Source organism: Mesorhizobium sp. M6A.T.Cr.TU.014.01.1.1, assembly GCF_004022765.1.
GTDB lineage: Bacteria > Pseudomonadota > Alphaproteobacteria > Rhizobiales > Rhizobiaceae > Mesorhizobium > Mesorhizobium mediterraneum.
This window is the reverse complement of the sequence record NZ_RZPG01000010.1, coordinates 1-229006: the sequence shown is the minus strand read 5'-3', so window position 1 is coordinate 229006 and position 229006 is coordinate 1. Positions and strand designations below refer to the sequence as shown.

General features: G+C 63.1%; 205 protein-coding genes, 2 tRNA genes and 9 pseudogenes (1 of these 216 cut by a window edge). 128 read left to right on the top strand and 88 right to left on the bottom strand.

Annotation, left to right across the window (positions count from 1 at the left end):
- Positions 1–6: the 3' portion of a retron St85 family RNA-directed DNA polymerase gene (locus EN885_RS14210; RefSeq protein WP_128241692.1), read on the top strand. It extends 942 nt beyond the left edge of the window; the window shows 6 of its 948 coding nt (coding positions 943–948); its start codon lies off the left edge, out of view; it ends in the stop codon at positions 4–6.
- A gap of 11 nt (positions 7–17) precedes the next feature.
- On the opposite strand, the gene EN885_RS14205 is transcribed toward EN885_RS14210, so the two are convergent.
- From EN885_RS14205 to EN885_RS14190, 4 genes are all read right to left on the bottom strand, one after another.
- Complete coding sequence (locus tag EN885_RS14205) at positions 18–1739, bottom strand: SulP family inorganic anion transporter (protein WP_128241691.1); 1722 nt, start codon at positions 1737–1739, stop codon at positions 18–20.
- Positions 1740–1866: 127 nt separating this feature from the next.
- Positions 1867–2136, bottom strand: a complete 270-nt coding sequence (locus tag EN885_RS14200) for a helix-turn-helix transcriptional regulator (protein WP_128241690.1) — start codon at positions 2134–2136, stop codon at positions 1867–1869.
- A gap of 191 nt (positions 2137–2327) precedes the next feature.
- The gene (locus tag EN885_RS14195; RefSeq protein ID WP_127295523.1) at positions 2328–3026 is read right to left on the bottom strand and encodes a phosphatase PAP2 family protein; all 699 of its coding nucleotides are present in this window, start codon (positions 3024–3026) and stop codon (positions 2328–2330) included.
- 12 nt (positions 3027–3038) lie between these two features.
- Positions 3039–3377, bottom strand: a complete 339-nt coding sequence (locus EN885_RS14190) for a hypothetical protein (protein ID WP_095485095.1) — start codon at positions 3375–3377, stop codon at positions 3039–3041.
- A gap of 207 nt (positions 3378–3584) precedes the next feature.
- Here EN885_RS14190 and EN885_RS14185 point away from each other — a divergent pair, with 207 nt between their 5' ends.
- Both EN885_RS14185 and EN885_RS14175 read left to right on the top strand, forming a co-directional pair.
- A complete protein-coding gene (locus EN885_RS14185) occupies positions 3585–5606 on the top strand; it encodes a PhoX family phosphatase (protein WP_128241689.1) in 2022 nt (673 codons plus the stop codon).
- A 401-nt stretch (positions 5607–6007) separates the two neighbouring features.
- Positions 6008–7045 carry a phosphatidylglycerol lysyltransferase domain-containing protein gene (locus tag EN885_RS14175; RefSeq protein ID WP_128241688.1) on the top strand — a complete coding sequence of 346 codons (1038 nt, stop codon included), beginning with the start codon at positions 6008–6010 and terminating at the stop codon, positions 7043–7045.
- 233 nt (positions 7046–7278) lie between these two features.
- Here EN885_RS14175 and EN885_RS14170 read toward each other — a convergent pair whose 3' ends face one another.
- Together EN885_RS14170 and EN885_RS14165 are read right to left on the bottom strand one after the other, a co-directional pair.
- Positions 7279–8040, bottom strand: coding sequence for an ABC transporter permease (locus EN885_RS14170; protein ID WP_095484692.1), 762 nt, complete (start codon positions 8038–8040; stop codon positions 7279–7281).
- Entirely contained in the window at positions 8037–8963 is a 927-nt protein-coding gene (locus EN885_RS14165) for an ABC transporter ATP-binding protein (protein ID WP_095484691.1), read from the bottom strand. The genes EN885_RS14170 and EN885_RS14165 overlap by 4 nt, the downstream gene beginning before the upstream one ends.
- A 458-nt stretch (positions 8964–9421) precedes the next feature.
- On the opposite strand from EN885_RS14165, the gene EN885_RS14160 reads away from it, so the two are divergent.
- The 7 genes from EN885_RS14160 to EN885_RS14130 all read left to right on the top strand — a co-directional run bounded on the left by EN885_RS14160 (position 9422) and on the right by EN885_RS14130 (position 17579).
- Positions 9422–10792 carry a cytochrome ubiquinol oxidase subunit I gene (locus tag EN885_RS14160; RefSeq protein WP_128241687.1) on the top strand — a complete coding sequence of 457 codons (1371 nt, stop codon included), beginning with the start codon at positions 9422–9424 and terminating at the stop codon, positions 10790–10792.
- Positions 10792–11796: a cytochrome d ubiquinol oxidase subunit II gene (locus EN885_RS14155; protein ID WP_126104183.1), complete on the top strand. Its 1005-nt coding sequence runs from the start codon at positions 10792–10794 to the stop codon at positions 11794–11796. The genes EN885_RS14160 and EN885_RS14155 overlap by 1 nt, the downstream gene beginning before the upstream one ends.
- A gap of 123 nt (positions 11797–11919) precedes the next feature.
- The gene (locus EN885_RS14150; protein ID WP_164897843.1) at positions 11920–14493 is read left to right on the top strand and encodes a mechanosensitive ion channel family protein; all 2574 of its coding nucleotides are present in this window, start codon (positions 11920–11922) and stop codon (positions 14491–14493) included.
- Positions 14494–14723: 230 nt separating this feature from the next.
- Positions 14724–15494, top strand: a complete 771-nt coding sequence (locus EN885_RS14145; protein ID WP_245465699.1) for a transporter substrate-binding domain-containing protein — start codon at positions 14724–14726, stop codon at positions 15492–15494.
- 40 nt (positions 15495–15534) lie between these two features.
- Entirely contained in the window at positions 15535–16206 is a 672-nt protein-coding gene (locus tag EN885_RS14140; RefSeq protein ID WP_128241685.1) for an amino acid ABC transporter permease, read from the top strand.
- Between the two features lie 10 nt (positions 16207–16216).
- Positions 16217–16876: an amino acid ABC transporter permease gene (locus EN885_RS14135; RefSeq protein WP_126104181.1), complete on the top strand. Its 660-nt coding sequence runs from the start codon at positions 16217–16219 to the stop codon at positions 16874–16876.
- Complete coding sequence (locus EN885_RS14130) at positions 16854–17579, top strand: amino acid ABC transporter ATP-binding protein (RefSeq protein WP_128241684.1); 726 nt, start codon at positions 16854–16856, stop codon at positions 17577–17579. The genes EN885_RS14135 and EN885_RS14130 overlap by 23 nt, the downstream gene beginning before the upstream one ends.
- Before the next feature lie 191 nt (positions 17580–17770).
- Here EN885_RS14130 and msrA read toward each other — a convergent pair whose 3' ends face one another.
- The 3 genes from msrA to EN885_RS14115 all read right to left on the bottom strand — a co-directional run bounded on the left by msrA (position 17771) and on the right by EN885_RS14115 (position 20334).
- Positions 17771–18511 carry a peptide-methionine (S)-S-oxide reductase MsrA gene (gene msrA / locus EN885_RS14125; protein ID WP_128241683.1) on the bottom strand — a complete coding sequence of 247 codons (741 nt, stop codon included), beginning with the start codon at positions 18509–18511 and terminating at the stop codon, positions 17771–17773.
- A 185-nt stretch (positions 18512–18696) separates the two neighbouring features.
- Entirely contained in the window at positions 18697–18987 is a 291-nt protein-coding gene (locus tag EN885_RS14120) for a pentapeptide MXKDX repeat protein (RefSeq protein WP_126104178.1), read from the bottom strand.
- A 261-nt stretch (positions 18988–19248) separates the two neighbouring features.
- Positions 19249–20334, bottom strand: a complete 1086-nt coding sequence (locus EN885_RS14115) for a TadE/TadG family type IV pilus assembly protein (RefSeq protein ID WP_128241682.1) — start codon at positions 20332–20334, stop codon at positions 19249–19251.
- Positions 20335–20546: 212 nt separating this feature from the next.
- Between EN885_RS14115 and lepA the strand changes: the two genes are divergently transcribed.
- The 8 genes and pseudogenes from lepA (at position 20547) to EN885_RS14065 (ending at position 31987) form a co-directional block, all read left to right on the top strand.
- A complete protein-coding gene (gene lepA, locus EN885_RS14110; protein WP_128241681.1) occupies positions 20547–22352 on the top strand; it encodes a translation elongation factor 4 in 1806 nt (601 codons plus the stop codon).
- A gap of 267 nt (positions 22353–22619) precedes the next feature.
- The gene (locus EN885_RS14100; protein ID WP_128241679.1) at positions 22620–23186 is read left to right on the top strand and encodes an ABC-three component system protein; all 567 of its coding nucleotides are present in this window, start codon (positions 22620–22622) and stop codon (positions 23184–23186) included.
- Positions 23183–23707, top strand: a pseudogene (locus EN885_RS14095) (ABC-three component system middle component 5). The gene EN885_RS14100 and the pseudogene EN885_RS14095 overlap by 4 nt, the downstream one beginning before the upstream one ends.
- The gene (locus EN885_RS14090) at positions 23694–25619 is read left to right on the top strand and encodes an ATP-binding protein (protein WP_128241677.1); all 1926 of its coding nucleotides are present in this window, start codon (positions 23694–23696) and stop codon (positions 25617–25619) included. Before EN885_RS14095 ends, EN885_RS14090 begins: the two are co-directional and overlap by 14 nt.
- A 115-nt stretch (positions 25620–25734) precedes the next feature.
- Positions 25735–26247 (top strand): hypothetical protein, encoded by a 513-nt coding sequence (locus EN885_RS14085; protein ID WP_128241676.1) that lies wholly within the window; start codon positions 25735–25737, stop codon positions 26245–26247.
- 390 nt (positions 26248–26637) lie between these two features.
- Positions 26638–27264 carry a CDGSH iron-sulfur domain-containing protein gene (locus tag EN885_RS14080; RefSeq protein ID WP_128241675.1) on the top strand — a complete coding sequence of 209 codons (627 nt, stop codon included), beginning with the start codon at positions 26638–26640 and terminating at the stop codon, positions 27262–27264.
- Between the two features lie 256 nt (positions 27265–27520).
- Positions 27521–29548, top strand: a complete 2028-nt coding sequence (locus EN885_RS14075) for a hydantoinase/oxoprolinase family protein (protein ID WP_128241674.1) — start codon at positions 27521–27523, stop codon at positions 29546–29548.
- Positions 29549–29815: 267 nt separating this feature from the next.
- Complete coding sequence (locus tag EN885_RS14065; protein ID WP_128241672.1) at positions 29816–31987, top strand: malate synthase G; 2172 nt, start codon at positions 29816–29818, stop codon at positions 31985–31987.
- Positions 31988–32326: 339 nt separating this feature from the next.
- On the opposite strand, the gene EN885_RS14060 is transcribed toward EN885_RS14065, so the two are convergent.
- From EN885_RS14060 to EN885_RS14045, 4 genes are all read right to left on the bottom strand, one after another.
- Positions 32327–33859 carry a YifB family Mg chelatase-like AAA ATPase gene (locus tag EN885_RS14060; RefSeq protein ID WP_095484676.1) on the bottom strand — a complete coding sequence of 511 codons (1533 nt, stop codon included), beginning with the start codon at positions 33857–33859 and terminating at the stop codon, positions 32327–32329.
- 172 nt (positions 33860–34031) lie between these two features.
- Positions 34032–34973 (bottom strand): glutathione synthase, encoded by a 942-nt coding sequence (gene gshB, locus EN885_RS14055; RefSeq protein WP_095484675.1) that lies wholly within the window; start codon positions 34971–34973, stop codon positions 34032–34034.
- Between the two features lie 223 nt (positions 34974–35196).
- On the bottom strand, positions 35197–35571 hold the full coding sequence (locus tag EN885_RS14050) for a GtrA family protein (protein ID WP_095484674.1): 375 nt from the start codon (positions 35569–35571) through the stop codon (positions 35197–35199).
- Between the two features lie 104 nt (positions 35572–35675).
- A complete protein-coding gene (locus EN885_RS14045; RefSeq protein ID WP_128241671.1) occupies positions 35676–36683 on the bottom strand; it encodes a glycosyltransferase in 1008 nt (335 codons plus the stop codon).
- Positions 36684–36814: 131 nt separating this feature from the next.
- Here EN885_RS14045 and EN885_RS14040 point away from each other — a divergent pair, with 131 nt between their 5' ends.
- The 14 genes and pseudogenes from EN885_RS14040 (at position 36815) to EN885_RS13975 (ending at position 51186) form a co-directional block, all read left to right on the top strand.
- Complete coding sequence (locus tag EN885_RS14040) at positions 36815–38608, top strand: GtrA family protein (protein ID WP_128241670.1); 1794 nt, start codon at positions 36815–36817, stop codon at positions 38606–38608.
- A 96-nt stretch (positions 38609–38704) separates the two neighbouring features.
- Positions 38705–40046: pseudogene (locus EN885_RS14035) on the top strand (EAL domain-containing protein).
- A 186-nt stretch (positions 40047–40232) separates the two neighbouring features.
- Entirely contained in the window at positions 40233–41000 is a 768-nt protein-coding gene (locus tag EN885_RS14030) for an SDR family oxidoreductase (protein WP_128241669.1), read from the top strand.
- Entirely contained in the window at positions 40997–41956 is a 960-nt protein-coding gene (locus EN885_RS14025; RefSeq protein ID WP_128241668.1) for a 2-dehydro-3-deoxygalactonokinase, read from the top strand. Before EN885_RS14030 ends, EN885_RS14025 begins: the two co-directional genes overlap by 4 nt.
- Positions 41953–42594, top strand: coding sequence for a 2-dehydro-3-deoxy-6-phosphogalactonate aldolase (locus tag EN885_RS14020; RefSeq protein ID WP_128335189.1), 642 nt, complete (start codon positions 41953–41955; stop codon positions 42592–42594). Before EN885_RS14025 ends, EN885_RS14020 begins: the two co-directional genes overlap by 4 nt.
- Entirely contained in the window at positions 42591–43472 is an 882-nt protein-coding gene (locus EN885_RS14015; protein WP_128241666.1) for an SMP-30/gluconolactonase/LRE family protein, read from the top strand. The genes EN885_RS14020 and EN885_RS14015 overlap by 4 nt, the downstream gene beginning before the upstream one ends.
- Positions 43473–43651: 179 nt before the next feature.
- On the top strand, positions 43652–44722 hold the full coding sequence (locus EN885_RS14010) for a D-alanine:D-lactate ligase-like protein (protein WP_128241665.1): 1071 nt from the start codon (positions 43652–43654) through the stop codon (positions 44720–44722).
- A 107-nt stretch (positions 44723–44829) separates the two neighbouring features.
- Entirely contained in the window at positions 44830–45498 is a 669-nt protein-coding gene (locus tag EN885_RS14005; RefSeq protein WP_128241664.1) for an XRE family transcriptional regulator, read from the top strand.
- Positions 45499–45527: 29 nt separating this feature from the next.
- Positions 45528–46598 (top strand): extracellular solute-binding protein, encoded by a 1071-nt coding sequence (locus tag EN885_RS14000; RefSeq protein ID WP_127206353.1) that lies wholly within the window; start codon positions 45528–45530, stop codon positions 46596–46598.
- A 10-nt stretch (positions 46599–46608) separates the two neighbouring features.
- Entirely contained in the window at positions 46609–47499 is an 891-nt protein-coding gene (locus EN885_RS13995; RefSeq protein WP_127206352.1) for an ABC transporter permease, read from the top strand.
- A complete protein-coding gene (locus EN885_RS13990) occupies positions 47499–48284 on the top strand; it encodes an ABC transporter permease (protein ID WP_127206351.1) in 786 nt (261 codons plus the stop codon). The genes EN885_RS13995 and EN885_RS13990 overlap by 1 nt, the downstream gene beginning before the upstream one ends.
- A gap of 1 nt (position 48285) precedes the next feature.
- Positions 48286–49395 carry an ABC transporter ATP-binding protein gene (locus tag EN885_RS13985; protein WP_126104155.1) on the top strand — a complete coding sequence of 370 codons (1110 nt, stop codon included), beginning with the start codon at positions 48286–48288 and terminating at the stop codon, positions 49393–49395.
- A 24-nt stretch (positions 49396–49419) separates the two neighbouring features.
- The gene (locus tag EN885_RS13980) at positions 49420–50805 is read left to right on the top strand and encodes an FAD-binding oxidoreductase (protein WP_127206350.1); all 1386 of its coding nucleotides are present in this window, start codon (positions 49420–49422) and stop codon (positions 50803–50805) included.
- A 27-nt stretch (positions 50806–50832) separates the two neighbouring features.
- Positions 50833–51186: a cupin domain-containing protein gene (locus EN885_RS13975; RefSeq protein WP_128241663.1), complete on the top strand. Its 354-nt coding sequence runs from the start codon at positions 50833–50835 to the stop codon at positions 51184–51186.
- A gap of 18 nt (positions 51187–51204) precedes the next feature.
- Here EN885_RS13975 and EN885_RS13970 read toward each other — a convergent pair whose 3' ends face one another.
- The 3 genes from EN885_RS13970 to EN885_RS13960 are packed head-to-tail and all read right to left on the bottom strand — an operon-like array spanning position 51205 to position 52818.
- Positions 51205–51492: a DUF1330 domain-containing protein gene (locus EN885_RS13970; RefSeq protein WP_127206348.1), complete on the bottom strand. Its 288-nt coding sequence runs from the start codon at positions 51490–51492 to the stop codon at positions 51205–51207.
- A gap of 25 nt (positions 51493–51517) precedes the next feature.
- On the bottom strand, positions 51518–52201 hold the full coding sequence (gene pyrF, locus EN885_RS13965) for an orotidine-5'-phosphate decarboxylase (RefSeq protein ID WP_128241662.1): 684 nt from the start codon (positions 52199–52201) through the stop codon (positions 51518–51520).
- 20 nt (positions 52202–52221) lie between these two features.
- The gene (locus EN885_RS13960; protein ID WP_095484658.1) at positions 52222–52818 is read right to left on the bottom strand and encodes an NADPH-dependent FMN reductase; all 597 of its coding nucleotides are present in this window, start codon (positions 52816–52818) and stop codon (positions 52222–52224) included.
- Between the two features lie 250 nt (positions 52819–53068).
- On the opposite strand from EN885_RS13960, the gene EN885_RS13955 reads away from it, so the two are divergent.
- Complete coding sequence (locus tag EN885_RS13955) at positions 53069–53881, top strand: sulfite exporter TauE/SafE family protein (RefSeq protein WP_095484657.1); 813 nt, start codon at positions 53069–53071, stop codon at positions 53879–53881.
- Positions 53882–53937: 56 nt separating this feature from the next.
- On the opposite strand, the gene pmtA is transcribed toward EN885_RS13955, so the two are convergent.
- From pmtA to dnaK, 3 genes are all read right to left on the bottom strand, one after another.
- Positions 53938–54543 (bottom strand): phospholipid N-methyltransferase PmtA, encoded by a 606-nt coding sequence (gene pmtA, locus EN885_RS13950; RefSeq protein ID WP_095484656.1) that lies wholly within the window; start codon positions 54541–54543, stop codon positions 53938–53940.
- Between the two features lie 142 nt (positions 54544–54685).
- A complete protein-coding gene (gene dnaJ / locus EN885_RS13945; protein WP_095484655.1) occupies positions 54686–55816 on the bottom strand; it encodes a molecular chaperone DnaJ in 1131 nt (376 codons plus the stop codon).
- Between the two features lie 210 nt (positions 55817–56026).
- Complete coding sequence (dnaK, locus tag EN885_RS13940) at positions 56027–57943, bottom strand: molecular chaperone DnaK (RefSeq protein WP_126104150.1); 1917 nt, start codon at positions 57941–57943, stop codon at positions 56027–56029.
- A gap of 553 nt (positions 57944–58496) precedes the next feature.
- Between dnaK and EN885_RS13935 the strand changes: the two genes are divergently transcribed.
- The 5 genes from EN885_RS13935 to EN885_RS13915 all read left to right on the top strand — a co-directional run bounded on the left by EN885_RS13935 (position 58497) and on the right by EN885_RS13915 (position 68069).
- On the top strand, positions 58497–60491 hold the full coding sequence (locus EN885_RS13935) for a hypothetical protein (protein ID WP_095484653.1): 1995 nt from the start codon (positions 58497–58499) through the stop codon (positions 60489–60491).
- 10 nt (positions 60492–60501) lie between these two features.
- Positions 60502–64185, top strand: coding sequence for a hypothetical protein (locus EN885_RS13930; protein ID WP_128335188.1), 3684 nt, complete (start codon positions 60502–60504; stop codon positions 64183–64185).
- A 167-nt stretch (positions 64186–64352) separates the two neighbouring features.
- Positions 64353–65030, top strand: coding sequence for a ribulose-phosphate 3-epimerase (rpe, locus tag EN885_RS13925; protein WP_128241660.1), 678 nt, complete (start codon positions 64353–64355; stop codon positions 65028–65030).
- Between the two features lie 142 nt (positions 65031–65172).
- Positions 65173–66546, top strand: a complete 1374-nt coding sequence (locus EN885_RS13920; protein WP_128241659.1) for a malonyl-CoA decarboxylase — start codon at positions 65173–65175, stop codon at positions 66544–66546.
- Entirely contained in the window at positions 66543–68069 is a 1527-nt protein-coding gene (locus EN885_RS13915; protein ID WP_128241658.1) for a malonyl-CoA synthase, read from the top strand. Before EN885_RS13920 ends, EN885_RS13915 begins: the two co-directional genes overlap by 4 nt.
- Before the next feature lie 16 nt (positions 68070–68085).
- On the opposite strand, the gene nagA is transcribed toward EN885_RS13915, so the two are convergent.
- From nagA to EN885_RS13895, 4 genes are read right to left on the bottom strand one after another with little or no spacing between them, the layout of a single operon-like run.
- Positions 68086–69255 (bottom strand): N-acetylglucosamine-6-phosphate deacetylase, encoded by a 1170-nt coding sequence (gene nagA, locus EN885_RS13910; protein ID WP_128241657.1) that lies wholly within the window; start codon positions 69253–69255, stop codon positions 68086–68088.
- Positions 69252–70283 carry an SIS domain-containing protein gene (locus EN885_RS13905; RefSeq protein WP_128241656.1) on the bottom strand — a complete coding sequence of 344 codons (1032 nt, stop codon included), beginning with the start codon at positions 70281–70283 and terminating at the stop codon, positions 69252–69254. The genes nagA and EN885_RS13905 overlap by 4 nt, the downstream gene beginning before the upstream one ends.
- The gene (locus EN885_RS13900) at positions 70280–71062 is read right to left on the bottom strand and encodes a GntR family transcriptional regulator (RefSeq protein WP_127206089.1); all 783 of its coding nucleotides are present in this window, start codon (positions 71060–71062) and stop codon (positions 70280–70282) included. Before EN885_RS13900 ends, EN885_RS13905 begins: the two co-directional genes overlap by 4 nt.
- Positions 71059–71940: an N-acetylglucosamine kinase gene (locus EN885_RS13895; RefSeq protein ID WP_128241655.1), complete on the bottom strand. Its 882-nt coding sequence runs from the start codon at positions 71938–71940 to the stop codon at positions 71059–71061. The genes EN885_RS13900 and EN885_RS13895 overlap by 4 nt, the downstream gene beginning before the upstream one ends.
- Before the next feature lie 200 nt (positions 71941–72140).
- Here EN885_RS13895 and EN885_RS13890 point away from each other — a divergent pair, with 200 nt between their 5' ends.
- The 7 genes from EN885_RS13890 to EN885_RS13855 all read left to right on the top strand — a co-directional run bounded on the left by EN885_RS13890 (position 72141) and on the right by EN885_RS13855 (position 79097).
- Complete coding sequence (locus EN885_RS13890; protein WP_128241654.1) at positions 72141–73097, top strand: N-acetylmuramic acid 6-phosphate etherase; 957 nt, start codon at positions 72141–72143, stop codon at positions 73095–73097.
- Positions 73098–73099: 2 nt separating this feature from the next.
- A complete protein-coding gene (locus EN885_RS13885) occupies positions 73100–74359 on the top strand; it encodes an ABC transporter substrate-binding protein (RefSeq protein WP_128241653.1) in 1260 nt (419 codons plus the stop codon).
- Positions 74360–74594: 235 nt separating this feature from the next.
- Positions 74595–75518 (top strand): sugar ABC transporter permease, encoded by a 924-nt coding sequence (locus EN885_RS13880; RefSeq protein WP_128241652.1) that lies wholly within the window; start codon positions 74595–74597, stop codon positions 75516–75518.
- Between the two features lie 8 nt (positions 75519–75526).
- Positions 75527–76366: a carbohydrate ABC transporter permease gene (locus tag EN885_RS13875; protein ID WP_128241651.1), complete on the top strand. Its 840-nt coding sequence runs from the start codon at positions 75527–75529 to the stop codon at positions 76364–76366.
- A complete protein-coding gene (locus EN885_RS13870) occupies positions 76363–76830 on the top strand; it encodes a DUF4304 domain-containing protein (protein WP_128241650.1) in 468 nt (155 codons plus the stop codon). The genes EN885_RS13875 and EN885_RS13870 overlap by 4 nt, the downstream gene beginning before the upstream one ends.
- A 1-nt stretch (position 76831) precedes the next feature.
- Positions 76832–77887, top strand: coding sequence for a Gfo/Idh/MocA family oxidoreductase (locus tag EN885_RS13865; RefSeq protein WP_128241649.1), 1056 nt, complete (start codon positions 76832–76834; stop codon positions 77885–77887).
- A 211-nt stretch (positions 77888–78098) separates the two neighbouring features.
- Positions 78099–79097 carry an ABC transporter ATP-binding protein gene (locus tag EN885_RS13855; RefSeq protein ID WP_127206082.1) on the top strand — a complete coding sequence of 333 codons (999 nt, stop codon included), beginning with the start codon at positions 78099–78101 and terminating at the stop codon, positions 79095–79097.
- A 165-nt stretch (positions 79098–79262) separates the two neighbouring features.
- Here EN885_RS13855 and EN885_RS13850 read toward each other — a convergent pair whose 3' ends face one another.
- The 5 genes from EN885_RS13850 to EN885_RS13830 form a co-directional block, all read right to left on the bottom strand.
- Positions 79263–80108, bottom strand: a complete 846-nt coding sequence (locus tag EN885_RS13850) for a fumarylacetoacetate hydrolase family protein (protein WP_128241647.1) — start codon at positions 80106–80108, stop codon at positions 79263–79265.
- A 163-nt stretch (positions 80109–80271) separates the two neighbouring features.
- Positions 80272–81003: an SDR family oxidoreductase gene (locus EN885_RS13845; protein WP_128241646.1), complete on the bottom strand. Its 732-nt coding sequence runs from the start codon at positions 81001–81003 to the stop codon at positions 80272–80274.
- A gap of 180 nt (positions 81004–81183) precedes the next feature.
- Positions 81184–83556, bottom strand: a complete 2373-nt coding sequence (locus EN885_RS13840; protein WP_128241645.1) for an aldehyde dehydrogenase family protein — start codon at positions 83554–83556, stop codon at positions 81184–81186.
- A gap of 14 nt (positions 83557–83570) precedes the next feature.
- The gene (gene deoC, locus EN885_RS13835; RefSeq protein ID WP_128241644.1) at positions 83571–84620 is read right to left on the bottom strand and encodes a deoxyribose-phosphate aldolase; all 1050 of its coding nucleotides are present in this window, start codon (positions 84618–84620) and stop codon (positions 83571–83573) included.
- A 158-nt stretch (positions 84621–84778) separates the two neighbouring features.
- The gene (locus EN885_RS13830; RefSeq protein ID WP_128241643.1) at positions 84779–85606 is read right to left on the bottom strand and encodes a ferredoxin--NADP reductase; all 828 of its coding nucleotides are present in this window, start codon (positions 85604–85606) and stop codon (positions 84779–84781) included.
- A 233-nt stretch (positions 85607–85839) separates the two neighbouring features.
- On the opposite strand from EN885_RS13830, the gene EN885_RS13825 reads away from it, so the two are divergent.
- From EN885_RS13825 to EN885_RS13810, 4 genes are all read left to right on the top strand, one after another.
- The gene (locus EN885_RS13825; protein WP_128241642.1) at positions 85840–87924 is read left to right on the top strand and encodes a hydantoinase/oxoprolinase family protein; all 2085 of its coding nucleotides are present in this window, start codon (positions 85840–85842) and stop codon (positions 87922–87924) included.
- A 1-nt stretch (position 87925) separates the two neighbouring features.
- Positions 87926–89671, top strand: a complete 1746-nt coding sequence (locus EN885_RS13820) for a hydantoinase B/oxoprolinase family protein (protein ID WP_128241641.1) — start codon at positions 87926–87928, stop codon at positions 89669–89671.
- Positions 89672–89795: 124 nt separating this feature from the next.
- On the top strand, positions 89796–90584 hold the full coding sequence (locus tag EN885_RS13815; protein ID WP_128241640.1) for an ABC transporter substrate-binding protein: 789 nt from the start codon (positions 89796–89798) through the stop codon (positions 90582–90584).
- 230 nt (positions 90585–90814) lie between these two features.
- Positions 90815–91930, top strand: coding sequence for an aminomethyltransferase family protein (locus EN885_RS13810; RefSeq protein WP_128241639.1), 1116 nt, complete (start codon positions 90815–90817; stop codon positions 91928–91930).
- A 2-nt stretch (positions 91931–91932) separates the two neighbouring features.
- Here EN885_RS13810 and EN885_RS13805 read toward each other — a convergent pair whose 3' ends face one another.
- From EN885_RS13805 to EN885_RS13790, 4 genes are all read right to left on the bottom strand, one after another.
- A complete protein-coding gene (locus EN885_RS13805; RefSeq protein WP_128241638.1) occupies positions 91933–92589 on the bottom strand; it encodes a methionine ABC transporter permease in 657 nt (218 codons plus the stop codon).
- Positions 92570–93658, bottom strand: a complete 1089-nt coding sequence (locus EN885_RS13800) for a methionine ABC transporter ATP-binding protein (protein ID WP_128241637.1) — start codon at positions 93656–93658, stop codon at positions 92570–92572. The genes EN885_RS13805 and EN885_RS13800 overlap by 20 nt, the downstream gene beginning before the upstream one ends.
- 93 nt (positions 93659–93751) lie before the next feature.
- Entirely contained in the window at positions 93752–94606 is an 855-nt protein-coding gene (locus EN885_RS13795; protein WP_128241636.1) for a MetQ/NlpA family lipoprotein, read from the bottom strand.
- A gap of 265 nt (positions 94607–94871) precedes the next feature.
- Positions 94872–95354 (bottom strand): isoprenylcysteine carboxylmethyltransferase family protein, encoded by a 483-nt coding sequence (locus EN885_RS13790; RefSeq protein WP_128241635.1) that lies wholly within the window; start codon positions 95352–95354, stop codon positions 94872–94874.
- A 133-nt stretch (positions 95355–95487) separates the two neighbouring features.
- Between EN885_RS13790 and EN885_RS13785 the strand changes: the two genes are divergently transcribed.
- Positions 95488–95991 (top strand): MarR family transcriptional regulator, encoded by a 504-nt coding sequence (locus EN885_RS13785; RefSeq protein ID WP_128241634.1) that lies wholly within the window; start codon positions 95488–95490, stop codon positions 95989–95991.
- 204 nt (positions 95992–96195) lie between these two features.
- On the top strand, positions 96196–96495 hold the full coding sequence (locus tag EN885_RS13780; protein ID WP_128241633.1) for a hypothetical protein: 300 nt from the start codon (positions 96196–96198) through the stop codon (positions 96493–96495).
- 73 nt (positions 96496–96568) lie between these two features.
- Here EN885_RS13780 and EN885_RS13775 read toward each other — a convergent pair whose 3' ends face one another.
- Entirely contained in the window at positions 96569–96802 is a 234-nt protein-coding gene (locus tag EN885_RS13775; protein ID WP_095484622.1) for a hypothetical protein, read from the bottom strand.
- Positions 96803–97147: 345 nt separating this feature from the next.
- On the opposite strand from EN885_RS13775, the gene EN885_RS13765 reads away from it, so the two are divergent.
- The 4 genes from EN885_RS13765 (at position 97148) to EN885_RS13750 (ending at position 104532) form a co-directional block, all read left to right on the top strand.
- On the top strand, positions 97148–98713 hold the full coding sequence (locus EN885_RS13765; protein WP_128335187.1) for a class I SAM-dependent DNA methyltransferase: 1566 nt from the start codon (positions 97148–97150) through the stop codon (positions 98711–98713).
- Between the two features lie 76 nt (positions 98714–98789).
- Positions 98790–100055 (top strand): restriction endonuclease subunit S, encoded by a 1266-nt coding sequence (locus EN885_RS13760; RefSeq protein WP_128241631.1) that lies wholly within the window; start codon positions 98790–98792, stop codon positions 100053–100055.
- Positions 100052–101332 carry an FRG domain-containing protein gene (locus tag EN885_RS13755; protein ID WP_128241630.1) on the top strand — a complete coding sequence of 427 codons (1281 nt, stop codon included), beginning with the start codon at positions 100052–100054 and terminating at the stop codon, positions 101330–101332. The genes EN885_RS13760 and EN885_RS13755 overlap by 4 nt, the downstream gene beginning before the upstream one ends.
- Positions 101329–104532, top strand: a complete 3204-nt coding sequence (locus tag EN885_RS13750; RefSeq protein ID WP_245493078.1) for a type I restriction endonuclease subunit R — start codon at positions 101329–101331, stop codon at positions 104530–104532. Before EN885_RS13755 ends, EN885_RS13750 begins: the two co-directional genes overlap by 4 nt.
- A gap of 17 nt (positions 104533–104549) precedes the next feature.
- Here EN885_RS13750 and EN885_RS13745 read toward each other — a convergent pair.
- Together EN885_RS13745 and EN885_RS13740 are read right to left on the bottom strand one after the other, a co-directional pair.
- Positions 104550–104626, bottom strand: a tRNA-Arg gene (locus tag EN885_RS13745).
- 393 nt (positions 104627–105019) lie between these two features.
- On the bottom strand, positions 105020–105907 hold the full coding sequence (locus EN885_RS13740; RefSeq protein ID WP_128241629.1) for a D-alanyl-D-alanine carboxypeptidase family protein: 888 nt from the start codon (positions 105905–105907) through the stop codon (positions 105020–105022).
- A gap of 236 nt (positions 105908–106143) precedes the next feature.
- On the opposite strand from EN885_RS13740, the gene EN885_RS13735 reads away from it, so the two are divergent.
- From EN885_RS13735 to EN885_RS13725, 3 genes are all read left to right on the top strand, one after another.
- Positions 106144–107973 carry a methyl-accepting chemotaxis protein gene (locus tag EN885_RS13735; protein WP_128241628.1) on the top strand — a complete coding sequence of 610 codons (1830 nt, stop codon included), beginning with the start codon at positions 106144–106146 and terminating at the stop codon, positions 107971–107973.
- A 284-nt stretch (positions 107974–108257) separates the two neighbouring features.
- A complete protein-coding gene (locus EN885_RS13730; protein ID WP_128241627.1) occupies positions 108258–109364 on the top strand; it encodes a hypothetical protein in 1107 nt (368 codons plus the stop codon).
- Between the two features lie 363 nt (positions 109365–109727).
- The gene (locus EN885_RS13725; RefSeq protein WP_127205563.1) at positions 109728–110348 is read left to right on the top strand and encodes a nucleoside/nucleotide kinase family protein; all 621 of its coding nucleotides are present in this window, start codon (positions 109728–109730) and stop codon (positions 110346–110348) included.
- Between the two features lie 47 nt (positions 110349–110395).
- Here the strand turns inward: EN885_RS13725 and EN885_RS33590 are convergent, their stop codons facing one another.
- The 4 genes from EN885_RS33590 to EN885_RS13705 all read right to left on the bottom strand — a co-directional run bounded on the left by EN885_RS33590 (position 110396) and on the right by EN885_RS13705 (position 113160).
- On the bottom strand, positions 110396–110704 hold the full coding sequence (locus EN885_RS33590; protein WP_164547066.1) for a hypothetical protein: 309 nt from the start codon (positions 110702–110704) through the stop codon (positions 110396–110398).
- Positions 110705–110847: 143 nt separating this feature from the next.
- Positions 110848–111552, bottom strand: a complete 705-nt coding sequence (locus tag EN885_RS13715) for a glutathione S-transferase N-terminal domain-containing protein (RefSeq protein ID WP_128241626.1) — start codon at positions 111550–111552, stop codon at positions 110848–110850.
- Between the two features lie 140 nt (positions 111553–111692).
- Complete coding sequence (locus EN885_RS13710; protein WP_127291330.1) at positions 111693–112901, bottom strand: beta-ketoacyl-[acyl-carrier-protein] synthase family protein; 1209 nt, start codon at positions 112899–112901, stop codon at positions 111693–111695.
- Positions 112902–112905: 4 nt separating this feature from the next.
- Positions 112906–113160 (bottom strand): acyl carrier protein, encoded by a 255-nt coding sequence (locus EN885_RS13705; RefSeq protein ID WP_126104109.1) that lies wholly within the window; start codon positions 113158–113160, stop codon positions 112906–112908.
- Positions 113161–113364: 204 nt separating this feature from the next.
- Here EN885_RS13705 and EN885_RS13700 point away from each other — a divergent pair, with 204 nt between their 5' ends.
- The 5 genes from EN885_RS13700 to EN885_RS13680 are packed head-to-tail and all read left to right on the top strand — an operon-like array spanning position 113365 to position 115774.
- The gene (locus EN885_RS13700; protein WP_164759220.1) at positions 113365–114207 is read left to right on the top strand and encodes an urease accessory protein UreD; all 843 of its coding nucleotides are present in this window, start codon (positions 113365–113367) and stop codon (positions 114205–114207) included.
- A gap of 43 nt (positions 114208–114250) precedes the next feature.
- Positions 114251–114553, top strand: coding sequence for an urease subunit gamma (locus EN885_RS13695; RefSeq protein WP_095484607.1), 303 nt, complete (start codon positions 114251–114253; stop codon positions 114551–114553).
- Between the two features lie 24 nt (positions 114554–114577).
- Positions 114578–114835 (top strand): DUF1272 domain-containing protein, encoded by a 258-nt coding sequence (locus EN885_RS13690; RefSeq protein ID WP_095484606.1) that lies wholly within the window; start codon positions 114578–114580, stop codon positions 114833–114835.
- Between the two features lie 31 nt (positions 114836–114866).
- Positions 114867–115460 (top strand): HupE/UreJ family protein, encoded by a 594-nt coding sequence (locus EN885_RS13685; RefSeq protein ID WP_128241625.1) that lies wholly within the window; start codon positions 114867–114869, stop codon positions 115458–115460.
- A gap of 8 nt (positions 115461–115468) precedes the next feature.
- Positions 115469–115774 carry an urease subunit beta gene (locus tag EN885_RS13680; RefSeq protein WP_095491221.1) on the top strand — a complete coding sequence of 102 codons (306 nt, stop codon included), beginning with the start codon at positions 115469–115471 and terminating at the stop codon, positions 115772–115774.
- A 26-nt stretch (positions 115775–115800) separates the two neighbouring features.
- Here the strand turns inward: EN885_RS13680 and EN885_RS13675 are convergent, their stop codons facing one another.
- Both EN885_RS13675 and EN885_RS13670 read right to left on the bottom strand, forming a co-directional pair.
- Positions 115801–116304 carry a hypothetical protein gene (locus EN885_RS13675; RefSeq protein WP_128241624.1) on the bottom strand — a complete coding sequence of 168 codons (504 nt, stop codon included), beginning with the start codon at positions 116302–116304 and terminating at the stop codon, positions 115801–115803.
- Positions 116305–116430: 126 nt separating this feature from the next.
- The gene (locus EN885_RS13670) at positions 116431–116814 is read right to left on the bottom strand and encodes a hypothetical protein (RefSeq protein ID WP_095484604.1); all 384 of its coding nucleotides are present in this window, start codon (positions 116812–116814) and stop codon (positions 116431–116433) included.
- A gap of 178 nt (positions 116815–116992) precedes the next feature.
- Here EN885_RS13670 and ureC point away from each other — a divergent pair, with 178 nt between their 5' ends.
- From ureC to EN885_RS13635, 7 genes are all read left to right on the top strand, one after another.
- Positions 116993–118705 (top strand): urease subunit alpha, encoded by a 1713-nt coding sequence (gene ureC / locus EN885_RS13665; RefSeq protein ID WP_128241623.1) that lies wholly within the window; start codon positions 116993–116995, stop codon positions 118703–118705.
- 44 nt (positions 118706–118749) lie between these two features.
- Positions 118750–119343, top strand: a complete 594-nt coding sequence (locus EN885_RS13660) for a hypothetical protein (protein WP_095484601.1) — start codon at positions 118750–118752, stop codon at positions 119341–119343.
- 156 nt (positions 119344–119499) lie between these two features.
- Positions 119500–120075 (top strand): urease accessory protein UreE, encoded by a 576-nt coding sequence (locus EN885_RS13655; protein ID WP_128241712.1) that lies wholly within the window; start codon positions 119500–119502, stop codon positions 120073–120075.
- Entirely contained in the window at positions 120068–120739 is a 672-nt protein-coding gene (locus EN885_RS13650; RefSeq protein WP_128241622.1) for an urease accessory protein UreF, read from the top strand. The genes EN885_RS13655 and EN885_RS13650 overlap by 8 nt, the downstream gene beginning before the upstream one ends.
- Positions 120736–121176, top strand: a complete 441-nt coding sequence (locus EN885_RS13645) for a DUF3995 domain-containing protein (protein ID WP_128241621.1) — start codon at positions 120736–120738, stop codon at positions 121174–121176. Before EN885_RS13650 ends, EN885_RS13645 begins: the two co-directional genes overlap by 4 nt.
- Positions 121173–121814, top strand: a complete 642-nt coding sequence (ureG, locus tag EN885_RS13640) for an urease accessory protein UreG (RefSeq protein WP_128241620.1) — start codon at positions 121173–121175, stop codon at positions 121812–121814. The genes EN885_RS13645 and ureG overlap by 4 nt, the downstream gene beginning before the upstream one ends.
- Positions 121815–121900: 86 nt before the next feature.
- Positions 121901–122668, top strand: coding sequence for a class II aldolase and adducin N-terminal domain-containing protein (locus tag EN885_RS13635; protein WP_128241619.1), 768 nt, complete (start codon positions 121901–121903; stop codon positions 122666–122668).
- Positions 122669–122671: 3 nt separating this feature from the next.
- Here EN885_RS13635 and EN885_RS13630 read toward each other — a convergent pair whose 3' ends face one another.
- Complete coding sequence (locus EN885_RS13630; RefSeq protein ID WP_095484596.1) at positions 122672–123304, bottom strand: HAD family phosphatase; 633 nt, start codon at positions 123302–123304, stop codon at positions 122672–122674.
- A 243-nt stretch (positions 123305–123547) separates the two neighbouring features.
- On the opposite strand from EN885_RS13630, the gene EN885_RS13625 reads away from it, so the two are divergent.
- A complete protein-coding gene (locus tag EN885_RS13625) occupies positions 123548–124507 on the top strand; it encodes a sugar-binding transcriptional regulator (protein WP_095484595.1) in 960 nt (319 codons plus the stop codon).
- A gap of 21 nt (positions 124508–124528) precedes the next feature.
- On the opposite strand, the gene EN885_RS13620 is transcribed toward EN885_RS13625, so the two are convergent.
- Entirely contained in the window at positions 124529–124714 is a 186-nt protein-coding gene (locus tag EN885_RS13620) for a hypothetical protein (protein WP_095484594.1), read from the bottom strand.
- 110 nt (positions 124715–124824) lie between these two features.
- On the opposite strand from EN885_RS13620, the gene gcvA (EN885_RS13615) reads away from it, so the two are divergent.
- From gcvA (EN885_RS13615) to EN885_RS13575, 9 genes are all read left to right on the top strand, one after another.
- Positions 124825–125733, top strand: a complete 909-nt coding sequence (gene gcvA / locus EN885_RS13615) for a transcriptional regulator GcvA (protein ID WP_095484593.1) — start codon at positions 124825–124827, stop codon at positions 125731–125733.
- 189 nt (positions 125734–125922) lie between these two features.
- On the top strand, positions 125923–127233 hold the full coding sequence (locus EN885_RS13610) for a sugar ABC transporter substrate-binding protein (protein WP_095484592.1): 1311 nt from the start codon (positions 125923–125925) through the stop codon (positions 127231–127233).
- Between the two features lie 123 nt (positions 127234–127356).
- On the top strand, positions 127357–128229 hold the full coding sequence (locus tag EN885_RS13605; RefSeq protein ID WP_095484591.1) for a sugar ABC transporter permease: 873 nt from the start codon (positions 127357–127359) through the stop codon (positions 128227–128229).
- Between the two features lie 208 nt (positions 128230–128437).
- Complete coding sequence (locus EN885_RS13600; RefSeq protein WP_128335186.1) at positions 128438–129262, top strand: carbohydrate ABC transporter permease; 825 nt, start codon at positions 128438–128440, stop codon at positions 129260–129262.
- Between the two features lie 51 nt (positions 129263–129313).
- Complete coding sequence (locus EN885_RS13595; protein ID WP_127205552.1) at positions 129314–130318, top strand: ABC transporter ATP-binding protein; 1005 nt, start codon at positions 129314–129316, stop codon at positions 130316–130318.
- Positions 130315–131085 carry an L-iditol 2-dehydrogenase gene (locus EN885_RS13590; protein ID WP_127205551.1) on the top strand — a complete coding sequence of 257 codons (771 nt, stop codon included), beginning with the start codon at positions 130315–130317 and terminating at the stop codon, positions 131083–131085. The genes EN885_RS13595 and EN885_RS13590 overlap by 4 nt, the downstream gene beginning before the upstream one ends.
- A gap of 73 nt (positions 131086–131158) precedes the next feature.
- Positions 131159–132637 (top strand): mannitol dehydrogenase family protein, encoded by a 1479-nt coding sequence (locus tag EN885_RS13585; RefSeq protein WP_128241617.1) that lies wholly within the window; start codon positions 131159–131161, stop codon positions 132635–132637.
- 44 nt (positions 132638–132681) lie between these two features.
- Positions 132682–133365: an HAD family hydrolase gene (locus EN885_RS13580; RefSeq protein ID WP_127205549.1), complete on the top strand. Its 684-nt coding sequence runs from the start codon at positions 132682–132684 to the stop codon at positions 133363–133365.
- Complete coding sequence (locus EN885_RS13575) at positions 133362–134948, top strand: FGGY-family carbohydrate kinase (RefSeq protein ID WP_127205548.1); 1587 nt, start codon at positions 133362–133364, stop codon at positions 134946–134948. Before EN885_RS13580 ends, EN885_RS13575 begins: the two co-directional genes overlap by 4 nt.
- Before the next feature lie 25 nt (positions 134949–134973).
- Here the strand turns inward: EN885_RS13575 and EN885_RS13570 are convergent, their stop codons facing one another.
- On the bottom strand, positions 134974–135552 hold the full coding sequence (locus EN885_RS13570; protein ID WP_127205565.1) for a histidine phosphatase family protein: 579 nt from the start codon (positions 135550–135552) through the stop codon (positions 134974–134976).
- 289 nt (positions 135553–135841) lie between these two features.
- Between EN885_RS13570 and EN885_RS13565 the strand changes: the two genes are divergently transcribed.
- The gene (locus tag EN885_RS13565) at positions 135842–137245 is read left to right on the top strand and encodes an MATE family efflux transporter (protein ID WP_095484583.1); all 1404 of its coding nucleotides are present in this window, start codon (positions 135842–135844) and stop codon (positions 137243–137245) included.
- Between the two features lie 40 nt (positions 137246–137285).
- On the opposite strand, the gene EN885_RS13560 is transcribed toward EN885_RS13565, so the two are convergent.
- The 5 genes from EN885_RS13560 to speB form a co-directional block, all read right to left on the bottom strand.
- The gene (locus tag EN885_RS13560) at positions 137286–137651 is read right to left on the bottom strand and encodes a hypothetical protein (protein WP_095485083.1); all 366 of its coding nucleotides are present in this window, start codon (positions 137649–137651) and stop codon (positions 137286–137288) included.
- Between the two features lie 127 nt (positions 137652–137778).
- On the bottom strand, positions 137779–138426 hold the full coding sequence (locus EN885_RS13555; protein ID WP_095484582.1) for an amino acid ABC transporter permease: 648 nt from the start codon (positions 138424–138426) through the stop codon (positions 137779–137781).
- Positions 138423–139091 carry an amino acid ABC transporter permease gene (locus EN885_RS13550; protein ID WP_127206635.1) on the bottom strand — a complete coding sequence of 223 codons (669 nt, stop codon included), beginning with the start codon at positions 139089–139091 and terminating at the stop codon, positions 138423–138425. The genes EN885_RS13555 and EN885_RS13550 overlap by 4 nt, the downstream gene beginning before the upstream one ends.
- 20 nt (positions 139092–139111) lie before the next feature.
- Positions 139112–139915: a transporter substrate-binding domain-containing protein gene (locus EN885_RS13545; RefSeq protein ID WP_095484580.1), complete on the bottom strand. Its 804-nt coding sequence runs from the start codon at positions 139913–139915 to the stop codon at positions 139112–139114.
- Positions 139916–140003: 88 nt separating this feature from the next.
- Entirely contained in the window at positions 140004–141065 is a 1062-nt protein-coding gene (gene speB / locus EN885_RS13540; RefSeq protein WP_127206636.1) for an agmatinase, read from the bottom strand.
- Positions 141066–141300: 235 nt separating this feature from the next.
- On the opposite strand from speB, the pseudogene gcvA (EN885_RS13535) reads away from it, so the two are divergent.
- From gcvA (EN885_RS13535) to EN885_RS13490, 8 genes and pseudogenes are all read left to right on the top strand, one after another.
- Positions 141301–142274: pseudogene (gcvA, locus tag EN885_RS13535) on the top strand (transcriptional regulator GcvA).
- A gap of 136 nt (positions 142275–142410) precedes the next feature.
- Positions 142411–143715: a nicotinate phosphoribosyltransferase gene (gene pncB / locus EN885_RS13530; protein WP_127291283.1), complete on the top strand. Its 1305-nt coding sequence runs from the start codon at positions 142411–142413 to the stop codon at positions 143713–143715.
- Between the two features lie 184 nt (positions 143716–143899).
- Positions 143900–145348 carry a hypothetical protein gene (locus tag EN885_RS13520; protein WP_128241616.1) on the top strand — a complete coding sequence of 483 codons (1449 nt, stop codon included), beginning with the start codon at positions 143900–143902 and terminating at the stop codon, positions 145346–145348.
- 167 nt (positions 145349–145515) lie between these two features.
- Positions 145516–146820 carry an ABC transporter substrate-binding protein gene (locus tag EN885_RS13515; protein WP_128241615.1) on the top strand — a complete coding sequence of 435 codons (1305 nt, stop codon included), beginning with the start codon at positions 145516–145518 and terminating at the stop codon, positions 146818–146820.
- A gap of 221 nt (positions 146821–147041) precedes the next feature.
- On the top strand, positions 147042–147923 hold the full coding sequence (locus tag EN885_RS13505; protein WP_127291275.1) for a branched-chain amino acid ABC transporter permease: 882 nt from the start codon (positions 147042–147044) through the stop codon (positions 147921–147923).
- A complete protein-coding gene (locus EN885_RS13500) occupies positions 147920–148882 on the top strand; it encodes a branched-chain amino acid ABC transporter permease (RefSeq protein ID WP_128241614.1) in 963 nt (320 codons plus the stop codon). The genes EN885_RS13505 and EN885_RS13500 overlap by 4 nt, the downstream gene beginning before the upstream one ends.
- Complete coding sequence (locus tag EN885_RS13495; RefSeq protein ID WP_128241613.1) at positions 148879–149604, top strand: ABC transporter ATP-binding protein; 726 nt, start codon at positions 148879–148881, stop codon at positions 149602–149604. Before EN885_RS13500 ends, EN885_RS13495 begins: the two co-directional genes overlap by 4 nt.
- Positions 149601–150320, top strand: a complete 720-nt coding sequence (locus EN885_RS13490) for an ABC transporter ATP-binding protein (RefSeq protein WP_128241612.1) — start codon at positions 149601–149603, stop codon at positions 150318–150320. The genes EN885_RS13495 and EN885_RS13490 overlap by 4 nt, the downstream gene beginning before the upstream one ends.
- Here the strand turns inward: EN885_RS13490 and EN885_RS13485 are convergent, their stop codons facing one another.
- Positions 150321–151751, bottom strand: a complete 1431-nt coding sequence (locus EN885_RS13485; protein ID WP_128241611.1) for a sodium:proton antiporter — start codon at positions 151749–151751, stop codon at positions 150321–150323.
- A gap of 41 nt (positions 151752–151792) precedes the next feature.
- The gene (pncA, locus tag EN885_RS13480) at positions 151793–152392 is read right to left on the bottom strand and encodes a bifunctional nicotinamidase/pyrazinamidase (protein ID WP_126104078.1); all 600 of its coding nucleotides are present in this window, start codon (positions 152390–152392) and stop codon (positions 151793–151795) included.
- 304 nt (positions 152393–152696) lie between these two features.
- Here pncA and EN885_RS13475 point away from each other — a divergent pair, with 304 nt between their 5' ends.
- From EN885_RS13475 to EN885_RS13450, 6 genes are read left to right on the top strand one after another with little or no spacing between them, the layout of a single operon-like run.
- Entirely contained in the window at positions 152697–153560 is an 864-nt protein-coding gene (locus tag EN885_RS13475) for a xanthine dehydrogenase family protein subunit M (RefSeq protein ID WP_128241610.1), read from the top strand.
- The gene (locus EN885_RS13470) at positions 153557–156532 is read left to right on the top strand and encodes a molybdopterin-dependent oxidoreductase (RefSeq protein WP_128241609.1); all 2976 of its coding nucleotides are present in this window, start codon (positions 153557–153559) and stop codon (positions 156530–156532) included. The genes EN885_RS13475 and EN885_RS13470 overlap by 4 nt, the downstream gene beginning before the upstream one ends.
- Positions 156529–158070: a 6-hydroxynicotinate reductase gene (locus EN885_RS13465; RefSeq protein WP_128241608.1), complete on the top strand. Its 1542-nt coding sequence runs from the start codon at positions 156529–156531 to the stop codon at positions 158068–158070. Before EN885_RS13470 ends, EN885_RS13465 begins: the two co-directional genes overlap by 4 nt.
- A complete protein-coding gene (locus EN885_RS13460) occupies positions 158070–158951 on the top strand; it encodes a hypothetical protein (RefSeq protein ID WP_095485079.1) in 882 nt (293 codons plus the stop codon). Before EN885_RS13465 ends, EN885_RS13460 begins: the two co-directional genes overlap by 1 nt.
- The gene (locus EN885_RS13455; RefSeq protein ID WP_095484568.1) at positions 158944–159528 is read left to right on the top strand and encodes an amino acid synthesis family protein; all 585 of its coding nucleotides are present in this window, start codon (positions 158944–158946) and stop codon (positions 159526–159528) included. Before EN885_RS13460 ends, EN885_RS13455 begins: the two co-directional genes overlap by 8 nt.
- Positions 159525–159986, top strand: a complete 462-nt coding sequence (locus EN885_RS13450) for a MarR family transcriptional regulator (protein ID WP_127291489.1) — start codon at positions 159525–159527, stop codon at positions 159984–159986. The genes EN885_RS13455 and EN885_RS13450 overlap by 4 nt, the downstream gene beginning before the upstream one ends.
- Positions 159987–160078: 92 nt before the next feature.
- On the opposite strand, the gene EN885_RS13445 is transcribed toward EN885_RS13450, so the two are convergent.
- The 3 genes from EN885_RS13445 to EN885_RS13435 are packed head-to-tail and all read right to left on the bottom strand — an operon-like array spanning position 160079 to position 163946.
- The gene (locus EN885_RS13445) at positions 160079–161047 is read right to left on the bottom strand and encodes a substrate-binding domain-containing protein (protein WP_127291257.1); all 969 of its coding nucleotides are present in this window, start codon (positions 161045–161047) and stop codon (positions 160079–160081) included.
- On the bottom strand, positions 161044–162360 hold the full coding sequence (locus tag EN885_RS13440; protein ID WP_126104071.1) for an ABC transporter permease: 1317 nt from the start codon (positions 162358–162360) through the stop codon (positions 161044–161046). The genes EN885_RS13445 and EN885_RS13440 overlap by 4 nt, the downstream gene beginning before the upstream one ends.
- Positions 162357–163946 carry a sugar ABC transporter ATP-binding protein gene (locus tag EN885_RS13435; protein WP_164759102.1) on the bottom strand — a complete coding sequence of 530 codons (1590 nt, stop codon included), beginning with the start codon at positions 163944–163946 and terminating at the stop codon, positions 162357–162359. The genes EN885_RS13440 and EN885_RS13435 overlap by 4 nt, the downstream gene beginning before the upstream one ends.
- A gap of 217 nt (positions 163947–164163) precedes the next feature.
- On the opposite strand from EN885_RS13435, the gene EN885_RS13430 reads away from it, so the two are divergent.
- Positions 164164–165195: a LacI family DNA-binding transcriptional regulator gene (locus EN885_RS13430; protein ID WP_095485077.1), complete on the top strand. Its 1032-nt coding sequence runs from the start codon at positions 164164–164166 to the stop codon at positions 165193–165195.
- 63 nt (positions 165196–165258) lie between these two features.
- Here EN885_RS13430 and EN885_RS13425 read toward each other — a convergent pair whose 3' ends face one another.
- From EN885_RS13425 to EN885_RS13405, 5 genes and pseudogenes are all read right to left on the bottom strand, one after another.
- The gene (locus EN885_RS13425; protein ID WP_126104069.1) at positions 165259–166260 is read right to left on the bottom strand and encodes an LLM class flavin-dependent oxidoreductase; all 1002 of its coding nucleotides are present in this window, start codon (positions 166258–166260) and stop codon (positions 165259–165261) included.
- A 164-nt stretch (positions 166261–166424) separates the two neighbouring features.
- Positions 166425–166616, bottom strand: a pseudogene (locus EN885_RS13420) (LLM class flavin-dependent oxidoreductase); the annotation flags it as partial.
- A gap of 14 nt (positions 166617–166630) precedes the next feature.
- Positions 166631–167458 carry an arylamine N-acetyltransferase gene (locus EN885_RS13415; RefSeq protein ID WP_127204504.1) on the bottom strand — a complete coding sequence of 276 codons (828 nt, stop codon included), beginning with the start codon at positions 167456–167458 and terminating at the stop codon, positions 166631–166633.
- Between the two features lie 38 nt (positions 167459–167496).
- Entirely contained in the window at positions 167497–168699 is a 1203-nt protein-coding gene (locus tag EN885_RS13410; RefSeq protein ID WP_127204503.1) for an AI-2E family transporter, read from the bottom strand.
- Between the two features lie 235 nt (positions 168700–168934).
- Positions 168935–169996: an LLM class flavin-dependent oxidoreductase gene (locus tag EN885_RS13405; protein ID WP_128241711.1), complete on the bottom strand. Its 1062-nt coding sequence runs from the start codon at positions 169994–169996 to the stop codon at positions 168935–168937.
- Positions 169997–170227: 231 nt separating this feature from the next.
- On the opposite strand from EN885_RS13405, the gene EN885_RS13400 reads away from it, so the two are divergent.
- Positions 170228–170656, top strand: coding sequence for a DUF6481 family protein (locus tag EN885_RS13400; protein WP_023801556.1), 429 nt, complete (start codon positions 170228–170230; stop codon positions 170654–170656).
- An 87-nt stretch (positions 170657–170743) separates the two neighbouring features.
- Here EN885_RS13400 and sugE read toward each other — a convergent pair whose 3' ends face one another.
- Positions 170744–171058, bottom strand: a complete 315-nt coding sequence (gene sugE, locus EN885_RS13395; protein WP_095484562.1) for a quaternary ammonium compound efflux SMR transporter SugE — start codon at positions 171056–171058, stop codon at positions 170744–170746.
- Between the two features lie 189 nt (positions 171059–171247).
- On the bottom strand, positions 171248–171532 hold the full coding sequence (locus EN885_RS33585) for a hypothetical protein (RefSeq protein WP_164897838.1): 285 nt from the start codon (positions 171530–171532) through the stop codon (positions 171248–171250).
- 50 nt (positions 171533–171582) lie between these two features.
- Between EN885_RS33585 and EN885_RS13385 the strand changes: the two genes are divergently transcribed.
- The gene (locus EN885_RS13385) at positions 171583–172392 is read left to right on the top strand and encodes a transglutaminase family protein (RefSeq protein WP_095484561.1); all 810 of its coding nucleotides are present in this window, start codon (positions 171583–171585) and stop codon (positions 172390–172392) included.
- Positions 172393–172405: 13 nt separating this feature from the next.
- On the opposite strand, the pseudogene EN885_RS13380 reads toward EN885_RS13385, so the two are convergent.
- Both EN885_RS13380 and EN885_RS13375 read right to left on the bottom strand, forming a co-directional pair.
- Positions 172406–172558: pseudogene (locus tag EN885_RS13380) on the bottom strand (IS5/IS1182 family transposase); the annotation flags it as partial.
- Positions 172559–172575: 17 nt separating this feature from the next.
- The gene (locus tag EN885_RS13375; RefSeq protein ID WP_126104065.1) at positions 172576–174162 is read right to left on the bottom strand and encodes an adenylate/guanylate cyclase domain-containing protein; all 1587 of its coding nucleotides are present in this window, start codon (positions 174160–174162) and stop codon (positions 172576–172578) included.
- A gap of 248 nt (positions 174163–174410) precedes the next feature.
- On the opposite strand from EN885_RS13375, the pseudogene EN885_RS13370 reads away from it, so the two are divergent.
- Together EN885_RS13370 and EN885_RS13365 are read left to right on the top strand one after the other, a co-directional pair.
- A pseudogene (locus EN885_RS13370) lies at positions 174411–174518 on the top strand (cation transporter); the annotation flags it as partial.
- 217 nt (positions 174519–174735) lie between these two features.
- Positions 174736–175140, top strand: a complete 405-nt coding sequence (locus EN885_RS13365) for a GFA family protein (RefSeq protein ID WP_095485074.1) — start codon at positions 174736–174738, stop codon at positions 175138–175140.
- A gap of 3 nt (positions 175141–175143) precedes the next feature.
- On the opposite strand, the gene EN885_RS13360 is transcribed toward EN885_RS13365, so the two are convergent.
- The gene (locus EN885_RS13360; RefSeq protein ID WP_127204501.1) at positions 175144–176412 is read right to left on the bottom strand and encodes a DNA recombination protein RmuC; all 1269 of its coding nucleotides are present in this window, start codon (positions 176410–176412) and stop codon (positions 175144–175146) included.
- 104 nt (positions 176413–176516) lie between these two features.
- On the opposite strand from EN885_RS13360, the gene def reads away from it, so the two are divergent.
- Genes def through truA form a run of 4 tightly spaced genes read left to right on the top strand, consistent with a single transcriptional unit; the run spans position 176517 to position 179287 of the window.
- Complete coding sequence (gene def, locus EN885_RS13355; RefSeq protein ID WP_077374507.1) at positions 176517–177062, top strand: peptide deformylase; 546 nt, start codon at positions 176517–176519, stop codon at positions 177060–177062.
- Positions 177063–177071: 9 nt separating this feature from the next.
- Positions 177072–178007 carry a methionyl-tRNA formyltransferase gene (fmt, locus tag EN885_RS13350; RefSeq protein WP_128241607.1) on the top strand — a complete coding sequence of 312 codons (936 nt, stop codon included), beginning with the start codon at positions 177072–177074 and terminating at the stop codon, positions 178005–178007.
- Entirely contained in the window at positions 178004–178513 is a 510-nt protein-coding gene (locus EN885_RS13345) for an N-acetyltransferase (RefSeq protein WP_095484556.1), read from the top strand. The genes fmt and EN885_RS13345 overlap by 4 nt, the downstream gene beginning before the upstream one ends.
- Before the next feature lie 18 nt (positions 178514–178531).
- Positions 178532–179287, top strand: a complete 756-nt coding sequence (gene truA / locus EN885_RS13340; RefSeq protein ID WP_127204500.1) for a tRNA pseudouridine(38-40) synthase TruA — start codon at positions 178532–178534, stop codon at positions 179285–179287.
- On the opposite strand, the gene EN885_RS13335 is transcribed toward truA, so the two are convergent.
- Positions 179284–179877, bottom strand: coding sequence for a transporter (locus EN885_RS13335; protein ID WP_126104061.1), 594 nt, complete (start codon positions 179875–179877; stop codon positions 179284–179286). The genes truA and EN885_RS13335 overlap by 4 nt on opposite strands.
- 2 nt (positions 179878–179879) lie before the next feature.
- Positions 179880–181079, bottom strand: coding sequence for a succinyl-diaminopimelate desuccinylase (dapE, locus tag EN885_RS13330; RefSeq protein WP_127204499.1), 1200 nt, complete (start codon positions 181077–181079; stop codon positions 179880–179882).
- Between the two features lie 72 nt (positions 181080–181151).
- Between dapE and EN885_RS34840 the strand changes: the two are divergent.
- Positions 181152–181415, top strand: a pseudogene (locus tag EN885_RS34840) (2-dehydropantoate 2-reductase N-terminal domain-containing protein); the annotation flags it as partial.
- 155 nt (positions 181416–181570) lie between these two features.
- On the opposite strand, the gene EN885_RS13320 reads toward EN885_RS34840, so the two are convergent.
- Genes EN885_RS13320 through dapD form a run of 3 tightly spaced genes read right to left on the bottom strand, consistent with a single transcriptional unit; the run spans position 181571 to position 183554 of the window.
- A complete protein-coding gene (locus EN885_RS13320; protein WP_128241606.1) occupies positions 181571–182272 on the bottom strand; it encodes a hypothetical protein in 702 nt (233 codons plus the stop codon).
- Between the two features lie 21 nt (positions 182273–182293).
- Positions 182294–182719 (bottom strand): DUF805 domain-containing protein, encoded by a 426-nt coding sequence (locus tag EN885_RS13315; RefSeq protein WP_164897841.1) that lies wholly within the window; start codon positions 182717–182719, stop codon positions 182294–182296.
- Positions 182700–183554: a 2,3,4,5-tetrahydropyridine-2,6-dicarboxylate N-succinyltransferase gene (gene dapD / locus EN885_RS13310; RefSeq protein ID WP_095484550.1), complete on the bottom strand. Its 855-nt coding sequence runs from the start codon at positions 183552–183554 to the stop codon at positions 182700–182702. The genes EN885_RS13315 and dapD overlap by 20 nt, the downstream gene beginning before the upstream one ends.
- Positions 183555–183696: 142 nt before the next feature.
- Here dapD and EN885_RS13305 point away from each other — a divergent pair, with 142 nt between their 5' ends.
- The gene (locus EN885_RS13305) at positions 183697–184536 is read left to right on the top strand and encodes an LOG family protein (RefSeq protein WP_095484549.1); all 840 of its coding nucleotides are present in this window, start codon (positions 183697–183699) and stop codon (positions 184534–184536) included.
- Positions 184537–184693: 157 nt separating this feature from the next.
- On the opposite strand, the gene EN885_RS13300 is transcribed toward EN885_RS13305, so the two are convergent.
- The gene (locus tag EN885_RS13300; protein ID WP_095484548.1) at positions 184694–185401 is read right to left on the bottom strand and encodes a pyrimidine 5'-nucleotidase; all 708 of its coding nucleotides are present in this window, start codon (positions 185399–185401) and stop codon (positions 184694–184696) included.
- A gap of 161 nt (positions 185402–185562) precedes the next feature.
- Between EN885_RS13300 and EN885_RS13295 the strand changes: the two genes are divergently transcribed.
- The 3 genes and pseudogenes from EN885_RS13295 to EN885_RS34835 all read left to right on the top strand — a co-directional run bounded on the left by EN885_RS13295 (position 185563) and on the right by EN885_RS34835 (position 188051).
- Positions 185563–186324, top strand: coding sequence for a GGDEF domain-containing protein (locus EN885_RS13295; protein WP_095485073.1), 762 nt, complete (start codon positions 185563–185565; stop codon positions 186322–186324).
- Positions 186325–186458: 134 nt separating this feature from the next.
- The gene (locus EN885_RS13290; RefSeq protein WP_101954462.1) at positions 186459–186614 is read left to right on the top strand and encodes a hypothetical protein; all 156 of its coding nucleotides are present in this window, start codon (positions 186459–186461) and stop codon (positions 186612–186614) included.
- A pseudogene (locus EN885_RS34835) lies at positions 186611–188051 on the top strand (GMC family oxidoreductase). The gene EN885_RS13290 and the pseudogene EN885_RS34835 overlap by 4 nt, the downstream one beginning before the upstream one ends.
- Before the next feature lie 97 nt (positions 188052–188148).
- Here the strand turns inward: EN885_RS34835 and phhA are convergent.
- Entirely contained in the window at positions 188149–188985 is an 837-nt protein-coding gene (gene phhA / locus EN885_RS13280; RefSeq protein ID WP_095484546.1) for a phenylalanine 4-monooxygenase, read from the bottom strand.
- A gap of 135 nt (positions 188986–189120) precedes the next feature.
- Between phhA and EN885_RS13275 the strand changes: the two genes are divergently transcribed.
- From EN885_RS13275 to EN885_RS13265, 3 genes and pseudogenes are all read left to right on the top strand, one after another.
- Entirely contained in the window at positions 189121–189597 is a 477-nt protein-coding gene (locus tag EN885_RS13275) for an Lrp/AsnC family transcriptional regulator (protein WP_095485072.1), read from the top strand.
- A 119-nt stretch (positions 189598–189716) separates the two neighbouring features.
- Positions 189717–191266 (top strand): annotated as a pseudogene (bchE, locus tag EN885_RS13270) (magnesium-protoporphyrin IX monomethyl ester anaerobic oxidative cyclase).
- Between the two features lie 224 nt (positions 191267–191490).
- Positions 191491–191889 carry a RidA family protein gene (locus EN885_RS13265; RefSeq protein WP_128241604.1) on the top strand — a complete coding sequence of 133 codons (399 nt, stop codon included), beginning with the start codon at positions 191491–191493 and terminating at the stop codon, positions 191887–191889.
- Positions 191890–191919: 30 nt separating this feature from the next.
- Here EN885_RS13265 and argB read toward each other — a convergent pair whose 3' ends face one another.
- Both argB and EN885_RS13255 read right to left on the bottom strand, forming a co-directional pair.
- Positions 191920–192813: an acetylglutamate kinase gene (argB, locus tag EN885_RS13260; protein ID WP_095485071.1), complete on the bottom strand. Its 894-nt coding sequence runs from the start codon at positions 192811–192813 to the stop codon at positions 191920–191922.
- A 100-nt stretch (positions 192814–192913) separates the two neighbouring features.
- The gene (locus EN885_RS13255; RefSeq protein ID WP_128241603.1) at positions 192914–194410 is read right to left on the bottom strand and encodes an amidase; all 1497 of its coding nucleotides are present in this window, start codon (positions 194408–194410) and stop codon (positions 192914–192916) included.
- A 130-nt stretch (positions 194411–194540) separates the two neighbouring features.
- Here EN885_RS13255 and EN885_RS13250 point away from each other — a divergent pair, with 130 nt between their 5' ends.
- The 4 genes from EN885_RS13250 (at position 194541) to msrB (ending at position 197268) form a co-directional block, all read left to right on the top strand.
- Entirely contained in the window at positions 194541–195080 is a 540-nt protein-coding gene (locus EN885_RS13250; protein WP_128241602.1) for a sigma-70 family RNA polymerase sigma factor, read from the top strand.
- A complete protein-coding gene (locus EN885_RS13245) occupies positions 195077–195775 on the top strand; it encodes an anti-sigma factor (RefSeq protein ID WP_128241710.1) in 699 nt (232 codons plus the stop codon). The genes EN885_RS13250 and EN885_RS13245 overlap by 4 nt, the downstream gene beginning before the upstream one ends.
- A 209-nt stretch (positions 195776–195984) precedes the next feature.
- Positions 195985–196542 carry a fasciclin domain-containing protein gene (locus EN885_RS13240; RefSeq protein WP_095484538.1) on the top strand — a complete coding sequence of 186 codons (558 nt, stop codon included), beginning with the start codon at positions 195985–195987 and terminating at the stop codon, positions 196540–196542.
- A 222-nt stretch (positions 196543–196764) separates the two neighbouring features.
- Positions 196765–197268 carry a peptide-methionine (R)-S-oxide reductase MsrB gene (gene msrB / locus EN885_RS13235; RefSeq protein ID WP_128241601.1) on the top strand — a complete coding sequence of 168 codons (504 nt, stop codon included), beginning with the start codon at positions 196765–196767 and terminating at the stop codon, positions 197266–197268.
- 44 nt (positions 197269–197312) lie between these two features.
- Here msrB and EN885_RS13230 read toward each other — a convergent pair whose 3' ends face one another.
- The 3 genes from EN885_RS13230 to EN885_RS13220 all read right to left on the bottom strand — a co-directional run bounded on the left by EN885_RS13230 (position 197313) and on the right by EN885_RS13220 (position 201593).
- Positions 197313–198590 carry an SDR family oxidoreductase gene (locus tag EN885_RS13230; protein WP_128241600.1) on the bottom strand — a complete coding sequence of 426 codons (1278 nt, stop codon included), beginning with the start codon at positions 198588–198590 and terminating at the stop codon, positions 197313–197315.
- Positions 198591–198796: 206 nt separating this feature from the next.
- Positions 198797–200389, bottom strand: a complete 1593-nt coding sequence (locus EN885_RS13225; RefSeq protein WP_128241599.1) for a DHA2 family efflux MFS transporter permease subunit — start codon at positions 200387–200389, stop codon at positions 198797–198799.
- 22 nt (positions 200390–200411) lie between these two features.
- Positions 200412–201593 (bottom strand): HlyD family secretion protein, encoded by a 1182-nt coding sequence (locus EN885_RS13220; protein ID WP_128241598.1) that lies wholly within the window; start codon positions 201591–201593, stop codon positions 200412–200414.
- Positions 201594–201749: 156 nt separating this feature from the next.
- On the opposite strand from EN885_RS13220, the gene EN885_RS13215 reads away from it, so the two are divergent.
- Positions 201750–202469, top strand: coding sequence for a TetR/AcrR family transcriptional regulator (locus EN885_RS13215; protein ID WP_128241597.1), 720 nt, complete (start codon positions 201750–201752; stop codon positions 202467–202469).
- Here EN885_RS13215 and yihA read toward each other — a convergent pair.
- From yihA to rpmH, 5 genes are all read right to left on the bottom strand, one after another.
- Complete coding sequence (gene yihA, locus EN885_RS13210; RefSeq protein WP_128241596.1) at positions 202466–203125, bottom strand: ribosome biogenesis GTP-binding protein YihA/YsxC; 660 nt, start codon at positions 203123–203125, stop codon at positions 202466–202468. The genes EN885_RS13215 and yihA overlap by 4 nt on opposite strands.
- Entirely contained in the window at positions 203122–203760 is a 639-nt protein-coding gene (locus EN885_RS13205) for a CatB-related O-acetyltransferase (RefSeq protein WP_126104041.1), read from the bottom strand. The genes yihA and EN885_RS13205 overlap by 4 nt, the downstream gene beginning before the upstream one ends.
- 256 nt (positions 203761–204016) lie before the next feature.
- Positions 204017–205846, bottom strand: a complete 1830-nt coding sequence (yidC, locus tag EN885_RS13200) for a membrane protein insertase YidC (protein ID WP_095484531.1) — start codon at positions 205844–205846, stop codon at positions 204017–204019.
- A gap of 13 nt (positions 205847–205859) precedes the next feature.
- The gene (gene rnpA, locus EN885_RS13195) at positions 205860–206213 is read right to left on the bottom strand and encodes a ribonuclease P protein component (protein WP_095484530.1); all 354 of its coding nucleotides are present in this window, start codon (positions 206211–206213) and stop codon (positions 205860–205862) included.
- Between the two features lie 16 nt (positions 206214–206229).
- Complete coding sequence (gene rpmH / locus EN885_RS13190) at positions 206230–206364, bottom strand: 50S ribosomal protein L34 (RefSeq protein WP_008833937.1); 135 nt, start codon at positions 206362–206364, stop codon at positions 206230–206232.
- 302 nt (positions 206365–206666) lie between these two features.
- Between rpmH and EN885_RS13180 the strand changes: the two genes are divergently transcribed.
- Complete coding sequence (locus EN885_RS13180; protein WP_095484529.1) at positions 206667–208166, top strand: HAMP domain-containing sensor histidine kinase; 1500 nt, start codon at positions 206667–206669, stop codon at positions 208164–208166.
- Between the two features lie 195 nt (positions 208167–208361).
- Positions 208362–208438: transfer RNA gene (locus tag EN885_RS13175), tRNA-Arg, on the top strand.
- A gap of 293 nt (positions 208439–208731) precedes the next feature.
- Here the strand turns inward: EN885_RS13175 and EN885_RS13170 are convergent.
- From EN885_RS13170 to EN885_RS13155, 4 genes are all read right to left on the bottom strand, one after another.
- Positions 208732–209382: a hypothetical protein gene (locus EN885_RS13170; RefSeq protein WP_128241595.1), complete on the bottom strand. Its 651-nt coding sequence runs from the start codon at positions 209380–209382 to the stop codon at positions 208732–208734.
- A 273-nt stretch (positions 209383–209655) separates the two neighbouring features.
- A complete protein-coding gene (locus tag EN885_RS13165; protein WP_128241594.1) occupies positions 209656–210549 on the bottom strand; it encodes a LysR family transcriptional regulator in 894 nt (297 codons plus the stop codon).
- 239 nt (positions 210550–210788) lie between these two features.
- A complete protein-coding gene (locus EN885_RS13160; RefSeq protein WP_164897844.1) occupies positions 210789–212003 on the bottom strand; it encodes an MFS transporter in 1215 nt (404 codons plus the stop codon).
- A 29-nt stretch (positions 212004–212032) separates the two neighbouring features.
- The gene (locus tag EN885_RS13155) at positions 212033–212701 is read right to left on the bottom strand and encodes a metalloregulator ArsR/SmtB family transcription factor (protein WP_127291209.1); all 669 of its coding nucleotides are present in this window, start codon (positions 212699–212701) and stop codon (positions 212033–212035) included.
- Between the two features lie 37 nt (positions 212702–212738).
- Between EN885_RS13155 and EN885_RS13150 the strand changes: the two genes are divergently transcribed.
- From EN885_RS13150 to EN885_RS13135, 4 genes are all read left to right on the top strand, one after another.
- The gene (locus EN885_RS13150) at positions 212739–213515 is read left to right on the top strand and encodes an MBL fold metallo-hydrolase (RefSeq protein WP_245461486.1); all 777 of its coding nucleotides are present in this window, start codon (positions 212739–212741) and stop codon (positions 213513–213515) included.
- 3 nt (positions 213516–213518) lie between these two features.
- Positions 213519–214796 carry an MFS transporter gene (locus EN885_RS13145; RefSeq protein WP_128241593.1) on the top strand — a complete coding sequence of 426 codons (1278 nt, stop codon included), beginning with the start codon at positions 213519–213521 and terminating at the stop codon, positions 214794–214796.
- 188 nt (positions 214797–214984) lie between these two features.
- A complete protein-coding gene (locus tag EN885_RS13140) occupies positions 214985–215461 on the top strand; it encodes an EF-hand domain-containing protein (RefSeq protein WP_164759182.1) in 477 nt (158 codons plus the stop codon).
- 50 nt (positions 215462–215511) lie between these two features.
- Positions 215512–216645, top strand: a complete 1134-nt coding sequence (locus EN885_RS13135) for a cysteine desulfurase family protein (protein ID WP_128241592.1) — start codon at positions 215512–215514, stop codon at positions 216643–216645.
- A 39-nt stretch (positions 216646–216684) separates the two neighbouring features.
- On the opposite strand, the gene secDF is transcribed toward EN885_RS13135, so the two are convergent.
- A complete protein-coding gene (gene secDF, locus EN885_RS13130) occupies positions 216685–219240 on the bottom strand; it encodes a protein translocase subunit SecDF (protein WP_127205275.1) in 2556 nt (851 codons plus the stop codon).
- Positions 219241–220152: 912 nt separating this feature from the next.
- Between secDF and EN885_RS13125 the strand changes: the two genes are divergently transcribed.
- Positions 220153–221229 (top strand): D-alanine--D-alanine ligase family protein, encoded by a 1077-nt coding sequence (locus EN885_RS13125; protein WP_128241591.1) that lies wholly within the window; start codon positions 220153–220155, stop codon positions 221227–221229.
- Positions 221230–221784: 555 nt separating this feature from the next.
- Here the strand turns inward: EN885_RS13125 and EN885_RS13120 are convergent.
- The gene (locus tag EN885_RS13120; RefSeq protein ID WP_245461485.1) at positions 221785–222711 is read right to left on the bottom strand and encodes an NAD(P)-binding domain-containing protein; all 927 of its coding nucleotides are present in this window, start codon (positions 222709–222711) and stop codon (positions 221785–221787) included.
- Between the two features lie 94 nt (positions 222712–222805).
- Here EN885_RS13120 and EN885_RS13115 point away from each other — a divergent pair, with 94 nt between their 5' ends.
- On the top strand, positions 222806–223129 hold the full coding sequence (locus EN885_RS13115) for a helix-turn-helix domain-containing protein (protein WP_095484515.1): 324 nt from the start codon (positions 222806–222808) through the stop codon (positions 223127–223129).
- A 37-nt stretch (positions 223130–223166) separates the two neighbouring features.
- Here EN885_RS13115 and EN885_RS13110 read toward each other — a convergent pair whose 3' ends face one another.
- On the bottom strand, positions 223167–224306 hold the full coding sequence (locus tag EN885_RS13110) for a LacI family DNA-binding transcriptional regulator (RefSeq protein WP_164897839.1): 1140 nt from the start codon (positions 224304–224306) through the stop codon (positions 223167–223169).
- A 579-nt stretch (positions 224307–224885) separates the two neighbouring features.
- On the opposite strand from EN885_RS13110, the gene EN885_RS13105 reads away from it, so the two are divergent.
- The 3 genes from EN885_RS13105 to EN885_RS13095 all read left to right on the top strand — a co-directional run bounded on the left by EN885_RS13105 (position 224886) and on the right by EN885_RS13095 (position 228636).
- Positions 224886–225848, top strand: a complete 963-nt coding sequence (locus EN885_RS13105) for a sugar-binding protein (protein ID WP_095484514.1) — start codon at positions 224886–224888, stop codon at positions 225846–225848.
- 202 nt (positions 225849–226050) lie between these two features.
- Positions 226051–227595, top strand: a complete 1545-nt coding sequence (locus tag EN885_RS13100) for a sugar ABC transporter ATP-binding protein (protein ID WP_127291473.1) — start codon at positions 226051–226053, stop codon at positions 227593–227595.
- 45 nt (positions 227596–227640) lie between these two features.
- Entirely contained in the window at positions 227641–228636 is a 996-nt protein-coding gene (locus EN885_RS13095) for an ABC transporter permease (RefSeq protein WP_095484512.1), read from the top strand.
- The last annotated feature ends 370 nt before the right edge of the window (positions 228637–229006 follow it).

The following is a 229006-nucleotide window of genomic DNA, read 5'->3' as shown; positions in this document are numbered from 1 at the left end:
TGGTGAACGCTAGAGACCTATAGTCGCCCCCTCAACTGCGCCCGCGCATCCCTGATCGAGGCGGCGTAGGTCACCAGCGGCCGCTTGACGCCGTGCTTGATCAGCATGCGCCGTGTCTGCTGCGAAGCGCCTGATATTATGAAGCGCACGCCGGCGCGCATCGCCTTGTGGGCGGCACCCTCAATGACGTTGGCGGCCGTCGAATCGAAGAACGGCACCGCCGAGCAATCGAGGATGAAGTTCTTGCGCTGGTCGGCGATGCGGTCCAGCACCGTGCCGACGGTCGAAGCGGCGCCGAAGAAGAATGCGCCAGAGATCCGGTAGACGACGGTATCGGCGTCGCTCGCCTCGCTGGAATCATAGGCGCCGCCACCGTTGCTGCCGTCAGCGACATCGTCCTGCACCAGCGGCAGGTCGGTCTCCACGGCGATGCTCTTGGCCATACGGTCGATGAACAGGATCGAGCCCAGCGCGAAGCCGACGATGATGCCTTCGGTAAGATCGCGGAACACGACGATCAGGAAGGTCGCCATCAGCACCAGTGCGTCGCCGCGTGAGGCGCGCAGCAGGGTGGCAAAAGCCTGTTTTTCGAACATGTTCCAGCACACCACCGCCAGCACGCCGGCAAGAGCTGCGAGTGGGATGTAGCTGGCCAGCGGCGCCGCCACCAGTATGAAGACAAGCAGGAACAGCGAGTGCAACATGCCCGAAACCGGCCCGTGCGCGCCGGACCGCACATTGGTCGCGGTGCGGGCAATGGTGCCGGTGGCGCAGATGCCGCCGAACAGGGCGGAGGCGATGTTGGCGAAACCTTGCGCCACCAGTTCGCAATTGGAGCGGTGACGACGTCCCGTCATGCCGTCGGCGACCACGGCCGACAGCAGCGATTCGATCGCGCCGAGCAGCGCGAAGGCAACGGCGTCCGGCAGCACCGCGATCGCCTTGTCGAGGCTGGGCGCCGGCAGCGCCGGAAAAGGCAGGCTGCGCGGAATGCCGCCATAGCGCGTGCCGATCGTTTCCGCCGGCAGCGCCAGCAGCGCCACGACCAGCGAGGCGAGCCCGACGGCAATCAGCATGCCCGGCCAGCCGGGGCGCCACCGCTTCAGCCCGACAATGGTGGCGATGGTCAGCACCGCCACCAGCGTCGCCGAGATGTTGATCGTGCCGGCGGCCTCACCGATCGCCACGAGCTTCGGCAGCAGTGGCCCGGGCTCGTTGCCGGTGAGCTTCAGCCCGAACAGTTCGACGATCTGTCCGGAAAAGATGATGATGGCGATGCCCGCGGTGAAGCCGACGGTCACCGGGTAGGGGATGAATTTGATATAGGTGCCGAGTCTGAGATAGCCGATGGCGAGCAGGAAAATGCCGGACATCATCGTCGCCAGAAGCAGCCCATCGATGCCTTCGCGCTGGACCGTCGCCGCCACCAGCACGATGAAGGCGCCGGCTGGACCGCCTATCTGGAAGCGACTGCCGCCGAGCGCCGAGACGATGAAACCGCCGACGATGGCGGTGAACAGGCCGCGCTCCGGCGTCACGCCGGAAGCAATCGCGATCGCCATCGACAGCGGCAGCGCCACGATGGCCACGGTCAATCCGGCGATCGCATCGGCCTTGAAATGCCCAAGCGTATAGCCCTCGCGCAGCACCGTCACCAGCTTCGGTGTGAACAGTTCGGAAAATGCCGGCTTTGCCGGACTTTGGGCCGGTTGATGAATTGCCCGCCGGGTTCGATCCATGGACTACCTTCCGCTCCTGATGCATGTCGCCCAAAAATGCAGAGCGGTTTTGGGGCATGCGTAAAACCAAGAAGGCGGCGGGATCGTCGGCAGGACTGTCGGCGGTCGCCGTCGCGACTTTGTCGGCTCAGCCTGGCGGGTTCTGCGGCACGACCGGCTTGAGGCGCACGCCCCTGCCACCGCGCTCGCTGGCCTGGTTCTCGCCGATCAGTTCCACGCCGGCCCCATCGAGGGCCTGGATGACCTTCATCAGCGTATCGACCACGCCCCTGACCAGGCCGTCGCTCGCTTCCATGCGCTGAATGGTTGGAAGCGAAACCCCGGCGCGCTCGGCGAGCGTCTTCTGATCGATGCCGGCCAGCGCCCTTGCGGCGCGCATCTGCGCGGCAGTGATCATCGGCTAAAAACCCCCGTCTGAGTCTGCATTCCCATGTATAATACTATCATTGTGATGGCTCAAGCATCATGATGCATATGTCAGACATGCACGCACCAAGACTGGTTGTGTCCTGCAGAGCCGGCGCGCCAGCTGGGACAGCAGGCCCTCGGCTGTCGAGAATTTTCGAGGAGAATTAGCCGCGGCGTCGTTCAGGCGTCGGTCTGCCCGCGCCATCGCTGCAACGCCCATGCGGCCAGCCAGCATAGCATCGCCCAGGCGAAGCCGGCGCACCACCCGGCCAGCACGTCGGACGGCCAATGAACGCCGAGATAAACGCGGCTGATGCCGACCAGCAATGTCGTCAGTACGGCAAGTGCCAGCACATAGATTTTGGTCGTTCGCCCAGGCAGGAAGCGCGACGCCATGCTGCCCAGCGTCAAATATGTCACCGCCGACAGCATCGCATGGCCGCTCGGAAACGAAAGCGTCGCCACGTCGGCGAGATGCGAGACCAGATCGGGGCGCGGCCGGTCGATTCCGAGCTTCAGCGTGCTCGACAGGGCCTGCCCGCCCGCCACTGCCACGAAAACGAGAAACGCTGGTCCCGGTCTGTGGATCAGCAGCAGATAAACGATCACCGCAGCAGTGATCAGCACGAGCACGCTGGCGCTGCCGAGGCTGGTGAGGTCGCGCATCGCTCCTTCCAGCCATGGCGGTCCGATCGGATTGTCAGGCTGGCCCGCTTCACGGAAAGCGAGCAGGATTTCCGTATCGAAGGCGTGCGGCGTGGTGTCTCGCGCCACCTCCATCAGCTCCTCGAACCCCCACAATCCGCCGGCGATGACCAGTCCGGCCAGCAGCACCGGGAATTCGATCCAGTTGAGCAACTTGTTTGCGGTATTCTTCATCGACCCTCGCAATTACAATTTTTGCAGATAAGGTCCGAGCGTTATCAGCGCCACAGCTGCGACGGCGAGCACGATGCCAGTCGCCTGCAACGCATTGACGCGCTCGCCGAAGAAGACCAGGGCCACGACGTTCACCGACACCAGCTGGATCACCGCCGACAGGCTGAAAGACACCGACATGCCGAATTCACGGATCAGCCTCAGCATGATCAGATTGCCCAGCGAATAGAGCGCCAAGGTCAGAACGATCTTGCCGAGGCTCGGCGCCAGTCCCCATTGCTTCGCCGCCGTCGCCGCCAGCAGGAAGATCACTGTAGAAATGCCGAGCTGCCCCAGTCCCCAAAAACTCACTTTTTGTCCCTCTCGAAGCGGTGCTTCCGCGCCTGCAGCAGATCTTGTTTCCGAAGCATCGGTCGCGGTCAAGCGGGGCTGATCATGGACATGAAATCGGGGCTGGAAATTGGCCGGCAACGTCATCAAACTGTGATCTCCCGGCGATACGCGGTCAGTCAAGCAAGACGCTCCAGCCATCCCAAAGAAGCCAGAGGCAAGCCCCCCATGACTGAACATCGCTCGACTGAACATCGCTCGACCGAACATCGCTCCCCCGACGCCCAGTTCCGCACCAGTCTGCTCGAGGAAAACGATGGGCCAGGAACCAATCCCACTGACAACAAGACGATGGGCGAGATCATCGCCGCGCGTTTCTCGCGCCGCGGTTTTCTACAGGGATCGCTCGCGGCAACCGCCATCGCCGTCACCGTCAGCCCGCTCGCGCTGATCCTCGCCGACGATGCCCGCGCCGCCGGCGGCTCGGCCTTCACGTTCGACGAGGTCGAGGCAGGTGTCGACGACAAGCATCATGTCGCTCCGGGCTATGACGCCGACGTGCTGCTGCGCTGGGGCGATCCGCTGTTTGCCGATTCGCCGGAATTCGATCCGACTAAACAGTCGGCGCAGGCCCAGGAAAGACAGTTTGGCTACAACAACGACTATGTCGGCTACATCCCGCTCGACGGCTCGGCCGAGCATGGCCTGCTGGTGGTCAACCACGAATACACCAACCCGCATCTGATGTTCCCGGGCCTCGTCACCATCGTCGATGGTGAGGCCAAGCAGGCGCCGCTGAGCAAGGAACAGGTCGATGTCGAGATGGCCGCGCATGGCGGCACCATCGTCGAGATCCGCAAGGTATCAGGCAAATGGCAGGTGGTGCGCGACGGCAAGCTCAATCGCCGCATCACCTCCAACACCGAGATCGCGCTGTCCGGCCCCGTCGCGGGCCACGACCGCGTCAAGACCAATGCCGACCCGACCGGCACCAAGGTCATTGGCACCGTCAACAATTGCGCCGGCGGCGTCACGCCCTGGGGCACCTATGTCATGGCCGAGGAAAATATCCACGGCTATTTCTCGGGCGAACTGCCGGCCGGTCACGCGGAAGCGGCCAACTACAAGCGCCTGGGCATTCCCGAGGGCGCCTATGAGTGGCCGGCGCATTACGACCGTTTCGACCTCGGCAAGGAGTCGAACGAGGCCAACCGCTTCGGCTGGATCGTCGAGGTCGACGTCAACGATCCGACTTCGACGCCGAAGAAGCGCACCGCCATGGGCCGCTTCAAGCATGAAGGTGCTGAATCGATCGTCGCCAAGGATGGCCGTGTCGTCTTCTATCTCGGCGACGACGAGCGTTTCGACTATGTCTATAAATTCGTCACCACAGGCAAATTCAACGCCGAGGACCGTGCCGCCAACCTGGATCTTCTCGACGACGGCACGCTCCATGTCGCCAAATTCGCCGAGGACGGGTCGGTCGAATGGCTGCCAGTCGTCTTTGGCCAGGGTCCGCTAACCGCCGAGAACGGCTTTGCCAGCCAGGCCGACGTGCTGATCGAGACCCGCCGTGCCGCCGACCTGCTCGGCGCCACCAAGATGGACCGCCCCGAGGATATCCAACCCAATGCCGCCAATGGCAAGGTCTACGTCATGCTGACCAACAATTCGAAACGCAAGGCCGACCAGGTCGACGCCGCCAACCCGCGCGCCGAAAACGCCTTCGGCCACATCATCGAGATCGTCGAGGACGGCGGCGATTTCACTGCTGCCAAGGGCAAGTGGGAAGTGCTGTTGAAATGCGGCGACCCCGCCGTGGCCGAAGTCGGCGCCACCTTCTCGACCGCAACGACCGCCAATGGCTGGTTCGGCATGCCGGACAATTGCGCCGTCGATGCGGCCGGCCGGCTCTGGGTTTCGACTGACGGCCAGGGCCCGAAGGCGACCGGCCGCACCGACGGCCTGTGGGCGGTCGACACCGAAGGCGAGGCGCGGGCGACATCAAAGCTGTTCTTCCGCGTGCCGATCGGCGCCGAAATGTGCGGCCCGCTATTCACGCCGGACGACCAGACCGCTTTCGTCGCCGTCCAGCATCCGGCCGATGGCGGCGAAGACTGGGAGCCTTTTGGCCGTCCCTCTTACTATGAGGACTTGTCGACCCGCTGGCCCGACTTCAAGCCCGACATGCCGGTGCGGCCGTCGGTCGTCGCCATCACCAAACAGGGCGGCGGCAAGATTGCGGTCTAGAGCAATTCCAGGAAAAGTGTGAAACGGTTTTCCCGGGAAAAGCGCTTAGCGCTTTCCCTAGGGAATTGCGCAAAAACAAAGAGATAGAGCGGTTCGGCGTTTCCGTGAAACGATGAGGCGCTCTAGAGCACATCTCGCTCCAAGGTCCACGCTGACAAATCGTGAAGGAGGGGTTTCGGCGCGACCGAAGCCTCTCCTTTTTATGCCCAATTGCCAGTTTATGCCCGATTGATGGGCTTCCGTTCCGTTCTCGCTGCCACCAATTCATCGGTGCTCACCACGCCGGTTGCGCTCCAAAGGGGACATGCGCGATATGACCGACAGTCAGACCGCCCAATGATTCGAAGCCCGTGGGCTGACGGGTATTCCCAATAGCGAAGCGCGGCACGCGGAACTCGACCATGCCCTCCTTGCGCATTCATTTCGACCGCCTGCTCGAAGGCGCAGCGCCGAAGGTGGAGCGGCGGGAGCTGACGCATGTCGAGCGCCTGGCGCTGGTGCGCCGGCATGGCGATTTTTCGCTCGCCTATTCGACCGCCGTCCAGCGCAACCTTTCCTATTTCGGCGACGCTGACGGCTACATCGCCTTCGGCACCAAGATGAAGCACCATTTCGCGCTTGGCGACCCGGTGGCTCACCCGCCCGATCGGCCCGACTACATCAGGCGTTTCGTCGAGGCTGCCGACAGCCCGTGGTTCGTGCAAATCGGCGAACAGACGGCGCGCGTGCTCGCCGGGCTCGGATACCAGGTCAATCGTCTCGGCGTGGATACGCGGCTGGTCCTGCCCGCCCATGATTTTTCCGGAAAGCGCAACGAAACCGTGCGCTATTCCGAGCGCTGGCTGTTGAAAAAGGGTTTTTCCTTTGCCGAGGACAAGCGGACCATCTTTCTCGACGAGATCCAGCGGCTATCGCAGAACTGGCGGGCGGACCGCATCGTCAAGCGATGGGAGATGGCTTTCCTCAACCGCCCCTTCAGCGATCATCTCGGCGTCGACATGCGCCGCTTCGTCCTGCATGGCCCCGATGGAGAGCTCGTCGCCTTGCTCGAATTCGATCCCCTGTTCAGTGGCGGCAAGGTGATTGGCTACACCACCTCGTTCAAGCGCAAGCATGTCGACGCCACGTCGCATGCCGAGATCGGCCTGACCAAATTCGCCGTCGACCGCTTCCGCGAGCAAGGCATCTCCGTCGTCACGCTCGGCCTATCGCCGCTTGTCGACGTCGGACCCGGCGGATTTGCCGAAAGCGACTTCTGGCGCGCCACCTTCCAGCGCGCCTATGGTTCGCCTTGGATCAATCGCCGCAAGTTCAACCTGCAGGGGCAGGCTGCCTTCAAGCGCCGCTTCCACGGCATCGAGGAGCCGACCTACGTCGCCTTTCGCAAGGGGACTTTCGTCGGGATGCTGGGGCTGCTCCGCCTGGTCAAGGCCGTCTAGGGGACGCGCATAGTGATCCTGGCTGAATGCTCTCTGCCTTCGTCATCCTGGGGCGGAGCAAGGAGCGAAGCGACGCGGCGCAGACCCCAGATCCATGCCGTGATTTCAAAGCGCCGCTGCGGTGCTGAATTCTGCTCCGCTGCACTCTTCGGTTAGGGCTACGGCCTGGATCCCAGGGTCTCCGCGACGGAGCTTCGCTCCTGCTCCGCCCTGGGATGACGAAGTTGGATTCGTCAGTTCCGCAGCCGGTAGCCGGTCCTGAAAATCCAAGCGACGATCGCTATGCAGATAAGCAGGAAAACGACGGTCATGCCGAGGCTGATGCCGATCGAGACGTCGGACTTGCCGTAGAAACTCCAGCGAAAGCCGCTGACCAGATAGAGGACAGGATTGAACAGCGTCACCGTGCGCCAGATGCCGGGCAGCATGTCGATTGAATAGAAGCTGCCGCCAAGGAAGGTCAGCGGCGTGATGATCAGCAGCGGCACCAGCTGCAGCTGCTCGAAGCTCCTCGCCCAGATGCCGATGATGAAACCGAACAGGCTGAACGTCACCGCCGTCAGCACCAGGAAGGCGAGCATCCAGAACGGATGCTCGATGGTCAGCGGCACGAACAGTGACGCGGTCGCCAGGATGATCAGGCCGAGTATGATCGACTTGGTCGCCGCACCCCCGACATAGGCAACGATGATCTCCAGATAGGACACCGGCGCCGACAGCAACTCGTAGATCGAGCCGACGAATTTCGGGAAATAGATGGCGAAGGAGGCGTTGGAGATCGACTGCGTCAGCAGCGACAGCATGATCAGTCCCGGCACGATGAAGGCGCCGTAGCTGATGCCGTCGATCTCGGTGATGCGCGAGCCAATGGCCGAGCCGAAGACGACGAAATAGAGCGATGTCGAGATGACCGGTGAGACGATGCTCTGCAGCACGGTCCGAAAGGCGCGCGCCATCTCCATCTTGTAGATCGCCCAGACTGCTCGCAGGTTCATGCGTCCTTCCTCACCAGATTGACGAAGATTTCCTCGAGCGAGCTGTTTTGCGTGTCGATATCGCGGAACTGGATGCCGGCCGTCTCGAGGTCGCGGAGCAGCGAGGCGACGCCCGGCCGTTCGCTCTGGTTGTCATAGGTATAAGTCAGTTGATCACCGTTTGGCGAAAGCTCCAGCGCATAACGCGAAAACGTCTCGGGTATGGCGGCGAGCGGGCTGCGTAGCTCCAGCAACAGTCGTTTGCGGCCAAGCGTGCGCATCAGTTCGGCCTTGTCTTCGACCAGCACGATCTCGCCGCGATTGATGACGCCGACGCGGTCGGCCATCGCCTCGGCCTCCTCGATATAGTGCGTGGTCAGGATGATGGTTACGCCATCCTCGCGCAGCCGGCGCACCATCGCCCACATGTCCTGGCGCAGCTCGACGTCGACGCCGGCTGTCGGCTCGTCGAGGAACAGCACCCTCGGTTCGTGCGACAGCGCCTTGGCGATCATCAGCCGCCGCTTCATGCCGCCGGACAGGGTGATCGCCTTGGCGTCCTTCTTGTCCCACAACGACAGGTCGCGTAGCACCTTCTCGACGAAGGCGGGGTTGGCCGGCTTGCCGAACAGGCCGCGGCTGTAGCTGACAGTCGCCCATACGCTCTCGAACGCGTCGATGGTCAGTTCCTGCGGCACCAGCCCGATCAGGCTGCGCGCAGCCCGATAATCCCGGCTGATATCGTGGCCGTCCACGGTGACCGTGCCCGACGAGCGGTTGACGATACCGCAGACGATCGAGATCAGCGTTGTCTTGCCGGCGCCGTTCGGCCCGAGCAGCGCAAAGATCTCGCCGCGCTCGATATCGAGGTTGATCTCCTTCAGCGCCTTGAAACCGGTAGCGTAGGTCTTGGTGACCCCGGAAATGGAAATGATGGAGGGCATGGCTGAAAAACGGCTGCTTGAAAGAGGTCTGTTGATTTTAATCCGCTGAATGTCGGTGCGCGCAGCCGGAAGTCAATGGCACTCCTGACAGTTCTGGACATTGGCCCGCGAAGACGCATCCACCCCTGCCGCAGTCGTGCGGTCGCACGCCGGTCTGTTCACCAGGCGATAAAAGGCAGAGCCGCACCGGTCGGCAATGCCGCCGCAGACGGAAAAGCGAGCCTTTTCCTGTCCGAAACGGATGAACGGCTCAACAAGTACAAAGCTCGGAACCATTGCGGTCCAAGCGGGTCGGAACGTTCACCGTGATGACCAACCAACCCACAGATCATCTAGTCCAGGATCAGGGATGAATAATCCCGTCCTGCGGCGTTCCGCCTCGCGTGACGCCACGCCGCTTTGACCGTTCGGCGCATCCGGCCTATCTTCCGCCACATAAGCAGCAGCCGGAACCCGCTATGGACCCGCTCATCCTTTCGCGCATTCAGTTCGGCGCGAATATCTCGTTCCATATCCTGTTTCCGGCTATCACCATTGCGCTTGGCTGGATGCTGCTGTTCTTCAAGCTTCGCTATAACGCCACAGGCGATTCCGCCTGGATGCGCGCCTATTTTACCTGGGTGAAGGTGTTCGCGCTGTCCTTCGCCATGGGCGTGGTTTCGGGCGTCACCATGAGCTTTCAGTTCGGCACCAACTGGCCGGGTTACATGAAGACCGTCGGCAACATACCCGGCCCGCTGCTCGCTTATGAGATCCTCACCGCTTTCTTCCTCGAGGCAGCGTTCCTCGGCATCATGCTGTTCGGCTTCCGCCGCGTCTCCAACCGCATCCACACAATGGCAACCGTGCTGGTGGCCGGCGGCACCACCCTGTCCGCCTTCTGGATCATAGCGCTCAATTCGTGGATGCAGACGCCGGTCGGCTTCGAGATGCGCGACGGGGTCGCCCACGCCGTCGACTGGTGGGCCATCGTCTTCAATCCGTCCATGCCCTACCGGCTCGTCCACATGCTGCTTGCCTCCGGCCTGACGGTTTCGTTCCTGATCGCCGGCCTGTCGGCGCTGCGCTATCTCTATGGCGACCGCTCGGAATCGATGTGGAAGGCATTGCGCACCGGTGTCTTCACTGCGGCGATCCTGATCCCCATCCAGATCTTCGCCGGCGACCAGCATGGCCTCAACACACTGGAGCATCAGCCGCAGAAGATCGCCGCCATGGAGGCCAACTGGAACACCGGTCCCAACGTGCCGCTGGTCCTTTTCGCGCTTCCCGACGAGGCGGCCAAGGAGAACAAATTCGAGCTGACCATCCCCGACGGGGCCAGCCTCATCCTCAGGCACAGCGCCAGTGGGGTCGTGCCGGGGCTGAACGACTATCCCGGCAATCATCCGCCGGTCTTCCCGGTGTTCTGGGGTTTCCGCATCATGGTCGGTACCGGCATTCTGATGCTTGTCGTCTCCTGGTCGGCGGCCTTCTTCCTCAAGCGTCGTCATAGCCTGCCGAAGCCGCTCGCCCTGGCGATGGTTCCGATGGCGTTGTCCGGCTGGCTGGCGACGCTGGCCGGCTGGTACACCACCGAGATCGGCCGCCAGCCCTGGCTGGTCACCGGCGTGCTGAAAACTGTCGATGCCGTCGGCCCGGTCGCCGGCAGCCATGTCGCACTGACGCTTGCGATATACCTCATCCTCTACGTGCTGCTTCTGATCGCCTATCTCGGCGTGCTGGTGCATCTGGCGCTGAAGGCAGCGAAGGACGGCGACGCCTCGCCGCTGCCCGGCGTTCTCGACGCGCCGCTGTCGCAGCCGGTTGCCCAACCAGGAGAACGGTGATGACCTTCGATTGGCCGACCCTGCTCCCTTTGATCTTCGCCGGCCTGATGGGCCTCGCCATCCTGATCTACGTCATCCTCGACGGCTTCGACCTCGGCATCGGCATCCTGTTCGCAGTGGCCGAGGATGCCGAGCAGGACACCATGATCGCCGCGATTGGCCCGTTCTGGGACGCCAACGAGACCTGGCTGGTGCTGGCCGTCGGCCTGCTGCTGGTTGCCTTCCCGCTGGCGCACGGGCTCATCCTCGGCGCGCTCTATATCCCGGTCTTCCTGCTTCTGGTCGGCCTGATCCTGCGCGGCGTCGCCTTCGATTTCCGCGCCAAGGTGCCGGCTGGCAGGAAGCACCGCTGGAACCGCATCTTCTTGCTCGGTTCCGTCATTGCCTCGCTGGCGCAGGGCTACATGCTGGGCGTCTATGTGCTCGGGCTCGATTTCGGCCTGGCGGGCATCGCCTTCGGCGCGCTGGTGGCGCTCTGCCTTGCCGCTGCCTATGCGGCGATGGGCGCGGCTTGGGTCATCTACAAAACGGAAGGCGACCTGCAGAAGAAGGCGGTGCTCTGGCTGCGCAGGGCGCTGGTGCTGACCGCGCTAGGCATGGTCGCCGTCTCGCTGGCCACGCCGCTCGCCAGCCCGCGTATCTTCGACAAATGGTTCGTCTGGCCCGCCATGCTCTATCTGTCGCCGCTGCCGATCCTGTCGGCGGTGCTGTTCGGGTGGCTGTGGTGGCAGACCTTCCATCTGCCGAAGGCGGACGATCGCCATGCGCTCATGCCGTTCCTGACGCTGGCCGCCATCTTCACGCTCGGCTTTGCCGGGCTCGCCTGGTCGTTCTATCCCTTCGTCGTGCCCGACAGGCTGACCATCTGGCAGGCGGCGTCGGCGCCCGAAAGCCTCGCCATCATCCTGGCCGGCACGGTCGTCGTGCTGCCGATCATCATCTTCTATTCGTTCTATGCCTATCGCGTCTTCGGCGGCAAGGCGACGGATCTGACCTACGATTGACCGGCAAGCGCCGCGATCCGGCGGTGTTCCATGACCCCGGAAATAGAATATTCATCTTCCGGGGCAATAACCCTTCTTCGACAGTCCGGCCCCTGCTGCGCGGGCGAGAAGAAGGACAATGCAATGAGCGGTGTCCCCGTCGCATCAGATCGAGTGGCCTTGGTCCTGATCCGCATGATCGCTCTGATCGCGGCGCTTGCCTTGGCCGGCCTGCTGCCGTTCCTGCAGCCGGCGCATGCCCAGGACACGGCCAACTGGACCGGTGCCAACTGGACCGGTGTTTGGGACACGAAATGGCGCGGCGGCGGCGCCGAGATCACGTTCGAGCAGACCGGCGCCGAGGTGAAGGGCGTCTACCCGCTCTATAATGGCCGCATCGAGGCCAAGGCCGAAGGCGAAAAGCTTGTCGGACGCTGGTTCGAGGGCAACCGCCAGGGCGCTTTCCTCTTCGTTCAGTCGCCCGACGGCGAGAGCTTCATGGGGCGCTTCGAAACCGCTACTGCCGAATGGTGGACAGGCGTGCGCGTCAGCGCCGTCGAGGAGATCCGTGTCGACCAGACCAGCCCGATGACGACCATGCGCTCGTTCCTGCAGGCGATGAACGAGAGCGGCGCCGACAATGTGCCGCGCGCAACCGGCGGCGGCATGGGCCTCGCCGCCCGAGCGGCCGGGTTGGTCGATGTCGCCGACGCCGACCGCGGCGGCCTCAACATGCCCGACTACACCAAGCTTCTGTTCAATGTCATCGACAATGCGACCTTCCGCCTCTGGAGCCTGCCGCATGACGCGATCGCGGGCGCCGAGGTGAGCGCCAAGCTCCAGCAATATGGCACCAACGTCTCCTTCGACGTCACCTTCCGCCGCAGACAAGACGAGTGGTTCATCGTCGGGCCGCCGCTCGGCCCGCTCCAGGCCAAGCTCGCCGAATTCCAGGCGGCGCGCGGCGAAGCCGTCGACATGGTCGACAGTCCGAGCAAGCTTGCCTCGCCGCGCGATGCGTTCAAGGTGCTGCTCAGCGGCGTCACCGAGGCCGGCGACCCGGCACAGGCGGCGCTTGATCTGCGCGATTACACTCCAGCCGTGCGCGCCGACGAGGCGGTCCTTCTCGAGCGCTATCTGAAGAAGGTCATCGATCGTATCGGCTATGTCTACTGGCAGGAAATTCCGGACGATCCCAAAAGCAACACGCCCTATGTCTATTTCGAGCATCCGTCCGGCAACATCGTCATCGGCCCGGTGGAAACGGACCCCGCTGGCACCGGCAACGGCAAGATCTGGCAATTCACGCCCGAGACGCTCGCCAACATCCGCACGCTCTATGCCGATGTGGAAGAGGTCCCGGTGGCGCCGGAATTCGCCGCTTTCGCCAGCAACGACCCGTTCTTCGCCACGCGTGGCCTGGCGCGCGAGATCAGCCCCCGCCTGCTCACCCGCGCCGGACCGATGGAGCGCTGGCAATGGTGGATGCTCGGCCTCGCAGTGCTGGCCGGCATTGCCTTCGGCTTCATCGCCAATGCGGTCATTTCCTTTTTTGCGCCCAGTCAGAATCGTTCGCAGCGGTCGGGTTTCTTACGCGTAGTCGAATGGGCGGTGCGCGCGATCTTCCTAGGTCTTTTCCTTTTGGTGGCATTGCGCCCGCTCGGCCTGCCGCAAGTGGTCGCAGCACCAGTGAAGGCAGTGGCCTGGAGCCTGATCGTGATCGGCTTCGTTCCGGTGGTCTGGCATCTGATCGGCAGGATCGCCGATCGTTACCGCAATATGTGGCAGGTGCCCGGCTATCACGACACGCTGATCTCGCTGTCCACCGGCGTGGCCCGCGTGGCCGTGCTGGTCGTCGCCTTCCTGCTGTTGGCCGAAGTGCTTGCCATCCCCTATGAAGGCGTCATCGCCGGCCTCGGCATCGGCGGCCTCGCCGTGGCGCTGGCGGCGCAGCCGACGCTGCAGAATTTCCTCTCCGGCCTCACGCTCTACGCCGACCGGCCGGTCAGCGTCGGCGACTTCTGCAAGTTCGGCGGACAGTCGGGCACCATCGAGCATATCGGCATGCGCTCGACCCGCATAAGATCGCCCGACCGCACAATCATCTCGGTGCCCAATTCGGACTTCGCCGGCATGCAGATCGAAAATTACGCGCATCGCGACCGCACCCGTTTCGCGACGACGCTGCAACTGCGCTACGAGACCACGCCCGATCAGTTGCGCTATACTTTGGCCGAGCTGCGCAAGCTGCTGATCGCGCATCCGCGCGTCATCGACGATCCGTGTCACGTGCGCTTTGTCGGCTTCGGCCCCTATTCGCTCGACATCGAGGTGTCGACCTATGTCATGACGGCGGACGGGTCCGAGTTCCTCGCCATACGCGAGGACATCCTTTTGTCCATCATCAACATCATGGACGATGCCGGCACGCAGTTCGCCTTCCCCTCGCAGTTGGAGTACACCGCCGCCGATCTGCCGGCCGACGAGGAAAAACGCATCGCGGCCGAAAAACGGGTCAGCGACTGGCGCGAGGCGGAAAACCTGCCTTTCCCCGACTTCAGCCAGATCGAGAAGCTCGCCCTCAACAACACCCACGCCTATCCGCCGCAGGGCTCGGCGCATTTTCGCGAGACGAAGCCCGCCCCGACATCGACTGCGGCCGGGGCCACGCCGGAAAAGCTGCGCTGGAGCCTGCCGTGGCGCAAAGGGACGGCATAGCGGACCGTCCGCTCCGCACGACGCCAAATCCGCCACAAGAATTATCTGCACAATATTTAGGCAACCTGCCAGTCGGGCGGCATGGGTCGCGAGAGCGGCCTTATCCAATCCTACAGGGGAAGCCCGATTCCCGCCGATTTCGATGGTTTGGCATGTCTGTTGCTTTGCCCTGGCGACCAATTGGTTTTGTCCAGTCAAAGGGGAAAATAATGAACCGTCGCAATATGTGCATGCTGGCCTTGGCCGCCGTGGTCGGAATGGCCATGGCTCCGTCTTCGCGGGCGCGGGCTGACGCCTTGAGCGACATCGGCGCGCGGGGCACCGTCCGCATCGCCGTTCCACAGGATTTCCCGCCCTTCGGCAGTGTTGGCGCCGACATGACGCCGCAAGGCTACGACATTGATATCGCCAATCTGATTGGCGAAAAGCTCGGCGCCAAGGTCGAGATCGTCCCGGTCACCAGCGCCAACCGCATTCCCTATCTTCAGACCAACAAGGTCGACCTGGTCATCTCCAGCCTCGGCAAGAATCCCGATCGCGAGAAGGTCATCGACTTCTCCGAGGCCTACGCCCCCTTCTACAACGGCGTGTTCGCTCCAGCGGATGTCGCGGTCGCAAAGGCGGAAGACCTCGCCGGCAAGACCATTGGCGTCACCCGCGGCGCGATCGAAGACCTCGAACTGACCAAGGTCGCGCCCGCGAGCGTTGAGATCAAGCGCTACGAGGACAATAACGGCACGATTTCAGCCTTCCTTTCGGGCCAGGTCGAGGTGATCGCGACCGGGAATGTTGTCGCCGCCGCCATTATCGAAAAGAACCCGCCCAAGCGGCCCGAGCTCAAATTCCTGATCAAGAACTCGCCTTGCTACATCGGCATGAACAAGGAGCAGCCGGCGTTGATGGCCAAGGTCAACGGGATCATCGCCGCCGCCAGGTCCGACGGCGCCCTCAACGCGATTTCGCAAAAATGGCTGAAGGTGGACCTGCCGGCTGACCTGTGATCGCCGCCCGCCGCGTGTGGTTTAGGTCAGACAGCAAGCCATGACCTATCAGTTCGATTTCGGCTGGCTGATCGATTCTCTGCCGGTGCTGCTCAAGGGCATCCGGATCACCGTGCAGCTCATCCTGATCGGCGCGGTGTTCGGCGTGGCATTGGGCATTGCCTGCGCCTGGGTGCGCGCCCTCGGGCCGAAATGGCTGAAGCCCGTCGTCGCGACCTATGTCGAGCTGATCCGCAACACGCCCTTTCTGATCCAGCTGTTCTTCATCTTCTTCGGCCTGCCGTCGCTTGGCATCAGGATGTCGGAACTGAGCGCGGCCAACCTCGCCATGATCGTCAACCTCGGCGCCTACAGCTGCGAGATCATCCGCGCCGGCATCCAGGCCACGCCACGCGGCCAGTTCGAGGCCGGCGCGAGCCTCGCCATGACCCCGTTCCAGACCTTCTGGCACGTGGTTCTGGTCCCGGCGCTGCAGCGCATCTGGCCTGCGCTGTCGTCGCAGATCGTCATCGTCATGCTTGGTTCTGCCGTCGTTTCGCAGATCGCCGCCGAGGACCTGACCTTCGCCGCCAACTTTATCCAGTCGCGCAATTTCAGGGCCTTCGAAACCTACATCGTCTCTACCTTGATCTACCTGGCCCTCGCCATCCTGCTGCGCCAGATGCTGGCTGGCCTGGGCTGGATGCTGTTCCCGAGGAAGGCGTCGCGATGAGACATGCGCCATGACCGAGTTCAGCTTCTGGGACATCCTGCGTAACCTGCTTTTGGCCGCCCGCTGGACCGTTGTCCTCTCGCTGGTCTCCTTCATCGGTGGCGGCATCGTCGGCGCGGCCCTGCTTTTCCTGCGCATCGGCGGCCGGCGTTGGGCACGGCTTCTATCACGCGGCTACATCCAGCTGTTCCAGGGCACGCCGCTCCTGATGCAGCTCTTTCTCGCTTTCTTCGGCCTTGGCCTGTTCGGCATCGACGTTCCCGCCTGGCTTGCCGCTTGTGTCGCGCTCATCCTGTGGACCGCCGCCTTCCTCGCCGAGATCTGGCGCGGCTGCGTCGAGAGCATCGCCAAGGGCCAGTGGGAGGCGTCCGCCAGCCTCGGCATGGGTTATCTCCAGCAGATGCGCTACGTCATCCTGCCGCAGGCGCTGAAGGTGGCGGTGCCGCCGACGGTCGGCTTCTCGGTGCAGGTGGTGAAGGGCACCGCGCTCACCTCTATCATCGGCTTCGTCGAATTGTCGAAGGCCGGTTCGATCGTCACCAACGCCACGTTCCAGCCGTTCACCGTTTATGGCCTGGTCGCGCTCATCTACTTTGCTTTGTGCTGGCCGCTGTCGAAATCCAGCCAGCTCCTGGAAAGGAAGCTCAATGTCGCTCATCGCAATCACTGAGGTGAAGAAGCGCTTCGGCGACAATGAGGTGCTGAAGGGGATTTCCATCGACATCGCGCCGGGCGAGGTCGTCGCCATCATCGGCAAGAGCGGTTCGGGCAAGTCGACGCTGCTGCGCTGCATCAACGGGCTGGAGACCATCGATGAAGGCTCGATCGTCGTCGCCGGCGCCCAGTTCCTGCCCGACGAGGTTCATCTCAAGGCGCTGCGCCTGAAGGTCGGCATGATTTTTCAGCAATTCAACCTGTTCCCGCATCTCACGGCTGGCGGCAATGTCATGCTGTCGCAGATGGTGGTGAAGAAGACGCCGAAAAAGGACGCCGAAGCGGTCGCGCGTAAAATGCTCGACCGCGTCGGTCTCGCCCACAAGTTCGACGCATTGCCGGACGAGCTGTCCGGCGGCCAGCAGCAGCGCGTGGCGATCGCCCGGGCGCTCGCCATGCAGCCCATCGCGCTGCTATGCGACGAGATCACCTCGGCGCTCGACCCCGAACTCGTTGCCGAAGTGCTGGCCGTCGTCAAGGAATTGGCTGCGGAAGGCATGACGCTGGTGATGGTCACCCATGAGATGCGCTTCGCCCGCGATGTCTGCTCGCGCGTCGTCTTCATGCATCAGGGCCGCGTCCACGAGATCGGCGCCCCCGAGGACGTCTTCGCCAACCCGAGGACGCCGGAGCTCAGGCAATTTCTGAGCGTGCAATAATGTGTATTGATATTCAGGTGATGCCGGCCTGCAAACGGCGGCTTCCTGCGCTTCCGGTACTCACGTACCCAAAAGTACGCTCCGTTCCGGTTCTCGGAATCCACCATTTTCGGCGCGGCCTGACCTGAATCTCAACACACCTTACGCCGACGTGCGTCCACTTGGACGCACCAAGTACACGCTGGCAAAGATCAGCTCTTGTTGGCGGCCAGCACCAGCACCGGCTTGTCGCTGTAAAGGCTGGGGAATAGCGTCTTCAAATTCTCGACCTTGGGCAGGTCGTTGTAGACGATGTAGGGATAGGTCGGGTTCAGCGTCAAAAAGTCCTGGTGATAGTCCTCGGCCGGGTAGAAGGGTTTTCCGGTCTCCAGCGTGGTCACGATCGGCTCCGGAAACACCTTCGCCTTGTCGAGCTGGGCGATGTAGCTCTCGGCGATCTTCTTCTGGGCGTCGCTTTCGGCAAAGATCGTCGAACGGTATTGGGGGCCGCGGTCCGGCCCCTGATAGTTCAGTTGCGTCGGGTTGTGCGCGACCGAGAAATACACCTGCAGCAACTGGCCGTAGGTCACCTCTGTCGGCTCGTAGGTAATCTCGACGGCTTCGGCGTGCCCGGTCCGGCCGGTGCCGACCGTCTCGTAGACGGCGGTGTCCTTGTCGCCGCCGGCATAGCCGGAGACGGCGCTGGTCACGCCCCTGACGTGCTGGAACACGCCTTGCACGCCCCAGAAGCAGCCGCCGGCGAAGACCGCCTTCTCGGTGCCGCTAGCGGGTTTTTCGTCCATCGCCGGCGGCGGGATCACCACCGCCGCCTCGGCCGAGATCGCCGGCGTCTGCCACAAGGCGGCGCCGGCCGCGGCGAGCATCAGCGCCGCAAGAGCGCTCCTGGCGAAGCGCGTCGACCTTCTCGCAACTGGTTCTCGAATACCGGTCATGTCTGATCTCCCATGATGGTGTTGTGACTATAGAACATTTGGGTCCGCCGGCGTCTCACATTGCCGTGCGCATCTGGGCCGTGCGTATTTGGAATGCTGCGCCGGCGCAGGGTTGCCCGCGCCGGGCCGCCGGGCCCTCCCCGACCTGGACAGGGACGGCTAGGGACTGCCGAGGCCGACAAGACCTACTTGGCCATCCCCATCGCGTCGCAGGCCTTCGTTGCCTCGTCCTTCTTCATCGCGTCGGTTGCCATGGCTGCCTTGTCCATGCAGTCCTTCATCTTTTCGGCGGCCATCGGGTCGGCCGGCTTCATCGCGTCGGTAGCCATGGCATCGGCGGGCTTCATGGCATCCGTGGCCATCGGGTCGGCGGGCTTCATCGCATCCTCGGCGCGGGCGATGCCACCGGCGAAAAGCGCCGTCGAGCAAAGCGCGAAGGCAAGCGCCGGCAGCGTCAGGCGGGTGAAGTCGGTCATGCTGGTCTCCTCTGGAGTTGGTGGCGCGCCGGAAATGGCGATCCCATCAGCTCTTCGCCGCGACCTGAGACTTCGTTACAGCCATCACTGCTTCGTGATCGGTTCGCCCCGGTTGTCACCGCCAGCGCGATCCCCCAGGGACGATCGAGTCGTCGCGATAGCGGCCCAAACGACAACGCCGCCCGAAGGCCGGGCGGCGTTTGTGATGGGACGATGCGATAGGAGGTCTCTTTTGCGGCGCGCCCCGCTATGACCGCCGGCCTATTGTATGAGCACCGTTTCCGAAGGCCGCTTGTTGAAGGCGCACTTGCCGGTCACGGTATAGAAGAAGTCGGCGTTGGACACTGGAGCCGGTACCGTGTTGCCGCCGTCTTCCCAGGCCTGCACGCTGGGTTGGCCGCATGGCACGGCGGTGAAAATGTCCACCGTTTTGCCTTGCCCGACTTCGACGCTGTCGATGTACAGCCGGTTGGACGTCGCCGTATTGTCCGATCGCAGAGTTGTTTTCGTGCCCGTGGGCAGGTTGCCGCCGCCAAGACCAGGATTGGGATTCGGAATCTTCATCTCCAGATAGAGCTTGTCCATCAGGCTGACGTCGATCACCGCGCCAGCGCCAGTGGCGGGGTACATGGTGTTGACGCAGGTGGTCGCATATTTGGTGTTGCCGCTCGTCTGGGTGATCGTGGTGGTGGGCAAGCCGTAGAAGCTGGTCACCGTGGTGGTCGTGCATACTTGTTTCTGGGCCAGCGTCTCTGTCGATCCGTTGATCTTATACACATTGGCCGTTCCATAGCCTTTCGGATCGCCATACCTGTTGTGTACGTAGGAGATCTTCATCAGCTTGTTGGCCAGCGTCTCACCGAACTTGGTGCCGTACAGCGTCATCGTCTTGTCCCAATAGCCCGAGATCTTGTTGACCTTGAACGTGGCCTCCACCAGCGCCGGTCTCTTTACTACCGCCGAGCCAACCCCGATCTGCACCGTTGGGATGTGGGCGATCTGCATGAAATTGGTCGGCATGGCAAAGCCGGCCGAAGCGTTGATGGTGGCGGTGCCGTCGGCGGCGACGACGAAGCCGTCGAGCTTGGCGGTGCCTTGCCCGCTATTGGCGGCAAATGACTCCTGCAGCTTAACCTGACGGTCCGCCAATGACGTGTCCGTCGGCAGCGTCGTAATCGACAGGGTCGCGGCATCGAGCGCGTTCTGCATCGATGCCTTGGTCGAAACGGCCGAGTTGTAGTCGAGCGAAAAGCCCAGCGTGGCAATCATCGGGATAAGGGCGATGGCGAGTATCGGCGCAAGGGAGCCGCTCTCGGAGTTGAGAAAATGACGTCCTGCTTGCAGCATGTCTTGGTTCCCCCAAACGGTGACGGGGTGTGCCCTATCACGCAGGGCGCGAACTATGCTCTAATGGGATGGATCAAAGTTTAACGAGTTTGCTCCCGCGGCCGGCAGGACAAGCGCTTCAGCCAAATGCTGGCGTCCAATGCATGCGCAGCGACTGGCCGCACGCCCGGCCGCTTGCCCGGGCAAGCTGCCCCTGCTAAAGCCGCCCCATCATGACAACGCCGATCAAGAACATCCGCAATTTCTCCATCGTCGCCCATATCGACCATGGCAAATCCACGCTTGCCGACCGGCTGATCCAGTCCACCGGCGGGCTGGAGCTGCGCGACATGAAGGAGCAGGTGCTGGACTCGATGGACATCGAGCGCGAGCGCGGCATCACCATCAAGGCGCAGACCGTCAGGTTGAAATACCACGCCAGCAATGGCGAGGACTATATCCTCAACCTGATCGACACGCCCGGCCATGTCGACTTCGCCTACGAAGTGTCGCGGTCGCTGGCCGCCTGCGAGGGCTCGCTGCTGGTCGTCGATGCCTCGCAAGGCGTCGAGGCGCAGACGCTGGCCAATGTCTACCAGGCGATCGACAACAACCACGAGATCGTCGTGGTGCTGAACAAGGTCGACCTGCCGGCCGCCGAGCCCGAGCGCATCCGCGAGCAGGTCGAGGAGGTGATCGGCATCGATGCCTCCAACGCCGTGCTGATCTCGGCCAAGACCGGGCTCGGCATTCCCGACGTGCTGGAGGCGATCGTCAACGATTTGCCGCCGCCGCGCGAGGGCGACATCACAGCACCGCTCAAGGCGATGCTGGTCGACAGCTGGTACGACGCCTATCTCGGCGTCATCGTGCTGGTCCGCATCATCGACGGCGTGCTGAAGAAGGGCCAGACCATCCGCATGATGGGCACCGGCGCCAAGTACCTGGTCGAGCGCACCGGCGTCTTCACGCCGGCCCGCATCAATGTCGACGAGCTCGGCCCCGGCGAGTTCGGCTTCTTCACCGGCTCGATCAAGGAAGTGGCGGACACCCGCGTTGGCGACACCATCACTGAGGACAAGCGCCAGACGGTGCAGGCCCTGCCCGGCTTCAAGCCGGCGCAGCCGGTGGTGTTCTGCGGCCTGTTCCCGGTCGACGCCGCCGATTTCGAGGATCTGCGCGCTGCCGTCGGCAAGCTGCGCCTCAACGACGCCTCCTTCTCGTTCGAGATGGAAACCAGTGCCGCGCTCGGCTTCGGCTATCGCTGCGGCTTCCTCGGCCTGCTGCATCTCGAAATCATCCAGGAGCGGCTGGAGCGCGAGTTCAACCTCGACCTCATCGCCACCGCGCCCTCGGTCGTCTACCGGCTGCTGTTGAACGACGGGACGACGAAGGAACTGCACAACCCGGCCGACATGCCCGACGTGGTCAAAATCCGGGCCATCGAAGAGCCGTGGATCCGCGCCACCATCCTCACACCCGACGAGTATCTCGGCGGCATCCTAAAGCTGTGCCAGGACCGGCGCGGCATTCAGGCCGACCTGTCCTATGTCGGCAAGCGCGCCATGCTGACCTACGATCTGCCGCTCAACGAGGTCGTCTTCGACTTCTACGACCGGCTGAAGTCGATCTCCAAGGGCTACGCCTCCTTCGACTATCACCTGACCGACTATCGCGAGGGCGACCTGGTGAAGATGTCGATCCTGGTCAACGAGGAGCCTGTCGACGCGCTGTCGATGCTGGTCCACCGCACGGCAGCGGAAAAGCGCGGCCGGCTGATGTGCGAGAAGCTCAAGGAACTGATCCCGAACCATCTGTTCAAGATCCCGATCCAGGCCGCCATCGGCGGCAAGGTCATCGCCCGCGAAACGATCTCGGCGCTGCGCAAGGACGTCACCGCCAAATGCTACGGCGGCGACGTCTCACGCAAGCGCAAGCTGCTCGACAAGCAGAAAGAGGGCAAGAAGCGGATGCGGCAGTTCGGCAAGGTGGATATTCCGCAGGAGGCGTTTATTCAGGCGCTAAAAATGGGCGACTAACACCTTAAGTAGTGCCTAAAGAAAAGAAATGATGCTAGATTGCCCCGTCGTCGGGGGTGATTCATGGCAACAGTAGCGAACTACATTTCTGAAATAATCAGCTTTCTAGTTGGCCTCAGCGCAGGCTCGCTCATAACATTTCAAATCACGAAAAACCGCGCAGGCCCGGGCGGAACTGCCGTAAATCAGGCTGGATCTACCGCTGGCGGTGATGTGGTAGGACGCGACAAGACGACTACAAAATAATTCGTCGCTCGGGGGGCCAATTTGTCAGAGACTGTCGATCAGTCAGGTGCTCGCGCCAAGCAAGACATTGTTGGGCGCGATAAATATAACACTACCAATAATTATGCGATAAAGACGCCAGAGAACATCGTAGAAAAGCTCTTACAAAGATTAAATACAGAAATAGAGAAAGACGAAAAATCAAAAGAAACTGTGGACAGGTTGAAGAGATTCTATTCTCAGCGGGCATATGACGGAGTTGTCGGCCTGAAGGCCAAACTTGAAAAAAGCGGTCGTGACGGGTCGTATATCGACGCGATTGAAATGAAGGAGATGTTTGCCAAATTGCTTGAGCGCTGGTCGCTCTATCCCTCTGCGCAGCAAATCTTTGTCTATCTTCTTGCGCGCGCCGAGCGGCAATTCGTGGACATCATCCTTCCGCAAGCGCATGAATTGAAGATCGCTCAGATCAATACCCTAATGAGTGACCTTATAGTAGAGCCCACTGTCCAAGAGTGCGGCGCAAGCGTTTTCGAAGTCGATCACAATACAGCGATGGGAATGATATACTGGCTGGCTGAGCAGTGCTTTATTCGTTGGCACAGATGACCCAACTTTCATTTCTGCCTGCTCTCGATCCGTTCCACACTGTATTTCGATTCGTTCGTTTGTTTTCGATAATTCCACCGCGCGGCGGCTTGCCATTCGACACGGTTCGTATTTTGGATTTTTAGATGCTTTCGCCGTTTCTCATCAAGGACATTAGGCTGTCCCCGAAGCTTCAGAAGTACAGAAAGATTTCTGAACGATACGACCATCTCAAGCCATACGGCGATCAGCTTGAATCCGGGCTACTTTTCCAACGAATGGAACCCATTCAGAAGGCGGCAGTGCAAACGCTGGCTGCGCGATCGCTATTGGATACAGATGCATTGAAAAGACTCAATGAGGTTCGACCGTTGGGCGACAAAATTCCCTCTGAGATCGCGAAGAGGGCAGCTGAGGCGAATGAACAGCAATCCGACCTTATGGATTTTCTTGCCACACTGACTTCGGAGTATCCCCTTGCGGGAGAGAACGGTTTGAAAGCACGCACCAGGTTAATGGAGCACCGCTATGATGCGGTATAATCCAACGCTGATTGTGCGACGGGTGGTCGTCTATCGCGGTGATCATTCGGTCTACAACGAAATTTTTCACGAAGGCGTGAATGTCGTTCGAGGGGAAAATTCCTCTGGCAAGTCCACCGTACTCAATTTCATTTTCTACGGGCTAGGCGGGGAGCTATCCGCTTGGAGTACGGTCGCGCGTCTATGCACTAGGGTGGTTATCGAGGTCAGCATCAATGGCCTCTATGTGACCTTAAGTCGGGATGTTTCGGACACGAGTAGCCAGCAGCCGATGGAGATATTCGGCGGACCATATGAAGATTCGCAGGCTGCCGCACGATCGGATTGGACTAGGTATCCCTATAGAACAAGCAACAACAGAGAGAGTTTTTCTCAGGCAATATTTCGCCTCATGGGCATCCCGGAAGTGACGAGTGATCTCTCGGGGAATGTAACCATGCATCAGATTCTTAGGCTTCTTTACGCCGACCAGCTTAGTCCTATTGAGGATATATTCCGCTTCGAGCGCTTTGATCAAGCTACATTGCGAGATACGGTTGGTAGATTGCTTTGTGGAGCTTATGACAGCGCTCTATATGACAACGACCAGAGAATAAAAGAGATAATAAAAGAACTGGACGTGGTGATAGGACAGCTTAAGAGCCTATTTTCCGTGTTGGGAAAAATCGGCAATGCGGATCAAGGGTTAACTGTCGAATGGATCGACGCGCAGCGCCGTGTCATCGAGGAAGAGCGCATTGCACTCCAAAAATCCATCGAGAACTTAGAGCAGCGACTCTATGAAAACCTGTCTCAGGACAAATTAACCCTGAGTACGCAGGAAAAAGCTTACATTGAGGTTCGCCGACTGCAATCCGAGATTGTTAAGGCACAGCAAGACAGAGATACCTTAACCCTTACGATACTAGATTCCGATTCGTTCATAAATAGCCTTCGCTCAAAGGTGGAAGCGCTGCAAGACTCCGCACAAGTAGCTGAACAAATTGGCGACGTGAGATTTCAGAGCTGTCCGGCTTGCTACGCGGCTCTCGATGAAGATACGACACCTCACGCGTGTCATCTTTGTAAGACCCCGTTTGATTCCGAACAGACGAAGGCACGAATCGCGGCGCTAATCCTGGATATCGGGCTGCAAATTAAACAATCGGAAGAATTGCAGCGTCGTAGGCTCGAACGCGCTACGGAGGCAACACAGCGGGTCAGTGAGCTTGAAGCACTTTGGCGCCAGTCAACGCACCAACTGAATTCCCTACAAAGGCTGCCATCGAGCGAGACTCGCGAGCAACTGCGGGAACTCCAACGTCGCTCTGGATATCTCGACCGACAGGTTGAAGACCTCGAGCAGAAAGCTCGACTAGTTGCGGCGGTACGCGATCTATCGGAAAAGAGAGAAGGGTTAGAATCCGAGATATCTCGACTTAGATCAAGTAACAATGTACTTCGTGCTCAGCAGCAAACGAGACTGTCTATATCGTATACGAAGGTTGCAGAAGAACTTAAGGAGTTACTCCGTAACGATTTGCGCCGGCAAGATATATTTGAAGATCCAAAAGCAATTAATTTCACATTTGGCGAAAACAAGATTTCGGTTGACGGCGAAAACTACTTTTCCGCTAGCTCGAGAGCGATCCTAAAGAGCAGCTTCTATCTGGCATTTTTGGCCGCAGCTACTAAGAAGGAGTTTTTCCGGCATCCTCGTTTTTGTATGATAGATACATTAGAAAACATGGGGGTAGAAACCATTCGCAGTCACAATTTTCAACTACAGCTTTTGAGAATTTCGAAAGAGAGCAAGGTCGAGCACCAAATTATTTACGCTACTGCGATGATTGCACCAGAACTTGACGAAGAACAATTCACGGTCGGTGCATTTTCTACCAGTGATGATAAGACCGTCGATATTGAACTCTGACCTGCTGCGTGTGCGGCAGTGATCTTCGGCCCCTTGGTGCCGAAACAGGCACCCCATCGCCATTTGAGAACGTCTCTTCCCGAGATATTCTCTTGCCGGCTTGGGGAGACATCACATGCGCACCACCTCCGACACTACGGCCGCAATCGGCCTCGCCATAGGCGGCGCCTTCGGCCTGGCCGGCACTTTCGTCGCCAGCGCTCCGCTGCGCGAAACACTCTGGACGATCGACGGTGTGGCGCTTGTGGTGGCCACCGCGCTGCTGACCATGAAATACCAGCGGCTGGGCAATGATTGCGTCGCGGCCGGGTTTCTCACCTTCCTCGCCGGCGAAAGCCTGTTGCTGGCCGGCAATGCGGCGGGGTTGGAAGCCAGCGTTCCCTCCTATCTCGGCGGCATCTCGCTGTGGGCGGCGGCGCTCGTCCTGATCGGCGCGGCGAACACCTTTGCGCTCTGGATGCGGGTCACCGGCCTCGTCGCCGCCATCCTGTTTGTCGTGACAGCGGCCATGGTTCTGTGGGGCGCGCCCTTGCTGCCGATTTCGGCGCCGCTGCCCGCCGCAGGCTATCCGTTCCTGGTGCTGACTTTTGCCGGCTGGATATGGACCTTGCTGAAGCCCGATCGATGAGGAACGGGGGAAGCATGTTGTGAATGCGCCGGGCTCGCCGATGTGTCTGGCGACGAAGGCACCTATTGGGGCGTCAGGCCCGGCAACAGCGAAAATGCGACGATTGCTGCTACACCTGCAGCGGCGGCGAGACAGAGGCGATTGATCTGGTGCCGTGAGGCGCGAATCTCCCTCCTTGAGGGGAGATGGCCGGCAGGCCAGAGGGGGTCGCCGCGCGTGGAGCGCCATCCTGTTCTGCACTAGCAGGCCGAGCCCGGTCGGGCCGACCCCCTCTGTCGCCTTCGGCGACATCTCCCCCTCAAGGGGGGAGATTAGGCGCCCAGCCTCTCGGTCAGCTTGACGCCGTCCGGGCCGCCGCCATAGCGTGAGGCATCAGCAAGGACCCCACCCATGGCAGGCACGGTCGAAGGCGAGAAAATCGATGTCGGCTTTTCCGGCCGGCGCTGCATCCATTCGCGCAATTGCGTGCTTGGCGATCCGCATGTCTTCGTGCCCAATGCGAAAGGCCAGTGGATCCATCCCGAGGCGGCCAGCGTCGAGAAGATCGTGGCGATCGCCGAAAGCTGTCCGTCGGGCGCCATTACCTATGTCAGGAAGGATGGCGGTCCGCAGGAACAGCCGTCGGTGGTCAACACCTTGCGCATCCGGGAAAACGGCCCGCTGGCGCTGCATGCCGAGATCGTGCTTGGCGGCGAGACTTTTTATCGCGCCACGCTCTGCCGCTGCGGCGCGTCGGAGAACAAACCGTTCTGCGACGGCAGCCACACCAAATCAGGTTTTGCCGCCACCGGCGAGCCGGCGCTGAAGGACACGCCGGCGCTGGACGCGCGGAACGGCCCGCTGACGGTGACGCCGACCACCAACGGCCCGCTCAAGCTCGAGGGCAATGTCGAGATCGTCACAGGCACCGGCCACACGGTCGACCGCACGACGCGCACCTTCCTCTGCCGCTGCGGCCATTCGGCCAACAAGCCGTTCTGCGATGGCAGCCATAAGCGGGAGGGGTTTGTCGGGTAGGTTGACGCTGGAATCTCCCCCCTTGAGGGGGAGATGGCCGGCAGGCCAGAGGGGGTCGTCTCGCGTGGAGCGCCGACTTCTTCTTTCGCCCTATAAGAGCCTGGCACTTCACGCGAAGCGACCCCCTCTGTCGCCTTCGGCGACATCTCCCCCTCAAGGGGGGAGATTAGGCGCTTGGCCCAGCGCTCGTGGCTTTATCCGCCGGTCCGTATCGGCTAAGGGGCGGGGACGAAATTCGCCGGATCGCTGCCAGAAAATGACCACCAAGCCCAAATCCACCCCCCTGTTCCTCGGCATCGACACCGGCGGCACCTATACCGACGCCGTGCTGTGGTCGGAGGCCGGCGGCCCAAGCGGAAAAGTGCTGGCCAAGGCCAAGGCGCTGACCACGCGCCACGACCTCGCGGTCGGCATATCGAGCGCGGTCGATGCGGTGCTGCAAAAAGCCGGCACCGACCCTGCCGCGATCAAACTGGTGTCGATGTCGACGACGCTTGCCACCAATGCGCTCGTCGAGGGCCAGGGCGGGCGCGTGGCGCTGGTGATGATCGGCTTTTCCGAAGGCGATCTTGCCCGCGATGGGCTGAAGGCGGCGCTCGGCACCGATCCTGTCGTGTTCTGCCCCGGTGGCCATGATGTCCACGGCAATGCGGCAAAACTCGACCTGTCTGGGCTGGAGGCGGCGCTGCCGGAACTCGGCGCCTCGGTGTCCGGCTTTGCCGTCTGCGCCTATTTCGCCACCCGCAACCCGGCGCATGAGCTTGCCGCTCGCGACCTGATCCGCGAAAAGACCGGCCTGCCGGTCACCGCCAGCCACGAGCTTTCGGCCAAGCTCGGCGGTCCGCGCCGGGCGCTGACGACGCTGCTCAACGCCCGGCTGATCTCGATGATCGACCGGCTGGTGGCGGCGACTGAAGGTTTTCTTGTCGCGCGCAAGATCGCCGCACCGCTGATGGTGGTGCGCGGCGATGGCGCCCTGGTCTCGGCGGCCTTCGCCCGCCAGCGGCCGATCGAGACGATTCTTTCAGGTCCGGCCGCCAGCCTGGTTGGCGCCCGCCACATGACCGGCCTCGACAATGCAGTCGTCTCCGACATCGGCGGCACCACCACCGACGTCGCCGTGCTCGACAAGGGCCGTCCCAGGCTCGACCCGGAAGGCGCCACCGTCGGCGGTTTCCGCACCATGGTCGAGGCCGTCGCCATGCGCACTTTTGGGCTCGGCGGCGATTCCGAAGTGGCGCTCGAAGATGGCGTGCTCAACCCAAAGATCCTGCTCGGGCCGCGTCGCCTGGTGCCGCTGGCGCTGGCCGGCATGATGCATGGCGAGGCGGTCACATCGGAGCTCGAACGCCAGCTGCGGGCGCCGAACCCCGGCCGCATGGATGGTCGCCTGGCGATCAGGACCGGCGTGCCGGAGCGGCTGGCCGCGGGCCTGACCGGCGCCGAAGCCAAGCTTTACGAGATGATCGGTGCTGTGCCGCTCGCCGTCGACAGGCTTTTGACCTCGAACGCCCAGAACGCCACCTTGAACCGGCTGGTGTCGCGCGGGCTGGTGCATGTCGCCGGCTTCACGCCGTCGGATGCCGCCCATGTGCTGGGCAAGCAGGCGAATTGGGATGCGGCAACGGCCCGGCTCGGCGCCGAGCTGTTCGCCCGCAAGCGCGACGGCCGCGGGCAATCAATAGCCGCCTCGCCGGAGGCGATTTCGGAACGGGTGCTGACCACGCTGACCCGCCTGTCGGCGGAAGTCATCCTCGAAACCGCCTTTGCCGAGGGCGGGCTGGACGGCGCCGCGACCGTGGCGCACGCGCTGGTGCAGCGCGCCGTCGATTCCCATCCCGGCATCGCCCGCCTCAGCGTCGCGCTCGACCGTCCGGTGATCGGCCTCGGCGCCTCGGCGCCGCTGCATTATGCCGGGCTGCCACCGCTGGTCGGCAATGACTGCGTGGTGCCCGAGGATACCGACGTCGCCAATGCGCTCGGCGCCGTGGTCGGCCAGGTCAGGGTCTCAGCGGAGGCGCGCGTCAGCCAGCCCCAGGAAGGGCTGTTTCGCGTCGCCTCCGGCGAAACCGTGCGCGATTTCAAGGACGAGGCGGCGGCGATCGCGGCGGCGGAAACCGACGTCCGCGCCATTGCCGCCGGGCGGGCCAGGGACGCCGGCACCGACAGCGCCGAGATCGAGGTCGCCACCGAATTCCGCGTCTCGACCGTCGAAGCGCAGCGCATGTTCATCGAGGCGCATGTAGTGGCGGTGGCGTCGGGAAGGCCAAGGATTGCGGTGTAAGCGCGTAATCTCCCCCCTCGAGGGGGAGATGTCGCCGAAGGCGACAGAGGGGGGTCGCCGCGCGTGCAGCGCTACTTCCTTCTGTCGCAGGAGGCCGAGCCCGGTCGGACCGACCCCCTCTGGCCTGCCGGCCATCTCCCCCTCAAGGGGGGAGATTGGCAGCTTCGCCGACTTCGAAAATCTTCCCCTTCACCCTAAGCTGAATTGACCGTGCTACCCTGACATGCCAAAGGCCCGGCCAAAGCCTTTCATCTTGGAGAAGCCCTGATGACCGATCGCGTCGAAATCGCCGGATTGCGGATTGCCCGCGAGCTTTATGATTTCGTCGTGAACGAGGCGCTGCGGGGCACCGGCATTGCCGCCAACGCCTTCTGGACCGGCTTCTCGGCCATCGTGCACGATCTTTCGCCGAAGAACCGGGCGCTGCTGGAAAAGCGCGATGCCCTGCAGGACCAGATCGACCGCTGGTATCGCGACAATGGCGCGCCCAGCGACATGGAAGCCTACAAGGCGTTCCTCAAGGAGATCGGCTATGTCGTGCCGGAGGGGCCGGCCTTCTCCGTCGCGACGGAAAATGTCGACCCGGAAATCTCGGTGGTTGCCGGGCCGCAGCTGGTGGTGCCGGTGATGAACGCGCGCTATGCGCTGAACGCCGCCAACGCGCGCTGGGGCTCGCTCTATGACGCGCTCTACGGCACCGACGCTATCCCCGAGACCGACGGCGCCGATAGGGGCGGGAAGTTCAATCCCGTGCGCGGCGCCAAGGTCATTGCCTGGGCGAAGGGTTTTCTCGACGAGTCGGTGCCGGCCACCTCGGGAAAATGGGCTGGGGTGAACGGGGTTTCGGTTGCCAACGGCATGTTGCGGCTCGGCGAGGGCGCCGGCGCCACCACGCTTGCCGACCCAAAACAGTTTGCCGGCTATCGCGGCGATGCCGACAATCCCGAAGCCGTGCTGCTCACCGGGAATGGCCTGCATATCGAGATCGTCATCGACCGCAGCAATCAGATCGGCAAGACCGATCCGGCCGGCATTGCCGACGTCGTGCTGGAATCGGCGCTGACCACCATCCAGGACTGCGAGGATTCGGTCGCGGCAGTCGATGCGCAGGACAAGGTCGTGGTCTACCGCAACTGGCTCGGCCTGATGAAGGGCGACCTTGCCGAGGAGATCACCAAGGGCGGCAAGACGTTTACGCGAAAACTCAATCCCGACCGCTCTTACACCGCGCCCGATGGCGGCGCGCTGACGCTGCCCGGCCGCTCGCTGATGCTGATCCGCAACGTCGGCCACCTCATGACCAATCCGGCGATCACAGACCGCGACGGCAACGAGGTGCCGGAAGGCATCATGGATGCGACGATGACGGCGCTGATCGCGCTGCATGATGTCGGGCCGAACGGACGCCGGCAAAACTCCCGCGCCGGCTCGATGTATGTCGTAAAGCCCAAGATGCACGGGCCGGAGGAAGTCGCCTTCGCCGTAGAGATCTTCGACCGCGTCGAGGCGCTGCTGGAGATGCCAGCGAATACCATCAAGATGGGCATCATGGACGAGGAGCGGCGCACCACCGTCAACCTCAAGGAGGCGATCCGCGCCGCCAAAGACCGCGTCGTCTTCATCAACACTGGCTTTCTCGACCGCACCGGCGACGAGATCCACACCTCGATGGAAGCCGGTCCGATGATCCGCAAGGGCGACATGAAGCAGGCTGCCTGGATTGCCGCCTACGAAGCCTGGAATGTCGATACCGGGCTGGAATGCGGGCTGGCCGGCCGCGCCCAGATCGGCAAGGGCATGTGGGCGATGCCCGATCTGATGGCGGCGATGCTGGCGGAGAAGATCGCTCACCCCAAGGCCGGCGCCAACACCGCCTGGGTGCCATCGCCGACGGCGGCGACGCTGCACGCCACTCACTATCACAAGGTCGATGTTCATGCCGTCCAAGTGGCGCTGAAGAGCCGGCCCAAGGCAAAGCTCGACGACATATTGTCGGTGCCGGTCGCGGTGCGGCCGAACTGGTCTCAGGCAGACATCCAGAAGGAGCTCGACAACAACGCCCAAGGCATTCTGGGCTATGTCGTGCGCTGGATCGACCAGGGCGTCGGCTGCTCGAAAGTGCCTGACATCAACGATGTCGGCTTGATGGAGGACCGCGCCACGCTGCGCATTTCCTCGCAGCATATCGCCAACTGGCTGCATCATGGCGTCTGCACCTCGGATCAGGTGATGGAGACGATGAAGCGCATGGCAGCGATCGTCGACAGCCAGAACGAAGGCGACCCGCTCTACCAGCCGATGGCGCCGGACTTCGACAAGTCCATCGCCTTCCTCGCCGCCTGCGACCTCGTCTTCAAGGGCCGGGTCCAGCCCAACGGCTACACCGAGCCGGTGCTGCACGCGCGGCGATTGGAGCTGAAGGCGAAAGAGCAGGCCTGAGCGAAGCGTCCCCTCCCCCTTGAGGGGAGGGTGGCCCAAAGGGCCGGGTGGGTCCTGCGTGAAGTGCGCCGACGGCTACGCCCTCTCCTTCAGCAGTCGGTGGGCAGCCTTACTTCCAAAGAAAATGCCCGTTCCAACGCACGCAGAACGAACCCACCAGGCGTCATAGCCGGTTAACCAAATGAGCAATAAGACGAGAAGGCTGACAGCACCGGCGACAAGTGCACCCACGGCGAGAGCCACCGCTGGGGATCGAGTTGGTCTGTCTAGTGGCATATTTCTTATCCAGGTCGCGTCGAGCATCCCATCTCCCGGGCCGGTTCTCGGCCTCTCCTTGTATCACGCCGCCTGCGCCATGCGCTCCGAGCTCATGCGGTAGGAAATCGCCTCGGCCAGATGGATGCGGCCGACCGTCTCGCTGGCCTCGAGATCGGCCAGCGTCCGCGCCACTTTCAAAACGCGGTGGTAGGCCCGCGCGGAAAAGCCGAGTTTCTCGCTGGCATCCCTGAGCAGCGCCAGGCCTGATGCATCCGGCATCGCGATCTCCTCGATGACGGAGGGCGAGCAATGCGCGTTGGTGGTGGCGGAGGTCGCGCCGAGCCGCTCGAAACGCTCTCGCTGGATGGTGCGGGCGCGCGCCACGCGCAGCGCCACCGCGGCACTTTTCTCCGCCCGGTCCGGCCGGATGAGATCGCTGGCCGAGACCGCCGGCACTTCGATCCGGAGATCGATGCGATCGAGCAGCGGGCCCGAAATGCGCGCCTGGTAATCGGTGCGGCAACGGTCGCCGCGTAGGCAGCGATAGCCCGGCTCGCCGGCCATGCCGCAGCGGCACGGGTTCATCGCCGCGACCAGTTGGATGCGCGCCGGATAGGTGACGCGATGATTGGCGCGGGCGATCATGCAGTCGCCGGTCTCCAGCGGCTGGCGCAGCGCATCGAGCGCCTGCGGCGAGAATTCGGGAAACTCGTCGAGGAACAGCACGCCGTGATGGGCAAGCGACGCCTCGCCCGGCCGCACGCGCAGGCCACCGCCGACCATCGCCGCCATCGAGGCAGAATGGTGCGGCGCGCGGAATGGCCGCCGGTCGGTCAGTTTTCCCTCACCGAGTTCGCCGGCCACCGACGCGATCATCGAGACTTCGAGCAATTCCCTCGGCGCCAGCGGCGGCAGGATCGACGGCAACCGCTGCGCCAGCATCGATTTTCCCGACCCCGGCGGTCCGATCATCAGCAGATTATGGCCGCCGGCGGCCGCCACTTCGAGCGCCCGCTTGGCGGTTTCCTGGCCCTTGATGTCGGCGAGATCAGGCAGGTCGCGCGCCGAGGCATGGATGCCGGCTTCCGGCCGCGAGAGAACCTGGGTGCCGCGAAAATGATTGGCGATGGCGATCAGGCTGCGCGGCGCCAGAATGTCGAAATCCTTGCCGGCCCAGGCCGCTTCCGGTCCGCAGGCGAAAGGGCAGATCAGGCCTTTGCCCTCGGCATTGGCGCCGATCGCCGCCGGCAGCGCGCCGGCCACCGCGGCGATAGTGCCGTCGAGCGACAGCTCGCCAAGCACGACATAGCCGGCCAGCATGTCGCCCGGAATGGCGCCAAGCGCCGCCATCAGGCCGAGCGCGATCGGCAGGTCGTAATGGCTGCCTTCCTTCGGCAGATCCGCCGGCGCCAGATTGACGGTAACCTTCTTCGACGGCATCGACAGGCCCGATGCGTGCAATGCCGCCTGCACCCGCTCGCGGCTTTCGGCCACCGCCTTGTCGGCGAGGCCGACGATGTGCATGTTGACCTTGCCCGGCGCGATCATCACCTGCACGTCGACCGGCACGGCCTCGATGCCTTGGAAAGCGACCGTGCGGACCCGCGCAACCATTTTTTCACCCCGGATGCAGGCTTGCCCAAGCCTCTGCGATCATGCCGCGAACGGCTTCACCAGAGACAACCACAGATTTACGGCCAAGGCAAGAACATTAGGGGAACAGACAAATACCATTGCTGCCAGGAAGTTGCGTCAGAGTTGCGGGCTCGAAATGCGCCTGGGAAGGCTACTTGCGCTTGCCCTCGACCGCATCCCAGAACAGGCTCGCAATATCGGCGCCGCCGAAGCGTTTTACCTCGCGCACGCCGGTCGGCGACGTCACGTTGATCTCGGTCATGTAGTCGCCGATCACGTCGATGCCGACGAGGATAAAACCGCGCTCCTTCAGCGACGGGCCGATGCGGGCGCAGATCTCGCGCTCGCGCGCCGTCAGTTCGGTTTTTTCGGCGCGGCCGCCGACATGCATGTTGGAGCGTGAATCATGCTCGGCCGGCACCCGGTTGATGGCGCCGACCGGCTCGCCGTCGATCAGGATGATACGCTTGTCGCCCTTGCGCACGTCCTTCAGATAACGCTGCACGATGTAGGGCTCGCGGAACATCTGGCCGAACATCTCGAGCAGCGAGGCGAGATTGCGGTCGGCCTCGTGCAGATGGAAGATGCCCGCGCCGCCATTGCCGTAGAGCGGCTTGACGATGATGTCGCCGAACTCCTTGCGGAAGGCGGCGACCTCCAGCGGATCCTTGGTGATCAGCGTTTCCGGCATCAGGTCGGGAAACTCGGTGACGAAGATCTTTTCCGGGCTGTTGCGCACCCAGGCCGGGTCGTTGACCACCAGCGTCTTGGGATGGATACGCTCGAGTATGTGCGTCGAGGTGATGTAGTTCATGTCGAAGGGCGGATCCTGCCTGAGCAGGACGACGTCCATCTCCGACAGGTCGGTGCGCACTTCTTCGCCGAGCGAATAGTGATCGCCCTTCTCATCGCGGACCTGCATTGCCTCGATGCGGGCAAACACCTTGCCGCCGCGCAGCGACAGCCGGTCGGGCGTATAGTGGAACAGCTGGTGACCGCGGCGCTGCGCTTCCAGCGACAGCGCAAACGAAGTGTCGCCGGCAATCGAGACGGTGGAGATGTGGTCCATCTGGACGGCGATTTTCAATTTCATGGCGGCTCTCCGGCGCACTTGGAGCGACGTGCGTCCATTTGGACGCACAAAGTACGCTCCAACACTTTGAATCTATCCATCGTGCTTTCCGAAAATCGATTCCGCTTTTCGGGCCGATGCATCGACGACAGCGATATACGGAACTCGGCGCCTTCTGCCAATCGGCCCAAGACCTATATCGGCTAAGACCTATATGGGGCCGCGCTTCGCTTGGCGCAGCCCTTCACCGATCGAAGACCAGCCTGGAATAACCGAGGAAGGAGAGCGCCATCGCGACCAGCGAGGCGATGGCAAGTGCCGTCAGCGGCGGCATTGCCGGCAGCGCCATCAGGATGGCGCAATAGGCGAGGTAATTGAAGATGCTGGTGGCGATGCCGACGCCGCCATAGCGTGCGCCCTCTTGCGCGATGCCGCGGCTCGACGGCGAGAAGGTCAGGTGGCGGTTGATGGCCCAGGTGACGGACAGCGCAAAGCCGATCGAGACGACACGTGCGACGAAGGGTCCAAGCTGCGTGAAGGCCAGCAGAAGCCACAGCGCCGCCGCGTCGACGACGAAACCGACGCCGCCGGCGAAAACGAAACGCAGGACACGTTTCATCTCGGCTTAGAGCCTGTTCCATCCCGATGGGGTGGGGATGGGGCTCTTTCTTGTTTGACTATGATCTTATCCGAAAACCGGTTCCCACTTTTCGGGATCATGGTCTAGGCCGCCCGTGGGGTCTTGCCCGGTCCGGTCTTTAAGGTCGAGGGCGCGCCTGTGTGTTCGCGTTCGACCCGTCCGGAGGGCATCGACAGATAGAAGATGCGCTTCTGCTCGGCCCGGCCGCGCGATACCGAATCGAGGATCAGGCCGGTCACCGCCGCCAGCATCGACAGAAGCACAAGGCCGACCGACAGCACCCAGGTCGGCATGCGTGGGACAAGGCCGGTTTCGACGAACTCGATCAGCACCGGTGTCATCAGGAACAGGCTCGATGCCAGGAAGAGCACCGCGAAGGCGCCGAAAAAGCGCAGCGGCTGCGTCTCCTTCATCAGCATGGCGAACATCCACAGGATCTTCGCGCCGTCGCGATAGGTCGACAGTTTCGACGAGGAGCCCTCCGGCCGGCGGCCATAGTCGAGCCCGATCTCGCTGACCGGCAATTTGAGCTGCGAGGCGTGGACCGACATTTCGGTCTCGATCTCGAAGCCACCGGAGACGGCGGGAAAGCTCTTGACGAAGCGCCTGGTGAAGGCGCGGTAGCCGGAGAAGATGTCGGTGAACTCGCTGCCGAACAGCCATTTGTAGAGGCGATTGAAGACGCTGTTGCCGAAGGCATGGCCAGTCCTGCCGGCATCGTCGGTGACGCCTCGCCTTGTCCCGACCACCATGTCGGAGCGCTCGGTGAGCAGCGTGTTGATCAGTTGCGGTGCATCCTCCGGCGCATAGGTGCCGTCGCCGTCGGCCATCAGATAGATGTCGGCTTCGATGTCGGCGAACATGCGGCGCACCACATTGCCCTTGCCCTGGCGCGGCTCGCGGATGACGGTAGCGCCGGCCGCGCGGGCTCGGAGCGCCGTCAGATCGCGCGAATTGTTGTCATAGACATAGATCGCGGCCGTAGGCAGGGTTTCGCGAAAACGCCGCACCACGTCCGCGATCGTCAGCTCCTCGTTGTAGCAAGGCAGAAGCACGGCGATGGCGGGTTCGTAGCGAACTTCTTGCGGCATTTTCGTCTCCGGATGCCTTGGCCCGGGTCCTTGGCCGTGCTGAATGCCGGCCTGCTCGGGCGCCTTTACTATTTATTGAAGCCGTTAAGGCTAGGTTTAAGTTGCCCCATATTCCTTCCAAAGGTCATAGAATGAGCATAGCCAAGCATGGCGCCTCCATTTGGAGGTCCGAAATCGTGCTGGCGCTGCTTGCCACGCTGGTGGCGTTCGCCGTCAATGCCTGGGCCGGATTCCCCCAATTGACCAACGCCCACGGCGACAACGACAATTTGCTGCGTTTGGTCGAGGTTCGCGACTTTCTGGCCGGCCAGGGCTGGTTCGATCTGCACCAGTACAGGATGGGGCTCGAAGGCGGCTTCGTCATGCACTGGTCGCGGCTGGTCGATGCGCCGATCGCCGCCATCATTCTTGCAGCGACGGCCCTGACCGGCAGCATGGCTCTGGCCGAGAACGTCGCGCAAGTGCTGTGGCCGGCGCTGCTCTTCTGCCTCGCGGTGTTTTTCATCACCCGCGCGGCGCGCAACTTCGCCGGTGAGGCCGCCGTGCTGCCCGCTGTCGTCGTCGGCGCGGCGGCGTTGCACTTCATAGGCATCTTCTCGCCGGGCGCGCTCGATCATCACAATGTTCAGCTCACGCTGACCATAGCCAGCCTCAGCCTGCTGCTTGAAGCCACCATGCGCGGGCCGGCAGCGCTGTTCTCCGGCGTGTGCGCCGCGCTGATGCTGGCTGTCGGCATGGAAACTGCCCCCTATGTCGCCACCATCGGCGCCTGCGTCGCGCTCCTGTTCGCTTTTGACGCAGATGGCGAAAGACGGATCGCCAGGGACTTCGGCGTCGGTTTTGCCGGCGCTTCCGCTCTCGTCTTTGTCACCACTGTTCCCGTCTCCGCCTGGAGCCAGGCGCAATGCGACGCCTTCTCGACCGTGCAGTTCGTCGTCGCCGTGTTGGCCGGAACCGGCCTTGCGGCGATAGCCTCGATCGAGGCCGTCGGCCGCACGCGCCGGCTGGTGTCGCTTGGCATCCTTGCGCTCGCGCTGGGCACGGTCGTCATGGTGCTGTTCCCGCAATGCCTGGCGGCTCCCTACGCGAACCTCAATCCGCGCCTCAAGGAGCTGTGGCTCGATCACGTCGACGAAGCCCAGTCGCTGTTCAGCCTTGTCGCCCAGGACCCGGCCAGAGTGGCGGCGCGCTATGTCACGCCGGCCGTCGCGCTCGTCCTGATGGCGCTTCGCCTTGGCCGTGGCGGTTGGCGGCGGCAGGACAGTCTTGTCGGCGCGCTGCTTGCCGTGGCGTTCGTCGTCAGTGCCTGGCAGGTGCGCGGCTCGACATTCTCGGTCGCGCTGGCGGTCATCCCGCTTTCCGCCTGGATCGCCAGTTGGCGTCAGCGGGCCGAGACCAGTCATTCGAGCAGCGTGGCGCTGCGCATGGCCGCGGTCTGGCTCGTCTCGGTGAATGCCGTGTGGACGGGCGCCGCGGCAGCGGCCGCGGTGGCGTTCGAAGCCGATAAGACGGCGGCCAATGACAGCGGTGCCGACATGGCCTGCCAGCGCCAGGCCTCCTTTGCCGCGCTTGGCGGTGTGCCGGACACGACGGTGCTGGCGATTTCCAATCTCGGATCGCCGATCCTCGCCTATTCCGATCATCGCGTCTTCGCCGGGCCCTATCACCGCAACATCGCCGGAGATCTGCTTGCGCTCGACACCTTCCTGGGGTCATCCACCGCTGCCAGGGCGGTCGTGGCAACGCATCACGTCGGCCTCGTCGCGGTTTGTCGTGGCAATGCGGAAAGCGCGCTTCTCACCGCCAAGGCGCCTCAGGGCTTTCTTGCCGGGCTGATGCGCGGCAGCGTGCCGGAATGGCTCGAGCCGGTCACACCAATCAGCGGAGGTTCCCTCGAACTGTACCGCGTTCGGCTCGACCGCTGAAACGGTTCTTCACCCGTGAAAGAAAATCGGTTTGGGATACGGTTCCTAAAGGGTTTGCTGCCAGCCTCGAAATATTCCGACCTAACAGGGTTACCGATGCAAACGACGTTTGGCACCGGGCAAGCAACCGGGGAAAGCACGGATCTGGCCTTTACCGATCCGTTGACCGGGCTTGGCAATCATCGCCGCTTCTTCGACAAGGTCGACCGCCTGATCAGCGACCGCGCCGACGATCCGGCGCCGTTCACCGTCGGCATCCTCGACCTCGATGGCTTCAAGCCGATCAACGACTTGTTCGGACAAAAGGCCGGCGACGAGATCCTGATCCAGGTGGCGATGCGGCTGCGCGCTTCGATGGACAGCCATTCCACCGTCTGTCGCATACGAATATGCCTTCCTCTATCCGATGGTGTTCAGCGAGGCGGCGGCGGCCGAAAAGTCGCGAACGCTGATCGAGATCCTGTCGGCGCCCTACGATGTCGGCGAACGCACTGCCAGGCTTTCGGCTTCGGTCGGCTGCTCGATGTTCTATTCGGGCGACGAGACCACCTAAATTCTGGTCAGCAAGGCCGAGACGGCGCTGTACCATGCCAAGCGTTCGGGCCGCGGACGGGTGGTCGTCTATAGCAGAGAGATGGAAGAAGCGGCCAAGCGCGTCACCCGCATCGAGCAGGCGCTGCGCCGGGCCGTCTCGGCCGGCGAGGTCGAGCCGCATTTCCAGCCCATCGTCGATCTTAGGACCCGTCGCATCATCGGCTTCGAGACGCTGGCGCGCTGGACAGATGGTGATCTCGGCTCGGTCCCGGCGACGGTCTTCATCCCGATCGCCGAGGAGCGGGGCATCATCGGCCCGCTGTCGCAGCTTGTGCTGCGCAAGGCCGCCGAGGCGGCCAGGAGCTGGCCCAAGGATCTGTTCCTGTCCTTCAACTTGTCGCCGTCGCAGCTCGTCGACCAGAACACCGGGCTGCACATATTGGCGATCCTCGACCGCACCGGCTTCGACCCGCGCCGGCTGGAGATCGAGATCACCGAAACCGGCCTGATGAACGATCCAGCCTCGGCCGAGAAGATCGTCGAGAACCTGCGTCGCGTCGGCATCCGTGTGTCGCTCGACGATTTCGGCACCGGCCAGTCCTCGCTCGGCCGTCTGCGCGAATTCCATTTCGACAAGCTCAAGATCGACCGCGCCTTCGTTTCCTCCATTCTCGACGACCGCCCGTCCGAACATATCATCCGGGCGATCCTGGCCATGTGCGAGGGGCTCGGCATGGACGTGGTCGCCGAAGGCATCGAGCAGGAAGCGCAGGCCGAGCGCCTTGTCCAGTTCGGCTGCGCCGGTGGGCAAGGGTTTCTGTTCGGTAGGCCGGTCGATGCCGACGCCACGCTCGGCTATCTCGGGGATAGCTTCCGCGGCGCCTTGCGCGTCAAGGCAATCTGACGACCGGCCACGTTGCCACTGCGGCGCAGCCTTCTTTTTGTCGGACATAAGCCGTAAGAATCCGTTTTTCGCCCTTGCTCCCTGGACCGGGCTGGCTAGGATGCGCGCCGGCCAGACCACAGCCCCGTGCGTCCGTTTGGGACGCGCCAAGGACGCTGCCGCACTTTGACTTTGTGGAGAAAAAAAATGATGCCATCGGCGCGCTTTGCCGACCTTGAAGGCGCTTCGGTGCTGATCACCGGCGGCGGCTCCGGCATCGGCGCGGCGTTGACGGAGGGTTTTGCACGCCAGGGGGCGAAGGTCGCCTTCATCGACATCGCTGACGGCCCGAGCCTGGCGCTGGCCGACCGCATCGAGAAGGATCTCGGCCGGCGACCCCTCTATCTCAACACAGACATACGCGACATCGAGGCGCTGCGGGCTTCTGCCGCCAAGGCGGCAGAAGCGCATGGCGACGTCACCGTGCTGGTCAACAATGCAGCACTTGACGAACGCCACGCGGTGGAAGACGTCACGGTGGAATTCTGGGACAACAATCAGGCGATCAATCTGCGTCCGCATTTCTTCTCCGCCCAAGCGGTGGCGCCGGGCATGAAGCGGGCCGGCGGCGGCTCGATCATCAACCTCACATCGACGTCGTTTCTCATCAACCACCCCGACATGCCGGCCTATACCGCGGCCAAGGCCGGCATCGTCGGCCTGACCAAGGGCCTTGCCGGCAAGCTCGGCGCTGACGGCATTCGCGTCAATGCGATCGCACCCGGCTGGGTGATTACGGAGCGGCAGAAGGAGCTCTGGGTCACCGAACAGGCGCTCGCCGCCCATGTCGCCAAGCAATGCATCAAGCAGGTAATGCAGCCGGATGACATCGTCGGCACGGTGCTGTTCCTGGCGTCGGACGCTTCGCGGATGCTGACCGCCCAGATGCTGATCGTCGACGGGGGCTTCCTGTGAGCCCAGGATCCCCGAGCAAAGCACCCTCTGTCGCCGCCGTGGATTGGGGCACCACCCGTCTCAGGGTCTGGCTGGTCGATGAGGCGGGAAAAATCCTTGCCGAGCGCCGCGGCGACGACGGGCTGATCACTGCGCAAGCCACCGGCTTTTCGACCATCCTCGAAGGACATCTGGCGGCGATGGGCGCGCCGGAAGCGATGCCCGTCATCATCTGCGGCATGGCCGGCTCGCGCCAGGGCTGGCTCGAGGCGCCCTATGTCACCGTGCCGGCGCCGATCGGCGCCATTTTGGCCGGTGCGGCGCGCATTCCGGGCCAGCGCCGCGACATCCGCATCGTGCCGGGCCTTGCCCAGCGCCAGGCCGACGCGCCCGACGTCATGCGCGGCGAGGAAACGCAGCTTGCCGGCGCTGGTTTGCCGGCAAAGGGTCGCCATCTCGTCTGCATGCCCGGCACCCATTCGAAATGGGTGCTGGTCGAGGACGGCGCCGTTACAGGTTTCGGCACCTGGCCAACCGGCGAGCTGTTTTCGGTGCTGGCGGCGCATTCGATCCTGCGCCATTCGCTGGGCGAGCAGCCCAAGCCGGTCGCATCAGGAAATCCGTTTTTCCGGCGCTGGTGCGAGCAAGCGCTGGCCGGCGGCGGCGATGTCACGTCGAGACTATTCTCGATCCGTGCCGCGGGCCTGCTGCAGGACCTGAAACCCGACGATGCCGCTGCTTGCCTGTCCGGCCTGCTGATCGGCGGCGAGATCGCCTCTGCCAGCCACCGCTATGGGAAAGGCGCTGCGTCGGTCGTGCTGATTGCTTCCGGCGCGCTCGGCGCTCTCTACGCTGAAGCGCTCGGCCTTGCCGGACTTGCGGTCAAGACTGTCGACGCCGACGAGGCAGTGCGTGCCGGCCTGATCGAGGCCGCGTGCGAAAATGGCATGATTGCCGGAAGCGGAGTTGTAGCATGACCGAGACCGCACCGTTTCCGAAGCTCAGACGCGGCCTTGTCGCCATCCTGCGCGGCCTCAAGCCAGGCGAGGCGGTGGCCATTGGCCGGGTGATCTTCGAGGCCGGCATCGAAGCGATCGAAGTGCCGCTCAATTCGCCGGACCCTTTTGCCTCGATCGCGAATATCGTGCAGGCGCTGCCGGCGACGGCGCTGGTCGGTGCAGGAACCGTACTGACATCAGCCGATGTTGACGGATTGCACAAGGCGGGCGGCCGGCTGCTGGTCAGCCCCAACATCGATGCCGAGGTCATGGCTCGCGCGATGGATTACGGCATGGTGACGATGCCCGGCGTGTTCACGCCGACCGACGCCTTCCAGGCGATCCGGCTCGGCGCCTCGGCGCTGAAATTCTTCCCGGCCAGCGTGCTTGGGGCTGCCGGCATCGCGGCGATGCGCGCGGTTTTGCCGGCAGAGACGCTGGTCGGCGCGGTCGGCGGTGTTTCAGAGAAGGACTTTGCCGGCTACAAGGCGGCCGGCGTCAGCGTCTTCGGCCTTGGCTCCAGCCTGTTCAAGCCTGGCATGAGCGTCGAAGAGGTGGCCGCACGGGCGCGGGCTGCCACAGTAGCCTGGGATGCGGCGTTTGGAGCAGCAGGATGAGTGAAGCCAAAGTTTCGGTTTTTTCCGACCATGTCTGCCAGCTCGGCGAAGGCCCGAGCTATGATCCAGCCACCGACACGCTCTACTGGTTCGATATCGTCAACGGCCAGCTTCTGGAAAAACGCCTTTCCGGCGGCGCGATCAAAATCCACGAGCTTGGCCAGATGGCCAGCGCGATAGCCATCATCGACGACAGCAGGCAGTTGATCGCCACCGAAACCGGCCTGCACGTCCGCGACGTGGCGACCGGCAAGCTGACGCTGCACACGACGATCGAGGCCGACAACCCGGTGACGCGCTCGAACGATTCGCGCGTCCACCCCTGCGGCGCCTTCTGGGTCGGCACCATGGGCAAGGGCGAGGAAAAGGGCGCCGGCTCGATCTACTGGTTCTCTAGGGGGGAGTTGCGCCGGCTTTACTCGGACATCACCGTGTCGAACTCGATCTGTTTTTCCGAAGACGGAACGACCGCCTACTACACCGATACCAGCACCGGACTGCTGATGCGGGTCGGCTGCGATCCGGCAACCGGCCTGCCGTCCGGCGAGCCGAAGATCTTCGTCGATCACCGCAAGGCCAAGGGCTATATCGATGGTTCGGTGCTCGATCGCGACGGTGTCCTATGGAACGCCTGCTGGGGCGGCAGCGTCATCGAAGCCTACGGACCCGACGGCAAGCTCATCCGGTCGGTCGCGATGCCGGTGACGCAGCCGTCTTGCCCGGCCTTTGTCGGCAGGAATGCCGACCGGCTGGCGGTGACGTCCGCCTGGTCGGGGAAGGATGAGAAACAGCGCCTGCTGGACCCGCAAGCCGGCATGACGTTTCTGCTCGATGTTCCGGTCAACGGCCGCTTCGAGCCGCGCGTGCTGATCGCCTAGGCGATGATCCCGAACCTTCGGTTCGGAAAAGAACATGGTACCAAACGGGAAGATCGCACCAGCACTGTCGTGCAGGCGTCCGACTGACGTCGGTTTCCGCGAAAGCCTGATACATTCGCCGTGCGATGGTAGGCAATCGCGCTGCCAGGACCCGTTCATCCCCAGGACCCGCTCATCCCATGTCAAGCCGCAAGCCGAAGCTGATCCTTGTCTACGAGCCGGAAAGGGCCTGCTTCGACCGGCTGGTCGTCGAAGGCCATTTGCCGGCGCGTGCCGCCGAAATCGCCTCCTATCTGGCGCAGTCGACTGACATCGCCCCTGAGTTCGATGCACTAGCCGCAGCCTGTCTGACGCGCGGCCTGTCCTTCGCGCCGGTGGCGCTCGACGATGCCGCAAACGGGCTTGCCGGTGAGGACCCGGACACGACGCTGGTGTGGACGCTGACCGATGGCATCGCCTATTTCCGTGGCTGTGCAGCACCGGCTCTGGCAAGACTGAACGGCCTGAAGGTGCTCGGCGCCGATGATGCGCTGTTTGCGCTCTGCCAGGACAAATTCCGCTCCGGCGCCGTGCTCGGCGCGCTCGGCCTGCCGGTGCCGCGATCCGGCTTGGCCCGCGACGGCCGTTGGCTGGTCGAGCCGCCGGCTTCGCCAGCCGGCTGGTTCGTCAAGCCGAACCGGCTCGGCGCCAAGATCGGCATCTGGCCGGATTCACGCAGCAGTGATCTCGGCCACGCGCTGGAGCTTAGCCGGCGTGTGTTCGCCGCCTATCGCGACGATGTCGTCGTGCAGCCCTACGTCGCCGGGCGCAACGCGCGCGCTAGTTTTCTGGGCTTGAAGCCGAACACCGGCGTCGAGGCGCTCGGCGTCGCCTTTGTCGATTCGGGTAGTGATTTCCAGACCATGGCAGACAGCCTGGCGCTCTACGGCGACACCGGCGAGGCTGCCAGGGAGGCGGGGACATACGCCGAGCCCGACCTGCTGCCGGTCGCCACCAGCCAGCCGCGAGCCGATTCAAGGATCCGACGGATCGCGCAAAGGCTGATGACCGGGCTTGGGTTGCGGGATGTATTTTCCATTGATTTCCGGGTCGAAGCCGACGACAGCGTCCATCTCATTGAGTTCGAGGTCTGCCCCGGCCTGCCCTGCTTCGATTTCCGCGCGTATTGCCGCACGGAATGGGAGATGGGCCTCGCCGATGCGATGGCCGAGACCGCGGCGAGTCGTTTTTTTACCTCGCCAACGGGATGAGCAGCGCACGCGTACGCGGCAGCCGCTGGGACCCAGGATCGTATCTCGACAAATGGCTTGCGTTCCGGCACCTCACTTAATAGGGTGTTAAGTGAAGGAGGCACTCGGTGAAAATCGACCCTGCGATATCCCCGGACGTGGCGGCGCTGCCAGCGGCGGACGCGGACAAGACGAAGCATGTCGGTGGGCGGATCAAGGCCATTCGCACGGCCCGACGCATTTCGCTTCGCCAACTGGCCGACATGATCGGCACGACGGCGAGCTTCATCAGCCAGCTCGAGCGCAATCTGAGCGGAGCCAGCGCCAGCACCCTGATGCGGATCGCGGCTGCCTTGGACCTCGGCATCAACGACTTGTTCGAGCAGACCGACGGTGGGTTCCACAAGGTGCTCACCAGAGCCGACCGCCCCCTGCTGCCGATCAGCCACGGTTGTCGAAAGACGTTGCTGTCGCGGCGGCCGATCCATGAATTCGAGGTTTACTCGGGGGATTTCGACGTCGGCGGCTCGACCGGCAACGACGCTTACACGCATGGCGGCAAGCACGAGATGTTCGTCGTCCTGAAGGGGACAGTCGAGCTGACGCTGGCGGACGAGCGCTTCACCATGAACGAGGGCGACAGCATCGAGTACGCAACCTCGACGCCGCATCGCACGGTGAACATCGGCAAGACGCCGGCGCAGGTGCTCTGGATCATCGCGCCCCCGACCAGCGGCGCGGCGGAACTCAATCAATACACGCCCGGACAAGGCTCGCAACCGGGCGGACAGAAGTAATGCGGGTGCACGTAAATGGGAGATAAAACATGAAGACCAAGATCGGACAGGTGACCGCGCTCGGGCTGCTGATGATCGCGACCGCAGCGCTTGCACAGAGCAAGCCCGTGGCAGGCGAGGTGGCCGAGGGCTCGCTGAAGGACAAGACGCTTACCTTCGTCTCGTATGGAGGCATTTATCAGGATGGCCAGATCGCCGCGCTAAAAGAGTTCGTCGACAAGTCCGGTGTGACGCTGCTCAGCGATGGGCCGACCGAAATCTCGAAACTGCAGGCGCAGGTCGAGTCCGGCAATGTGACCTGGGACGTCGTCGACACCGGCGATTTCCCGCCCTACGTCTATTGCGGCAAGCTGTTCCAGAAGCTGGACTTCTCGAAGATCGATACGTCCAACATTCCACAGGGCCAGATCAGTGATTGCAGTGTGCCGGCCATGAACTATGGCGTGGTGCTGATGTACAACACCGAAAAGTACAAGGATAATCCGCCTAGGAGCTGGAAGGATTTCTTCGATATCGAGAAGTTCCCGGGCTCGCGCGCTCTGGAAGGCAGCGGCGATCTGTCCGGCGGCATGATCGAGCAGGCGCTGCTCGCAGCCGGCGGGTCGGTGGAAAACATGACGGTGGCCGACATCGACAAGGCTATCGAGAAGGTGAAGTCGCTCGGTCCGGACACGATCTTCTGGAAGACCGGCGCCGATTCCCAGCAGCTCGCCGAATCCGGTGAAGCCGACATGATCGCGATGTGGACCGGACGTGCCATGACCGCGGTGAAGAACGGCGCGGCGTACACGCCGGCGTGGCAGGACTGGCTGGTTGTGATGGACCAGATGACCATTCCGATGGGCGTCAAGGATCCCGACGCAGCACATGCGCTGATCAACGCCTATGTCGGCAAGAGCGCGCAGGAGACGCTTGCAAAAACCACCTCGTATACCCCGATCCACAAGGACGCGAAGCCCGAAGTGGACGAGGTCACCGCGGCGTTCATGACCAATACGCCGGACAAGCTGAAGCTTGGCTATCAGCAGAACATCAAGTTCTGGGTGGAGAACTTCGAGGTGGCGAACGAAAAGTGGAACGCGTTGATGGCGGGCAACTAGGTCCGCCGCAGTGGCAACGATAACAACCGACAGCCGGAACACTGGTCCGGCTGTCGCAGCAGACGACCGCCGGCGCTGGTTTCGTGGACAGGCTTTCTGGCTCGTCGCGCCGGCGCTGCTGCTGCTCGTCGTCTGCCTGGGCCTGCCGCTCGCCATCGTGACCTTGCGTAGCTTTTCCGAGCCGCAATGGGGATGGCAGAACTATGCCTGGTTTTTCGGCACACCGGTCAACCTGACCGTGCTTCAGCGGACCTTCGCGATCTCCGCCTGGGTGACGCTGGTATGTCTCATTGCCGGCTATCCCTATGCCTATGTGATGACTGCGGTCGGGCCCAAGATGCGGCTCGTCCTCATCCTGTGCGTTCTGGTGCCGTTCTGGGTGAGCGGTGTGGTGCGCACCTTGGCATGGGTCATCCTTCTGCAGGATTCCGGCGTGATCAACTCCGTCATACGGGCAGTCGGCCTTAGTCCGGTCAAGCTGATCCGCACGCAGACAGGCGTGGTGATCGGCATGGCGCAGGTGCTGTTGCCGTTCATGATCCTGCCGCTCTATTCGGTAATGAAGACGATTGACCTGCGGCTCATGCAGGCGGCACGAAGCCTCGGCGCAAGCCCGGCGCGCGCCTTTGCCCAGGTCTATCTGCCGCTCTCGCTTCCGGGCGTCTACGCGGGCGCCATCATCGTGTTCATTCTTGCGCTCGGGTTCTACATAACCCCCGCGCTGCTCGGCGGTCCGCGTTCGACCATGCTCTCGACCCTGATCCAGAACCAAGTGCTCAGCCTGCTCAACTGGGGTCGCGGCGGTGCGATGGGTGTGGTGTTGTTGATCGCGACCTTCGTCCTGCTCGCGCTTGCAGCACCGCTGTCGCGCCAACCGCACAAGACGGGCTCGACACGCTGATGAAACAGCCCGGTCGAATCCTGCTCGGTCTGTTCTGCCTGCTGGTCGCGGTCTGGCTGGTCGCACCGACAATCGTCGTCGTGCCGATGTCGTTCAACGACAAGAAGTCGCTGGCCTTTCCGCCATCCGGCTTTTCCTGGCAGTGGTACCAGAACTTCTTCACCAACCCCGAATGGTCGGCGAGCCTGGTCGGCTCGCTCAAGGTTGCCGTCGTCACTGCGGTGTTCGCCACCGTCATCGGCACGCTGGCGGCATTCGGCCTCGATCGCATGAAAAGCCGCGTCAGCGGCGTGCTGCGTGCACTGCTGATCACGCCGATGGTCGTGCCGGGGGTGGTGCTCGCCGTCGGAATCTATGCGGTCTATCTCGATACGCGGCTGGTCGGCACCATGACCGGCTTCGTGCTGGCCCACACGATGCTCGCCGTTCCTTTCGTCATCATCGCCGTCTCCGCCAGCCTTGAAGTCTTCGACAAACGGCTGGAGACGGCTGCGGCCAGCCTCGGCGCGACCCGGCTGATGGCATTCAGGACGGTGACGTTGCCGCTGATCGCGCCGGGCATCCTGTCGGGGCTGCTGTTTGCGTTCGTAACCTCGTTCGACGAGATCATCGTCGCGCTGTTCATCACCAGCCCTTATCTGAAGACACTGCCGGTCCAGATCTTCTCCAGCATTACCCGGGATGCCGACCCCACCGTTGCGGCGGTGGGCACGTTGCTCTTCATCGTGACGTCGCTGGTGATCGGGGCGGGGCTGCTGATCGGTTCGAGACAGGGAAAACGTTGACATGGCCTCACCATCGACCCGCGGCGCAGCCATCGATCTCAAATCCGTCAGCAAACAGTATGGCAGCTTCATTGCTCTCGATAAGGTTTCGCTGCGCATCGAGCCGGGGGAGTTCATGACGCTGCTCGGACCCAGCGGTTCGGGCAAGACGACCACGCTCAACGTCATCGCCGGCTTCACCGAGGTCAGCTCGGGTTCGCTTGATGTCGGCGGCAAGAGCGTCATCGGCGTACCGGCGCACAAACGCAACATCGGCGTGGTTTTCCAGCACTATGCGTTGTTTCCGCACATGACGGTGAGCAGGAACGTCGCATACCCACTGACCTTGCGCGGCATCGCCAATCCCGATCGTGAGGCGCGGGTGCGCAAGGCGCTGGACATGGTGAAGATGGCGGATTTCGGCCACCGCTTCCCCAGCGAGCTTTCCGGCGGGCAGCAGCAGCGCGTCGCGCTGGCGCGCGCCATCGTATTCGACCCGCCGCTGCTCCTGATGGACGAGCCGCTCGGCGCGCTCGACAAGAAGTTGCGTGAATGGCTGCAGCTCGAGATCAAACGGATCCACCGGGAGTTGGGCACCACCTTCGTTTACGTCACGCACGACCAAGAGGAGGCCCTGGTCCTCTCGGACCGCATCGCCGTGTTCAACCAAGGACGCATCGAGCAGATCGGCACCGGTCGCCAGCTGTACGACGAGCCCGAGACCTTGTTCGTCGGAAAGTTCGTCGGCGACTCGACGATACTGCGTGGCGCGGCCTCCACCTCCGGGAACGAGACCGCCATCGAGATAGAAGGGCGGAAAGTGGCCGCCGCCAAACGCCTTCCCGATGGCGCCAAGCCGGTGATGCTGCTGCGACCGGAGAAGCTGAGCCTCGCCAGACGGGGCAAGGGCGGACAGGATCGAAACACCCTGCCCGGGCGCATCGGCGAAGCCATCTATCTCGGATCGGGCTCCAAATACGAAGTCGTGCTGGCGGACACCTCCAAGGCGATCGTGCGCTCGACGCTGGATGCCGAGACCTTCGCCATCGGCGACGAGGTCGACCTCATATTCGCGGGCAGCGACGTGAAGCTGTTAGCGGACGACGAAAAGGCCGATTTCACGCTGACCTGAATCCTACCTGGGAAAATCGCGACAATGGACGTGAAGAAGAACGGCGACGTTTCATTCTGGTATGCCGACATCGGCGGAGTGCCCGGCTACCGGCCGCCGCTGCAGGGCGATATCGTGGCCGACGTTTGCATCGTCGGGGCCGGCTACACCGGCCTTTGGACCGCCTATTACCTGAAGCAGGCAGCGCCGCACCTCAACATCGTCATCGTCGAGAAGGAGTTCGCCGGCTTCGGTGCTTCGGGACGCAATGGCGGCTGGCTGTCAGGCGGCTTCTCATGGTCGCGCGAAAAATATGAGGAGGCATCGTCGCGCTCCGGGGTCATCGCCATGCAGGCGGCGATGATGGGCACGGTGAACGAGGTCATATCGGTCGCGGAGACCGAAGGCATCGACGCCGATATTCGCCGTACCGATGAACTGCTTGTCGCAACCAACGAGGGGCAGGAGCAGCGCGCCAAGGCGATGTATGCCCATGCCAGATCCTGGGAGCTGACCGACGACCGCGTCGGGTACATCGATGCAGCAGAGATGCGCCGGCGCATAGCGGTGCACAACGCGCGCGGCGCCTTCGTCATCAAGAAAGTTGCGCGGGTTCAGCCTGCAAAGCTGGTGCAGGGGCTCACCAGGGCAGTGGAGCGCCTCGGTGTCCGGATTTGTGAACAGACGACCGTGCTGTCGATCGAAAAAGGCAAGGTTGCAACCAACCGGGGCGTGGTGCGTGCCGAAAAGATCGTGCGGGCAACCGAGGGTTTTACCGCGGGCATCGCCGGCCACGAGAGACTTTGGTTGGCGCTCAACAGCGCCATCGTTGTGACCGAGCCGTTGTCCGAAAAACTGTGGAGCGAAATCGGCTGGGACGGCTACGAGGTGCTCGGCGACGCTGCGCACACCTACTGCTATGCGCAACGCACCCGGGAAGGGCGCATTGCCATGGGCGGGCGCGGGGTGCCTTATCGTTTCGGCTCCAAGACCGACATTCGCGGCGTCACCCAACAGGCGACGATCGATAAGCTGCACAAGATCCTGACGACGCTTTTGCCGCAGACCAAGGGGCTAAAGCTCGACCATGCGTGGTGTGGAACGCTGGGCGTGCCGCGCGACTGGTGCACGACGGTGGGCTTTGACAAGCAGACCGGAATAGGCTGGGCCGGTGGCTATGTCGGCCTCGGCGTTTCCACCTCGAACCTCTCGGGACGCACATTGAGGGATCTGCTGCTGGGCAACGACACCGAGCTGACGCGGCTTCCCTGGGTCAATCGAACCGTGCGCAAATGGGAACCGGAGCCGCTGCGCTGGCTGGGCGTCCATTCCATGTATCAGCTCTATCGGATTGCCGACGAGCGGGAAGCAAAGGGGCTGCCGCGCACATCGCGGCTGGCCGCCCTGGCCGATCGCATCACCGGGCACTGAACCGCATTACCTCGAGGACTTAAGAAAATGATCGACTTCAAGACCTTCGCCCACCTTGCGCATATCGACCTCGGTGAGCCTCAGCCGAAACCCACCTCGGTGGAAGGCGATCAGCTGGAAGCAGCCAACACGCTCTGGACTTCGGATGATGGCAAGATCGAAGTTGGTGTCTGGGAATGTTCGCAGGGCCGGTTCACCGCGCGCCGAGACACGAATTCCGAGATTTGCCACATCGTCTCCGGCCGCGTGACGCTGCATGGTCCCGATGGCGCAGCCAAAGGTGTCGGACCCGGCGAATTGCTTGTCCTGCCGCTTGGCTGGCAGGGCGAATGGACCATCCACGAGAAAACGCGCAAGCTTTACATCCTGCATTCGGTCTGACCGCCGCAGGCGGCTGAACTAAACCCCTTCGACCAGCACGATCTCGCCGTCGGCCACTTTCTGGCGGATCGCCACGGCGCGCTGATACTCCGGCGAGTGGTAGCAATCATGCGCCGCAGCCAATGACGGAAACTCGATGATCACGTTGCGGTCGCGGCCCGGCCCCTCGGCCTTTTCGTGCGCGCCACCACGCGCGAGAAATTTCGCGCCGAAACGATCGAAGGCCGGTTTGGCGGCAGCAACATAGTCCTTGTAGCCTTCCGCATCACGCACATCGACGCGGGCGATCCAGTATCCCTTGGGCATGCTCTTTTTCTCCGAAATCTAAGCGTTAAGCCGAGCGCATTTCGTCAAGGATCGCTTCCGCGACCGCCCGCCTGTCGGTCGCGCCGACGATCGGCCGGCCGACGACGAGATGGCTGGAGCCGTTGCGGATCGCCTGCGCCGGCGTGACGACGCGTTTCTGGTCGCCATGGTCGCTGCCCTTGGGCCGTATTCCCGGCGTGACGACGGCCAGGTTGGGCCCGACGATCCGGCGCACCGCTTCCGCTTCCTCGGCCGAGCAGACGATGCCGCCCATGCCGGCATGCAGCGCCTGCTCGGAGCGCCTCAGCACCAGCGTATGCGGGTCATATTCATAGCCGGCGTCGATCACGTCCTGCTCGTCCATCGAGGTCAACACGGTGACGCCAAGCAGGCAGAGATCGCTGCCCCTGGCGGCCTCGACCGCTGCCTTCATCGTCTTCGGATAGGCGTGCAGCGTCAGCATGGTCATGCCCATCCTGGCAATGGCCTCGACACCCTTGGCCACTGTGTTGTCGATGTCGAGCAGCTTCATGTCGAGGAAGATTCTGGTGCCGCCGCTGGCGAGCTCGCGGGCGAAGTCGAGCCCGCCGGCGAAAGCGAGCTGATAGCCAATCTTGTAAAAGGAGACGACCCCGTCGAGCTCGCGCACCGCCTTCTCGGCTTCCTTCAGCGTCGGCACGTCGAGGCCGACGATCAGCCTGTCTTGCATGGTGCTGGCGCGCTCCTGGATCAAGCCTCGATCCGCGTGGACAGCAGGCGCGAGGTTTCGATCAGCGTGCGGCATAGGTGCTCCATCGATCTGTTCAGTCTCTCGTCCCTGAAATTTCCGTCGTCGTCGAAGGCGTTGCCGCCCTCCGGCACGGAACACTCCGGCGTTACCACCTCCATCTGGCAGCGCACCAGCACGGCGCGCAGATGGTTGATGCAGCGTACCCCGGCGAAGTGTCCTTTGGAAGACGAACAAAGGCCGGCGGGCTTGCCGGTGAACGGCCTGAACGACCGCCCGCCATCCGTGCGCACCCGGCTCACCCAGTCGATAGTGTTCTTGAGCAGCGGCGGGATGGAGCCGTTATATTCGGGCGTCGCGATCAGCAGCCCGTCATGGGCAGCGATCTGCCTGGCAAGCTTGAAGACGTTTTCGGGAACGCCTTTCTCCTTTTCCAGATCCTCGTCCAGGATCGGCAGCGGATAGTCGGCAAGCGAGATCCGGGTCACCTCGGCGCCCTGCATGGCGAGTTCCTTCTGCGCCACGTCGGCGGTCCTGCCGCTGTAGGCGCCAGCGCGAATCGAGCCCGCGAAGACGAGAATTTTCGGGATCACTGCCATTGGCCACCTTTGTCCCCGGACAGGTACAGCCAAGGATCGCTCAGATCAACGCATCGGCCCAAAAATCGAAAATCGATTTCTGGAAAGCACGATGCTTGGATTCAAGGTGTTGTGCGTCCAAGAGGACGCACCTCGCTCAAGGGATCAAACCTCGCTCACTCTGAGCGACCGAGTTCGACGCGGAGCGGACGCTTAATGACGGGCCAAGGATCGCCTGTTCCAGGCGTCGTTTCCGTGTAGATATAGCGCTATGACTCAAGGATTGACCTCGACAAATCCTCCGCAAAAACTTCCGCTTGCATTCGGCGGTGGCGCAATCATTGGCGCTCTCGGCGGCCTGATCGGCCTCGGCGGTGCTGAATTTCGTTTGCCGCTGCTGATCGGGGTCTTCCGCTTCACCGCGCTGGAAGCCGTCATCCTCAACAAGGCCATGAGCTTGGTGGTCGTCGCCACGGCGCTACCCTTTCGCATGGGCACGGTGCCTTTTGGCCAGATTGCGGCGCATTGGCCGATCATCGTGAATTTGCTTGCCGGAAGCCTTCTCGGCGCATGGTTCGGAGCGGGATGGGCAACGCGCCTGAAATCGGAAACGCTCTACAGGGTGATCGCAGCGCTGCTCATCGTCATCGCGGCTGTGCTTGTGTTCGGACATGATGCCAGTGTGGGGCGAGCACTGTTGACGGGTACGGCCCAAATGGCGGTGGGTGCTGTCGCAGGGTTCGCAATAGGCGTCGTCGCGTCGTTTCTCGGCGTTGCCGGCGGCGAACTCCTGATACCCACGCTGGTTCTGCTCTTCGGTGCGGACATCAAGCTTGCTGGAAGCCTGTCGCTCGCCGTGAGCCTTCCGACGGTGCTGGTCGGCTTCTCACGCTACAGCCGCGATCAGAGCTTCGCCACCATCGGACGAAATCGGTCGCTCTTGCTTGTAATGGCAGCTGGATCAATCATGGGGACCTTGATCGGCGGTTTTCTGCTCGGCATCGTTCCTAGCGCCCTGCTATTGCCAGCGCTAGCCGCGATCCTCGTAATCTCCGCGTGGAAAGTCTGGCACCAGGCGAGGTAGAGATGTCCGCTTCCACCCATTTTAGGCCATTTGCGGCGGCTGGCTAAGTTTCGACCCTAGTGTGCCGCGCGCCGGTAGATCCACAGCTGCGTTGGCGGGATGTTGCGGATGACGAAATGGAAATGCTCAACCGTGTAGTCGCCGCGGCCAGGCGGGATCGGCGACATTGGGCCGTAGGTCAGCTGCACGATCGGACGGCCTGTCGGGATGCGGTCGAGAAGGCTTTCGACATAGGCGATGCGCTGGGCGACCGGGAAATTGAGCAGTGGGACGCCGGAGACGACCGAATCGAAGGTCAGGCCGCTCTTGTCGCCAAGCGTCGCATCGAGATTGAAGGCGTCGCCCTCGATAACGTTGACGCCGGGATAGAGCCGGCGCAGATGGCGCACGAAATCGGGGGAATATTCGACCGCATAGAGATTTTCAGGCTTTACGCCCTGGGCGAGGATGGCTCTGGTGATGACGCCGGTGCCGGGTCCGACTTCGAGCACCGGCAGGCCCGACTTCGGGTTGACGACGGATGCCATCTTGCGGGCCGTGATGGAACTGGTCGGCACGATCGAACCGACTGCCTTCGGCTTGTCGATCCAGCCCTTGAAGAACTTCAGTTCGTCGTCGAACTTTTCCGCCAGCGCTTTTCGCAGTCCGGGACCATGTGCCATGCAAGTTCTCCTGAACGCTCCCCCGAGAGGCTACTTAGCAGCTACGGGGTTCTAGGCAAGGCGGATGCCGGTATAAGATGTTGATGACGCTAGGGAAGCTTCGCCTTAATTGCACTCTACACCCGATTGACGAGAATAGGCATCAGCGCTCGCTGAAGGTTTCGAAAAAGTCCTTCATGCGGGCAAAAAAGCCGCTCGACTGGGGCGAATTGTCCTTCGAGGAAAGCTGCTCGAATTCCTCCAGCAACTCGCGCTGGCGGCGGGAAAGGTTCTGCGGCGTCTCAACCGCGGTCTGAATATAGAGATCGCCGACATTGTGCTGGCGTAGCACCGGCATGCCCTTGCCCTTGAGGCGGAACTGACGGCCGTTCTGGGTGCCTTCCGGCACCTTCACTTTCGTCTGGGTGCCGTCCAGCGTCGCCACCTCAAAGGAGCCGCCAAGGGCGGCCGTCGTCATCGAGATCGGCACCTTGCAATAGAGATCGGCGCCGTCGCGCTGGAAGAATTCGTGCGGCTTGACCGCAAGGAAAATGTAGAGATCGCCCGACGGGCCGCCGCGCAGGCCGGCCTCGCCCTCATTGGCGAGGCGGATGCGGGTGCCGTCCTCGATGCCGGCCGGGATGTTGACCGACAGCGACCGCTCCTCGGTGACGCGACCCTGACCAGCACATTTCGGGCACGGCTCCTTGATGGTCTGGCCACGCCCTTGGCATTGCGGGCAGGTGCGCTCGATCGAGAAGAAGCCTTGCGTGGCGCGCACCTTGCCGTGGCCGTTGCACATCGAGCAGGTGACGGGCTGGGTGCCGGGCTTGGCGCCGGTGCCGGAGCATTCCGTGCAGGAGATCGACGCTGGCACGTGAATCTGCGCTGTCTTGCCGGCGAATGCCTCCTCCAGCGTGATTTCCATATTGTAGCGCAGGTCGGCGCCGCGCTCGCGGCCGCCTGAGGAGCGGCGCTGGCGCCCGCCCATCATGTCGCCGAAAATATCCTCGAAGATGTCGGCGAAGCCGCCGGCGCCGAAGCCTTGCGCGCCGCCATTCATGCCGCCCTGCTCGAAGGCGGCGTGGCCGAAACGATCGTAGGCCGCGCGCTTCTGCGGGTCCTTCAGCGTCTCGTAGGCCTCGTTGATTTCCTTGAACTTGTGCTCGCAGGAATGGTCGCCGGGATTGCGATCGGGATGGAACTGCATGGCGAGCTTGCGGAAAGCGCTCTTGAGCTCCTTCTCGTCTGCCCCCTTTTGCACGCCCAGCGTTTCGTAGAAATCAGCTTTCATCTTTTCCTGCAGTCCGGATATTCAACGTCTTGAAGCCTTGTTGCGTCGTTTGCCGGCACGCTGTTCCGATTTAGGTGCGATGGGGCCGGGATGCCAGTGTCGACGCGGGCTTGCCCGCATTTTTTCGATCAAGCCCGTATTTTTTCGGTCAGAGTTGCAAAAAAGCCCGGCTTTGCGCCGGGCTTTCCGCTTTATCTGCCGTCAGGCGGCTCAGGCCGACTTCTTCTTGTCGTCGTCCTCGTCGATTTCCTCGAAATCGGCATCGACCACGTCGCTGTCCTTGGCGGCGTCCGCCTTGGCGTCGGCTTCCGCGGCTTCCTTCTGCGAAGCCTCGTACATGGCCTGGCCGAGCTTCATCGAGGTTTCGGCGAGCGCCTGGGTCTTGGCTTCGATCTCGGCCGCGTCGTCGCCTTCGGCGGCGGTCTTCAGCGCCGCGATCGCATCGGCGATCGCCGTGCGGTCGGCCTCGGAAACCTTCTCGCCATATTCTTTCAGCGACTTCTCCGAGGAATGCACCAGCGCCTCGGCCTGGTTGCGGGCCTCGACCAGCGCGCGCCGCTTCTTGTCGGCCTCGGCATTGGCTTCGGCGTCCTTCACCATCTTCTCGATGTCGGCGTCCGAAAGGCCGCCAGACGCCTGGATGCGGATCTGGTGCTCCTTGCCGGTGCCCTTGTCTTTGGCCGAGACGTTGACGATGCCGTTGGCGTCGATGTCGAAAGTGACCTCGATCTGCGGCACGCCGCGCGGCGCCGGCGGAATGCCGACCAGGTCGAACTGGCCGAGCGCCTTGTTGTCGGCGGCCATTTCACGCTCGCCCTGGAAGACGCGGATGGTCACGGCCGACTGTGAATCCTCGGCCGTCGAGAACACCTGGCTCTTCTTGGTCGGGATCGTCGTGTTGCGCTCGATCAGCCGTGTGAACACGCCACCCAGCGTCTCGATGCCGAGCGACAGCGGCGTCACGTCGAGCAACAGCACGTCCTTGACGTCCCCCTGCAGCACGCCAGCCTGGATGGCGGCGCCCAATGCGACGACCTCATCCGGATTGACGCCCTTGTGCGGCTCCTTGCCGAAGAACTGCTTCACGATCTCCTGGATCTTGGGCATGCGGGTCATGCCGCCAACCAGGACGACCTCGTCGATTTCGCCAGCTTTCAGGCTGGCATCCTTGAGCGCCGCCTTGCAGGGCTCGATCGTGCGCTGGACGAGATCCTCGACCAGGCTCTCGAACTTCGCCCGCGTCAGCTTCAGCGTCAGGTGCTTGGGGCCGCTGGCATCGGCGGTGATGAAGGGCAGGTTGATCTCGGTCTGTGTGGTGGACGACAGCTCGATCTTGGCCTTTTCGGCCGCTTCCTTGAGGCGCTGAAGGGCGAGCTTGTCGTTGCGCAGGTCGATGCCCTGTTCCTTCTTGAACTCGGCAGCCAGATACTCGACCAGACGCATGTCGAAATCTTCGCCGCCGAGGAAGGTGTCGCCATTGGTCGACTTCACCTCGAAGACGCCGTCGCCGATTTCGAGCACCGAAATGTCGAACGTGCCGCCGCCAAGGTCATAGACGGCAATGGTCTTGCCTTCCTTCTTGTCGAGGCCGTAGGCAAGTGCGGCCGCGGTCGGCTCGTTGATGATGCGCAGCACTTCAAGGCCGGCGATCTTGCCGGCGTCCTTGGTGGCCTGGCGCTGGGCGTCGTTGAAATAGGCCGGAACGGTGATGACCGCCTTCTCGACCTTCTCGCCGAGATAGGCTTCCGCCGTTTCCTTCATCTTCTGCAGGATCATTGCCGAGATCTGGCTGGGCGACTGCTTCTTGCCGCCGGCCTCGACCCAGGCGTCGCCATTGTCACCCTTGACGATCTTGTAGGGGACGAGCTTCTTGTCCTTGTCAGTCACCGGGTCGTCATACCGGCGGCCGATCAGGCGTTTGACCGCGAAGATGGTGTTTTCAGGATTGGTGACCGCCTGGCGCTTGGCCGGTTGGCCGACGAGGCGCTCGCCATCGCTGTTGATGGCGACGATGGAAGGGGTCGTGCGCGCGCCTTCCGCATTCTCGATGACCTTCGACTCCTTGCCATCCATGATGGCGATGCAGGAGTTGGTGGTCCCCAGATCGATACCGATTACTTTTGCCATTTTTCTAGTCTCTCCGCTAAGCAGGCTCTCAGGACCCGTACAGGCGTTCCGACGAAAGCCCCTGTTCACAAGAAATTCCGCTTCGGCAACCGGCATTCCGGCGTCGAACGGCTTGGCGCGTATATAAGAACAGGCTGCGCGGCGCGCAAGCATTCTGCGCAAGGCCGTCCAACATCCTTTGCTCGGGCCGAGCCGGGTGTTCTCCGGCCATGGCACGGTGAGCCCAGGCCGTCCAGCGCTTCCCATGAACCTTTCCGCGTCTGTTCGCGACTGACACCTAGGTGCTGCATGGTGCGGCCCCGGAAAGGAAAGTGCCATGACTGGAAATCCAAAGGCTCCGCGGTCTCCGGGAACTCAGCGCGACCACCGCTTTCGGGATGGGGGCGATCCGCTGGGCTTTCCGCTGATTCCGTTGACCCTGCGTAAGAGCCGGCGTATCGTGACTGCGAGGAAAGCAGACAATTCGATCAGGGAAAAACGTGCCGGAACGTCGCGCCTTGCCCTGATTTGCGCGGCAAGACCGGATGTTTCTCCCGCCCGCGGGGGGAATTCCATGTCTTGCGACCACGGCGCGTTCGTGCGCTCTCGTGCTGGCCGTTTGCGCCGTGCGATCCAAGCAACCAGTGGATTCCCGGCAACCAGTAGATTCCTGGCGCTCGCCACCACCCTGTGGCTTGGCTGTGCCGCCCAGGCGCAGGAAACGCAGATCATCTATCCGGGCTCGATAGCGGTGACCGGGTTTTCCGGCACTGTCATTCCCAATTTCGAAGAGGGGCCCAATTTCGAAGCAGGCTTGCCGCCCGGCGTCGATCCCGTCGACGAAACCTTCATCGACACGACGCGCGCAACCTTGCGCGTTTTCGACGTTTCAAGGCTAGGCGGGCCGGCCTCCGGCCAGCTCGTCTTCACGCCGCCGCCCTTCGAAGTGACAGCCGAGCAGATCGGCCAGGTGTTCGGCATCACCTATGACGACGGCGTCCGCGACGGTGTTCCATCAGGCATTCCGAACCTCTATGCCGGCGCCAGCTCGCTGCACGGCATCCGCATCGTCACATCAGACGAAGATGCGGACGGGCGCCCTGAGCGGCAGCGTCGCGGTGCTGCCGGCGCCATCTTTATGGACGGCCAGTTCGGCACCGAGAACGGCGGCGGACCGGGCACGATCTGGAAGATCGACGGCATCACCGGCCAGGTGAGCAAATTTGCCGACATCGACACCAACAGCGGTCCCGGCGTTGGCGACATCACCTTCGACAATATCCACCGCCAGATCTTCGCCAGTGACCTCGACACCGGTCTCATACACCGTGTCGACGCCAACGGCACGTCGGTCGACACGTTCGACCACGGCGTTGCCGGGCGCCCGGCGCACGGGCTGGCCCCGCTTGCCGACGATGGCTCGGTCATGGACATCGAGGACGCTGCCTTCGACAGCGAAGACCCCGACAGCTGGGGTTATACGCAGGACGAGCGCCGCGTCTGGTCCGTCGCCTATCATGGCGGCCGGCTCTATTATTCGGTCGGTGAAAAGGCCGAGATCTGGTCGGTGGGCGTTGCCCGCGACGGCAGTTTTGCCGGTGACACGCGCTGGGAACTGACGGTCAAGGCCGACAAGGACCAAGCCGTAACCGACATCGCTTTCGACATCAGCGGCTTCATGTACCTGGCCCAGCGCGGCCCGATAGAAAACCGCTACGACTACAGCCAGTTCGCCGATTCCGGCAAGGGCGAGGTCATCCGCTACTGGCGCGATAACCCGGACGATCCGGCGACGGAATCAGTCTGGGTGGAAATGCCGCAGGAATATGCGGTCGGTTTCCCGGAGGACAACCGGCAGTCGGCCGGCGGCCTCGACCTGCAATATGGCTACGACTCCGACGGCAATCTCGATGCCGGCGTCTGCACCGAGACGCTGGTCAAGACCGGCGACAAATTGCGCGACAATCCCGCACTTGCCGAACAGCTTGCCGGCGGCGGGCCGCTCGCCGTGCACGGCGTGCAGATCACGCCGACAGCACTGGTCAAGCCGGCCAACGTGCCGCCCTTCGGCTCCTGGTTCGTCGACTTCGACGGCTATTTCGAAGACCCCGAGGTTGAAGGCCATGTCGGCGATGTCGAGGTCTGGCACCCCTGCGAGGGTCGTGCCGGCTATTACGAGCAGGTACCGGGCGGCGGTTACCTGCCACCTTTCTATCCGCCCGACTTCCCGCCCCCCGGCGGCGTGCCTCCTTGCCTCGATGTCGAGGATGTCAGGTATTTCTGCACGCCCTCCGGCCTCGAGGCCGAACTCTATCTCCGTGACCATGCCGGCTTTGGCGGCGATTCGATCAAGGCTCTGTCCAGGACATCAGGCGTCGGGGTGACCTCACTCCTCTCCCATGCTCCCGGCGCGCCCTACACGATAGGTATCACCGGCCATTATCCTGGCGACACGGTCGATGTCGGGCTCTGCTTCTACAAGCAGTTCGATCGCGACAAGGGCGGCTATTTCCCTTGCTGCAAGATGACGGTGCCGCTCAGAACCCCAGCCGTCAGCTGCGAACGTTGAGGAGGGGAAGATGAGCATTTCAGCACTTTCCCCACTCGCGACGACCATGAAACCGCTGTCACTCTCCAGGCGCGGCGCGCGCTGGCTGATGGCGGCCGGTATCGCGGTCGCCATGCTGAGCCCGGGGCAAGGCTTCGCGGAAGATCTTGTTCCGGTCCAGACCAGCCAGGCCGACATCGACAAGCCTGCCGATTCCGGTCCGCTCGAAACCGCCAGTCCGGATTTCGGGCTCGACCTCGATGAGCCGCGCATCGTCAATCCGCGGCCCGGCCGGGTCGTGCCTTTCTTCACCAAGAAAGGCAGACAACGAGGCTGCGACTATGTCGTATATTCCCTGAGCTTCGGCCTGCGCGGCAACCCGCAAGCCTTTGCCAGCCCAGGCCTCGCGACCGCGCTGGAAAAGGCCAGGATCGACTTCAAGGACCAGCTTCCGCATGGCCTGCGGATCGTCGGCGTGCATCTGTCCGGCGACGGCACGGATGCGTCCGGCGGACCGCTGCCCGGAGCCTCGATCAGCACGTCGGCAAATCCCAACGACACGGCTGATGTTTCCGACTTCCGGATATCCGCCGCCGATCTCGACGGCGTCGGCGCTCCAAACGAACGCGTCATCCCCTTCCAGATCACCGCCAAGATCGACCATGCGGCGTTTGCCTCGCCGGCGATCGTCGACAATCAGGGCATGATCAAGATAACCGTCGGGCCCGGCACCGGGACCATCATCCCGTCACAAGACCCAGGCAAGCCGGACGACGGCAACATCCTTACCGGCGAAAAGACCTCGATCAAGATCGACCTGACCAAATGCAACCCGCCGCCTCCACCTCCCGGCAAGGAATGCTTCAAGGTGGAGCGCGGCACGCTCGATTGCGTGCCCGGCGGCGGCGCCTTCATCTACCATATGCCGGTCGGCCCCGAGATGGGCGGCAAGTGGGTGCATCTCTCGACGACGACACCCGGCATCACCATCATCCCCGACACGCAATTGGTGCCGGCGGGCGGCGGTGTGCTCAACTGGAAGATCGTCGGTGCGTCACCCGGAGACGTCATCCACCTCGTCGTCACCGGCATCGAAACCTATGCCGGCCCGGAGGAGGGCTGGGGCTTGTGCTGCACGCAGACGATCGAAATCGTCATTCCGCGCGACCAGAGATGCCCGCCCAAGGACAAGGAACCGGATCTCAAGGTCGAAGAACGCGCCGATGTCCCGCGTTGCACGATGGGCGGCGGCTGTGACTTCACCATCAGGGTCACCAATGTCGGCGACGGGCCGTATCACGGCAAGATCGTTCTCGACGACGTGACCTTGCCGGCCGGGTCCACCCTCGATTCAGGACCGAATGCGCCCTGGGCCTGTGCGCCGGCGGCCACCCCGATGACGTGCGCCCATCCGGTGACCACGCTCAACCCGGGTGCCTCTGTCGACCTCAAGCTCGGCTTCAAGCCGGCCGCAGGCTGGCAAGGTCGGAGCTTGCGCAACTGCGCCGCCTATAATTATGGCGCCAGCGGCAAGCCGCTGTTCGGCAGCCAGCAAAACGACCGCGGTTGCGCCTCGATCCCGATCTGCCGGCGTGGCGACCGTGACCGCGACTGCCGGCCGCCGGTGGAAAAGAAGGTCGATCTGATCCTGAAGAAGCGTGCCCGCACCCCGATCTGCACGGCCGATGGTGTCTGCACCTTCGTGATCGACATCATCAACAACGGCAGCTTCCCCTATGACGGGCCGCTGACGGTCAACGACACCTATCCGGGCGGCGCGCCGGCATCCTCGACCTTTGGCCCGACCCCGCCGTGGACATGCGGACCGAACGGCCCCGGCCAGTTCCGTTGCGACAATGCCGGCATCGTGCTCTCGCCGGGCGCCTCGACGCCGATCTTCGTCAAGGCGGTGATGCCGGCCGGCTACCGGCCGGACACCGTCGAGAACTGCGCCGAAGTGAAGGCCATCCCCGGTGAGAACGACCTCACCAACAACAGGGCCTGCGCCAAGCAACGCATCCGTGATGGCGGAAAGCCGGCCATGCGCATCACCAAGGTGTGCGGCGGAGCAATGGCCGGTGCTGCGGCCGTCACATGCCGCATCACCGTCATCAGCACCGGCACCACTGCCCCCACCGGTCCGGTGCGGGTCAACGATGCTGCCACGCTGGTGGCCGGCGGCGCGCCCGTCCAGATCCAGACCGTCACTCCCGACGGCGCGGAATGGGTGTGCGGACCGGTTCCGGCCAATACGCTGTCGTGCCAGATTCCCGGCGCCGTGATGACGCCCGGAACCAGCCGCCACTTCGACGTGACGGTTGCTGCGAACGGCGAATTCGAGAACTGCGCACGCGGCTCTTACGGCCCGGCGCCAGGAGACGACATCGTCTATCCGATCGGCCGGGCCTGCGCCAAGGGCGGCCCTGCCACAATCCGTGTCGAGAAGACCGGCGATGCCGAGTGCCGGGTCGGCCAACCCTGCTCGTTCGAGATCACCATTACGAACGATGGGATGAGTGCCTTCTCCGGTCCGGTTCGCATCGGGGATGCGATCGGCGTCGAAGGCCTCGGCCGGCTGGAAGGCGTTGCGATCACCTCGATCGACCCGCCCTTCGGCTGCTCGCCGGAGCCGGCGACCTTGCCTGCGTCCTGCATCGCCAACCTGACGCTCGGTGCTGGGGAAAGCCACGTTCACCAAGTGACCGTGACCATTCCCGACGACGGCCGCCTGGCCAATCTGCAGGGCACCGTCAGCGGCCAGAACTGCGTCGGCGTGCTGTCCCCCGACACGCCGGTGCGAGGCGCGGGCGACGTGCTCTCCCGCGACCCGACCAACGTGCAGGGCGATCGCGGCAAGGCCTATGCCTGCCATCCCTTCACCATCAAGCGTGACGTGAAGAAGGAGTGCTCGGCAGGCCTCGTCATAAACGACGCCGGCCGGTGTGTCTGCCCGGAAGGCACCACTTTCCGCAACGGCCAGTGCTCGTCCGGTGGCGGCACGGTCATCATACCGAAGCCGAAGGACCCGCAGCGCTGCGTGCTGCTCAAGGGCCAGATCCGGACCTCCGACGGGCGTTGTATCTGCCCGCGCGGAACCGAGCTGGAGAACCGCAGCTGCGTGTCGACCGACGAGCCGCCGGCACGCCTGTGCAAGCTGCTGCCTGGCCAGGTCCGTACCCAGGATGGCGATTGCATCTGCCCGAGAGGGACGGAACTAAGGGGCGACGCCTGCCGGCCGATCCGGAAAAGGCCGCCGGTAGTGGAGCAATGCAAGCTGCTGCCCGGCCAGATCCGTACCAAGAACGGCGACTGCGTCTGCCCGAGACGGACGGAACTGAAGGGCAGAGCCTGCGTGCCGATCGTGAAGAAACCGACGGTGGAACAGTGCACCATCCGCGGCCAGGTCCACAACAAGCGCGGTGCCTGTGTCTGCCCGCGCGGAACCGAGGTGATCAGAGGCGCATGCCGCCGGCCGCAGGTGGAGTGTGCGCCCGGTTCACGGCTGATCGACGGCCAGTGCCAGCCGATCATCAAGCGGCGCTGCCCGGTCGGGACAGTCGGACAATATCCGGAATGCACCCCGATCCGCAGAAGGCCGGGCTTGGAGATCAATCCGAACTTCTTGAACCCGAACATCCTGCAGCAGCTTGCGCCGAGGCAAAAGCAACGGATTCCACGACAGCAGGCTCCGGCGCGCAACAGCATTTTGAACTAACCATTCGCACCCACCATGACCCCGCCGGAGCAATCCGGCGGGGTCCTGGCGCGGACATCTGAAGCCATCGCGTCAAGGACAAACCAGCTTCCCCTTTTCCAGATCATGGTCTAGCAGTCGATCCAGACGATGCGCCCGCAACCACGGGCGCCTGGAAAGGCCGGATCATGAGCAAAAAAACCCTGATCGCGCCATCGGTGCTGGCGTCGGATTTTTCTAAGCTCGGCGACGAGGTCGAGGCGGTGGCGGCGGCCGGCGCCGACTGGATCCATCTCGACGTCATGGACGGCCATTTCGTGCCCAACATCACTTTCGGCCCGCCGGTGATCAAGGCGATCCGCAACCGCACCAAGGCCTTCTTCGACTGCCATCTGATGATCGCGCCGGCGGATCCTTATCTGGAGGCTTTCGCCGAAGCCGGTTGCGACGGCATGACTGTGCATGCCGAGGCCGGGCCGCATCTCGACCGTTCGCTGCAGACGATCAGGAATCTAGGCAAGAAGGCGGGCGTGTCGCTTAATCCGGCGACACCGGAATCGGCGATCGAATATGTGCTCGACCGGCTCGACCTGATCCTGATCATGACCGTCAATCCGGGCTTTGGCGGCCAGGCCTTCATTCCGGCGATCGTCGACAAGGTGAAGCGGGTGAAGGCGCTGATCGGCAACCGGCCGATCCGGATCGAGATCGACGGCGGCATCTCGCCGCAAACCGCACCTTTGGTCACCGCCGCCGGCGCCAGCGTGCTGGTCGCCGGTGCAGCTATCTTCAAGGGCGGCAGCGTCGAAGCCTATCGGGCGAACATCGAGGCAATCAGGACAGCGGCCGACCGGGCGGCCGGCTAACGCTGCCGCTGCTGGCCACGCGCCGTCTCTTCAGCCGGTTCGACGCCGGTGCGCTTGTGCTCATGACATGCGGTCCCATATTCTCTGTCTCATCCTTATGCCCCCGGACCTTCCCGCAGGCTCCTCTTCGACGGTCGGATCGATGAACCGCAGCCCTTTCTTCGCTGATCTGCTGAACACCATCGCCGACCGCGGCCGGATGATGCTGAACCTCGTTCGCGGTGACGAGCCGGTCTCGGCCGACAGCCTGGCGCGTCTGTGTGCCCGTCTGCTTTCCAGCCAGGGCGAGGCATCGGGCGTTGCCTATGCAAGGGAGATACTCGATCGCTGGCGCACTCTCGGTGCCGACGGAAGGCTGGCGTTCCTGCATGTGCTGCGCGACCGGTTCGGCACCGATCATGTCAGGCTTGCCGCCGCGGTGGACGCTTATCGCGACGCGCCCGACGATCGCTCGGCACTTGCCCTGCACGACGCCGCCGAGCCGGCCAGGCAGGAGCTCCTGCGCCGCCTGAACCTGGCGCCCGGCGGCATCGAGACGCTGGTGCGCATGCGCCAGGATCTGCTTGCCCGGCTGACCACATCGCCCGATCTCGCCATCGTCGATGCCGACTTCGCGCACCTCTTGTCGTCATGGTTCAACCGCGGCTTCCTGGTGCTGCGGCGGATCGACTGGTCGACGCCGGCCAACATCCTGGAAAAGATCATCCGCTACGAGGCGGTGCACGCCATCCACACCTGGGACGATCTGCGCCGCCGGATCGAGCCCGAGGATCGGCTCTGCTATGCGTTTTTCCATCCGCAACTCGGTGACGAGCCGCTGATCTTCGTCGAGGTCGCGCTGACCCGGGCGATGCCGACGACGATCGCCGAGCTGCTTGCCGACGAGCGGCCGCTGGTGCAACCACGGCAGGCCACGACGGCGGTGTTCTATTCCATCTCCAACTGCCAGGAGGGCTTGCGCGGCATCTCCTTCGGCAATTTTCTGATCAAGCAGGTGGTCGAGGATCTGCGCCGCGACCTTCCCGGCCTGACCGATTTCGTCACGCTGTCCCCGGTTCCGGGCTTTGCCCGCTGGCTGGCCGAGCAGGCCGGTCCCTCCGCCACTGAGGCGCGGGACCTCGTCGCCAACGAGGGCTGGCATGCGGACGCTGCCGCACGCGACCGCGTAGGCCAGGTCCTGCTTCCTCTAGCGGCACAGTATTTCCTCGAGGCCCGCACCGCCTCCGGCAAGGTGATCGACCCGGTCGCCCGGTTCCATCTCGGCAATGGCGCGCGGCTGGAGCGCATCGACCATCTCGGCGACCTGTCGCCCCGAGCCTTGCGTCAGGCGCATGGGCTGATGGTCAATTATCGCTACAAGCTCGACGACATCGAGAAGAACCACGAGCTGTTCGCCGCCAGGAACGATGTAGCGGCCGCACCCGTCGTGCGCCGCCTGCTGCCGAAACCAGCGAGGTCGGCCGCGCCGCGGCTTCCGGCGCAACCTCAGGGGAATGAGGACAAGAGGGACATATGAGCAACCATTTGTTCGACGCTTTCCGCGCCTGCATGCCGGCGCCCGAGTGTCTGTTGATGGAGACGGGTGACGGGCGCTCGATCACCTATGGCGACATGCTGGCGCGATCCGCGCAACTGGCCCACGCGCTGCTGCAACTGGGCGTCGAAGCCGGCGACCGCGTCGCCGTCCAGGTCGAGAAGAGCCCGCAGGCGGTCCTGCTCTATCTCGCCTGCCTGCGCGCCGGTGGGGTCTTCCTACCGCTCAACACCGCCTACACGCTGACCGAACTCGAATACTTCTTCGGCGATGCCGAGCCGCGGCTGGTCGTCTGCGATCCGACACGGGCAGCCGATATCGGGACCTTGGCGGAGACATCGGGCGCTATCACAGTCACGCTCGGCGGCAATGGCGAAGGTTCGTTGATGGATCAGGCCTCGCGGCAGTCGTCGGATTTCCACGATGTGGTGCGCGGACCGGACGATCTTGCGGCGATCCTCTACACGTCGGGGACGACCGGCCGCTCGAAGGGCGCCATGCTCAGCCATGACAACCTCGCCTCGAATGCGCGCGTGCTGGTCGACCACTGGCGCTTCACTGCCGCAGACGTCTTGATCCACGCGCTGCCGATCTTCCACACGCATGGCCTCTTCGTCGCCACCAACGTCGTCCTGATGGCCGGCGCCTCGATGCTGTTCGAAACCAAATTCGACCCGGCCCGCATCGTCTCGCTGCTGCCGCGCGCCACCGCGCTGATGGGCGTGCCGACCTTCTATGTGCGCCTGCTGCAGCAGGACGGCTTGAACCGCCAAGCGGCAAGAAACATCCGCCTGTTCGTTTCCGGCTCGGCGCCGCTGCTGGCCGAGACGCACAAGGCCTGGCGCGAGCGCACCGGCCACGCGATCCTCGAGCGCTACGGCATGACCGAGACCAACATGAACACGTCGAACCCCTATGATGGCGAGCGGCGTGCCGGTACGGTCGGCTTCCCCTTGCCCGGCGTGGCGCTGCGCATCGCCGACCCCGACGGCGGCGCCATACTTGCCCAGGGCGAGGTCGGCATGATCGAGGTGAAGGGCCCCAATGTCTTTTCCGGCTATTGGCGCATGCCGGAGAAGACCAAGGCGGAATTCCGTGACGACGGGTTCTTCATCACCGGGGATCTTGGCCTGATCGATGCCGATGGCTATGTCCATATCGTCGGGCGCGGCAAGGATCTGATCATTTCCGGCGGCTACAACATCTATCCGAAGGAGGTCGAGAGCGAGATCGACGCTCTGCCCGGCGTCACCGAAAGCGCTGTGATCGGCGTTGCTCATCCGGATTTCGGCGAGGGCGTCACGGCGATCGTGGTGCGGACGCCGGCCTCGACCATCACCGCCGCCGAGATCGTTGGTGCCATCGCCGGAAGGCTGGCGAAATACAAGCACCCGAAGCGGGTGATCTTCGTCGACGAGCTGCCGCGCAACACAATGGGCAAGGTGCAGAAGAACCTGCTGCGCGAAACCTACAAGGACCTCTACGCGCCGGCCAAAGCCGGCTGACGTAAGAGGTTTGCACTCAGCTGGCGCCTGCTCCGAAAACCCTGTCGCCTTCTATCCAGACGCCCTTGACGTCCAGTTCGTCCGACAGCGCAACAATATCGGCGGCGGTGCCGTTGGCGAAGCGCCCAAGCCGGTGCGACTGGCCGATCGCCTGCGCTGGATAGAGCGAAGCCATGCGCAGCGCCTCCGACAGGTCCAGCCCGACGACGCGGTGGACGAAACGCACGGCGGAGATCATGTCGAGATCGGCGCCCGCCAGCGTCCCGTCGGCAAGCGTCAGCCTGCCGTCCTTGCGGTAGATGGTGCGGCCGTTCAGCGTGAACGAGGTCATATCGGTACCGATCGTCGCCATGGCGTCGGTGACCAGAAAAATTTTTGCCGGCCCCTGCTTGGCGCGCAGCGCGATGGCAATGGTGGCGGGATCGACGTGGATGCCGTCGGCGATGATGCCGGCAAACAATGTGCCGGTATCGATGGCGGCACCCGCCAGCCCCGGCTCGCGATTGCCGATCTGGCTCATGGCGTTGAACAGATGCGTGACCACCGTTGCGCCGGCATCGGCGAACCCGCGCGCCTTGGCATAGCCGGTATCGGAATGGCCGAGGCTGACAACGATGCCGGCCTTGACTAGCGCCGAAACGCGGGCAGGTTCGACGGATTCAGGCGCGATCGTCGTCAGCAGCACCGGCAGCTTCTGCCGCGCCGCGATCAGCGCCGCCTGGTCGGCGTCAGTCATCGGCCGGATCAATACCGGATCATGCGCGCCCTTGCGGGCGACCGATAGATGCGGGCCTTCGAGATGCAGGCCCAAAAAACCCGGCACGTTCTGTTGCGCGGCCAGCGCTCCGGCGGCAACCGCCGCGGCCGTGATTTCAGGCGTGTCGGTGATCAGCGTCGCCAGCAATGCCGTCGTGCCGAAAGGCGCATGCGCCCGGCAGATGGTTTCGATCGAGGCGACATCGGGATGGTCGTTGAGCATGACGCCGCCGCCGCCATTGACCTGCAGATCGACGAAGCCTGGAGCCAGGATACCGCCGCCGGTCTCGATACGAGTGACGCCGGACGGAATGGCGCCTGCCGGAACGATGGCCTCGACGAGGCCGTCACGCACGACAAGGGCGGCTTTGTCGTGCCAGTCCTCGCCGTCGAACACGCGGGCGCCAGTCAGGGCAAAACGGTCGCTCATATGGTTTCCGTCACCTTGCGCAGATTGGGCGGCGTGTCGGGGTCAAGGCCGCGATGGCGGGCAAAAGCCTCGACGAAGCCATAGAAGGACACGATCAGCGCCAGCGGGTCGGTCAGCGGATGGCCGGTGGCGACATGCGGCAGGTGCTGAGCGCTTTTCGCCTTGTCCGAGGTCACAAAAACGGCCGCGCCTTTGGCCGCCAGGCTGTCGGCAGCCTCGGCCACCGACGGCTCGGAAGCATCGCGGGCGGCGAGTGCCAGCACCGGGAAGTCGGGCCCAACCAGCGCCAGCGGGCCATGCATCACTTCGGCAGCACTATAGGCCTCGGCATGCATGGCGCAGGTTTCCTTGAACTTCAGCGCTGCCTCATTGGCGATCGCCGCGGACGGGCCGCGGCCGAGGATGAACAGCGATCTCGGTGTCTCCAACGCACCGGCCAGCGCCATCCAGTCGCAGGCGATCGCCTTCCGGAAATGCTCCGGCAGGCGGGCAAGTGCTGCCAGAAGCTTGTCGTCGCCGGTGCTGTGCGCCATCAAGGCGAGGCCGGCGACGGCGGAATTGACGAAGGTCTTGGTCGCCGCGACGCTGCGCTCCGGCCCGGCCAGTATGTCGATCGCGTAGTCGCAGGCGCTCGCCAGCGGCGAATCGGCGGTGTTGGTGATGGCGACGGTCAGCGAACCGCCCGCCCTCGCGCTTTGCGCCATCGCGACGATGTCCGGGCTCTTGCCCGATTGCGAGATCGCCAGGCAGGCCGAGCCGGCCAGCTTGAGCTTGGCGCCATAGATCGAGGCGATCGAAGGGCCGACCGAAGCGACCGCGAGGCCGGCGGTCAGCTCCACAGCATATTTCATGAAGGTGGCGGCATGATCGGAGGAGCCGCGCGCCACGGTGACGACGAAGTTCGGGTCGCGCTCGCGAATGCCGCGCCCGGCCTCGGTCAGCACGACGCCCGAACCGTCGAGCAGACGGGCGGTGGCCTCCGGGATCTCCTCGATCTCGCGCCGCATATGAGTTTTGGTTGCGCTCATGGCCGGCCCTCTTCGCCCGGCCCGCTCAGCCGGAGCTCGGCGACGAAATCATAGGCGTCGCCCCTGTAGATGGAGCGGGTGAATTCGATCACCTTGCCGCTCGCCAGATAGGAAATACGCTCGATGTGCAGCCCGGCAATCCCGGGCGGCACTTCGAGCAGGCGTGCATCACTGTCGCCGAGATTGGCGGCCGAAATGCGCTGCACCGCCCGCACCGGCCGGAGGCCGGTCGTTTCCAGCGCAGCGTAGAGCGAGGACCCTATTCCTGCCGGGTCCGGCAGCACGCTGGCCGACAGTGCCGCGCGTTCGATCGCCAGCGGCGTGTCGTTGGCGATGCGCAGGCGCGCCACGCGGGCCACCAGCTCGTTCGACGACAGGCCGAGCACCATCATCTCGTCCGGCGAGGGCGCATAAAGGCCGCGGTCGAGCCAGGCCGAACGGACAGCCATGCCGCGCCGCGCCATGTCCTCGGTGAAGGATGTGAGCCGCGACAGCGACTGCTCGACGCGCTCCATGCGCGGCGCGACGAAGGTGCCGGAGCCGTGGCGCTGGACGAGGATGCCGCCTTTGACCAGATCCTGCACCGCCTTGCGCACGGTGACGCGCGAAATGTCGGCCTTGCTGGCGATGTCGCGCTCGGAAGGCAGCGCGTCGCCCGGCCCGATCAGGCCGCGATTGACCGCGTCCTCGATGCTCTTCCTGAGCTGCAGATAGAGTGGCGCGCCGCTTTGCGAGGACTGTTTCAGCGTGGCGAAAATCTGGTCGGCGGCCTCGCTCATCGCGCTGCCTCCGCCGCTTTGGCGAAGACACGGACCGCCATCTGCACCGCGCCGCCCAGCGCATCGTCGAGCGGCGGCTTCAGCAGCGCCTGGTAGCGCGACGACAGGCGCGGCGCGTAAAACGGCGCCAGCCCGCCGAGCAGGCAGAGCGGATCGTCGCCGCCGAGATCGAGCACGCCAAGTGCTGCCTCGACATCGGCGACCGCCTTGTCGAGGATCCAGTTGGCGACGGCGTCGCCTTTTTCGGCATGATCGAAGACCTTGGGCGCGAAGCCGCCGAAATCGCCGGGCTTGGCATTGGTGGTGAACTCGACCAAATCCTCGGGATTGTCACGGAAGATGGCGAGCATGGCCTGCGTCAGCGGCGAGGCTTCGCGGATGCCGTCATAGGCGAGCAGCGTCTGTTCGAGCAGGTCGCGGCCGATGCGGGCGCCGCTGCCCTGGTCGCCGACCTGGAAACCCCAGCCGCCGATTGCCCGCGACTTGCCCTGTCTGCGCGCCATATAGGCGGTGCCGGTGCCGAGGATGGCCATGGCGCCGTCGCCGGAGCCGACCGCGCCTTCGAGCGCGATTTCGGCATCGGTCTCGACACGGCTTTGGCTGAACGGCAGGATGGCTTCGAGCTGCTGTCTGTAGGTGCCGACATTGGCGCCGGCGAGGCCTAGGATGGCCGGGGTCTGCGGGATCAGTTCGGGGTCTTGTCCGGCGTCGACAAAGGCCTGCCTCGCCGCCTCGACGATGTTGGTCCTGGCGCCGGTGAGATCGGTGCGGATGTTGGCGGCGCCGCTCTTGGCGCGGCCGACGACGGTGCCGTCCGCTGTCGCAAGGGCCGCCCTGCAGCTGGTGCCGCCGCCATCGATGCCAAGCACGAAATTCACGCGATTTCTCCTCCGGGCGGATAATACCAATAAAGTACCAATAGCCAAGGATTAATTTCCGTTTCAAAAAGATTAAGCGGTATTTTATTGAAAAATCAGCACATTTTGCCGGTAGACCGATTTGGCTGCAACGATTCCGTTAATGCGTGTGGACAAGTGGTATTTTTTTGGTATTGTTTTCTGAATTGGAGGGAAAGCGGATGGCAGAAACGCGCACCGAAGCGCTTCACCAGAATGCCGAGGGGCTGGATATCCAGGCTCCGGACGCCATCCTTTCCTCTTTGGCCAATGCGCAGATCGAGGCCGCCAAGGCGGTGCGCGGCGCCATCCCCGCCATCGCCGATGCAGCCGAGATCATCGCCGCCCGGCTGAAGAGCGGCGGCAAGCTCGCCTATGCGGCGGCCGGCAGCTCGGGCCTGATGGCGCTGGCCGATGCGCTGGAACTGCCGGGCACCTTCGGCATTCAGCGCGACCGCATCGCCATACTGATCGCCGGCGGCGACGATGGCTTCAAGACACTGGCCGGCGGGCCGGAAGACGATATCGACGAAGCCTCGGCGGCGGTTGCCAATGCCGGCATCGGCGAGGGCGACTGCCTGATCGCGGTCTCGGCCAGCGGCTCGACACCCTATGCCGTCAGGGCGATCGAGGACGCCAGGCGCCGGGGCGCGGCGACCATCGCCATCGCCAACAACAAGGATGCGCCGCTGCTTCGGCTGGCCGATATCGCCATATTGCTCGAAACGCCGCCTGAGCTGATCGCCGGCTCGACGCGCATGGGCGCCGGCACTGCCCAGAAGATCGCGCTCAACATGCTTTCGACGCTGACCGCCATCCATCTTGGCCATGTGCATGACGGCTACATGGTCAACCTCATGGCCGACAACATCAAGCTGCGCGACCGCGCCGCACGCATCGTCGCCGCCATCAGCGGGCGCGACAAGGACGATGCGGCGCGCCTGCTCGAGAAGAGCGGCGGCGGCGTCAAGACCGCCATTCTGCTCGCCGCCGGCGTCGCCAGCGCCGATGCGGCCGAGAAGATACTGGAAGGGACCGGCCAGAAGCTTCGCCCGGCCCTTTCCGTGATTGAGGGGAGCATGGGGCAGAAAGCCTCTGTTCTCAAAACCGAACCTGAAAAAGGTCAACAGGGAGACTGAGCATGACAACGAAACTACTGACGGCACTTCTTCTCGGCACCAGCATTCTCGGCTCAGCCGGAATGGCCTATGCCCAAGACGTAACGCTCAACATCGAAAGCTGGCGTGGCGACGACCTTGCCATCTGGAAGGACAAGCTGATCCCGGCTTTCGAGGCCAAGAACCCGGGCATCAAGGTGGTGTTCGCGCCGTCGGCACCGACCGAATATGACGCAGCACTCGGCGCCAAGCTCGCCGCCGGCTCGGCGGGCGACCTGATCACCTGCCGCCCGTTCGACAAGTCGCTGGAGCTGTTCAAGAAGGGCAACCTCGCCGACATCTCGACACTGCCCGGCATGGAGAATTTCTCCGACGTCGCCAAGGCCGCATGGCAGACCGACGACGGCAAGGCGAGCTTCTGTGTGCCGATGGCTTCCGTCATCCACGGCTTCATCTACAACAAGGACGCCTTCGACAAGCTCGGCATCAAGGTGCCGACGACGAATGAGGAGTTCTACGCCGCGCTCGACAAGATCAAGGCCGACGGCACCTACATTCCGATGGCGATGGGCACCAAGGACCTTTGGGAAGCCGCGACCATGGGCTACCAGAACATCGGCCCGAACTACTGGAAGGGCGAAGAAGGCCGCGCAGCGCTGATCAAGGGCGAACAGAAGCTGACCGACAAGGCCTGGGTGGCGCCATATGAAGAGCTGGCCAAGTGGAAGCCCTATCTCGGCGACGGCTTCGAGGCGCAGACCTATCCGGACAGCCAGAACCTGTTTACGCTCGGCCGCGCCGCCATCTACCCGGCCGGCTCGTGGGAAATCGGCCTGTTCAACACGCAGGCGCAGTTCAAGATGGGCGCATTCCCGCCGCCGGTGCAGAAGGCCGGCGACACCTGCTACATCTCCGACCACACCGACATCGGCATGGGCCTCAATGCGGCGTCGAAGAATGCGGATGCGGCCAAGACCTTCCTGACCTGGGTGGCCTCGCCTGATTTCGCCACCATCTACGCCAACGCGCTGCCGGGCTTCTTCAGCCTGAACAACACGCCGGTGAAGATGGAAGACCCGCTGGCACAGGAATTCGTCTCCTGGCGCGACAAGTGCAAGTCGACGATCCGCTCGACCTATCAGATCCTGTCGCGCGGCACGCCGAACCTCGAGAACGAGACGTGGGTTGAATCGGCCAACGTCATCAACGGCACCGTCACGCCGGAAGCTGCGGCCAAGAAGCTGCAGGACGGCCTCGACAGCTGGTACAAGGCTGGCAAGTAAGAGCGAGCGCTATCTCCCCCCTCGAGGGGGAGATGTCGCCGAAGGCGACAGAGGGGGTCGGTAAAGGCAGGCCGCGGCTTCATCGTTGCTGAAAGGCACGGTCGAAGTCACGATGGCGCACTGCCTTGGCCGACCCCACCCGCCTCGCTTCGCGAGGCACCCTCCCCTCGAGGGGGAGGAAGGCGCCGCGCCTTTTGGCGGCAATTGCAAGAACCTGATCGGCGGGACCGAACGCATGGCCGCAGCACCGAAACGACCGTTCCGCTGGCATATCGTCGTCTTCCTGGCGCCGGCGGTGCTGGTCTATACGGCGATCATGATCCTGCCGCTGGCCGGCACGCTGCAGCTCTCGCTGTTTCGCAACATCGAGCAGGCCCAGGTCTTCGTCGGGTTCGAAAATTTCCGCAGGCTGTTCGGCGATCCCAACTGGTCGGTCAATTTCTGGAACGCCCTGCGCAACAACGTCTGGTTCTTCATCATCCACATGGTCGTGCAGAACCCGATCGGCGTCCTGCTGGCCGCATTGCTGTCCAGCCCGCGGCTTAGGTTCTCCGCCTTCTACCGTACGGCGATCTTCGTGCCGACGGTCCTGTCCTTCGTCATCGTCGGCTTCGCCTGGAAGCTGATCCTGTCGCCGCTGTGGGGCGTGGCGCCTAACCTGATGGATCTTGTCGGCCTCAAAAGCCTGTTCACGCCGTGGCTCGGCAAGGAGCAATATGCGCTGACCACGCTCAGCCTGATCTCGGTGTGGCAGTTCGTCGGCATCCCGATGATGCTGATCTACGCCGCGCTGCTGTCCATCCCCGAGGAAGTGATCGAAGCGGCCGAATGCGACGGCATCACCGGCATGTCGCAGTTCTGGAAGATCAAGCTGCCGCTGATCCTGCCGTCGATCGGCATCATCTCGATCCTGACCTTCGTCGGCAATTTCAACGCCTTCGACCTGATCTACACCGCGCAGGGCGCGCTGGCCGGACCGAATTATTCGACCGATATCCTCGGCACCTTCCTCTACCGCGCCTTCTTCGGTTTCCAGTTGCAGGTCGGCGATCCCAACATGGGCGCGGCGATCGCCACCATGATGTTCCTGATCATCCTTGGCGGCGTCTGCGTCTATCTCTTCCTCGTCCAGACGCGCCTGCGTCGCTACCAGTTCTGAGGCGTAAGATGAGCACCGCAACCCACTCCCTGCCCCGCACCATCGGTGCCCATGCGGTGCTGTTGACCTACACGGTGATCGCGCTGTTTCCGGTGATCATCGTCATCGTGAATTCGTTTAAATCCCGCGCGGCGATCTTCGGCGCGCCGCTAGCGCCGCCGACCCCGAAAACCTTCGACCTGATCGGCTACACCACCGTGATCGGGCAGGGCGATTTCATCCACTATTTCCAGAACAGCCTCGTCGTCACCGTCGCCTCGCTGTTCTTCGTGCTGCTGTTCGGCGCGATGGCGGCCTTCGCGCTGTCCGAATACCGCTTTCGCGGCAACTCGATGATGGGGCTTTACCTGGCGCTCGGCATCATGATCCCGATCCGCCTTGGCACCGTCGCCATCCTGCAGCTGATGGTGGCGAGCGGGCTGGTCAACACGCTGACGGCGCTGATCCTGGTCTACACCGCGCAAGGCCTGCCGCTCGCCGTCTTCATCCTGTCGGAATTCATGAAGCAGGTATCCGACGACCTGAAGAATGCGGGCAGGATCGACGGGCTGTCCGAATACACCATCTTCTTCCGGCTGGTGCTGCCGCTGGTCAGGCCATCGATGGCAACCGTCGCCGTCTTCACCATGATCCCGATCTGGAACGATCTGTGGTTCCCGCTGATCCTGGCGCCGTCGGAGGAGACCAAGACGGTGACGCTCGGCGCGCAGCTGTTCCTCGGTCAGTTCGTCACCAACTGGAACGCGATCCTGGCGGCACTGTCGCTGGCGATCATGCCGGTGCTGATCCTCTACGTCATCTTCTCGCGGCAGCTGATCCGCGGCATTACTTCCGGAGCGGTCAAGTGAGTGAGGGGCAGGACATTATCGTCCAGAGCCTTGCCGAGACGGCAAGCCGCTATGGATTTCGAGGCGTGCGCGCCACGAATTTCTACCGCGAATGGCCGGAGACCGTCTGCTTGCTAAACCTTCAGAAGTCTTCCTGGGGACCGCAGTTCTATCTCAACGCTGCCATCTGGTTGACGCGGTTCGGGGCGGAGCGCCGGCCGAAGGAATACAACTGTCATATTCGTTGGCGCGTCAATTCCCAGATGGAAGACGAGCAGTCGAAGGCGTTCACCCAGGCGCTCAATCTTGAGCATCCCTTGTCTGACGATCATAGGCTTTCGCTGATCAAGGAAGGAGTCGGTGCCTATGGCTTCCGACTTTTGGCCCGCTGCGACAGTGAAGAAGCGGCTCTGCGGGTCGCAGATGAATGCGAGCCACAGGTAATGGTGGCTCTCGCAGCTCGCAGGCAAGAAAAGGCAGATTGAAATGGCCGAACCTCTTCGCGTCGTCGTCGCCGGTCTGGGCAATATGGGCCGCAGCCATGCGCTGGCCTATCACACCAATCCGGGGTTCCAGATCGCGGCACTGGTCAACCGCTCCGACGTGCCGTTGCCGGCCGGGCTTTCCGGCTACGGCATCAGGTGCTCCTTCGATGAGGCGCTGCGCGACGAGAAGCCCGATGTCGCCTGTATCGCCACCTATTCCGACAGCCATGCCGACTATGCGGTCAAGGCGTTCGAGGCCGGCTGCCATGTCTTTGTCGAAAAGCCGCTGGCGACGACGGTGGCGGATGCCAAACGCGTGGTTGCGGCAGCCAAGGCCAACGGCAGAAAACTGGTGATCGGCTACATCCTGCGCCATCACCCGTCCTGGATCAGGTTGATCGCCGAGGCGCGCAAGCTCGGCGGCCCTTACGTGTTTCGCATGAACCTCAACCAGCAGTCCTCCGGCCATAGCTGGCAGACGCACAAGCAGTTGATGCAGACGACGTCGCCGATCGTCGATTGCGGCGTGCACTACCTCGATGTGATGCTGCAGATCACCGACGCCAGGCCGGTCGAGGTGCGCGGCATGGGGCTGCGGCTGACCGATGAGATCGCGCCCTCGATGTACAATTACGGCCACCTGCAGGTGCTGTTCGACGATGGCTCGGTCGGCTGGTACGAGGCCGGCTGGGGACCGATGATCTCGGAGACCGCCTTCTTCGTGAAGGACGTGATCTCCCCCCATGGCTGCGTGTCGATCGTCATGAAAGAGGGCGTCAGATCCGATGACGTCGACACCCACACCAAGACCTCGACCATCCGCCTGCACAGCGCGGCAACCGGTGCGGACGGCAAGTTCACCAAACCGGATGAGATGCTGTCGATGGAGGGCGAACCCGGCCATCAGGATCTCTGCGATCTCGAACAGGCTTTTTTGCTGAAGGCGATCCGCGAGGATCTCGACTTGACCCGCCACATGGACGACGCGGTGAAGTCGCTCGCCGTCTGCCTTGCCGCCGACGAGAGCGTCCGCAGTGGAAAGGCGGTGCGATTGTGACAGGGGTCGAGTTCCACGCCACCCCCCTCTGTCCTGCCGGACATCTCCCCCGCAAGGGGGGAGATCGGATGTCAGTATCCTTTTCGCTAGTTTCCAGCGCCGCAAAGTGGCGCGAGGCCTCGAAGCTGCCAATCTCCCCCCTTGCGGGGGAGATGGCCGGTAGGCCAGAGGGGGGTGCCTTGGCGCCCACATTCCAATCCGGAGGAACGCCGTGGGCTCGCTGAACATCGAGAATGTGAAGAAGGCCTTTGGGCCGGTCGAGGTGCTGAAGGGCATCAACCTCGAAGTGACCGATGGCGAGTTCGTCGTCTTCGTCGGGCCCTCCGGCTGCGGGAAGTCGACGCTGCTCAGGGTCATCGCTGGCCTGGAGGATTCGACGTCGGGGCGTGTGGTGATCGACGGGGCGGACGTCTCCGCAACCCCGCCGGCCAAACGCGGCATCGCCATGGTGTTCCAGACCTACGCGCTCTACCCGCATCTGACAGTAAAGAACAATATGGGCCTCGGCCTCAAGCAGGCGGGCACGCCGGCGGCCGAGATCGACCGCCGCATCGGCATCGCCTCCTCTATGCTGTCGCTGGAACCCTATCTCGCAAGGCGCCCGGCCGAGCTTTCCGGCGGCCAGCGTCAGCGCGTCGCCATCGGCCGCGCCGTGGTGCGTGAGCCCAAGCTTTTTCTGTTCGACGAGCCGCTGTCCAATCTCGATGCGGCACTGCGCGTCAACACCAGGCTGGAGATTGCGCAACTGCATCGCCGGCTGAAGGCAACGATGATCTATGTCACCCACGACCAGGTCGAGGCGATGACGCTGGCCGACAAGATCGTCGTGCTCAACGCGGGAAAGATCGAGCAGATCGGCGGACCGATGGAGCTTTACAATTCGCCGGCAAATGAATTCGTCGCCGGCTTCATCGGCTCACCGAAGATGAATTTCGTCGACGGTGCCAGGCTTGGCGAGACGGCCAAGACCATCGGCGTCCGCCCCGAGCACCTGACGGTCGATGCGAAATCCGGCGCCTGGAAAGGCACGGTCGTCCATGCCGAGCATCTCGGCGCCGACACCAATCTCTATCTCGATTGCGAGAAGGCCGGGCTGATCACCGTGCGTATCTTCGGCGTCTACAATGCCGAACCGGGCGCCACGCTTTATGCGACGCCGGATCCGGCGAAGACTTATCGGTTCGGGGTCGATGGCAAGGTGCTGAAGTAGCGCCTCTTCCTTCTCCCCCTGTGGGAGAAGGTGGCCGAGCGAAGCTCGGTCGGATGAGGGGTGCTGGACGGAATGAGGCGTTGGAGTTTCTTCCAACACCCCTCATCCGTCTTGGCGCTGCGCGCCAATCCACCTTCTCCCACAAGGGGAGAAGGCAGAGCGCCGCTACAAATCCGCCTTGAACGTCTGCTTCTGGATGCCCAGCCCTTCGATGCCGAGCTCGACGACGTCGCCGGCCTTCAGGAACACCGGCGGCTTCATGCCGAGGCCGACGCCGGGAGGCGTGCCGGTCGAGATGATGTCGCCCGGATGCAGCGACATGAACTGGCTGAGGTAGGAAACCAGGTAGGCGACGCCATAGACCATGGTCTTGGTCGAGCCGTTCTGCATCGTCTTGCCGTTGACCTTCAGCCACATCGGGATGTTCTGCGGGTCCTTAACCTCGTCCTTGGTCACCAGCCACGGTCCGATCGGCCCGAACGTGTCGCAGCTCTTGCCCTTGGTCCACTGGCCCTGACGCTCGGCCTGGAAGGCGCGCTCGGAAACGTCGTGCGCGACGCAGTAGCCGGCGACATAGTCCAGCGCCTCGGCCTCGGTGACGTATTTCGCGGTCTTGCCGATGACCACGCCAAGCTCGACCTCCCAGTCGGTCTTGACCGAGCCTCGCGGGATCATCACGTCGTCATCAGGCCCGACGATGGCCGAGCTCGCCTTCATGAAGATGATCGGCTCCGGCGGCACGGTGGCGCCGGTCTCGGCGGCGTGGTCGGAATAGTTGAGGCCGATGCAGATGAATTTGCCGGTGCCGGCGACGCAGGCGCCGATGCGCGGCTTGCCGGAAACCGCCGGCAGCGATTTTGGATCGAGCTTCGACAATGTCTCGAGCGATGCCGGGTCGAGCGCCTTGCCGGCAATGTCGGTGACATGGGCGGAGAGGTCACGGATCGTCCCATCCGCATCGAGCAGGCCGGGGCGTTCGCTTCCCGCCTCGCCATAGCGCAGCAGTTTCATAGAATTTTTCTCCCAGTTGAGACCAGAGGCCGTTTGCAAACTCGCTCCGCTGCGGCGAATGGCGTGGTTTTCCAGAACCGGAGCGGAGCGTACTTAAAGTACGTGAGCCTAGGCAAGCACAGACGCCGCGTCAGGCGCCCGGCGGAACAGGATTTTCAGACTCCTAGATCGACCAGCCACCGTCGATATTGTAAGCCTGCCCCGACGTATAGGTGGCGCCGGCCAGATAGACGGCGAGATCGGCGATTTCCTCTGGTGTGCCGAGGCGGCCCATCGGCTGGCGGGCGATGAAGGCGGCGCGAGCGGCCTCGTAGTCGCCCTGCGCATGCATGCGGTCCTGCAGCGACGGGCTTTCGACCGTGCCCGGGCAGATGGCGTTGCAGCGGACGCCCTTGCCGACATAGTCGGCGGCGACCGATTTGGTCAGGCCGATGACGGCCGCTTTGGTCAGCCCATAGACGAAGCGGTTGGGCACGCCCTTGGTCGAGCTGGCCAGCGACGCCATGTTGATGATCGAGCCGTCGCCGCGCTCCAGCATGCCGGGCAGTACAGCGCGGATGGTGCGGATCATCGAGCGGACGTTGAGATCATAGGCGAAGTCGAGATCGGCGTCCTTCATCTCCAGGATCGAGCCTGAATGGACGAAGCCGGCGCAGTTGAACAGCACATCGACGGCGCCGATCTCGGCGAAGGCCGAGGTCACGGCCTCGTCGTTCAGCACGTCGAGCTTGCGGGTCTTGATCCCGGGCGTCTTGCCAAGTTCGGCGAGCATCACCTCGTTGATGTCGGTGGCATGGACGACGGCGCCCGCCTTGGCGAAAGCCAGCGCGCTCGCCCGGCCGATGCCCTGTGCCGCCGCTGTGACGACAACGATCTTGCCTGCCAGATCCGCCATGCTTTTCTCCTCTGTGGCCGCCCGGTTTTTACCGCCACGCGGCCAAGGCGCAATGTGCCAGATAGGCACTATCATGCCGCCTGTATCGCTGTTCGCTTAAATGTTTTTTCTCGGTAAAGAACATCATTTCTGCCGTCAAGCCCGAACGCTTCTCGTCCGACCGCGTGAAAGGCGACCGGTTCAGTCGCCGTAGGGCACCCAGACGTTCTTGACCTCGACGGCACGGCGCAGGAAGGCATCGCCGGCGGCCTCGCTCGATGCCCAGTCGAGGCTGCGGCCGTTACCGGTCCAGACGCGCTTGAGATTGCCGACAGAGTCGGCTTCGGCCTTGGCGCAGGTCTCGGCATCGGCGAACACCCAGAGCCCGTCGACATCATCATGCTTGGCCAGCACGCCGGCGAGCTCGGCGGTGCGGCCGGTGACGATGTTGATGGCGCCGGCCGGAACGTCGGAATATTCGATGACCTGATAGAGATCGGTGGCAAGCAGCGGATATTTTTCCGAAGGCACCGCGACCACGGTGCTACCCATGGCGAGAGCCGGCGCCACCAGCGACATCAGGCCGAGCAAAGGCGCATTGTCGGATGCCACGATGCCGACGACGCCGACCGGCTCGTGCAGTGCCAGCGTGACGGCGCGGGCCGGCGGCTGGTGGACACGGCCCTCGAATTTGTCGGCCAGGCCGGCATAGAGGAACAGCCGCTCGATCGACAGCTCGACCTCTTCGCGCGCCGCCTTGACGGTGGCGCCGGTAAGCTCTGTGAGGCGGGCGGCGAATTCATCGGCGCGGCCGGAGAGGTTCTCGGCCAGATAATAGAGCACCTGGCTGCGGTTGTAGGCGGTCGCCTCCGGCCAGCCCCTGCAGGCACGTGCAGCCGCGACGGCGTCGCGGATATCCTTGCGGCTGCCGAGACCGACCTCGCCGGCAAGCTTGCCCTTGGCGGTGGCGACGGCAATCGAATAATTGCCGTCCGGCCTGACCTGCTTGCCACCGATGAACAGTTTTGCCGTGCGGTCGATGGCGTCGCCGTCGGCCTGCTCGACAGGCTGGGGCGAAGCTGTTGCCGCCTTGATGACCGGGCCGAGCGGCAGTTTTGCCGAGAAATATTCGAACATGCCCTCGCGCCCGCCCTCGCGGCCGAAGCCGCTCTCGCGGTAGCCGCCGAAGCCGCAGGCGGCGTCGAACATGTTGGTGCCGTTGACCCAGACGACACCTGCTTTCAATTGCGGCGCGACGTGCAGCGCGAGGTTGACGTTCTCGCTCCACACCGAGGCGGCCAGCCCGTAGCGCGTGTTGTTGGCGAGCTCGACCGCTTCCTCGGTGTTGCGGAAGGTCATGGTCGCGAGCACCGGCCCGAACACCTCTTCCTGCGCCAGGATGTTAGCCGGCGAAACGCCTGTCGCCAGTGTCGGCAGGTGATAATAGCCGGAGGACGGCAGCGCCACATCCGGCTGCCAGCAGACGGCGCCCTGTTTGGCGCCTTCGGCGACCAGACCCTTGACGCGATCGAGCTGGGTCAAGTCGACCAGCGGGCCGATATCGGTGTTCTTGTCGAGCGGGCTGCCGACGCGCAACCGGCTCATCCGCGTCTTGACCTTGGCGATGAAGGCTTCGGCGATGCCTTCCTGCACCAAAAGGCGCGAGCCGGCACAGCAGACCTGGCCCTGGTTGAACCAGATGCCGTCGACCAGTCCCTCGACGGCGCTGTCGAGATCGGCGTCCTCGAAGACGACGAAGGCCGACTTGCCGCCAAGTTCCAGCGACAATTTCTTGCCCGACCCTGCGGTGGCTTTGCGGATGATCTTGCCGACCTCGGACGACCCGGTGAACGCGATCTTCTGGACGCCGGGATGATTGACGATTGCCGCGCCCGCCTCCGGTCCGCCCTGGACGATGTTGACGACACCTTTCGGCACGCCCGATCGTTCGCAGATCTCGGCAAACAGGATGGCGGTGAGCGGCGTGAACTCGGCCGGCTTCAGTACTACGGTGCAGCCCGCGGCGAGCGCCGGCGCGATCTTCCAGGCCAGCATCAAAAGCGGGAAGTTCCACGGGATGATCTGGCCGACGACGCCGACGCCCTTATGGCCGGGAAAATCCTTGTCCAGCGCCTGCGCCCAGCCGGCATGGTGGATGAAATGGCGGATGGCCAGCGGCACGTCGATATCGCGGCTTTCGCGGATCGGCTTGCCATTGTCGATCGATTCCAGCACCGCGAACAGGCGCTGGTGGCGCTGCATGGCACGGCCGATGGCGTAGAGCACTTTGGCTCGGCTGTAACCTGAGGATGCGCTCCACTTCGGCAGCGCTTTTGCCGCGGCCGAAACCGCGGCATCGATGTCGGCGGCACCGGCATCCGATACCTTGGCCAACAACTTGCCCGAGGAAGGATCGCTGGTCTCGAAGGTCTTGCCGCCTGTGGCTGCTTTCCAGTCGCCGCCGATGAACAGTGCTTTGGAGAAGTCGCGCGCGGCAAGCCATGCATCGGCCTCGTTGCGGGCTTCCGGCGCCGGGCCGTATTCCATGGCGTGATAGCGTTCGAGAATGTTCATCAGGGGCTCCGAAATCACGCCATCGCGTGGCGATGATTGGCCGAGTAGTGGCCGGTCAGATGGTGTTCGAGCTGGCGCTCTATGTCGGTCAGCAGGCTCGACGCACCGAAGCGGAACAGGTCTGGCTCCAGCCATCGCCGGCCAAGCTCTTCCTTCATCAGCACCAGCCAGTCGAGCGAAGCCTTGGCGGTGGAAATGCCGCCCGCCGGCTTGAAGCCGATGAGGCAACCGGTCTCCTCGAAATAGGCGCGGATGGCGCGCACCATGGCAAGGCCGACCGGCAGCGTCGCGTTGACGCTTTCCTTGCCGGTCGAGGTCTTGATGAAATCGGCGCCCGCCATCATCGCCACCATCGAGGCGAGCATGACGTTGCGCAGCGTGGCGAGGTCGCCGGTGCCGAGAATAACCTTCAGATGTGCCTCGCCGCAGGCGGCGCGCATCGAGACGATCTCGTTATAGAGTTCCTGCCACTTCGCCCCGAAGACCAGCCCGCGCGGAATGACGACGTCGATCTCGTCGGCGCCGTCCCTCACCGAAGCTTCGATCTCCTGCAGGCGGGTCGAAAGCGGGGTGAGGCCGTGCGGGAAAGCGGTGGATACGGCGGCGACATGGATGCCGCTGCCGCGCAGCGCCTCGACGGCGGTGGCAACGAAGGGGTGATAGACGCAGACCGCCGCCGGGCGGATCTTTTCACCAGTGATGCCGAGCCCTTCGACGATGTCGCGGCGGAACGGATTGACCGCCTTGGCGCAGAGCCGGCGCACGCGCTCTTCGGTGTCGTTCGAGTTCAGCGTGGTCAGGTCCATGCAGGCGACGACGCGCAGCAGCCAGGCGGCCTGGTTGTCGGCCTTGATCGAGCGGCGCTTGGTCAGGCTGGCGACACGCCGCTCCAGCGCCGAGCGGTTGACGCTGCGCATCGATTCCATGAAGCCGAGATCGAGCTTCATGCCGGGATTGCGGGCAATACCGTGCGCTTGCGGCGCCGGCGCGTTGGCGGCGGTGCGCGCCGGCAGCGGCGTGATCTTGGAAGGTCCGAGATCGGCTTCGCGGATTGTGCTGCTCATCTCCTGCCCTTTCGTTCGACTTGTGCCGAAGATAGCCCGTGAAGCAGCGCTTCACGAGTCCTTCAAGCGGTCATAGTTGAAAAAGGCCACGAAAGCAGCAGATTTTTGACCGTACGGTCAAAACCTGCATGAGGCGGACGCCGCAGCGTCCCGGCGCCTCAGCCGACGAAGGCGCGCTCGACGACGAAGCTCGCCGGATGATGCAGCGAACCTTCCTGGAAGCCGAGGCTTTCGGCCAGTTCCTTGACGTCCTTGAGCATATGCATCGAGCCGCAGATCATGATGCGGTCGGTCTCCGGGTCGAGCTTGTCGATGCCGAGATCGGTGTAGAATTTACCCGAGCCGATCAGCGCGGTGATGCGGCCCATGCGCTCGGAGGTTTCGCGCGTCGTCGAATTGTAGAGCGTGACGCGGCCGCCGGTCAGTTCGCCGATCAGCGGATCGTTCTCCAGCGCAGCGACCAACTCCTGACCATAGGTGAGTTCAGCGATGTCGCGGCAGGTGTGGGTCAGGATCACCTGCTCGAACTTCTCATAGGTGTCGGGATCGCGCAGCAGGCTGGCAAAGGGCGCGATGCCTGTGCCGGTCGAGATCATGAACAGGCGCTTGGCCGGGGTCAGCGCGTCGACCACCAGCGTGCCGGTCGACTTCTGCCGCATGATGACGGTGTCGCCGATCTCAATCTTCTGCAACTCCGAGGTCAGCGGGCCGTCCGGCACCTTGATCGAGAAGAATTCCAGCTCGTCGTCCCAGGCAGGGCTGGCGATCGAATAGGCGCGGTACACCGGCTTTTCGGCGTTGGGCAGGCCGATCATGACGAACTCGCCGGAGCGGAAACGCAGCGACTGCGGCCGGGTGATGCGGAACGAGAACAGCCGATCGGTATAGTGCTTCACCGAGACGACGGTCTCGGCATAGACATTGGCCGGTATAGGGAACTGCAACGGCCGGGCGTCGGCGGTGTTGAGCGCGGATGTGGTGTTCATCAAACCTAACCTTCTGGCCCGGGCTCAAGACCCAATCTTCTAGATGGGCGCCAAACCTTCTCCTGCGCGCCCGAACCGATCAGGTTCCGGCGTGCCGTTTGCACACTGCGAAGCGGTAAGCTCTTGTGTCCGGAATTTATTAGTATACAAATGATATTTGCGTCAAGACGCCAGCGTGAAACACCTTTCCAAACTGTGACATATCAGTAGTCCGGGCATTTCGGGTTTCGACAATGAAAGAGAATTTTTCGGCGCAGACGCTGGATTCCCTGGGCAGTGTCGTCGCCGGCATCGACGTTGGCGGAACCTTCACCGACCTGCTGCTGATCGACGGCCGTGACGGCGGCCGGGTGCATATCGCCAAGACCCCGACCACTATCGACAACCAAGCCTTCGGCGTCGTTTCGGCGCTCGGCGCCACCGGCTTCCCGGTCGACGGCATCGACCTCATCGTCCACGGCACGACGACCACCACCAACGCAGTTCTGGAACGCCGGCTGGCCAAAACCGGCATGATCACCACGCGCGGCTTTCGCGACGTCATCGAGCTTGGCCGGCGGACACGGCCGCAGGCCTATGGCATGACGGGCACCTTCGTCCCGATCATTCCGCGCAATCTGCGGCTTGAAGTGTCGGAGCGCGTCGAAGCCTCGGGCGCGGTGCGCATTCCACTCGACGAGGCCGAGATGCGCGACGCGGTGAAAAGCCTGATCGAGGCCGGCTGCGAATCCCTCGTCATCCATTTCCTGCATTCCTATGCCAATCCGGCGCATGAGCGGCGCGCCGCCGAGATCGCCGCCGAGCTTTGGCCAAACGGCTACATCACGTCAGGCCACGCGCTGCTGTCGGAAGCGCGCGAATTCGAGCGCGGCGTGACCGCTTCGGTCAACGCTTCGGTGCAGCCGATTCTCGAACGCTATGTCGAGCGGCTGCGTAAGGAATTGGGATCGCAAGGCTATGCCCGCGACTTCCTGATCATGAACGGCAATGGCGGCATGATCTCGGCCCGCTTTGTCACACGTGAGTCGGCCAAGACCGTCATGTCCGGCCCGGCCTCCGGTGTCATTGCGGCCGCCTATACCGGAAAACGCGCCGGCTTCGAAAACCTCGTCACCTACGACATGGGTGGCACCTCGACCGACGTGGCACTGATCCGCAATGCCGAACCGGCGGTGTCGAACGAGATCGAGATCGAATATGCGATGCCGATCCATGTGCCGATGGTGGCGGTGCATACGGTCGGCGCCGGCGGCGGCTCGATCGCCCGCGTCGATGCGGCCGGCCTGATCCAGATCGGCCCGGAAAGCGCAGGCGCCAATCCCGGCCCGATCTGCTACGGGCGCGGCGGCAGCGAGCCGACCATCACCGATGCCAATCTGGTGCTCGGCCGGCTGGCGCCGAAGAAGCTGCTTGCGGTCGAGAATCCGGTCACATCAGAGCATGTTACCGGCATATTCGAGGACCGGATCGGCCGACCTACCGGCCTGTCCGGCGTCGAGGCGGCGGGAGCGGTGCTGCGACTGGGCAACATGAAGATGGCCGGCGCTATCCGCATGGTCTCGGTATCGCGCGGCCACGACCCGCGCGATTTCGCGCTGTTCGCCTTCGGCGGCGCCGGGCCGCTGCATGCGACCGCACTGGCGCGCGAGCTCGGCCTGCCCAAAGTGCTGGTGCCGGCGCGGCCGGGCATCACCAATGCGCTCGGCTGCGTCGTCGCCGATCTCAGGCACGATTTCGTCAACACGATCAACCAACCGGTTGCGAGCCTCGACGAGATCCATCTCCATGCTATATTGGAACGGCATCGAAACGAAGGCGAGGAGCTGATCGGCAAGGAAGCGGTGAAGCCGGAGACGATCCGCGTCACGCATTCCGCCGACATGCAGTTCGTCGGCCAGACCCACATCATCAACGTGCCGCTGCCGTCGTCCGCGGTGACGCGCGAGGTGCTGCAGCATCTCTTCGAGAAGGCCTATTTCGCCCGCTTCAAGGTCGAGCTGCCGGAAATCCGCGCCAATCTGGTCAATCTCAACACCTCGGTGACGGGTGTGCGGCCGGCGATCGATCTGTCCCGGCTGATCGACCCGGCTGGCCGCGCCAGAACGCTCGATGAGGCGCGCCGCGAGATCCGGCCGGTCTGGTATGGCGGGCGCTGGCACGACACGCCGGTCTATAGCAGGGAGAAGCTGCCGCTCGACGCCGTTATCGAAGGGCCCGCGATTCTTGAGCAGATGGACGCGACCACCGTGCTCGAGCCCGGCGACCGGGCGCGCTCGGACGCCGACGGCAACATCATCATCGACATCGGTGAGGCCTGAGATGGAAAAGCTCGACGCTATCACGCTTTCGGTCATCCAGGCGGCGCTGCAGCAGGTCTGCGACGAGATGGACCTGACGTTTTCACGCGCCGCCTTTTCGCCCGTCATAGCCGAGGCCAACGATCGCTCCGACGGCATCTATTCCGCCGTCGACGGATCGCTGATCGCGCAAGGCAGCCAGGGTCTGCCGGTATTCGTCGGCGTGATGCAGTATTCGACCAGGACGGTGATCGAGATGATCGCCGACGGACGCTGCCTGCCGCCCGAGCCTGGCGACATCTATATCGTCAACGACCCTTATCTCGGCGGCACCCACCTGATGGATGTGCGCTTCGCCATGCCGGTCTACCGGGACGGAAAGATTTTCTGCTGGCTGTCGAACACCGGCCATTGGCCTGACATCGGCGGCTCGGTGCCGGGCGGCTTTTCCGCCTCGGCAACGGCGGTCGAGCAGGAAGGCTTGCGGCTGCCGCCGGTGAAACTGTTCAAGAAGGGCGTGCTCGATCCCGAGATCTACGCCATCATTTGCTCGAACATCCGGGTTGCCGACCAGCGCATCGGCGACATCCGCGCGCAGGCGGCGGCCCTGCTGATCGGTCAAGACCGGCTCAATGGAATCCTGGATCGTTACGGAGACGAAACGGTTGTCGAAGCGATCGCCGAATTGCGCCGCCGCGCCGCCGAGCAGATGCGCGCCAACATATCGGCCATTCCCGACGGCATCTATCGCTCGCAGGCCTTTGTCGATTCCGACGGGGTGGTGAACGAGCCGCTGACAATCGCGCTTGCTGTGGAGAAACAGGGCGACACGCTCAGCTTCGACTTCTCAGGCTCGTCGAAGCCTTGTGCCGGGCCGATGAACAGCGTGCTGGCGACGACCTTGTCGTCGGTCTATCTCGCCATGCGCCACATTTTCCCGGATGTGCCGATCAGCGCCGGCGCCTTCGAGCCGCTGATCGTCAAGCGGCCGGAAGGCACCTTCCTCGATGCCAAATATCCGCGACCGGTGTCCGGCTGCGCGGCCGAGGTTTCGCAACGCATCGCCGAGGCGGTGTTCGCGGCCATGGTGCAGGCGCTGCCGGACAAGGTCACGGCGGCGCCGGCGGGCTCCAGCGGCAATTTCGCGCTCGGCGGCAACGATCCGGCGCGCGGCCGCGACTATGTCATGTACCAGATCTCCGGCGGCGGCTATGGCGGCAATGCCGGCCATGACGGCCTGACCAACGGCTGCTCGACCATCGGCATTTCCAAGTCGCCGCCGGTCGAGATCATGGAGCAGGCTTTTCCGGTGCTCTATCGCCACTATGCCTTGCGCGAAGGCTCGGGCGGCGCCGGCAAGCATCGCGGCGGTTTTGGCCTCGCCTATGAGGTCGAGATCCTGCGTGGCGACGCCCGCGCCTCCTTCGTCATGGACCACGGCCGCTTCGGCCCGCAGGGCGCGCTCGGCGGCAAGGACGGCGCGGTCAACACGGTGACCGTGTTTCGCGACGGCAAGGAACATGTGCCGCCGCACCTCTCCAAGGAGCAGGACATCGCGCTGAAGGCAGGCGACCGCGTGCGCGTCGGCACGCCGGGCGGTGGCGGCTATGGCGATCCCTTGCAGCGCGATCCGGAACTGGTGCTGAGGGATGTGGCCTTGGGATACTATACGCCCGAGGAAGCCGATGGAAAATTCGGTGTCGCTCTGTCGGCGGACAGGCTGGCGATCAATCGGGCTGCGACGGACAAGAAGCGCGCCGCCAGCTAGTGTCGCTGGTCCGCGCAAACGCCGATCTCCCTGTGCGCCGCGATCGCCGCAGGGCATGTCGTTTCCGTCTCCGCCGGAGGTACAAAACCCCGTAGACTTGCCCCTATCAACGGAGATCTGGATCATGCGCCTTTTCGGTCGTTTCGTGCTTGCCGCGTCCGTCGCCCTGGCTGTCGCTACCGGCGCCGCCTCTGCCCAGGACAAGAAACTCAGGCTCGGCACCGAGGGCGCCTATCCGCCTTTCAACTACGCCAATGCCGACGGCACGCTGGGCGGCTTCGACATCGATCTCGGCAAGGCGCTGTGCGCGCAGATGAAGACCGAGTGCGAGTTCGTCGTGCAGGATTTCGACGGCTCGATCCCGGCACTGCAGGCTGGCAAGTTCGATGCCATCATCAACATCACCATCACGCCGGAACGAGCCGAGAAGGTCGACTTCACCCACAAGTACTACCAGACGCCGCCGGCCATCGCGGTGCCGAAGGATTCGACTGTATCAGGCACCTCGCCCGAGGACCTGAAAGGCAAGGCGCTGGGCGTGCAGAGCGCGACGATCCACCAGAATTTCGCCGAACAGAAGTACGCAGGCTCGACCACCAAGCCCTATCCGACCGGTGACGATGCCCGCACCGACATGGTCAATGGCCGTCTCGACGCGGTGATGGACGGCTCTATCCTGCTGACCGAATGGCTGAAGAAACCTGAGGGCGCCTGCTGCAAATTGCTCGGCACGCTGGCGCCAGACCCGGCCATTCATGGCCCCGGCGTCGGCATCGCCCTGCAGAAGGGCAACAAGGATCTGACCGACAAGCTCGATGCCGCGATCGACGCGCTGCGCGCCAACGGCAAATACAAGGAAATCAACGACAAGTATTTTGCCTTCGACGTTCCGGCGAGTAGGCGGGGGGCGTAGCGAGGCGCTCCGAGCGGAGTACCTTGGCCTTATTCAAAGGTCAGGGCAATCGCTTCAGGCTTGTGCTGCCCCTCATCGCCCTGCCGGGCACTTCTCCCCGTATAGTGACGGGGAGAAGGTGCCGGCAGGCGGATGAGGGGCGGTGCCGACATCGGCAATTGGTCGCCTCCACACGAGGCCATTAACCTGAAGCGCGACGCCACACCTCCTTCGTCAATGAAAGAAATATTATGCCCGAACGGCGATCCCCTTTTTATAGCAGCATCGTCGGGCTCGGCGCGACGATGGGCCGGGTCGGCGGCGATTTCATCTCGGCCAGATATTACTCCGGCATTGCCGACGAGCATCTGAACACGCGCAAGAATGTCGGTGTCCAGGACCTCAGCACCATGGGCAAGATGGACATCAAGGGCCCGGATGCCGAGGCCCTGGTCAACCATGTCATCGTCAACGACGCCGCAGCCATGCGGCCGGGACAGGTGCGTTATTCGACCGTCTGCCGCGAGGATGGCGGCATCATGGACGACCTCACCGTGTTCAGGCTTGGGCCCGAGCATTTCATGCTGGTGACCGGCTCCGTCAACCGCCAGAAAATGCTGCCCTGGCTGCTGCATCACGCCGAGGGCCGAAACGCCTATGTCACCGACATCACCGCGGCCATCGCCTTCCCGACGATACAGGGACCGCGCTCGCGCGGGCTGCTGAAGGTGCTGGTGCAGGACGCCGATCTGGATGGCTTGAAACGCTGGTCGTTCACCACAGCGCGCATCGGCGAGACGAAGCTGCTGATCTCGCGCACCGGCGTGACCGGCGAGCTCGGCTTCGAGCTTTTCGTGCCGGCCGACGAGGCCGCCACCGTCTGGGACATGCTGATGCGGGCCGGCCGCGATTTCGGCCTGAAACCCTATGGCGTGCTGGCGATGTTCACGCTGGGGCTGGAGAAGGCCTATCCGGCGCATGGCATCGACATGGACGAGACCCGCACGCCGTTCCATGTCGGCCTTAACAGCTGGATCAAGTTCGACAAGGGCGATTTCGTCGGCCGCGAGGCGCTGCTCAAGGTCCGCGACACAGGCGTCGACGAGCGCTGGACCGGGCTGATCGTCGAAGGCAGCACACCGGCGGCGGCGAATGCGCGGGTTCTGGCCGGCGGCGAGGATGCCGGCGTCGTCACCTACAGCGACCACGGCTATTCGCTGGGTACGGTGCTGGCGACCGCGCATCTGCGGCTGCCATTCACGCAGATCGGAACGGAACTCAGCATCGACATCGATGGCACGCCAACACGCGCGGTGGTGTCGCCGATGCCGTTCTTCGATCCAGACGGCGTGAGGCTGAGAGCCTGATCCTACGCCCTATGATCCAGCCTTGCGACCAGCCGGTCACCGGCCCACTGGATGCCGCAGACCAGGATGATCAGCACGATGACCACGGCGACCATGACTGACGTCTCGAAGCGCTGGTAGCCGTAGCGGATGGCGAGGTCGCCAAGCCCGCCGGCGCCGATGGCGCCGGCCATTGCCGAGGCGCCGATCAGCGTCACCAGCGTGACCGTGAAGCCGGCGACGATGCCGGGCAGGGCTTCCGGCACCAGCACCTCGCGGATGATCGTCCAGCGGTTGCCGCCCATGGCGCGCGCCGCCTCGATCAGCCCGTGGTCGACCTCGCGCAGCGACACTTCGGCGATGCGGGCGTAGTAGGGCGTGGCCGCGATCGACAGCGGCACGATGGCAGCCCAGGTGCCGATCGACGTGCCGACGATCAGCCGTGTCACCGGGATCAGCGCGACCAGCAGGATGATGAACGGCACCGAGCGGAAGCCGTTGATGACAGCGCCGAGGACGCGATTCACCCACAGGCTTTCGGCGATGCCGCCACGGTCGGTGGCAACCAGCGCCAAGCCGAGCGGCAGTCCGAAAACCAGCGAAATGAATCCGGACGCGGCCGTCATCAGGATCGTCTCCCAGATCGAACGCAGCAGGAGCTCAAAAAGAATTGGAGACATAGCCAAGCACCTCCACCCGCGCCTCGCGGGCTTTCAGGAACGCGATCACCCGCGTCAGATGGTTTGCGTCGTTGCCCGGCACGGCCAGGAACAGCGTGCCGACAGGCTGCCGCTGGACATGGTCGATGCCGCCATGGACGAGGCGAAACCCGCCCGGTAGGGCCGCAGCGAGGTCGGACAGCAGCGGGCCGCGCGCCGCCTCGCCCGCCACGTCGATCCTCAGAATCGCCTCGCCGCTTTCCGTCCGCGTTAGCCGGCTTGCGATCTCCGCCGGCAATTGCGGCCGGATGCCGCTAAGCAGGCTCTGTGTGATCGCCGACTTCGGATCGGCAAAGACCGACCACACCGGTCCTTCCTCGACAATGCGGCCGGCGTCGATCACCGCGACGCGGTCGGCGATCGAGCGGATCACCTCCATCTCATGGGTGATCAGCAGAATGGTCAGGCCGAGCTGCCGGTTGATGTCTTTCAAAAGCGCAAGGATGGAGCGGGTCGTCTCCGGGTCCAGCGCCGAGGTGGCTTCGTCCGACAGCAGCAGCGCGGGCCGCGCGGCAAGCGCCCTGGCGATGCCGACGCGCTGCTTCTGGCCGCCCGACAGCGATGCCGGATAGGCTTTCGCCTTCTCCGACAGGCCGACGAGCTCGAGCAGCTCGGCCGCGCGCGCCAGGCGTTCGGCCCTGGGGCGGCCTTCGATCTTGAGCGGCAGCGCGACATTGTCCTCGACGGTCTTGGCCGAGAGCAGGTTGAAGTGCTGGAAGATCATGCCGATGCGCCGCCTGAGCGGCTGCAATTCGCGCTCGCCGAGCCGGCTGATTTCGCGGCCTTCGATGAGGACCTGGCCGGAATCCGGCCGCTCCAGACCGTTGAGGCAGCGGATCAGCGTCGACTTGCCGGCGCCGCTGCGGCCGATGATGCCGAGAATCTCGCCCTTCTGCACAGCGAGCGACACGCCGTCGAGCGCCGCGGTCTGGCCGAAGCGGCGCTTCAGCCCGGTGAGCCGCACGACGTCCTCCGGCCGCTCCGGGGTGCCGACCGGTATCTTGGCAGTTGCGGGGAAATGCTGGTTCATGGCCGTTCCTGTTTCGGCGGTCCGTAAAATAGTATTGCGGCCCGCGCGTTGGGCGCGGACCGCCTTTTCATATCCGCCCGGATACATGTCTCATCAATAGGCGCTGGTGCCGGTGCCCTTGTAGACCTTGTCGAACTCGGCCTTTACCGCCTCGTTCTGATAGGAAGCCACCAGTGTCTTCACCCAGGGCTCGTTCTCGCTGCCGGCCTTCACCGCAATGAAATTGCGATACGGATTGTCGGCGATCGGCTCCTGCGCGATGCGGTTTTCGGGGGTCAGGCCGCTTTTCAGCGCCCAATCCGTGTTGACCACGGCCGCGTCGAGGTCTTCCACCGAACGCCCGACGATGCCGGCGTCGAGCTCCTTGATGACCAGTTTCTTCGGGTTGTCGGCGATGTCGGCCGTTGTCGCCAGGATACCGGTGCCGTCCTTCAGCTTGATGAGGCCCTCATTCTGCAGGACGCGCAGCGCCCGGCCTTCATTGGACGGGTCGTTCGGCACGCCGATGACGGCGCCCTCGGCCAGGTCGGCGACCTTAGCAAGCTTCTTGGAATAGAGACCGATCGGCCAGACGCCGGTATAGCCGACGGGAACGATATGATAGCCCTGCGTCTTGATCTGACTGTCGAGATAGGGCTTGTGCTGGAAGGCGTTGGCGTCGATTTCGCCACGCTCCAGCGCCTCGTTCGGCTGGGTGTAGTCGTTGAACACCACGGTCTCGATCGTCAGCCCTTTCTCGGCCGCCTGCGCGGTGACGACGCGCCATACGTCTTCATCCTCGCCGCTGATGATGCCGACCTTGATCGCCTTCTTGTCCTCGGCGAAGGCCGAACCGGGCGCAGCCAAACCGGCAATTGCGACAGCCGAAGCGAAAAGTAATGCAAGACCTGTGCGGCGATTTATAGTTGCCGAAAAGGACGACAGCAAAGTGTTGGTATTCCCGATCATGATGAATCCCGTCCGTTGTTAGATCATGGTGGCCAGGCAAAGCGCGAAGCCTTGTCCACAGCATCGGGGATGCTGGCCGCCGGATCAAAGAACCGCGTTTCTCGCCAGATGCGAAGCCGGGAATATTCTCTCAAAGATTATGCCATTGCGAGCACAGGGGCGCTTACCGCGTGCATCGTGTAGGCGGGGCACGCCATTTTTTGGCGAGATCCCTTGGCGCAACCAGACGCAACGCGGTCGCTTTCCCCGTCCGCGCTTTTCCCGCTCAGAGCCACCGCCGCACGCTTTGCTTGTAGTCGCGATACGCATCGCCGAAACGCCGCTCGAGATAGGCCTCCTCGCGGGCGACGACGCCGTAGCGGATCAGGATCGCAAGCGGCAGCGTGAGGACAAGGATCCAAATATTCTGCGCGGCCACGCCGACGCCGGCATAGATGAGGAACATGCCGAGGTAGATCGGATTGCGCGTCCATCCGTGGATGCCGGTCGTCACCAGCACGCGCGTCGGCTCATTCGTCGGCACCGGCGTCTCCGCGCGGGAGAAGTTGCGTATGCCCGCGGCGAAAAGCGCCAGACCGATCAGGATCAGCAAACCGCCGATGACCCAGGCCCCTGCAACCGGGAACGGCAAGCGCAGCAGGCGATCCAGGACGAAGCCAATCAGAAGAGCGGCGAGAAAGAGCAGGGGCGGTCTCGCGATGACGCCTGCGGTTCCGGTGTCGGTTTGCCCAGCCGGGTCCATCTCCATGTCTGCTCCCGCAGATGCTGGAGGGCTACGAAGCCCATAGCCCCCTAGAAACGACAACTAAGGTGTCATTCTAAAAGTTGACAACTGTGGTGTCAATCGCAGAAATTGACCCAGACAAAAAGGAGCAAAAGCGATGGCGTCGGCACGACACGGGACTGACGGGGTCCGAGGGGCGGACCCCGTCTTTGACGGCAAGGCCGAGGCGATCGCCGAGCTGATGCTCGAAGTGGCCCAGTGCTTCTTCAGAATACGGGCTCTCGGCCAGAAGACAGGGCTCATCACCAGTTGGGGCGGCGGTGCGTTCGGCTTCATGCGAAGCCTCGCGCTGCTTGGCCCGCTCACCGTGCCGCAGATCGCCCAGATGCGGCCCACCAGCCGTCAGCGCATGCAGCGGCTGGCGGATGAGCTTGCGGCCGAGGGGCTCGTCGAATTCGTCGACAATCCGAAGCACCGGCGCTCGAAGCTTGTGCAGCTGACGCGCAAAGGCGCCGCGCGTTACGGCGAGCTCAACGCCCAGCTGATGGGGATAGCCTCGACCATGGGCGTCGCTCTCGACGAAACGGATATCCGCAAGACCGCCGAGATCGTGCGGCAGCTCAGCGATGATGTGAAAGTGCGGTCGGAGCGGCTGGGCTGACGCAAAGGCGGCGCGGCGCCATTGATGGGAATCCTGCTTGAGCGCCCCCCGACCGCGTGCCGTTTCAGCCTGGATGCGCTTGGCTGTTGCCGCTTCCGTCCGGGCCCGCCGGCGGACAGTCGCCAACCGGAACCTCTGCGGAGCTGAGGCGTTCGAACCGCAGGAGCTGAGAGCTGCGCCTGCAATCCGCAAACGAGTACCGCAATGGCTCAAAAACCAAAGATAACGACAGGCACGAACGACCGGCCACGCAACGAAACCATAGGCCAATCCGGCGAAGGCCTGCCGGGCAGCACGCCGCTTGAAGCCGACGAGACCGCCGCCCGGTTGCGAGGCAATCTGCAAGGCAGACCCGAGCAATTTGCGGAAGCCAATGCCGACGCGGCAGGCATTGCTGGCGTCGGCGAGAAAATTTGTCACCGCTGCGCCGGGACAGGCATGATCGACGGCCGCACCTGCCCCGAATGCGGCGGAACCGGAAAGGTGACGACGCCGATAGACTGAGGCGATCAGGACAGCGATCACGCGGCGACCTCGATCACCGAAGCGCCAAGGAGTCCGGGCCGAATGGCGCGGATCAGATCGCCGGCACCCACTTCCAGAACACGCCCTCCATCCGTTCGGGGTAGTGCTTGAACTCGCATTCGAAGCGCCATCCGTAAGTCTTGGCGGCGGCAAGCGCTGCCGGGCTGACCGGATTCATGCCCGTTCCCGGCGCGAACCAGTCTTCCAGCAAGTCGTCAGGTATGTAGGCGCCGATCCTCAAAGGCAGCTTTTCGAGGACGACATCCATTTCGTCAGGTGCGGACAATGGGTCCTCCCTTAAAGATCTACCGACAACAAGTCATTCGAGGTCGATTGGGTTCCAGAGCGTCGGTGAGGTGGACGGTTAGCGTGATGGGCGGGCAGGGCTGGATTCGACGTCCGGCTTTACGAGATATGGCTGAAATAGGAGGATCGGCAGATCGCAGGTTTAGCGCACTCGATAGGATTCGAACCTGTGACCTCTGCCTTCGGAGGGCAGCGCTCTTTCCAGCTGATCTACGGGTGCTTTCGTCGGCTATGATGATGGGAAATCGCCGGAGCGAGTCTGAGGAACCGTTTGCAGAGCCCGTCCTGGCATCCTACCCTACCCTCTAATGATTTGGGGAGCAGGATGGCATCAAACAACGGCAACGGCTCTGATCTTAACTTCACCGCTGATCTATTTCGGGCAGCGGACAAGCTACGCGGCAACCTCGAGCCGTCCGAGTACAAGCACGTCGCGCTTGGTCTGATCTTCCTCAAGTACATTTCCGACGCCTTCGAGGGCCAGCACGCGAAGCTGGAGGCGGACGAGTTCGCCGACGCCGAAGACCCCGAGGAATATCTTGCCGAGAACGTATTCTGGGTGCCGAAGGAGGCACGCTGGTCGCATTTGCAGGCCAACGCCAAGCGCCCCGAGATCGGCAAGCTGGTCGATGAGGCGATGGAGGCCATCGAGAAGGCCCCGTCGAATGAAGGGCTGAAAGGCGTACTTCCGAAGAACTACGCCCGCCCGACGCTGAACAAGACCATGCTCGGTGAGCTGATCGACCTGTTCTCTAACATCGGCATGCACGACAGCACCGACAAGGCGAAAGACCTGCTGGGGCGGGTGGACGAGTATTTTCTGTCCGGGTTCGCCAGTTCCGAGGGCAAACGCGGCGGGGAGTTCTTCACGCCCCGTTCTGTGGTCTGCACGCTTGTCGAAATGCTCGAACCCTATAGAGGCCGCGTCTACGACCCGTGCTGCGGCTCGGGCGGTATGTTCGTCCAGTCGGAGAAGTTCATCGAGGAGCACGGCGGGCGACGCGACGCGATTGCCATCTACGGTCAGGAGATCAATCACACCACGTGGCGTCTGGCTAAGATGAACCTCGCGGTGCAGGGCATCGACGCGGACATCCGATGGAACAATGAGGGCAGTTTCCATCGCGACGAGTTCGCGGACCTCAAGGCCGACTTCGTACTGGCCAACCCGCCCTTCAACGTGTCGGACTGGGGTGGTGAGCGCCTAACCGACGACCAGCGCTGGAAGCATGGCATCCCGCCGAACGGCAACGCGAACTTCGGATGGCTCCAGCACATCCTTCACCATCTGGCTCCTCGTGGAACGGCTGGCGTCGTGCTCGCCAACGGTTCGATGTCATCAAACCAGTCCGGCGAGGGTGACATCCGCAAGGCCATGATCGAGGCCGACGTGGTGGACTGTATGGTTGCACTGCCGGGGCAGCTGTTTTTCTCGACCCAGATACCAGCCTGCCTCTGGATGCTGGCACGAAACAAAAGCTCGAACGGCCATCGTGACCGACGCGGAGAAATCCTGTTCATCGACGCTCGCAAGCTCGGCTTCATGGTTGATCGTGTCCGTCGCGAGTTCACCCCAGAGGACATAGACAAGATTGCAGGGGCTTATCACCGCTGGCGTGCCAAGCCTGAGACGGGCGTGGCAAACGGCTGGGCCGAGTACGCAGACGAGCCGGGCTTTTGCAAGTCCGCAACTGTGGCAGCGGTTCGCGAATATGGCCATGTGTTAACACCGGGGCGGTATGTCGGCGCAGCTGACATTGAGGATGACGGAGTGAGCTTCGCCGAGAAATTTGAGGTGTTGCGGGAGCGGTTGCATACACAGTTCGGTGAAGGGCGAGCATTGGAGCAACGCGTTGAAATCGCGTTAGGTCGTGTTCGTGACAATGGTTGAGTATCCGCGAAGCCCGCTTGGAGAGCTAGCGGCAGAAGAACGCGGCGCAATTGCAATAGGTCCGTTTGGGTCAAGGATGAAGGCAGATGTGTACGTGCCCGAAGGCGTCCCTGTCATTCGGGGCACGAACATTGGTCAGCATCGCACACTCAAGGGCGATTGGGTCTTTGTAACTGATCGGTTCGCGGACGGGATCGAGAACTGCGTCGTAAAGCCGGGTGACCTTATATTCCCTCACCGAGGTGCCATCGGTGAGGTCGCACTGATTGAGCAGCATCATGGTCGAATGGTGCTTTCCACAAGCATGATGAAATTTCGGCCGAACCCACAGAAGGCTAGCAGCGAGTTTCTGTATTATTTTTTCCGCTCCGATGCAGGTCGCAATGAAATACTGCGGTTCGGGTCTCAGGTCGGCACTCCGGGTATTGGGCAACCGCTCACTTCGCTACGCCAATTTCGCGCTCCACTACCTCCTTTGTATGTCCAACATTCTATTGCGGAAGTTCTTAGCGCTCTTGACGACAAGATCGACTTGAATCGGCGGATGAGTGAGACGCTTGAGGCGATGGCACAGGCGATCTTCCGGGATTGGTTTGTTGAGTTCGGACCGACGCGCCGCAAGGTAGAAGGGGCTACCGATCCTGTAGCCATCATGGGTGGTCTTGTCCTCGACCCTGATCTGGCGCGGCAAGTCGCTGATCTGTTCCCGGCGACGGTGGGCGAGGATGGGTTACCCGACGGGTGGTTTTCCGTCACAGCCTCGCGCTTGATCGAGTTCAACCCGAGTGAACCGTTAAAGCGTGGAGCTGTCGCGCCGTATTCCGATATGAGTTCGTTGCCGACGGTTGGTACTATTGCGGAGCCGCCAATACTGCGTGAGTTCGGCTCAGGCATGCGCTTCCGAAATGGCGATACTCTATTTGCTCGGATTACGCCTTGTTTGGAGAATGGCAAAGCGGCATTCGTTGATTTCCTTCCAGACGGGAAGTCTGTGGGGTGGGGTTCGACAGAGTTCATCGTCTTACGTGCTCGTCCATCTGTGCCTGCGCCTTTTGCCTATTTGCTGGTGCGTCACGATGAGTTCCGCGACAGGGCCATTCGGAGTATGACGGGCACGTCGGGCAGGCAGCGGGCGCAGGCGGACAGTGTGGCGTCGTTCCTAACTGTCCAGGCCAACGAGCAAGTATTTGAGGCGTTTGGTCAGCTAATCGTTCCGCTTTTCGACTTGATTTCGGCGAACGGGCGACAAAGTCGCACACTTGCAGCCAACCGCGATCTCTTACTTCCGAAACTGATGTCTGGCGCAATCGCGGTACGGCAGGCGGAAGAAGCTCTCGCATGACCGGCAGTGGGAAACGATCAAACTATCTGGAAGAGCTGCCTGATTGGCCCGACTTCTCGTTGCCGAACGACGACATAGATGGGTTGCTGCCCGCGTGCAAAGTTCGCGATTGGCATCAGTTCGTCGAAGTGATGCAAGACCCCGAGCACAATCGTACGAACAGAGAGGTGATCTATCGAGGTCAGCGAGGCCACAACTGGCAGCTGTCTTCGACGCTCTCCAGACAGTTTGATGGGGGCAGCATAGCCGACATAATGCGGGAAAGTCTTCTCCTTGAGTTCAAACTGGCGATGCGAGGGCGTGGTGCTGACGTCAAGGACATGGATGAGGCGGAGGTTTGGGCTTACGGCCAGCATCATGGTCTTTTCACGCCTCTTTTGGACTGGACGCGTTCGCCATTTGTAGCTCTTTTCTTTGCCTACGAGAGCGTCGATCTCGAAGGTGCCGAAAATCCGAGCAGGGCGGTATTCTGTCTAAACATGTCGGCGATCAAAGCCCTGGCAAGTGACCTCTTCATTGAGCCGCGCTTCTATCATAACGCCCGGCTCGTCAATCAGGCCGGATTGTTCACTATCACGCCGCCCGGCAATGAGAATTTCGTTTCCAACATATTCAACTTACTGATTGACCAGAATGTGATCCAAGCTGACGATATCGAGACGATTGGCGACGACGAGGTCAATGACGCTGAACTAGCGCGTGATTTGGCAAAATACATCTGCAAGATACATGTGCCTAACGTTGATCGCGTTGGCTGCTTAAACATGCTGCGGAAAATGAATATACATCAGGCCAGCCTTTTTCCTGACCCCGGAGGAGCATCTCAGTACAGCAACGATTGGCTCAGAAGGTCGATTGCGGAACATAAGCGGGAGGACGAAGAGCGCCAGAAGGCCAAGGAAGAGGCGGCTCGCGCACGTCGAGAGACTACAATTGTTGCCGATGCGGCTTTGGTATCCGATGATACCGCCGCTATCGCCGACCTGCTCATCGTAACATTCGAGGACGTGAGCATGGGGCCCGAACAGATAGCAGATTGGTCAGAGAAGATCGGCGAGCGCTATCAACAAGTCGCAGCTGTCGATTGGCCCAAGCGGCCAAACGCAACCGCCAAGCTAAAGATAGAACTTCAACGTCTCCTCCACGCATTGGAGGTGCCAAGAGAGCTTGTCGAGACCGTCGTGACAGATCTCATCGAGCTTCTCTCAAGGCGTTACGAGGCCAGCGTCGCTAGTTCGGCAACCAGTAGCGAAGCAGCAGAGGCAGCGCAGACTTGAGCAAGATTGTAGATATCCTCTACGAACAGGCCCAGGCCGACCACTCCCGCTCTGGTTTCCGCGAGGAAATCGTCGAGGACGCCGCAATAGGCCTCTTTGAGGAGCTTGGCTACCTCTACGCCAGATCAGGCCAGATTGCGCCTGACGGCTCCGCTCCCGAACGTGACGCCTATTCCGACACCATCCTGACTTCACGTCTGAGTGCAGCGGTTGACCGTCTGAACCCGACTATCCCAGCCGAGGCCCGCGCATCCGCGATCAAGCAGCTGTTTGTCACCGAGACCCCATCGCTGGTCGAAGAGAACCGGCGTATCCATCGCCTGCTGACCGACGGTGTCGATGTCGAGTTCGTGGTGGCGGATGGTGAGATCAAGGGCGACAAAGTCTGGCTGATCGACTTCGACAGCGCCGAGAACAACGACTGGTTGGTGACCAACCAGTTCACCGTTGTTGAGGGTCGCCACAAGCGTCGCCCGGACATCGTGGTGTTCGTCAACGGGTTGCCCCTTGCCATCATCGAGTTGAAGAACGCTGGTGCCGAGGCTGCCGACATTGGCGCTGCTTTCAATCAGCTCCAGACCTACAAGGCGCAGGTGCCGTCGCTGTTTCGGACGAACGCGGTCTTGATTGCTTCGGATGGCGTTCTGGCCCGGATAGGGTCGCTTACCGCTGACGAGGAACGGTTCATGCCGTGGCGGACTGTGACGGGAGCGGAGAACGATTTCACGCCCCACGGCCCCCGTGAGATGGCCACTCTACTGCGCGGCGTGTTCGAGCGGCAGCGGTTCCTCGCGTTGCTGCGTGACTTCATCGTGTTCGGCGACAGGGGCGAAGGTCCGTTCAAGATCATCGCCGGATACCATCAGTTCCATGGCGCAACGAAGGCGCTTACCAGCGCCATCGCGGCTGCGAAGCCTGACGGCGACCGGAAGATCGGCGTCATTTGGCACACGCAGGGTTCCGGCAAGAGCCTGCTGATGGCGTTCTTCGGTGGTCTGATCGTGCGGTCGAAGGCGCTGGAAAACCCGACGCTGGTCGTCTTGACTGACCGCAACGACCTTGACGACCAGTTGTTCGGTACGTTCAGCCTGTGTCGCGACCTGATCCGCCAGACGCCCGAGCAGGCGGACAGCCGCGACGAGCTTCGTCGTCTGCTCAACCGCGCCTCCGGTGGGGTGATCTTCACAACGGTCCAAAAGTTCTCGCCCGAGGCCGGCGAGGAGAGCTTTCCGGTCCTGACCGACCGTCGTAATGTCATCGTCATGGCCGATGAGGCACACCGAAGCCAGTACGGTTTCGACGCCAAGCTGGACAAGACCTCGGGCAAACGTCGCTACGGATACGCGCACTACATTCGAGAGGGCCTGCCCAACGCCTCCTTCATTGGCTTCACCGGAACCCCCATTGAAGCCGATGACGTGAATACGCCCGCGATCTTCGGCGAGTACATCGACATCTACGACATCAGCCGCGCTGTAGAGGATGGGGCGACGGTTCCGATCTTCTACGAAAGCCGACTTGCCCGCATCGAGTTGAACGAGGACGAGAAGCCCCGGATCGACGCCGAGATCGAGGCGATCCTCGAAGACGATACGCTCTCCGAGCAGGAGAAGCAGAAGGCGAAATGGGCGACAGTCGAGCGGCTGGTAGGATCAGACAAACGGCTGTCGCAGATCGCCGCCGATCTGGTCGAACACCTCGAAGCGCGCACCGCCGCGATGAATGGCAAGGCAATGGCGGTCTGCATGAGCCGCCGTATCTGCGTGGACCTCTACGAGCACATCGTGGCGCTCCGGCCAGCGTGGCACTCGGACGATGACGACAAGGGCGCGATCAAGATCGTGATGACCGGGTCCGCATCCGATCCGCTGGACTGGCAACCCCATATCGGCAGTAAGAAGCGGCGGGACGCTCTCGCCAAGCGGGCGCGTAATCCCGAGGACGAACTCAAGCTCGTGATCGTGCGGGACATGTGGCTGACGGGCTTCGACGCGCCCTGCATGCACACTATGTACATCGACAAACCCATGCGAGGGCACGGGTTGATGCAAGCCATCGCTCGGGTCAACCGAGTATTCAAGGATAAGCCGGGCGGGTTGATCGTTGACTACATCGGCATCGCGCAGAACCTCAAAAACGCGCTGGGTCAATACTCGGCATCCGATCAGGAAAAGACCGGCATTGATGAGGAGGAGGCCGTCGCCGTCTTGATGGAAAAGTACGAGGTCGTCCGAGGTATGTTCCACGGCCATGACTATCGGCTCGGCATGCTCGGCCAGCCCCAGCAACGCCTCGTGGCGCTCGCCAATGCCATCGACTGGATACTCGCGTGGCAGCAGCGTGAGGCCGCTAAGGTCTCGGGCACCGAGGACAAAAAGAAGGCGCACCGACGCTATCAGGACGCAGTGCTGGAGTTGAGCAAGGCGTATGCACTGGCTTCCGCGAGTGACGAGGCTCGAGCTATACGGGACGAGGTGGGGTTCTTTCAGGCCGCTCGGGCCGCGCTGGCCAAGACCACCGCTAAGGGCAAGTTGTCGGACCGCGCCAAGACCTTCGCTGTCGAGCAACTGCTCAATCAGGCCGTCGCCAGTGCGGAGATCGTAGACATCCTGAAAGCGGCAGGCATTCAGACGCCGGACTTGTCGGTCCTGTCGGAGGACTTCCTCGCCGAAATCCAGCAGATGGAAAAGAAAAACCTCGCTCTGGAGGCGTTGAAGAAGCTCCTCAACGGCGAGATCAGCAGCCGGTCACGGTCAAACGTCGTGGAGACCAAGTCATTCTCGCGGCGTCTGGAGGAAGCGGTCGCTCGCTATCATGCCAACGCGATCTCGACCGTTGAAATGATCCAAGAGCTGATCGCGCTGGCGAGGGACATCAAAGCGTCGGCGGTTCGAGGCGACGAACACGGTCTGTCCCCTGAGGAATTGGCCTTCTACGACGCCCTTGCAGAGAACGAGAGCGCCATCGAGGCGATGGGCAGTGAAAAGCTACGGGTAATCGCTCACGAACTGGTCGAGCAGATGCGCGGTTCCGCGACGGTGGACTGGCACCATAAGGCTACGGCCCGCGCACGCATGCGTGTTCTGGTCAAACGCATCCTCAAGAAGTACGGCTACCCGCCAGATCTTGAGCAGGAAGCCGTTCAGACCGTGTTGGCGCAAGCCGAAGTGATGCTACGGGAAGTGGCGGCTCATATTTAGATGCGCGATGTCTAAATTGGCGCACCCGACAGGATTCGAACCTGTGACCTCTGCCTTCGGAGGGCAGCGCTCTATCCAGCTGAGCTACGGGTGCCTTCAGGATCGACGATCCGGAAAACGAACCAGCCGGTGAACCGGCCAGCCACGGCTTCTTAGCGGAAGCAGGCGCAGGCTTCAACGGGCAAGTGGCGGGCGGCAGGGCTGCGAACTCGGAATAACGCATTTTTCGGATTGCTCATTCGGCGGAGGCCCACGATCTGGAGCCTGCCATGACCCTCGAAGGTGCGAGAAGCAAGCCCAAAGGCCGGCAAACCTGCGGTTTTATTGGACCTATGAAGATTGGCGCCGAAGCCTGAAATGAAAAACCCGCCTCGGCGGGCGGGTCGTTGGCGCAAATCAGCACCATGAATAAATTCCTAGCATAATTGCCGTCACCTGTCAAGTTGAAACCACGAGCTCGCCCCCCATCACTGCCGAACGCAGCCCCTCACTGCTCCTGCGCATACAGCAGTCGTGTCGTCGTGTTCGATGCCGTCGACAGGCTGCGCTGGATCAGCGCTTCGACGTGGTCGTTGCGCTGGCGCGCGCTGTCGGCGCCCATCACGACGAGGATGAGCCGGCGGCCGTCGGCATCGTAGGAGGTGACGATGTTGAAGCCGGAGGCTCTGATGTAGCCTGTTTTGATGCCGTTGACGCCGCGGACGCGGCCGAGCATGTCGTTGTGGCCGCGCACCAGCCGGCCCCGGAACATGAAGTCGCTTTCGGAGAAATAGTGGAAATGCTGCGGGAAGCGGGCGCGCAGCGCCATGCCGAGTACCGCCATGTCGCGCGCCGTCGTCTGCTGTACGCCGTCCGGCAGGCCAGAAGCGTTGCGGAAGACGGTGCTGCGCATGCCGATCTGGCGCGCTTTGGCCGTCATCATCGCGGCAAACGCGTCTTCGCTGCCGCCGAGATATTCGGCGACGGCGACCGCCACGTCATTGGCCGATTTGACGGTGATCGCCCGGATCGCCGATTCGACATCGATCGCCTCGCCGCGCCTGAAGCGCAGCTTGGTCGGCGGCTGCCTGGCGGCGTTGTCGGAGACCGGGATCAGCGTCGTCTTGCTGACGCGGCCCTGATCCAGCGCCTCGAACAGAAGGTAGAGCGTCATCATCTTGGCCAGCGACGCCGGATAGCGCGGCGCCGTCGAATTCACCTCGAACAGCGTCTTGCCGGTGCCGCCGTCGATGACGATTGCCGCATATTTCTGCGGCGCCGCCGGCACCGCCAGCATGGTCTCCGGCGGCGTCGTCGCGCAGCCGGCGACGAGCACCAGCAGCGCAAACGCCGCGACAAATCTTTGGATGAGCGGAAAGAGACGCGGTTCGGACAAGATGGATCTGTTCTGAAGGTAGACTGTTGCTGAAACGAGTGGGAAACTAGCCTAACCCAATGACGCCGTCCATTTGGTTAACACTGGTCTTGCCTAGGGTTATCCCCGGATAAACGCATTTCCGCGCCTGCGCCGTCGATCACCCACCGCCGAAATCGCCTGTTTCCTGCCTGACCTTCCCACGCGGTCGCGCTCCGGCTAGAAAGGGCGCGGCATTGGGGTATTTGGGGGATTGCATGGCGGGCGGTATCGGCATGGGCGGCGCTGCGCCGTCGCTTATCAGGGCATCTCTTGGCCGCACCGGCAGATGGGCCACCGGCGTCGCCTTTGTCGGCGGCTTCATTTCCGACATCCTCACGCCGCTGGCGCCGTTCGCCGCCTGTATCGCGCTGGTCGCCGCGATCGCCGCGGTGATCATCGCCATCGCCATTGTGCTGCGGCTGGTGCTGGCGGCCAAGGCGCTGCCGGCGCTGGTCTTCGCTAGCACCGCCGCGGCGGTCGCCGGCGGCGTCTTTGCCGTTCAAAAGCAGACGAATTCCCAGAACGGGCTGGTCGCCGGCCTGGTGCCGGCGGTGGCCGAGCTGCAGCGCTCGATGGGCATCGTCTCGGCCAAGGTGGCGAAGATCGAGCAGACCGTCACCGAGACGCAAAAGACGGTCGAGACGGTCAAGCAATCGACCGACAAGGTTTTGCAAAAGACCGACGAGATCGCCTCGGTCCAGCAGCAGCAGACCGAGCAGGGGGCTCAGACGCAAAAGACCGTCGAAGCGGTCAAGCAGACGACTGACGCCCTGGCCGACACGGTGGCTGCCGGCCAGGAACAGCAGCAGGCCCAGGCCGAGAAGCTGCAGGCGACGACCGAGCAGATCGCCGTCTCGATCGACACCATCGCCAAAGGTTTTGCCGCACTTGCCGCACAGGGCGGGGCGATCGCCGAGCCCAAGCGGCCGGACGAGTTTTATCACAATGCCCGCGTCTACGAACTGTCGGGCGACATGCTCAATGCCCGGCGCTCCTATCTTGCCTTCGCCGGCTTCGATGTCGACGCCGTCGACCCCTACACGCGTTTCGCCACTTTGCTCCGGGTGCAGGACGGCAGGGCCGGCGCCCGCGAGGTGTTCGGCGCACTGGCCGACAAGGGCAAGGCGCTGTCGATCAAGCTTGTCCGTGCCTTGCAGTTCGACGATGCCCAGCGTCTCGAAAAGCTCAACGCCTTCGTCGCCGCCAATGCCGATTTCGCGCCGGCCTATTTCCTGCTGTCGCAGGAGTTTTCGGAAGATCGCCTCGGCTTTCAGGCACTGTCCGACAAGCGCAGCGAGGCGACGGCGCTGACCAAGTTCCTGTCCTATGAGAAGGATGGCGGGCTGCTCAAATATTTCGTCGACCAGACCCAGCTCGCCGATTGGCTGGACCGCAGCCGCAGCCGGCTGGCGGCGCTTGGCGACGTGCTCGATGCCAAGCGCTTTGCCCCGACGCTGACGCCGATGCGCTCGAACCAGGGCTGGTCGATGACCATCTCCATTCCCGAACCGGCGACCGGCATTTCATGGCGCATGGGCGACAGCGGCCCGTTCACCGAAACCGGCTTCCTGGCGCTCAACGACCAGACCACCGGCAAGCCGATGCCCAATCCGAGCTTCGAATTGCCCGACAGCACCGCGGCCGGCAGCATCGCGATCAAATATCTCGATGTCAGCGGCCGCGAGACCGGCCCGTTCGACATCCGCTTCGATCCCGAGGCGGCACTTCAGCAAGGCAACAAGCAGATCCTCGACCAGTTCTGGACGTCGTGGATCGCCTTCGACGCCAGCGGCAACCGCGGCCTGGTCTATTTCAGCCATATGCTGTCCTACCGTTGCGCCATCAAGGCGGTGCATTACGGCCTGAACGGCGCGGCGCTCGACAAAGAGATCAAGATGCCGGCCTGCGACCCCAAGGATCCCTACGCCATCCCCTACGACTACCAGCCCTATTTCAAGGTCGCCGACAGCGTGAAGTCGATGTCGGTCCAGGTCACCTACACCGACGGCACCCAGTCGGCGGTGCGGGAGTACAAGCGGCAGTAGGGCTGCGGTGGCGGGCAATCGGATGATGGAAGTACCCCACCCCTAACCCTCCCCACAAGGGGGAGGGAACGCTGCCGCGCGCCCTTACTTCCCTTTGGCGCCGAAAGGCAGGCAATTTGCCGAGGTCAGCGCCAACGGAAGTCTCCCTCCCCCTTGTGGGGAGGGGCTAGGGGTGGAGGTACGTCACCGGGCAAATGCGTCTCTGATGTGAAATGCCATCACCCAGCTTGCGCAACCGGCACCGAGCGGGTTTTGCTGGTGACGACAGAATCAGCAGGTGCGCCATGGATACGCTCACGATCAAGGCAAAGGGCATTTCGGTGTCGGTCGATCTCACTGTCGGCCATCTCGCCGAGATAGCGGTCGATATCGACGGGCGCCGGCTAAAACCGCTGCATCGCGCGCCGTGGATCGACGAGCCGCGCGAAACGCTGCCGCAAGGCCTGCCCGCCGGCACCGTGCGCCTGTCCGGCGACTTTCTCTGCGCGCCGTTTTCGCGCAGCGATGTCGAGGAAGCGCCGCTGCATGGCTGGCCGGCCAACAGCCCTTGGGATGTCGTCGCCTCCGAGGCGACGGTTGATGGCTGGCGGGCGGTTTTCAGGCTGCAACGCAAGGTCATGGGCGCAACGGTCGACAAGATCCTCACCCTGCGCGACGACCATCCCTTTCTCTACCAGGAGCATGTCTTTTCCGGTGGTTCGGGCGGCATTTCCGTCGCCCATCATCCGATGACGGTGATGAAGGACGGCGGCAAGCTCGCCTTTTCGCCGAAGCGGTTTGCCGCAACGCCGGACGACCCGCTGGAGCCTGATCCGGCCCGCGGCCGTTTTCTCTTCGCCTATCCGGCCCGCTCAGCAGACCTGACGCATTTTCCCGCCGCCGCTGGCGGCACGCTCGATTTGACCGACTACCGCATGGACCAGAGCCGAGAGGATTTCGTCACGCTGGTCGAGGCCGACCATGGCGGGCCGGGCTGGACCGCGCTGGCGCGAAAGGCGGAAGCCGATCTCGTTCTGGTGCTGAAGAACCCGGCCGAGCTGCCGGTCACCATGCTGTGGGTCAGCAATGGCGGGCGCGACTACGCGCCGTGGAGCGGGCGCCATCGCGGCGTGCTCGGCATCGAGGACGGCCGCACAGCGCTCGGCCATGCCGCCTCGCTGGGCGACAACTGGCTAAAGCGGGAAGGGGTGGCGACCGCCTTTGCTCTGGCTGAAGGTCGCAGCGTCTCGTTCCGCCACGTCATCGGCGCCCTGCCCTTATCCGGCGGCGAGCCGCCGCGCGACATCACCACCGCGCAGGGGCACGTGCGCCTCACGGCTGCCAACGGTTCGACCCGGAATGTCGCCTTCGACAGCGATTTCCTGCGGCTCGGCAGGTCGGTCCCAGCCTGAGTGTCCTGGGCGATCGCTTCAGGTTGGAGTTCGCCTTCCATTGCGAGCGTTGGCGCTGCCCCCTCACCCGGTTTGCCAACCGAATTGCAAAGAGCAATTCGGGGCAATCCGACCTCTCCCCGAGGGGAGAGGAGATCGGCAGCGCCGGCTCCTATCTCTCTTCTCCCCAGCGGGGAGAAGGTGGCCGCGAAGCGGCCGGATGAGGGGGCAGTGGCGCCGCCCTCGACAATTGGTCGGTCTTCAACACAAGTAACAAGCGATCATTGCTGAAGCGACTACCCTGGACAACGTCAGTCCCGGATTTGAAATTCCGGCAAACTATCGCCAAGATGCGATCGAAAGCACCCAGCCAGAAAGGCTCCGATGTCCGAGATCGCTCATCTCGCCGCCACCATCTTCAAGCGCGCCGGCAAGGCGCAGCGTTTTGTCGTCGCCATCGCCGGTCCTCCGGGCGCCGGCAAGTCGACGCTGTCGACCCGCCTGCATGAACTGCTGCCGGAGGGTGCGGCCGAAATCGTGCCCATGGATGGCTTCCATTACGACGATGTCGTGCTTGAGCGGCGCGGTCTGCGCGCGCGAAAGGGCGCTCCGGAAACTTTTGACTTTGCCGGCTTCGAAACCTTGCTGAAGCGCATCCGCGCGGCCGAGCCCGACATCGCCATTCCGGTGTTCGACCGCAGCATGGAATTGTCGCGCGCCGCCGCCTCGATCATCGCCGCCGACACCAAGTTCATCCTGGTCGAAGGCAATTATCTCTTGCTTGACGAAGAACCCTGGTCGCGACTGGCGCCGCTGTTCGATTTCTCTATTTTCGTCGATGTGCCGCGCGCCGAGCTCGAGCGCCGTCTGCTTGAGCGATGGCACGAGCATGGCCGCTCCGACGAGGACGCTCGTGCCTGGATCGCCTCCAACGACATGCCCAACATCGACCGCGTGCTTGCCCGCCGCCGCCCTGCCGATCTGGTGATTGGCGATCACGCTTGATGCCGCAGCACGGCCCGCCGGAACCTTAGGACTTTCCGACCGTTATGTCAGATACGGCAATGATGCTGACATAAGGGAAACTGTCCGATGGCAACCAAGGCAAGAAAGCCTGCGCCCGGCAAGGGCAGGGCGACTCGATCAAAGGCAACTGAATCAAAGACAGGCGCCGGCCCGGCGGTCGCCGCCCGCTCCAAGGATGCAAAGCCTACTTTCGGCAAGGCGGCGCCGAGGAAAGTGATGCCGGGCGCTGCCAAGGCCACGGCAAAACACGCCAAGCCCAGGAAATCGGAGCCCAGGAAATCGGCAAATGGCGGCTTGGCAGACAGCGCAATGCGCACCGTGAAGGCGACGGCCAATGTTGCGGCCGGTGCGGTTGTCGCCGCGGCCCGGGGCGCTGCGTCCCTTGCCGCTTCCGTCATGGGCAAAGGCAGCCATGGGCAAGGGCGGCGTTAAAACCAAATAGGCCGAGCCGTCCTTTCTGCGCTACCGGCCGGTTCGGTCAGCCCCGAGCGGGGATGTTGAGGCCCTTTTGCACGGCCGGTCGGGCAAGGCCGCGTTCCAGCCATGCCGCGACGTTGGGAAAGTCGTCGAAGCCGACAAGTTCCCGCGCTTCATAGAAGCCGATCAAATTGCGCACCCAGCCCAGCATAGAGATATCGGCGATGGTGTAATCGTCGTCCATGATCCAGCTGCGGTCCTTCAGCCTCGTCTCGAGCACGCCGACCAGCCGCCGCGACTCGTCGCGATAGCGCTCCAGCGGGCGCTTATCGGCGATCTCGCGTCCGGCGAATTTGTGGAAGAAGCCGACTTGGCCGAACATCGGCCCGATAGAGGCCATTTGGAAGAACACCCACTGGATCGTTTCGTAACGCCGCACCGGGTCGGCCGGGATCAGCTGGCCGGTCTTGTCGGTGAGATAGAGCAGGATGGCGCCGGATTCGAAAAGCCCGATCGGCTTGCCGCCCGGGCCGTCCGGATCGATCATCGCCGGTATCTTGCCGTTGGGGTTCAGCGACAGGAATTCCGGCGTCCAGCTTTCGTCCTTGCCGATGTTCACCGCATGCGCCTCGTATGGCAGGCCGAGTTCCTCCAACGCGATCGACACCTTCACCCCGTTCGGCGTCGGGAACGAATAGAGCTGGATGCGTTCGGGATGTTTGGCCGGCCAGCGCGTGGCGATCGGAAAGGCGGACAGGTCGGTCATCGAAAACTCCTGGGCGGGGATTTTTGCGCGCACGCGGGAGGGGCGGGTCGCAGAGAAATAAGCGTGACGGGCGGCCCGAATCAATATGACGGCTGAAAAGTTTCGCCGTGCCCGGACAACCAGCCGTGAACCGCCTGCGGTCAGACCGCCTTGACCGCCAGCACCGCATTGGTGCCGCCGAAGGCGAAGCTGTTGCTCATCGCAACGCGCACCTTGCGCTCGCGCGCCACATTCGGCGTGATGTCGAGATCGCAATCGGCGTCGGCCTCGCGAAAATTGGCCGTCGGCGGCACGATGCCGTCGCGGATCGCCATCACGCAAGCGATCAGCTCCAGGGCGCCCGACGCGCCGAGGCAGTGGGCGTGCATCGATTTGGTCGATGAGATCGAAAGCCTGTAGGCATGGTCGCCGAAGACGCGCTTGATCGCCGCCGTCTCGATCTGGTCGTTGGCCTTGGTGCCGGTGCCATGCGCATTGAGATAGTCGATGTCTTCCGGATTGAGCCCCGCGTCGACGAGGCAGAAGCGCATCGCCGCCTCCGGCCCTTCGATGGTCGGCGCGACGATATCGGAGGCATCGCCGGAAAGGCCGACCCCGGCAATTTCGGCGAGAATTGTGGCGCCGCGCGCCACCGCATGCTCATAGGTTTCCAGAACCGCCATGCCGGCGCCTTCGCCGAGCACCAGGCCCTGGCGATCGGCCGAAAATGGCCGGCACGTGTCAGGCGCCAGCACCCGCAGCGCCTCCCAGCCTTTCAGGATGCCCCAGACCAGCGGCGCATCGGTGCCGCCGGCGACCATGATATCGGCGCGGCCGAGCCTGATCTGGTCGACCGCCGAGGCGATCGCGTGATTGGACGAAGAGCAGGCCGAGGTGATGCCGAAGACCGGTCCACGCAGGCCGAGATCCATGCTGACATGGCCGGCCGCAGCGCCCGGCATCACTTTCGGCACGGTGAAGATCCCGGTGCGATTCTTGCCTTCGAGCAGGATGGCGCGATAGCTCTCCTCGATCGCCTCCCAGCCGCAGACGCCGACGCCGACGATGGCGCCCATCCTGTAGGTGTTGGCTGCGTGCGAGGTCAGCCCGGCTTGTTGCGCGGCCTCCCGCGCGGCGATCGTCGCCAAAAGGCTGAAGCGGTCCATCGACACGACCTGCTTGCGGTCGATACCGTGATCGGGAAGCGTCTTGATTTCGCAGCCGACCCTGACTTTCAGGTCATGCAGCTCCGAATTGACGATTGGACCGATGGCCGAACGGCCGGCGCGCATCTCGCCCCAGATCGCGGGTGCATTGGTGCCGAGCCCGCATAGGCCGCCGATGCCGGTAATGACGACGCGCTTGTGCATTCAGTCAGGCTTTTTTCGCGATCAGCGCGCGAACCGCCTCGACCATGTCGCCGACGTTCTTCAGGTTGCTCCAGGCGTCGACCGTGTTCATCTCGATCTCGATGCCATACTGTTCCTCGAGGTCGAAGATGATCTCCGTCAGTTCCAGCGAATGGATGCCAAGTGAGGTCAGTTCGGTAGTGGTGGTGATTTCTTCGCCACCGGGCTCGGCATGAGCCTTGATCTTCGCGATGATGTCCGTTGCCAGCTGGTCAGCCATTCGGTTCCTTCCCCAACCTTGTCGTTTCTCGACGCCAACTCATCAGCGCCCCTTTTTTCCCGGATTCAAAATCGTCATCGTCGCCTTTTACCCCGTCAGGCGCTGCATGACAGTACCAAGGTGGCTCCCTCTATAGAAACCGAAACGTTGTCAAGCAACAAGCTATATATCGACAAAGGCGCCGCTGTGCTTAACGTTGGCGCCGTGGATACGATCGAACATGGCCTGACCTCGGTGCTGCCGGCCCAGCGCGTCGCCGGAATGGCGCAGCTTGGCTGCGACAGGAATGGCGACCGCACGCGTCTTCGGCGCCTCTATCAGGATGGTTCCGCCAAGATCCGCATGCCGGCCGTCTCGGCCGATCCGCTCGAGGCCGTCTTGATCAACACCGCCGGCGGGTTGACCGGCGGCGACCGCCTTGGCTGGGAGGTCGATGTCGGCGCCGGCGCCTCCGCCACCATAACCACCCAGGCCTGCGAGAAGATCTACCGTGCCGCATCCGATCGCGCCGAGGTGCGGGTGAAGCTGACGGTCGACGCTGGCGGTCGCATCGCCTGGCTGCCGCAGGAAACCATCGTCTTCGATCGATCGGCCTTTGCCCGCAGGCTCGACCTAGAGCTTGCCGCCGGTGCCGAGGCGCTGGTGCTCGAGGCGACCGTCTTCGGCCGCCTCGCCATGGGCGAACGCGCGACGTATGGCAGCTTCCACGACCGCTGGCGCGTCAGTCAGGACGGAACGCTTGTTCATGCCGAGGATTTCCGCATCGGGCCCGGCATTGCGGCCATTCTGGGCCGTTCCGCGGTGGCCGGCGGCGCCATAGCAATGGCGACGGTGCTGATGGTCTCGCCGCGGGTGGAGGCTTTGCTCGATCCGGCCCGGGACATTATCGGCGGCCAGGGCGACGCCAGTGTCTGGAGCGTGAAGAAATCTGGCAAGCTTCTTGCGAGGCTGTTTGCCGAGGACGGCTACCAGCTCCGCAAGCGGCTGGTTCCGCTCGTCGAATTGCTCAACGGGCGGGCGGGTCTGCCCAAATTATGGTCACTCTGATTCCGATTACGCCACTCCTGATTAAGCCATCCTAGGGAAACGCATGAACCTGACGCCAAGGGAAAAGGACAAGCTGCTCATCGCCATGGCGGCGATCGTGGCGCGCAAGCGGCTCGAACGCGGCGTCAAGCTCAATCACCCGGAGGCGATCGCGCTGATCACCGACTTCGTCGTCGAGGGCGCCCGCGACGGCCGCCAGGTCGCCGAGCTGATGGAGGCCGGCGCCCATGTCGTCAGCCGCGCGCAGGTTATGGAGGGCATCGCCGAGATGATCCACGACGTCCAGGTCGAGGCGACGTTTCCCGACGGCACCAAGCTGGTCACCGTGCACGAGCCGATAAGGTGAGGCCGATAAGGTGAGGAGAGGAAAATGCTTGAGCTGCGACCCAACTGTGAATGCTGCGACAAGGACCTGCCGCCTGAGGCAATGGACGCGCTGATCTGCACCTTCGAATGCACCTTCTGCGCCGATTGCGTGGCAAATGTGCTGGCCGGCGCCTGCCCGAATTGCGGCGGCAATTTCTCCATGCGCCCGATTCGGCCGGCGGCGATGCTGATGAAATATCCCGCTTCGACAAAGCGCGTCTTCAAAGCCGAGGGCTGCGGTCCGGCCCGCGATGCCGCGTGACGGCACGATCCTGACAACGGAAGGCATATCGATGGTTCCCGCAACGATCAAACGCACGTCCCTCTCGGCGGTCCTGCTTCTCGCCGCTGCAATGCCCGCCTATGCCCATGTCGGCATCGGCACGACCTCGTCCTGGTCAGCCGGCTTCATGCATCCGCTCTCCGGCCTCGACCACCTGACGGTGATGATCGCGGTCGGGCTATGGGCGGCCTTCAAGGGCGGCAAGGCGGTTGTCGCATTGCCGCTCGCATTCGTCGGCGTCATGCTGGCGGGCGGCGCGCTCGGCATGCTGCAGGTGCCGGTGCCGTTCGTCGAACCGGGCATACTGGCGTCCGTCGTGGCGCTGGGACTGCTGGTCGCGCTCGCGGTCGATCTTCCCGTCTCGGCCGGCGTCGCCATCATTGGCCTGTTCGCGCTGTTCCACGGTCACGCCCATGGCACCGAGGTGCCTGAAAACGCCGGTGGGCTTGAATACGTGGCCGGCTTTGCCGTTGCCACCGCGCTGCTCCATGCCGCCGGCCTCGCTGCCGGCCTCGGCCTAGGCACTGGGTTTCGCGGCCTTGCCCGCGCCGCTGGCGGCGCCTGTGCTGCTGTCGGTACCGGCCTCGTCTTCGGCGTGCTGTGAGGCTGGCGATGATCCCAGGCGAAATCATCACGGCAGGCGGCGAGATCGAACTGAACAAGGGCCAGCCGACCGTCACCATGAAAGTGGCCAACAGCGGCGACCGGCCGGTCCAGGTCGGCAGCCACTATCACTTCTTCGAGACCAATGAGGGATTGAAATTCGATCGCGACAAGGCGCGGGGCATGCGCCTCGACATCGCCGCCGGCACGGCAATGCGCTTCGAGCCCGGTCAGGAGCGCGACGTCACGCTAGTGCCGCTCGGCGGCAAGCGCGAGGTCTACGGGTTTCAGCAGAAGATCATGGGCGCGCTGTGATATTCAACGCGTCGGGCAATTTCGGCTCAGCTGGGCGGCTTGGCCGCCGCGTAGATGACGACTTTTCCAGGATCATCGAATTCCACGGCGAGAACGTCTTCGGTCAGCACGCGTCGAGAGTCGATGGCGTTGAACAGCAATGCGTTCGCCTCGATCTCCTTGCGCAGTTCCGCAATGTCTTCCTGATGTTCCCTAACCTTGGTCTCGATCTCCGGCGGCGGACCGCCTTCTGTGCGCGCGGCATCGGTGAGGAACACGATATCCACCTTGTCGAGCTTGGACGTCTTGCGCACCGCGCCGATGTTTTCACGCGTCCGGTCGATCGCCGTGGCGACTTTGCCGGCCTCCACAGCCGTGTTGGTCTCTTCCTGGCCAACCTCCGAGCCGATGATCCTGTTGACGGTGTCCGGGCCGTCAGGGCCTTCAAGGCCCTGCGCATTCAGCGCGGCCTGAGGAACGGTCGCCGCGAGAAACGCAGTTGCGGCAATCATATGCAGCCATCGGGTGTCGGGGAAGGTGGTGATCGCCATCGCTCGCTCTCAGAGCCTCCTGCGAGACTCGTTTCTAGGCCAAAAAGTCGAAACGTATTCTGCCCTGCGAAGGTTCCCTCCCCGATGCGGCGGGCCGACCTTGTGCCGGCCCGCCATAGCGTATCGTCAGCTCGCTTTCTTGGTGATCAAGGTCAGCGCGCCATTGGTATCCATGCTGGCGGCGATCACTTGCGCCGAGGTGAGTCCTTTGGCTTCGAGCGCGGACTTGACCTGGGGCGTCGCGTCGATCGAGCTGCGCAATTTCTGCAGGCCATCCTCGCCGCGCTTGGCGATCACTTCATTGACCTTCGTCTTCGTTTCCTCGGGCAGTTCTTCGATGTCGACGACATTGACGGTCTGAATCGCCGGCACTTCCGGCTGAGCGCCGGGTGCCGCGGGAGCGGGCGAAGCCGGTGGCTCGCCGGGTTGCGGCGCAGGCTGTTGCTGGGCGCTGGCAGCGGTCGCGAGCAGAAGGGTGGCGGCGGCTGCGAGACGTATCGTTTTGCGCATGGATCTTCCTTTCCATCGATTGGCAAACGGTCGTTTTGGGGTGGCCCTGCCACCTCAAACGTTAAATGGGATCGGAAAGTGTCGCCCAGCGGGTCATTACGTGACCATAGGATGGCGACAATGTGGGGCCGGGCTTCGACCGGCTGTACTTTGGGCCGCATTTCAGGAGCAATTGCCGATGGCTAGAATCACCCGCGCCGCCTATGCCCAGATGTACGGCCCGACCGTCGGCGACAAGGTGCGGCTTGCCGATACCGAGCTGTTCATCGAGGTCGAGAAGGATTTCACCCTTCATGGCGAAGAGGTGAAATTCGGCGGCGGCAAAGTCATCCGCGACGGCATGGGCCAGAGCCAGGTTTCCCGCGCCCAAGGCGCGGTCGACACCGTCATCACCAATGCGCTGGTCGTCGATGCATCAGGCGGCATCTTCAAGGCCGATATCGGCCTCAAGGATGGCCGCATAGCCGCGATCGGCAAGGCCGGCAATCCGGATATGCAAAACGGCGTCACCATCATCATCGGCCCCGGCACCGAGATCATCGCCGGCGAAGGCAAGATCCTCACCGCCGGCGGCTTCGATGCGCATATCCACTTCATCTGCCCGCAGCAGATCGAAGAAGCGCTGATGTCAGGCATCACCACCATGCTCGGCGGCGGCACTGGGCCGGCACATGGCACGCTGGCGACAACCTGTACGCCAGGGCCTTGGCACATGGCGCGCATGATCCAGTCCTTCGACGCCTTCCCGATGAATATCGGCCTGTCGGGCAAGGGCAATGCCTCGCTGCCGGCAGCACTTGAAGAGATGGTGCTCGGCGGTGCCTGCTCGCTGAAGCTGCACGAGGATTGGGGCACGACGCCCGCGGCAATCGACTGCTGCCTGTCGGTCGCCGATGATTACGACGTGCAGGTGATGATCCACACCGACACGCTGAACGAGTCCGGCTTTGTCGAGAACACGGTCGCGGCGATCAAGGGTCGCACCATCCACGCCTTCCACACCGAGGGCGCCGGCGGCGGCCATGCGCCTGACATCATCAAGGTTTGCGGCCTGCCCAACGTCATCCCGTCCTCGACCAATCCGACCCGCCCCTACACCGTCAACACGCTGGCCGAGCATCTCGACATGCTGATGGTCTGCCATCACCTGTCGCCGTCGATCCCCGAAGACATCGCCTTTGCCGAAAGCCGCATCCGCAAGGAGACCATCGCCGCCGAAGACATTTTGCACGACATCGGCGCCTTCTCGATCATCTCGTCCGACAGCCAGGCCATGGGCCGCGTTGGCGAAGTGGCGATCCGCACCTGGCAGACCGCCGACAAGATGAAGCGCCAGCGCGGTTCGCTGCCGCAGGAAACCGGCGATAACGACAATTTCCGCGTCCGCCGCTACATCGCCAAATACACGATCAACCCGGCCATTGCGCATGGCCTGTCGAACGAGATCGGCTCGGTGGCGGTCGGCAAGCGCGCCGATCTGGTGCTGTGGAACCCGGCCTTCTTCGGCGTCAAGCCCGATATGGTGCTGATCGGCGGAATGATCGCCGCCGCCCCGATGGGCGATCCCAATGCCTCGATTCCGACGCCGCAGCCGATGCACTACCGGCCGATGTTCGGTGCCTATGGCAAAGCGATGACCAACTCGTCGGTGACCTTCGTTTCCAGGGCTGCGCTCGATGCCGGCCTGCGCGGCAGGCTCGGCGTCGACAAGCAGATGGTCGCGGTCGAAAACACCCGCGGCGGCATCGGCAAGCATTCGATGGTGCTCAACGACGCCACCCCGCATGTCGAAGTCGACCCTGAAACCTATGAGGTCCGCGCCGACGGCGAGCTACTCACCTGCGAGCCGGCGACGGTGCTGCCGATGGCGCAGAGGTACTTTTTGTTCTGATCCATCGGCGCTATAGCTGACGCAGAACATGCCGCCCAGGGCCCATGAACCAGCAGCTCCCCTACGCCCACGACATATTTCCCCACATCCGCATCATCTTGGGCATGGTGATCGGGCTTGGCGTCACGCGGCTGCTGTCCGGGGTGGCCCGCATTGTCCAGCATCCCGGGCAGTACCGGCTCTATTCGGTGCATCTGGCCTGGGTTGTGTCGGTGCTTTTGATGCTGGTGCATTTCTGGTGGTGGGAGTTCGGCCTGTTCCAGATCGAGACCTGGACCTTCGGCAAGTACCTGTTCATCATCTTCTACGCGGTCACGCTGTTCCTGCTCTGTGCGCTGCTGTTTCCGGACTCGATGCTGGACTACACCAGCTACGAGGATTTTTTCTACTCGCGCCGCGCTTGGTTCTTTGGCCTGCTGGCGGCGACTTATCTGCTCGATGTGATCGATACGCTTCTGAAAGGGCCCGAGCATTTTGCCCGCTTCGGCGTTGAATATTTGTTCCGCACGCCGGTGTTCGTCGCGCTTTGCATCATCGCGATGCTTGTCCGCGATCGCCGCTTCCACATCGCCTTTGTCGCCGCCGCCCTCGTCTACCAGATATCGTTTATCCTGCGGCTCTTCGACACGATCGTTTGACTACAGCGCCGCGCGTCCTTTCGGACGCGCAAAGGACGCTGTAGAAACTTGACTTGGCGCATGATCCTTCCCGAAATCGAATTCGATTTCGGGGTCATGCGCTGGCATTGGGTCGATGCCTGGAACGGACTAAGCTTTTTGCAAGGCAGGTGTTACATGAAGCTCGATATCCGCACCGACTTCACCAAATTCCCGCGTGCCGTCTCCGTGCTTGCCGCCGGCGAAGCGGGAGCGGTCACGCCCTATGATCGGGCCGTGCTTGCCCATGACGAGCGGCACCTGCGCCGCCGCGCCATCGAGACTTCAGGCGGCGACAAGATACTGGTCGACCTGCCCGAGCCGGTTGCTTTGGGCGATCGCGACCGGCTGGTGCTTGAGGATGGCCGCCATGTCGAGATCATCGCCGCGGAGGAGCCGCTCTACGACATCCGCGCCTTGAGCCCTGTTCATCTGACCGAGCTCGCCTGGCATATCGGCAACCGCCATCTGGCGGCCGCCATCGAGGCGGAACGCATACTCATCCTGCGCGATCATGTCATCAAGGCGATGCTGGAAGGGCTGGGCGCGACCGTGCGCGACGTCTCCGAACCGTTCGTGCCGGTGCGCGGTGCCTATTCCGGCCATGGCCACGGCCATGCCGAGGCGCATGCACACAGCCACGCTGAGGCGCATTCCCATGCCCACAGCGAATCGCACTCCCACAGCCATTCGCACGGCCATGATCATGACTGACCAGCCTTCCAACGTTGCCTTGTTGCGGCTGATGGCGTGGCTGTCGCCTTCCTTTCCGGTCGGCGGCTTTTCCTACAGCCATGGCCTCGAACGCGCCGTGCACGACGGACTGGTTGCCGACAGCAAAGACCTCGCCGCATGGCTGGAGACGCTGGTCGAGATGGGCTCGGGCTGGAACGATGCCGTGCTGTTTGCCGAAAGCTGGCGGCGCGCGCGGCAAGCCGGTGATCTCGACGAGATCGCCGCACTCGCCGAGGCCTTGGCCGGCTCGCGCGAGCGCCACACCGAGACCATGCTGCAGGGTGCAGCCTTCCTGAAGGCGGCATCGGCCTGGCCGTGTCAGGTGCTCGACCGTCTGCCGGCCGAGTGCCCCTATTGCGTCGCAGTCGGCGCAACTGCCGGTGGCAACGCCATCGCGCTGCAGGACGCGCTGTCGGCCTTCCTGCAGGCCTTCTTCTCCAACCTCGTCCAGGCCGCGATCAGGCTCGGCGTCGTTGGCCAGACGCAAGCCACGGCGCTGCTCGCCGGCTTCGAGCCGCTGGCGCTGGAAACGGCGTCCCGTGCCTCCAATTCGACGCTTGACGATCTCGGCGGCTGCGCCTTCGTCTCCGACATCATGGCGATGAAGCACGAAACCCAGTATTCCCGGCTGTTCCGCTCATGATCGTGCTTGCCTTCATTCTCTCGCTCGTCCTGCTGCTGATCACCACGCTGCATGTCTATTGGGGCATTGGCGGGATCTGGCCGGGCAGGGACGCTGCCTCCTGCGCCCGCGCGGTGGTCGGCTTTCGCGGCGTCGACGAGATGCCGGCGCCCTTCGCTTCTTTTGCCGTTGCTGCCTGCCTCGGCCTGGCGACGCTGTGGCCGATGGCGCTTGAAGGCATGTTTGCCACGCCCTTTCCCAAGACCGGGCTTGCCGCCACGGCGCTGCTCATCGCGCTGGTCTTCCTCGGGCGCGGCATTGCCGGTTTCACGCCCTGGTGGCGCCGGCTTACACCGGAACAGCCTTTCGCCAGGTTCGATGTCCGCTATTATTCGCCGCTGAGCCTTTTGATCGGGCTCGGCTTCGCCATTCTTGCCATCACGGAGTTTTCCGCATGACCCAAGCCAATGGTCCTCTTCGCATCGGCATCGGCGGCCCCGTCGGCTCCGGCAAGACGACGCTCACCGAAAAGCTCTGCAAGGCGCTGCGCGACGAGTTTTCCATCGCCGTCGTCACCAATGACATCTACACCAAGGAAGACGCCATGATGCTGGCCCGGCTGCAGGCGCTGCCCGAGGACCGCATCATCGGCGTCGAGACCGGCGGTTGCCCGCACACCGCCATCCGCGAGGACGCCTCGATCAATCTGCAGGCGATCGCCGAGATGAACAAAAAATTCCCGGATCTCGACATCGTCTTCATCGAATCGGGCGGCGACAACCTTGCCGCCACGTTTTCCCCCGACCTCGCTGATCTGACGCTCTATGTCATCTCGGTCTGCCAGGGCGAGGAGATCCCGCGCAAGGGAGGACCGGCGATCACCCGATCCGACTTCCTGGTCATCAACAAGAGCGATCTCGCCCCCTATGTGAACGTCAATCTCGATATCATGGAGGCAGATGCTGCCCGCATGCGCGGCAAGCGGCCGTTCGGCTTCACCGACCTGTCGCGCGGCAAGGGTCTGCAGGAGGTGATCGATTTCATCATCGAGCATGGCGGGCTGCGGGTCGACGCCGCCAGAAGCACTGCGGCGTAAGGCGACGGCGCTCGCCTGCACCAAACGAAACCGGTTGCGCGTCCCGCCGGCGCGCGGCATCCTTGCTTCTTTCACGGAGGTTTTCGATGAGCATCGCCCGCCTGCAGAAGGAAATGCTGACCAACCTGCCTTTCTACGAGGAGCGCGTCGATCTGGCTTGCGCCTTCCGCTGGACGGCGCGGCTCAACATGCACGAGGCGGTGGCCAATCATTTCTCGCTGGCCGTCAACGATGACGGCTCGCAATTCCTGATGAATCCCAACCAGGTGCATTTCTCGCGCATCAAGGCGAGCGACCTGCTGCTGATCAACGCCAACGACCCCGACACCCTCTCCGGCCCGAATGCGCCCGACCCGACGGCATGGGGCCTGCACGGCGCCATCCATCGCAATGTGCGTCATGCGCGTTGCGTCATGCATGTGCACTCGATCCACGCCACGGTGCTCGCCTCGCTCGCCGACTCGACGCTGCCGCCGATCGACCAGAACTCGGCGATCTTCTTCAACCGCCACGTCGTCGACGGCCACTATGGCGGGCTCGCCTTCGAGGAGGAGGGCGAACGCTGCTCGCAGCTGCTTACCGATCCGAAGGTCAAGGTGATGGTCATGGGCAACCATGGCGTGCTGGTCATCGGCGATACCGTTGCCGACACCTTCAACCGCATGTTCTATTTCGAGCGCGCTGCCGAGACCTATATCAAGGCGCTGTGGACCGGCCGTCCGCTGCGGATCCTGCCGGATGAAATCGCGGAAAAAGCAGCGCTGGAGCAAGAGGACTATCCCGGCCAGGCCGAACGGCACCTGTCTGAATTGAAGGCGATCCTCGACGAGCAGGAGCCTGTTTACCGGAACTGATACTTAAAGCCCCAGCTCCGCCCGCAATTCGTCGGCGCTGTTGATGACGATCGCGCCGGGCGGCCCGTCCATAGGCGCCTCCGGCCAGAAGATCGTCCTCATCCCCGCCGCCAGCCCCGCCGTGGCGCCGGTCACGCTGTCGTCGACGGCCACGGCATCGGCCGGATCGACACCGGCCAGCCAAGCGGCGCGCAGGAAGGGTTCGGCGTGCGGCTTGCCCTCGTGCACGTCATTGCGGCTGATTGTCTTCATGCCGGGATAGAAGAGGCCAACCGCGCGCAGATTGGCATCGACGATCAGCCGGTCGGAATTGGACACCACCGCCTGCGCCACGCCAAGCGCTCGCAGCTCGTTAAAAATCTCAATCGCGCCGATGCGCGGCTTCAGCGTCTCGGCCATCGGCAGATAGTGATCGTATTTGCGCACGATCCAGTCGTCGAAGGGCAGGTCGAGGCCGAACTCGTCGCGCAGCATCTCGTAGACCGGCCATGCCGCAATGCCCAGCACCCGCTCATGCAGGTTGGCCGGCGCCGCGATGCCGACGCTGTGCAGCGCCGCCACCAGCGCCGCCTCGTGCAACGGCTCGCTATCGACCAGCGTGCCGTCCATGTCCCAGAAAACCGCTTTCGGCGTCATGCGAGGCTCCTTTGTCTGAATCCCTTAAAGGGTTTGCGTCGGGAGATAAACCGCCGCGCCTGACTGCACGGACATTGCGGGACTTCAAAAATTGCTTGGCTACAATCATCCACTCGAAACACCACAGGCGCCTCGGCAGTTCACCTAAGCAATTGCTCTGGTGATAGGCAATTGCGCACAAGCGCATTCCCCCTTAAAAGTGAAGCGCCCCCGCATTGATGCTCGGGGCAGGGAGGCAGCAAGTTGAATTCCCGGCAGGACAGCGGCAGCAACAGGCTGGACGACGCGGCACGCGCCGGCTGGCTCTACTATGTCGCCGGCAACACGCAGGACCAGATCGCCTCGACGCTCGGCATCTCACGGCAGACGGCGCAGCGGCTTGTGTCGCTGGCGGTGTCGGAAGGGCTGATCAAGGTGCGCGTCGACCACCCGATCGCCAATTGCCTCGATCTCGCGGCGCGACTGAAATCGCGCTTCGCGCTCGATCTGGTCGAGGTGGTGCCGAGCGATCCTGCTTCCTCCTCGACCATCATCGGCGTCGCCGAGGCGGCGGCGGCCGAGATTGAACGGCGGCTGCGGTCGCCGACGCCGATCGTCATGGCGATCGGCACCGGCCGCACGCTGAAGGCGGCAATCGAGCAGCTGCCGCCGATGGAATGCCCTCAGCACAAGGTCGTGTCGCTGACCGGCAACATCTCGCCCGACGGCTCGGCCGCCTTCTACAACGTCATCTTCACCATGGCCGACAGGGTCAAGGCGCGCTCCTTCCCGATGCCGTTGCCGGTCATCGCCTCCTCGCCGGAGGAGCGCGAGATGCTGCTCAGCCAACCGATGATTCAACCGACGCTGGCGCTTGCAGCGGAAGCCGACGTCACGTTCATCGGCATCGGCGATCTCGGCCCGAAGGCGCCGCTCTATGAAGACGGCTTCATTTCGGAAAGTGAATTGAAGGCGCTGCAGAAAGCCGGCGGCGTCGCCGAGATCGTCGGTTGGGTCTTCGATCGCGAAGGCCGGATGATCGAGGGCATCACCAATGACAGGGTGTCTTCGGCGTCGCTGCCGTCGCGCGAAAAGTCTCTGGTGATCGCGCTCGCCATGGGCGAGCGGAAGCTGCCCGGCATCCTTGCGGCTGTAAACCGGCGGCTGGTCAACGGCCTCATCACCGACGAGCGGACCGCCGCCGCTTTGCTGGCGGCCAGTTGATTAGGGATAAGTCCAGCAAGGCTATTTGTGCCGACCGTAAGGATCGTTGCCATCGAGAAAACCCATGTCGCGCTGCAGATGCGACGGCAGTTCCCTTATGTCGAGATAGGCCCGTTTTCTCGCCGCGTGCCGTGCAAGCCCGCGCGCCAGCCGCGAAAACCAGCTTTGGCCTGGCGTTAGAAACAGCTTTTCCTGGATCGTGGTCATGATCGTCAGCCTTCGCTATGCTTGAACTGATTGATGCGTCGACCACAAATATCGGCTTCACGGCGCCTTGCTGCCAATCAAACGTCGATCACGGCCCATAAGGAGGGCTTATGCCTGAACTCAAGTCACGGCAGGTCTCCCAACTCCCTCCGCTTCAGGCGATCCGCGTGTTCGAGGCGGTGGCGCGGCATCTTTCCTTCACCAAGGCCGCCGGCGAGCTTGGCATGACGCAGGCGGCGGCGAGCTATCAGATCAAGCTTCTGGAGGAGCGCGTCGGCGCGCCTCTGTTCTTGCGCCGGCCAAGGCAGATCGTGCTGACCGAGGCGGGGCAACGCATGGCGCCTGCGGTCAGCGAGGCGTTCGCCCTGTTGGGCGGAGCATATGCTGCCGCGCGCAGCGGCGCCGATGGGGTGCTCTGTGTCTCGACGCTGCTGACCTTTGCCTCGAATTGGCTGGCGCGGCATCTCGGCTCGTTTCAGGTCGCGCACCCGTCGCTGGCGGTTCGCCTCGACACATCGAACCGCGTGGTCGACTTCACCCGCGAGGATATCGACATCGCCATCCGTTCAGGCGGGGGAAACTGGCCGGGCGTGGAAGTGCACAAGCTTTTCAATGCGGATTTCACGCCGATGCTGAGCCCGAAACTCGCGGCGTCCATTGGCGGGGTGAAGGAGCCTGCCGATCTGTTGCGCCTGCCGATCCTCGACCCCGGCGACATCTGGTGGCGGGACTGGTTTATCGCCGCCGGCCTGCCGGTCGAGGAATTGGCCAAGCGCCCCGGCTCCAGCATGGGTGCGCAGGCCTACGAGGCCAACGCCGCGATCGCCGGGCAGGGCGTGGCGATCGTGACGGCCGCGCTTTTCAACGCCGAGCTTGCCGATGGCCGCCTGATCCAGCCGTTCGATCTGGTCGGCGACGACGGCCATGCCTATTGGCTGGTCTATCCCCAGGCGCGGCGCAACGTGCCGAAGATCCGCGCTTTTCGCGAATGGATCCTGGCTGAGATCGCCGGCCAATAGGTCGATACGCCGCGCCGAAAACCCGAGGTCTGGGGCGCCGGCAAGCTTATTCAAACCGTCCGGAACCGAATCCCGCACGAGGCTGCGTGCTGCGCTGCAGCAACGAATCCGGCTTGACATAATTCACGGAGAGTGAGTAATTGCCCATAGCCAAGGCAAATGCTCAGCTTGGTCTATGGGAGGAATTTGATGAAACTTCGCACGCTCACCCTGGGTCTGTTGTCGGCCAGCGCTTTTGCGTTCGCCGCGCATGCCGAATCCATCACCATCGCCACTGTCAACAATGGCGATATGGTCCGCATGCAGAAGCTGACCGACGACTTCACCGCCAAGAACCCCGACATCCAGCTCCAGTGGGTCACGCTCGAGGAGAACGTGCTGCGCGAGCGCGTCACCACCGACATCGCCACCAAGGGTGGCCAGTACGACGTGATGACCATCGGCACCTACGAGGTTCCGATCTGGGCCAAGCAGAGCTGGCTGCTGCCGCTCGACAAGCTCGGCGACGACTATGACGTCAAGGACATCATCCCGGCGATCGCCGGCGGCCTGTCGGTCGACGGCACCCTTTACGCAGCGCCGTTTTACGGCGAAAGCTCCTTCGTCATGTACCGCAAGGACCTGATGGAGAAGGCCGGGCTGACCATGCCCGACGCGCCGACCTGGGACTTCATCAAGCAAGCCGCCGACAAGATGACGGATCGCGCTAGCGGCGTGAACGGTGTCTGCCTGCGCGGCAAGGCCGGCTGGGGCGAGAACATGGCCTTCCTGACCGCCATGTCGAACTCCTTCGGCGCACGCTGGTTCGATGAGAACTGGAAGCCGCAGTTCGACCAGCCCGAGTGGAAGAACACGCTGCAGTTCTATGTCGACCTGATGAAGGCCAATGGCCCCGAGGGCGCGTCTTCGAACGGCTTCAACGAAAACCTGGCGCTGTTCCAGCAGGGCAAGTGCGGCATGTGGATCGACGCCACCGTCGCCGCGTCCTTCGTCTCCGACCCGAAGAACTCAACAGTCGCAGACAAGGTCGGTTACGCGCTTGCTCCCGACAACGGGCTTGGCAAGCGCGGCAACTGGCTGTGGGCCTGGTCGCTGGCCATTCCAGCCGGCACGCAGAAGGCTGACGCCGCTCAGAAATTCGTCTCCTGGGCAACCAGCAAAGCCTATGCCGAGCTCGTCGCATCGAAGGAAGGCTGGGCCAATGTTCCGCCCGGAACGCGCACTTCACTCTACAACAACCCCGAATACCAGAAGGCGGCGCCCTTCGCCAAGATGACGCTGGACTCGATCAACGCCGCCGATCCGACGCATCCGACCGTCAAGCCGGTGCCCTATGTCGGCGTCCAGTTCGTCGCCATCCCCGAGTTCCAGGGCCTTGGCACGACTGTCGGCCAGCTGTTCTCGGCGGCACTCGCCGGCCAGACGAGCGTCGACGACGCCTTGAAGCAGGCGCAGGACGCTGCCACCGCGACGATGACCGAGGGCGGTTATATCCAGTAAGGCTCCTCCCGGTGCCGAACGCCGGTTGCCTATCATGGCCGGCAAAGGGGCCGCCCGAATCCCAGTTCGGGCGGCCACCTTCACACTTTCGAAAATTTGGCTGACCTTTGAAGGGTGACCGTCATGGCTACTCAGCAGACCCGTTCGCTTGCCCGCTTCATGATGGCGCCATCCGTGGTGCTGCTGTTCGTCTGGATGATCGTGCCGCTGGCGTTCACCCTGTGGTTCTCCTTCCAGCAGTACAACCCGCTCAACCCGATCCGCGACGGGTTCGTCGGCTTCTCGAACTACGCGCTCTTCTATTCAAACCCGGCATTCCTGCAGTCGATCCTCAACACGCTTATCCTCGTGGTCAGCGTGCTTTTGATCACGGTGATCGGCGGCATCCTGCTGGCCCTCCTGCTCGATCAGCCGATATGGGGACAGGGCATCGTCCGCATCCTCGTCATCTCGCCGTTCTTCGTCATGCCGCCGGTGGCAGCGCTGGTCTGGAAGAACATGATCATGCATCCGCAATACGGCGTCTTTGCCGATATTGCGCGCTTCTTCGGCGGGCAGCCGATCGACTGGTTCGGGCAATATCCCATGCTGGCGATCATCATCATCGTCGCCTGGCAGTGGCTGCCATTTGCGACACTGATCCTCTTGACCTCGCTTCAGTCGCTCGATGGCGAGCAGAAAGAGGCCGCCGAGATGGACGGGGCCGGCTTCATCAGCCGCTTCATCTATCTGACGCTGCCGCACATGTCGCGCGCCATCACCGTCGTCATCCTGATCCAGACGATCTTCCTGCTGTCGGTCTATGCCGAGATCCTCGTCACCACCAATGGCGGCCCCGGTTACGCCTCCACCAACCTGCCCTTCCTCGTCTACCAGAAGGCGCTGCTGGAGTTCAAAATCGGCCAAGCATCCGCCGGCGGTATCCTCGCCGTCATTCTCGCCAACATCGTCGCCTTCTTCGCCATGCGCGCGGTCGGCAAGAACCTGGACAAATAAGGGAGGAAACGATGCTACGTGCGCTGAACCACCCCCACTCCGTCCCGCTGCGCGGGACACCTCTCCCCCTGCCCGGGGGAGAGGAAACGCCTGCATCGAAGCCGCGCCCTTCCTCTACCCCGTCGATCGGGGGAGAGGTGTCCCGCGCAGCAAACCGGAGTGGGGGTCGACCCTGCCGCCAACATCGCCGATACGGGAGGACCTGACCATGGCACGTGCAGTCAGCACCCGGCACAAGACGATTGCGACCGCGGCCGCCTGGATCGTCGCCCTGCTTGTCTTCTTCCCGATCCTCTATACGATCATCACCTCGTTCAAGTCGGAGCAGGAGGCCATCCAGGGCTTCAACCTGTTTCCGTCGGGAACCACGGAGAGCTATACCGCGGTCGAGGCGCAGAGCGGCTACTTCAAGTTCTTCCTCAACTCGGTGTTCCTGTCGGTCGGCTCGACCATTCTGGCCTTGCTTGTCGCCATACCGGCGGCATGGTCGATGGCGTTCTCGCCGGGCAAGTGGACCAAGGACATCCTGATGTGGATGCTTTCCACCAAGATGATGCCGGCGGTTTCCGTGCTGTTCCCGATCTACCTGATCTTCCGCGATACCGGATTGCTCGACAGCCGCATCGGCCTGATGATCATGCTGATGCTGATCAACCTGCCGATCGTGGTGTGGATGCTCTACACCTATTTCCGCGAAATCCCCGGCGAGATATTGGAAGCGGCGCGCATGGACGGCGCCTCGCTCTGGAACGAGATCGTCTATGTGCTGACGCCGATGGCGGTGCCGGGCATCGCCTCGACGATGCTGCTCAACATCATCCTGGCGTGGAACGAGGCGTTCTGGACGATCCGGCTGACCACCACCGAGGCAGCACCCCTCACCGCGTTCATCAGCTCCTTCTCAAGCCCGCAAGGGTTGTTCTGGGCCAAACTGTCGGCGGCCTCGACGCTGGCGATCGCGCCGATCCTGATCATGGGCTGGTTCAGCCAGAAGCAGCTGGTGCGCGGCCTGACCTTTGGCGCCGTGAAGTGACGGACGTTGCCTGAAGCATCAGACGAAAAATAACCCCTCGGGGAGGAAACCATGGGAAACATCACGCTCAAGAACGTCTCCAAGTCCTTCGGGTCGACGATCATCATTCCGGGCATCGATCTGGTCATCGAGAACGGCGAGTTCGTCGTCTTCGTCGGCCCGTCGGGCTGCGGCAAGTCCACGCTGCTGCGGCTGATCGCCGGGCTGGAGGACACCACCGCCGGCACCATCAACATCGACGGCCGCGACGTGACCGGCGAGGCACCGGCCAAGCGCAAGCTGGCCATGGTGTTCCAGTCCTATGCGCTCTACCCGCATATGACGGTGGCCAAGAACATCGCTTTTCCGCTGAAGATGGCGGGGGAGGACCAGGCGACCATCGACAGGAAGGTGAAGGACGCGGCGCGCATCTTGAATCTCACCAACTATCTCGAACGCCGCCCCGGCCAACTGTCCGGCGGTCAGCGCCAGCGCGTCGCCATCGGTCGCGCCATCGTGCGCCAGCCTTCGGCCTTCCTGTTCGACGAACCTTTGTCCAACCTCGACGCGGCCCTGCGCGGCACCATGCGGCTGGAAATCAGTGAGCTGCATCATCAGCTCAAGACGACGATGGTCTACGTCACCCACGACCAGGTCGAGGCGATGACCATGGCCGACAAGATCGTCGTGCTCAATGCCGGCAATGTCGAGCAGGTCGGCTCGCCGATGGAGCTCTACAAGACGCCGAAGAACCTGTTCGTCGCTGGCTTCATCGGCTCGCCGAAGATGAACCTGATCGAAGGCGCGTCGGCGGCCAAGTACGGCGCCAGGACGGTCGGTATCCGTCCGGAGCATATGAACATTTCGACGACATCAGGCGACTGGAAGGCCACGGTCGGTGTCGCCGAGCATCTTGGCTCCGACACGTTTTTGCACGTGCAGGCGGACGGCGTCGGTCCGCTGACGGTGCGCGCCGACGGTGAACTGGCCGTCGATCACGGCGACACGATCTATCTGACCCCGGACAAGGCCAAGCTGCACCGCTTCGGCGCCGACGGAAAGGCGATGATGCAATGAGGCTGACGGGTAAATCGGCGCTGATCACCGGATCGGCGCGCGGCATCGGCAGGGCGTTCGCCGAAGCCTATGTGCGCGAGGGCGCCACGGTTGCGATCGGCGACATCAATCTCGAAGCTGCGGAAAAGACGGCCTCGGAGATCGGCGGCAAGGCTTATGCCGTGAAACTGGACGTCACCGACCTCGCTTCGATCGAGGCGGCGGTGAAAGCGGTCGAGACAAGGACCGGCGGGCTGGACATACTGATCAACAACGCCGCTTTGTTCGACCTGGCGCCGATCGTCGAGATATCGAAGGCGAGCTACGACCGGTTGTTTTCCGTCAATGTCGCCGGCACGCTGTTCATGCTGCAGGCAGCCGCCCGCTCGATGATCGCCCGGGGCAAGGGCGGCAAGATCATCAACATGGCGAGCCAGGCCGGGCGCCGCGGCGAGGCGCTGGTTGGCGTCTATTGCGCCACCAAGGCCGCCGTCATCTCGCTCACCCAGTCGGCTGGGCTCGATCTGATCAAGCACCGCATCAACGTCAATGCCATCGCGCCGGGCGTCGTCGACGGCGAGCACTGGGATCATGTCGATTCCCTGTTCGCCAAGTACGAGAACCGGCCGAAAGGCGAGAAGAAGCGGCTGGTCGGCGAGGCGGTGCCTTATGGCCGTATGGGCACGGCGCAAGACCTCACCGGCATGGCGGTGTTCCTGGCCAGCGAGGACGCCGAGTACATCGTCGCCCAGACCTACAATGTCGACGGTGGCCAGTGGATGAGTTGAGGGGGGCGAAGGCGCTCTTCTCCCCGTTTCCTCCACGGGGAGAAGAGCCGTCCCGCCCAAGGATAAAAAGCAAATGGCCGTGAAACTCTCGTCTTCCATCCTCGCCAAGCTTCCGCCCAAGGTTGCCGGCCCGAAATATGATCGCGCTGCGCTCAAAGCCGGCATCGTGCATTTCGGCGTCGGCAATTTCCACCGCTCGCATCAGGCAGTCTATCTCGACGATCTGTTCAATTCGGGCGTTGGCCACGACTGGGCACTGGTCGGCGCCGGCGTCTTCGAGGGCGAGAAGGTCGGCCGCGGCAAGCTGCAGGAACAGGACTGGCTGACCACCGTGGTCGAGCAGGACAGTGGTCATATGAGCGCCCGCGTCACCGGCGTCATGGTCGATTTCCTGATGCCGGGCGATGCGGCCGCGATCATCGAACGGCTCGCCGATCCGGCGATAAGGATCGTTTCTCTGACCATCACCGAAGGCGGCTACTTCATCGATCCGGCGTCCGGCGTGTTCAATCCAACCCATCCCGACATTGTCTCCGATGCTGAGCCGGGCGCTACGCCGAAGACCGTCTTCGGCATCATCCTTGCCGGGCTGATCCGCCGCCGCGACAACGGCATCGTGCCCTTCACGGTCATGTCTTGCGACAACATCCCCCACAACGGCCATGTCACCTCTGACGGCGTCGTTGGTCTCGCGCGGCTGATCGACGAGGATCTGGCGAAGTGGGTGGGCGAGGAAGTCGCCTTTCCCAATGGCATGGTCGACCGCATCACGCCGGCCACCACCGACCGTGAGCGCGGCATTCTGTCGAGCGAGTTCGGCCTTGAAGACAACTGGCCGGTGTTCTGCGAGCCGTTCAAGCAATGGGTGCTGGAGGACCATTTCACCGACGGCCGCCCGCCGTTGGAGAAGGTCGGCGTGCAGTTCGTCAGCGATGTCGCGCCCTACGAGCTGATGAAGATCCGCATCCTCAATGGCGGCCATGCGACCATCGCCTATCCGGCCGGACTGATGGACATCCATTTCGTCCACGAGGCGATGCAGGAGCCGCTGGTGCGCGGCTTTCTCGACAGACTGGAGCACGACGAGATCATCCCGACCGTGCCACCGGTGCCGGACACCGTGCTGGAGGACTATTATCAACTCATCGAGCACCGCTTCTCCAATCCGAAGATCGGCGACACGATCCGCAGGCTTTGTCTCGATGGCTCCAACCGGCAGCCGAAATTTATCATCCCGACCATCGCCGACCGGCTGAAAGCCGGCAAGGGCGTCGCTGGCCTGGCGCTGGAATCGGCGCTCTGGTGCCGCTACTGCTTCGGCACGACGGATAGCGGAGCCGTCATCGAACCCAACGATCCGAGCTGGGACCGGCTGCAGACGACCGCCAGGGCGGCAAAGGATGCGCCTGCCGCCTGGCTTGCCATGGAGGACATCTATGGCGATGTCGGCCGCGCGGCGCCGTTTGTCGAAGCCTTTGCCAATGCGCTCAAGGCGCTCTGGGCCGACGGCGCGCGTGCGACACTGACGCGCTACCTCGCCGGCCAGCTCTAAAATCGGCTCAATATCCATGAAGTCTCGCCCATGAAGGCCCTGCAATGACGCCTGATCTGGTCATCTTCGACTGCGACGGCGTGCTGGTCGATAGCGAGACACTGTCCGTCGCGGCGCTGCTTGGCATGATCACGCTTGCCGGCGGCACGATCAGCGAGGAGATCGCCTATGAGCATTTTCTCGGCAAGAGCATGAAAAGCGTTCGCGAAATTCTTCTTAGCGACTTCGGGATTGATATCACCGACCAGCATCTGACCGGGATGCGTGTCGAGCTGATGCGCAAGTTTCGCGAGGAGCTGAAGCCGATCCCCGGCATCGGGCAGGTTCTGCCGAGGCTCGGGCTGCCATGCTGCGTCGCTTCCTCCGGCACGCTGGACCGCATCCGTTATGCGCTCGACGTCACCGGGCTGCTCGAGCTCTTGGAGCCGCATCTGTTCAGCGCCGCCATGGTCGCGCGGGGCAAGCCGGCGCCGGACCTTTTTCTCCACGCAGCCGCCAAAATGGGAGCAATCCCGCAAAATTGTCTGGTCATCGAGGACAGCCCCGCCGGCATCGAAGCGGCGCGGGCTGCAGGCATGCGCGTCCTTGCCTTCACCGGCGGCTCACATACTGGCAACCCGGCACTGAAAGCGCGGCTTGCGTCGAGTGAGCCGGACTTTATATTCGCTGACATGCTGCAATTGCCTGATCTGATTGCAGGCCTGGGAGCGAGAGCAGGAACACCTTGACGAAAAGTTTCGTTTGCGCGGTCGATGTCGGCACCGGGAGCGCCCGCGCGGGCATTCTCGACACCGGAGGCACCTTGCTCGGTCGCGCCGAGCACCCGATCGTCATGAACCGGCCGAAGGCCGATCACGCCGAACACGATTCGCGGGATATCTGGTCGGCGGTCTGCATTGCGGTGCGCGCCGCCCGCGAAAAGGCCGGCGTGGCGCCGGAGAATATCGTCGGCATCTCCTTCGATGCCACCTGCTCGCTCGTGGTGCGGGGCAGGGATGGTGGCCAGCTCAGCGTGTCGGTGTCAGGCGAAAGGCGCTGGGACACCGTCGTCTGGCTCGATCACCGCGCCATTGCCGAGGCGGATGAATGCACCGAAAGCGGCCATGCCGTGCTCGACTATATCGGCGGCGTCATGTCGCCGGAAATGGCAACGCCGAAGCTGATGTGGCTGAAGCGCAACCTGCCCGGAACATGGAATGAAGCCGGCTATTTATTCGACCTCACCGACTTTCTCACCTGGAAGGCGACCGGCTCGCTCGCCCGTTCGCAGTGCACGCTGACCGCCAAGTGGACCTATCTGGCGCATGAGGAAACCGGCTGGCGGCGCAGCTTCTTCGAAGCAGTCGGCCTTGGCGACCTTTTCGAGCATGGCAATCTGCCTGACAAGGCCAGCCCGGTCGGCACCGATATCGGCCGGCTGAGCGCGGAAGCTGCAGCTGAGCTTGGCCTGACCGAAAAATGCCGGGTCGGCGCCGGCGTCATTGATGCCTATGCCGGCGCTCTCGGGGTCCTCGGTGGCTTTGCCGGCGATGAAACCAACATCGGCCGCCATCTGGCGCTGATCGCCGGCACGTCGAGCTGCGTCATGGCGATGTCACCCGATCCGCAACCCTTTGCCGGAGTCTGGGGCCCTTACTATGGGGCGGGCCTTCCCAAGCTTTGGCTGTCGGAAGGCGGTCAATCGGCGACCGGCGCGCTGCTCGACCACATCATCCGCTGGCATGGCGCCGGCGGTGAGCCGGACGCCGCCATGCACGCCAGGATCGCCCGGCGTGTCGCCGAACTGCGTGCCATAGAGGGCGAGAATCTTGCCGGAAGGCTGCATGTGCTGCCGGATTTCCACGGCAACCGCTCGCCGCTCGCCGATCCGCATGCGGTCGGCGTCATCAGCGGACTGACGCTGGATTCCTCCTTCGACAGCCTGTGCAAGCTCTATTGGCGCACCGCCGTCGGCATCGCGCTGGGCGTGCGCCATGTGCTGGAGGCACTGAACGAGAACGGCTATCTGATCGACACGCTGCATGTCACCGGCGGGCACACCAAGAACCCGCTGCTGATGGAGCTTTACGCCGACGCCACCGGCTGCACGGTGGTCGAGCCGCTGGCCGACGAGGCGGTGCTGCTCGGCACCGGCATGGTTGCGGCCACCGCCGCCGGGCTTTTCCCTGATCTGAACGCCGCTTGCGTCGCCATGCAGCAGGGCGGCAGGAAGCGGGCGTCGAATCCGGCTGCCGCCGGCCGGTTCGATCGCGACTACCGCGTGTTTTTGGAGATGCATCGGCAGAGGCAGGCGCTGGACGCGATCAGATAGGCTCGAACAGCCTGCAATGCGTATGCTATCTCTGGTTCCAGCGCCGGATAATTGGTTCGCCGAGGTCGTGCTCGTAGCCGAGCACGCTTATGCTGGCGGTATCCAGGACGAGGAGGGCGCCGTCTTGCGGCGGCAGGCCGAGCCAGCGCGCGGCCAGCACCCGCAGGAAATGAGCGCTTGAGAAAACCAGGACATTGCCGCCGACCTCGCGCAGTTGGTTGACGATCCGGTCCGCCCTCGCGCCGACATCCTGCGCCGCTTCGCCGCTTGGGCAGCCGTCGCGAAAGAGACGCCAGCCTGGACGCTCGATGAGGATCTGCTTGGTGGTCAGGCCCTCGTAAGCGCCGTAATCCCATTCCGCCAGATCGGCCAGCTTCACGCAGGCCGAGCCGAAGCCGGCCAGCGTGCAAGTCTTGAAGGCGCGCTGAGACGGGCTCGACCAGACAGCCTGGAACGAAAGGCCCTGCAACCGCTCAGCGATCCGCCCGGCCGCCTCCTCGCCGGCAGGCGTCAACGGTATGTCGGTCAGGCCGGTGTGCTTTCCGGAGGCGCTCCATTCCGTCTCGCCATGCCGAACCAGATAGATTTCGAGAAACGCGCTCATCCGCATGCCTTTCGATGAAATCTGTACGCCGCCTGCCGGTGTCGGATTGGCCACAACGCAAACTATAGTGGCTTCCATGCTTTCTCCAATAGGCGCGCCAATAGGCATGATTGAGACCTCTGCGACTTTGCTGGCTTAACCCTTCCCCGCGTCAGCCTCTTGCCATAGCTGCCCATTTCGTAGACAAGCCATGCGGTTAATGCGGAATCCGGGCCGATCACGGCCATTTTCCGCGCTGAGACGTGGCTTCCGGCTTTAGCCGACGCGCCGCAATCGGATAGGCGAAAAAATGTCTGCGATCGAAGCCGGCGCTCGCGCGCCGGAAAACCTTTGGCGTCAGGAAATCAGGGCGACGCTGGCGCTCGCCTGGCCGATGGTGCTCACCAATCTCGGCCAGACCGCGATGACTGCCACCGACGTCATGATGATGGGACGGCTGGGTCCGGACACGCTGGCCAGCGGCGCCCTCGGCGCCAACCTCTATTTCATGCCGCTGATCTTCGGGCTCGGCCTGATGCTGGCGACCTCGCCAATGATCGCCACCGAGCTCGGCCGCCGTCGTCATTCGGTGCGCGACCTACGCCGCACCGTGCGCCAGGGCCTGTGGCTGGCGATCCTCATCTGCATTCCGATCTGGATCTTTCTCTGGCACGGCGAGGCCGTGTTGCTGGCCATGGGCCAGGAGCCGGCGCTCGCGCATCAGGCCGGCATCTACCTGCGCTGGCTCGAATGGGCGGTGCTGCCCTTCTACGGGTACATCGTCCTGCGCTCGTTCATCTCGGCGCTGGAGCGGCCGGGCTGGGCGCTGGTCATCGTCTTCGTTGCCGTCGCCTGCAACGCCCTCTTCAACTGGGTGTTCATGTTCGGCAATCTCGGCATTCCTTCGATGGGTATTGCCGGCTCCGGCCTCGCCACCACGCTGTCGAGCATGCTGATGTTCGTCGGCATGGCGGCGGTGGTGATGCTTGAGCCGAAGTTTCGCCGCTACCGTCTGTTCGGGCGCTTCTGGCGGGCCGACTGGCCGCGCTTCAAGGGCCTGCTGCGGCTCGGCCTGCCGATCGCCGGCCTCCTGGCGTTCGAGGTGACGATCTTCAATGCTGCGGCGCTTCTCATGGGCCTGATCGATGCGGACTCGCTCGCGGCGCATGCCATTGCCATCCAGATCGCATCGATCTCCTTCATGGTGCCGCTTGGCCTGAACCAGGCGGCGACGGTGCGCGTCGGGCTGGCCCATGGCGCCAGCGATGCGGAAGGTGTCTCCCGCGCCGGCTGGACCGCCTTTGTCATCGGCGTCTCCTTCATGGCGCTGATGGGATTGGCGATGATCCTGTGGCCGCAATTGCTGATCAGCGCTTTCATCGACCTCGGTAACCCGGCCAATGCCAGGGTGATCGGGCTTGCCGTGTCGTTCCTGGCCTTTGCCGCGCTGTTCCAGATTTTCGACGGAGCGCAGGCCGTGGCCGCCGGCATGCTGCGCGGCCTGCACGACACCACGGTGCCGATGATCTATGCCGCGATCGGCTATTGGGGCATCGGCCTGCCGCTCGGCGTGCTGCTGGCCTTCCATTCCGGGCTCAACGGCGTCGGCATCTGGATCGGCCTGTCGTTGGGATTGGCGGTGGTGGCGGCGCTGCTTTTGGCGCGCTGGCTGCGGCGGGACAGGATCGCGCCGCCGATCTCCTTTGGGCATTGATGAAAGCGGCACCGTCACGAAGGAGCGCGGGTCGTGACGTCTATGGGTATTTCGTCTGATTTGCACTCGCGGCCTGGGGGCTTAAATCGCGTTGCAACTCCGTTGGCAGTGGAAGACTTGAGCACCGCAGGTGCACCTCGCGGGCGAACAATTTTCGTTGCTTCTGCTGGTGCTCCTTGATGGCTGCTGCGAGCCCTAATCCGTACGGGCCAAGAAAGACGCCGGTCCCCCAACCCGGCTGCTTTTTTTCGCGAGCGTCGTAGTCCGAGGCCTCCATGCGGGCTTGCTGGCATCCCGGCGACGCCCATTTCTGGTCTTGCTTCGAAAGCGACGCTCCATAGTCGACCGGAGAGATCGCGCATCCGGCCACCGTCGCTGCCAACGCGACGAACATTGCAATTCTCATCCCCAAGCCCTTCCTAAAGTATGTGGAGAGTACACAGAACTCTTCTTCCAACAAGGAGATAGCTCCGAAGAGGTGACCGGAAACACGGTTAAGGAGGCATCCGAGCGCTAGTCGCAGAACCGGCGTCCTAGTTTTTAGTTGCCCGTCGTTCAAGCGAACGTGCGTATTGCGTCAGCGGGAAGCACATGATGAAGAAGATCAAAGCGACCAGCCCATACACGGTGAACGGCTCGAAGGTCGCATTGTTGATGGCGTTGGATGTCCTGACCAGTTCCTCGAAACCGATGATTGAGGTCAGCGCGGTCGACTTGATCAACTGCACCAGGAAACCGACGGTCGGCGCGCGGGTGATAGAAAACGCCTGCGGCAGGATGATCAGCCTGAGTTCCTGCAGATAATGAAGGCCGAGGCTGGCGCCCGCATCCCACTGGCCGCGCGGCAGCGCATCGACGCCGCCGCGCCAGATTTCGGCGAGATAGGCGCTGGCGAAGAAGGTGAGACCAAATGCGGCGGCGGTCCACGGTTCGATACGCAAGCCCAGCATCGGCAGGCCAAAGAACATCAGGAAGAGCTGCATGAGCAGCGGCGTTCCCTGGAAAAGCGCGATGTAGCCCGAAGCCATTCGCCGGCTCCACTTGTTCTTGGCGATGCGGAAGAACAGCACGACCATGCCGACCACGCCGCCGCCGACGAAGGCCGCCAATGACAGAAGCACCGTCCAGCGGGCGGCGAGCAGAAGGTTGCGGACGATATCCCAGAAGGTGAATTCGATCATGACACGCCGGCTCCCAGAGCGCGGCGGCCGCCGCTGACCAGCAGCCGGCGCAGCCCCATCGACAGGACGAGATAGACCATTGTCACCACGAAATAGGTCTCGAAAGCGCGGAAGGTGCGCGCCTGCAGCATGTCGGCCTCGTAGGTCAGCTCACGCACCGCGATCTGCGACACGACGGCGGACTCCAGCATCATGATGACGATCTGGCTGGTCAACGCCGGAAAGATCACCTTGAGCGCCTGCGGCAGCACGATCTTGACGAAGACCTGGCGCGGCCGGAGGCCAAGCGCCAGGGCCGCTTCCGTCTGCCCACGCGGCACGGCGTCGAGCCCGGCGCCGACGATCTCGATCGTGTAGGCCGCCATATTAAGCGTCATCGCCAGCATGGCGGCCAGCACCGGATCGAGCCTTATGCCGATGCTGGGCAGCCCAAAGAAGATGAAGAACAGCTGCACCAGGAACGGCGTGTTCCTGATAATTTCGACATAGACGCCGATCGCCCGCTTGAGCAGCAGGGGGCCGTTTCGCCGCCCCGCCGCGCCGAGGATGCTGAGGAACGTTCCCGCGAGCGTGGTCACGGCGATCAAGAGGATCGTCGTGGCCGCCCCTCGCGCGATCGCGCCTGTCGCATCGGCAAGCCAGCCGAAGTCGAGGCTGTAGCCCATGATAGGTCCTGACCTAGGAATCAATCCTTGAGGTTGTCGGGATTGAGCGGCGTCTTGAGCCAGGCCTTCGAGCTTTCGTCCAGCTTGCCGTCGGCCAGCATCTTGGCGATCGCGTCGTTGACGGCCTGCTTCAGGCGGTCCTCGTTCTTGTTGAGGCCGATATGCGAGGGTGAGGTGAGGAGCTGGAACTTCTGCTCCGGCTTCAGCGCCTCTTGGCGGGCGAGCACCTGAGCGCCGACGTCGTTGCCGACGACCATCAGCTGGGTCTGGCCCGAGATGAAGGCCTGGATGACGGAATTATAGTTGTCGAAACGGCGGATATCGGCCGAGGCGGGTGCTGCCTCGGTAAGCGACGTATCTTCCAGCGTGCCGCGGTTGACGGCGATCGACTTGTCGGCGAGGTCGTCCTTGCCTTCGACCTTGAGCGCGGCCGGGCCAATCACGGCGATATAATAGGGTGCATAGGCGGCGGCGAAATCGATCACCTGCTCACGCTCCTTGGAGTAGCCGACGCTCATCAGGATATCGACGCGCTTGTCGGTAAGATACGGGATGCGGTTCTGGCCGGTCACGCTGACCAAATTGAGCTTGACCTTGAGCTGGTCGGCGATGAACTGCGCCACGTCGATGTCATAGCCTTTGATGCTCATATCGGCACTGGCCGAGGAGAAGGGCGGAAAGTCGGAGAAAATGCCGACATTGATGGCGCCGGCCTTGGTGATGTCATCGACCGCGTCGGCATTGGCGGCTTGGGTGGCGAGACCAAAACCGGCGAGCATCAGCGCGGCGGCGATGGATGATTTGATCTTCATTTGAAATGTCATTGTCGTTCCCCTGCTGGAAGCTTGTTTTGTTTGAATGCGGCCGCCGGCTCCAGCGCGGCGGTCGCCTTGGATTGGTGTCGGGCTCCCCTCAGGCTCCCTTGCCTGTTATCGCCGGGCTGAAGACCATCAGGCTGAGGATTTCGAACAGCACCTGCGCGCCGGCATGTGCCGTGTTGGTGGTCGCGTCATATTGCGGCGCCACCTCTACGACGTCGCCGCCGACAATGTTGAGGCCCTTCAGGCCGCGCAGCAGTTCAAGCACTTCCCGCGTCGTCAGCCCGCCGACTTCCGGCGTGCCGGTGCCCGGCGCGAAGGCCGGATCGACGCTGTCGATGTCGAAGGACACATAGGTCGGCCCGTCGCCGACGATTTTTCGCGCCTTCTCGATGATGGCGGGGACGCCGAGGCCGGTCACCTCTTCGGCATGCACGACGGTCATGCCGGATTCGTAGGTGAACTCCCATAGATATTCGGCCGAGCCGCGGATGCCGATCTGGATAGTGCGGGTCGGGTCGAGCACGCCGTCCAGCACCGCGTTGCGGAACGGCCCGCCATGATGGAACTTGGTCATGTCGAACAGGCCGCTGGTGTCGCAATGGGCGTCGATGTGGATCATGCCGACCGGCGCCTTTTTGCCGACGGCCTTCAGGATCGGATGGCTGATCGAATGATCGCCGCCGACCGAAAGCGGAATGACGCCGGCGTCGACGATCTGGTTGGTGCGGCGCTCGATGTCGTCATGGCTGGTTTCTAGCCGGTAGCGGCTCTGGAACGGCACGTCACCGATGTCGGCCACCTTCAGCTCATGCGTCGGGGCGCATTCCAGCACATGATTGTAGGGCCCGATGCGCTCGATGGCGCGCAGCGCCCTTGGCCCGAAGCGGGCGCCCGGCCGGTTGGTGACGCCGAGGTCCATCGGCACGCCGATCATCGCCACCTGCAGATCGCCGAAATCCGGATTGTCGGCGGCAATTTGCCGGTAGGGCGCGGCGAGGAAGGTCGGGATGCCGGAATAGGGCGCCAGCCGCGTGCCGCTCTTGGAAAAGATTTTGTCGGCGACCTTCCGGAATTTCGGGTCGAACATCTCGCCGCCATGGCTTTCGCCATATTTGCGACGCAACGCTTCGAGCTTGCCGCTGTTATAACCCATGTCGGTCCTCCATGGCTGGCGCAGTGCGGCCATCAATGACGGTCGCCATCCCGCCGGCTGCCTGCGCATTTCAGGTCTTGATACTGTTCCCGGGCAAAGTGTCTTGTAGCCGCATTGAAAAATCAATTGATATTGTTAGGGTCTTCGCTGTGAGGAAATCTCACATCAATGTTGAGCACGACCTTGTCCGAAAACCGGGTCCCACTTCTCGGGATCGTGCTCCAGCGGGAATCTGATGGCCAAGCGTCTGCCACCTTTGAATCCGCTGCGGGCCTTCGAGGCGACGGCGCGTCACGCCTCGCTGACCAAGGCGGCAGCTGAGTTGAACGTCACCCATGGCGCCATCAGCCATCAGATCAAGGCGCTCGAACAATCGCTTGGCGTCAAGCTGTTCGAGCGCGCCGGTCAGCGGGTGAAGCTGACGCCACACGGCGCCGAATTGCTGCCGGCAGTGTCGACCGCCTTCGACGGCATCGCTGCCGCCACGCAGCGCATGACCAGGCCGGCGAGCACCGGCGCCTTGTCGGTGTCTTGTGTGCCGGCGCTGCTGCTGCTGTGGATGATCCCGCGGCTCGGCAGCTTCACCTCGCAATACCCTGATATCAGGCTGACGCTGATCCCATCCAATGACGCCAAGGACATCCGCGCGCCGCATATCGACATCTGCGTGCACTATGGCGACGGCAGCTGGACCATTGCTGGATGCGCAAATGGTCGGGCCTCGAACTGTTCCCAGTGGTCAGTCCGACGCTGATCAACAACCGTCCGATCCGCACCGTGCGCGATCTCGCCGATCATGTCTTCCTGCATGGCGACGACGGTCGCGAGTGGCACACCTGGCTGGCCGCCGCCGACGCGCTGGACCTGGAGCGCGGCCGCCGCCATCATCTCGGCGACGCGCGCATGGCGAGCGAGGCTGCGGTTCATGGTCATGGCGTGGCGCTTGGCGATACAGTGACGGCAAGCGGGCTGCTCGCCAGGGGGCTGCTTGTCGCGCCGTTCAGCCTGTCGGTGCCGGCGGTCGACGATTTCTACGTCGTCTGTCGCAACGAGATGAGGTCGGCGCCGATCGTGCAGCTGTTCATCGACTGGCTGTTTGCCGAAAAGGAGCAGGCTGACGGCCGCGCCGATGCGCCGGTGGCGGGCCGCATCGGCATCCGCAGGAAGCGCCCGGCGCTGCGAGTGGTCGGCGCCAAGACCGCGTCCTGAGGCTGCAATTGCCGAAGCCGCATACATGCCGCCGGCTCTCTTTTTGTCGGGCCAGCCCGCAAAGCGGGGAGCGCATTCAAAAATTCAATGCTAAGAGGCTTCCGCAGGAAGCGAGCAGTGAAGGCGGCATCGAGACATGACTAAGACCGATATAGCGCGGCGCGTCTACAACCACACCTGGAAGCTCGACCCGATCGTCCGCAGCCTGCTCGACACCGATTTCTACAAGCTGCTGATGCTGCAGATGATCTGGGGCATGTATCCCAAGGTCGATGCCACCTTCTCACTGATCAATCGCACCACCTCGGTCCGCCTTGCCGACGAGATCGACGAGGCGGAACTGCGTGATCAACTCGACCATGCCCGCACCTTGCGTTTCTCGAAGAAGGAGATGATCTGGCTTGGCGGCAACACCTTCTATGGCCGCAAGCAGATATTCGAGCCGGAGTTCCTCGCCTGGCTCGAAGATTTCCAGCTGCCGGAATACGAGCTTTCCAAGCGCGATGGCCAGTACGAATTGAGCTTCAGCGGCCCGTGGATGTACACGACGCTGTGGGAGATCCCGGCGCTCGCCATCATCAACGAACTTCGTTCACGCGCGGCCATGCGGGCGTTCGGGCCCTTCGCGCTCGACGTGCTCTATGCCCGCGCCAAGGCCAAGATGTGGGCCAAGACCGAGCGGCTGAAAGCGCTGCCCGATATCCGCATTTCGGATTTCGGCACACGCCGCCGCCATTCCTTCCTGTGGCAGCGCTGGTGCGTCGAAGCGCTCAAGGAAGGCATCGGCGAGGCTTTCACCGGCACCTCCAACGTGCTGCTCGCCATGGACAACGACCTCGAAGCGCTCGGCACCAACGCGCATGAGCTGCCGATGGTGTTCGCCGCGCTCGCCAATTCGGAAAAGGAATTGAAACAGTCGCCCTACAAGGTGCTGCAGGACTGGCAGCGCTATTATGGCGGCAATTTGCTGATCGTGCTGCCGGACACCTTCGGCACCGCGGCGTTCCTGCGTGATGCGCCGGAGTGGATCGCCGACTGGACCGGTTTTCGCCCCGACAGCGCGCCGCCGATCGAAGGCGGCGAAAAGATCCTTTCCTGGTGGCGCGAAAAGGGCAAGGACCCCAGGCAGAAGCTGCTGATCTTCTCCGACGGGCTCGAGGTCGAGACCATCGAGGAAACCTACCGCCATTTCCACGGCAAGGTGCGCATGTCGTTCGGCTGGGGCACCAACCTGACCAATGATTTCGAGGGTTGCGCGCCGACCGAGACCAACCGGCTCGACGCCATCTCGCTGGTCTGCAAGGTCACCGAGGCCAATGGCCGCCCGGCGGTCAAGCTCTCCGACAACCCGGCCAAGGCGACCGGCGACGAGAAGGAGATCGAGCGTTACATCAGGATCTTTGGCGAGAAAGACCGCGTGGAGCAGCTGGTCAAGGTGTGAGGGTGAGGGGGCTGACAAGACGGAATTCTCCGAAAGCATGAGTTCCTTCGCGCCCCCCTCTGTCCTGCCGGACATCTCCCCCACGAGGGGGGAGATTGGCTGTCATCTGCACCTTCGCCAATCTCCAACATCGCATGGAAGGCGCCGATCGAGCGAACTGCCGATCTCCCCCCAAGTGGGGGAGATGTCCGGCAGGACAGAGGGGGGCGCCGTAAAGCGCCGTCGTCTTTCGCTGGCGGTATTGCTTGCAACCCTGAGTTTACTCCTGCCCACCCCCGCCTTCGCTCATGCCTCCGACCGCGGCCACGTCCTGCTCCTCCCCACCGGCTACTACGTCGTCGGCGGGGCGCTCGCTGTCGCCGCCAGCTTCCTCGTTCTGGCGCTGCTGCCGCCGGACTCCATCAACCGCCTCTGGCGGCGGCGCCTGCCGCTTTTCGCATTCGGCGACGGCGCACGGACTATCGTCAGTCTGATATTCTTTGCCGGCTTTGCAATTCTTGTCGCGGCCGGCCTGTTCGGCAGCCGCGATCCGCTCTCCAACCCGTTGCCCCTCACCATCTGGACGCTGCTCTGGGTTGGGCTGGCCTCGCTGCAGGGCCTGTTCGGCAATCTCTGGTCCTGGCTGAACCCCTGGTACGGGCCTTGGCGCGTCATCTCGCGCCTGTTCGGCAAGCGGCGGACATGGCGCCCGCCCCCTTGGCTCGGCTGCTGGCCGGCCGTCGCGCTGTTCTTCGCCTTCGCCTGGTTCGAGCTGATCGACCCGGCGCCCGACGATCCGGCACGGTTGGCCTGGGCCGCCGGCTTCTATTGGCTGCTGAGCTTTGCCGCCATGCTGGTGTTCGGCTACCGCGACTGGAGCCGGCGAGGCGAGTTCCTGGCCGTCTTCTTCGCCATGATTGCGCGCTTCGCCGTCGTCGAGCGCAATGAAGTCGAGCGCAATGAAGACGGCCGGCTCAGTCTGTGCTGGCCGGGCGCCAAGCTCAGCAATGCCGCGCCGCTGTCGCCCAGTGGCCTCGCTTTCCTGTTGCTGGCGCTGTCGTCGGTCTCCTTCGACGGCCTGTCGAAAACCTTCTTCTGGCTCGGCCTGTTCGGCATCAATCCGCTGGAGTTTCCCGGCCGCACGGCGGTGATCGGCATCGGCACCTTCGGTCTCGTGCTGACGTTCGTCTTGCTTGCAGCCGCATTCATTCTTGCAATTGTCCTCGGCCAGCGCCTGGCCGGAAGCGAGCATTCCCTCAGTCAGGCCGCCGGGCTGCTGGTCTGGTCGATCGTGCCGATCGCGCTCGCCTATCATGTCGCGCATTATCTGACGGCGCTGCTGGTCGATGGCCAATACGCCATCGCCGCCCTTTCCGACCCCTTCGCGCTGGGCTGGAACCTGTTCGGCACCGCCGATATGCAGATCGAAGCCGGCGTGGTCGCCGGCGCCGGCTCGGCGTGGTGGCTGTGGAATCTCCAGGCCGGCGTCATCATCGCCGGTCACATGCTCGCCGTGCTCGTCGCGCATGGCCTCGCCTGGCGATTGCACCCGGTTCCCGCCCGCGCCACGCTCAGCCAGTTTCCGCTCACCGTGCTGATGATCGCCTATACTGTCTTCGGCCTGTGGTTGCTTGCCACGCCGGCGGCCGGATGAGACAAAAGCCCGGCTCGATGGCGTCGATTAATCCCCAGGGAAAGCCCGCTTGCCACATCAGGGCTTTGGTGATTTAGTTTGTACACATGCAATTTCGGCCCTCTTATTAAGAGTGGCCCACCTCGCTACAGCCATTGGTCAAAACTCAAAAAACAAGGGGAACTGCCGTGACTGACAAGAATGGGTTTTTCGATCTCTCCAAAACCGGCCTCACCCGCCGCACCGCGCTGAAGGGGTTGGCCGCGGGCGCCTGCCTTGCCGTCGCGCCTGGGTTCGTGCGGTACAGCCAGGCGCAGAGCTCGGCGCCGATAAAGATCGGCTTCCAGTCCCACCGCACCGGCATTGGCGCCGCCTATGGCCGCTGGTATGAAAAGACCACCGCCGCTGCGGTCAAGGCGATCAACGAAGCCGGCGGCATCAACGGCCGGCCGGTCGAGGTCATCATCGAGGATGACGGCACCGATCCCGGCCGAGGCGCCGAAGTGGTCGGCAAGTTCGCCACCCAGCACAAGACCGACATCGTCTACGGCACGCTGTTTTCGCATGTCGTCATCGGCTCGGCGCCCGCCGCCGGCGAAGCCAAGATGCCCTATTTTGTCGTCAGCGAAGGCCACCACGTCGCCTCGACCAAGCTCAACCGCTACGTCTTCCAGCCCGGCATCACCGACGTGAAGAGCCAGATCCAGTCGATGGCGCCATGGATTGCGGCGAACGCCGGCAAGAAGGTGACACAGATCTTCCCCGATTTCGCCTTCGGCTATGATCATCGCGACTACCTGCCGTCGGCGCTGAAGGCGCAAGGCGCCGAGGTCATCGCCCAGATCGCCATCCCGCCGACGGAATCGTCCTTCACCAAATATTTTCCGCAGATCCCGGCCGAGACCGAGGTGATCTACCACGTCATGGTCGGCCCGGCGGTGCTCACCTTCGTCAAGGAGCTCGGCGAATTCTACGGCTCCAACCGGCCGCAACTGTTCGGCTTCATCGATTCGCTCGAGGCCACCGACATCAACAGCCCCGGCCTCGAATTCCTCGACGGCAGCCATTTCTGGGAAGGCTCGCCGCGCTACGCGCAGCCTGACGACTCCGCCGCGCAGAAGGCCTATCGCGCCGCCGTCGGCATCGACGACAATGGTGCTGCCGTCGGCGATCCCAAGGACGTGTCTACCGCCGCGCACATGTTCGGCTGCTGGGAAACGCTCTATGTCGTCAAGAAGGCCATGGAGGATGCCGGCTACAAGGGTCCAGAAGACCGCGCCAAGCTGGTCGAGGCGACCGAAGCCTTGACCGAGTTCGCCGAAGGCCCCGAGCATCCGCAGGGGCCGAAGACCTTCAACGGCAAGATCCATCAGTGCTTTGGCATCCAGAACATTTCGAAGGTCGAAGGCGGCCGGCTGAATGTCGTCCACAAGACCAAGATCGAGGACGGCCTCTACGAGCCGGAAGGGGATTACACGACCCAGCCGCTCTAGACACGGCTTTGTCAGTGAGCGTGGGAGCCAAGTCACCCCCCTCTGTCCTGCCGGACATCTCCCCCTCAAGGGGGGAGATTGGCAGTTCGTACGAAGGCGGCTGCCTACCGACTTTGGCGATTGGCGAAACCGATGATGCCAGCCGATCTCCCCCCTTGAGGGGGAGATGGCCGGCAGGCCAGAGGGGGGTGCGCCTCGCACCGGCCATGGGCATATAACCGATGCACTTCGGACCCCACCTCCTCCTCGCCGCCCTTGAAGGCCTCGTCACCTCCGCCGTGCTGGCGCTGACGGCGCTTGGCCTGTCGCTGGTGTTCGGCGTCATGCGCGTCGTCAATGTCGCCCATGGCGAGTTCTTCATGCTGGGCGCGGTGCTTGCCTGGGCGATCTCCACGGCGATATCAGGTCATCCGGCGCTCGGCTTCGTGGCGGCCCTGGTGCTGGCGCCGCTGATCGTCGGCCTGATCGCGCTGGTCGCCGAACGGCTGGTGCTGCGCCGGCTGAATTACAATCCGGAAGCCACCATCGTCGCCACCATCGGCATGCTCTACATCATCCAGCAACTGGCGCTGACCTTCTATGGTCCGGAGGCACGGCCGGTGGAGCCGCCCTTCAGCTACCGCATCCTTCTGCCGTGGTTCGGCTATTCCGGCTACAAGCTGTCGATCATCGCCGCGTCCGCGCTTCTGCTTGTCGCGACATGGTTCGTGCTGACGCGTACGAAAATCGGTCTCGTCATGCGCGCCACGCAATATGACAGCGAGACGGCGCAGGCCTTCGGCATTCCGGTCGACCGCGTCTATGCCGGCGTCTTCGCGCTCGGCGCCATGCTGGCGGCGGTGGCCGCGGTGCTGATCGTGCCGATCAGCCAGGCGCATTATCTGATGGGGCAAGACCCGCTGCTGCTGTCCTTCATCGTCGTCATCATCGGCGGGCTGGGCTCGCTGCGCGGCACCGTCGTCGCCGCCGTGCTCATCGGCCTGTCGGACGGCGTTATCTCGGTGTTCTTCTCGCCGACGCTGGCCAAGATCATCGCCACGCTGCTGGTTGCCATGGTGCTGGTGTTCCGGCCGCAAGGGCTGTTCGGGACGGCATCGCGATGAAGGAGGCTTCACCGGCAAAAGCCTATGCGTTGCATCTGGGCGTCATCGCCCTGCTTTTTGCCCTAAGCTTCGTCCTGCCGGAATATCACCACGGGCTGCTCGCCCGCATCATGGTGCTGGCGGTCTTCGCCATGGGCTACAACATGCTGTTCGGCTATGTCGGGCTGCTCAGCCTCGGCCACGCCATGTTCTTTTCGGCCGGGCTTTATGGCGCAGGCCTTGCCGTCATCCATCTCGGCTGGAGCGTGCCGGCCGCCTTCGCCGCCGGCCTTGCCTGCGGCGCGCTTCTCGCGCTGGTGATCGGGGTGCTTGCACTGCGCACGTCTGGCGTCGCCTTCATGATCGTCACCATGATGTTCGCGCAGGTGTTCTACCTCATAATCCTCTATTTCGCCGCCTGGACCGGCGGCGACCAGGGCCTGGTGGTGCCGCAGTCGGCGCGTGTGCTTGTCTTGGGCAACACGTCGCTCGGCCTCACCAATCCGACCGTGCGCTACATGAGCGCGCTCGTCCTGTTCTCGATCGTGCTGCTGGTGACGCTCGCCGTCGTCCGCTCCAGGTATGGCCGTGTGCTGGTCGCTATCCGCGAGAACGAGGAGCGGACCAAAATGCTCGGCTACGACACGTTTTCCAACAAGCTCGCCGCGGTCGTCGTCTCCGGCACCATCTGTGCGGCCTCGGGCGCCGCCTACGCGCTGCTGTTCGGTTATGTCGGCTCGACTTTCGCCTCGGTGCAATATTCCATCCTGCCGCTGCTCTGGGTGCTGCTCGGCGGTGCTGCCACCACGCTCGGTCCGCTGATCGGCACGCTGTTCATGTACTATGTCGTCGACATCACCAGCGGCTACACCTCGGCCTACCTGCTGATCGTCGGCATCGCCCTCATCCTGCTGATGCTGTTCTTCCCCAAGGGGATCCTCGGCACCATCCGCCAACGTTGGCTAGGATGGCTGCCATGATGCCGCTGCTGACGACCAAAGGCCTGTCCCGCAATTTCGGCGGCCTGCGCGCCGTCGACGGTGTCGATTTCGCCCTCATGCCGGGCGAGATTCGCGCCGTCATTGGCCCCAACGGCGCCGGCAAGACCACCTTCGTCAGCCTGGTCAGCGGCCGCATCCAGCCGTCTTCGGGCATGATCGTCTTCGACGGCGCCGACATCACCAACCTGCCGGCCTACGCCAGGGTCCGCCTTGGCATCGCCTACACGTTTCAGATCACCAGCGTCTTTGCCAATCTCACCGCCTATGACAATGTCGCGCTGCCGGTGCAGCGCACGCTGACCGATGGCCGCTCGAAAGGCGCCGTGCATGCCGGCGTCATGGCGGCGCTGGAACGCACCGGCCTTGCCGACCGCGCCCACATGCCGGCCGGGCAATTGTCCTATGGCCATCAGCGCCTGCTCGAAGTGGCCATGGGGCTGGCGCTGAAGCCGCGTCTGCTGATCCTCGACGAGCCGACGCAGGGGCTGGCCGACAGCGAGATCGACAATTTCATCGGGCTGGTGCGCGAGATCGCCAAAAGCGCCACCGTGCTTCTGATCGAGCACAACATGCCGGTGGTCATGCAGCTTGCCGACCGTATCACCGTCTTCAACGCCGGCAAGATCCTGGCCGAAGGCACGCCCGAGCAGGTCCGTGCCAACGCCGAGGTGCAGGACGCCTATCTCGGGACGACCCCATGACTGAAACACGGTCTGAAGCACTGACCATCTCCGGGCTCGACTGCTTCTACGGCGAGGTCCAGGTGCTCTATGGCCTCGACCTCGTGCTCAACAAGGGCGAGGTGCTTTGCCTGTTCGGCCGCAACGGCGCCGGCAAGACGACGACGCTGAAGGCGATCATGGGCCTCGTTCCCTCACGTGCCGGCTCGATCAGGCTCGACGGCAAGGAATTGACCGGCCTGCCGGCGCACGACGTGCCGAAGGCCGGCGTCGCCTATGTGCCGCAGGGCCGGCGGCTGTTCGCCGAGATGACGGTGGCGGAAAACATCGAGATCGGCCTGATGGCCCGCAGCAAGGGCAAGACGACGCGCGAAAACGTGCTCGACCTTTTTCCGCTGCTGCGCCAGCGGCTGAGACAACGCTCCGGCACACTGTCCGGCGGCGAGCAGCAGATGCTGGCCATGGCGCGGGCACTGTGCCTCGAACCGGAGGTGCTTCTGCTCGACGAGCCGACCGAAGGGCTGATGCCGTCGATGATCGCAAAAATCCGTGAGACGGTGTCGAAGCTGCGCGACCTTGGCGTCTCGACGATCCTGGTCGAGCAGCGGGTCGATGCAGTGCTGTCCGTCGCCGACCGGGTCTCGTTCATCGAGAACGGCCGCAACCGCGAGACCGTCGATGTCGAGGAGCTCCGCGCCGATCCGTCGGCGGTCCGTCGCTATGTCGGTGTCGGGTAGTCACCCGAAGAACAAAAAGCCTGCAAGCAAAAATATCGGGATCAGCACCGCGCCCGACCATGCCATGTAGCCGAAGAAGCCCGGCATCTTCACGCCGCGATGCTTGGCAATGGCATAGACCATGAAGTTCGGTGCATTGCCGATATAGGTGTTGGCGCCCATGAACACTGCGCCGGCCGAGATCGCCGCCAGCGTCGATGCGAAGGTGGTCATCAGATGCTGCGGGTCGCCGCCGGCGAGCTCGAAGAACACCAGATATGTCGGCGCATTGTCGAGGAAGGATGACAGCGCTCCGGTCATCCAGAAATAGGCAAGATCGTTGGGCTCGCCCGTGGGCGAGCTGACAAGCGAGACCAGAGGCGCCAGCGCGCCGTCGGGGCCGGCCCTGAGAATGGCGATGACCGGCACGATGCAGATGAAGATGCCGGCGAACAGTTTCGCCACCTCGGCGATCGGCTCCCAGTGGAAGTTGTTCGCCTCCCTGTGGCTCTTGCGCGAGACCGCCAGCGAAAGGAAGGCAAGAGCCAGGATGATGGTGTCGCGCACGAGGTTCTGCAATTCGAGGCTCACGCCCTGGACGGCGAAAGCCACGCCTGGCTTCCAGGTCGCGGAAAGCAGGATCACGCCGATCACCCCGGCCAGCAGCGGGACGTTGGCCAGGCCTCGGATGCGCACCTTCGTATCCGGTGTCGGATCCTTGATCTTTGGCGCGCCGTCCTCGCGGCGATGCAGGACCATGTCCATGGCCAGGAAGACGGCCAGCACCAGGCCGCCGACGAACAGTGTCTCCTGATAGAGATTGGTGGTGGTCCAGAAGAAATCGACGCCGCGCAGGAAGCCGACGAACAGCGGCGGGTCGCCGAGCGGCGTCAGCGAGCCGCCGATGTTGGACACCAGGAAAATGAAGAAGATGACGACATGGGCGTTGAACGGCCGATTGTCGTTGGCGCGCAGGATCGGCCGGATCAGGATCATCGAGGCGCCGGTCGTCCCGATGACCGAGGCGAGCATCGCCCCGATCAGCAGCAGTCCGGCATTCACCAGCGGCGTGCCATGGATGTTGCCGGCGACGAGGATGCCGCCCGAAATGGTGAACAGCGCAAACAGAAGAATGATGAACGACATATATTCGGTGAGCAGCGCATGCAGTACCGCTTCCGTGGCCGAAGGCATGCCGAACGCAACCGCCAGCGGCACGACCACAAGCGCCGCCCAGAAGAGGGTGATCTTGCCGTAGTGGTGCTCCCAGACATGGTGGAAGAGCAATGGCCCGGTGGCGATCGACAGAAGCAGGCCGGCAAAGGGAAGCGCCCACCACAGCGACATTGTTTCGCCTGGCAACTCGTGGGCCTCGGCTGCGAGCGCTATGTCCGGAAGCAGGGTTGCGACTGCCACCACAGCGCCCGCCGTCAAAGCCGCCGCAAACCGCATAAGGCCCCCTCTGGAATTGTGTCGGATGCGATTGGTGATGTTCAAGCCAGCGTCACGCCGGCATCACGCATCCGGTTCAGCATCGTCTCGACGGACCCGTTGAGATTGATGCCGCGGCAGGCGTCGAGCCGCACTGTTGTGTGGAAGCCCTGCTTGACCGCATCGAGCGCCGAAAAGGCGACGCAGAAATCGGTCGCAAGACCAACCAGGGTCAGCGTGTCGATGCCGCGCTCCCTGAGATGGCCGGCAAGGCCGGTCGGCGTCGTATGGTCGTTCTCGAAGAAAGCCGAATAGCTGTCGATCGCCGGCCGGAAGCCCTTGCGGATGACCAGTTCGGCCTTGGTCCAGGCGAGGCCGGAGTGAAAGTCCGAGCCTAGGCTGCCCTGGATGCAGTGGTCCGGCCACAGCGTCTGCTGGCCGTAAGGCATCTCGATGGTCTCGAACGGCTGCTTGCCGGGATGGCTGGAGGCAAAGCTCGAATGGCCGGCGGGATGCCAGTCCTGCGTCAGCACGACATGTTCGGTCCGCCGGATCAGGTCGTTGACCAGTGGCACGATCTCGTCGCCGCCGGCCACCGCCAGCGCGCCGCCCGGGCAGAAATCGTTCTGCAGGTCGATGATGACAAGCGCTTCGTCGGCCATGGGCCTCCCTCTTGTTTGTCCGGAGGCATGACCCGAACCGGAAGTCTGCCGAAACGTGGAATCCGGTGTTCGAAGCCAGGTTCCACCGAAAAATGCCGCTGGACGCGACCGGATGCAGAAACTCGACCAGATGGCCGGCTGCGTCAACCTCCAACGGTATAACAAATGCGTGCCGCCGCGCCGATGCGGAGAGCGGCCCGAAACTCTGGCTTTGACAATTCCTCCCGGCTTGATATCATTTGCATACGAATGAATTTGACCGGCCCGAATGCCGGAAGGATCCCTATTTCTGGGAAGGCAAAGCGTGATCCGTTACGCGAAACCCACCACCGTCGACGAGGCTCTCGCTTTGCTTGGCGAGGCTTCGTGGCGCATCCTTGCCGGCGGCACCGATTTCTACCCGGCACAAGGGGCCAAGCCTTTCCGCGAGAATGTCCTTGACATCAACGGTCTCGCAACGCTGCGCGATATCGCCGAAACCGAGGACCATTGGGTCATCGGCGCGCGCACGACCTGGACCGATCTTGTCCGTCATCCGCTGCCGGCGGCGTTCGATGCGCTGAAGCAGGCGGCGCGGGAAGTCGGCTCCGTGCAGATCCAGAACGTCGCCTCCATCGCCGGCAATCTCTGCAATGCCTCTCCGGCCGCCGACGGCGTGCCGGCGTTGCTCATTCTCGACGCCGAGGTCGAGCTGCGCTCGGCAGCGATGGCCCGCCATCTGCCGCTGAAAAAATTCATCCTGGGAAACCGCCGCACGGAACTGCAGCCGGGCGAAATGGTCACCGCCATCCGCGTGCCGAAAAACGCCTCCGCCGGCACGTCGGCTTTCGTGAAACTCGGCGCCCGTCGCTATCTCGTCATTTCCATAGCCATGGCGGCCGCCCGTCTGACCGTTGAGGACGGCATCGTCGGCAACGCTGCCGTCGCCGTCGGCTCCTGTTCAGCGGTCGCCAAACGTCTTGCAAGTGTCGAAGCAGCCTTGCGCGGCCTCCCGGTTGACCACGCCCTCGTCACTGCGATCCAGTCCGCGCCGATGGACGAGCTGTCGCCGATCGGCGACGTCCGCGGCAGCGCCGAATACCGGCTGGACGCCGTGCGCGAGATCGTCGCCCGCGCCGTGCTTGATGCCGCGGGTCACGCATCGAATGACAAGGCGGTGGCGGCATGAGCAAAGCTCAGCCTGGCATGAGCATGGAGCGGGCCGACATCGCCTTCGAGGTCAACGGCGCCGCCGTTTCTGTCTGCGTGCCGCCGGTTCGTCGTCTCTCTTCGGTGCTGCGCGACGAATTGCGCCTGACCGGCACCAAGATCGGCTGCGACGCCGGCGACTGCGGCGCCTGCACGGTGCTTGTCGACGGCGAACCCGTCTGCGCCTGCCTCATGTCAGTGGCTTCTGCCGCTGGCACCGTGGTGACCACGGTCGAAGGGCTCGCCAATGGCAGATTGTCGGCGCTGCAAGCTTCGTTCCTCGACCATGGCGCCGCGCAATGCGGCATCTGCACGCCCGGCCTGTTAATCGCGGCAACCGCGCTGCTGGACAGGGAGCCGAACCCGAGCGAAACCGAAGTCCAGGATGCGCTGGGCGGCGTCCTGTGCCGCTGCACCGGGTACCGGAAGATCGTTGCGGCGGTGATGGATGCTGGACGGTTCGCGAGCGAACTATCGACGGACGGCATTGCCCCTCATCCGCCTGCCGGCACCTTCTCCCCGTACAGTGACGGGGAGAAGGACGAAGCTCCAGCGCTGGCGTCCCCCTCTCCCCGTCTTTCACGGGGGTCCGAAGGACGGGCGAGACCCGTGGCTCGCCCCGGAATGGGTAAGGGTGAGGGGCAGCACCAACTTCAGCGGCTCGATCTCGACCTTGACCGCAGAATGCCAATCTCAGGCCATGCTGTAGGCTCCTCTCCGATCAGGCTCGACGGCCTGCCGAAAGTCACCGGCGGCGAAAAATTCGGCGGGGATTCCTTCCCGGCCGATGCGCTGGCGGTGCTGGTGGTGCGCTCGCCGCATCATCACGCCCGCTTCGCCTTCGGCGATCTCGACGCCTGGGTGAAAACCCGTCCCGGCATCGTCGGCGTCTTCACCGCTGCCGACATTCCGGGAAAGAACAGCTTCGGCGTCATTGCGCCTTTTGCCGACCAGCCGGCGCTGGCCGAAGGCTTTTCGCGCTTTCGCGGCGAGGCAGTGGCGCTGGTTGCCGGCGAGCGCGAGGCCATCCTCGATCTCGATCTTTCGGATTTTCCTGTTCGTTGGACCGAGTTGCCATACCTTCTGCAGCCTTGCGAGGCGCAAGCCGGCGGCGCGCAACTGATCCACGAGAACCGGCCGGCAAACCTGCTCACCACTGGCTTCGTCGAGCGCGGTGACCCCGAAGCCGCGCTTTCCGGCGCGGCTTTCGTGGTTTCCGGCGCCATCGATACCTCCTATGTCGAGCACGCCTATATCGAGCCGGAAGCCGGCCATGCCTATATGGATGGCGGCACGCTCGTCGTCGTCGCCTGCACGCAGGCGCCCTACATGGATCGCGACGACGTGGCAAAAGTGCTTGGCCTTGCCGCTGACAAGGTGCGTATCGTGCCGACAGCCACCGGCGGCGGCTTCGGTTCCAAGCTCGACGTCTCGTTGCAGCCGCTGATCGGCTTGGTCGCGATGAAGACCGGGCGGCCGGCTGCACTCGCCTATACCCGCAACGAATCGATGATCTCGACCACCAAGCGTCATCCCGCCGAGATGAAGGCAACGATCGGCGCCGATGCCGATGGCCGCGTCACCGGCATGGTCTTCGCAGGCGATTTCAACACCGGCGCCTATGCGAGTTGGGGCCCGACCGTCGCCAACCGCGTGCCGGTGCACGCCTCCGGTCCCTATGCGACGCCGAATTACCGTGCCGAAGGCCGCGCCATCCACACAAATGGCCCGATCTCCGGCGCCTTCCGCGGTTTCGGCGTGCCGCAGGCGACGATCATGCAGGAAACACTCTATGACGAGCTGTCCGAAAAGCTTGGGCTGGACCGGCTCGATTTTCGCCTGAAAAACTGTCTTCGTAACGGCTCCGAAACGGTTACCGGACAGAGGCTGGAAGCAGGCGTTGGCATTGCCGAGTGCCTCGAAGCGTTGCGGCCGCATTGGACGCGCGCGCTTGCCGATGCCGAAAAATTCAACAGTGCCAATGACAGCAGGAAACGTGGCGTCGGCGTCGCCTCCTGCTGGTATGGCTGTGGCAACACCTCGCTGCCAAATCCATCGACCATCAGAGTCGGCATCTCCGCCACCGGCGACGTCGTCCTGCATCAGGGTGCCGTCGATATCGGGCAAGGCTCGAACACGGTCATTGCCCAGATCTGCGCCGACGCGCTTGGCTTGCCGCTCGAAAAATTCCGGCTGAAAAGCGCCGACACGGCGATCACGCCCGATGCCGGCAAGACGTCTGCTTCGCGCCAGACCTTCGTCACTGGCAAGGCCGCCGAAAAGGCCGGCGGCGCCTTGCGCGAGATCATGCTGCGCTTCGCCAATGTGTCGGAGAAGGCAGCGATCGCTCTGGATGGCACAAGCCTGGTCATCCGCGAGGGCGAAGCGACGCGGCATATCGATCTGTCCACGCTGAAGGCCGATGCTGACGGCTTCGTCTTCCGTGCCGAGGAAAGCTACGACCCGCCGACGCTGCCGCTCGACGCCAAGGGCCAGGGCAAGCCCTATGCGGTCTACGGCTATGGCGCGCAGATCGCTGAACTCGAGGTCGACCTCAAGCTCGGCACGGTGAAGCTGATCAAGATCACCGCCGCGCATGATGTCGGCAAGGCGATCAATCCGCTGCTCGCCGAAGGCCAGATCGAGGGCGGCATCGCGCAAGGCATCGGCATGGCGCTGATGGAGGAGTACATTCCCGGCCGCACCGAAAACCTGCACGACTATCTCATCCCGACCATCGGCGACGTGCCGCCGATCGAGACCATCCTGATCGAAGTTCCGGATCCGGAAGGACCCTTTGGCGCCAAGGGCTTGGGCGAGCATGTGCTGATCCCGACGGCGCCCGCGATCCTCAATGCCATCCGCCATGCCACCGGCGTCCTGGTCGCCAAAATTCCGGCGACGCCGAGCCGCATCCGCGCTGCGATCCGCGATAAGGAGGCACGCCAATGAGCGAGCTTGCCGAACGCTTCGAGACCCACGATCCCGGCGAGAAGCAGGTGGCGGAAAAGATCCGCTGCGACGCCTGCCCGGTCATGTGCTACATATCAGACGGCCGCACCGGCGCCTGTGATCGCTACGGCAATGTCGGCGGCAGGATCGTCCGCATGGATCCGCTGACCATCCTCGACCATGCAGCCGAGACCGGCGCTGTGGTTGTGCCTTTTGTCGCCGAGGGCGAAGAATGGGACGGCGAACTGGTCAACACCGGCCGCCGTTTCGTCACCGCGATCGGCGCCGGCACCACCTATCCCGACTACAAGCCTGCGCCTTTCATCGTCAGCCAGGAGGTCGAAGGCGTCGATCTCGTCACCGTCGTCACCGAGGGCATCTTCTCCTACTGCGGCGTCAAGGTGAAGATCGACACCGACCGCCACCTTGGTCCCGAGACTGCCACGGTCCGCGCGGCGGGTGAGGCAATCGGCCATGTCACGACAGGCGAATATGGCTCGCAGATGCTGTCGCTGGGCGGCGTGCATCATCTGACCGGCGGCTCCAAGGCCGAAGGTCGCGCCACCTGCGATGCGCTGCTTAATCTATGCAACCGCAAGCCGGTCGAGCTCACCATCGACGGCGGTGCCACGGTCATCATCGAAGCCGGCAAGCCACCGGTCATCGACGGCAAGGTCGAACATCGCATGCGCGTCGGCTGCGGCTCGGCCACCATCGGCATGTTCGCCACCCAGTGGCGCGGCCTGGTCGACGAGGTGGTGGTGGTCGACGACCACATCACCGGCGTCGTCTCCGAGCATCAGGCCGGCAAGGTGCTCGGCTGGCAGGATACCGGGATCAAGATCATCGGCCGCCGTTCGACGCCGGGCCGCTATTTCAAGGTGTCCGAGCCCGGCCTCGGCTGGGGCGGCACCAGCATTTCCGACCCGCTGTCGATCCTCGGCGAATGGAACGCTAAGAAGGGCGCCCGCCCCGGCCTGTCGCTGCTGATGGTCTCGACCACCGGCGAGCAGTTCGCCTATTACGAGCTCGATGATGAATTGAAGCCGGTGCAAAAGCCCTTCCCGGAGCGGCTGCAGAAATCCGTCGGCCTGATCGAGGACAATTGCGAGCCGGCGCTGTGCACCGTGCTGTTCGTCGGCGGTGCCGGCGGCTCGCTGCGCGCCGGTGTCACCGAGAACCCGGTCAATCTGACCCGCTCGGTGCAGGGCCTGACGACTTATGTCACCGTTGGCGGCGCGCCGGTCTATGTTTGGCCGGGCGGCGGCATCACGCTGATGGTCGATGTCACCCGGGTGCCGGAAGGTGCCTTCGGCTATGTGCCGACGCCGGCGCTGGTGGCGCCGATCGAGTTCACCCTGCGCCGCGACGACTATGTCAGGCTTGGTGGCTACGAAGCTGAGATCCGCAGCGTCGAGGATATTCTTGCCAAGGGCGGTGAGTACCTCAATCCGCGCCGCGGCACGGGCGCGCCGGCCAGCAATCCGTGGCCGCCGCTGGCGCAGTTGCGGCGTGCCGCGAGCAACGGGTCCGGGTGATGAACGGCCCGCAGGCACATTGGCTTGAGGACGGCAGGCGGCTGCATCTCAATCATGGCCCGATCGACCTGATCATCGAGGCTTTTGGCGATGCGGACGAATGCCGCGCCGCCTACAGCCAGGCGGTGGCGCGGTTCCAGACAATCCTGCAGGAGATCGTCGACGACCTCCCAGAACTGCGCCGTCCTGCTTCGTCGCGGCCACGTGCTTTCGCTGGGCCGACGGCGCGGCGCATGGAGGCGGCGGTTGTTCCGCTAGCGAAACAATTCATCACGCCGATGGCTGCCGTCGCCGGTTCGGTAGCCGACGAAATGCTTGGCGCGTTGCTGGCCGGGCGCCGGCTCGATCGCGCCTATGTCAACAATGGCGGTGACAGCGCGATCCATCTCGGCAACGGCCGGTCCATGACCCTCGCCATTGCCGGGACAGGTCATGGACTGGCGGATCGTATCACGATCCGCGCCGAAGACGGGATCCGCGGCGTCGCGACGAGCGGCTGGCGCGGCCGTTCCTTTTCGCTGGGCATCGCCGACGCAGTCACCGTGCTGGCGCGGACGGGTGCTGAAGCCGATGCCGCCGCGACCTTGATCGCCAATGCCGTCGATCTGCCCGGTCATCCCGCCATCGAGCGCGTGCCGGCGCGCGATCTGGCGCCCGACAGCGACCTTGGCGATCGTCTGGTCACCCAGGGCGTCGGCGTGCTTTCATCAGGCGAAATAGCCGCTGCGCTGGACAGCGGGCTTGCTGTCGTCGAAGATTTTCGGCGACACGGCCTGATTGCCGCCTCAGCGCTTTTCCTTGCCGGTCAGGCACGGATCGCCGGTCCCATGGCGCTCGCTGCGCCCAACGAGAAATCAAGGAAGGAAATTGCCCATGCCTGAGTTTGCGATCCGCAAGGTTGCGGTGCTGACCGAAGAGATCTTTCACGAGGGCGGGCCGGTGGCGAAGGTGCCGCGCCGCCGCGCCGCTGCGATGGCTGTGGTGAAGAACCCGTTCGCGGGCCGCTACGTGGAAGACCTGCAGAGCGCGATGGACGATCTGAAGCCGCTCGGCCTGCTGCTCGCCGACAAGCTCATCGCCGCATTGGGCGGCGACGTAAAGCAGATCGACGGCTATGGCAAAGGCGCCATCGTCGGTATCGCCGGCGAGCTCGAGCATGGCGCGCTATGGCATGTGCCGGGTGGCTACGCCATGCGCGAGCGGCTCGGCGACGCCAAGGCGATCGTGCCATCGGCAAAGAAGGTCGGCGCCTTCGGTTCAAAGCTCGACGTGCCGCTCGGCCATATCAACGCCGCCTATGTGCGCAGCCATTTCGATGCCATGGAGGTCGGCATCAGCGACGGGCCTCGTCCCGACGAGATCCTGTTCTGCCTCGCCATGACCTGCGGCCCGCGCGTGCATGATCGCATGGGCGGCCTCGCGGCCAAGGACATCAAGGCATGGGACGGACTGCGGTGAGCGCCGAAGACATCAAGCTCAAGCTGGTCGAGGCGGAGGAGCCTGACGAAAACGATTACCGCCTGCAGGAGCAGGTTGGCTTCATCCTGCGCAAGGCGCACCAGCGCCATGTCTCGATCTTCGCGGCACATATCGCCGACCTGACACCGCCGCAATTTGCCGCCCTGGCCAAATTGCACGACGTCGGCGAGACCTCTCAGAACCAGCTTGGCAGCCTGATCGCCATGGATGCGGCGACGGTGAAAGGTGTCATCGACCGGCTCAAGGCGCGCGGTCTGGTCGAGCTCTCCAAGCATGAGGTCGACAAAAGGCGCCTGCTGGTCAATCTGACCGCTGAAGGCCGCGATGCCATCGAGCGGCTGATCCCGATCGCCCGCGATATCACGCAGGAAACGCTGGCGCCGCTTTCCGCCAAGGAGGCCGCGATTTTCATGAAGCTTTTGGCCAAGCTGGCGTGAGCACGGCCTTGGTCAGCGCTGCCCCTCACCTGCCTGCCGGCATCCTCTCCCCGTAGAACGGGGAGAGGGGCGCCGTCATCGACGATTTCGCCTCAGAGGCCGTTGTCCTTCAGGATCTGAGCCGAGTTTTCCTTGGTGATCTTCTCCGTCGGCAAGGTGATGGTCTTTTCGACCTTCTCGCCGTTCAGGAACTTGATCGCCTGCCGCAGCCCTTCGGCGCCCGGCGTCACATAGGTGAAGGTCGCCGTCAGCTCACCATTGTTGACCAGCGTCACGCCTTCATTGGGCAGGCCGTCGATGCCGATGAACTTGATGTCCTTCTCGCGTCCGGCATCCTTGGCGGCAAGATAGGCGCCGTACGCCATCGGGTCGTTGTGACCGTAGACGAGGTCGATCTTCTCGTTGTTGCGCAGCGCCGTGGCCATGATGTTGTAGGCCTGATCCTGTTTCCAGTCGCCCGACTGCTGGTCGAGTAGGTACTTGATGCCCGGCTCCTTGTCGGTGAATTCATGGAAGCCGTCATGGCGGTCATGTGCTGGCTGGGTGCCCATGCCGCCCCAGATCTCGACGACATTGCCCGCGGCCTTGCCCTTGCCGCCGAGCAGCTCGACGGCGTATTCACCGGCAGCCCGGCCGATCAGCTTGTTGTCGCCGCCGACGAACTGCGTGTAGTCCTTGGTTTCGACATTGCGGTCGAGCACGAAGACCGGGATCTTGGCATCGATCGCCTGCTGCACGACGCCGGTCAAGCCGGCGGATTCCTTCGGTGACACCAGCAGCGCGTCGACTTCCTGACGGATCAGGTTCTCGACATCGGCGACCTGCTTTTCGGTCTTGTCCTCGCCGTCGGTGACGATCAGCTCGACTTCCGGATGCTTGGCGGCCTCAGCCAAAATGTCCTTGTTGAATTGGGCGCGCCACGGCTCGATGGTCGTCACCTGCGAGAAGCCGATCTTCCACTTCTTGTCCTGCGCGTAGGCGTTGCCGCTGGTCAAAAGCGCGGTCGTGGTCAGCAGCGCCGCGGTGACAGCGGCAAGCTTCAACATGTCACGTCGTTTCATTTCTTGTTTCCTCCAAGATTTAGAGACGGGGTCTCTTTTGACGGCCGCTTTGCTGCGGTCGTTTCTTTGTGCGCCGCTTTTCCACCAGGCAGGCGCAGATAGAAGAGAAGATCAAAGGCATTGCGCTCCTGCACGAGCACGGTGCCGATGATGATCATCCCCTTCAGCACGAGCTGAAGGTTCGAATTGATGTTGTGCAATTGCAGGATGTTCGAGAGCAGTCCGAAGATCAGCACGCCGCAGAATGTGCCGATGAGGCTGCCGCGTCCGCCCATCAGGCTGGTGCCGCCGATGACCACGGCGGCGATCGCATCGAGCTCCAGCCCGGCGCCGGCATCCGGCTTGCCTTGCCTGTACTGTGCGACATAAAGCACTGCCGCAACGCCGGCCAGCAATCCGGATACGGCGTAGGTCGCGATCTTGACGCGGCCGGCGGCAATGCCGGACAGCCGCGCCGCCTCTTCATTGCCGCCGATGGCGTAGACATAGCGGCCGAACGGCGTGAAGCGCAGCACGGCGCCGTAGATCAGGATCGCTCCGAGGAAGAACAGGCCAGGCATCGGGATCACGCCGAAGACCAGCGAGCGCAGAATCTCGAAATCCGCGGTGGCGTTCGACCCGGTGTAGACCGGCAGCACCGCATTGTTCTGGCCGGCAGTCAGCCGGGCGATGCCGAGCGCCGTCACCATCATCGCCAGCGTGACGATGAAAGGCTGAAGCCGCCCGGCAACGATGATGAAGCCATTGAGCGCGCCGAACAGCAAGCCGACGCAAGGCGCCACCAGCAACACGCCGAGCACGCCGAATTTTGAGCCTACCTGTGGCAGCAGGAACCACAGCACGAGACTGCAGAGGACCACCCCGACAATGCCGGGCGTGACCAACCCACGAACGCTATCCAGCCTGATGTCGTGCGTGGCTTGCGAGCCGGCGCGGGATTTTTCGATGTTCAAGAAGATGAAGCGGGTGACCAGGATGCCGAGGCAAAGGGCGACCACGGCAACTGTCGGCACCCCCAGCACCACCGCCGGCGTGACACCCGGAACCGTCAGCAGCATGGCGCAGACCACGGTGCAGATCGCCATCAGCGAGCCGACGGAAAGATCGATGCCGCCGGTGATGATCACCGCCGTCATGCCGGTGGCGATCAGGCCGGTGGTCGACACCTGGCGCAGCACATCGAGCAGATTGCCGTAGGACAGGAAGATGTTGTTGCCCTTGGAGCTGATCGGCGAGCCCAGCACGCCGATCAGGAAGATGGCGATCAGGCCCCAATAGAGCTTCGTCCGGGACAGGATGTTCAAGATGCTCATGCGGCAGGCCTCGTCATGGTTCGGCGCGGCGCCGCAAGCCGCATGATGGCCTCCTCGCTGGCTTGCGCGCGCGAGAGGATCCCCGTCTGGCGACCATCGGCCATAACCAGGATGCGGTCGGAAAGATGCAGCAGCTCCGGCAATTCCGAGCTGATGACGGCGATGGCGAGCCCGTCTCGCGCCAGCTTGAAGATGAGATCGTAGATCTCGCGCTTGGCGCCGACATCGATGCCGCGTGTCGGCTCGTCCAGCAACAGCACCCGCGGCCGCGTCGCCAGCCACTTGCCGATGACGACCTTCTGCTGGTTGCCGCCGGACAGCGTGCCGGCCGGCTGCTCGATGGTCCCGCAGCGAATGCCGAGCGCCTTGACGGCGTGCCGCGCTAGGCCTTGCTCGCCGGCTAGAGAGCGAAGGCCGAACCGCGCCAGCGCGCCGACCAGCGGCAGCGCGACATTGTCGGTGATCGACGCCTGAAGATGCAGGCCTTGCGTCTTGCGGTCCTCTGTCACCAGGGCGATGCCGAGCCGGCGGGCGTCGCGCGGCGAACGGATTTCCACCGGCATGCCGTCGAGCCGGATTTCGCCGCCGGCGCGTCCGCCGCTGGAACCGAAGATGGTCTCCAGGATTTCGGTGCGTCCCGAGCCCAGCAGCCCGCCTATCCCCAGAATTTCGCCTTCGGCAAGATCGAAGCCGACGCCGTCAAGCGCGGTCCGCCAGCCGTGGCGGTCGGGTTTCGACAGTGACAAGCCACTTACGGCGAGGACGACCTTGCCGCTGGGGCCGCGCTCCTCCTGGGAAGAGGCAAGCAGGCTTCGCCCGACCATCGCCGAAATGATGGTGTCTTCGTCGAGCCTTGCCATCGCCTCGGTCAGCACGTGGCGTCCATCGCGAAACACGGTGACCCGGCTGGCCAGATGCATGACCTCGTCGATGCGGTGCGAGATGTAGACGATCGCCACGCCGCTGTCGGCGAGCTGGCGGATGATCCGGAACAGCCTTTGGCATTCGGCCGGCGAAAGCGCTGATGTCGGCTCGTCCATGATCAGGATGCGCGCCGACATCGACAGCGCCTTGGCGATCTCGACCAGCTGCTGCTCGCCGACGCGCAAGCTGCCGACCCGCGCCTCCGGGTTGAGCTCGATGCCGAGCCTCTGCAGCAGCGCGCCGGCGGCGTGGCTGCTTGCCTTGCGGTCGACGATAAGTCCGGCGATCAGCTTTTCGCGCCCTAGGAAAATGTTGTCGGCAACGCTGAGCTCGGGGACGAGATTGAGTTCCTGGTGGATGATGGCGATGCCGGCGTGCTCGGCGTCGCGGACGCCGGCGAAACGGACCGGATGGGCATCGATATTCACCGTTCCGTCGTAATCCGTGTAGACGCCGGAAAGGATTTTCATCAGCGTCGACTTGCCGGCGCCGTTTTCCCCCATCAGCGCATGGACTTCGCCGCACCGCAGGTCGAAGCCGACATCGACAAGGGCGGCGATGCCACCAAACGTCTTGGAGATGTGCTCGGCGCTCAAAACCACGGCCGAGCGGCCGGCCGCAGCCGCATCATCTCCGGACGTGATGGAATTGCCATGCTCCATGACAGAACGGCCTCCCTTCCGCCGTCGTCGAACGTCTCAAACGCTAATCTAAACGTTTCGATCGTGTCAAGCTGATATCTGGTGAGGCCGGTGAACGAATTTCAATTCTTGCGCGGAACCGCAAGATTCCGTAGATATTGCAGCCAGAAGGCGGTGAAACGTTTCGAAAATGATGGCGTCAGGGCGAAAAAAGCAGCGGAAGTCCACGGCCCCGACCATGCTGCACGTGGCTCAAGTGGCGCGTGTTTCGGTCGCCACCGTCTCAGCGCTGATCAATGGCACCGCGACTGTCAGTCCCGAACTCAGCCAGCGCATCGAACAGGCGATCCGCGACATCGGCTATAAGCGCAACGCGATCGCCCGCAGCCTGAAAATGGGGACGACCCGCACCATCGGGCTTACCGTTCCCCATATTACCAATCCGTTCTTCACCGATGTCGTGTCGGTCATCCAGCAGGCATTCGACCGCGCCGGCTACGCGGTCATGCTGTGCTGCACGGACGAGGATCTCAACACGCAGGACGACCAGATCAGGCTGCTGCTCGACCGGATGGTCGACGGGCTGATCGTCGCGCGCGTCGGCGACGGCGCGATCCTGAAGAGAATTGTCGATGACGCCAACGTGCCGGTGGTGCTGCTCGACCGTGTCTGCGAAGGCGTCGATACCGACACCGTCGTCCTCGACAACCAGCGCGCGGTGTTCGACGCCATCACCTATCTGATCGATCTCGGCCACCGGCGGATCGGCTACATCTCAGGATCGTTCGACATCTCGCCCATGCATGACCGCATGACGGGATATCGCGAGGCCCTCCAGGCTGCCGGCCTGCCGGTCGAGAACGAGCTTATCCGCTTCGGCAATTTCCATGAAGTCGACGGCTACAACGCGACGATGCAGCTGCTTTCGCTGCACGACCGCCCGAGCGCGATCTTCTCGGCCAACAATCCGATGGTGATCGGCACCATGAAGGCGATCCGCGACATCGGGCTGTCCTGCCCGGAGGATATTTCGGTTGCCTGCTTCGACGATTTCCCATGGTCGGACGTGTTCCAGCCGCAACTGACCACGGTCGCCCAGCCGGTGCAGGCAATCGGCGAGCAGGCGGCCAATCTGCTGCTCGACCGGCTCGCCGGAAATAGGGACGCGCCGCCGCGCAAGCTGGCGCTCAAGGGACGCCTGATGATCCGCAATTCATGCCGGCCACTTGGGCCGCCCTTGGGCGCGATCGCACAAAGCGTCAGCGCCTGATGCATGTCGCCCAAAAGTGTGCAGCGGTTTTGGGATAACGACATGCATCAAATAAAAAGACCGTCAGGCCGCTTGTGACAGCGATTTGTGGGCTTCGGCCAGGATCTCGAAGGATCGCACCCGCGCCGCGTGATCGAAAATCTGGGCGGTGACCATCAGCTCGTCGGCGCCGGTGCGGCGGACGAACGCTTCTATGCCTTGCCTGACCGTTTCCGGGGCGCCGACGACGGCGCAGGACAGCGCCTGGCCAAGCATTGTTTTGGCCATTGCGTCGAGGTCGCGCTCATATCCCTCGACCGGCGGCGGCAATCGGCCGGGCCGGCCGGTGCGCAGATTGACGAAGGCCTGCTGCAGCGAGGTGAACAACAGCCGCGCCTCGGTGTCGGAGGGTGCAGCGAACACATTGAGACCGAGCATGACATAGGGCTTGTCGAGCTGTTCCGACGGCTGGAAGCGCGAGCGGTAGACTTCCAGCGCGTGGTCGAGCTCGGCCGGTGCGAAATGCGACGCGAAGGCGTAGGGCAGGCCGAGCATGGCGGCGAGCTGCGCGCCATAGAGGCTTGAGCCCAGGATCCAGATCGGCACCTGCTCGCCCTCGCCGGGCACGGCTCGGATACGCTGACCGTCCTCGGCCGGCTGGAAATAGCCCATCAGCTCGACGACATCCTGCGGGAAACTGTCGGCGCCGGCCTCGAGGTTGCGGCGTAGCGCGCGCGCCGTGCCCATGTCGGTGCCCGGCGCCCGGCCGAGGCCGAGGTCGATGCGCCCTGGATGCAATGCGTTAAGCGTGCCGAACTGCTCGGCGATGACCAGCGGCGAATGGTTGGGCAGCATGATGCCGCCGGCGCCGACGCGTATCGTCCTGGTGCCGCCGGCGACATGGGCAATGACGACGGAGGTGGCGGCGCTGGCGATGCCCGGCATGTTGTGATGCTCGGCCAGCCAGTAGCGCTTGTATCCCAGCCGCTCGGCATGGCGGGCGAGATCGAGCGAATTGGCGAGCGATTGCGAAGCGTTGCTGCCTTCGACGATCGGCGACAGGTCGAGAACGGAAAGAGCGGTCATGGCGGGGATCCTGTGGACGGGAGGGATGTAGGAAGCGACCGCCACGGCCGCAAATTCAAAAAATTGAACAGACGCCGCGCGTCCAGGCAGGTGCAAAGGACGCTCTGGCATTTTGAATTCGAGGTCCTCCCGGAACTTATCCCGGTTCCCGGATCATGCGCGCCGCCGACGCGTATCGTCCTGGTACCGGCGACATGAGCAATGACGACGGAGGTGGCGGCACTGGCGATGCCCGGCATGTTGTGATGCTCGGCCAGCCAGTAGCGCTTGTATCCCAGCCGCTCAGCATGACGGGCAAGATCGAGCGAATTGGCGAGTGATTGCGAAGCGTTGCTGCCTTCGATGATTGGCGACAGGCGGTCATGGCGACTTAAGCCTCCAGGATTTTCTTCTGTCGCGCCATGGCCTCGAAGGCTGCACGGTCGGGAATGGCGATTTCGAGCGGGCCTTCCAGCACGTCGGCGAGTTCGGCGGCTGTCGCTATCTCCATCTGCTCGGTACGGCCGCCGAGATGATGCGTCGACAGCCGGTTGTTGCGGAGCGCATAACGGCGGCCCGGCAAGGCTCGTGCGGCGATTACGGAGGAAAGGAAGTGCGAGGTTGGGTGGGTCGACAGGAAATGGTTGCTGACCGAATAGTCGACCTCATAGTTCTGCTGCATGTCGAAGCGGTAAACTGTCCGCCAGTCGCCGCCGACATTGGCCTGCAGCCGAAAATGATCGCCTGTCTCAACCATGCGGAATGTCTCATGTGGGGTCTTTTGCTCGAGACCCGGTCGAAGCAGGAGCGGCGCTGTCAGTGTCAGTCCGCCGAAGCCGACATCGGCAATGTAGGTTCGGCCGTCGAGTTCGACGCGCAGCAACATATGGCTCCGGGCGGTTATGGCTTCATCGGGCTGGCCCCAAAGAACGCGTGCGGCAAGGCCGCTGACGGCGAAGCCAAGCGCCTTCAGCACATGCATGAAAATGAGATTGTGCTCGAAGCAATAGCCGCCGCGACCCCGAGCGACGATCTTTTCCTGCAGCGAGGCGAGATCGAGACGAACCGGGTGGCCTAGAAACGGATCGAGATTTTCGAACGGGATCGCCTGCGGGTGTAAGAGATGGAGCGACTTCAGCGTTTTCAGCGAAGCGTCCCTCAAGCCGGTATATCCGATGCGGGCGAAATAGGCGTCGATGTCGAAGGAGATATCGGTCATGGAAGGGAGCCAGGCTTTGACCAGCTCGATATAGGCATTCAATCCGGGCGCCGCAAACGCCGCGTGCCGGTTTGCGCTGCAGCGCTGTTCGTCTCCTCGATGAGTTCTTCCTCAACCACCGCAGTATGCTGCGCCGCCAGGAAATTGCCGACATGGCTGAGGCTGTCGAAATGATCGCAGAACACCTTGATGACGACCAGCAGCGGCACCGCCATCAGCGCGCCGACGAAACCCCACAGCCAGGACCAGAAGGCAATAGCGATGAGGATCGCCACCGCATTGATCTCGAGGCGGCGGCCAACCACCGTCGGCGTCACGAACTGGCCCTCGACGGTATCGCACAACAGCACGAAGGCCGGCGCCAGCAGTGCGTAGGAGATGCTGTCGAAGCTGATCAGCGAGATGATCGTGACAAGCGTGATTGTAATCAGCGCCCCGATATAGGGCAGGAAATTGAGCAGAGCCGCTGCCGCGCCCCAGACCTGCGGGTTGGGCACGCCGAGTGCCCAGAGGCCGAGTCCGATGACCAACCCCAGGCATGTATTGATGACGGCGACGGTGAGCAGGTAGTGCGAGATTTCACGTTCGACGTCATAGACGACGCGCAGTGCCCGCTTCTTTTCGCTGAGACTAGGGAAGGATTCGACGATCTTCTCATAGAACATCGTGCCGGAGGCGAGCAGGAACAGCGACAGGACGAAGACGATGATGAGGCTGGTGCCTGCCGACAGCAAATTGCTGGCGGCTTGCGGGAGAAGGCCGGATTGCGCCATGGCTACCCTCTGAACGCCCGGCTCCTGGGATGTCTGCGTCAGCCCCTCTATCTGCCGCGAAATCTCCATGATCCTTTCGAAAGGGCGCCGCAGTTGCGCGAGCCGTTCGGTCAGCTGCTGGCCAATCACCGAGGTGTTGTTGATGAGATCAATGACTGGCCCGCTGAGTAGATATCCTGCGACGGCGACGACGCAGAACGACAGCAGCACCAGCAATGTCGCCGACATCACGTCGGGCAAGCCGTGTTTGCGCAGGAAGCGGACGATCGGCGTCAGCGTCAGCGCCAGCAGGAAAGCCAGAATGACCGGCATGAAGAAGGCACGAGCGAAGGAGAGCGCGTAGATCGCCATAAGGATGAAGATGCCGACGAGCAGCGAACGCATCAGATGCGTGTCCGCCCGCGCCTCGACGCGCGGATCCGGGCTTTCGGCAGCGCCTGCGCCCAAAGCGGCGGGGTCGGCTTTCATTCTGGCCCTCGGCGGCACACCGCGATTGGTGTACGCTGTTGGCGGAAACGCCTTTGCGGCTTCAAAGTTCCGTTAGAGCGACGTGCGTCCACTTGGACGCACAAAGCACGCTCTAACACTTTGAATCTACGCATCGTGCTTTCCGAAAATCGATTCCGATTTTCGGGCCGATGCGTTAGCCGGCGTTGATGGCAAGGCCGTACTGCGCCCTTGCCAGTGAATCAGGGCCGATGAATCAGGCGGCCGGCGCGGCCACGGCAGGGATGGTCTTCGCCGTTTCCTTGCGCACGATCGGCGCGACCTTGGTGCCGTAGAGCTCGATCGCCTTCATGATCTTGGCGTGCGGCATGGTGCCGATCGCCATCTGCAGCAGGAAGCGGTCGTTGCCGAAGATCCTGTGCTGGGCAACGATCTTTTCGGCCACCTGTTCGGGATTGCCGACGAACAGTGCGCCGTTCGGGCCACGCGACTGGTCGAAATGCGCCCTTGACGTTGGACCCCAGCCACGCTCGCGGCCGATGCGGTTCATCACCTCGGCCTGTGGCCCATAAAAATCGTCGGCCGCTTGATCGGTGGTCTCAGCGATGAAGCCGTGGACGTTGAGGCTGGTGGCGAGATCAGCCGGATCGTTGCCGGCCCGTTTGGCCGCCTCCCTGTAAATGTCGAACAACGGCGCGAACCGTGCCGGCTCGCCGCCGATGATGGCCAGCGCCAGCGGCAGGCCGAGCGCACCGGCCCGCGCGGCCGATTGCGGCGTGCCGCCAATCGCGATCCAGATCGGCAATTTGTCCTGGAAAGGGCGGGGATAGACGCCGCGATCGTTGATCGGAGCGCGCAGCCTGCCCGACCAGGTCACCTTGACGCTATCGCGGATGGCAAGCAGCAGGTCGAGCTTTTCGGCGAAGAGTTCGTCATAGTCTTCGAGATTGTAGCCGAACAGCGGAAAGGATTCGATGAACGAGCCGCGCCCGGCCATGATCTCGGCGCGGCCACCGGAGAGAAGGTCGAGTGTCGCAAACTGCTGGAAGACGCGAACCGGATCGTCGGAGGAAAGCACGGTGACCGCGCTGGTCAGCTTTATGCGCCTGGTGCGTTCGGCGGCCGCGGCCAGGGCCACGACTGGCGCTGAAGCTGCATAATCGGGACGGTGATGCTCGCCCAGCCCAAACACGTCGAGGCCGACCTGGTCGGCCAGCTCGATCTCCTCGATCAGGTTGCGCAGCCGCTCATGCGCGCCAATGGCGCCGGGACCCGGTTCCGGGCTGACCTCGGCGAAGGTATAGAGACCGAGTTCCATCATGTGTCATCCTGGCGTTTTGTTTTTCGCGCTACAGGTAGCGACCAGTCCGCCGCGCCGCCAGAGGGGCGGATGGTGAACAGTGCATGTCCGTTTCAGCCGAATTCAGCCGAAAAGGCGTCTCCCGACTGCAACAGCTCAGAATTTCATGGCTGGCATACCGTTTTGGCGCTTGAACTCTGGGTTTTCACGCGTATGTAAGCCTCGCAAATTGACTCCAGGGAAGTGGACTTGGCTATCTATAGGGAAAAAGACGTTTTCGAGCGGCGCAATGCCGCAAACGAGGCAAAGAAGGCGCTTCTCGAGCGCTTCAAGGCAAAGCCGGCAGCAGACGATCCAGCAGTGCTGGCACGACAGGCCGAACGCAAGGCAATCCTCGAAGCTCGTGCGATACGCGAGGCCGAAAAGGCCAGGCTGAAGCAGGAAAAGCTGGCGCGCGAAGCGGCCGAGAAGGCCGAGCGCGAAGCGGCTGCCGAAGCAGCGCGTATCGCTGCCGAAGAAGCGGCGCAGGCGGAAGCGAAGATCCGGGAAGCCGAAGAGAACGAGCGCATCGCTCGTTTGCTCGCCGACGAGGCCGAGCGCAAGGCTAAGCGCGACGCGCGCTATGCGGCGCGCAAGCAGCGCACCGGCAGGACGCCCCCGGGCTTTTCGGCTCGCTAGCGCTCCTACAGCGCGATTTCACCAAGCAAATTCAGGGCCGCCTTGCAGCGGCCCTGAAGGCGTTTGTGTTGCAATCTTGCAGCCAAACTAGGCCGCGAGCTTCAGCCCCATGATGCCGCAGACGATGAGCGCGATGCAGGCCAGCCTGATCGCCGTCGCAGGCTCGCCGAGCAGCCAGATGCCAAGCAGCGCCGTGCCGACTGTGCCGATGCCGGTCCACACCGCATAGGCCGTGCCGACCGGCAGCGTCTTCAGCGCCAGTCCGAGCAAGGCGAGACTGACGACCATCGAGACAACCGTCAGGACCGTCGGCAGCGGTTTCGAAAAGCCATCGGTGTATTTGAGGCCGATCGCCCAGCCGATCTCGAACAGGCCAGCGAAGAAGAGAAGAATCCACGACATCGGAACGCTCCATTGAATTGCGGGTCGTCCCGGTCTTTTCGGAAAGCGCGAAGTCGTCTTCGCTGCATTGATATAGAAATTTCGGGTGCCCAATCAACAACAGCGCCGGCGGCATTTCAGGACCAATCGCTGACTGTCGATTGGTCCTGAAATGCCGCCGGTCATGGCCTTGCGCCGAAACGCCGAGACTTACCTGTCCTTGAGTTTGGTCGCCTTGACGGGCGGCGCCTTCAGGGTCGGGGCAGCGGCGGGTTTCTTCGCGTCCTTCTTCGGCTTGCGGGCTTCTTTGCCCGCCTTCATCGCACCTTTAGCCATGATTCGTCCTCCGATTGTGGCAAGCGAAATGAACCAAGAGAAACGCCCGACCGCAAGAGGCATAATCTGGCGCCTGTGCCGGCCGGCGGCCGCCAAGCGGTTTCTAATTCGCTCGTAAACCGCGTTGGTCCGTGCGATGATCTTTTTGCCCTGCAGCAACAGCCCGTGCCTTCGCCGGGTGTTGATCCGGCAGGCCGGTCAGGACGACAATGCGAATCCACATCGGCTGCGAGATGAGCTTCGACTTTCCGCAGGAAGCGCCGCTGATCGCGATGCTCAACGTCCACTATTCCCGGGCGTCCGATCTCGAGCGACCGGATTTCCTGACCTCGAACCCACCGGTGCCGATCGAGAGCTACCGCGACAGTTTCGGCAATTGGTGCAACCGTCTTGTCGCCCCGCCCGGTCGCTTCACCTTCGGCACGGACGCCGTGATCCGCGACCCGGGAACCTTCGAGTTGGGCGAGCTGGTGGCGTGGCAGCACGAGGTGCGCGACCTGCCGTCGGAAACATTGCTGTTCCTGCTGCCCAGCCGCTATTGCGAGAGCGACGTGCTGGCGAGCGAGGCATGGCGGCTGTTCGGCCACACACCGCTCGGCATTCCACGCGTTCAGGCGGTCTGCGACTTCGTCCACAACCACATCATCTTCAATTACGGCAATGCGCGGCCGACGCGCACGGCAGCCGAGGCATATCGTGAGCAAAGCGGCGTCTGCCGCGATTTTGCCCATCTCGCCGTCGCCTTCTGCCGCGCCCTGAACATCCCGACCCGCTATTGCACCGGCTACATCAGCGACATCGGCCTGCCGAAACCGTGGTCGGACATGGATTTCGCTGCCTGGATGGAGGTCTATCTCGGCGGCCGCTGGCATGCCTTCGATCCGCGCAACAATGCGCCGCGCATAGGCCGCATCCTGATCGCCTCCGGCCGCGACGCAGCCGATGTGCCGCTGACTCATATTTTCGGGCCGGGCACGCTGGCCGGTTTCAAGGTCTGGACGAACGAGATCGTCGATTAGGCCGTGTGGACAGTTACCGCAACCACAAGACAATAGCCGCGAGAGTGACAACGGCGGTAATTGCGGGCGGTTTTCTCGAGCGGGTTGCGACCCAGCGGAACTGCTTGAGTTTGGAGGAGCAGCACTCGGCGAGATGATGCTGGGCATAGAGGTGCCCTGACAGTGGGACAGTTTCTAGAGAACCTAAAAAGCGGCGGGCTTGCTTCGGATGGTTAAGGCCAGGAGCGCCTCCGAAAGTCGTTTCTTCGCCCGCTCGACCCCGTTCTCGTCGATTGCCTCAACATCGAGGAACAAGTCGAGGCCAGTCGCGTGCTCGCTGATGACCTGAGGGCGCTGGGCCAGTTCACCCAGGAGGCCCTCGACTTCGTAGGGGACAACCTCCCGGCTGATCCCCTTCATGGCAATCGGTGCTAACGGACGCGCCCGGACAAGGTCGCGAACGAGCGCGTAAGTCTCATAGCTGAGGCAGATGCCGCCGGGCTCGGCAATCGACTGCAGACGGGCCGCCAAGTTCGCTTCGGCTCCGATGATCGTGTAGTCCATCCGATCATCGGAACCGAAGTTCCCAACATTGCAATAGCCCGTGTTGATGCCCATGCGAGCTCGGAAGGGCCGTTCAACTCCGCGGTCACGCCACACCCTGTTCAACTGCTCCAGCCGACGCTGCATGTCGACAGCCATGCGCAAGCAGGCTCTCGCGTCTTCCTCGATGCCTTGCGTCTCCGGGTCTCCGAAGAACACAAGAAGCGCGTCGCCGATGAACTTGTCGACGGTGGCGCCGTGTTTGAGCGCGATCCTCGACATCTCGGTGAAGTACTCGTTGAGGAGAACCGTCAGGTCCTCGGGCTGGAGCCGTTCCACGATCGCGGTGAAATCCTTGACGTCGGAGAAAAAGATCGTGAGCTTCTTGCGCTCGGTCGCGATGGTGACGTCCTTCTGGCCGCTGAAGATGCTTTTGTAAATTTGAGGCGAGAGGTATTTGGCGATCTTCAATGAAATCGCGGCCAGGAAGTCGTTTGCCTCGGAAAGCTCCTTGTTGATGCCCTGAACCAAGGCGGACTGCCGACGCTGCAGGAGAATGAACGTCAGGCCCGCCGCCGCCGCGAAGCCGAAATATAGGAGCAGATACTTGAAGGCGAGGACGTTCGCAGCGATAGGCTGATTGACCGATATCTCCTGGATCCCTCGGACATCCCCTACCTTCCAGTCCGTCTTGGGGCTGTCCGGGTGTGAGTTATGGCAGGTCACGCAGACTTGTCCCATTACAACGGGGGCCGCGGCGCGGACGTGCCGGTCAAACAGCGAACCCGAGACTTCGATGATCGGCTCCCTCGGGTTGGCACGCAAAGCAAAGATTGCATTCCGCTCGAATAGATCGAGCTGGTGGGGGTCGCGACCTTTAAAAGGTAGATCGGAGACGAACCGATATTTGACGGACCCGTCGTGAGCGCTGATGCGCTTGCCGAGTTCGATCGAGAGGGTTGCTGGAATAGGGATCGCACCTGGCACGTCCCGGTAGTTGTGCGTCGCGGTCACGGCGTCGTCTGCTTGCAGCACGCGTCCCACGACGTCGCTGCCGTAAAATCCGCGCATTTCGTCGATGATCCGGCTGATTTCGCTGGCTTGCGTGCGCAGCATCCGTTCCGATAGGTCTCGGAGGTCGAGCCAGGCTGCGACGGGCAGGCCTATAAGGCCGATGACCACTGCCGCCACCAGGAGCGGTCCCATGGTGCGCTGCTGACGCGCAATCTGTTCACCCAGTCCAGCCATTGTGCCAGCGCCCGGCAGTCACTAGTATCTGAACTATATCTCATTCCCGGCACGGTACCTAGCGTCAGTCTTGGCTCGATGAAAACACGCCAGCCCTGCAACGACGGACCGACCTTGGCGGTTGTGGCTAAGCCCCCACGTTCACAGCGGATTTCGCATACTGGCGCGCCCGGCCAACTGCGGACTGTTCTCACGCTTGGAGGAGGAATGCTCAAGTCCGATTGATGGCGCCCGAGCCGGTTGCCAACGAGGACCATTTGTCGGCGCCCGAGATCGAGACCTGCGTCGAACGCATCGAGGCACGGCTGAAGACCGAGATGCCCGAGGTCACGCGACTGTTCGTCCGCGGAACCTGAGCCCGCCGGCTCAAGGCCATAGAGGCCGCGTCGGGACAAGCGCCGGACTAGAGGCCTGCCGTTGCAAGGTTCGCCTGCCGCGCTGCCGCATCAACTCGAATGTCGGAGTCGATTTCGGAAAGCATGATGTGTAGATTCAAAGCATTACACCATACTATGTGTCCAAACGGGCGCACGTCGCTCAAGCATTGCCGAACGGATTTTGGGAGGAATGAAGATGAAAATCGACGGTGGGTGTCATTGCGGGGCCATCACCTACGAGGCGGAAGTCGATCCGGAAAAGACCAATATCTGCCACTGCATCGATTGCCAGCAACTGACTGGAACGGCGTTTCGGGTGACCGTGCCGGCGTCGGAGGATCATTACCGGATCACCAGGGGCACGCCGAAGATCTACATCAAGACCGGGTCGAGCGGCGCCAGGCGCGCCCAGGCTTTTTGCGGCGAGTGCGGTTCGCATCTCTATGCCACGTCGGTCGGTGACGGACCGAAAGTCTACGGCATCAGGGTAGGCACGGCGCGTCAGCGCGATGAACTGGTGCCGAGACGGCAGTTGTGGCATCGCTCGGCGCTACACTGGCTGCCGGACTTCGAAGGCACAACGATCGTCGAGGAGCAGTAGCTCTCAGTCGTCGCCTTCGACGACCCTAAGTCTCAGCTGACCGGTCTTGGAGTCGGCGACGCGCGCACCCGCTTCGACCTTCGCGCCGTGTGTGGTCTCGGCCGATCCGGCGTCGCCCTCCGTCGGCTGCGCGCCGAACTCCAGCGCCTCGATCTTCTGGCCGCGCTTGGTCACCTTCGACGTCGAGACGAGGATGTCGTCGATATCCTTGGCCGACTGGCCGAAATGGCTCTGCAGCTTGCGCACCCGTTCGTCGAGGCGCGAGACATCCTCCATCAGCCGGATCACCTCGCCCTGAATCAGATGCGCCTGCTCGCGCATGCGGGCGTCCTTGAGGATCGCCTGGATGACCTGGATCGACAACATCAGCAGCGACGGCGAGACGATGACGATGCGGGCGCGGTGCGCCTTGTGGACAATCCCCTCGAAATTCTCGTGGATCTCGGCAAACACCGATTCCGACGGCACGAACATGAAAGCGGTGTCCTGCGTCTCGCCCTGGATCAGGTATTTTTCTGATATATCGCGGACATGCACCTCGATATCGCGCCGAAACGCTTGTGCGGCGGCCTTCTGCAAATCGACGCCTTCGGCGGCACGGATGGCGTTCCAGGCTTCCAGCGGAAACTTGGCGTCTATGGCAAGCGCCGGCGCGCCGTTCGGCATCTTCACCAGGCAGTCGGGCCGGCTGCCGTTCGACAAGGTCGCCTGGAATTCGTAGGCGCCGTGCGGCAGGCCGTCGGCGACGATCGCCTCCATGCGCGACTGGCCGAAGGCGCCGCGCGTCTGCTTGTTGGAGAGGATCGCCTGAAGCTGAACGACCTGGCCGGCCAGCGACTGGATGTTGCCCTGCGCGATATCGATGACCGCCAGCCGTTCCTGCAGCTTGGCGAGGCTCTCATGCGTCGATTTCGTCTGCTCGGTCATGGTCTGGCCGAGGCGGCCGGTCATCGCGTCGAGGCGTTGGCCGATCGACTGTGTGAGTTCGGCCTGCCGCGCCCCGAACACTTCGGCGATGGCGCCCATGCGGCCCTGCATCTCGGCCTGGCTTTGCAGGATGCCGGCCATCCGCGCCTCGGCGTCGCGGGCGTGGTCGGCGGCTTCCGCAGCCGCCACTGCACGCGCCTTGGCCGACCGCCACAGCGCGACGACCAGCGCCACGAACAGGCCCAGAAACAGGATCGCGCCGAATGCCAATGCGTGGCCGAGCGTGATCGTGGTGGCGCCGAGCCGGGCGATTGGTTCGGACAGGATTGATGTCAGGTCGTTCATATGGACAGCATAGATGATTCTCCCTGACGGCACAGATCAAAACGTGAACGGCGCTTCAATTGCCCCGGTTGACGCTTTCCGTGCGACGTCTTAGGTGAGACGCCATGTCGATCAAGCCTCTCATCATTCTTCCCGATCCCGTCCTGCGCCAGGTTTCGAAACCGATCGAGCGCGTCGACGGCGCCTTGCGCAAGCTCGCCGACGACATGCTGGAGACCATGTACGATGCGCCGGGCATCGGCCTGGCGGCGATCCAGGTCGGCGAACCGTTGCGCATGCTGGTGATCGACCTCGCCAAGGAAGACGAGACGCCGGCGCCGCATGTCTTCATCAACCCCGAGGTTCTCGACAGCGCCGATCAGCGCTCGGTCTACGAGGAGGGTTGCCTGTCGATCCCGGATTACTATGCCGAGGTCGAGCGCCCCGCCGCCGTGCGTGTGAAATATCTCGATCGCGACGGCAAGCTGCAGGAGATCGAGGCCGAAGGGCTGATGGCGACCTGCCTGCAGCATGAGATAGATCATCTCAACGGCGTTCTGTTCATCGACCACATCTCGAAGCTGAAGCGCGACATGGTGGTCAAGAAGTTCAAGAAGCTCGCCAGGGACAAACCATCAGGCAGCAAGGCGCCGGGCAAGTTGGTGGGATAGGGCTCAAAAATGCCCCTGCGCGTCGTTTTCATGGGTACGCCCGAATTCTCGGTGCCGACGCTGCGGGCGATCGCGGAGGCCGGGCATGAGATAGAAGCCGTCTACACCCAGCCGCCGCGCGCCGCAGGTCGCCGCGGGCTGGAACTGACGCCATCGCCGGTGCAGCGCGAGGCGGAGCGGCTGGGCGTCGAGGTGCGGACGCCGGTGTCGCTGAAGAGCGAGGCCGAGCAGCAGGCGTTCCGCGCCTTGCGGGCCGACGTCGCCGTGGTCGTCGCCTATGGATTGCTGTTGCCCAAACCCATCCTCGAGGCGCCGCGGCTCGGTTGCCTCAATGGCCACGCGTCGCTGTTGCCGCGCTGGCGCGGCGCCGCACCCATCCAGCGCGCCGTCATGGCCGGCGATGCCGAGACAGGCATGATGGTGATGCGGATGGAGGAAGGTCTGGACACCGGTCCGGTGGCGATGATTGAAAAATGCGCCATCGGCCCCGATATGACGGCCGGCGACCTGCACGATCGGTTGATGCTCATTGGTGCCGCGCTGATGGCGGAAGCGCTGGCACGGCTGGAACGGGATGCCCTGACATTTACCGCGCAGGCGACGGTGGGGGTGACCTACGCCAAAAAGATCGATAAAGCGGAGACGCGCGTGGACTGGACGCGGCCTGCTGGCGAAGTCCACGATCATATTCGCGGCCTGTCGCCCTTTCCCGGCGCATGGTGCGAGACCGAAATCGGCGGCCGCCTGGAACGGCTGAAACTGCTTCGCTCGACGCTTTCGCAAGGCGCCGGCGAGTCGGGAGGAATTCTCGATGACCGCCTGACGGTCGCCTGCGGGTCAGGCGCCATCAGGCTGGTCGAAGTTCAACGTGCGGGCGGAAGGCCCATTGCCGCGCAAGAGTTTCTGCGTGGGGCCAAGCTCGAAAAAGGAACGAAATTCTCATGAGCATGATGTCGATACGCGCGGCGACGCCGCGGGACCGCGAGGCGATCCGCCTCGTCGAGGAACACGCATTCGGCCAGCAGGCGGAGGCCGGACTGGTCGACGCGCTGGTCACCGGCGGCGATGCCGTCGTCGAGCTGGTGGCGGACGAAGATGGGCAGGTGGTCGGCCACATCCTGTTTTCCAGGCTTTTCGTGCAAAATGGCGGCAAGAGCTTCCCGGCGGTGGCGCTGGCGCCTTTGGCCGTCGAGCCGTCATTCCATGGCACCGGCATCGGCGGCGCGCTGGTCCGCGAGGCGCATATCCGCCTCAAGGACGCCGGCGAGGTGCTGGCGGTGGTGCTTGGCGATCCCGCCTATTATGGCCGCTTCGGCTACAGCCACGCACGCGCCGAAAAATTCGAGAGCGAATATCAGGGCGACGCGCTGCAGGCGCTGGCCTGGGGCGAGGCGCCTGAGACCGGCAAGCTGGTCTACGCTTCGGCCTTCGGCTCCGCGCTCGCCGCCTAACCTCATCCTGCTTTAGGAATGCCGCGTTTTCGCCTGGACATCGAATATGACGGCAGCCTCTATGCCGGCTGGCAGCGCCAGGCAGACCAGCCTTCGGTGCAGCAGGCGATCGAGCAGGCGATCGAGAAATTCTGCGGCGAGCAGGTCTCGCTGCGCGGCGCAGGCCGCACCGATGCCGGCGTCCATGCGACCGGCCAGGTGGCGCATGTCGATCTCGTCAAGGCGTGGCCTGATGACAAGGTGCGCGATGCGGTCAATGCCCATCTGCAAGCGGCCAAGGCGCGCATCGCCGTCCTCAAGGCGGCTGTCGTGCCTGATAGCTTCGACGCGCGTTTCTCGGCAATCGGCCGCCACTATCTCTACCGCATCGTCAACCGGCGCGCGCCGGCAGCGCTCGACAAGGGCAAGATCTGGTGGGTGCCGACGCGGCTCGACGCCGAGGCCATGCACGAGGCGGCAAAAGTGCTGCTGGGGCGGCATGATTTCACTACGTTCCGCTCGACCCAATGCCAGGCCGACAGCCCGATCCGGACGCTTGATCGGCTGGATGTCAGTCGGCTGGGTGACGTGATCGAAGTGCGAGCCTCGGCGCGCTCGTTCCTGCACAATCAGGTGCGCTCGATGGTCGGTTCGCTGAAGCGCGTCGGCGAAGGCGGCTGGACAATTGCCGACCTGAAGGCGGCGCTCGATGCGCGCGACCGTGCAGCCTGCGGCCAAGTTGCGCCGCCCGACGGACTTTTTCTCGTCGGTGTGGATTATCCGAAAGTCGATTAAGCGGGCGCACCGATGCCGAGCAGCGCCTGCAGGCCGAACAGAACGACCAGCGACGCCACGAACATGCCGGCGAAGACGGCGGTGCCGACAGCTGCGCCCCTGCCGATGGCGATGTTTGTCATCCGCCAGGTCAGGACCATCGACAGCGCAAACAAAAGCAGCGACGCCAGTACGGCGAACTCGTTGGTGGAAGGCAGGAAAAGCCTGATCAACGCCGACGGCAGCATCATCCAGGCGATGATCGCCGACGCCCAGTTGCTGGCGACGACATAGTGGACGAAGCGCCCGCCAATGCCGGCACGCGGCGCGATAAAGGCAAGGCCGACAAGCGGCAGTACCCAGGCGCCAATGTCGACCGTCGCCAGACGGATCAGCATGCTGAAGCGCCCCGCGAATGCATCCGGATCGCCGATCTCGTTGGCAAGGCCGACCCAACCGACGATCAGCGCCGGTGCCGCGACGATGATGGCGAAGAAGGAATTCCAGAAACCGTCGGCCGAAAGGTCGAGCAGGCGCAGCCCGTCGGCCTTGCCGAGCATCAGTCGCCAGGCGCCGGTCAGGGAAGCATAGGTTTCGTCCGACGAAAGCATGGTTACGATATGCCTCGCTCGAACCAGTCTTCGATGAAGCGCTGATAAATTTGCGTCAGCGTCTCGAGGTCGGCAAGCGCGACGCGTTCATCGACCATGTGCATGGTCTTGCCGACCAGCCCGAACTCGACCACCGGACAATAGTCCTTGATGAAGCGGGCGTCTGAGGTGCCGCCGGAGGTGGAAAGCGCCGGCTTCCTGCCGATCACCGCCTTGACCGAGCCGCTGAGCGTCTCGATCAGCCGGTCGTCGCGAGTGAGGAAGACGTGGCTCGGCCGATCGCGCCAGAGGAGCTCGTAATCGACCGGCGTCGTCTTGCCGGTCCGGTATTTCTTGCGCTTCGCCGCCTTGTCGAGACGGTTGTGGATTTCCGCCTGGATGGTCTCGGCGGTCCATGTGTCGTTGAAGCGGATGTTGAAGGTGGCGGTCGCCTTCGCCGGAATGACATTGGTGGCCGGATTGCCGACGTCGATCGAGGTCACCTCCAGATTGGTCGGCTGGAAATCCTTTGTGCCCTCGTCGAAGACGGGGTGCAGCAAGGCGTCGACCAGCGTCATCAGGCCGCGCACCGGGTTGTCGGCAAGCTGCGGATAGGCGGCGTGGCCCTGCCGGCCGTTGACGATGATGCTGCCGGACAGCGAACCGCGCCGGCCGATCTTGATCATGTCGCCCAGCGCATCTGGATTGGTCGGTTCGCCGACGATAGACGCATCCCACTTCTCGCCCTTGGCGGCTGCCCATTCGAGCAGCTTTGTCGTGCCGTTGATGGCCGGCCCTTCTTCATCGCCGGTGATCAGCAGCGAGACCGAGCCTTTCAAGCCGCCCTTCGACTCGATATGGCGCGCCACCGCGGCGATGAAACAGGCAATGCCGCCCTTCATGTCGACGGCGCCGCGGCCGAACATCTCGCCCTTGGCAATCTCGGCGGCGAAAGGCGGATGAGTCCATGAAGCTTCGTCGCCGACCGGCACCACGTCGGTATGCCCAGCGAACATCAGATGCGGACCGTTGCCGGAGCGCCGCGCATAGAGATTTTCGATATCGGGCGTGCCGCCTTCCGAAAACACCGGGCGCTCGACGGAAAAGCCGAGCGGCTTCAGCATTGTTTCGAGCGTGCTCAGTGCTCCGCCTTCAGCGGGCGTCACCGAGGCACAGCGGATAAGGGCGGCTAGATTTCTGGCGGGATCGGAAGGCAACGTCATGGGCAAAAGCGATAGTCGAAAGCGTAAGGCCTGTCACGGCCAGACATAAGGGCCAGCCATCCCGCCGACATTATGGTTTTCATGTCGTATAGTCGCAGGCCAAGGCAGCATCATCGGATGGCCAACGAGGACAAAAGGATCGTCATTGCCGGCGCCGGCAGCATCGGCTGCTATGCCGGCGGCTGTCTCGCGCTCGCCGGGCGACGGGTGATTCTGCTGGCGCGGCCGCGCATCGAAGAGGCCTTGCGGAAGGACGGGTTGCGGGCCACCGAGCTGGCGCGGCGCATGCTTGCGATCGATCCCGAGGCACGCTCGTCGATGTGGGACGATCTGCAGCGCGGCCGGCCGACCGAGATCGACGAGCTGCAAGGTGCGATCCTGCGCCTGGCTGACAGAGGGCACGCCGGCGCCGCTGATAAAGCGTGTCACGGCACTGGTTCGCAAGGCAGAGCAGGAAAATCATGGATCGCCCGGCCTGACACCGGAAGCGATCAGTGCCGGCCTTCGATCAGCGTGATCTTTTGCCAGATCTTCCGCGACAGGTTGGAGGCGAGAGTCTCGATGTCGTTGACGCCATCGACGACGACATTGTCGTTGACCGACTGGGCGAACAGCGCGGCGATTTTGCCGGTGATCGACAGCATTTCGGAGCAATAGTCGAGATAGCGGGCGAGATCGGCACGGTCGGTTATGCGTGCCGGTGAATGCGATGCCGGCTTGAAATCGGCTGAAAGCACTGCCGGATCCTTGGTCAGCTGATGCATGTCGATGACGTGGATCAGCGATCGCAAGCCGTGAAGCTTGCGAAACACCTGCTTGCGCTTGATACGCTCCTCGGTTCGGATCAAGGCCAGGAAGCCCAGCGCCGTCAGGATGATCACGTTGATCGAGGATTCTATGCCCTGCACCGACTGGATGGCATCGTGGTTTGCCGAGACACGGCCGAGCGGCAGGATGGTGCCGACGAACAGGAACATCAGCGCGCCAGCGGCAATGGCGGCGATGATGACGCCGCGCAGCCACCAGATCGGCGCTTCCAGCGCATTCGCCGCCTTGGCCAGATCACGCGACAGCGACACAAGTTCAATGGCGACGCCACGCAAGCCTGCATCGGGAAAACGGTCAGCGACGCGTTTTTCCAGTTGCTCGGCGGTTTCGATGATCAGTTTCGAATCAAGCGTGCGGTAGCGCATGGCGAGAGACCCGATCGACGTTCAGGATTCGGCCGGTGCATTGGTATGTTTGCCGTAGCGGTTGGGTCCGGGATCACTTTTGAAAAAGGCCAGAATGATAAGGAGAATGGCGCCGATGACGAGAGAGATCAATGCGTAGTAGGTAGGCTTGCCGAAATCATGGAACCGCTTCGCCGTTAGCGCAAAGGTCGACCATGTCGAGACGACCACAGCGATCCACCAGGCGAGCGCCCAGTACTGGCTTGCGGCAGTGCCGAGCGGCGTTCGCGAGAACTGGTAGAGCAGAAAAAGCTGAACGAGGAGCGGCAAAAGACCGGCCAGAACGTAGGCGCTGGGGTTCACTCGCCCGGAAAGGCTGAAGAAAAGCCAGAAAAATCGAGGTCTGTCGAGCAATCGGGTGCGTCCGTTTTTTTTTTTTTGCGAAGGATCAATCGCGAAGCAGTTCATTGATCGAGGTTTTGGACCGGGTCCTGGCATCGACCCGCTTGACGATGACGGCGCAGTAGAGGCTCGGAGCGGGCTCACCGCTGGGCAACGGCTTGCCGGGCAGCGAGCCGGCGACGACAACGGAATTGGCCGGCACTTCGCCGTAGAAGACCTCACCGGTGGCGCGGTCGACGATCTTGGTCGACTGGCCGATGAAGACGCCCATGCCGAGCACCGAGCCCTCGCGCACGATGCAGCCTTCGACCACTTCGGAGCGTGCGCCGATAAAGCAATTGTCCTCGATGATGGTGGGACCGGCCTGCATCGGCTCCAGCACGCCGCCGATGCCGACGCCGCCCGACAGATGCACGTTCTTGCCGATCTGGGCGCAGGAGCCGACCGAGGCCCAGGTGTCGACCATGGTGCCGCTGTCGACATAGGCGCCGACATTGACGAAGGACGGCATCAGCACGGCACCTGGCGCGACATAGGCGGAGCGCCGCACGATCGATGACGGCACGGCGCGAAAACCTGCCTTCTCGAAATCGATGGCGCTCCAGCCGTCGAATTTCGACGGCACCTTGTCCCACCACACGGCCTGGCCGGGGCCGCCCTTGATGATCTCCATCGGGTTGAGCCGGAAGGACAGCAGCACCGCTTTCTTCAGCCACTGGTTGACATGCCATTTGCCGTCGGCCTGGCGCTCGGCAACGCGGGCGACACCCCGGTCGAGCAGGTCGAGCGCCGACTGGATGGCGTCGCGCGTCGCGCCACGGGTTGCCGTCGAAATCGTGTCGCGTTCCTCGAAGGCTTCTTCGATGATCTTTTCGAGACTCGCCAGATCGGGCTTCGACATGAATTCGCTCCATTACCAAGCTGTTAAGGGGCCGCGCCTTAACCTGTTTTGAAAGTCGCCGGACCCTATGTGAAGGCTTGGTGAGGGTCAATCGCGGCTGCGCCACGGGACGGCGCAAGTGAATAATTGGACGGTAGGTAACATGACTCCTATGGAAAAGGCGGGGTGGACGCCGCTGCCGCATTCGGACGAGGATCTGGAGCGTTCGAAAAGCGTGCCGGATACGCCGCAGACGCGCGCCGAAACCTACCGGTTGGCCTGGAACGATCCCGACTTCATGACACGGCGCGAACTGCGCGCGGTCAGGCTACAGCTCGAACTGTTGAAGCCGGAGATGATCCTGGCCGAGCGCGGCATCCGCTCGACCGTCATCCTATTCGGTGGCGCGCGCATCCCCGAGCCGGGCGGAGAAGCCTGGGCGGCCAAGAACGAGACGCAGAAGAAGAACCTTGAGAAAAACAGCAAATATTATGAGGAAGCGCGAAAATTCGCCCGCCTCTGCTCGCAGCAGTCGGCCACCTCGTATTATCGCGAATTCGTCGTGGTGACCGGCGGCGGACCCGGCGTCATGGAAGCCGGCAACCGCGGCGCCGACGATGTCGGCGCACCGTCGATCGGCCTCAACATCGTGTTGCCGCACGAGCAGGCGCCGAATGCCTATGTGACGCCGGAGCTCTGTTTCAACTTCCACTATTTCGCGGTCCGCAAGATGCATTTCGTCATGCGCGCCAAGGCTGTCGCGGTGTTTCCGGGCGGCTTCGGCACGATGGACGAATTCTTCGAGACGCTGACCCTGATCCAGACCGGCCGCATGGAGCGCGTGCCGGTGATCCTGTTCGGCAAGGCTTTCTGGAAAAGGGCGATCGACCTCGATTTCCTCGCCGAGCAAGGCACGATCACCCCCGGCGACCAGGACATCATCGATTTCGTCGACACCGCCGACGAGGCCTGGGGGATTATCAGCCGTTTCTACAAGCTCTGAGACCCCGCTGCGCACCCACGGGTCAAGCCCGAGGGCATGCTTTTGGGCGACATGCACTAGAGCAATTCCAGGAAAAGTGCGGAGCGGTTTTCCGTTCGGAATTGCGTAAAAACAAATAATTAGAGCGGTTCGGCGTTTCCGTGAACGATGAAGTGCTCTAGGCTGGGACTTCGACGATCGCAGTAAGGAATTCGGCAAGATCGTCGGTGACGAAATCCACGTCGTCCTCGTTGGCCGGGTCACGTTCCCAGATTTCCGAGAAGGTCGGCTCGAAGTTGCGCGGCACGACCAGCACCGTGGTCATGCCCAGCGATTTCGGCACGGACAGGTTGCGGGCCAAGTCCTCGAACATCACCGCATTGTGGCCGGTGACGGCGTGGAGTTCCGCAAACTTCTCGTAGGTCCGGCGCGCCGGCTTGGGGTTCAGTCCGGCGGCGACGATATCGAAGATGTCGTCGAAATGGTCGAGGATGCCGAGTTGGCGCGCGGTGCGTTCGGCATGCCTGCGGTCGCCATTGGTGAAGATGAACTTGCGGCCGGGAAGCTGGCGGATGGCGGTGCCGAGAACGGGATCGGGAACCAGCCAGGAATAGTCGATGTCGTGGACCTTCTCGAGAAAGTCGTCGGGATCGATGCCGTGGCGCGCCATCAGGCCGTTCAGCGTCGTGCCGTATTCCCGATAGAGTTCCTTCTGCAGCTTGCGGGCATCGTCGCGCGGCAGCGTCAGCAGCTCTCCGACATAGGCGGTCATCTTCACGTCGATCTGCGAGAACAGGTTCGAATGGTGCGGATAGAGCGTGTTGTCGAGGTCGAACACCCAGTCGGTGACATGGGCAAAGCGGGCGGGATCCGGGAGTGTGGTCATGCAATCCTTATGGCACGAAACATTGCTTTTGGCAGAGGCTTTATCCACAACTTATGCGGGTTGCGGGTGGCGAAAATGACGCCATGATTCAAATTTTAGGCATCGCAGAAAGGTGGCATTCAGGGCTTGCTGGCACACAGACGGTCGAGGGGGAGCCAGCGATGAGCCGCATATTTCTGAAGTCTGCCGCCGTCGCTTTCGCCTCCCTCGCGGTCTCGCTTTTGTTGACGCTGATCGTCGTCCCGGCAATGGGCTTTCCGTTCAACCGCACGATGTGGCTGACGTGCACGGTCTGCCCGCTCGCGCTTGCCTGGATTGCCAGCGCTTATACATTCTGGCAGGGCGAGAGGCTGAAAGGCGCCCATCGCGATCTCGCCCGCGCTCATGCCCAACTCGCCGCCGCGCATCGGCGCCTGTCGGAAAAGGCGAGCCGCGACGACATGACCGGCATGCTCAACCGCGAGAGCTTCTTTGCGGCGCTCGACGCCTCCCGGCGGAAATCCGATCGCGGTGCGTTGCTGATCATCGATGCCGACCACTTCAAGATCATCAACGACAGCTACGGCCATCTGACCGGCGACGACGCGCTGCTCCTCATTGCAAGCGCGATCGAGCGCGGCGTGCGCAGCGGAGACGTGATCGGCCGCATCGGCGGCGAGGAATTCGGCGCGTTCCTGATCGGCGCCACCGAGCAGGAAGCCAAACGCGTCGCCGAGCGCATTCGCCGTGAAGTCGAGCTGATCCGCTTCCGTCCCGTTGATGAGCGGATCATACCCCTCACCGTCAGCATCGGTGGCGTCACCTGCGGCGAGGGCGCCGCCGTATCGGATCTGATGCGTGCCGCCGACCGGCGCCTTTACCAGGCCAAGCACCGCGGCCGCAATCTGACCATCCTGGACACGGACATTTCCGAAGCGGCTTGAGCGGTCCCGCCGGGCCGTTTACACGGCTTAAGCAAGTGTGCGGCTAGGTTTGGCACGGAATTGGCTTCTCTTGGCGAGCATGTGACGTTCTGGGAACGCCATGCGTGGATAAAGGCCCCATCGAGAGACGTGTCATGAGTTTCTTCACAAAGAAAATGTCGCGCCGCACGATCATGCAGGCGCTGATCGCGTTGCCGGCCCTGTCGCTGTTCCGCAAGCTGCCCGATGCCGATCCGGACGCAATCGTCGAGATCAATGGTTGGATCCTCAAAAGGAGCGATCTGGCGTGATCTTCGACAGCTACGAGGCATTTCCCGCGGTGAATTTCACCGCCAAGGTATGCATTCTCGGCTCTGGGCCAGCCGGCACCACGATCGCCAGGAAGCTTGGCGCGGCCGGCATTCCGGTTGTGGTGCTGGAGGCCGGCTCCCGTGAGTTCAGCGATGATTCGCAGGATTTCTACCGCGGCGCCACGGTCGGCGATCCCTATTTCGATCTCGACATCACCCGGCTGCGCTTCATGGGCGGCAGCTCCAATCACTGGGCCGGCTGGTGCCGCGTGCTCGACAGCCAAGATTTCGAGCCCAAGGCCTGGGCGCCGGATACCGGCTGGCCTATCAGCCGTGCCGACATCGAGCCCTACCTGCCTGAAGTCCACGATATCCTCGAACTTCCCGATTTCCGGCCGGATGTGCCGATCTCGGACGACATTCGCTGGGTGCAACTGATCAAAAGCCCGGCCGTGCGCTTCGGCGAAAAATTCGCCGAAGAGCTCGACAGGAGCAGGAACGTCGCCGTGGTGCTCAACACCTATGCCACCGAGCTTGCCGGCGATGGCAAACGAGTGACCGGCGCCAAATTGTGGTCGAACGGCCAGGATGCCGGTTCCTTCACCGCCGACTATTTCATCGTCTGCACCGGCGGCTTGGAAAACTCGCGGCTGCTGCTGTGGTCGAACCAGCGCTCGAATGGCGGCGTGGTGCCGAAAGCGACGGCGCTCGGCCGCTACTGGATGGAGCATCCGACCTTCGAGGGCGGCAATGCCATCCTCGCCGACTATAGCGCGTTCGAGGTCGACGCCACCAACGAGGCCTTCTTCTCGCCGACGCTTGCCGCCATGGAGCGCCTTGAGATCATGAATTTCGGGATCAGGCTGATCGAGACGCCGTACCCCGGGGTCAAACGCGTCATCGCCGACCTCGCCTGCACGGCGCCCGAGATGGCCGAATGGGTGTCCTATCAGCTCAGCCAGGACCTGCGCTGCGCCGCCCAGCTCTATGTCACCTGGGAACAGGCGCCGCTGGCCTCGAACCGGATTCAGTTGTCGAAAGCCGATGTCGACCATGCCGGCGATGCCGCGCATCGAGCTGCACTGGAAAAAGTCGGAGCTGGAGCGCCGCACGCTTCTCGAGGGCTTGAGGCTGTTTGGGACGACGCTCGTCCAGAAGGATCTCGGCCGGGTGCGCATCGCCGACTGGCTCACCAATGGCGGGGACTATCCGACGAATGAGGAGCTGGCCGGCCACCACCATATGGGCGGCACCCGTATGGGCACGGATGTGATCAAGAGCGTGGTCGACGCCAACTCAAAGGTGCATGGCATGGACAATCTCTATGTCGGCGGCTCTTCGGTGTTCTGCACGTCCGGCGAATGCAACCCGACGACGACGATCGTCGCATTGGCCTGCCGGCTGGGCGATCACCTCAGCAAAGTCATCGGCGTATAGAAGCCGGCTCAGCCGGCCGGCCGAGGGATCGTCATCGCAGTCCACCGCCAACAACGCCCGCGCCGGTCGGCTGCGAGCGTCCGAGCCTGCCCAGCGTTTAAAGTTTCGCCGGGTCGAGCGCCGGTTTGCCCTTGTGGCGTCCGACAATCGCTGCCATCTCGGCGACATCCTGGAATCCATCGCGCAAAACGTCGAAGGATGGCAGCACGAAATAGGCGCGTTGGAACTTGTCGATCTCGTAGCTGGTGCGCATCACCGTTTCCAGATCGAAGGGGACATGGTGCGCGTCCTTGCTTTCAATCGCGAATTGAAGTTCCGCAAAGGACGACATCAGCCCGGCGCCGAAAGCCTTCAGCGGTTGGCCGGCTTCCTGTATCAGCCCGTATTCGACGGTGTACCAGTAAAGGCGGCTGATCATCTCGTCGCCGCCAAGCGCGATCAGGTCCTCCGCTTTCTCCCCATACATCTGCATGAAATCGGCAAAGACCGGCTGCGTCAGTGCAGGCACGTGGCCGAAGAAGTCGTGGAACATGTCCGGCTCGACGATGTAGTCGAGCTCTTGTTTCGTCCGCAGCCAGTTGGTCACCGGGAAGCGCCGGCTGGCGAGGTGGACGAAGAAGGCTGGTGCGGGAATGAGGCCCGGCACGGCAACGATTTCCCAACCGGTAAGCTTGCGCAGTTTTTCGCTGACCACATCGAAATCCGGAATCTTGTCTAGCAGGCCCAGCGTGGCGACGCCGTCGAGATAGGACCGGTGTGCCAGCTTTTTGGTCAGCTTCGTCTGGCGGTCGCACAGTGTGCGCCACACCGCCTGCTCGTCGGCGGTGTAGTTGTAGCTCTGCTCGACGGTGAAATCGGAACGGCAGACCGAATAGTCGCCGCGAAGGCCTTGCGCCGCGCATTCGCGGGCGTAGTCGGCAACGTTGATCGTCATGGCTGTTCTCCCTGGAAATCACGACTAACATCGTAAAAATCTAGCCGGATCCGGTGAGGCAAATCCGCTTTGATGATGGCTCGAATACGCGATTTGAGGTAAAAGCCACCACAGCAAAGCTGTAGGAGAGTGAAAGTGCCTCAATTTGACGATTTTGAGATCAAGATGCTCGATATCTTGCAACGTGACGGACGCAAGCCTGTGTCCGAACTGGCCCAGGAGATCGGCCTGTCGACGACGCCATGCGCGCGCCGCTTCGAGGCTCTTCAGAGCGCCGGCATCATCAAGGGCTTTGCTGCTGTGCTCAGCCGCCGCGCCGTCGGCCTGCTGGTCGAGGTGTTCATTCAGGTGCGCCTCGTAACCCACAGCGACGGTTCGCCCGAAACCTTTATCGCTGCCGTGCAGCGCATGGACGAGGTGTCGTCGTGCTGGACGATGACCGGCGACTACGATTTCCTGCTGCATGTGATGGTGCCGTCGGTCGACGAGCTCAATGCCTTCGTCATGCACCGGCTGATGCGGCTCGACGGCGTGCGCGACGTCCACACGCAGCTTGTGCTGCAGAACATCAAGGGGCCGGGCCACGTGCCGCTCGGGCACCTCAGGCGATGAGCCTGTATCTCGGCAAATGCATTTCTGCGGAAAAGCTGCACGGAAACTGCTGAACCGGGCCAGCTGCAGGCCCAGATCGACGACCAGGATGACCGGACCGCCATTGCAAAAGGTCCTTCATGAAAATCGTCCTGATCAATCCGCCGCATACCGCCATCGGCAGCCGCGTGCCCGACGACCATTTGCCGCCGCTCGGCCTGCTCGCATTGGGCGGCCCGCTGATCGACGCTGGCCATGAGGTGCGGCTCGTCGATGCCGAGTTCGGGCCGATGCCGCTTGCCGCAGCCGTGCAAGACGCGCCTTGAGCGATCATCCCGATTGCATTTTGATCGGCCATTCCGGTTCGACATCGGCGCATCCGACAGCCCTGGAGATCGCACGAATGGTCAAGCACATCGATCCGGCGACGATGGTGATCTATGGCGGCGTGTTCCCCACCTATCACTGGCGCGACATACTTGCCGAAACGGACGTCTTCGACTTCATCGTGCGTGGCGAAGGCGAGGCGACCATCGTCGCGTTGGTTGAGGCGCTGGAAAAGCGCCGGCCGCTGTCTGACGTGGCGGGCATCGCCTTTCGCGACGATTTGCGCCGTCCCTTTGCCACCAAGCCGGCAAGCACGATCGCCGACCTCGATGAATACCGCATCGGCTGGGACCTGATCGATATCAGTCGTTACAGTTATTGGGGCGGCAAGCGCGCGGTGGTCATGCAGTTTTCCCGAGGCTGCCCGCATCTGTGCAACTATTGCGGCCAACGCGGTTTCTGGACGCGATGGCGGCATCACGACCCGGTGAAGTTCGCGCAAGAGATCGCCTGGCTGCACCGCGAGCATGGCGTCGAGCTGATCAACCTTGCCGACGAGAATCCGACCTCGTCCAAAAAAGCCTGGCGCGCCTTTCTCGATGCGATGATCGCCGAGAACGTGCCGGTCCTGATCGTCGGCTCAACCCGCGCAGATGACATTGTTCGTGATGCCGACAGCCTGCATCTCTACCGCAAGGCAGGCTTCATCCGCTGGCTGCTGGGCATGGAAAACACCGATGAGAAGACGCTTGCGTTGATCCGCAAGGGAGGCAGCACCTCGTCCGACCGCGAGGCGATCCGGTTGCTGCGCCTCAATGGCATACTGTCGATGGCGACCTGGGTCGCCGGTTTCGAGGATGAGCGCTTTCGCGATCTCTGGCGCGGCTTCCGCCAGCTCATCGCCTATGATCCGGACCAGATCCAGGCGCTCTATGTCACCCCGCACCGCTGGACGCCGTTCTTCAGGATGGCCAGGGACCGCAAGGTGATCCAGCTGGACGCCCGCCTGTGGGACTACAAGCATCAAGTGCTGCAGATGACCCGACTGAAGCCTTGGATGCTGTTCTTCAGCGTCAAGCTGATCGAACTGGCGGTGCAGTCGCGGCCGAAGGCACTGGCGCGCATCCTGTTCCACAAGGACCCGGAACAGCGCCATTCGATGCGCTGGTACACGCAGATGGGCCGCCGCGTCTGGTTCCGCGAGGTCTGGGGCTTTCTCGCCCGCGACCGCCGCCTGAAGGACGGTCCGACACTGGCCGAATTCTGGGGCGCGCCGCAGGACGAGGAAGAGGAATCGATGGTGTTCGGGCACCCGGCGCGCAAGCTGACACCGCCCGGGATCGCGATTTCGCCGAGCGCCTGATCAGCTCTGGGCAATCTCCTAAAAACATACGCAACGTATGCGTATTGACATACGGAGCGTATGTACCCACTTCGGGGAGACGGGGGTATGTCAGCAACCGCCCGGAAACCGGAGCGCAGCGATCCAAAACCCTGAAGCCTTGCGAGCGGCTCTCGCCCTTCTCGGCGAAGCCACATCGCGATCGTCGGGAGGTCTGGCCTGCCTTGTCTAGATGGAGTGAAACAATGACCAAACGCGATGCGATCTTCCCTGCCGGTCGGCAGGCCCTCTACGAGATCAACCGCTATTCGGCGGCGATCCGCTCGGGCGACTTTCTGTTCGTCTCAGGCCAAGTCGGCAGCCGCGAGGACGGGTCGCCCGAGCCGGTCTTTGCAAAGCAGGTCCAGCTTGCCTTTGACAATCTCGCGGCGGTGCTGAAGGCTGCCGGCTGCACCTTCGACGATATCGTTGACGTCACCACATTCCACACCGATCCGGCCACACAGTGGGAGGCGATCAACGCCGTCCGGCTGAAGGCGATCGGTGAACCGCCCTACCCGAACTGGACCGCGGTGGGCGTGAACTGGCTGGCTGGCTTCGATTTTGAAATAAAAGTCATCGCGCGCCTTCCTCAGCCCAACTAATCGACTGGCGGCGCGACCAAAGGCCGCCGCTTACGGCACGATCAGCGTGCCGGCGCCGTGTTCGGTGAACAGCTCGAGCAGCACCGAATGCGGCGTCTTGCCGTTGAGGATGACGACGCCTTCGACGCCGCGCTCGATCGCCTCGATGCAGGTCTCGACCTTGGGGATCATGCCGCCCGACACCGTGCCGTCCTTGATCAAGGCCTTGGCCTCGGTCACGGTCAGCTCGTCGATCAGCTTCTTGTTCTTGTCGAGCACGCCGGGCACGTCGGTGAGGAACAAAAGGCGTGTCGCCTGGCAGGCACCGGCAATCGCGCCGGCAAAGGTGTCGGCGTTGATGTTGTAGGTGTGGCCGTCGCGGCCCGGCGCCACCGGCGCCAGCACCGGGATCATTTCGGATCGTGCCAGAAGGTCGAGCAATGTGCGGTCGACCTCGACCGGCTCGCCGACGAAGCCGAGATCGAGCACGCGCTCGATGTTGGAGTCCGGGTCGATCATGGTCTTGCGCGCCTTTTCGGCGAAAACCATGTTGCCGTCCTTGCCGCACAGGCCGATCGCCCACTCGCCCTCGGCATTGATCAGCGCGACGATCTCCTTGTTGATCGAGCCGGCCAGCACCATCTCGACGATCTCGACCGTCTTCTGGTCGGTGACACGCAATCCGCCCTCGAACTTCGATTCGATGCCCATCTTGCTCAGCATGGCGCCGATCTGCGGCCCGCCGCCATGGACGACGATCGGATTGACTCCGGATTGCTTGAGCAGCGCAATGTCGCGGGCGAAGGCCTTGCCGAGCGCAATATCGCCCATGGCATGGCCGCCATATTTCACCACAACCGTCTTGTTCTCGTAGCGCTGCATGTAAGGCAGCGCCCTCGAAAGCAGCGCGGCCTGCATTTCGGCGGTGGCGGCGACGTCCGTCATCGGCATTGTTCCCAGCTTGAAATGATCGGCGGCGTCTTAGCGGGAATTGCGGCGGGCCGCAAACGGCTTTGCTGTCACATCAGGTGAAATCGGCCCGCTTCTATGCTGGCATTCGCAGCGGCGCCCGCCGCGCCTGCCATCCCGAAATCTTTTCCATTTGCGCGGCGAGGGACAGAAGCGTCTCTTCGTCGCCGGGCCGGCCGGCGGCCTGGATGCCGAGCGGCAGGCCGGCATCGGTGACATGGACAGGCAGCGTGATCGACGGCTGACCGCTGACGTTCTGGATCGCCGGCCAGTGGGTGAACCACAGGCTCTTGTCCATCAACTGCCCAAACAGCGGCTTGAATATCAGCAGCCGGGCGAGGCGCAGCCTGTCGAGCACGTCCTCTATGAACGCATCTGCGCCTTTCGGGTCCATGGCGCCGCAGGCGAGTGGCGGATGGGCAATAACAGGCATCAGCACGGCATCGTATTGCGCGGTCTCGGTGATCAGGCGGCGCGATACGGCATGCAGCCGCTGCAGGCCGGCATAGATCTCGCCGGCAGAGACGATCTCGCCGAAGCGGCTCATCAGACGCGTGGCGCGCTCGACGTCGCCCGAGACGGAGCGTCCGACACGCAACGCTTCAGCGCGCATCGTACCGGCCACCGCCGCGGCGACAATCTTGCAGAAATCGGCCATGAAATCACGATCGATATAGGGCAGGTCGATCTCCTCGATCGTATGGCCGCCTTCGCGCGCCAACGCCACGGCCGTGTCCAGCGCGGTCAGCGTCTCGGCCGATATCGGCAGGCCGAGCGGCGATTTCCGATAGACGGCCAGCTTGAGCTTGCCGGGATCGCGCGCCGCCGCGGCGGCGAAAGCGCCTTTCGGCGGCGGCGCCGCATAGGGCGACAGCGGATCAGGGCCATGGGTCAGGTCGAGCAGCAAGGCCGAATCCCGGACCGAGCGGGCAAGCGCGTGATCGACGACCAGGCCGTACCAGCTCTCGGTGACGAGCGGCGACAGCGGCACGCGGCCGCGCGAGGTTTTCAGCCCAACCAGCCCGGTGCAGGCGGCGGGAACGCGGATCGAGCCGCCGCCGTCCGAAGCATGCGCCATCGGCACGACGCCGGCCGCGACAAGCGCCGCCGCCCCTCCAGACGAGCCGCCGCTGGTATGTGCCGTGTTCCACGGATTGCGGGTGATGCCGAAAGCGGTGGATTCGGTCATCAGCCTCAGCCCATGTTCGGGCGAGGTGCTGGTGGCGATCGGAACAAGGCCGGCGGCCAGATGGCGTTCGGTCATCACCGAGTCGAAATCGGCAACGAAAGCCGGAATGCGGCTGCCGCCATGCGTCGGCACGCCTTTCATGGCGATGCCGAGATCCTTCAGCGCAAAAGGCACGCCGGCCAGCGGCAGCTTGCGGTCGATGGTTTTCGCCCGCGTCCGCGCTGCCTCGTAAAGCGGCTCGGCGATGGCGTTGATGTCCGGGCGGGTGGCCTCGGCCCGCGCAATCGCCGCATCGACGAGCTCCTGTGGTGTGATCTCGCCCTTGCGCACCAGGCTGGCAAGCCCGGTTGCGTCGTGCTCCCACAAGACCCGTTCAACCGACATTGCCGCTCCCCCCGCTATGAGAAGGCTAGCGGTTGCGGATTTTCTTGGCAATCGAAGTCCACGACGCTCCCGGCGCACAAGAACGCTTCCGCCGTTGCAAATACATTGCAATTGCCTAATTTGGCAGCCGATGACGCCGCAGGACATCAGTAACCTGATCGTTCGGACTTCGATGAAGGACCGGGCTGCGTTCGATCTGCTCTACCGGCAGACCAGCGCGAAACTTTTCGGCGTCTGCCTTCGTGTATTGAAGGACCGGGGAGAGGCAGAAGAGGCGCTGCAGGAGGTCTTCGTCAAGATATGGACGAAGGCGGATCGTTTCGCCGTCTCGGATCTAAGCCCGATTTCCTGGCTGGTGGCCATTGCGCGCAATCATGCGATCGATCGCATCAGGGCGCGGCGAGAGCCTGCCGCCTATATCGATGCTGCGCTCGAGGTGGCCGATCCGGCGCCGGGACCAGAGGCTGCGGCTGTTGCGGGCGGTGAATCCGAGCGCATCTATCGTTGTCTCGACGAATTGGAAAAGGACCGGGCGGCGGCCGTCCAGGGCGCCTATCTGGACGGCGAAAGCTATGCCGAACTGGCGGCGCGCCATGACGTGCCGCTGAATACGATGCGGACCTGGCTGCGGCGCAGCCTGTTGAAGCTCAGAGAGTGTCTGGAAAGATGACGCCGGCAGAGGATGATGGACCGGAACCTGAGGGCGACGACCTGTTCGCTGCCGAATATGTTCTTGGCGTGCTGGCCGCGGACGAGCGCGAGATTGCATCACGCCGCATCGACGCGGACGCCGCTTTCGCGCGCCTCGTCGATGCGTGGGAGGCGCATCTTTCGCCTATCGCAGGCGCCTATCCGGAGACAGAGCCTCCGATCAGGGTCAAGGAGGCGATAGATCGCCAGCTGTTCGTCGCAGAGCCTCGCGCCGGTCTCTGGTCGAGCCTTGCCTTCTGGCGCGGTCTTGCCGCAGCTTCCGTCGCGGCGCTGGCGATCACCATCGCCGTGCCTTACCTCAACCCGCCGGTCGAACAGCCGCGGCTTGTCGCCTCGCTGGCCGCTGACGGCAGCGACGTCAGATATCTTGCCGTCTATGACGCCGCCCATCGCGAGGTCGGCCTGTCGCATGTCTCGGGCGAGCATGCCGCCGGCAAGGATTTCGAGCTGTGGATGATCGAGGGCAAGAATGCGCCGGTCTCGATGGGCGTCATCCCGGCCGGTCAGACCGCGCATATGACCATCTCGCCGGCCGTTCAGGAAAAGCTTGCGCAGGGCGCCGTGCTTGCGGTTAGCCTCGAGCCGGCCGGCGGTTCGCCGACCGGTCAGCCGACCGGCCCCGTGGTCGCTGCGGGCGATTTGAAGAGCATCTGATCGCACCTGTCTTCTCGCTCTTACGAGAAGATTTTAATCTATCTCCTATGGTTGAATGAGCTTAGGAACATATAACCGAGCATGGCCCTGCTCTGAATCGCCGTTATGAAAGATAAGATTTTCTCCTGAGCGACGAAACTCACGCACTTATCTCCCGTATCTCCTTGCGCCCCCAAAGAGGGGAAAGATAAACTGAGGAGATTGACATAATGCGTAAATTCGCCACCCTTTTGCTTGCCGGAACGGTCGCCGTCTCCGCGCTCGCCACCGCCGCCTATGCCCAGAATCCGATGGTCGGCGGCGCCGCCATGTATGCAACCAAGAACATCGTCGAGAACGCCGTCAATTCGAAAGATCACACGACACTGGTCGCGGCCGTCAAGGCCGGTGGTCTCGTCGAGACGCTGCAGAGTGCCGGTCCCTTCACCGTGTTCGCGCCAACCAACGAGGCCTTTGCAGCGCTCCCTGCCGGCACGGTGGACACACTGCTCAAGCCCGAAAACAAGGACAAGCTGGTCAAGATTCTGACCTGCCACGTCATCGCTGCCAAGGCGCTGGCCGCCGACGTGACCAAGATGGTCATGGACGATGGCGGCGCGCACAAGGCCAAGACGGCCGGTGGCTGCGAGCTGACGCTCAAGGCCGATGGCGGCAAGGTCACGGTGACCGACGAGAACGGCAATGTCGCCAATGTGACGATCGCCGATGTCGAGCAGTCGAACGGCGTCATACACGTCATCGACAAGGTTCTTCTGCCGAAGATGTAACGAAGGGCCTGCTGCCAGCGAAGATATGGGCGAGGCTCCATGCCGATAGCGCGGGTTCCGCTTGCGTGACCCGCGCAATCGACAAGCGTACACTCCGCACCGTCCCCGCCCCTGCAAGCGTGGAGCCGGTGCGGAGTCTCCGTTTTCAGGAGCTAGCCGTCACCGGCTTTTGATTTCCGTATGACGGTCGAATTTGGCAGACGGATAACAGGAGAAATGATCATGAACCGTCGCGATCTTCTTTTGAGCGGTGCGGCTGCAATTGGGGTGGCTGCAGGTGCCGCGGTGCTGTTGCGCATGGGCGGACCGCAGGATGCGGGGGCGGCCGAAACCTTCGAGGTCACCAAGACCGAGGCCGAGTGGCGCGCCGTGCTGTCTGACGCGGCTTTCAATGTGCTGCGCAAGGAAGGCACCGAATATCCGGGCACCAGCCCGCTGCTCAACGAGCACCGCAAGGGCATCTTCGCCTGTGCCGGCTGCGACCTGCCGCTCTATTCCTCCGAGACGAAGTTCGATTCCGGCACCGGCTGGCCGAGCTTCTGGCAGGAGATCCCCAACGCCGTCGGCAAGACCGTGGACAGGTCTCTCGGCATGACCCGCACCGAGGTCCATTGCCGCCGCTGCGGCGGCCATCTTGGCCATGTCTTCGACGACGGCCCGCCGCCGACCGGCTTGCGCCATTGCATCAACGGTGTCGCCCTGACCTTCAAGCCAGCCACGGCCTGACCGCTTGAATTCGAGCGCGACAGCCGTCAGCGTTCATCCAACCATCAGCGTTCATCCAGAATGGCGAGGGCCGCGAGCGTCAGCAGAATCGACGGAACCACCTTGACGAGGGGGCCGAGCGGATCGAGCCAAAGCACAGGTTCGGTGAACGTTGCGGCAAGCAGATAGACAAACGTCAGGAAAAGCATCCCGATCAGCGCGCGTCTTGCCCAGGGTCGGAAAAGAACCGCAAGCCCGAGCATGATGTCGGCGAGACATGTCGCGACCACCATGATGCCTGTAAGACGATCGGGCAGAAGGCAAGATGGCTTTGCGCCGCCTCGAATGTGAGGAACGGCGCGAGGCCGGAAAATCAGCCAGAAAAGCGCCAGGATGATAATGATTGGCGACTTCAGCAGATAGAGGCGGGCGAACCAGAGATCCTGGACCCCCGAAGGGACGGCGGCGAGCGTCTCGGCCGTCGACGACAGGCGCGGGCGGTGGTCCTGTGGTCGCCGGTTTTCAATGCCACCTGACATGACTGCCATGGCGGTAGAGCGGAGCGGCGAACGCCAACCAAGCCTGCCGGCCATGTCGGCGAACCATGTCACCGGCCGAGCGACCGCCGATGGCATGGAAATCACCGGCGCGGCAGGAAGGCCGAGCCAGCTGCGATGCAATAGGACGAGTTCTCTGAGCGTGAGCCTTTCGTCGCTGCCAAGAGCGACGTCGGATCCGGCTGGCAGCGTGTCCTGAATGGCCGCGCTGACGGCGCTGGCGACATCGTCGAGTGCGACCGTCGTAACGAGGCTTTCAGCGTAAACCAGCGGAATGACCATGGGAAAGGCTGCGAGAGCCCTTAGCAATGCGGATCCGCCATGCGCGTTGCGGCCGAGCACAAGCGCCGGACGCAGAATGATATGGCGTACGCCACTTGCCACGAGAGCCGTGTCCGCTCGCCTTTTGGTGCTGAGAAAAGGAATGTCGCGGTCAGCGGTTTCCGTTTCCGCCGATATCTGAATGATCAGCAGCCTCTGGTCGCGCGCCGCCTCATAGAGGGCGAGCATCGCCCGTTCCTGGGTGGCACTCAGATCGTCCGAGAGCCCATCCTGAAGCGCGCCGGCGCAATTGACGACAACCTGCTGCTCATCCAGCACGTGCTGCCAGCTGACGCCCTGCGTCATGCCGGCGAGATCGGCCTTCAGCCAGCGAACGAACGGCATCTTCAACGAGGCACGCGCGATATCACGCCCAAGCCCCGTGACCTGATGGCCTTCGTCCGCGAGTTTCCTTGCGACGGCGGAACCGATGAAACCGGTCGCGCCGAGAATCAGGATATTCATCCCGGAACTTTAGCCCAAACCATCTAATGCATGTCGCCCAAAAGTGGCAGCGGTTTTGGGGGAACGACATGCAAAGACCTAAAGCCCGGCGCGTGGTTCCCATCACACGCGACGCGCCTACTGCCTTTTAAGATTTTGCGCATGACCCCGAAAATTGCTTTTCGGGGTCATGCGCGAGGATGCCGGGCGGGGGGTCCCGGCGCTCCTCAGTGTCCGCCACCACCGCCGCCCTGTGCGGCTGGCTTGCGGATCACCAGGGTGAAGAGCCCAAGCGTGGCGAACAACACGGTCAGCATGAAGAACACGTCCATGAAGGACAGCAGCGACGCCTGCTGCTGGACCATGCCTGATAGTTTGGAGATCGCCGCCTTGGAGGCGTCGAGCCCGGCAGTCTGCTCGAAGTTGAGCGTCATGTTCTGCAGCTTTTCCTGTGCTGCGGCACTTCCCCACTGCACGTGCTCGGAGAGCCTCGCGTAGTGGAAGGCATTGCGGTCGATCAGCACCGTGTTGATGACGGCAAGGCCAACCGCGCCGCCGAGATTGCGGGTCAGGTTGAACAGGCCCGACGCGTTCTTCAACCGCTCGGGCGGCAAGGTTCCGAGCGCGATGTTGTTGATCGGCACCATGCACAGCATCATCGAGCAGCCACGCAGGATCTGCGGGATCAGCAGCTCATAAAAATCCCAGTCGGCGGTGAGATGCGTCATCCACCAGGTCCCCGTGGCGAAGCCGAAGAAGCCGACCATCATCATCAGACGCGGGTCCATCTTGTTCGACAGGATGCCGGAAATCGGGGCGGTGAAGAACATGGCCAGGCCGCTGACGAACAGCGCCTCGCCGATCATCAGGGAATCGTAGCCGCGGATGCGCCCGAGGAACACGGGATAAAGATAGGTCAGGCCGTAGAGGCCGATGCCGACGACGAAGGAGAACAACGAGCCGAAAGCGAAGTTGACGTTGGTGAAGGCCTTCAGGTCGACAATCGGCTCCTCGGCTGTAAAAGCGCGCCAGAAGAACAGCGCCGCGCCGACGGTCATGATGGTGGCGCAGATGAACACCGCCTGATCCTGCAGCCAGTCGTTGTTAGGACCTTCTTCCAGCACATATTCCATGCAGCCCAGGAAGGCCGCCATGCCGGCAAGGCCCCACCAGTCGAACTTGCTGAACAGCTTGAGATTGGGCTTGTCGAAGTCGATCAGCGACCAGGCGGCTGTCGTCACCAGAATGCCGGGCACGACGTTGACGAGGAACAGCCAGTGCCAGGACATGGCGTGACTGATATAGCCGCCGACAGTCGGGCCGATGGTCGGCGCCAGCGTCGCCACCAGGCCGATCATCGGCGAAACGATGGCGCGGCGCGACGGCGGGAAGATGGTGAAGGCGGCTGCGAAGACGCTCGGGATCATGCCGCCGCCGATGAAGCCCTGCACGGCGCGGTAGACGATCATCTGGTCGATATTGGTTGCGGTCGCGGCAAGAGCGCTTGCCGCAGTGAAGCCTGCGGCCGAGATCGTGAACAGCACCCGCGTCGACAGCATCCGGCTGAGGAAGCCGGACAGCGGGATCATGACCACCTCGGCGATCAGATAGGCGGTCTGCACCCACGGGATTTCGTCGGAGCTGGCGCTCAAGCCCGCCTGGATCTCGGCCAGCGAGGCCGAGACGATCTGGATGTCCAGGATCGCCATGAACATGCCGAACACCATCGCTAGGAAAGCGATGACGCGCCGTGTGGAAATGGTGTCAGGCGTAGCCGGCCTCGCCGGCGGCGATCCTGCCGTCACGGTTGCGGTTGCCATGGCACTGCTCCCAAGCGGCCGCTCAGTTCGACGCGGCCGGCGCTGTGCGGCTGTCGACGGCGACGACGACACTGAGGCCGGCGCGCAGCTTGCCTGTCTTCAGCACATCCGCCGGCACGTCGATGCGAACCGGGACACGCTGCACGACCTTGGTGAAATTGCCGGTGGCGTTTTCCGGCGGCAGCAGCGAGAACACCGCGCCGGAGGCCGGTGCCAGCGAAGAGACCGTGCCTTCAAAGTCATGACCGTCGATAGCGTCGACCGAAATCCTGACCTTTTCGCCAGGCACCAGCCGGGCAAGCTGCGTCTCCTTGAAGTTGGCGACGATATAGAGCTTGTCCATCGGCACGATGACGGCGAGCTTCTGTCCGGGGCTGATCAGGTCGCCTTGCTCGACCGAGCGGTTGCCGACCACACCGTCATAGGGCGCGCGCAGCACGGTGAAGGACAGGTCCCGCGCGGCCTTGTCGCGGGCAAGCTGCAGCGACGCCAGCGTGCTTGCCGTCTCCGCGCGCTGCGCCTGAAGCACACCGATATTGGCCTGCGCCGCCGCGATCTGGGCGTCGGCGCCGACAAGGGCGGCATTGGCCTGCTCGACCGCGGTCTGGGCATCATCCAGTTGAGCTTGGGTGCCGACACGCGTCTTGAGCAATTGGGCGGCGCGCGCTTGAGCTCGCGCCGCATTGTTGGCGGCTGCCTGGTCGGCGGTCTTCTGCGCCCGCGCCTGCTCGAGCGATGCGCGCGCCGCCTCGGTCTGGGCGTCGATACGGTCGAGCGTCTTGCTCAAGGTGGCGTTCTGCGCCTCGGCCTGGGCGACCGCTATTTTATAGTCGCCATTGTCGACGACCAGCAGAGGGTCGCCGGCCTTGACCTGCTGGTTCTCGGTCACCTTGACCTGATCGACATAGCCGGAAATTTTCGGCGAGATGAATGCCATGTCGGCCTGGACATAGGCATCGTCGGTTGAGATCATGAAACGCCCGTCGGTCCAGTAGTCGTAGCCATACCAGGCGCCTGCGCCCAGCAATCCAAGCGCGATGATGGGCAACAGAAAGGAGCGTGCCGAACGTTTCTTTTTGGCCGGCGTCTCGGCCGGAGGACTTATTGCGGGCTCGGTCGGTGCGGTCGGCGCTTCGGTCGCTGGCGCAATCTTGGCGTTGGGGAAAGGACGGACTTCGGCGGTGGGGGTCGCGTTCGAGGACATGGAATCTCTCTGGGTCTCTGGAGACTGGCAATCTCTCTGGAAAATCAGTCAGACTGAACCGTTCGGTTCGATGTGGACATTGACTTAGCGCGGAGAGGGGCCCATATCAAGGGTGATCGAACCGATCGGTTCGAATATTTTTCGAGGTGTGACGTTATGACCGAAGCCGACAAGGACCAGTGCGATCTGCTGGATGGCCTGCGTCGCGGCCGCCCGGCGGCGGGACAGGATCCGGTCAAGCGCAGCCAGATCATCGAAGGCGCGCGCCGTGTCTTCATCGACAAGGGTTTTGAGGCGGCGTCGATGAACGACATCACCCGCGAGGCCGGCGTTTCCAAGGGCACGATCTATGTCTATTTCGCCAACAAGGAAGAGCTGTTCGAGGCGCTGATCGAGGAAGAGCGCGGCACGATCTTCAAGAACATGTATGATATGCTCGACCGCGCCGACGACCTTCGCGAGACGCTGGTGAAGTTTGGCAAGGTGCTGTCCCTCAAGATCACGTCGGCCAAGGTCATCCAGGCGCAGCGCACGGTAATCGGCGCGTCCGACAGGATTCCCGAACTTGGCGCGCGTTTTTACGAACGCGGCCCGAAGCGCGGCCATGACAAGGTTGTCGATTTCCTCAACGCGGCCATCGAACGTGGCCTGCTGAAGATCGATGATGTCGACCTTGCCGCCTATCAGTTCACCGAACTGTGCCTGGCTGGTCTCTTTCGCCAGTGCATATTCGCCTACCGCACCAAGGCGCCGAGCCAAGATGAAATCGACCACATCGTCAGGTCGGGCGTCGGCATGTTCCTGAAAGCTTACGGCACCGAAAGGCTTGCCACGGAAGAAAGCACCCAGACGATTGCACTAGAGGCAAAGTCCTAGCCGCCATTGGCTGCCAGCACGATCGCCGCGCGCAATTCCTCGAGGCCCTCGCTCTTTTCCGACGACGTGGCGAGAACGAACGGAAACGCGGCCGGCCGCTTCTTGATCTTCGCAAGCGTCTCTTCGATCAATCGCGGCACGCCGGCCGCCTTGATCTTGTCGGTCTTGGTCACCACGACCTGGTAGGACACCGCCGCCTTGTCGAGCAGCGACAGCACCTCATCGTCCTTGGCCTTGATGCCGTGGCGGGCGTCGATCAGCACGTAGACGCGCTTCAGCGTGACGCGGCCCTTGAGATAATCGAAGACGAGTTTCGTCCAGTCGTCGACCTTTTCCTTGGGCGCGGTGGCGTAGCCGTAGCCCGGCATGTCGACCAGCGCCATCGGCGGCAGGTCGGCGCCTTCGCCGGAAAATCCACCCGGAACGAAATAGTTGAGTTCCTGCGTCCGCCCCGGCGTGTTGGATGTGCGCGCCAGCCCCTTCTGGTTGACCAGCGCGTTGATCAACGACGATTTGCCGACATTCGAGCGGCCGGCAAAGGCGATCTCCGGCGGTCCTTCCGGCGGCAGGAATTTCATTGCCGGCACGCCGCGGATGAAGATCCACGGCCGCGTGAACAGCTCGATGCCGATCACGGTCTTGTTCAACGCGTTCAAACCGCTGCCTCCAGAAGAGAAATATCGGCGCCACGAATGGCATTGAGGTTGCGGCTGATCTTTTCCACCGGCCAATCCCACCAAGCCGCCGCCAAAAGCCGCCAGATGGTCCTGTCGTCGAAGCGCATCTTCACCACCTTGGCCGCATTGCCGGCGACGATCGCATAGGGTGGCACGTCATGCGTCACCACCGATTTTGCCGCGACGATGGCGCCATGGCCGATCGTTACGCCGGGCAGGATCACCGCTTCCATGCCGATCCATACATCATTGCCGACCACTGTGTCGCCGCGCAATTCCTTCGACCATGTCGCCGGGTCGAAGCCCTCTTCCCAGCCGTGACCGAAGATGTTGAACGGATAGGTCGAAAAGCCGGACATGGCATGATTGGCGCCGTTCATGATGAAGCGCGCGCCCTCGGCGATGGCGCAGAACTTGCCGATGATCAGCCGGTCGCCGATAAACGGATAATGATGCAGCACGCATCGCTCGGCGAATTTGTCGGGCCCGTCCGGATCGTCATAATAGGTGAAGTCGCCGATCTCGATGTTCGGCGCCGTGACCAGTCCCTTCAGGAAACCGACGCGCGTATGCATCGGGATCGGGTGCTTGATGTTGGGGTTGGGTCCGATCATGGTCTGGGTCCATCGGCGAAATAAACGGGCAAGGTCAAAATAGCGCGATCCGCCCGGCAGCACCAACTGCGTGCGCAGCGGATCATCCTTACCTGTTCATCGACAGAGCGCTCCTGAAACGAGAGCGACCTTATAGGGATGTGTCGCGGCGGCGTCTACCGCCGGGCCGACGGGTTTCGCCGTTCGGCGGCGGCTCGGCTTGTTCAAAAAAAGCCCCGGTGCAGGGCTTTTTTGGATTCGCGAAAGGGGGCGCCGGCTACTCCGCCGGCGACGGTTTCTTCCGGAAAAGCGCGACCAGATTGTCCCACAATTCGATCTTGGCGCCCTGCCGCTTCATGATAACGCCTTGCTGGATGATCGAAAGCAAATTGTTCCAGGCCCAGTAGATGACCAGGCCGGCCGGGAAGCCCGCCATCATGAAGGTGAAGATGACAGGCATCCAGGTGAAGATCATGGCCTGCGTCGGGTCCGGCGGCGTCGGGTTCATGCGCATCTGCAGGAACATGGTCACGCCCATGATCAGCGGCCAAACGCCGACCATCAACATATGCGGCAAGGTGATCGGGATGAGGCCGAACAGGTTGAAGATCGAGGTCGGGTCGGGCGCCGCCAGATCCTGGATCCAGCCGAAGAACGGTGCGTGCCGCATCTCGATGGTGATGTAGAGCACCTTGTAGAGCGCGAAGAAGACCGGGATCTGCAGCGCCACGGGCCAGCAGCCGGCGAGCGGATTGATCTTCTCGGTCTTGTAGAGCTCCATCATCGCCTGTTGCTGTTTCATCTTGTCGTCCGCGTATTTCTCGCGGATCTCAAGCATCTTTGGCTGCACCTTCTTCATGTTCGCCATCGACGCGTAGGATTTGTTGGCAAGCGGGTAGAAGACGGCCTTGACGACGACGGTGGTGGCGAGGATGGCCAGACCGAAATTACCGAAGAATTTGTACATCGTGTCGATCAGGTAGAACATCGGCTTGGTGATCCAGATGAACCATCCCCAGTCGATCAAACGGTCGAACAGCCTGATGTGGCGATCTTGCGCATAGGCGTTGACCTTGGCGACTTCCTTGGCGCCGGCGAAGATCTCGGTCTCTACCGTCGCCGACTGGCCGGCATCAACATTGATCGGGTCGGTGAGGAAGTCGGCCTGGTAGCGGGGGCGGCCGTCCTCGAAATAGGCGTAGCGCGGCTGGAACGGCTGCTTCTCGGTCGGCACCAGCGTCACCGCCCAGTATTTGTCGGTGATGCCCAGCCAGCCATCGGTCGACTTGCCGGGCGTGAACTGCTTGTCCTCCTCGACGGCCGCGTATTTGTGTTCCTGCAGGCCTTCCGTGCCGGTGACGCCGATCAACCCCTCATGCAGCACATAGATGCTGGCAACGGCAGGTTTGTCGAAGCGGGTGACACGGCCGTAATTCGACAGGGTAACGGCGGTCGAACTCGAATTCTGCACCGTGTCCGAAACAGTGAACATGTAGTCGCTGTCGACGGAGAAGGTGCGCTTGAAGGTCAGGCCCTTGTCGTTGGTGAAGGTCAGCGCGACCGGTGTCGCCGGGGTCAGTGTCGCATTGCCGTCGACGGTCCACACCGTTTCCGGCCCCGGCACCGCGCCGGTCTTGTCGCTGCCGACAAAGCCGATCTCGGCATAGTAGCCGGTAGGCAGCGCCGCCGGGTTGAGCAACTCGATCTCGGGCGAGTTCTTGTCGACCGTCGTCGTGTAGTGCTTGAGCCTGAGGTCGTCGAGACGGGCGCCGGTGAGATTGATCGAGCCCTCCAGGCTCGGCGTGTCGATCTTGACGCGCTGGGTCGACGCCAGTGCCTGCTCGCGGCCGGCCGGCGTCGTGCCGTCGGTTCCCGGTGCGTTGGGGCCCGCTGCATTGGGAATGGCGCCTTGCGGCGGCACCGGCGTTTCGCTACCGCCCGGACTGGTGGCTTGGGCCGCCTTCTTCTGCTCCGCTACCCGCTGTTCTTCGATGCGGGCCTTCTCGCGCTGTGCCTCGCTCTGCGGCAGCACGTAAAAATACTGCCAAAGCGACAGGATCAGCACCGACAGCGCGATGGTGATGAAGAAGTTCCGGTTGTTTTCCATCGAAAGCCTTGGCCTATCGTGTTCCGCGCAATCGGCGGGAGAGTTCGGCCTTCAATTGGCCGAACGGAGTGGTAAGCACGTCTTCGCGCCCGACGATGACATAGTCATTGCCAGGCGCCATGTCACCCGCGGCATGCGTGCGCACGGCTTCCCTCAGCCGCCGCCGGATGCGGTTGCGCACGACTGCGTTGCCGACCTTCTTGGTGACCGTGTAGCCGACGCGAGGCGCCTCTGCGTCGCTGCGGTCCAGAACCTCGACGAGAAAAAGCCGCCCGCGGCGCTTCTCGCCACGCCGGACAGCCAGGAATTCCGCGCGTTTCAGAAGCCGCTTGGGATGTGCTCCCACTGGCTTGCCGGTTGCGGGCAACGATCTCGTCTTCCGTTCAGGCGCTGAGCCGCTTGCGACCGCGGTTGCGGCGGGCTGCGACGACGCCACGACCACCCTTGGTGGCCATGCGGGCACGAAAACCGTGCCGACGTTTGCGGACGAGTTTGGACGGTTGGTAGGTACGCTTCATTTGTTTTAATACCGCGGGGTGCGGCCCTTCTTGATTCTGTCACTCTGTAACAGGAGCTTTGCCGGGTCGGTTTTGGCGCGATCGAAACCGCGCCGGGACGAATGGCCCGAGCGTGAGCGGGCTTATAGAAAGAAGGGTTTTGGAAGTCAATCCGCCGCCTTCCGACGCCGTCAGGGCCGATGGCTGAGGTGATGGCCGAACTCTGGGCGGTCTCATCCCGTATTGGGACGAAGGATGAAATTGGCAAAAAAGCCGCAATGGCCTAATCTTGGCTGATCAAGTGATCGTGAAGAAAAAGCAGCATGAGTGATTTCCCATCCGCGGACGAAGGGACCGACCGGGCGACGGCCGCCGCTCGGACGGTGCCCCGTACCGTGCCCTTGTCGCGTGGATTGTCGACAAAGCTCCTGCTGCTCACGATCGTCTTCGTGCTTCTGGCCGAGGTCCTTATCTTTCTGCCCTGGATCGCCAGCTACCGAATGAGTTGGCTGAAGGAAAGGCTGAGCACCGCCGCGGCAGTCTCGATCGTGCTGGTGCAGGGAGAGCCAGCCTCGCTGTCGCGCGCCGCGCAGAACGACGTGCTGACGGCGATCGGCGCCAAGGCGATCGCCGTGCGCGACGGCGGCGTCTCGCGCCTTCTGGTCGTGGCTGAAATGCCGCCGCATGTCGACGAGCATATCGACATCGCCAATGTCGGCCTGGTCGAGGGCATGACCAGTGCTTTGGACACGCTGTTTTTCGGTGGCGAGCGGATGCTGCGCGTTTTCGGGCCGGTCGGCGACAGCGACAAGGAATTCGAGCTGATCATGCCCGACTACAGCCTGCGCAATGCCATGCTCATCTATTCGCGCAACGTCGCCTTCGTCTCGCTGCTGATCTCGCTGTTCACCGCCATGCTGGTCTATGCCGCCATCGACCTGATCATGATCGGTCCGATCCGGACGATGACGCGTTCGATGCTGGCCTTCTCCGAGGCGCCCGACGATCCCGGGCGGATCATCCACCCTGCCGCCCGCGCCGACGAGATCGGCGTTGCAGAGCGCGAGCTCTCGCAGATGCAGGAGCGGCTGCAGAAGATGCTCTCCGAGCAGAAGCATCTCGCCGATCTCGGCCTCGCCGTGTCGAAGATCAATCACGACATGCGCAACATCCTGGCGTCGGCGCAGCTGATGTCGGACCGCTTGCGTCAGGTCAAGGACCCGACCGTGCAGGCCTTCGCGCCGAAACTGCTGCGCGCGCTCGATCGTGCCGTATCCTATTCGGAAGGTGTGCTTTCTTATGGCCGCACCCAGGAGCCGCCGCCTTCACGCCGCAGGCTCAGGCTGCGCCAGCTGGTCGACGACGTCCACGGCCTGCTCGACACCGAAGGCGGCATCGAATTCGTCAACGCCGTCGATCTGGCTTTCGAGGTGGATGCCGATTCCGATCAGCTCTTTCGCGTGCTCACCAATCTTTGCCGCAACGCCGTGCAGGCAATGGCGGCGGACGCGGAAAGCGCGGTGGTGCGCCGGTTGGCGGTGTCGGCCGAGCGCGTCGGCAGCGTCAGCCGTATCACCGTCACCGACACCGGCCCCGGCCTGCCGCCGAAGGCGCGCGAGAACCTGTTCGCGGCGTTCCGCGGCTCGGCCCGCAGCGGCGGCACCGGCCTTGGTCTGGCGATCGCCTATGAATTGATCCGCGCTCACGGCGGCACGGTGGAGCTTGTCGAAAGCAGAGGCGGCCGCACCACATTCGCGGTCACCATCCCGGACGAGCCGGTCCGGCTCGACCAGGCCCGCAACGGCCTGCGCCGCCCGGCCTGATCCAGAGCAATTCCAGGAAAAGTGTGTGACGGTTTTCCGTCCGGAATTGCGCAGAACAAAGAGCCGGCCAGCACGAACAGCAAAACTTTTGCCGGATCGGCTTGCTTTTCGGAAATTCAGTCGCTAGGGAACACGTCACATCGCGGCCGGTCGTTAAGGATCGGATCGCGGGCTATGCAAAGCATGGCCTGTTGCGCGCCCGTAGCTCAGCTGGATAGAGCACCAGACTACGAATCTGGGGGTCAGGAGTTCGAATCTCTTCGGGCGCGCCAAATCTACGCTGCAGCACGCCGGACGCGCTTGTAGCCAGCGAAAGCCCTCCAACCTATGAGAGACGTTTTCGTGCGGGCGAGCCCCTGTGGCGCTTCGGCGCGGCCTGCTCCGCTATTTCCGGCATGTCGAAGAGCACGCCAGACCCATGTCATTGAGCCGAAAGCTGCCCAGCGGCAGGCGATGCTAGGCAACCCTATCCGACGCCATCAATCAACGCGTGCGCTGCTAACTCCTCAGCAGTAGTTCGGCGTTAGGAACTTAGGGCATGCACGACGCTGGCGCTCAATCTCCCTTAACTTTTCGTAAGACAGATCATGGGTGCTAACGCCCATTTCAACCAAAACAGATATCCTGATGTTGTGCCATTGAACTCTTCTTGTCCCCGTAGACTCTGATCGAATGGTGCCTTTAGATAGTCGCGGTCGCTGAGCCGCATGGTCTCCGCCCAACGAGCCCCGCTCTCATTTTCCACGGTGGTTACGATCTTTCGAGCCTTTTGGATGTACGGTCCCGTAAATGTGTCCATGGCTTCAGTAGGCTCAAAATCGCACCCGACGAACTCCACAGTCAGCTCATTTCTCCCATTCCAATTCTCTCTTTTTTGCTCCCGGCATCTGCTGGAGGAGCTGTCCGGCGGGTTTTCAGAAATTAAATCTGCGAATCGCGCGCCTAGTTCGCCACCTTCTTCGACAGTATAGACATAACGAACATTGACACCCTTAACGAATCCACGGCCATAATTCTTTGTGTAGGAAACTACTTGGAATATTTTTTGACCCTGGTAGTCTTCCGTGTGGATTACTTGTGCTTGACTGAGGAAGCAGGCCTTGCCGGAGGCGACTTCGGCAACAACAGAAGTAACACCCATTCCAATCAGGACACTACCTATGACGCCCATCGTCCACTTAGCCAAGGCCGGCAGTGAAGAAAACCATTGGTTCATTTTGCCACCCTCCAGCAGCGACATAGCGAGCAGGCACGCCCCCAGTGGACAGATCGGATTGTGAACATCTGCATGCTGGTGCGCCGCGAGCATAACAGCTGCGTAAAACTGGAGCTATCGCCGGGAACGCCGCCCATCGTAGCGGCTTTGGCGGGCTTCGGATTTTCCCGGCCGCGCCCGCTGACTGAAGCCGTCTAGGCCGGCTTCGCGTGGGCGCCAAGCCAAAGTGGACTTGCGCCGGCGGGAGCCACGCTGCCCGTTTCGTGGGCGGCCTCAGCCCGAATAGCGGAGCACATTGACAAGCAGAGCGAAAGCGGGGGACGTTTGGCGGCGGCTGGGATAGTAGAGGTGATATCCCGGCCAAGGCGGGCACCACTCATCGAGCACCCGCACAAGGCGACCGCTGTCAAGGTGGGCCTGCGCCACGTCCTCCGGCATATAGGCGAGGCCGAAACCCTCCAACGCGGCTTCGAGAATCTCGACGGTGCCATTCAGGATGATCTGGCCGTCCACCCGCACCTTCAGCTCGCGACCGTCTCGCTCGAAATCCCAGGCCCACAGCCCGCCGTTGGAGGAAAAGCGCTGGTTGATGCAAATGTGACCAGTTAGCTCCTGCGGTGTCATTGGCGGCGGCCGCTTGGCGAAATATGACTTCGCCCCAACGACGGCGAAGCGGATGTCCGGCCCGACGCGCACAGCGATCATGTCTTTTGCGACGCTCTCTCCCATTCGCACGCCTGCGTCGAACCGTTCAGCTGCAATGTCTGTCAGTGCATTGTCGAGGAACACCTCAACTGTGACGTCGGGATAGTCGGGAAGGAGCTTCGCCAACCTCGGCCAGATAACAGAATTAAATGCGTGATCGCTGGCGGTGAGGCGAATGGTGCCGGCAGGCTTTTCCCTCAATTCGCTCAACGCCTCGACCTCGACGTCGATCTCCTCGAAGCGCGGGCCGATGTTGCGCAGCAGCCGCGCGCCGGCCTCTGTAGGTGAAACGCTGCGGGTCGTGCGGGTCAGCAGCCGAATACCCAGTTGCTCTTCGAGTGCACGGACCGTGTGGCTCAGCGTGGACTGCGAAATTCCGAGCTGCGCCGCAGCCCGCGTGAAGCTGCCCTCCCGTGCGACGGCCAGAAAGGCCAGAAGCATATCAAGTCTTCCACGCCGCATTTATGGCTCAAACCGATAAGTCGATACTCATTATACAATCTAGTGGGACGAGTTGCACCTGGGTCCAATCGAAATCGCCGAGAGCGTGGAATATTCTAGGTGGATCACACCTCGGTGAATCGGACGAGCAATGACGATGAAAGTAAAAGCAGCCAGCCGAAAGTGATCGACAACCTTCCAACGTTCTTTCTGCGTAATTGATCCGTCGTGGTAAAACGCTCCGAACCGACAACGCTGCATCACCGTTCCTCCGGGGGCTTGAGATGCCGGAACTGCATCAGAAGCAGCAGATCGTAGATGATCTTCAGGGCGCCGCAAATGAGGAGGGGCCAAGCCCGGAACGAGGCCGCGAACAGCGCGCCGGCCAGCGCGGGACTGGCGGCGGCGGCCAGACTGCGCGGCACCGATGTGAAGCTCGCTGCTGCTGCCCGCTCTGCCTCCGTGACGACGGCCATCACGTAAGATGATCGCGTCGGCACGTCCATCTGCGAAAGTGCTGCGCGGATCAGCAGTAAGGCGAGCGCCAAGGGGAGCGCGGGCGCCAACGCCGCCAGCATCAGGGCGATGCTCGACGGAATGTGGGTGAACACCATCGTGTTGATCAGTCCGATGCGCCGGGACAGCCAAGCTGAAACGGGGAAAGAGAACGCCGAAAGCACGCCGGACCAGAAGAAGAAAAATCCCGCTTCCGAAAGCGACAGATCGAACTTTTCGAAAAGCCAGAGGGCAAGCAGCGACTGGACTACAAAGCCTCCGGCAAAAGCATCGAGGCTGAAAAGCGCCGCGAGCTTGAACACAATCTTGCGCGAGGGGCCGAGCGCGGACCCGCTGCTGGAGTCCGTCGCCGGACGGCGCTGCGGAATCTGCGCGTAAAGGAGGCCGCCGAGAAGACCCAGAAACGCATAGAGCACGAACATCGCCTTGATGCCGGCGAGTTGGTCGAGGCCGGCCGGAGCCAGAAGATCAGGTGTCGCCGAAACGAGCGCGCCAACCGCGCCTGCCAGCGCACCCACAAGGCTGTAACGCGCGAACATCCTGGTCCGCGCGGCATCGGTGACTTCGCGTGTCAGCACCGCATGCTCCAATGGCACGAATACGCTGACGCTGCCGGCCGAGGGGTTGATGGTGCCTGCGAACGCGACCACCAACAGCAGCGCGTAGTCATGGACCAAAGCAAAGGCCACGCCCGTGGCGACCATCAGGCTGGCGGCGGCAAACAGGAGTTGGCGGTGATCGTAACGGACGCCGAGGAACCCGACAACGATGGTTAAGAGCGCGGAACCAAGCAGTGACGCCGTTGCGATCACGCCTACCTGAAGGGGAGTGAAGCCTAACGCGAGGAGATAGACCGGCAACAGAACGGCCACGAAGCCATCGCCCATGTCGCGCAAGGCACGGGCCATGAAAAGAAAGGTCGTCGAATGGATCCGCAGCACTGATCTGCCTGCCCTCATCACCTGCGTGAGCGCCCGCGTGTTCTGTTTCAGGCGGCCGTTTCGACCGGCAGGCCGGCGGTCTTCCATTCGGGATAGCCGTCTTCGAGCCGACGCGCGAGATAGCCCTGCTCTCGCAAGGCGGCGACCGCTTCGAACGAGAGAACGCAATAGGGACCGCGGCAATAGGCGATCACTTCCCGATCTGCCTCTAGCTCGCCTAAGCGACGCTCCAACTCGGCCAGCGGGATGTTGAGGGCGCCTGGAAGATGTCCGGCCGCGAACTCATCCTCTGGCCGCACGTCGAGAACCGTGACCATGCCGTCATGCAGCCTTGAGACGAGCTCGTCTCGCGACACCGGCTCCATCGCATCGCGAGCCCGGAAGTAGTCGGCCATGACGCGGCCGATTTCGGCAACATTTCGCTCGCCGACGCGGCCGAGCGCCTTGATCAGCGCCACCACCTCGGTGTCGCCGGCGAGGCTATAGAGCATGTGCTTGCCGCGGCGCTCCGTCTCGACGAGGCGAGCCCGCCGCAGGATCTGCAGGTGGCGCGACGTGTTGGCGAAGCTCAGATGGGCTCGCGCGGAGAGGTCCTCGACGCTGCGCACCCCTTGCGCGAGGTGCTCCAGAAGCTCGAGCCGATGCGGATGGCCGAGCGCCTGAGCCACTTCGGCAAGGCTCGCGTAGATCGCCTGTTTCGGTCCGGTGCTTGACACGGCTTCTCCTCAGTGGAACATTCAGCGGAATGATTGAATGTCTCTAGCCCGTCGTCGCGAGGCGCGCAAGACCATGATCCTTCGCCAATTCCTTCATACCGATCCAGTCGGCGTCTCATACCTGTTCGGCTGCGGCGGCAAGGCAGCCGCGGCCGTCGTCGATCCGGCCGGCGACATCGAGTTTTACCTGCGCGCCGCCGAAGACGCCGGCATGCGCATCCACTTCGTCGTCGACACGCATGTTCATGCCGACCATCTCTCTGTCGGCCGCGCGCTCGCCGAAGCCGCGGGCGCCGCATACGTGCTCGGGGCGGAGGCGTATGTCGCGTTCCCGTTCAAAGGAATGCGCGACGGAGAGGCCCTCTCGCTCGGCAACGTCGCCGCAACCGTCCTGCACACGCCCGGTCACACCCCGGAGCATATCTGCATTCTCGTCAGCGACCGCACGCGTGCCGACGAGCCATGGTTCGTGCTGACCGGCCACACGCTGATGGTCGGCGATCTCGGTCGCACCGAACTCGCCGTCAGCGCCGAGCAAGGCGCAAAGGATATGTTTCACAGCGCCGGTCGGCTCAAGGCTCTCCCAGATCATGTCGAGGTGCTCCCCGGCGCCTATGCTGGCTCGGTCTGCGGCCGGCGCCTGAGCGGCAAGCCCTGGTCGACCATCGGTTTCGAGAAACGCCACAACGAGGCCTTGCGGATCGAGGACGAAGCCGCGTTCATCCGCTTCATGCTCGCCGAGATTCCCCCGGCTCCGCCCGAGGCCGCGGCGCTCCGGGCCGCCAATTCCGCCTTGGCTGCGGCGGCGGCCTGACCCATGGACGAAGCGGCATCGGTGCCAGGCAAGGCGGGTTCACCCGTCAGGCTAGGCCTCAGAGAGAACTGGCCGCAATTCGCGCTGCTCGTCGTGATCAACGCCTTTGTCGGCGGCATGGTCGGGATAGAACGAACGGTGGTGCCGCTGATCGGATCGGAAGAGTTCCACGTCACGTCGACAACGCTCATCGTCTCCTTCATCGTCAGCTTCGGCGTCGTCAAGGCGCTCGCCAATCTGGTCTCGGGGCAGCTTGCCGACGCGTGGGGCCGCAAGCGCGTGCTCGTCTTGGGATGGCTGGTCGGCCTGCCGGTGCCGTTCATGATCATCTGGGCGCCGACCTGGGAATGGGTGATTGCGGCCAACGCATTGCTCGGCATCAACCAGGGGCTCGCCTGGTCGATGACCGTGATCATGAAAGTCGATCTCGTCGGGCCGAAATCGCGCGGCCTGGCCGTCGGTCTCAACGAGTTCGCCGGCTATCTTGCCGTCGGGGTGACGGCGTTCCTGACCGGCTATCTCGCCTCGCAATACGGACTCCGGCCAGTGCCGATCTATCTCGGCATCGGCTATGCGGTCATCGGTGCCGCACTGTCGATCCTGCTCGTGCGCGACACGCGGGACCACGTTCGGCTGGAGGCCTCATCCCACGCGCAGCAGTCCGCGCCGATCAGCTTTCGGCAGGTCTTCGCGCTCACCTCGTTCGGGGATCGCAACCTGTTCGCCGCTTCGCAGGCCGGCCTCGTCAACAATCTCAACGACGGCATGAGCTGGGGCATTTTCCCATTGTTCTTCGCTTCCTTCGGTCTCGGCGTCGAACGCATCGGCATTCTCAAGGCGGTCTATCCCGCGACATGGGGTGTCCTGCAGATCGCCACAGGCCCCTTGAGCGATCGCTGGGGGCGCAAGGGCCTGATCGTCGCCGGCATGTGGGTACAGGCCGCGGGTCTGTTTCTCACCGCGGCGACGCGCCAGTTCGAGTGGTGGATCGTCGGCAGCCTTCTGCTCGGCCTCGGCACGGCGATGGTCTACCCAAGCCTGATCGCAGCCGTCTCCGACGCCTCGCATCCGACCTGGCGCGCCCGCTCACTCAGCGTCTACCGCTTCTGGCGGGATCTCGGCTACGCGATCGGCGCGCTCTCCGCCGGCCTCATCGCCGACAGCTTCGGGCTGTCATGGGCGATCACATCGATCGCCGCGCTGACGTTTCTCTCAGGGGTAGTCGTGGCTGTTGTGATGAGCGAAACCGAGGCTCATCCGTCCGCGAGGAGGGCAACATGACAGCGGCGGCAGATCGCTGCCCAAGCAATTGATCCGGCGCAAGCTCGCCGCGCTGCCCGTTGGGCCTATATTGGAATTTGACCGCGACCGGCAGTTTGCCGGCAGTACGGAAAGAGCCCAAAGCATTTCCGGCCGCAGAGCCGCCAGTGGGTCAAAACTGCCGAGCCCATGAGAGGAAGGAGGATGCTATGACGTTGATTTCATTGACGCGCGTGGCCGCGCTCGCCGCAATTGTCGCCGCCGGCATGACGGCTATAGCCGCCGCGCAAACGACCGCAGCCGATCCGCACCATCCCGATACGACGGTCGCACAGGCGGCGCCGTCCACCGAGCCTGGAGATATGGTGGGACAAGACCAAGGGGCACAGCCCGCTCAACCCGGCATGATGCCTCCCGGAATGATGGGTCAAGGCATGATGGGCCAAGGCATGGGTCAGGGCATGATGTGCGAGATGAAGCAGCCCGGCATGATGGGCGCAATGCCGATGATGCGCATGCGCGGGCACATGATGAAGATCATGTTCGCCATTGCCGACACGGACGGCGACAGCGCGCTTTCCTTCGAAGAGATCACCGCCATCCATAAGCGAATCTTCGACAAGGTGGACGCAAACAAAGACGGCAAAGTGACACCCGAAGAAGTGCAGGCATTCATGCGGCAGTAGCCGCGCGCAGCTGATCGCCGGGCGACAAGCCGCGAAGGAGGCTCCCGAACATGACGTCGATCTACCTCGACTACAACGCGAGCACGCCGATCGATCCGGCCGTCACGGCTGCCATGCGGCCATATTTGGATGAGGCTTTCGGCAATCCGTCGAGCGGCCATTGGGCGAGCATGCCGGCGAAGGCTGCGCTGGAGAAGGCCCGCGGCCAGGTTGCGGCACTACTCGACTGCGCACCCGACGAGATCGTGTTCACAAGCGGCGGCAGTGAGGCCAACAACCTGGCGATCAAGGGCACGTTCTTCGCCCTCCGCCACAAGGGCGAGCACATCGTCACCACCACGGTCGAGCACCCGGCCATTCTCGCGCCTTGCCGGTTTCTCGAGGAGCTCGGCGCGGCAGTGACCTATTTGCCGGTCGACAGCACGGGCCGGGTCAATCCCGAGGACGTGCGTCGTGCCATCACGCCGCGCACCATCCTGATCAGCGTCATGCACGCCAACAATGAAGTTGGCACGATCCAACCGATCGAGGAGATCGGTGCTGTTGCGCGGGAACGTGGGGTCCGGTTTCACACCGACGCAGCGCAGTCGGTCGGCAAGATTGCAACCAAGGTCGACGCGCTTGGCGTCGATTTGCTGACCATCGCCGGCCACAAACTCTATGCACCAAAGGGTGTCGGGGCGCTCTATGTCCGCGATGGTGTCACGCTCGAGCCGCTGATCCATGGCGCGGGGCACGAACATGGCCGGCGCGCTGGCACTGAGAGCGCCTTGCTCGCGGTTGGCCTCGGTACGGCCTGTGCGCTCGCCAGCGACCTGGAGCCGATGGCACGCGTCCGCGTGCTGCGGGATCGTTTTTGGGACGCGCTGCAGGAGGGTTTCGGCGACCGTGTCGCGCTCAACGGGCACCCTCAGCATCGCCTTCCCAACACGCTCAGCGTTTCATTCGTCGGCATGATCGGCGCCGAGGTGCTTTCGCATCTCGACGGCGTCGCGGCGTCGACCGGTTCGGCCTGTCACGCCGGCCGGGTCGAGCTCTCCCCAGTGCTCACGGCCATGGGCGTGCCCGAGAAGATCGGCATGGGCGCCGTTCGCTTCAGTCTTGGTCGAGCCACGACCAGCGCCGAAATCGACGCCGTCGTGGATCAGCTTCGAGCCGTCACGGTCCGATCCGCCATCCGCTAGACGATAGGACCCGAAGAGACGGCACCACCCATCGTTGCGTCATAAAGCCGGTCGCGCCGGCGGCTCTTTCGCCGCTGTGGGTTCCTCTGGACTGAGGGCGCCCGGCCGGAGCCTGAACAGGATCAGCAGCGGCCCGGCGACGAAGATGGAGGAATAGGTCCCGGCGAGGATGCCGAAGATCATCGCGACCGTGAAGGACTGGATGACCTCGCCGCCCCAGATCGAAAGCGCCGCCAGCGCGAACAGCGTCGTCACGCCGGTGAGGACCGTTCGCGCCAGAGTCTGGTTCATCGACAGGTCGAGCAGCTCGGCGATCGGCATCTTTTTATAGCGGCGCAGGTTCTCGCGGACCCGGTCATAGACAACAACGGTATCGTTGATCGAATAGCCGACGATAGTCAGGATCGCGGCTATCGAGGTCAAATTGAACTCTATGCCCGCGACGACGTAGAAGCCGATCATCAGGATCACGTCGTGGAAGGTCGAAATGATGGCGCCGAGCCCGAACTGCCACTCGAACCTGACCCAGATGTAGACGAGCATCGCCAGCAGCGAGGCGAGCACGCCCATCGTGCCGTTGAAGGCTAGTTCCGAGGACACAGTCGGGCCGACGACCTCGATGCGGCGGAACTCGTAGTCAGATTCGAGCGCGCTTCTCACTTTCTGGACGGCGGACTGTTCGGCAACGTCGCCGCCCCCCTGGGTGCCGATGCGTATCAGCACATCCCGGGTCGACCCGAACTCCTGCACCTGCACCTCGCCCAGTTCGAGACCTGTCAGGCGCTCGCGGATGTTGCCGATGTCGGCCTGCTGACCCTTCGCCTGCACCTCGATGCTCGAACCGCCGCGGAAGTCGATGCCGTAGTTCATGCCGACAGTGAAGAACGCCGCGGCCGAAGCGATCGACAATAGCAGGGACAGCGTGAAGGCGTACTTTCGGAACGCCATGAACGGCACGCGCGTGTCGTCGGGCACCAGTCGCATGACACCGCTGGGCATGGTTTTCGGGCGTTGCCGGCGAAGCCAGAACGCGACCAGCCAGCGCGTCAGCGTGAACGCCGTGAACACGGTGGTGACGATGCCGATGGCGAGGGTGACGGCAAATCCCTTGATCGGCCCTGAGCCGAGAAAGAACAGGATGACGGCGGCAATCAGCGTCGTCACATTGGCGTCGACGACTGTCGCCAGCGCCTGTTTGAACCCGGAATCCATCGACTGCACGATCGAGCGCCCTTGGCGGCTCTCTTCGCGGACGCGCTCGAAGATGATGACGTTGGAATCGACCGCCATCCCCATCGTCAGCACGATGCCGGCGATGCCGGGCAGCGTCAGCGTCGCGCCGAGAACCGACAGGACGGCGATGATCAATGCGACGTTGGCCAGGAGCGCGATATTCGCGATCAGCCCCAGTCGCCCATAGGCGAACAGCATGAAGCCGACGACGAGGAACCCGGCGACGATTGACGCGAACTGGCCGGCGTCGATCGAATCGCTGCCGAGGCTCGGGCCGACGGTGCGTTCCTCGACGATGGTGAGGTCGGCAGGCAGTGCGCCGGCGCGCAGCAGGACCGCAAGGTCGTTCGCGCTCTCCACCGTGAAACTGCCGGATATCTGCCCGGTGCCGCCCAGGATTGGTTCGCGGATCTGCGGCGCGGAGATCACCTCGTTGTCGAGGATGATCGCGAACAGGCGCCCGACATTGGTCTGAGTAGCCTGACCGAAGCGGCCGGCGCCGCGGCTGTCGAAGCGAAACGAGACCACCGGCTCGTTGGTGCGCTGGTCGAAGGTTGCCTGCGCATCGACGAGGTTTTCGCCGGAGACGATGATCCGATTCTCGATCAGATGCGGAACCCGCGGTTCGTCCGTCGAATACAACACCGTCGAGCCCGCCGGCGGGCGGCCGGAGATAGCCTCCTCGACCGGAATCGACTGGTCGACCATCTGAAAGGTCAGCTTCGCGGTCTGTCCGAGAATATCCTTCAGCCGCTGCGGATCCTGCAGGCCCGGCACCTGGACCATGATACGGTCCGAACCCTGGCGCTGGATGATCGGCTCGGTCGTGCCGAGCTCGTTCACGCGCCGGCCCACCACCTCGATCGATTGGGTCAGCGCCGCGGCGATCCGGTAGTCGATCCCGGCTTCGGTCAGCGTAAAACGCAGCAGCCCCGGTTCCGGCTCGGCCATCTCCATCTCGGTCACGGAGCCGCTCATGAAAAGTCCGGTCGAGATCGGCTGCGTCAATCTTTCGAGCGCGCTCTTCGCAGCTTCGACCTGACCTTGGTCGCGAATGCGGACCTGGATCGAATTGGCGGTGCCGGTAAGTCCGGTATAACCGATCTGGGCATCGCGCAGCGATGTGCGAACCTCGTCACGGGCCGCTTCGAGGCGTTCGTTGGCGAGGTCCTGCCGATCGATCTGGAGCAGGATGTGCGAGCCGCCCTGCAGGTCGAGCCCCAGCGTCAGCTGCTGCTTTGGCAGCCAATTGGGCAGCGATGCCAGAGTGGAGGCGGGAACCAAATTGGGCGCTGCGTACAGGATACCGGCCAGGACCGTCAGCCAGATGAGAATGGTCTTCCAGCGCGAAAAATGCAGCATATTCTTATCCGTTCAGCCCATATCGGGCGGAAACCGCCTCCGACAAGTGCTTTGGCGTTCCGATCGGCGAGCAACTCGACGAGAGCCCAGGAACGCGATGTGAAAGTTTTGGGAGTCGAGGGCCGCGGTCGCGCGGCCAAGATCATGCCGTGAGAAGCGGAGGCGCGCGCGCATCGAAGGCGCGGTTCGGCGACAGTTTCGGCCGGTCCTCAGACCCCATAGCAAACGGTGCGGCTGACGCGGTTTCGAGCGGCAGGCGCAAATCCGGGATAATGCAAAAGGGCTTGCCGTTTGCCGCAGTGACAGGCGTTCCCGTCTTGAAACGGGAAGTCTCAGCAGCAACACGGCGTGCAATGTCGCGGACAAGGAAAGTCGGGTGTGTGACTGGCTCGGTCGCGCCGAGCCTCATTTGCCCCTTGGCAAGATCCTGTGCGACGTGCTCGGCTGTTGCCGCGGGAATGGTCCAGATCAAAAAGAGCAATGAAGCGAGCAGCCGCAGACCAGCACCCATGCTGGGCAGAGTGCCGGGCCTTATGCTAGCCTGTCTTCGACCGCTTCGTCTCATCTCACCGGTACGGCTCGTCACACTACGGCAAAATACACTTTCGCCGTCGTTGTCTCAGTAAGCGGCAAGCCGCCCTCCTGGTCTTTAACTACAGCACTTGCATTGCGAATTGAAGCGCACCTTTCACATACTCAAAGAGGCCGCTCTCGAAGCAGCCCTTCTCAGATACGGCTTGAACGCACAGCTCAGAATTCGTATACCGGTATACGAATAGCCAACGAGGCGAATGCCTCGATAAGGGCTCATCTACATAGCCTTCATGACCTCCTCGGGGAATGTTCGAGCTGCGCGCCGAGACGCGGCCCAACGTGCCACTGCCGGCATCCCCAGACCATTTGGAGACGCTCATGGCCGACACCTCGAAAAGACTGCGCATTGCCGTGCTCTTTGGCGGACGCTCCGCCGAGCATGACGTTTCGGTGCTGTCGGCAACCAATGTCATGCGTGCGCTGGAACCCGCGAAATACGATGCCGTTCCCGTCTTCGTCACCCGCGAAGGACAATGGCTGCTGAGCAGCTTCGAGGACGGCACGCTGGCGAAACCTTCGAGCGGTACAGAAGTCTGCCTCGTGCCTGGCGGACAGGGACGGATGATGGCGATCCGGACGAATAGTGCGCCCCACGAACTGCCTGACATCGACATCCTGTTTCCCGTTCTGCACGGCCTCCATGGCGAGGACGGTTCCGTGCAGGGGCTCGCGGAGGTTGCGCGTGTGCCGCTCGCCGGCTGCGGCATACTCGGTTCGGCCGCCGCCCTCGACAAGGACATTGCCAAGCGGCTGCTGAACGAGGCGGGCTTGCCCACCGCGCGTTCCGTCACAATCCACCACGGCGCCGCACCGACCTTTGCGGAACTGGAGAGCGTGCTTAGTCTTCCGCTTTTCATCAAACCGGCCCGGCAGGGCTCCTCTGTCGGCGTCAGCAAGGTTTCGGCTGAAGAAGACTATGAGGCAGCGCTGACAGAAGGTTTTGGTCACGACCGCAAGCTGCTGGCCGAAGAATTCATTCAAGGCCGCGAAATCGAGTGCAGCGTGCTGGAGGATACGGAAGGCGGCCTCTTCGTTTCCCGTCCAGGCGAGATCGTGCCGGCACAGAGCCACGGCTTCTACAGCTACGACGCCAAATATATCGACGCGGACGGCGCGGCGCTGAAAGTCCCGGCCGAACTGCCGCAGGAGATTGAGGGCAAGATCCGCGCGATGGCAGCAAAGGCCTTCCGTGCGGTCGGCTGCGACGGCATGGCCCGCGTTGATTTCTTCGTGGCCCCCGACATGCGCGTCCTCATCAACGAGCTCAACACCATTCCCGGTTTCACCGATATCAGCATGTATTCCAAGGCGATGGCGGCAAGCGGCGTCAGCTATTCCGAAATCGTCGATCGGCTGGTGGCGCACGGGTTGGCACGCGCCGGTCGATCAGCTTGACCTTATCAACGGCCCGAAAAAGCCGACGATACGCGTTATTCGCTTCTGGCTGGAGTCGAGGAAGGCTATGTCCAAACCCTCGGGGAAGGACGATCCATCAGGCATCACAAACTTCCACGCGAAGCGTGCGATCCCATGATGAACATCCACGTCACTTGTCCGTAAGATGCGGGCACCGGGATGCTTGGCCAGAACTCCTGCGATGTGCGCGAGCAGTTCTTCCGCGCCAGTCGCATGGACTGTAGGGTCGGTGTATGTTGCGCCATCGCTCCAGACCGATGACAGCAACGCCCCCGCTGCTGGGCGTTCTCATCAGACCAGGCAGCACAATACGAATCGATGAGAAGCGTCAAAGGCATCCTATTCCCCTAATGCAGATCACTGGCCTGACTCGGCCCATGCTTGGACAACAAAGCCCGAACGCAGCTCATCGTTAAACGGCCCGCTGGCTGACGGTAAAGCATGATCCGCCTCAGTAAGGCCGAAAGCTGCATAATGAAAATCCGCTCAGCCAGTCAGAAAGGGCCTTCTCGCAATCCAGGTCGGAGAGGTCTCCTATCTGGACTTTCCCAGAAACTGCGATAACGCGGCAAAATCATCATGTAAGTGGCCAGCTGCAATCGCCCGTTGGAAGATCGCATCGTAAGCGTTGACGACCGAGCGGTCGATCTTGCGCGCCTCCATCAGCTCCAAGAGATGCTGGAATGCGCCGTAGTGCGGGGAGATCGACGAGAGCGTCTCGTTGTCGCTGGCAAAACGGCCAGCATTCGTCCGCTTGATGAGGTCGACGACAAGCCCGTCAACAACAGGCGCTGTTGCGGTCCACTGCCGTGCCAACTCGCCGAGGTCGATCTCTTCGGCCTGAGACACGGCGATCGCATGGAGCGCTCCGAACAGCGCGCCCCACATGAGAGCAAGCAGCGCGCTATCAAGTGCGTTTGCCCGTCCCGGTTCTTCCCCGACATGCTGGACATTGCCGCCCAAGGCACGAAACATCTCCTCGTTCGCGTCGAAAGCCTGCCTTGGCCCCGAGATCAGTATCGTCCCGGCATCTGTGCCGATGAAATCCGGCGTGGCCATGATCGCGCCATCGAGATAGTTGGCTCCGTGCTCGGCAACCCATTCAGCGGCTTCGCGTGCGCCATGCGGCGTTCCCGAAGTGAGCTCCACGATCAGCTTGCCGCGAATAGCTGAAGCAACGGCATCGTCGCGCAGAACCGCGCTTGCCTGGTAGTCGCTTACGTTCACGATGATAATCTCAGCCGCATTGACAGCTTCGAGGACGGACCCCGCGACAGTGGCGCCGAGCGCGGCCAGCGGTTCGGCCTTTTGTTTTGTCCTGTTCCAGACCGTCGTCCGATATCCCGACTGAAGCAGGGCGCGGGCGAGCGCCGATCCCATACGACCCGTCCCCACGACGCTGATTGAAAGCTTCATTGCAACACTCCATACCAATAGATGCCAATAGGCGCCCGGCGCCATGGTTTTGCCGTCACGGGCAGAGGTATGCTGGAGTGAATGGCGCGCACAATACGCACCTGGAGGTAAGTGGTTACCCTACGGTAAGGAGAACATCATGAATAAGCCGACGGCCAATTGCGGCTTCGCAACCGCGATCAAGGCGATCGAAGGGAAGTGGAAAGTGGATATTCTTTGTGAGCTTGGAACGGCGTCTCGCAGGTTCGGCCGGTTGAGGCAGTCGATTCCGGCGATCAGTGAAAAGATGCTGACGCAGCAATTGCGTGAACTGGAGGCCGACGGGCTTGTGAACCGAGAAGTCTATCCGGGATCGCCGACCAAGGTCGTCTATTCGTTGACGGAAAGCGGAGCGGCGCTCAATGCTGGAGCAGAGGCGTTATGCCGTTGGGGTGAGCAATTCCCTTCCGGTATCGATGCTTAACGGAACTCCACAATTTCAGGAGTGGTATGGTCCATGCTCAGCCGGTTGCCGGACCGCTTGAGCGCGCAGGCGCCACAGCACTGACCGATTCCCGTTCGACCAGCGGGCATTCAAGCTTGGTGATGGGGTAGCGGCCGCGGCCGGGCGGTGCGGGAACTTCCAATTGCTCGATCGCCCATTGCCCCATCGCCATATGCGGCAGGATCGAGGTCGTCAAAGGCGGGAACAGATGGCGGGCGATTTCCTCGTCGTCATAGCCGATAACCGAAATATCCCCAGGGATGTGCAGGCCGGCTTCCTTGAGCGCCTCGTAGCAGCCGATCGCGGTGCGGTCGTTCTGGCAGAAGATGGCGGTCGGGCGGTCCTTGAGCGCCAGAAGCTTGACGGTCGCGGCGTAGCCGGCGCTCGCCGACCAGTCGCCCTCGACCACCAGCTCCGCATCGAACGGGATGTCGGCCGTCGCTAGCGCCCGGCGGTAGCCCTTCAGCCGATCCTGTGCCGCCTGCATCCAGGGCTCGCCGGTGATGGTGGCGATGCGGCGATGGCCATGACTGATCAGGTGGCGAGTGGAGCTCTGCCCGCCGGCGATCTCGCTCGGCACCACGGCGGGAAAGGCGTAGTCGGCGGTGTAGCAATTGAGCAGGATGACCGGGATGTCGAGGCCGTAGAGATAATCTGGCGCGACGATCTCGCGCGTGAAGATGGTCATATAGATCAGCGCCGAAATGCCCCGCTTGGTCAGTGCCGCAATGGCGCGCGGCTCCATGACGGAATCACCCAAAGTCTGCGCGACCAGCACGACATTGCCGGCATTCCACGCGGCTTGGCGTGCCCCTTCGATGGCGACGACCGCTTCGGGGCTGGTCGCCAGTTGATCGACCGCGAAGCCGATCACCCCGTCCAGCCCCTCGAACGAGGCGACAGGGCCGCGAAGAGCAGAGAAGGCTGGTGGCGCATAGCCGAGACCCCGCGCGGCCTCGATCACCCGTTCGCGGGTCTGCTGCGACAGCCTTATGCCCGGCGTGTTGTTGAGCACGAACGAAACCGTCGCCTGCGAGCAGCCGGCGGCCCTGGCGATGTCCGTCATGGTGACGCGACCCTTGGGGTTTTTCGCAGGAGCCTTTCGGGGCTTGGAGACCTCAGGCGCAGGATCACGCAGATCCGTCGGTTCGTTCATGGCATTGTGTTCCAAATTACCGGCCTGGCTGATCAGAGGTCCCCCTGGACGTCGTTAAATATGGCAGCCCGGCCCGGTGCTTCGCGTTTATAAAACAAGCACTCGATTAATCATTATTACTATTCCTGGCAACCGAATTGGCTATCAGCGCGAAGAGAGCAATGTGAGAGATACACGCGGTCTTGAAGGGCGGATTCCTCACTTCTCGCGCCATGCGGCAGGCAGCCATTTCGTCAGCGACACCAGGTTCCAAGCAGAAGACTAATACTATTTACTAATAGTCGTAAGCGTTTTAAAGTCAATTTGTCATGCCGGCCCGGGGTCGAACGGGCCATGACGGGAAGCAGGCGTGTGGCGCGGCATCCGCGGCTCTTGGGCCGGCAAAGCAACGCCACGCAATTACAGAAATGTCAGACAAATCCGACTATACGAACAGCCAATGAGTCTCTAAAGTCCAAAATCGCGGCTGGAATGGCGCCGTTCTTTCGCTGCCAGCACCCCTTGAGGAGGAGGGCGTCCAAGCCGCATTCGACAAAGTTCAGATCAGCGAAAATGACTGAATCAAACGGGAGGTTGAACATGAAATCTGTAATACGAAATGCGTCCGTCGCCGCCGCGGCCTTGGCTCTCGGCCTGTCCATCACGGCAATTGCTCGCGCCCAGGACAAACCGACGCTGGCCTTCGTCGTCAACGGCGCTTCCGATTTCTGGAAGGCGGCCGAAGCCGGCGTCAAGAAGGCGCAGGCTGAATTGCCCGACTACGATCTGCAGCTCAAATATCCGGAGCAGTCCTCGGTCGCCATCCAGCAGCGGCTGATGGACGATCTGGTGACGGCCGGCGTCAAGGCCATCATGGTTTCTGCAGTCGACCCCAAGACCTCGACCGACGGGCTGAACAAGATCGCCTCGGAGACGGCGCTGTTCACCACCGACAGCGATGCACCGCAGACCAAGCGGGTCGCCTATATCGGCTCGTCCAATATCGACGCCGGCAAGCAGGCGGCAGAGATCGCCAAGAAGGCGATGCCTGACGGCGGCAAATGCCTCGGCTTCGTCGGCCTGCTCGGCGCCGACAACGCCAAGGAGCGCATTGAGGGCATGAAGGAAGGGCTCGCTGGCACCAAGATCGAGTTGATCGACGTTCGTGGCGACGACATCGACCAGGCCCGCGCCAAGAAGAACGTCGAGGACGCGCTGGTCGCCAGCCCCGACGTCACCTGCATGGTCGGCTTCTATTCCTACAACACGCCGCGCATCTATGAAGCGCTGCGCGACGCCGGCAAGCTCGGCCAGATCACGGTCGTCGGCTTCGACGACGATCCGATCACGCTGGGCGGCGTCAAGGAAGGCACCGTTGCCGCCACCGTTGTGCAGCAGCCCTTCGAATGGGCCTACCAGGGCATGAAGCTGATGGCCGCCTATCTCAAGGGCGACAAATCGGGCGTTCCCGCCGACGGGCTGATCATCGTGCCGACCAAGATCATCGGCAAGGACGACGTCGACGCCTATGCCGCCAATCTGAAGACAATGGCGGGTAAATAATCGGCGTTGGCGCTGCCCCTCATCCGCCTGCCGGCACCTTCTCCGGTGAACAACGGGGAGAAGCGACAAGCTCCAGCGCTGGCGATCCCCCTCTCCCCGTTCTTCACGGGGAGAGGGTAAGGGTGAGGGGCAGCGCGACGCTGTTGTTGACGGGCCTCGCCAGGCCCGTCAGTCTGTGGCCCACCGGCTGCTGTCAGGCATGATGAATTATTCCGACGCATCCATCAGCGCATCCACGATTGCCCCGTTCCTCAGTCTCGAGGGCGTGCGCAAGACCTACCCCGGCGTGGTTGCGCTGGACGGGTTTTCGATGGACGTCAGGCCCGGCGAGGTCATCGGCCTCGTCGGCGAAAACGGCGCCGGCAAGTCGACGCTGATGAAGATACTCGGCGGCGTGACCACCCCCGACACCGGCACGATTATCGTCGACGGGGTCGCCCATGACGGGCTGACGGTCGAGGCCAGCATCGGTTCCGGCATCGCCTTCGTCCACCAGGAACTCAACCTGTTCGAAAACCTCGATGTTGCCGCCAACATTTTTTTCGGCCGTGAGCCGTTGCGCGCCGGCCCGCTCAAGCTGGTCGACCGCGCCAGGCTGCGCGCGTTGTCGGCGCCGCTGCTCAAACGCGTGGGCGCCAATTTTTCCGCCGACACGCCGGTATCGGCGCTGTCGCTTGCCCAGCAGCAGATGGTCGAAATCGCCAAGGCGCTGTCGATCGAGGCGCGGCTGGTCATCCTCGACGAGCCGACATCGAGCCTGCCCCTTGCCGAAACCGACAAGCTGCTCGATGTCATCAGGGCGCTGAAGGCGGAGGGCATCAGCGTCATCTTCATCTCGCACCGCCTTCACGAGGTCGAGCGGGTCGCCGATCGCGTCGTCGTGCTGAGGGACGGCATGCTTGCCGGCACGTTGCCGAAAAACGCCATCAATCACGACCAGATGGTCAAGCTGATGATCGGACGCTTGCTGAAGGAGAGGGAGAAGGCCGCAGAATCGGCGCGACCGCCCGGCACGGTCGCCTTGTCGGCCAAGGCTATTCGCACAAGCGCCTATCCCGACCGGCCAGTCGATCTCGGCGTCAGGCATGGCGAAATCCTCGGCCTGGCTGGTCTTGTCGGCTCCGGCCGCACCGAGCTGGCGCGCGTGCTTTTCGGTATTGAGAAGGCACTTGGCGGTGCGCTCCAGCTTGATGGAACAGATCTGGTTCTTGGTTCGGCTGCGGACGCAGTGGCCAACGGGATCTTCCTCGTCCCGGAAGACCGCAAGCTTACCGGCATCCTGCTCGACCTGTCGATTGCCCAGAATATTTCGCTCCCAAACCTCCCGGCGCATGCACGGCGGTTCCTGGTCTCGGCCAGCGCCGAAGCCGTCACCGCCGAGAAGCAGAAACGCAATCTCGGCATCAAGGCGCCCTCGGTGGCGACGCGCACCGGCACGCTGTCCGGCGGCAACCAGCAAAAGGTGGTGCTTGCCAAATGGCTGGCCATGCACCCCAAGGTGATGATCCTCGATGAGCCGACACGCGGCATCGATATCGGCGCCAAGGCCGAAATCTACGGGCTGATGCGGGCGCTGGCCGATGCCGGCGTCGCCGTGCTGATGATCTCGAGCGACATGGAGGAGGTGATCGGCGTCTCCGACCGCATCGCCGTCATGCATGAGGGCCAGATCTCAGGCATTCTCGACAAGGAGCAATTCAGCCAGGAAAACGTGCTGCTGCTGGCGGTTGGCAAACAGCCGAAATAGCTTTTTGTTTTGGCGCGGGTTCTAGGCAGGCATTGGGAGAAGACGATGAGCAAGAAAGATCTCGGCCTGCTGATCCTGATCCTTGTGGTGGGAGCGGTGGTGGCGATCATCAATCCGCGTTTCCTGCTGCCGATCAACCTCGCCAACACGTCGAACCTGATCGGGCTGTTCGGCATCCTGGCGATCGGCCAGGCCTTCGTCATCATCACCGGCGGCATCGAATTGTCGGTCGGCTCGGTGGTCGCGCTGCTCGGCGTCCTGTTCGTCGATTTCATCGCGACGCGCGGCATGGCATGGCCGGTGGCGCTGCCGCTGATCCTCGTGCTCGGCGGCCTCATCGGGCTGGCACATGGCTGGCTGATCACGCGGCTCAAATTGCAGCCTTTCGTGGTGACGCTCTGCGGCCTGCTGATCTACCGCGGCGTGGCGCGGTTCTACACAGCCGACGGCACCGCCGGCTTCGCCTTCGGACAGAACTTTCCGGAGCTCGAGTTCCTGACCGCCGGGCGATCCTATGGCGTGCCAAACAGCTTCATTGCGCTGATCGTCATCGCAATCGTGACGTGGGTGGTGCTGCACCGCTCGGTGTTCGGGCGCTACCTCTATGCCATCGGCAAAAACGAGGAGGCGGCGAAATATTCGGGCATCCGCACCGGTCGCGTCGTTATCGCCGCCTATGTCATCTGCGGTGTGCTGACGGCGCTGTCGGCGATCTACTTCGCCATGTACACGCGCTCGATCTCGCCGGCGAGCCACGGTCAGTTCTACGAACTCTACGCCATTGCCGCAGCCGTGCTCGGCGGCTTCTCGCTGCGCGGCGGCGAGGGCTCGCTGATCGGCGTCATCCTCGGCACGGTCTTGCTGCAGGAGCTGCAAAACCTCGTCAACCTGCTCGGCATCCCCTCCTCGCTCAACTTCGCGGTGATGGGCGGGGTGATCCTCATCGGCGTGCTGGTCGACCAGCAATGGGGTGTGTTCCGGGAGCGGCGGCTGATGCTGGGGGCAGCCCGCAAGGGCGCGGCTGGTGCTGCCGCCGAATAGTTGCACCGCCTCGTCCTTCTCCCCTTGTAGGAGAAGGTGGCCGAGCTCCGCTCGGCCGGATGAGGGGTGTTCCAGCTTGGCAGGACCGCACTCCGTCCAGCACCCCTCAACCGTCTCGGCGCTGCGCGCCGATCCACCTTCTCCCACAAGGAGGGCTTTGCACGGGGAGCGAAGTGGATTTCGGTGGTCAGTGAGGGCCTTTTTGAAGGCCGGCAGAGCGGTTTTCCGCGGCCCTTGCGGGGCCTTTGTCGGTTTAGGCAGCCATCCTGCCGGATTGTGGACGCACTCCTCCCTCATGTCCGCCTCTCATCGGGTGGATAGAGGACGCCAATCATGGTGCGCAGATTGTAAGCGCAGGCGGCCAGTATGC

Bases quoted from the DNA above. Each gene is read 5' to 3' on its own strand.
- EN885_RS13800 (WP_128241637.1), bottom strand. From the start codon at position 93,658: ATGAACCAGCATTTCCCCGCAACTGCCAAGATACCGGTCGGCACCCCG.
- EN885_RS13470 (WP_128241609.1), top strand. From the start codon at position 153,557: ATGAGCAAAGCTCAGCCTGGCATGAGCATGGAGCGGGCCGACATCGCC.
- EN885_RS13245 (WP_128241710.1), top strand. From the start codon at position 195,077: ATGACGCCGGCAGAGGATGATGGACCGGAACCTGAGGGCGACGACCTG.
- nagA (WP_128241657.1), bottom strand. From the start codon at position 69,255: ATGAGCGACCGTTTTGCCCTGACTGGCGCCCGCGTGTTCGACGGCGAG.
- EN885_RS13435 (WP_164759102.1), bottom strand. From the start codon at position 163,946: ATGGAGCATGGCAATTCCATCACGTCCGGAGATGATGCGGCTGCGGCC.
- EN885_RS13095 (WP_095484512.1), top strand. From the start codon at position 227,641: ATGAGCAAGAAAGATCTCGGCCTGCTGATCCTGATCCTTGTGGTGGGA.
- EN885_RS13430 (WP_095485077.1), top strand. From the start codon at position 164,164: ATGCTGCACGTGGCTCAAGTGGCGCGTGTTTCGGTCGCCACCGTCTCA.
- EN885_RS13165 (WP_128241594.1), bottom strand. From the start codon at position 210,549: ATGCGGCGTGGAAGACTTGATATGCTTCTGGCCTTTCTGGCCGTCGCA.
- EN885_RS13695 (WP_095484607.1), top strand. From the start codon at position 114,251: ATGAACCTGACGCCAAGGGAAAAGGACAAGCTGCTCATCGCCATGGCG.
- EN885_RS13215 (WP_128241597.1), top strand. From the start codon at position 201,750: ATGACCGAAGCCGACAAGGACCAGTGCGATCTGCTGGATGGCCTGCGT.
- EN885_RS14010 (WP_128241665.1), top strand. From the start codon at position 43,652: ATGTCAAGCCGCAAGCCGAAGCTGATCCTTGTCTACGAGCCGGAAAGG.
- EN885_RS13935 (WP_095484653.1), top strand. From the start codon at position 58,497: ATGTCTTGCGACCACGGCGCGTTCGTGCGCTCTCGTGCTGGCCGTTTG.
- EN885_RS13250 (WP_128241602.1), top strand. From the start codon at position 194,541: ATGACGCCGCAGGACATCAGTAACCTGATCGTTCGGACTTCGATGAAG.
- EN885_RS13820 (WP_128241641.1), top strand. From the start codon at position 87,926: ATGGAAAAGCTCGACGCTATCACGCTTTCGGTCATCCAGGCGGCGCTG.
- EN885_RS13990 (WP_127206351.1), top strand. From the start codon at position 47,499: ATGAAACAGCCCGGTCGAATCCTGCTCGGTCTGTTCTGCCTGCTGGTC.
- def (WP_077374507.1), top strand. From the start codon at position 176,517: ATGTCGATCAAGCCTCTCATCATTCTTCCCGATCCCGTCCTGCGCCAG.
- EN885_RS13415 (WP_127204504.1), bottom strand. From the start codon at position 167,458: ATGACCGATATCTCCTTCGACATCGACGCCTATTTCGCCCGCATCGGA.
- EN885_RS13985 (WP_126104155.1), top strand. From the start codon at position 48,286: ATGGCCTCACCATCGACCCGCGGCGCAGCCATCGATCTCAAATCCGTC.
- EN885_RS13520 (WP_128241616.1), top strand. From the start codon at position 143,900: ATGTCCGGCAGGACAGAGGGGGGCGCCGTAAAGCGCCGTCGTCTTTCG.
- EN885_RS13255 (WP_128241603.1), bottom strand. From the start codon at position 194,410: ATGTCGGTTGAACGGGTCTTGTGGGAGCACGACGCAACCGGGCTTGCC.
- EN885_RS13735 (WP_128241628.1), top strand. From the start codon at position 106,144: ATGGCGGGCGGTATCGGCATGGGCGGCGCTGCGCCGTCGCTTATCAGG.
- EN885_RS13595 (WP_127205552.1), top strand. From the start codon at position 129,314: ATGGGAAACATCACGCTCAAGAACGTCTCCAAGTCCTTCGGGTCGACG.
- EN885_RS13300 (WP_095484548.1), bottom strand. From the start codon at position 185,401: ATGACCACACTCCCGGATCCCGCCCGCTTTGCCCATGTCACCGACTGG.
- EN885_RS14185 (WP_128241689.1), top strand. From the start codon at position 3,585: ATGACTGAACATCGCTCGACTGAACATCGCTCGACCGAACATCGCTCC.
- phhA (WP_095484546.1), bottom strand. From the start codon at position 188,985: ATGACGATCAACGTTGCCGACTACGCCCGCGAATGCGCGGCGCAAGGC.
- msrB (WP_128241601.1), top strand. From the start codon at position 196,765: ATGAACCGTCGCGATCTTCTTTTGAGCGGTGCGGCTGCAATTGGGGTG.
- EN885_RS13405 (WP_128241711.1), bottom strand. From the start codon at position 169,996: ATGGAACTCGGTCTCTATACCTTCGCCGAGGTCAGCCCGGAACCGGGT.
- EN885_RS13845 (WP_128241646.1), bottom strand. From the start codon at position 81,003: ATGGCGGATCTGGCAGGCAAGATCGTTGTCGTCACAGCGGCGGCACAG.
- rpmH (WP_008833937.1), bottom strand. From the start codon at position 206,364: ATGAAGCGTACCTACCAACCGTCCAAACTCGTCCGCAAACGTCGGCAC.
- EN885_RS13875 (WP_128241651.1), top strand. From the start codon at position 75,527: ATGAGCACCGCAACCCACTCCCTGCCCCGCACCATCGGTGCCCATGCG.
- EN885_RS13150 (WP_245461486.1), top strand. From the start codon at position 212,739: ATGTCTCTAGCCCGTCGTCGCGAGGCGCGCAAGACCATGATCCTTCGC.
- EN885_RS13600 (WP_128335186.1), top strand. From the start codon at position 128,438: ATGGCACGTGCAGTCAGCACCCGGCACAAGACGATTGCGACCGCGGCC.
- secDF (WP_127205275.1), bottom strand. From the start codon at position 219,240: ATGCTGCATTTTTCGCGCTGGAAGACCATTCTCATCTGGCTGACGGTC.
- EN885_RS13635 (WP_128241619.1), top strand. From the start codon at position 121,901: ATGAGCATCGCCCGCCTGCAGAAGGAAATGCTGACCAACCTGCCTTTC.
- EN885_RS13105 (WP_095484514.1), top strand. From the start codon at position 224,886: ATGAAATCTGTAATACGAAATGCGTCCGTCGCCGCCGCGGCCTTGGCT.
- EN885_RS13795 (WP_128241636.1), bottom strand. From the start codon at position 94,606: ATGATCGGGAATACCAACACTTTGCTGTCGTCCTTTTCGGCAACTATA.
- ureG (WP_128241620.1), top strand. From the start codon at position 121,173: ATGACCCAAGCCAATGGTCCTCTTCGCATCGGCATCGGCGGCCCCGTC.
- EN885_RS13685 (WP_128241625.1), top strand. From the start codon at position 114,867: ATGGTTCCCGCAACGATCAAACGCACGTCCCTCTCGGCGGTCCTGCTT.
- EN885_RS14195 (WP_127295523.1), bottom strand. From the start codon at position 3,026: ATGAAGAATACCGCAAACAAGTTGCTCAACTGGATCGAATTCCCGGTG.
- EN885_RS13915 (WP_128241658.1), top strand. From the start codon at position 66,543: ATGAGCAACCATTTGTTCGACGCTTTCCGCGCCTGCATGCCGGCGCCC.
- EN885_RS13295 (WP_095485073.1), top strand. From the start codon at position 185,563: ATGAGCCGCATATTTCTGAAGTCTGCCGCCGTCGCTTTCGCCTCCCTC.
- EN885_RS13605 (WP_095484591.1), top strand. From the start codon at position 127,357: ATGGCTACTCAGCAGACCCGTTCGCTTGCCCGCTTCATGATGGCGCCA.
- EN885_RS13120 (WP_245461485.1), bottom strand. From the start codon at position 222,711: ATGGCGCCGGGCGCCTATTGGCATCTATTGGTATGGAGTGTTGCAATG.
- EN885_RS13830 (WP_128241643.1), bottom strand. From the start codon at position 85,606: ATGAACACCACATCCGCGCTCAACACCGCCGACGCCCGGCCGTTGCAG.
- EN885_RS13145 (WP_128241593.1), top strand. From the start codon at position 213,519: ATGGACGAAGCGGCATCGGTGCCAGGCAAGGCGGGTTCACCCGTCAGG.
- EN885_RS13645 (WP_128241621.1), top strand. From the start codon at position 120,736: ATGATCGTGCTTGCCTTCATTCTCTCGCTCGTCCTGCTGCTGATCACC.
- EN885_RS13780 (WP_128241633.1), top strand. From the start codon at position 96,196: ATGGCTCAAAAACCAAAGATAACGACAGGCACGAACGACCGGCCACGC.
- EN885_RS14115 (WP_128241682.1), bottom strand. From the start codon at position 20,334: ATGCTGCAAGCAGGACGTCATTTTCTCAACTCCGAGAGCGGCTCCCTT.
- sugE (WP_095484562.1), bottom strand. From the start codon at position 171,058: ATGTCGTGGATTCTTCTCTTCTTCGCTGGCCTGTTCGAGATCGGCTGG.
- EN885_RS13490 (WP_128241612.1), top strand. From the start codon at position 149,601: ATGACTGAAACACGGTCTGAAGCACTGACCATCTCCGGGCTCGACTGC.
- EN885_RS14145 (WP_245465699.1), top strand. From the start codon at position 14,724: ATGCTGGCCTTGGCCGCCGTGGTCGGAATGGCCATGGCTCCGTCTTCG.
- EN885_RS13825 (WP_128241642.1), top strand. From the start codon at position 85,840: ATGAAAGAGAATTTTTCGGCGCAGACGCTGGATTCCCTGGGCAGTGTC.
- EN885_RS13570 (WP_127205565.1), bottom strand. From the start codon at position 135,552: ATGAGCGCGTTTCTCGAAATCTATCTGGTTCGGCATGGCGAGACGGAA.
- EN885_RS13375 (WP_126104065.1), bottom strand. From the start codon at position 174,162: ATGGCTGGACTGGGTGAACAGATTGCGCGTCAGCAGCGCACCATGGGA.
- fmt (WP_128241607.1), top strand. From the start codon at position 177,072: ATGCCCCTGCGCGTCGTTTTCATGGGTACGCCCGAATTCTCGGTGCCG.
- EN885_RS13585 (WP_128241617.1), top strand. From the start codon at position 131,159: ATGGCCGTGAAACTCTCGTCTTCCATCCTCGCCAAGCTTCCGCCCAAG.
- dnaJ (WP_095484655.1), bottom strand. From the start codon at position 55,816: ATGAAAGCTGATTTCTACGAAACGCTGGGCGTGCAAAAGGGGGCAGAC.
- EN885_RS14160 (WP_128241687.1), top strand. From the start codon at position 9,422: ATGGACCCGCTCATCCTTTCGCGCATTCAGTTCGGCGCGAATATCTCG.
- EN885_RS13495 (WP_128241613.1), top strand. From the start codon at position 148,879: ATGATGCCGCTGCTGACGACCAAAGGCCTGTCCCGCAATTTCGGCGGC.
- EN885_RS13930 (WP_128335188.1), top strand. From the start codon at position 60,502: ATGAGCATTTCAGCACTTTCCCCACTCGCGACGACCATGAAACCGCTG.
- EN885_RS14000 (WP_127206353.1), top strand. From the start codon at position 45,528: ATGAAGACCAAGATCGGACAGGTGACCGCGCTCGGGCTGCTGATGATC.
- EN885_RS14205 (WP_128241691.1), bottom strand. From the start codon at position 1,739: ATGGATCGAACCCGGCGGGCAATTCATCAACCGGCCCAAAGTCCGGCA.
- EN885_RS13760 (WP_128241631.1), top strand. From the start codon at position 98,790: ATGAAGGCAGATGTGTACGTGCCCGAAGGCGTCCCTGTCATTCGGGGC.
- EN885_RS14020 (WP_128335189.1), top strand. From the start codon at position 41,953: ATGACCGAGACCGCACCGTTTCCGAAGCTCAGACGCGGCCTTGTCGCC.
- dnaK (WP_126104150.1), bottom strand. From the start codon at position 57,943: ATGGCAAAAGTAATCGGTATCGATCTGGGGACCACCAACTCCTGCATC.
- EN885_RS13100 (WP_127291473.1), top strand. From the start codon at position 226,051: ATGAATTATTCCGACGCATCCATCAGCGCATCCACGATTGCCCCGTTC.
- EN885_RS13765 (WP_128335187.1), top strand. From the start codon at position 97,148: ATGGCATCAAACAACGGCAACGGCTCTGATCTTAACTTCACCGCTGAT.
- EN885_RS14175 (WP_128241688.1), top strand. From the start codon at position 6,008: ATGCCCTCCTTGCGCATTCATTTCGACCGCCTGCTCGAAGGCGCAGCG.
- EN885_RS13180 (WP_095484529.1), top strand. From the start codon at position 206,667: ATGAGTGATTTCCCATCCGCGGACGAAGGGACCGACCGGGCGACGGCC.
- EN885_RS13110 (WP_164897839.1), bottom strand. From the start codon at position 224,306: ATGAACGAACCGACGGATCTGCGTGATCCTGCGCCTGAGGTCTCCAAG.
- EN885_RS13805 (WP_128241638.1), bottom strand. From the start codon at position 92,589: ATGTCTCCAATTCTTTTTGAGCTCCTGCTGCGTTCGATCTGGGAGACG.
- lepA (WP_128241681.1), top strand. From the start codon at position 20,547: ATGACAACGCCGATCAAGAACATCCGCAATTTCTCCATCGTCGCCCAT.
- EN885_RS13970 (WP_127206348.1), bottom strand. From the start codon at position 51,492: ATGCCCAAGGGATACTGGATCGCCCGCGTCGATGTGCGTGATGCGGAA.
- EN885_RS13230 (WP_128241600.1), bottom strand. From the start codon at position 198,590: ATGAATATCCTGATTCTCGGCGCGACCGGTTTCATCGGTTCCGCCGTC.
- EN885_RS13505 (WP_127291275.1), top strand. From the start codon at position 147,042: ATGCACTTCGGACCCCACCTCCTCCTCGCCGCCCTTGAAGGCCTCGTC.
- EN885_RS13620 (WP_095484594.1), bottom strand. From the start codon at position 124,714: ATGACCACGATCCAGGAAAAGCTGTTTCTAACGCCAGGCCAAAGCTGG.
- EN885_RS13590 (WP_127205551.1), top strand. From the start codon at position 130,315: ATGAGGCTGACGGGTAAATCGGCGCTGATCACCGGATCGGCGCGCGGC.
- EN885_RS13140 (WP_164759182.1), top strand. From the start codon at position 214,985: ATGACGTTGATTTCATTGACGCGCGTGGCCGCGCTCGCCGCAATTGTC.
- EN885_RS13680 (WP_095491221.1), top strand. From the start codon at position 115,469: ATGATCCCAGGCGAAATCATCACGGCAGGCGGCGAGATCGAACTGAAC.
- rpe (WP_128241660.1), top strand. From the start codon at position 64,353: ATGAGCAAAAAAACCCTGATCGCGCCATCGGTGCTGGCGTCGGATTTT.
- EN885_RS14130 (WP_128241684.1), top strand. From the start codon at position 16,854: ATGTCGCTCATCGCAATCACTGAGGTGAAGAAGCGCTTCGGCGACAAT.
- EN885_RS14170 (WP_095484692.1), bottom strand. From the start codon at position 8,040: ATGAACCTGCGAGCAGTCTGGGCGATCTACAAGATGGAGATGGCGCGC.
- EN885_RS13560 (WP_095485083.1), bottom strand. From the start codon at position 137,651: ATGAGAATTGCAATGTTCGTCGCGTTGGCAGCGACGGTGGCCGGATGC.
- EN885_RS13810 (WP_128241639.1), top strand. From the start codon at position 90,815: ATGCCCGAACGGCGATCCCCTTTTTATAGCAGCATCGTCGGGCTCGGC.
- EN885_RS13345 (WP_095484556.1), top strand. From the start codon at position 178,004: ATGAGCATGATGTCGATACGCGCGGCGACGCCGCGGGACCGCGAGGCG.
- EN885_RS13445 (WP_127291257.1), bottom strand. From the start codon at position 161,047: ATGAAACGACGTGACATGTTGAAGCTTGCCGCTGTCACCGCGGCGCTG.
- EN885_RS14030 (WP_128241669.1), top strand. From the start codon at position 40,233: ATGATGCCATCGGCGCGCTTTGCCGACCTTGAAGGCGCTTCGGTGCTG.
- gcvA (WP_095484593.1), top strand. From the start codon at position 124,825: ATGCCTGAACTCAAGTCACGGCAGGTCTCCCAACTCCCTCCGCTTCAG.
- EN885_RS13815 (WP_128241640.1), top strand. From the start codon at position 89,796: ATGCGCCTTTTCGGTCGTTTCGTGCTTGCCGCGTCCGTCGCCCTGGCT.
- EN885_RS14155 (WP_126104183.1), top strand. From the start codon at position 10,792: ATGACCTTCGATTGGCCGACCCTGCTCCCTTTGATCTTCGCCGGCCTG.
- msrA (WP_128241683.1), bottom strand. From the start codon at position 18,511: ATGACCGGTATTCGAGAACCAGTTGCGAGAAGGTCGACGCGCTTCGCC.
- EN885_RS13455 (WP_095484568.1), top strand. From the start codon at position 158,944: ATGCCTGAGTTTGCGATCCGCAAGGTTGCGGTGCTGACCGAAGAGATC.
- EN885_RS14120 (WP_126104178.1), bottom strand. From the start codon at position 18,987: ATGACCGACTTCACCCGCCTGACGCTGCCGGCGCTTGCCTTCGCGCTT.
- EN885_RS13385 (WP_095484561.1), top strand. From the start codon at position 171,583: ATGCGAATCCACATCGGCTGCGAGATGAGCTTCGACTTTCCGCAGGAA.
- EN885_RS13865 (WP_128241649.1), top strand. From the start codon at position 76,832: ATGGCCGAACCTCTTCGCGTCGTCGTCGCCGGTCTGGGCAATATGGGC.
- EN885_RS13465 (WP_128241608.1), top strand. From the start codon at position 156,529: ATGAGCGAGCTTGCCGAACGCTTCGAGACCCACGATCCCGGCGAGAAG.
- gshB (WP_095484675.1), bottom strand. From the start codon at position 34,973: ATGAAATTGAAAATCGCCGTCCAGATGGACCACATCTCCACCGTCTCG.
- EN885_RS14065 (WP_128241672.1), top strand. From the start codon at position 29,816: ATGACCGATCGCGTCGAAATCGCCGGATTGCGGATTGCCCGCGAGCTT.
- EN885_RS13905 (WP_128241656.1), bottom strand. From the start codon at position 70,283: ATGAGCGCAACCAAAACTCATATGCGGCGCGAGATCGAGGAGATCCCG.
- EN885_RS13305 (WP_095484549.1), top strand. From the start codon at position 183,697: ATGACTCCTATGGAAAAGGCGGGGTGGACGCCGCTGCCGCATTCGGAC.
- EN885_RS13715 (WP_128241626.1), bottom strand. From the start codon at position 111,552: ATGACCGACCTGTCCGCCTTTCCGATCGCCACGCGCTGGCCGGCCAAA.
- EN885_RS14200 (WP_128241690.1), bottom strand. From the start codon at position 2,136: ATGATCACTGCCGCGCAGATGCGCGCCGCAAGGGCGCTGGCCGGCATC.
- EN885_RS13880 (WP_128241652.1), top strand. From the start codon at position 74,595: ATGGCCGCAGCACCGAAACGACCGTTCCGCTGGCATATCGTCGTCTTC.
- EN885_RS13705 (WP_126104109.1), bottom strand. From the start codon at position 113,160: ATGGCTGACCAGCTGGCAACGGACATCATCGCGAAGATCAAGGCTCAT.
- ureC (WP_128241623.1), top strand. From the start codon at position 116,993: ATGGCTAGAATCACCCGCGCCGCCTATGCCCAGATGTACGGCCCGACC.
- EN885_RS13670 (WP_095484604.1), bottom strand. From the start codon at position 116,814: ATGCGCAAAACGATACGTCTCGCAGCCGCCGCCACCCTTCTGCTCGCG.
- EN885_RS13170 (WP_128241595.1), bottom strand. From the start codon at position 209,382: ATGAACCAATGGTTTTCTTCACTGCCGGCCTTGGCTAAGTGGACGATG.
- EN885_RS13850 (WP_128241647.1), bottom strand. From the start codon at position 80,108: ATGAAACTGCTGCGCTATGGCGAGGCGGGAAGCGAACGCCCCGGCCTG.
- EN885_RS13315 (WP_164897841.1), bottom strand. From the start codon at position 182,719: ATGAACTGCTTCGCGATTGATCCTTCGCAAAAAAAAAAAAACGGACGC.
- EN885_RS13290 (WP_101954462.1), top strand. From the start codon at position 186,459: ATGAGTTTCTTCACAAAGAAAATGTCGCGCCGCACGATCATGCAGGCG.
- EN885_RS14090 (WP_128241677.1), top strand. From the start codon at position 23,694: ATGATGCGGTATAATCCAACGCTGATTGTGCGACGGGTGGTCGTCTAT.
- EN885_RS13265 (WP_128241604.1), top strand. From the start codon at position 191,491: ATGACCAAACGCGATGCGATCTTCCCTGCCGGTCGGCAGGCCCTCTAC.
- EN885_RS13545 (WP_095484580.1), bottom strand. From the start codon at position 139,915: ATGACATTTCAAATGAAGATCAAATCATCCATCGCCGCCGCGCTGATG.
- EN885_RS13920 (WP_128241659.1), top strand. From the start codon at position 65,173: ATGAACCGCAGCCCTTTCTTCGCTGATCTGCTGAACACCATCGCCGAC.
- EN885_RS14040 (WP_128241670.1), top strand. From the start codon at position 36,815: ATGAGCATAGCCAAGCATGGCGCCTCCATTTGGAGGTCCGAAATCGTG.
- EN885_RS13660 (WP_095484601.1), top strand. From the start codon at position 118,750: ATGAACCAGCAGCTCCCCTACGCCCACGACATATTTCCCCACATCCGC.
- EN885_RS14015 (WP_128241666.1), top strand. From the start codon at position 42,591: ATGAGTGAAGCCAAAGTTTCGGTTTTTTCCGACCATGTCTGCCAGCTC.
- dapD (WP_095484550.1), bottom strand. From the start codon at position 183,554: ATGTCGAAGCCCGATCTGGCGAGTCTCGAAAAGATCATCGAAGAAGCC.
- EN885_RS13320 (WP_128241606.1), bottom strand. From the start codon at position 182,272: ATGCGCTACCGCACGCTTGATTCGAAACTGATCATCGAAACCGCCGAG.
- EN885_RS13365 (WP_095485074.1), top strand. From the start codon at position 174,736: ATGAAAATCGACGGTGGGTGTCATTGCGGGGCCATCACCTACGAGGCG.
- EN885_RS13115 (WP_095484515.1), top strand. From the start codon at position 222,806: ATGAATAAGCCGACGGCCAATTGCGGCTTCGCAACCGCGATCAAGGCG.
- EN885_RS13425 (WP_126104069.1), bottom strand. From the start codon at position 166,260: ATGACCGCTCTTTCCGTTCTCGACCTGTCGCCGATCGTCGAAGGCAGC.
- pncB (WP_127291283.1), top strand. From the start codon at position 142,411: ATGACTAAGACCGATATAGCGCGGCGCGTCTACAACCACACCTGGAAG.
- dapE (WP_127204499.1), bottom strand. From the start codon at position 181,079: ATGACGTTGCCTTCCGATCCCGCCAGAAATCTAGCCGCCCTTATCCGC.
- EN885_RS13755 (WP_128241630.1), top strand. From the start codon at position 100,052: ATGACCGGCAGTGGGAAACGATCAAACTATCTGGAAGAGCTGCCTGAT.
- EN885_RS13360 (WP_127204501.1), bottom strand. From the start codon at position 176,412: ATGAACGACCTGACATCAATCCTGTCCGAACCAATCGCCCGGCTCGGC.
- EN885_RS13460 (WP_095485079.1), top strand. From the start codon at position 158,070: ATGAACGGCCCGCAGGCACATTGGCTTGAGGACGGCAGGCGGCTGCAT.
- EN885_RS13205 (WP_126104041.1), bottom strand. From the start codon at position 203,760: ATGATCGGACCCAACCCCAACATCAAGCACCCGATCCCGATGCATACG.
- EN885_RS14050 (WP_095484674.1), bottom strand. From the start codon at position 35,571: ATGAAACGTGTCCTGCGTTTCGTTTTCGCCGGCGGCGTCGGTTTCGTC.
- EN885_RS13975 (WP_128241663.1), top strand. From the start codon at position 50,833: ATGATCGACTTCAAGACCTTCGCCCACCTTGCGCATATCGACCTCGGT.
- EN885_RS14150 (WP_164897843.1), top strand. From the start codon at position 11,920: ATGAGCGGTGTCCCCGTCGCATCAGATCGAGTGGCCTTGGTCCTGATC.
- EN885_RS13730 (WP_128241627.1), top strand. From the start codon at position 108,258: ATGGATACGCTCACGATCAAGGCAAAGGGCATTTCGGTGTCGGTCGAT.
- EN885_RS13500 (WP_128241614.1), top strand. From the start codon at position 147,920: ATGAAGGAGGCTTCACCGGCAAAAGCCTATGCGTTGCATCTGGGCGTC.
- EN885_RS13555 (WP_095484582.1), bottom strand. From the start codon at position 138,426: ATGATCGAATTCACCTTCTGGGATATCGTCCGCAACCTTCTGCTCGCC.
- EN885_RS13785 (WP_128241634.1), top strand. From the start codon at position 95,488: ATGGCGTCGGCACGACACGGGACTGACGGGGTCCGAGGGGCGGACCCC.
- EN885_RS13890 (WP_128241654.1), top strand. From the start codon at position 72,141: ATGGCAGAAACGCGCACCGAAGCGCTTCACCAGAATGCCGAGGGGCTG.
- pmtA (WP_095484656.1), bottom strand. From the start codon at position 54,543: ATGGCACATGGTCCCGGACTGCGAAAAGCGCTGGCGGAAAAGTTCGAC.
- EN885_RS14140 (WP_128241685.1), top strand. From the start codon at position 15,535: ATGACCTATCAGTTCGATTTCGGCTGGCTGATCGATTCTCTGCCGGTG.
- EN885_RS14165 (WP_095484691.1), bottom strand. From the start codon at position 8,963: ATGCCCTCCATCATTTCCATTTCCGGGGTCACCAAGACCTACGCTACC.
- argB (WP_095485071.1), bottom strand. From the start codon at position 192,813: ATGACGGACGTCGCCGCCACCGCCGAAATGCAGGCCGCGCTGCTTTCG.
- pyrF (WP_128241662.1), bottom strand. From the start codon at position 52,201: ATGCAAGACAGGCTGATCGTCGGCCTCGACGTGCCGACGCTGAAGGAA.
- EN885_RS13885 (WP_128241653.1), top strand. From the start codon at position 73,100: ATGACAACGAAACTACTGACGGCACTTCTTCTCGGCACCAGCATTCTC.
- EN885_RS13725 (WP_127205563.1), top strand. From the start codon at position 109,728: ATGTCCGAGATCGCTCATCTCGCCGCCACCATCTTCAAGCGCGCCGGC.
- EN885_RS13980 (WP_127206350.1), top strand. From the start codon at position 49,420: ATGGACGTGAAGAAGAACGGCGACGTTTCATTCTGGTATGCCGACATC.
- EN885_RS13550 (WP_127206635.1), bottom strand. From the start codon at position 139,091: ATGGGCTACAGCCTCGACTTCGGCTGGCTTGCCGATGCGACAGGCGCG.
- EN885_RS13335 (WP_126104061.1), bottom strand. From the start codon at position 179,877: ATGCTTTCGTCGGACGAAACCTATGCTTCCCTGACCGGCGCCTGGCGA.
- EN885_RS13655 (WP_128241712.1), top strand. From the start codon at position 119,500: ATGAAGCTCGATATCCGCACCGACTTCACCAAATTCCCGCGTGCCGTC.
- EN885_RS13650 (WP_128241622.1), top strand. From the start codon at position 120,068: ATGACTGACCAGCCTTCCAACGTTGCCTTGTTGCGGCTGATGGCGTGG.
- EN885_RS13220 (WP_128241598.1), bottom strand. From the start codon at position 201,593: ATGTCCTCGAACGCGACCCCCACCGCCGAAGTCCGTCCTTTCCCCAAC.
- EN885_RS13690 (WP_095484606.1), top strand. From the start codon at position 114,578: ATGCTTGAGCTGCGACCCAACTGTGAATGCTGCGACAAGGACCTGCCG.
- EN885_RS13135 (WP_128241592.1), top strand. From the start codon at position 215,512: ATGACGTCGATCTACCTCGACTACAACGCGAGCACGCCGATCGATCCG.
- EN885_RS14080 (WP_128241675.1), top strand. From the start codon at position 26,638: ATGGCAGGCACGGTCGAAGGCGAGAAAATCGATGTCGGCTTTTCCGGC.
- pncA (WP_126104078.1), bottom strand. From the start codon at position 152,392: ATGGCCGACGAAGCGCTTGTCATCATCGACCTGCAGAACGATTTCTGC.
- truA (WP_127204500.1), top strand. From the start codon at position 178,532: ATGCCGCGTTTTCGCCTGGACATCGAATATGACGGCAGCCTCTATGCC.
- EN885_RS13240 (WP_095484538.1), top strand. From the start codon at position 195,985: ATGCGTAAATTCGCCACCCTTTTGCTTGCCGGAACGGTCGCCGTCTCC.
- EN885_RS13840 (WP_128241645.1), bottom strand. From the start codon at position 83,556: ATGAACATTCTCGAACGCTATCACGCCATGGAATACGGCCCGGCGCCG.
- EN885_RS13790 (WP_128241635.1), bottom strand. From the start codon at position 95,354: ATGGAGATGGACCCGGCTGGGCAAACCGACACCGGAACCGCAGGCGTC.
- deoC (WP_128241644.1), bottom strand. From the start codon at position 84,620: ATGAGCAGCACAATCCGCGAAGCCGATCTCGGACCTTCCAAGATCACG.
- EN885_RS13440 (WP_126104071.1), bottom strand. From the start codon at position 162,360: ATGAGCATCTTGAACATCCTGTCCCGGACGAAGCTCTATTGGGGCCTG.
- speB (WP_127206636.1), bottom strand. From the start codon at position 141,065: ATGGGTTATAACAGCGGCAAGCTCGAAGCGTTGCGTCGCAAATATGGC.
- EN885_RS13565 (WP_095484583.1), top strand. From the start codon at position 135,842: ATGTCTGCGATCGAAGCCGGCGCTCGCGCGCCGGAAAACCTTTGGCGT.
- EN885_RS13580 (WP_127205549.1), top strand. From the start codon at position 132,682: ATGACGCCTGATCTGGTCATCTTCGACTGCGACGGCGTGCTGGTCGAT.
- EN885_RS14075 (WP_128241674.1), top strand. From the start codon at position 27,521: ATGACCACCAAGCCCAAATCCACCCCCCTGTTCCTCGGCATCGACACC.
- yidC (WP_095484531.1), bottom strand. From the start codon at position 205,846: ATGGAAAACAACCGGAACTTCTTCATCACCATCGCGCTGTCGGTGCTG.
- EN885_RS14060 (WP_095484676.1), bottom strand. From the start codon at position 33,859: ATGGTTGCGCGGGTCCGCACGGTCGCTTTCCAAGGCATCGAGGCCGTG.
- EN885_RS13900 (WP_127206089.1), bottom strand. From the start codon at position 71,062: ATGAGCGAGGCCGCCGACCAGATTTTCGCCACGCTGAAACAGTCCTCG.
- EN885_RS14045 (WP_128241671.1), bottom strand. From the start codon at position 36,683: ATGCCGCAAGAAGTTCGCTACGAACCCGCCATCGCCGTGCTTCTGCCT.
- EN885_RS13410 (WP_127204503.1), bottom strand. From the start codon at position 168,699: ATGAAAGCCGACCCCGCCGCTTTGGGCGCAGGCGCTGCCGAAAGCCCG.
- EN885_RS13485 (WP_128241611.1), bottom strand. From the start codon at position 151,751: ATGCGGTTTGCGGCGGCTTTGACGGCGGGCGCTGTGGTGGCAGTCGCA.
- EN885_RS13710 (WP_127291330.1), bottom strand. From the start codon at position 112,901: ATGCACAAGCGCGTCGTCATTACCGGCATCGGCGGCCTATGCGGGCTC.
- EN885_RS13225 (WP_128241599.1), bottom strand. From the start codon at position 200,389: ATGGCAACCGCAACCGTGACGGCAGGATCGCCGCCGGCGAGGCCGGCT.
- EN885_RS14135 (WP_126104181.1), top strand. From the start codon at position 16,217: ATGACCGAGTTCAGCTTCTGGGACATCCTGCGTAACCTGCTTTTGGCC.
- EN885_RS13960 (WP_095484658.1), bottom strand. From the start codon at position 52,818: ATGGCAGTGATCCCGAAAATTCTCGTCTTCGCGGGCTCGATTCGCGCT.
- EN885_RS13675 (WP_128241624.1), bottom strand. From the start codon at position 116,304: ATGGCGATCACCACCTTCCCCGACACCCGATGGCTGCATATGATTGCC.
- EN885_RS13955 (WP_095484657.1), top strand. From the start codon at position 53,069: ATGACTCAAGGATTGACCTCGACAAATCCTCCGCAAAAACTTCCGCTT.
- EN885_RS13125 (WP_128241591.1), top strand. From the start codon at position 220,153: ATGGCCGACACCTCGAAAAGACTGCGCATTGCCGTGCTCTTTGGCGGA.
- EN885_RS13630 (WP_095484596.1), bottom strand. From the start codon at position 123,304: ATGACGCCGAAAGCGGTTTTCTGGGACATGGACGGCACGCTGGTCGAT.
- EN885_RS14085 (WP_128241676.1), top strand. From the start codon at position 25,735: ATGCGCACCACCTCCGACACTACGGCCGCAATCGGCCTCGCCATAGGC.
- EN885_RS13610 (WP_095484592.1), top strand. From the start codon at position 125,923: ATGAAACTTCGCACGCTCACCCTGGGTCTGTTGTCGGCCAGCGCTTTT.
- EN885_RS13160 (WP_164897844.1), bottom strand. From the start codon at position 212,003: ATGAGGGCAGGCAGATCAGTGCTGCGGATCCATTCGACGACCTTTCTT.